This window comes from Saccharopolyspora griseoalba (assembly GCF_042665275.1).
GTDB lineage: Bacteria > Actinomycetota > Actinomycetes > Mycobacteriales > Pseudonocardiaceae > Saccharopolyspora > Saccharopolyspora griseoalba.
The window spans coordinates 677,224-886,773 of the sequence record NZ_JBHTCJ010000001.1 but is presented as its reverse complement, the minus strand read 5'-3'; the positions used below and the strand labels follow the sequence as shown (position 1 = coordinate 886,773).

The following is a 209,550-nucleotide window of genomic DNA, read 5'->3' as shown; positions in this document are numbered from 1 at the left end:
GGCCCAGCAGGTCTTCGACCAGCTCCGCGAGGCCGGTATCGACCTCGACGACGTTTTCGCCGTGCTGGAGGCCGACGGAGTCCAGAAGTTCGAGAAGTCCTGGACCGAACTCCTCGACACCGTCGCCGCCCGGCTGGGCAGGACAGGATAGGGGAGGGGCCATGTCGGATCCGCTGGACGCGTCCACGCCCACGCCAAACGAGACCGAGCCCGACGAGCCGGAGGACCCGGCCAACCTGCAGTCCGCGGAGGACCTGGACGAGGACGAGCTCGGCACCGATCCGCTCGAACGCGGTGTGGAGCCGCCGGAGGGCTGGTCGCAGACCGCGCGAGAGCGGCCCACGCCCCGCGAGCAGCGGGAAGGCGGCAGCCTCGACGAACGGCTGGCCGAGGAGCGTCCCGACGACGAGGGCTGACCTCGCGCCGCTGTCGTCGTCGGGATTCGCGCGCACAATGGCGGCGTGGCTGAGCAGTGGCGGTTCGTCGAGCCCCGGAACCTGGTGCCCGAGGCGGTGGTCTCCGCGGTCGGGTACCGCTCGGAGCTGCCCGAACCCGTCGCGCACCTCGGCCTGCCCTCGCCCGCGGTGACCTTCGTGCTCACCTTCGACGAGCCGGTCGTCTCGGGCTTCTGCGAGCGCGGGACGGATGCCCGGTCGGCCTCGATCGTGCTGGGCGGCCTGCACACCCGCCCGGCGCACCTGCTCCAGCCGAGGGTGCAGACCGGCATCCAGCTCGCGGTGCGCCCGCTGGCGGTGCGAGCGTTGCTGGGCGCGCCCGCCGCCGAGCTGCGGGAGCAGGCGTTCGACGCCCGCGAGGTGCTGGGCCCGCGGATCGAGCTGCTGCGCGAACGGCTCGCCGAGCTGCCCACCTGGTCCCAGCGGTTCACCGCGCTCGCCGAGCACTTGCGCAGCCGCACGGCCGAGCAGCCGGCATCACCGCGGCCGGAGGTGGCCGAGGCGTGGCGGTGGATCGCCTGGCACCGCGGCAACGGTTCGATGAGCGAGCTGGCTCGGCACGTGCACCTGGGGGAGCGCCAGCTCAACGCGCTGTTCAAGGCTGAGGTCGGGCTCGCGCCCAAGGCGCTGTCCCGGCTGATGCGCTTCGAGCACGCCCGTCGCCGCATCGCGCTCGCGGTGCGCGGCGGAGCGCGGCCCGACTTGTCCTCGGTCGCCCACGCCTGCGGCTACTTCGACCACTCGCACCTGGTGCGCGACTTCCGGCAGTACGCGGGCACCACCCCGACCACCTGGATCGAGCGAGAGCTCCGAAACGTCCAAGCCGCGGGTGCGTGGGCCAACGCAGACTTGGCGGTATGAACGCACCGAACAGCAGGCCCGCGCCGACCGTGTGGCCCACCATGCAGGCGAAGAACGCGCACGAGCTGATCGATTTCCTGGTCGACGAGGTGGGGTTCGTCAAGACCGCCGCCTACGCCGACGGCGACGACGTCGCCCACGCCCAGTTGGACTGGCCCGAAGGGGGAGGGGTGATGCTCGGCTCCCACAAGCCCGGGCGCGCCTGGTCGAGGGAACCCGGGACCGCGGGGATGTACGTCGTGACCGCCGATCCGGACGCGCTCTACGAGCGCTTGCGGGCCCGCGGCGTGGAGATGGTGCTCGACATCCAGGACCAGGACTACGGCAACCGCGAGTTCGCGATCCGCGATCCCGAGGGCAATCTCTGGTCCTTCGGCTACTACCCGGGCGAGCCGCGCCCGACCAGCTGATCTCGCTCGCGCCGGCGGACCGGAACCCTCCGGCCCGCCGACGCGAGCGACGACCGGGGGAGCGGCTTCTGCGGTTGACTGTCGACAGGTAGCTATCATCGGGTCCATGACAGCCGAGCCACTGCCCAGTCTGGAACGTTCCACGCTGCGCGAACAGGCGCTGGCGGCGCTGCGCTCGGCGATCCTGTCCGGGCGCTACGGGCCGGGCGACCACCTCGGCGAGGTCGAGATCGCCTCCTACTTGTCGATCAGCCGCGGCACGGTGCGCGAGGCGCTGCGCCACCTGCAGCAGGAAGGCCTGGTCGCTCCCGGCGTGCGCGGCAAGCTGATGGTGCGCAGCCTCTCGCCGGACGAGGTCCGCGAGCTCTACCGGGTGCGCGGCGCGCTGGAGGGGCTCGCGGTCGGTGAGATCGTGTCCTCCGGCCGGGCGCAGCAGGCCGTGGCCGGGCTGGAGGAGGCGTTGGGCGCCCTCGAACGGGCCGAGAGCCTGGAGGAGCGCATCGAGGCGGACCTCGGCTTCCACGCGCGCCTGTGCGAGCTCTCCGGCAACTCGATGCTGCTGCAGTCCTGGAAGCACCTGGAAGGCCCCACCCGCGTCGTCGTGGTCAGCGCGACGGCCGGCGAGCGGGCCTTGAGCACCTCCGCCGAGCACCACCGCCCGATCGTGCAGGCCATCGGGCGCGGGGACGCGGCGGCCGCGCGCGCCGTGCTCGACGAGCACATGAGCGAAGCCGCCGAGCGGTTGACCACGACCGCCTGATCGGTCCGCCCGCGCGCTCTTGACAGCCCTCGTGATGGGACGCAAACTGCCCCACAACTGTTGACTGTTAACAGTCGACAGCCTGGAGGGGGTGCAGTGGTTCGTTCCAGTCCGCGGAGGCGGGTCCGCGCGGCGGGCGCCTCGCAGGGCCCGCCGCCGAGAGCGCGAGCCGGGGCGAAGGACCGCGCCGTGCCGCGCGGCACGGACGTGAAGGAGGAAATCGCAGTTGTCTGAACGAATCCGCCGGCTCGAGGAGTCGGCACACCGGATCCGGCGGTACGCCCTGGACATGGGGGAGGTGCAGGGCCAGGGCTACATCGGGCAGGCGCTCGGCGTGGCCGACGTCCTCGCCGTGGCCTACCGGGACCAGCTGAACCTGCGCGCCGACGATCCGGAGTGGCCCGAGCGCGACCGGTTCCTGCTCTCGATCGGGCACTACGCCATCGCGCTCTACGCGGCGCTGGCGGAGGCCGGGGTCGTCGAGGTCTCCGAGCTGGAGACCTACGGATCCGACGAGTCCCGGCTGCCGATGTCGGGCATGGCCTCCTACACGCCGGGCATGGAGATCTCCGGCGGTTCGCTGGGGCACGGCCTCGGCGTGGCGGCGGGGATGGCGCTCGGGCTGCGGCACCAGGGCAATCCCGCCCGGGTCTACAACCTGCTCTCCGACGGGGAGATCGACGAGGGCGCCACGTGGGAGGCCGCGATGGCCTGCAGCCACCACGGGCTGGACAACGTCACCGCGATCGTCGACGTCAACGGGCTGCAGGCGGACGGACCCACCACCGGTGTGCTGCGCACCGAACCGCTGGTCGACAAGTGGAAGGCGTTCGGCTGGCACGCGATCCGCGTGGACGGCAACGACATCGGCGCCCTGGTGGACGGGTTCGACGAGCTGCGCGAACACCGCGGCAGCCCCGGCGTGCTGATCTGCGACACGCGCGTGGGTCGAGGCGTGCCGTTCCTGGAGGAGCGGGAGAAGGCGCACTTCATGCCGGTGGCCGAACACGAATGGGCGCAAGCCCGCGAAGCTCTGGAGGTGCGCGCGTGACCGCGACGAAGAAGCGCCTGACCACTTCGGCGATGATCGCCTCGTTCGCCGACGAGGGGCAGCGCACGACCCGCGCGCCGTTCGGCCGGGCGCTGGCCGAGCTGGCCGAGCAGCGGCCCGAGATCGTCGGGCTGTCGGCGGACCTGGCCAAGTACACCGACATCCACGTCTTCCGGGACGCCCACCCGGACCGGTTCTTCCAGCTGGGCATGGCCGAGCAGGCCCTGCTGGGCGCCGCGGCGGGCATGGCCGAGGTCGGGCTGGTCCCGTTCGCCTCGACCTACTCGGTGTTCGCCACCCGCCGCGCCTACGACTTCCTGTGCCTGGACATCGCCGAACCCGGGCTCAACGTCAACGTCGTCGGCGGGCTGCCCGGCCTGACCACCGGTTACGGCCCGAGCCACCAGGCGACCGAGGACATCGCGATCCTGCGCGGGATGCCGGGTCTGACCATCGTGGACCCGTGCGACTCGGTGGACATCGAGCAGGCGGTTCCCGAGCTGGCCGCCGCACCCGGTCCGACCTACCTGCGGTTGCTGCGCGGCGCGGTGCCCACCGTGCTCGACGAGTACGACTACCGCTTCGAGCTCGGCAAGGCCGCCGAGCTGCGCACCGGCCGGGACGTGCTGCTGATCTCCACCGGCCTGATGACCATGCGCGCGCTGCAGGCCGCCGAGCAGCTGGCCGGCGACGGCCTGGACGTCGCGGTGCTGCACGTTCCGACCATCAAGCCGCTGGACACCGAGCGGATCCTGCGCGAGGTCGCGGGCGATCGCCTGGTGGTGACCCTGGAGAACCACACGGTGGTAGGCGGTCTCGCCGAGTCGGTCGCCTCGGCGTTGGCCTTCAGCGGCACCGCCAAGCGCGTCGTGCCCATCGGCCTGCCCGACGAATTCCTGGCCGCGGGCGCCCTGCCGACGCTGCACGACCGCTACGGGCTGTCGGTCGATTCGATCAAGGCGCGCGTGCGCGCGGAGCTGTGAGGAGCGGAGAAGCATGACCACCACTCGTACCGCGGTGATCACCGGAGCGGGTTCGCAGCGCGGCATCGGCCGGGGAACCGCCCACCGGTTGGCCGCTTCCGGCTGGGAGATCGCCGTCTTCGACGTCGACGAGAGCAGCGCCAAGGACGCCGCCAGGGACATCTCCGAGCGAAACGGCGTGCGCGCCATCGGCGTTCAGTGCGACGTCACGGACCGCGAAGGCGTGCACGCGGCGGTGTCCACCGCGGAGGCCGAGCTCTCGCCGATCGGGGCGCTGGTGAACAACGCCGGCATCACCTCGCCGACCCGGTTCCTCGACGTCGACGACGCCGAGTGGGACCGGATCTTCGAGGTCAACGTGCGCGGCAGCTACCTGGTGACCAAGCGGATCGCGCCGGGCATGGCCGAGCGCGGGTTCGGCCGCATCGTCAACCTCTCGTCGGTCTCGGCCGAACGGGGCGGCGGCGTGTTCGGCGGCGTCGCCTACTCGGCCGCCAAGGCCGCGCTGCTGGGCTTCGCCCGCGCGCTCGCCCGCGAGCTCGGTCCGAACGGCGTGACGGTGAACTCGGTGGCGCCGGGCCTGATCGACACCGACATCACCGCGGGCAAGCTGCCCGCCGAGCGCAAGGCGGCGATGGTGGCGGACATCCCGGCCGGTCGCGCGGGCGACGTGGCCGACGTCGCCTCGCTGATCGAGTTCCTCTGCCGCCCGGACAGCGGATACGTCACCGGCGCCACCTACGACGTCAACGGCGGTTCGCACATCCACTGAGGACCCTCGCGGGTGGGCGCCTCGCCGAGCGGGGCGCCCACCCGGCCGCGAGCGGTTCGCGGCCGGTGGCGCCTCTCAGGTCTCCGCGCGCGGCGCGAGCCGCAGGACGGTCCCCTCCCCGTCGGCGGACAGCAGCAGCTCCCCGTCCGGGGTTCCGGCGATCCCGGCGAACGCGCGAGGGCGCGCGGGCGGGAACGCCTGCGGCGCAGGGGTGTCCCGTTCCAGCTCGATCGGCCCGCCCACGGCCAGGTGCTCGGCTTCGACCCCGGTCGCACCGGTGGACGGCGCGATCGAGAGCAACCGCCGCGCGCCCACCTCGACGACGAAGACCTCCTCGCCGAGCAGGGCCACGCCCTGGGGCCGGTCGAGGCCGTCGGCGATGGTCTCGACGGAGCCCGCGTCGATCGCGACGACGGCGCCCAGGTACTCGTCGGTGACGTAGCACCTTCCCCCGGCGTCGACGGCGACCCCGACGGGTCGGGGGAGCTCGGCCAGCGTCGACACCGCGTCATCGGCGCCGATGCGCACCACGCGCCCGGCCCCGGACTCGGCGACCACCAGATCCCCGCCGAACTCCGCGATGCCCAGGGGTGCGACCAACCCCGTCGCGCGCACCCGCGCGGTGCCCGAAGCCGGATCGAAGCTGCGCACCTCGCCGGTCGCGGCGGTCAGGTGCAGCAGCCCGCCGCCGGCCGCCACGCCGTGGCAGGCGCCCCGGGTGCGCTGCTGCAGCACACCCCCGGTGGACAGCTCCCCGGAGGCCAGCCGGAAGTGGTCGGCGGCGTGGACCTCTCCGGACCCGTCCGCGACCACGCCGTGCGGACCGCTGAGCCCGCACGGCACCACGGTGCGCGTGCTCGCTCGTTCCACCAGCGCGATCCCGCCGCAGGCGTAGCTGGACACCAGCATGCGGTTGTCCGGGTCGAAGGCGGCGTTGTCCATGCCCGGGATCCCGGTGCGCCGCACCTCGCGCGCGCCGGTGTCGGGATCGAGCCAGGTCAGGATGCCCTCCTCGCCCCGGGAGAGGACCACGAGCCGACCCGCGCGGTCGAAGCGCGCGGCCACCGGTTCGTGCAAGTCGGTGGCCACCAGTTCCGGGGCACCGCCGTCGATGCCCACCCGCCACAGCTCGCCGGTGACCATGTGCGGGTAGTACAGCAGCCCGTCCGGGCCCTGCTGCATCGCGTTCCCCAAAGCGAGGCCCTCGGCAAGCACGACCGGGTCGCGGCCGGGGACGAGTTCGAGAACCCGCCCCTGCGGGCACATCTCGTTGACGAACAACCGGTCGCCGACGCAGGTGATCCCGTTGGGCGCGCGGAGCTGGTCCGAGATCAGGGAGAACTGCCCGTCGGGGGAGCGCCGCCACACCCGGCCGGGGGTGATGTCGGCGACGTACATCGAACCGTCGGCGCCGAAGGCCAGGTCGTCGGGCGCCCGCACCGGCCCCGCCGCCGGCACCACCACCTCGACCCGGCCGGTCGCGGTTTCCACTGCGCTGATCCGTCCGGCCAGGAACTGGGCGACGTGCAGGCGTCCGTCCGGACCGAACGCGATTCCGTTGGACCCGCGCAGCGGGCTCGCCTCGTTGAGCCGCCGGACGTTCCACTTCGCGCTCGTCGGCGCGCCGAACCGAGAGGACCTCACCACGTGACCGGCAACTCCTCGAGTCCGTGGATCGCCTTGGTGCGGGCGAAGACCACCTCCTCGAAGGGCACCGCGATCCGCAGGTCCGGGAACCGGCGCAGCAGCGCGGGGAACGCGATGCGCATCTCCGCGCGCGCCAGCGGGGCGCCCAGGCAGTGGTGGATGCCGTGGCCGAATCCCACGTGCGGCGACTGGGCGCGGGTGACGTCGAGGCGCTCGGGATCCTCGACCAGCCCCGGGTCGCGGTTGGCCGCGGGCAGGTCCACCACCACCAGGTCGCCGCGGCGCATCGCGACACCGCCGAACTCCACGTCGCGCGCGACCATCCGGGGCGAACCGCCGCCGACCACGCTCAGCCAGCGCATCAGCTCCTCGACCGCTGCGGGCACCTGCTCGGGCTCGTCGCGCACGATCGCCAGCTGGTCGGGATGGCGCAGCAGGGCGAGCGCGCCGAGGCCGAGCATGTTCGAAGTCGTCTCGTGCCCGGCCACCAGCAGCAGGTTGGCGATGCCGATGATCTCCGCGTCGGTGAGCTCGGATCCGTGCTCGCGGACGAGCACGCCGATGAGGTCCTCGCCCGGCCGCCTCCGCGCCTGCTCGACCAGCCCGGTCATGTAGGCGAGCATCTCGCGACCGAGGGCGACATTCTCCTGCTCGCCGACGGTGGTGTCCAGCTGGCGGCGGGTGCGCTCCTGGAACTCGCCCTGGTCGGCGGTGGGCACGCCCAGCAGCTCGCAGATCACCAGCGAGGGGATCGGCAGCGCGTACTGGGCGACGAGGTCGGCGGGCGGGCCCTGGCGCTGCATGGCGCCGAGGTGGTCCTCGACGATCTCGGCCACGCGCGGCTCCAGCCGCCGGACTCGCCGCGCGGTGAACTCGCGGGTGAGCATCCGGCGCAGCCGGTTGTGCTCCGGCGGGTCCATCGACAGCAGGTTGCCGCTGCGCTCGCCGGAGAGCTGCCTGGGGTCGCGGGTCGCGCCGCCCGCGAGGTCCTCGGTGCTCCAGCCGTTGCGGAAGGTCTCGGCGTCCCCGAGCATCCGGCGCACGTCCTCGTGCCGGGTCAGCAGCCACGCGGGCGGGCCGAACGGAGTGGGGACCCGGACGATTCCCTCGCCCCGGCGCACCGCGGTGAGGTCCGGCGCCGGGGCGAACCCGCTGCGCTCCCGGTCGATCGCGGTGGTGGGCACCTCGCTGCTCGGCGTCACGGCGCGTTCCCCCAAATAAGTCAGTCGAATGACTTAAACATACCCGGTGAGCGTGCTCCGCGCCACCGCGGGAGTGACGCGCCCGATCGACGAATCCGACATTTTCCGCGCGCCGCGGTGTTGCCTTCCAGGTGGAGCCTCCATAGGCTCGATCGCGCCGATCCGTCGTCGGCGCGCAAGGCCCCGGCCGATCGACACAGGCGGCCGGGGCCTTGCGCTGTTCGCGCCCGCGCCGGCGGGCGCGAACAGCGAAGCGGGCCCCGGATCTCGGATCCGGGGCCCGCTCCGCTCGATCACCTCGGGATCAGGACTCCTCGGAGTCCTCCGAGCGGTGCTTGGCCTCCTTGGAGGCCGTCGTCCGCGCAGCGGCCTGGCGCAGCTTGGTCTGCGGGCCCGGGCCCACGTCGACGGTGACGCGCTCGGAGACCAGCGCCTTGGTGAAGCTGAAGCAGACCACCAGCAGCACCACGCAGAACGGCAGGCCGGTCACGATCGCCGCCGTCTGCAGCGCCGACAGCGCGTCCTCACCGCTGGCCGCGCCGGCGCCGAGCAGCACCGCCGCGATGACGCCTTCCAGCACGGCCCAGAAGAGCCGCTGCTGCCACCTCGGGTGCGGGTCGCCGCCGTTGGTCAGGATGTCGACCACCAGCGAGCCGGAGTCCGAGGACGTGGCGAAGAACAGCACCACGACCACGATCGCCAGCACCGACGCCAGGATGGTGGCGATGCCGTGCACCGGGAGCTGGTTGAACAGCGAGAACATCGCCGTTTCCGAGCTGGCCTCGGCCAGCGGGTTGTTCGGGTTCTTGCGCAGCAGGTCCAGCGCGGAGTTGCCGAAGATCGACAGCCACACCATCGAGGCGCCGACCGGGGCGAACAGCGCGCCCATGATGAACTGCCGGATCGTGCGGCCGTAGGAGATCCGCGCGATGAACATCCCGACGAACGGGGACCAGGAGATCCACCAGCCCCAGTAGAACAGCGTCCAGCCGGCCTGCCACTCGCGGGCCTCCGGGTCGTTCGGGTAGGTCTCGAAGCTGGTCTGCGGCAGCTGCTGGATGTAGTGGCCGACGTTGCTGGCCAGCGAGTTCAACAGGTCCACGGAGGGCCCGAAGAAGAACACGAACAGCATCAGGACGAAGGCCAGCCACAGGTTGATCAGCGACAGGTTCCGGATGCCCTTGTCGATGCCCAGCATCACCGAGACCACCGCGATGGCGGTGATGCCCAGGATGAGCAGCATCTGCAGCACCGTGCTGTTGGGCACGCCGAACAGCGTCTCCAGCCCGGCACCGACCTGCTGGCCGCCGAGGCCCAGCGAGGTGGCCAGGCCGAACAGGGTGCCGAACACCGCCAGAACGTCGACCACGTGGCCGACCCAGCCGTAGATGCGGTCACCGATCAGCGGGTACAGCGCGGAGGCCGGACGCATCGGCAGGCCCTTGCGGAAGGCGAAGTAGCCCAGCGCCAGCCCCAGCACGATGTAGATGGCCCACGGGTGCAGGCCCCAGTGGTAGAATGTCAGGTTCATCGCTTGCTCGGCGGCCTCAGGCGTGCTGCCCTGGCCCGTCGGCGGCTCCAGGTAGTGGGTCACCGGCTCGCTGACCGCGAAGTAGACCAGGCCGATGCCCATGCCGGCGGTGAACAGCATCGCGAACCACGCCTGGTTGGAGTACTCCGGCTTGGAGTCGTCCGGGCCGAGGCGAATCGTGCCCCACCTCGTGAACAGCAGCACCACGACGAACAGCAGGAAGAAGCTGGCGCTGATGATGTAGAACCAGCCGAAGTTCGTCGTGATGAAACTGTTCACGCCGGAGGCGACCGTCGACATCGTCCCCGGGGAGACGACTCCCCAGAGCACGAAGGCCACAGCAACGATCCCGGAGAAGATGAATACCGGCGGGTTCGTATGCTCTCTCAGATAGTTCTTGATCACGTGATCACCTAACTCGACGGTTTGCACCAGCGGCCCGTCGTCGCGCCGCGTCCAATTTGGAAGCGGTCGAAAAGACTAGTCCTGGTTGGTTCCTCTCGGGCCTTGATTAGGCGAATCCGATATACGTTCGATACCTGACCTCCGTGGGGGAGGGCACATCGCGCGCTTTCGGAGCCCGTTCTTCCGAGGTGTGATCAGCCCTCCGTGTTGGATTGATCCTCCCAGGTAAACGGGGAGTTCGCTCGTTTGCGCTCCGTGTTCCGGCGGTGCGGCCGGGTAACGCGGGGCGGTCTTGTCGCTCTCGGGGGCGTTGGTTAGGTTAGGCGCACTTTACTGACGCTTTTGGGGTGTGGAAATGCGCTGGTTGCGGACGTCGAGCGTCCTCCTGACGGTCCTGTTGGGATTCGCCCTGGCCGGTTGCGGTGCGTCGCAACCCGAGCCGGTTCCCGCGGGGTCCTCGCCCGACGGGGCGTTCCCGGTCACCGTCAACACCGCGTTCGGTGACGTGACCATTCCCGAGCGGCCGGAGCGCGTCGTGGCGCTGGGCTGGGGAGACGCCGAAACCGCCCTGGCGCTCGGCGTTCAGCCGGTCGGCGCGGCCGACTGGTTGCCGGTCGGCGGCGACGGCGTGCCGTCCTGGCTGCCGAAGGACAAGCGCTACACCACGCCTCCGGTGATGCTGGGCACCATGGAGGTCAACGTGGAGAAGGTCGCGGCGCTCAAGCCCGACCTGATCCTGGACACCCGCGCCAGCGGCGAGAAGGACCGCTACGACCTGCTCTCCCGCCTGGGCGTGCCGGTGGTGAGCATCCCGGAGGGCGCCGAGTCCTACACCACGACCTGGGACCAGCAGCTCGACCTGATCGGCAAGGCGCTGGGCAAGACCGCCGAGGCGCAGGCGCTGCACCAGCAGGTCGAGGACAAGTTCGCCCGGGCCAAGGCCGCGCACCCCGAGTTCGCGGGCAAGGCGGTGGCCGTCGGCGCGAAGATGACCAACGCCTACGGGGCCTACGTCGAGGGCGACCAGCGAGTCGAGTTCATGCGTCGGTTGGGCTTCACCAACTCCCCGGAGATCCAGCGGCTGGCCGGCGAGAAGTTCTTCGTCAACGTCTCCCCGGAGCGCATGGACCTCTTCGACGCCGACCTGGCGATGATGTTCCCGATCGGAGTCGACGCCCAGGACATCCGGGACGACCGCATGTTCCGGTCGGTGCCCGCCGTGCGCGAGGGGCGCTCGGTGGTGCTGAGCGAGGACCTCTCGCAGGCCTTCTCGGCGGGCACCGCGCACGGCATGATGCACGCCGTCGACGCGGTCTCCCCGAAGATCGCCGAAGCGCTGGCCCGCTGAGCCGACCACCGCGCCGCCCCCGTCCGCGGAACCCGCGGTGTCGGGGGCGGTTCGCGTTCGGCGATGGGTGAAATCCCTCGACAACTCGTGTTCGCGATGAGCACCCTCGATCGAGTGTTCCCGGAGGAGAGGTTTGCGATGTCGCGCGAGATCCGAGTCGACCAACCCGGCCGGCTGCGGGTGGTGCCCGCTCAACCGGCCGAGCCCGGCCACGGCGAGGTGCTGATCGACGTCGCCTGGTCGGGCATCTGCGGTTCGGACCTGGAGCTGCACGCGGGGACCCGTCCCGAGGCGTTCGTGCGCTACCCGGTCGTGCCGGGGCACGAGTGGTCCGGCACGGTGCGGTCCGTCGGTCCCGGCGTGGACCGCGCGCTGACCGGGCGCAAGGTCGTGGGCGAGGGGTTCCGCTACTGCGGCCGCTGCCGGCCCTGCCTGGACGGGGACACCACGCTGTGCACCTCGGACTACGACGAGACCGGCTTCACCCAGCCCGGAGCTTGGTCCGATCACCTGCTGCTGCCCGCCCGGCTGCTGCACGTGCTCCACGACGCCGCCGACCTGCGAGCCGCGGCGCTGCTGGAGCCGGCCTCCTGCATGGCCGCGGCCGCGCTCAAGGCCGCCGCGTGCCCCGGCGAGAGCGCCGCGGTGGTCGGCGGCGGGACCTTGGGCATGCTCGCGGTGCAGTTGCTCGCCGCCGCCGGGGCCCAGGTCACGGTCGTGGACCCGCGCGAGGAACGCGCCGACCTGGCGAAGCGGTGCGGCGCCGCGGGCTTCACCGCCCCCGAGCTCGCTGCGGGCAGCTTCGACGTGGTCGTCGAGGCGGCGGGCGCCTCGGGCACCGGACGCCTGGCGGTCGACCTCACCCGCCGGGGCGGCCGCACGGTGCTCACCGGCCTGGCGCACGACGACGCCGATCCGCTTCCGCCCGCGGACCTGGTGGCCGCGGCGGTCACGGTGCACACCGTGTTCGGCGCCTCCTCGAAGGCCTGGTCGCACGCGGTCCGCGCGTTCTCCGCGGGACTGCTCGACCCGGAACCGTTGATCACGCACGAGCTGCCGTTGGAGGATGCCGAGAGGGCGCTGGGGATCCTCGCCGATCCCCGGACCCCTACCGGAAAGGTGCTGCTGCACCCCTGAAGCGCGGAGGTTCGCATGTTGGAGCAGGTCACCGGCCCGATCGCGCACCACGGGGAAGGCCCGGTGTGGTTCGACGGGTGGCCGGGTCTGCGCTGGGTGGACATGCTCGCCGGGGACGTGCTGACCCTCGACGCCGGCAGCGGCGAGGTCCGCCGCGACCACGTGGGCGCGGTCGCGGCGGTGGTGCGGCCGCGCAGCTCCGGAGGAGCGGTGCTCGCGCTGGAGCGCGGTTTCGCCTTCGCCGACGACGCGCTGGGCGAGATCGAGCTGCTGCCGGAGCTCTTCGCCGACTCGGGCCTGCGGCTCAACGAGGGCTCGGTGGCCCCCGACGGCAGCTTCTACTGCGGGTCGATGGCCTACGACGAGTCCCCGGGAGCCGGTTCGCTCTACCGGATGGACGCCACCGGCCGCGTCGAGCGGGTGCTGGGCGAGATCACCATCTCGAACGGCCTGAACTGGACCTCCGACGGGGCTCGCGCCTACTACGCCGACACGCCAACCCAGCGCGTGGACGTGTTCGACTACACCGGCGAGCAGCTGCGCGAGCGCCGTCCCTTCGCGAGCGTGGAGCCGGCCGATGGCGCCCCGGACGGACTGTGCGTGGACGCCGAGGGCGGGGTGTGGGTGGCGCTGTGGGGCGGGGGAGCGGTTCGCCGCTACGGCCCGGACGGCGAGCTGACCGCGGTCGTCGAGGTGCCCGCCCCGCGGGTCACCGCCTGCACCTTCGGCGGCCCCGATCTCGACGAGCTCTACATCACCACTTCGCAGGTCGAAACCGATCTGGCCGAACACCCGCTGGCGGGCTCGGTGTTCCGCGCGATTCCCGGCGTTCGCGGACTGCCGGTCCGCGCCTTCGACGGTTGAATCGTTCGAGAATTCTCGCCGAGCGGCGGCGGCCCATTTCACCCGTTCGAGGAGAACGGGGGCGTTCTGCAACAGGAGGGTTCCGCGGGAATTCGACGGCTCGGCGACGACGAATTCCCGCGGAATCCGCGTCCTCAGGGAGTCAGGATCGCGCGGCCGCGGATTCTGCCCGCCTCCAGGTCGTCGATGGCGTCCTGGAACCGCTCCAGCGGGTACTCCGTCGTGTGCAGCCGCACCTGGCCGCGGGCGGCGAGCGCCATCAGCTCGCACAGGTCGTTGTAGGTGCCGACCAGGTTGCCGATGAAGTTGATCTCGGTCGAGATGACGTCGATCGTCGGCACGTCGATGTTCTCCCCGTAGCCGACCACGTGGTAGTCGCCCGCCCGGCGGAGCATCGCCACCCCGTCGCGTGTCGCGCCGCCCTCGCCGACGAAGTCGATGACGGTCTCCGCCCCGTGACCACCGGTGAGCTCCAGGACCTGCTCGACGTGCGTGCCGTCGGCCACCACGCCGTGATCTGCGCCGATCTCGCGGGCCAACCGCACCGCGTCCGGGTTGCGGTCGACCACGATCAGCTCGGCGGCGGTGATCGCCTTGAGCACCTGGATCCCGATGTGCCCGAGCCCTCCCGCGCCGATGACCGCGCACCGGTAGCCCGGTCGCAGCGCGCGCGAGGCCTTGGCCGCCGCGTGGTACGCCGTCAGGCCCGCGTCGGCCAGCGCCGCCACCCCGGCCGGTTCCAGCGAGTCGTCGATGCGGACCACGCTGCGCGCCGAGGTCTTGAGGTAATCGGCGTAACCGCCTGCGGTGTCGATCCCCGGGAACCGGGAGCGCTCGCAGTGCACGTCGTCGCCGAACCGGCAGGCCCGGCACAGCCCGCAGGTCATCAGCGGGTGCAGGATCACCTTGTCGCCCTCGGCGACGTTGCTGACCGCGCTGCCCACCGCGCTCACCCAGCCCGCGTTCTCGTGCCCGATCGTGTAGGGCAGGGTCACGCCGGACTTCTCGGCCCACTGCCCTTCGAGGATGTGCACGTCGGTGCGGCACACCCCGGCCCCGCCGATCTTGACCACCACGTCGAACGGGTCCGCGGGCTCCGGTGCGGGAACCTCGGTCAGCTGCATCTTCTGGTGGTAGCCGACCACCTGCACTGCTCTCATGACGCGTGCTCCTGTTCGCGCTCGTCGACGTTCGGTTCGGGGTAGCGGGTGCGCAGCAGCCCGCGGCAGAAGTGGGAGTTGCCCTCGATGGAGATCCGGACGGCCCGGGCCATCCGCAGCCGCATCGGCACCTCGTCGGGACCGCACGGCCTGCCGCTCGGATCGACCAGCACCGGTTCCGCCGGCGCGGTGCTCAAGCCGATCGCCGCCCGCCTGCGCAGCAGCGCCCGGGTCGGCGCGGCGTCGGGCAGGTCGGCGACGGTGATCCGGTGCAGCTGCTCCTCCGGCAGGTCCGGATCGGCCCGGAGCAGCCGGGTCAGGGCCCGCTCCATCGCCGCGGCGTGCGCCTTGCGGCGGAAGGTCTCGCGCAGCTCCTCCAGGTCCTCGTCGGCCTCCTCGCCGAAGGTGCCGCGGTAGCCCGCGTCGGCGGCCAGCCCGCGGTTGATCAGCTCGGAGTCGTGGTGGTCGTCGAGCTCCACCCGCACCTCGCCGACCTGCGGAAGCTCCCGAAGCACGTCCTTGGCGTCCGAGGCCATCAGGAAGGCGAAGTTCGGCGCGCAGAACGACGTGGGGAGGCGCAGGTGCACCTCCACCGAACCAGCCGGTCCGACCCGAAGCGAGCGCACGAAACCCAGGTCGGTGATGGGCTCGTCCAGCTCGGGGTCCACCACCTCGCCCAGCGCCTCCCACGCGGCGCGCTCCAGCTCCGCGGTCATCTCAGACACCCGCCTTCTCGGCCAGGCCGAGTCCCTCGGGGACCTCGATGCCGTACATCCGCGCCGCGTTGAGCCCGAGGATCTTCTTCTTCTGGTCCACCGTCAGCGGCCCGTACTCGGTCATGTCCTCCGGGATCTGGAAGTCCGCGAACCGCTCGACCAGCCACTTCGGGGTCCAGATCGCGTAGTCGCTGGAGAACTGGATCCGGTCCTCGTCGAGCCAGTACAGCAGTTCCCCGATGATCTGCGCGAAGTAGCGCGGCCGGGAGTGGATGAACGGCATCGCCACCGCCAGGCCCGCGTGCACGTTGGGCTCCTGGGTGGCGATCCAGCAGAAGTCCTCCAGCCGCGGCAGCCCGCAGTGCTCCACCACGAAGTTCAGCTCGGTGAAGTCGGTGGCCACCTTGTCGATGTCGGCCACGTCGAAGGCGTCGCGGTCCAGCGGCCGGATCGTCGGGCCCTTGTGGATGTGGATGTTGCGGATGCCCAGCTCCTGGCAGGCCTCCAGGTAGCGGTAGGACCACGGGTCGTCGAGCTTGTAACCGCGCGAGTCGCCCTGCCACTCGGCCGTGTAGAGCTTCACCCCCTTGAGCCCGAAGCGCTCCGCGTCCCGGCGCAGCTGGTCGAGCCCGGCCTGCTCGAAGCGGGGATCCCAGCAGTGGTTGTAGGTGAGCTTGTCCGGATGGGCCTGCGCCAGCGCGAAGGCTTCCTCGGTCTGCCCGAACCCGTTGCGGTAGAACGCGCTCAGCAGGGCGGGCTGGAAGATCGCGTGGTCGACGTAGCCCTCGGTGAACAGATCGCGCATCAGCCGCTCGCCGCCCTGGTAGAGGTACTCCTCGTAGGTCCAGACCTCGGATTCCGGGCTGAGGTTGCGGTGGTAGTCGTAGAAGCAGTCGATGAACTGCTTGCCGTGGATGTTGCGCCGGTTCTGGGGACGGGCGTCCCACAGCGCGACGTGGGCATCGACGATGAAGTAGCTCTCGCCGTCCTTGCGGTACATGCGGTCCTCCGCTCGCGTGACAACCTTGGCACGTCGGAGCGGAACGCTAGAGGCCGGGAGCGGGGGCGGGGAGGTCTCCGGTGTCTCACTTTGAGACAGCGAAGGTGCTGGTCGGCGTTGCGCAGGTGCTTACCCTGGAGCGCAGTCGGCGCAACGACGCGTCACCGGGAGGCTCGACATGGACATCGACCACCGCGTTGCCGGCCGGGCCGGTGAACCGGCCCAAGCCGCTCCCAGGCTGCGCGCCTCCTGGCGGCGCAGCGCGCGGTACGGGCTCGCCGCCGACGAGCTGCGCCCGGTGTTCACCGGCTCGGTGGACACCGGATCGCTGCTCTACGAGTGCGGCGACGAGGTGCTGAGGGGCCTGCGGACGACGCTGGCCAACGAGCCGGTGAGCATGATGATCACCGACGCCGATGGCCTGGTGCTCAGCAGGATCTCGGAGGACAGCTCGATCAACCGCTCGCTGGATCGGGTGCACCTGGCCCCCGGCTTCTACTTCGCCGAGCGCAACGCGGGGACCAACGGGCTCGGACTGGCGCTGGCCGACCGCGCGCCCTCGCTGGTGCGGGCCACCGAGCACTACTGCACCGGACTGCGCGGCTACACCTGCGCCGCGGCCCCGGTGCTCGACCCGTTCAGCGGCGGGGTCGCGGGCAGCGTCAACCTCACCACCTGGTCGGATTCGGCCTCCGAGCTGCTGCTGGCGCTGGCGCAGGCGGCCGCGGGCAGCACGACGTCCCTGATGCTCGCCCGCGGGGGAGGGCGCAGCCCGCAGCCGATGCCCCGCGGCGAGGTCTTCCGCGTCTACGCCGACCGGAAGCACGCACCGGCCGCTTCGCTGCTCACGCCGGGATGGCGCAACGCCTTCGCCGAAGCCCGCGCGGCGTTCCGGCGCGGCCTGGCGGTCGCGGTGGTCGGCGAGCCGGGCACCGGCAAGACCGCGCTGGTATCGCTGGTCCGCCGGGAACTGCGCCGGGAACGGGTGCTCAACGCCCGCGCCCCCGGCCCCGACGACGTCGCCGACTGGCTGGACCTGTGGTCCCCGGAACTGGGCAAGGACGACACCTGCGTGATCGTCTCCGGCGCCGATCGGCTGCCCGCGTGGGCGACCACCGAGCTGGCGGGCCTGTTCGCCGGGGTTCGCGGCGGGCCGGGTCTGCAGCCCTACGCGATCACCGCCGAGTCCGACGCGGCGATCCCCGAGGAGCTCCAACCGCTGATCGACAACGTGGTGGAGGTTCCACCGCTGCGCTACCGCCCGGACGACATCGTTCCGCTGGCGAGGCACTTCGCCCAGCAGGACCGGGGTCGCGAGATCGGCTTCAGCTCGGCGGCCGCTCGCGCGCTGACCTCCTACGACTGGCCGGGCAACGTGCGGCAGCTGCGCCAGGTGGTGCGCGAGGCCGCGGGCCGAGCCGACCACGTCGACCTGCATCACCTGCCCCCGGAGGTGTTCGCGGGGCCGGGGCGCCCGCTGGGCAGGCTGCAGGTGGTCGAGCGCGACGAGATCATCCGGTGCCTGACCGAACCGGGCACCACGACCGGGGAAGCCGCCCGCAAGCTCGGGGTCGGTCGCGCGACGATCTACCGCAAGATGGCGCAGTACCGGATCAACATCCCCGGGCGGAGCTAGGGACGCGAGGACACCCGGGCAGCGGCTACCGCAGGGTTCCGAGCGTGACCGGCGGGGCGGGAACCGGGCTCGCTCGGAGTCCGGTTCCCGGCCCGGCGGTCAGGCGTTCGGGTCGAACGGGATGCCCTCCGGCTTGCCGCTCTCCAGGTTGTCGCTGAAGGCGCCGTCCTCGATGGACAGGCTGGCGCTGCCGAAGTCCGCCGAGGTCAGCGCGTCGCGCAACCCCTGGTCCGGCCAGTTGTCCCAGCTGATCAGCGGTGGGTACTGGTAGGTGCCGTGATCGTTCTCGGCCTGCTCGTCGGCGCCGGCCAGCCGGAAGGCGTGGGTGCCCACCCCGTCCTTGTGGTAGATGATCTTCGGGTGAGTTCCCTCCCACTGCACCTGATCGCTCGGGTAGGTCGAGTAGTCCCCGTGCGCGGACGTGGAGACGTACTTGGCCTGGTCGCCCTCGACCCACACGATCACGTGCTCGATGTCGTGGCGGTGCCCGCCGAGACCGCTTCCGGCGACGGCCTGGTCCTTCTCGAAGTACAGGTCGTAGATGTAGGCGCACCAGCCGTTGTTGCACTTCGAGCGCGAGTAGGCGTTGGTGTTGTCCAGGTCCGACTTGTCGTGGCACTCGCCGTTGACCGCACCACCGAGGTCCAGGCCGGGAGCGAGGGTGCCGTCCGCGCCGATGGCCGGTGTGGGGTAGCAGCCGTCGCCGTCGTAGTCGAACGCGGGCTGCCACTCGGCGTCCTCGGCCGCGGCGCTTGCTTCGATCGCGGTCGGCGGCTCGGCGAAGGCCACCGGGGGCAGCGCGAACATCAGCGCCCCGGCTCCGGCCAGGGCGAGGGTCAGACTCCGGGCCCGGCGCGGTGCGGGGTCCAGTGTGGGCATGGCGGCGTTCCTTCCGGCTCGGGGACGAGATCGAACTGCATCGATTCCAGCTCCGTGCCAGGAAAAATCGAGTTGAGCCGAACCGGTACCCCTGAATGCCGCGAATGATCGATCCGGAATTTCCCGGATTCCCGGGGAAGCCGGTGAGCCCGGTGCTCAGCGCGAGCTGCCGCGCGAGGTGATCAGCCGGCGGTCGTGCGGTTCGAGCTTGTCGGTGCCCGAGGTCACCCACGCGTAGGCGTCGTGCTCGCTGAGGTGGATCTCCGCGCCGGCGACCGCGACGCTCCAGGTGTGCTGACGCGCGCGCAGACCGTCCCGCGTGGTGTAGTCGTGCGCGCCCAGGTAGGTCAGCACCTCGGTGATCTCCAGCCCGGTCTCCTCGTGCACCTCGCGCCGCAGCGCCTGCAGCAGATCGGCGTCGCCGGCCTCGACCTTCCCGCCCGGCAGCTCCCACACGCCGCCCCGGGCGCCGCCCGGCGGGCGCCGCAGCAGCAGGACCCGGGCACCGCGAGTCACGACCGCGCGCACCACCTGCTGCCGCACGCCCTCGGCCAGGTCGCGCGCCACCAGTTCGGCGAGCTCGGACTCCACCGCCCAAGTCTCGCCTCCACCGCCGACAGCCGCCGCGCGGTGGTGCCCCTCAGGACCGCGAAAGCCCGCGGCGAGAACGACCAAGGCCCAGGTCACGGAGCCGACCGCGCGGCGGCGAGCGGGCCCGCGAGAACGCCGGGACCTGGAACTCCGCGGAGCGTCCTGGAACGCCCCGAACGACGAGGGCGGGCAGTCGGTCCAGGCCAGCCCGGTCGGGGCCGACGTGCCCGAGGTGGTCATGGGTCGGTTCACCGCGCGACGAGCGGGGCACGATCTGGGACGCGCACCCGAGGAAGTCCGCGGAGGCCGGGCGGGTTCGCGCGCCCGGCGTTGACGCGCGTCGTTCCGCGTCGTTGACTCGGGGTGCTGGTGCCGCGAGCAGGGGAGTGGATCGATGTCGGACGCTGTGGTGCACAGGATCGCCGCGATTCCCGCCGACGGGGTCGGCGTCGAGGTCGTGGCGGCCGGCCGGGCCGTGCTGGACGCGCTGGCGGCCGACTCCGGGGGCCGGTTCTCGTTCGACTGGGCGGAGTTCCCGTGGGGCTGCGGCTACTACGACAAGACCGGTCTGATGATGGACGAGGACGGGCTGGAGGCCCTGCGCGATTTCGACGCCATCTACTTCGGCGCGGTCGGCTGGCCCAGCGTCCCCGACCACGTCAGCCTGTGGGGCCTTCGGCTGCGGATCTGCCAGAACTTCGACCAGTGGGCCAACGTCCGGCCGGTTCGCTTCCACCCCGGGGTGACCTCACCGCTGCGGAAGGCCGACGACGCCCCGCTGGACTGGATCGTCGTGCGGGAGAACAGCGAGGGCGAGTACGCCGGGCTCGGCGGGCGCAACCTGTCCGGCAGGGGGCCGGGCAACGAGGTCGCGCTGCAGACGTCGTTGTTCACCGAGACGGGCTGCGAGCGCATCATGCGCTTCGCCTTCGACCTCGCGCGCACCCGCCAGGTCAGCAAGGTGTCCTCGGTGACCAAGAGCAACGCGCAGCAGCACGGGATGGTGCTCTGGGACGAGGTCTTCGAGCGCGTGGCCGCCGACTACCCGGACGTGGCGACCGAAAGCGTGCTCGTCGACGCCATGTCGGCGAAGTTCGTGCTGCAGCCCGAGGACCTCTCGGTGGTCGTGGCCTCCAACCTGCACGCCGACATCCTCTCCGATCTCGGGTCGGCGCTGGCGGGCAGCCTCGGGCTGGCGGCCAGCGCCAACCTCAACCCGGATCGCCGGTTCCCCTCGATGTTCGAACCGGTCCACGGTTCGGCCCCGGACATCGCGGGCGAGGGCCTGGCCAACCCGATCGGGGCCATCGGCAGCGCTGCGCTGATGCTCGACCACCTCGGGCACCCGGCCGAGGCCGACCGGGTGCGCAGAGCCATCGACGCGACCACCGGCGCGGGCGTGCTGACCCCGGACGTGAGCGGCCGAGCGCGGACCGACGAGGTCGTGGCCTCGATCATCGACAACCTCTGAGCAGCCCCTGCCGGGAAGTCCCGGCGCGCTGCGGGTTCGCGCGGGCCCGGAGGTCAGTCGTCGGTGTCGGTGGCGAGGAGGTCGTTGTCGCCGTTGAGGACCGAGTCGAGCAAGCGCAGCACCTCGGCGGTCTCGGCCGGCTGCCCGAGGACGATCAGCTTGAGCCGCTTGCGCTCCTGGTCGTGGGCGCTCTGGATGCGGACGGACTGACCTGCGGTGACACCGGCGAGAACCAGCGTGCTCAGCCGGTCTGCGGCGGTCCGGTCGACCCCGTCGACCTGCACGATGCTGGAGACCTCCACCGAGGTCGTCGTGGCGGCGTGCTGCGCGCCGGTGAGCTGCTCCAGGTCGGCCCGCGAGATCCGGTACTGCTTGCCGATCCGGACCGCGTTGAGCCGGCCCGAGCGGATGTAGCTGCGCACGGTGCGCACGTGCAAGCCGAGCAGCGCGGCCACCTGCTCGACGGAGTACATATCGTCCTGCATCAGGGCTGATGGTACGGCATGAAGGGGAAAGAAACGGCATCAGCAGATCGGCTGCGGGAGTGGTTCCGCCGGAGTGGTGCCTGCTCGCTCCGGGCGCGCGTGCCGCCGGTTAAGGTCTGCTCGGTGGAGGCAACGGTGCTCGGGGAAGGGGATTGATGCGCGGGCATACCCAGGCGTCGGACGGGACGCCGCTGGCCTACCAGGTCGAGGGGAGCGGACCGCCCCTGGTGCTGCTGGCCGGTCAGGCCAACGACCACCACTGGTGGGACGAGGTGCGCTACGACTTCCGCAGCACGCACCGCACGATCACCGTCGACTACCGAGGCACCGGCGACAGCGGCAAACCCGACCAGCCCTACTCCACGCCGGGTTTCGCCGAGGACGTCATCGCCGTCCTGGACGCGCTCGAGATCGACGCCGCCGACGTCTACGGCACCTCCATGGGTGGTCGCGTCGCGCAGTGGGTCGCGATCAACCACCCCGAGCGGGTGCGCAAGCTGGTGCTGGGCTGCACCACGCCCGGCGGTGAGCACGCCGTCGAGCGCTCCGCCGAGGTGCGACGCTCGCTGGCCCAGCCCGATCCGCACGCCCTGGCCGGAGTGCTGCTCGACCTGATGTTCAGCCCCGACTGGCTCGCCGACCACGACGGGCCGCGCACCGTCCTGGGCGACCGGAGGATGCCCGCCTACGCGATGCGCAGGCACCTGGTCGCCAGCAACGAGCACGACGCCTGGGACGAGCTGCCGAAGATCCAGGTCGAAACCCTGGTCCTGCACGGCGAGGAGGATCGGCTCACCCCGGTCCGCAACGCCGAGCTGCTGGCCGAGCGGATCCCCGACGCCCGGCTGCACGTGTTCCCCGGAGCGCGGCACGCCTACTTCCACGAAGCTCGCGCCACGGCGAGCAAGCTCGTCACCTCCTTCCTCGGCGAATGACGGCGCGTGCCACCCGGTTGGCACGACGAGCGCTAGGAGGCCGTGCAGCGGCGCGCGAAATCGACCGCGCGCTCGAAGATCGGCTCACCGTCGACACCGCGCCACAGGTGACCGGCGTCGGCGACCAGATCCAGCTCGACCTCGGCACCTGCGGTCCGCAGCGCCACGGCCAGCAGCTCGCTCTGCGCGGCAGGCACGGCCTCGTCCGCCGTGCCGTGCGCGAGGTGGAAAGGCGGTGCCTGCGCGTGCGCCCGCAGCGCCGTGCTCGCCGCGCGCGCGAGCTCGGGCGCTTCGGCAGCCGGTGCGCCGAGCAGCTGGGCCTCGCGGGATGCGGGGTCGCCGCGCGATGCCATCCGATCCAGGTCGCTGGGGCCGTACCAGGCCACCACGCCCCGCAGGCCGCTCGAACCGCTCGGGCTCGCGGTCAGCCCCAGCAGCGCGGCGAGGTGGGCACCGGCCGACTCGCCCCACGCCACGATCCGATCCGCGTCGACCCCCAGATCGGCGGCGCGGGTGCGGATCCAGTGCAGGGCGGCGGTGACGTCCTCGAGCTGCGCGGGGAACACCGCCTCGGCGCTGAGCCGGTAGTCGACCGAGATCACCGCGAACCCGGCATCCACCAATCGGGCGAACGCTCCCGGCTCCCAGTCCGCCCAGGTCGGGCAGAACTGCGTTCGCGACCCCAGGCGCCAGCCACCGCCGTGCACGAAGAGCAGGACCGGCGCCGGCGCTCGGCAGCTGGGCAAGTGCACATCGGCCAGCAACGGCCGGAACCCGGGTCGGTCGGCGTACGGCACCGCGCGGATCAGTCGTCCCGACGCTTGCGCAACGGCGGCGGGCAGCGGCTCGGTGAGCGGGTCGGGCGTTCCCGGTGCGGTCATGGTCGGACTCCGTTGCCGCTGGGCGTGCGCCACTGGTGCTCGGGCAGGAACTGGACGTCGTACTGCTGCGGGACGGTGCGGAACTTGTCGCCGTCCGGGACCACGGGTTCGCGCGGCAGTCCCTGCTGCTCGGTCGGCGCCCCGAGCGTCTCGAAGAACCGCTCGAACGTGCCGCCGGGTCCGGCCGCGACCCCGACGATCCGGCTGTGGTGGCGCTCGATCCGGTAGGCGTGCGGGCAGTTCTTCGGCACGAAGCCGAAATCGCCGACCCCCAGCAGCTTCTCGTACTGCTCCCCGGCGGTGTCCTCGACGAACAGCCGGACGGCCCCGTCGATGACGTAGAAGACCTCGTGGGTGCCCGGGTGCGAGTGCGCCGGGATGATGTCTCCCTTCGGGCCCTCGCAGGTGAAGAAGTTGAAGGTGTTCTCGGTCTGCTCGCCGCCCGCGTAGATGGTGAACAGATCCCCGAACAGGTGTGCCCGGTCGCCCATTCCCTTCTCGACGAAGTAGGGCTTGCCGGGTTCGGGAGGGATGTGCGAGCGGGATCGGTGCGGCGTGGCGAACTCGGCGGTCAATGCGTCCTCCTGGCGAAGCGGCGACGAACGTCAAGGTACCTGACGTTCGCGAAGGTGCAAGCACCGGCCTCCGAGGTTCGTGCGATCGTGTGGGGCGTCGACGCCGAACAGGGGAGTCATGGAAGAGCTCACGCCCAACGTGCCGCAGCTGCTCACCGGGGCCAAGCGCTGGTTCGACGACGCGCTGCTCAACAGCATGCAGCTGGCCGGCGAGCAGTCCGTGACGGTCGCGCAGGCGGCCGTGTTCGGCGCGCTCGACGAGGACGGCACGTCGGTCTCGGAGCTCGCCCGGCGGATCGGCACCACCCGCCAATCGGCGCACCAGGCGGTGCACGGGCTGATCGGCATGGGGCTGCTGGAGCAGGTCGCCGATCCGGACTCGGCGCGCAGCCGCCTGGTGCGGGCCACCGCCGAAGGCGCCCGGGTGCACGCCCGGGCGCTGCGCACCATCGCGCGCATCGAGGCCGAGCTGGCCGAGCGGATCGGCCCCGAGGTCGTCGACGCGCTGCGCCGAGCGCTGCGCGCCCAGTGGGGCGAACCGCCGCTGATCCGCTGATCGCCGGGCGCGCGCCGGGTCCGAGGCGCGTTCGGGGCTTTCGAAGCCGCGTCCGCGCGTGCACGATGGGTGTCCGCACCGGTGCGCCTCGGCGCCCGGGTGAGGTCTGCCGGGTCCCAGGAGGCGAATCATGGCCGATTTTCCCGCGATCGCCCACGTGGCGGTCACCGTGTCCGATCTCGAGCGGAGCACGCGCTGGTACCGGGCGCTGTTCGGCGCCGACCCGGTGCTCGACGAGGACGAGCGAGCGGGGGGCTTCCACCACACGGTCTTCGCCCTCGACGGCGGTCAGCTGTTCGGACTGCACACCCACCCGGGAGGGGTCAAGGGCGGCGCCTTCGACGAGCACCGCATCGGGCTCGATCACGTGGCCTTCGCCTGTCGCGACCGGGCCGAGCTGGAGTCCTGGGTCCGGCGCCTCGACGACCTCGACATCCAGCACGGCGGCATCGTCGACGCCCACTACGGCTCGGGCGTGTCGTTCCGGGACCCGGACAACATCGCTCTCGAGTTCTTCGCCCCGCCGCAAAGCGCCTAGTGGGAGTCCTGCGCGCCAGGCGACGTTGAGATCAACGCCTGCGAAACCCCGCAGATCGACGGCGCGCGCGAGCGCCGACGCCCCCACGCGCCAGGCGCGGGTGGGGTGTCGCAGCCCGTGAGCCACCGGCGCGCGTTGCTCACGCGGGCTCGTCCTTGCGGTGTTCGTAGGTGGCCAGCTCGGCAGCGTGCTGCCGCAAGGCCTGCTCGTGCTCGCGCTGCTGGCGAGCGGTCGTGATCTCCGCGGTCAGGGAGATGGCGAACCACGGGATCAGCCACAGCCCGGCTGTGAGGACCGTCAACGCCAGGTGGAGCAGATGGTTCGGGCGCCGGCTGTCGGGCTTGTCCGGTCGGATCGGAACCCTGCCGTGCGGCTGCACCGCGGCGGCCTTCTCCACCGCCTCCGCCCTGCGGGTTGGTCGGTTGACGTGGACGATGCCCACCACGAGCCCGGCGAGGGACAAGGCGAGGATCGCGAACGCGAGGAAGTCGTACATGGCGCCTCTCCTGACTCGGACGTGAGGCTCGTCAGGTGGGGTCCTGCCGAGCGAGCTCGCGGATCAAGTCGGTGTCCCACGTGGTCACGTACTGGTGCGCCAGGAACGCATCGACGAGGACCCACGCGGCCGAGACCGGCAATCCGGTGATCGATGAGGTGAGGATCAGCTGAGCGGTACCGGTCCCTCGCTGGCCCAGGTAGAACCGGTGGACGCCGAGCAGGCCGAACGCTGCGACCACGACGTAGGCGCTGGCGGGGGAACGCGCTCGGGTCTGGTGCTGCATCAGTTGACGGTGCTCAGCGGTGATCATGGTGGGCTCCCTGGCCGTGCGGACGGTGGGTCTCAGCGTGGCGCTGTGGTGGCGGCCGGGGGAGTGCCGAAAGGCCTGGTGCGGAGCTCGGCAACCGGCTCGGCTCGGTGCGAGCTCGGGCGGCTGCGACATCTGCGCGGTCGTCGAACCCTCCCGGTCGTCGAGGGCGGCTCGATCCCCGCTCTTGCGCCTGCGGAACGTCCGGTGGTGAACGGTGCTGCCCGGCACGGCTGCGCGGTCGGCCGCCGCGCTCGCCACGACCGTCCACTGTGATCACTCGGCTACCGGCCTGGACGGCCAGATCGTTCGATTCGGCCGGTTGAGCAGCGATTCGGCGCGATCGTGCGGCGTTCGGTAGCGTGGTTGACGCCTTCGGTGGAACTCCGGCCGTTCCGGCGACCGGACCGGCCGATCGCGTCCGGCCGCGCAGCCGGACGGAAGAGCTCGCGGCTGCTCGCCGCGGCGAACCCGACTCTCGGCGTGGGTGGTTGCAGTGGCCGACCCGGACAGCTCGAACGCGCTCGGGCCCACGGCGCGCGAGGGCCGGTTGCGGTTGCGGGTGCGCAGGCCGGGCGGGGGAGTCGTGGTCGTCCAGGCCAGCGGTTCGCTCGACGCCGAGGGCGAGCGCTTCCTCACCGAGCCGATGCGGCAACGTCTCGCCGGTACCGCTTCCAAGGTCGTCCTGGACCTCTCCGGGGTGAGCTTCGCGGACTCGGCGGGCGTTCGGGTGCTGCTGGAAGCCGCCAACCGGGCCGAGTGCAAGGGCAAGGAGTTCGTGCTGGTCTCCTGTCCGCCGGTGGATCGGCTGCTGCGGCTGCTCGGGCTGACCGAGCGGTTCGTCCGCGCGTCCTCGGCCGAGGCCGCGGCTGCGGCGAACGAGTCCTGACCGCCGACGGCCGTTTTGCCGAACCGGCAAGAATCTTTGCCGAAATTCGCCATCCTCGGGCACCTTGGACTTCGGAGGTGGTGAAGATGACGAATTCGAAGCTGACCTGCTATGACGTGGTCGTCGTAGGAGGTGGTGCGGCCGGGTTGAACGCCGCGCTGCTGCTCGCGCGAGCCCGGCGCAGCGTCCTGGTGGTCGACAGCGGTGAGCCGCGGAACGGCCCCGCCGCGCACGTGCACGGCTTCCTCTCCCGGGACGGCGTCGCACCGGCGGAGCTGCTCGCCGAGGGGCGGCGGGAGGTCGCCGGGTACGGCGGGGAGATCGTCGCGGCCGAGGTGCTCGCGGCCGAGCGCGATGGCGAGGGCTTCCGGGTCGAGCTCGACGACGGGAGTCGGATCCGGGCCCGGCGGGTGCTGCTGGCGACCGGGGTGGTCGACGAGCTGCCGGACGTCCCAGGGCTGCGGCAGCGGTGGGGGAACGACGTGCTGCACTGCCCCTACTGCCACGGCTGGGAGGTGCGCGACGAGCCGATCGCGGTGCTGGCGACCGGGCCGATGAGCCTGCACCAGGCGCTGCTGCTGCGGCAGTGGACCGACCGGGTCGTGCTGCTGCTCGACGGGATGCCGCGCCCGGCCGGGGCGGACGCGGCGAAGCTCGCTGCGCGGGGCGTGGAGGTGCTAGCCCAGCCGGTGGAGGGGCTGGACGTCGCCGACGACCGGCTTCGCGGTGTGCGGTTGAGCGGCGGTCGGCTGGTCGAGGCGACCGCCGTGGCGGTCGCGCCTCGATCGGTTGCCCGCCCCGAGCCGGCCGCCGCCCTGGGCCTGGAGCTCGTCGAGCACCCCAGCGGTGCGGGCGCGCACATCCCGTCGGAGGCAGGCGGGCGCACGTCGGTGCCCGGAGTGTGGGTGGCGGGCAACGCCACCGACCTCAAGGCGACGGTGGTCGTGGCCGCGGCAGCCGGCGCCGAGGCGGGTGCGCAGATCAACGCCGACCTGGTCGCCGAGGAGACCGAGCGCGCGGTGCGCGAGCCGTTCTCACCCGCCGCCGAGAACCGGACCTGCGAGATCGCCGCGGGCGACGCGCGGCACGGATTGGGAGGTGCGGTGGACGCCGAGCGCTGGGACGGCTTCTACCGGGAGCGCGAGCAGGTCTTCAGCGGTGACGTCAACGGCGCGCTCGTCGACGAGGTCGCGGGCATGGTGCCGGGGCAGGTGCTCGACCTGGGGTGCGGTGAGGGCGCGGACGCGTTGTGGCTGGCCCGGCAGGGCTGGCAGGTGACCGCGCTGGACGTCGCGCAGGTCGCGCTGGAGCGCGGCAGGAAGGCGGTCGCCGAGCAGGCGCCGGAGCTGGCCGAGCGGATCGCCTGGGTGCGCGCGGATCTGGCCGAGTGCGCTCCTCCCGAAGGCGCCTTCGACCTGGTCAGCGCGCAGTACCTGCCGCTGCGGCGGGAACGGGGCGAGGCCCAGCTGCGTGCCGTGCTGGCGGCCGTCGCCGCGGGCGGCGTCCTGCTGTTCGTCGGTCACGACACCAGGGACATGCCGGAGGGCCACGGCTTCAACACCGGTGACTACTACCTGGCCGACGACGTGCGGGAACTGCTCGACGAGGACTGGAAGATCGAGGTCGACGAGGTCCGGGCGCGCCCGCGCGCCCCGGAGGGAGCCCCGCACGTGCGCGACGTGGTCCTGCGGGCGCGGCGGATCGGCTAGGGCGCTCGCGGGAGCGACGATCGCTCAGGAGGCGGTGCGCAGGGCCGGGGGCACGCGCCAGGCCTCGGCGACCTCGTGCACCGAGATCTCCAGGGCGTCGCACAGGCCCACCACGGTGCCGAAGGCGGGCGTGGGCAGCCGTCCGGTCTCGATCTTGCGCAGCGTTTCCGCGGAGATCCCCGCCGAGCGGGCGATCTCGGTCAGGTCCCGGCCGGCGCGCGCCTCGCGCAGCAACTTGCCGACGCGCGCGCCGGCTTCCAGCTGTTCCCTGGTGAGCGGATTGCGGACCACGGCCGCAGCGTACTGTGGTATTTCTATACCGGCAAGCTGCTACGGTGTTCGCGAGGTGTTCCGGTCGCGCGGCGCTGCGGCCGTCCTCGCCGGACGAGGTCTGGAAAGCCCCGGAGGCGCGGGCGTCCCCGCACCTGGAGGGGTGCGCCGGATTCCGGAACGACCCCGAATTCCTGCAGTCGCGTCCACCGGAGTGCTGTCGTGATCGAGTTGAAGTCGCCCGTCGAGATCGAGCGGATGCGGGTCGCGGGCGGGTTCGTCCACCAGATGCTGTCCGAGGTGGCCGAGCTGGCCGCGGTGGGCATCAACCTCATGGACCTGGAGTTCCACGTGCGCAGGCGCATCGAGGAGCGCGGGGCGACTTCCTGCTACTGGGACTACGCGCCGTCGTTCGGCGAGGGTCCGTTCCGCAACGTGATCTGCCTGTCGGTCAACGACGCCGTGCTGCACGGCCTGCCGCACGACTACGCGCTGCGCGACGGCGACGTGCTCACCGCCGATCTCGCGGTGGGCATCGACGGGTGGGTCGCCGACTCCGCGCGCACCGTCATCGTCGGCGAGGGCGACGAGCAGGACCGCCGGCTCGTCCGGTGCACCGAGGAGGCCCTGGAGGCGGCGATCGAGGCCGCCCGGGCGGGCAACCGGCTCGGCGACGTCTCGAACGCCATCGAGGAGGTCGCCACCGATTACGGCTACCCGATCAACACCCAGTTCGGCGGGCACGGCCTCGGCCGCACCATGCACGAGGACCCGCACGTGTCCAACCGCGGTCGCGCCGGGCGGGGCCTCAAGCTGCGGCCCGGGCTGACGATCGCGATCGAGCCGTGGCTTGCCCGCACCACCGACGAGGTCTACACCGACCCCGACGGGTGGACGATCCGATCCGCGGACGGCTCGAACACAGCTCACTCCGAGCACACGATCGCCATCACCGAGGACGGGCCGCAGGTGCTCACACGCCCGTGATCATTACCCGGAGTGTTGGTCTCGCCTGGTCTCTGCGGTGCGCGGGGTGATCGACTACTCCGAACGGGTTGTTCGAGTGAGCTCGAAACTCGGGTAGCGTTCCGAAGCGTGTTGGGGAGGAACGTCGGCCGCGCGGCCGGCTTCGCGCCGTGGCCCGCGCGTCGCGGGTGGGCCGAGCGGTGATGTGATGTTCCGCCCTCATCCGTTCAGCTGGGTGCCCGCCGGTGGGCAGCGGCACGCCACCACCGATGCCAAGCCGAAGTCCGGCTACCACGGCGTTCGGGTGCGGACGCTGTGCGACCTGCGCATCTTCGTCGAGGATTCGGACATCGCCTGGCTGTGGCCGACCTGCCCGGCGTGCAACGAGGGCGCGCACGAGCTCGCCGAGGTGCCCATGATCGACGCCGCGCCGGGTCGGCTCGAGCTCGAGTGACGGCCCGGTGCGGGGCCCGGATCAGCGCAGGTTGCGCTCGAACAGCTCCAGCAGGTTGGTCCAGTGCCGTTCGGCGCCTCGTTCGTCGTAGGAGGCGGTGTCCGCCTGGGTGTAGCCGTGGGCCGCGCCCTCGTAGACCTCGGCGCGGAAGGTCACGCCGGCGTCGGTCAGCGCGGTGTTGAGCCGCTCGATCTGCTCGGACGGCAGCGCGTGGTCGTTGTCGGCGTGCCCGAAGTACAGCTCCGCGGTGATCCGGTCGGCGACCAGGTGCGGGCTGTCACGCTCCTCGGTGGCCAGGTTGCCGCCGTGGAAACCGCCCATCGCCGCGACCCGGCCCGGGTGAGCGCCCGCGGTGCGCAGCGCCACCACCGCGCCCATGCAGTAGCCGGTCACGCCGACCGGGCCGTCGGCGACCTCCGGGCTGTCGGCCAGCCACCGCAGGTACGCGCCGGCGTCGCGCATCGCCAGCTCGGGGGTGAGCTCCTGCATCACGGGACCGATGCTCTGGAAGATCTCCGGGCGCGCGTGCGGGTCGATGAACTCCGGCAGGTCGAACACCGGGGCGCGGCCCGCGCGGTAGAAGAGGTTGGGCACCAGCACCGCGTAGCCCGCGGCGGCGAGCCGATCGGCCATCTGGTGCAGGTGCGGGCGCAGGCCGAAGGCGTCCATGTAGAGCAGCACGCCGGGGTGCGGTCCTGCGGTCTCCGGCGTGGACAGGTAGGCGTCGGCGACGCCGTCGGGCGTTGTGATGTCCACCGATGTTCCGCGCGCAGCGGTCATTGGGGCTCTCCCTCCTCGAGAGTTCGCGCAGGTTCACCTGATCTCTACACTTCGGCGAGCGGGGCCGGGCGGTCGGGCGCCGACCGCTGAGAGCCGGGTGGGCTGCGGGGTGTTCGCCGCTCCGCTCGGTCGCGCGGCCACTTCGGACGGTCACGCGTCGGCTGGCGGGTTCCCCGCGGAACCGAGCTTCCAGTAGCCGCGCACCGACATCCGCTCCGGCGGCAGGCCGCGGTCGTGCCGCAGATGTCTGCGCAGCGCCGCCATCGCACCGGCCTCCCCGGCGCCGAAGGCGAACGCGTCGGAGGCCAGCGGCATCCCGGACACCGTGGTGACCACGGAGTCCGCGTGGGCCTCCGGCAGCCAGGTGATCCGGGCGTTGCGCCCGCCGCCCAGCGCGCGCGGTTCGCCCGCGGCGAGCACCACCACGCGCACGGTCGTGCTCAGCGGGAGCTCCTCCAGGAACCGCTCGGTGGCCGGCAGCGCGGTCTCGTCGGCCACCAGCAGGTACTCCGAGCAGTCGGCGGGGAAGATCTGCGAGCCGCGGGGACCGAGCACCCCGAGCTTGGCGCCCGGGGCCGCGGCGGCGGCCCAGCGGCCTGCGGCGCCGTGCTCGTGCACCACCAGGTCGAGGGTCAGCTCGCGCGCCTCGGCGTCGAAGCGGCGGATCGTGTAGTCGCGGAGCCCGGTGGGCTTGTCACCCGGTTCGGGCAGCGGCACCTGGCCCGTGGTGGGATCCGGGATCGCGAGCTTCACGTGGTCGGTGGCGGCGCGCTGCGGAAACGGGAAGTCCGGTTCGAGGTCGTCGCCGGTGAGCACGACGCGCCGCATGGTGGTCGAGAGCTCCTCGACCCGCACCACGTGCAGCTCGCGGCGGCGGGGTTCGTACATGGCTCGCTCGATGAGCGATGATCTCGTCGGGTCATCCGAAGTTGGTTTTGACACAAAATGATAGTGTCACGGGTGTGCGGGCTGGGCAAGGAGGCTCGAAGTGATGGTGGACGCGACCGACGAGACGGGCGAGTCGCTGATGCGGCTGCTGCCGCCGTTGCGGCGGGCGATCGTGCAGGCGGTGCGCGCCGCCGAGGGATTGCCGAACCTGCCCGAAGCGCAAGTCCTGATGCTGCGCACGCTCGAGACGGCGGGTCCGGTCACGCCGGGCCAGCTCGCCGACGAGCTGCACCTGGCTCGCCCCACGGTGAGCAACCTGGTGCGCGAGCTGGTCGGCAACGGGCTGCTCGACCGCAAGCCCTCGGAGCAGGACGGTCGTTCGGTCCGGCTGGAGCTCACCGACCGCGCCCGCGGCCTGCTGGAGGCGTTCAACCGAGGGCGCCACCAGGTGCTGACCGAGGCGTTGCGCTCGCTCCCGGACGGCGACCGGGCGAACATCGCCGCGGCGGTGCCCTCGCTGGGCCTGCTGCGAAAGCAGCTGCAGCGCATGGGCGCCGACGACGAATAGCCATCACCTGCGTGCCCGGTTTCCTCTCGGGCGCTGGTTGGGTAGGAACGGGTTCGGTGCCGTCGAGGAGAGGACCAGCCGTGCCCGTGACCCGCGTGGACGAGGACCCCGAGGAACTGACCCTGGCCCTGACCGCCGAGTACCCCGCCCCGGTGGCGCGGGTGTGGCGCGTGTGGTCCGATCCCCGCCTGCTCGAATCCTGGTGGGGGTCGGCGCAGCGCCCGGTGACCTTCGACCGGTACGAGTTCACCGCCGGCGGTGAGTGCCGGTATCACCTGACCTGGCCCGACGGCGCGGTCGACCGCGGCTGGTGGCGGATCTGCGCCATCGACGAACCGCGCAGGCTGGAGTTCGAGGACGGGCCCGCCGATGCCGACGGCAACCCCGACATCGCTGTCGACGCCACCCACACCAAGGTCACCTTCGAATCCGACGGTGAGCTGACCCGCATGGCTCTGCTGAGCACCTTCGCCTCGGTGGAGCAGCAGGAGCAGCACGTCGCGATGGGCGTGGTCGAAGGCGTCACCGCTTCGCTCGACCGGATCGACGCGCTGCTCGGGACCTGAGCCGCCGCCCGAGGCGAACGACCCGCGCTTCCCGGTCGGGTCCCGCGCCCGGGCGGGCAGGCGCGGATCGATCAGCTCCGCGAGCCGGAGCGTCGTCCCGCGAAATCGCTGCAGCTGCGAGAGCGCCCGCGCGCGACGTGGTGACCAGGTCCGGCCGGAAGGGCAAGACTGGAATTCGGCGGATCACTCGGGCACTCTGGTCGGACTGGGCGACTTGAAGTGGGGATTTCGGCTTTGACCAGTGGTGAGCTCGAATTCGAGCAGGAGTACGTCGCGTCCTTGTACGCCTACGTCGATCAGCTGCGCGCTCGGGCGGCAGCCCGCGTGGCCGCCGGCGGGGACCCCGACGTGCTGTCGGTGTGGCGGTGCGAGCTGGCGCGGTTGGGCTCCGTGGAGGAGGGGTTGTGCTTCGGCAGGTTGGACATGGACGACGGGCGGCGGATCTACATCGGTCGGATCGGTCTGTTCCGGGAGGCCGATGACGCGGAGCTGCTGGTCGACTGGCGCGCCCCGGTGGCGCGCGCCTTCTACACCGCTACCACCGCCGACCCGCAGGGAGTGCGCAGGCGCCGCCGGATCAGCACGCGCGGGCGGTCGGTGATCGCGCTGGACGACGAGCTGCTCGACTCCGACGGCGCCGAGGAGCACCTGGTCGGGGAGGCGGCGCTGCTGGCCGCGGTCACCGCCAACCGCACCGGGCGGATGCACGAGATCGTCACCACGCTGCAGGCCGAGCAGGACGCGATCATCCGCTCCGACGAGCGCGGCGCGCTGGTCGTGCAGGGCGGTCCGGGCACCGGCAAGACCGCGGTCGCGCTGCACCGGGTGGCCTACCTGCTCTACACCCACGAGCACCTGCGCAACCGCGGTGTGCTGGTGATCGGGCCGAGCGACATCTTCCTGGACTACATCGGGCAGGTGCTGCCCGGGCTGGGGGAGAACCGGGTGGTGTCGGCGACCGTGCCGGAGCTGCACCCGAATGCGCCGATCACCCGAATCGACCCGCCGGAGGTCGCCGAGCGCAAGGGCTCCGCGGAGATGGCGGCGATCCTGGCCGCTGCCGTGCGCGACCGGGTCCGGATTCCCGAGGAACCGGTGGGGGTCCCCTTCGAGGGGCAGGTGCTGGTGCTCGACCCGGCCGACTGGGAGCAGGCCGTCGGCAAGGCGCGCGCCGCCGGTGTGCCGCACAACCAGGCCCGGCTGGTCTTCCAGCACGAGGTCGTCGGCGCGCTGACCGACCGGTTGGCCGAGCGGATGGAGGCGGTGGCCTACGACGAGTCGGGCAACGCGCTCGACGGGGGAAGCGCCGACGGCAGCCTGGGCGCCGCCGACCTGCGCGCGCTGGAGTCCGCGGGCATCGTCGTGGATCCGGAGGCGGGCGAGGGCGCGCGCGAGCTGCTCGACGAGGACGACAAGTCCGCGCTGCGCTCGGCGCTGCTGGCCGATGCCGGGGTGCGCGACGAACTGGACCTCTGGTGGCCCGAGCTCACCGCCGAGGAGGTCGTGGGCGAGCTGGTCGACTGCGATCCGGGCGATTGGAGCGCGGCCGACGTCGCGCTGCTGGACGAGGCGGCCGCGCTGCTGGGCTCCGGCGAGCAGGTCACCTACGGCCACGTGGTCGTCGACGAGGCGCAGGAGCTCTCCGAGATGGCCTGGCGGATGCTGATGCGCCGCTGCCCGTCGCGGTCGATGACCATCGTCGGCGACCTCGCCCAGACCGGCAATCCCGCGGGCGCGCGGTCCTGGGACCGCGTGCTGGGCGCGCACCTCGCCGACCGCTGGCGGCTCGCCGAGCTCACCGTCAACTACCGCACCCCGAGCGAGGTCATGGCGGCCACCACCGACCTGCTGGCCGCGGCCGGGCCGGGCTGGCGCCCACCGGAATCGGTGCGCTCCACCGGCAACCAGCCGTGGCGCAGGACAGTCGACGAGCGGTCTCTGGGGGAGGCGGTCCAGCGCGCGGTGGGCGAGCGGGGCGAGGGCAAGGCAGCGGTGATCGCCCCCGCCGACCGCAGCGCGGAACTGGCGCGCCTGCTGGGCGTTTCGGCGCGGCCGGAGCTGACCGCCGACGTCGTGGTGCTCACCGCGCGGCAGGCCAAGGGCCTGGAGTTCGACGAGGTCGTCATCGCCGACCCGGGTGCGATCATGGGTTCCGGGGCGTTCGGGGCCAACGACCTCTACGTCGCCATGACCCGTGCGACCCAGCGGCTGGGCCTGGTGTGCGTGCAGGAGGTCCCCGCGGAGCTCGCGCGCGTGCGCGAGCTCCGAGCGCAGTCCTGAGTCGGCGGCTCCGGTAGTGGGATCGCGCTGCGCACCTGGACCAGCGGGCGCCGCTTAGCCGAACAGCACCGGAACCGCCCCCGGGCAGCAGGCTCAGCGTCCCCAGGCCTGCTCGACGGCTTCGACGATGTGCTGGTATCCGGTGCAGCGGCACAGGTTCCCGGCGAGCAGTTCCCGGATCGACTCCTCGTCGGGGTGGTCGGCCGGGTCGGCCGCCGAGAGCGTGACGACGAAGCCCGGGGTGCAGAACCCGCACTGCAGCCCGTGTCGGTCCTTGAACGCCCGCTGCAGCGGGCTCAGCCCGGACTCCGGGGTCAGCCCCTCGATCGTGGTGATCTCGGCGCCGTCGGCCTGCACGGCCAGCGTGATGCACGAGCGGGCGGGTTCGCCGTCGACGAGCACGGTGCACGCGCCGCAGATGCCCTGCTCGCAACCGGCGTGGGTGCTGGTGAGCCCCAGGTCGTCGCGCAGGAAGTCCACCAGCAGCCGGCGCACCGGGACGCGGCGCCGGACGGTGCCGCCGTTGACGGTCAGCTCGATCTCGCGGTGCTCGGCCGGGGTCTCAGTCATCGGCGATCTGCTCCAGGGCTTGCCGGGTGGCGGCGCGCAGCGCGGCGCGGCGGGTTCCCGCGTCGGCGTGCACGTCCTCCGGTGGGTCGATGGAATCGGCCGCGGCGTCCGCGGTCTCGGCGATGGCCGCGGTGTCCGGAGCCCGCCCGGTGAGCACCCGTTCGGCCGCGGGCAGCCGTTGGACCGCGCCGGAGACGCCCAGCCCGGCGAGCCTGGCGCGGGAGACCGCGCCGTCGGTGAGCTCGACGACCACCGCGGCTCCGGCGATGGCGAAATCGCCCGAGCGCCGAGCGATCTCGGCGACCGCGCTCCGCGCACCCGAACGGATGGGCCAGCGGGTCTCGGTGATGACCTCGTCCTCGGCCAGGCAGGTCTGGTATGGGGCGAGGAACAGCTCCGCGGCCGGGATGGCGCGCGTCCCACCGGGTCCGCGCGCCACGATCTCGGCGTCGAGCGCCAGCGAGGCCGCGCACAGCTCGGCGGCCGGGTCGGCGTGCGCCAGCGAACCGCCGATGGTGCCGCGCGAGCGGATCTGGTGGTGCCCGACGTGCGCGAGCGCTCGCCCGATCAGCGGGCAGGTCCGCGCGACGAGCTCGGAGGTCTCGGCCGCGCGCTGCCGCACGCCGGCGCCGAGCACCAGGACCTCGCCGTCGCGGCGGATCTCGGTCAGCTCGGGGAGCCTGCCGAGGTCGACCAGCGTTCCCGGGCGGGCGAGGCGGAAGTTCATCATCGGCAGCAGGCTCTGCCCACCGGCCAGCGGCTTGGCGTCCTCGTCCGCGGCGAGCAGCCCCACGGCCTCGTCGAGATTGCCCGGACGGACGTAGTGGAAGGGCGGCGGTTTCACGACCGGGCCTCCTCGATCAGACCGCGCACCACCGAGGGCGTCAGCGGAACGGCGGTGACGTCCACGGGTGCCAGCGGGGCGAGCGCTCGCTCGACGGCGCCGGCGATCGCCGCGGGCGGTCCGATGATGCCCGCCTCGCCGGCGCCCTTGACCCCGAAGGGCGTCTCCGGAGCGGGCGAGCAGAACTCCTCGGTGTCGATCGGCGGGATCTCGCGCGCGGTCGGCAGCAGGTACTCCATGAAGGTGGTCGCCAGCGGTTGGCCCTCGGCGTGCGGGAGGTGCTCGTAGACCGCGGACCCGATGCCCTGGGCGACACCGCCGTGGATCTGCCCCGCCACGGTCAGCGGGTTGATCACCCGCCCGCAGTCGTGCACCGCCGCGTAGCGCAGCACGCGCACCTGACCGGTCTCGGCGTCGACCCGCACCACCGCGGCGTGGCTGGAGTTGGTGTAGTTCGCCGCGGCGTTCATCTTGCCGTCCGGCCGCGGCGCGTGGTCCATGCCCGGCGGTTCGTAGCTGGTGCGCGCGTCCAGACCGGGCGGCATGCCCGGCGGCAGTTCGAAGGTGCGGGTCAGGGCCGTCTTGGCCACCCGCTCCCAGGGGACCTCGCTGCCCGGGCTCCCGCGCACCCGGAAGGCGCCCTCGGCGAGCTCGACGTCCTCCGGGGCGGCCTCCAGCAGGTGGGCGGCGATCTCGGTTCCCTTGCCGCGCAGCGCCTCCGCGGCGCGGGCGACCGCGCCGCCGGCCACGATCGCGCTGCGGCTGGCCCACGACCCCAGGCCGAACGGGGCGGTGTCGGTATCACCCATGACCACCCGCACCCGGTCTAGCGGCAGCGCGAGCTCCTCGGCCACCATGGTCGCCACCATGGTGCGCGAGCCCTGGCCCATCGCCGAGATGCCCACGCCGACGGTCACCCCGCCGTCGGCGTCGAAGCGGACGTCGGCGGAGTCCTGCCCGCTCCAGCTGCCGGTGATGGAGAACGCGCTCGCGGCCACGCCCTCGATGTAGGTCGCGCAACCGACGCCGAGCAGCGCGCCGGGATCGCGCTCGCGCTCCTCCTCGAGCATCCGCTCGCCGATCTCGACGGCGCGGTCGAAGGCCGCGCGATGGCTGCCCGAGTCCACCCGGGCGCCCGATGCGGTCTCGTAGGGCAGGTCCTCGGGGTCCAGGAGCATGCGCCGCCGCAGCTCGACCCGGTCGAGATCCATCTCGCGGGCGATCTTGTCCACCAGCCGCTCGATGGCGAAGGTGGCCTCGGGAGCGCCGAAACCGCGGTAGCCGCCCAGCGGCGTCTTGTTGGTGACCGCGGCCTGCACCCGCACGCACTGGTGCGGGATCCGGTACGGCCCGCACAGCGAGCCGACCGCCACCAGGCTCGGGCCGAACCCGGCCGGGAACATCTCGCCCGATCCGAGGTCGCTGAGCACCCGCCCGCGCAGCGCGGCGATCGTGCCGTCGGCGCGCACCGCGGCGTCCAGGTCGACCCGGACGTCCCGGGCGTGGCCCGCGGCGGTCAGGTGCTCGCGGCGGTCCTCGATCCAGCGCACCGGGCGGCCCAACCGCATCGCCAGCCACGGGACCACGTACTCCTCGGGGTAGATCTCGTTCTTCTGCCCGAAGCCCCCGCCGACGTCCGGGGTGATCACCCGGATCTCGCGCTCGGGCAGCCCCAGGACCTGCGAGAGCATCGTGCGCACCACGAAGGCGGCCTGGGTGGAGGTCCACACGGTCAGCCGTTCGTCGCGGTACTCGGCGACCACCCCGCGCGGTTCCAGCGGTGCCGCCGAGCAGCGGTTGGTGGTGTAGCTCCCGCTGATCGTGCGGTGGGTCTCGAAGGCCGCGTCGACCTCGGGGTTCTCCGGGGCGATGTGCAGCAGCAGGTTGTCGTCCCAGTCCGGGTACAGCCGCGGCGCGTCCGGGGCCAGGGCGTCGTCGGCGGTGTCGACGGTGGGCAGCGGGTCCAGGTCGACGTCGACGAGCTCGGCGGCGTCCTCGGCCAGGTAGCGGTCCTCGGCGACCACCACCGCGAGCGGACAGCCCGCGTAGCGCACGCGGTCGCGGGCCAGCGGGACGTGCCGCACCGCCCGCACCCACGGCATCGCGTCCGGGACCGGGGACATGCCCGCCTCGGCTCCGGAGAACACCGCGCGCACCCCGGGCGAGGAGCGGGCCGCTTCGGAGTCCACGCCGCGGATGAGCGCGTGCGGTACCTCGCTGCGCACGAAGGCGGCCTCGACCATGCCCGGAAGTACCAGGTCGGCGACGAAGCGACCGCGTCCGGCCAGCAGCCGGTCGTCCTCCAGCCGCGGAGCCGCGACCCCGAACAACGACGATCCACCCGGTGCCATCGGACCTCCCCCGCGGTTCCCCGCGTAGCCTGCGGCAGCTCGGGTCCGCGCGCAATCCACCGGAAGGATCATGCGGTCGGGGGTGCGATTCCGGCGCGGGAACCGCTCCAATGGTCGAGCGCGCCGCCGAACGCGGCGGTCCGTCCTAAGATCGTTCCGGTCTCCGGACAGCTAGGGGGTTCTCCGATGGACGTGCGCGACGCCGGGCTCGCGGTGGGCGATCCCACCGCCTACGCGGAGGAGGAGCGGCTGCACGAGGCGCTGGCGGTGCTGCGCCGCGACGACCCGGTGCGCTGGGTCGACCCGATGCCCGACTTCTTCCCGTTCTGGGCGATCACCCGGCACGCCGACGTGCTCGAGATCGAGCGCCAGCACGAGCTGTTCATCAACAACCCGCGCCCGCTGCTGGTCAACGCCGAGCACGACCGGCGGATCGCCGAGCAGGGGCACATGCTCAACACGCTCATCCACGTCGACGACCCGGAGCACAAGCGCCTGCGCCCGGTGGTCGCCGATTGGTTCCGGCCCCGCGCGATGCGCCAGATGGAGGTCGAGATCGAGCGGTTGGCCAAGCGCTACGTGGACCACCTGGCCGATCTCGGCGGCGAGTGCGACTTCGCCCAGGACATCGCGGCGGGCTACCCGCTCTACGTGATCCTGTCGCTGCTGGGCCTGCCCGAGTCGGACTTCCCGCGGATCCGGCAGCTGACCCAGGAGCTCTTCGGCGGCGACGACGACGAGCTGCAGCGCGGGCAGACCAACGAGGAGCTCATGCAGGTGGTCCTCGACTTCTTCGAGTACTTCAACCGGATCACCGCCGACCGCCGGGACAACCCCACCGAGGACCTCGCCTCGACCATCGCCAACGCGCGGATCGACGGCGAGCACCTGTCGGACATGGACGCCATCTCGCTGTACGTGATCATCGCGACCGCGGGGCACGACACCACCAGCTCCACCATCGCCGGGGGGATGCAGGCGCTCATCGAGCACCCGGACCAGCTGGAGCGGCTGCGACGTGATCCGGACCTGGTGCAGCCCGCCGCCGAGGAGATGATCCGGTGGGTCACACCGGTCAAGGAGTTCATGCGCACCGCCACCGCCGACTACGAACTGCGCGGCCGGACGATCGAGGAGGGCCAGGCCGTGCTGCTGTCGTACCCCTCGGCAAACCGGGACGCGGAGGTCTTCGACGACCCGTTCCGCTTCGACGTGGGCCGCGAGCCGAACAAGCACCTGTCGTTCGGCTTCGGCGCGCACTACTGCCTGGGCGCCGCGCTCGCCAGGATGGAAACCCGAGCCTTCTTCGCGGAACTGGTGCCGCGGCTGCGATCCGTGGAGCTGGCCGGTGTGCCGCAGCGGGTGCGCACCACCTTCGTCGGCGGGCTCAAGCACCTGCCGATCCGCTACCGGATGCGCTGATGCCGAGGACCTCGGGGCGGCTGGCCAGCTCCCGGAGGTGCCCCGCGGGATCGGCCAGCAGGCGGCGGGACTCCAGGTCGAGCAGCCCGCAGATGGTGCGCACCTGCGCGGCCAGCGCTCCGTCGCGCCGCCGCCGCAGGTCGTGCTCGACGCGGCAGGTCTTGCCGGAGCCCCACTCGAACCGGCAGGTCACGTCCACTTCGTCGCCGGCGAGCAGCTCGTCCTGGTAGCGGATGGTCGTCTCCAGGTTCACCGGCCCCACCCCGTCGGCGAGCATCCGCTCCACGTCGACGCCGGCGGCGCGGAAGCACTCGTAGCGGGCGTGGTCGGTGTACTGCAGGTAGGCGGGGCCGGTGACGTGGCGCTGCTGGTCGACCTCGTAGATGCGCACCTGGATGCGGATCTGGAACGGTGCGGCGTCCATCGGCGCCCCCGATGCGGTGTGGCGGCTGGTGCTGGCAGCCTAGCAACCGCCGACGTCGCGCGATCGGCTCGCCGCGCAGGTCGCCGAGTCCCGAGATGGTGTGAAAACGCCGCGCGCAGCGGAATTCGATCACTCGCCGCGAGCGCGACCGGAGTAGCTTGCCGCGCATGAATCACATCGCGCTTCGCAGCGCAGTCGTCTCCGCGATCGTGCTCGGCTCGACGTTCGTCCCGGTTGGGGCGCAAGCGAAATCGGTGGAGGGCTCGGTGCTGTCCTTGGTCAACGTCACGCGCGCGGACGCCGGGTGCGAGCCGTTGCGGCTGGACCACCGGCTCAACCGCGCCGCCTCCGCGCACAGCGCCGACATGTCCCGGCGCGGCTACTTCTCCCACACCACCCCCGAGGGCGTGACCTTCGGCGAGCGGATCCGCCGCGCCGGCTACCCGAAGCCCGGCGCGGAGAACATCGCCCGCGGGCAGACCAGCGCCCGCCAGGTGGTCGACGACTGGCTGGCCTCGTCGGGGCACCGCGAGAACATCGTCAACTGCGAGCTGCGCGCCGTGGGGATCGGGGTGAGCCCCGACGGCCAGTACTGGACCCAGGACTTCGGGTACTAGCGGGCCGCTGTCGAACTCGCCGGCCGAGTCCCGCTGCTCACTCCTCGGGCGGCAGCACGATGTCGAAGCGGGCGCGGGTCCAGCCCCGATCGCCGATCTCCCGGCCGCCGGGCACCGGCGCGTCGGCGGGCTGCTCGGCGAAGCGCTTGACCAGCGACTCCTTGACCCCGAATACCGCGTCGGAGGCCAGCAGCGGATCGCCCTCGACGAAGATGTGCGTGACCAGCGTGCGCTTGCCCGCGGAGCTGACCATGAAGTGCAGGTGCGAGGCGCGCATCGGGGAGCGCCCGGTGGCCTCCAGCAGCCTGCCGACCGGGCCGTCGTGCGGGATCGGGTAGGGCGTCGGGGTCAAGCCCCAGAAGCCGTACCAGCCCTGCTCGTCGGCGAACAGGTGGGCGCGGGCCGCGGTGCGGGAGTCGTCGTACTGCACGTCGTACAAGCCGTCCTCGTCGGCCTCCCACACCTCGATGCGCGCCCCCGGCAGCGGGTTTCCCGCGGTGTCGGCGACGGTGCCCTCGACCCAGCACGGCTTGCCGCGCGCTCCGCCGGTGATGTCGCCGCCGAGCTCCACCCGAGGTGCGCCCTCGACGAAGAACGGGCCGAACACGGTCGCCTCGGTCGCCTCGCCGCGCGCTTCGTTGTTCATCGCGATGGTCTGCATCGAGGCACCCAGGACGTCGGAGAGCAGGATGAACTCCTGGCGCCGTTCGTCGGTGATGTGCCCGGCCTCGGTGAGGAAGGCGATCGCGGCGTCCCACTCGCGCTGGGTCAGCCGCACCTCCCGGACGAACGAGTGCAGGTGCGAGGTCAGCGAGCGCAGCACGGTGCGCAACCGCTCGTCGGGCGTCCCGTCGAAGCTGGCGAGCACCCGGTCGACCAGGTCCTCCTCGGCGCGCCGCTGCATGTCGGCATCGGACGGTTCGGGTTCGGTCACCGGGCCGCCTCCGGTGGGGTTCCGGCCCACGCGGCGGTGAGCAGGGCGTGGACGCCGTCGACGTCGACCGGTCGCGGGTTGGACGGCGGGATCGCGGCCGCCGCGAGCTCCGCTGCTCCTCGCAGGTCGGACTCCGACAACCCGATGTCGCGCAGCGCCTTCGGGGCGCCGAGGCGGTCGCGCAGCCGCAGCAGGCCGGCCACCGCGTCGCGCGCGCCGAGCGCGCCGGCGATGCGCCCGGCGGCCTCCGGTGCGGCCGCGGCGTTGTGGGCCAGCACGTGCGGCAGCACGATCGCGTGCGTCTGGGCGTGCGGCAGGTCGTAGGTGCCGCCGAGCACGTGGCAGATCTTGTGGTGCATCGCCGAGCCGGCCGAGGCGAACGCCACCGCCGAGAGGTAGGCGCCGTAGAGCGCGCGCTCCCGGCCGTCGGCGGCGGTCGGGTCGGTGATCACCTGCGGCAGCCCGGTCGCCAGCGTGCGCATGCCCTCGGTGGCGAGCGCGGCGTTGATCGGGTCGGCGCGCGGTGCCCACAGCGAGTCCACGCAGTGCGCCAGGCCGTTGAGCCCGGAGGCCACCGACAGGTCGGCGGGCAGCGAGTAGGTCAGCTCGGCGTCGTAGATCACCGTCTCGGGCAGCACCCGGTCGTCGACCCCGGTGGTCTTGCGGGCTCCCTCGGTCAGGCCCCAGACGTTGGTGGCCTCCGAGCCCGCGTAGGTGGTGGGCACCGCGACGATCGGCAGCCCGCTGGTGAGCGCGACGGCCTTGGCCAACCCGGTCGTCGAACCGCCGCCGATGCTCACCAGCAGGTCGATGCCGCTGTCCTGCGCGGCCGCGCGGGCCTTCTCGGCGGTCGCCGCCGGAACGTGCATGACCACCTCGGAGTGGTGCAGCGCGACGTCGATGCGCGCGGTGACCCGGTCGGCCAGGTCGGCCTCCCCGATCTCGGCGATGACCATCACCGCCCGGGAACCGCGCCGCTCGACCTCGGCGGCCAGGTTCTCGGCGGCCTTGCCGGTGCCGAAGCGCACCCGCTGGGCGAGGGTGATGTGGTCGAACTCCAGGCTCACTCGACACCTCCGGTCTTGCGGCTGAGGATCCCGGTCAGCACGTCGGTCAGCGTCGCGACCGGATCGGTCGCCAGGCGGTCGGCCCGCCAGGCGACGTGCTTGTCCGGGCGGACGAGCACCGCACCATCCTCTTCGACCTCCCGGGCCCGCGCCCAGTCGAAGTAGAGATCGGTCACCGCGCGGCCCGGACCGATCACCACGGCCCCGATCGGCACGCCGAGACGCTCGCCGACCTCGCCGACCGCGTCCGCCCACGCCTGCCCGGAGATCCCGGTGAACAAGGTGAACCGGTCCGCGCGGGCCAAGTCGTGGGTGGACAGCCTGCGGGCCGAGTCGCCGACCCACACGTGCGGCAGCCGCGCGCCGGGCGCGGTGCTCGGCGCGTAGTACAGCTCGGGGTCGCGGTCGTCGACCGGGCGCGGCGAGCCGTCCGAGGCGATCGCGGTGGAGGTGTAGAACTGCCCCATCTCCACGCCGTGCGCGTTGAACTCGTAGTTCTTCAGCTCCATGGCGTGCCGCAGCGCTTCGCGCTTCTTCGCCCCTTCGGGGGTGGCGGCGCCGCGCTCGGCGATCTCGTCGCGCATCTGCTGCTCGGTGTCGTCCGGCGCGATGCCCAGCGCGTCGAAGAACTGGCCGAACTCGCGGGCCGACCGGTTGGCGCGGCGCACCACCTGCTCGGCCACCGGTGCGCGTTCGGCCGAGTAGGTCTCCAGCAGGTCGGGGCCCGCCCACCCGCGAAGGACCGCGGCGAGCTTCCAGGCGAGGTTGTAGGAGTCCTGGACGGAGGTGTTCGAGCCGAGCCCGTTCGAGGGCGGGTGCTTGTGCACCGCGTCGCCGGCGCAGAACACGCGGCCCGACTGCAGGTGGGTGGCCCACTGCTCGTTGTTGCCCCACAACGAGTACCCGGTGATCTCCACCTCCAGGTCCGGCACGCCCAGCAGGTTGCGCACGATCTGCTCGGCCGCGGCGTCGTCGAGGTCGGGCGGCTCGCCGTCGATGTCGTAGCCCCACACGATCAGCCATTCGTCCCAGGGCCGCACCATGCGGACCAGCCCCGTGCCGATCCCGCCGATGTTCGAACCCGGCTGGATCACCCAGTACAGCACCGACGGCCGGTGCGCGACGAGGTCGCTGATGTCGGCGTTGAAGGTGATGTTCATCGACCCGGCCACGTCCATCCGCCCCTCGTGGGGCAGCCCGATGTCGGCGGCCACCTTGGATCGCGCCCCGTCGGCGCCGATGAGGTAGCGGGCGCGGATGTCGTGCTCGTGCCCGGTGAGCCGGTCGCGCACCCGCGCGGTCACCCCCTCGGCGTCCTGGGTGTGCGAGAGGTACTCGGTGGAGAAGCGGGTGTGCGTGCCGCGCGCGGTGGCGTTGGCCACCAGGATCGGTTCGAGGTGGGTTTGCGGGATGTCGCAGTTCAACGACGGCGAGGCCAGCTCGTAGTCGCCGTGCCGGGCCGGGTGGGTGCCCCAGGTGCGGATGCGGCCGATCTCGTCGCCGGCGATGGAGGTGCAGAAGACCGTGTCGCCCATCTGGTGGTGCGGGGTGGCCTCGGCGAGCACCTGGTCCTCGATGCCCAGGTCGCGGAAGATCTCCATGGTGCGCTGGTTGGTGATGTGCGCCCGCGGGGTGTTGGCCGTCCAGCGGTACTTGGTCACCACGATGTTGTCCACGCCCAGCGTCGACAGGCTCAGCGCGGCCGCGGCCCCGGCGGGCCCCGAGCCGACGACGAGCACCTCGGTGTCCACCGCGCGCCCGGTGGGGATCTCGGTCTCGGCCGTTCCGTCCTCGAACTCCGCCATCTTCGGTCCTCCCGCACGCGCGCCGCCGCGCCCTCGCTGCCAGAGGCCCGACGGTGACACGCGCCGCCGCCCGCGGGAGCGCTCGGGCGGGAACGGTCAACGCCGCGTCGGGAACGGGCAAGTCGGCGTCAGCGCAGCGCCGTGTGCACCGCGAGCAGGACGATGATGGCGCTGGACGCGAATGCGGTGGCCAGCCGTCCGCGACGCCCGGTCAGCGCGCGGCCCAGCAGCGCTCCGGCTGTGGACAGCAGCAGCTGCCAGCTCGCCGAGGCGAGCGCGGCGGCGGTGACGAACAGCAGCCGTTGCGGGGTGGTGTCGACCAGATCTGCCTGGTTGCCGAGCACGATCGCGGCGAAGTAGACGACGGTGGTCGGGTTGATCGCGGTCATGGCCACCAGGCCCGCGTAGGCGCGCGCCGGGGTGAGCCGGACCGGCCGGTTCCCGTCCGCCGCGCCCGCGCGCACCGCGGTGATGCTGATCCGCGCGGCGAGCAGCACCAGCACCGCGGCCGAGACCCAGCGCAGCGGAGCGGCCATCGGTTCGACCAGCGGGACCAGCGCACCGCCGCCGAGCACCGCCAGCAGCGCGTACCCGCCGTCCACAGTGGCCACGCCCAGCGCTGCGGCGGTGCCCACCCGCCGGGGCGCGCGGGCCGACAGCGCGACCAGGTAAGCGCCGACCGCTCCGACGGGGATCGCGATGCCGTAGCCGGCCAGCAGCCCCGCCAGCGCCGCTGCGATCACGAGCCGTTCCTCATGCGGGCGACCCTAGCGGGCTCCGGCCGGTGACCTCACCCGGATTTCCCGGCGCGGGAGCGGGTCTGCGCCGGGGTGACCTCGTAGTGGCGCTTGTAGGTGCGGGTGAAGTGCGACGGGGAGACGAAGCCGCAGTCGCGGGCGATCTCGGCGATCGAGCAGCCGGCGGCGTCCGGGGAGGTGAGCATCTCCTGGGCCAGCCGCAGGCGGCGGTCCAGGACGTAGCGCGCCACGCTCAGGCCCTCCTGGCTGAACACCCGGCACAGCTGCCGCTCGCTGATGCCGATGCGCTCGGCGATGCGGCTGGCGCGCAGATCGGGATCGCGCAGGTGGGACTCGATGATCGCCTGCGCCGTGGCCAGGTGGTCGCCGCCGGCTCGGCCGCTGCGCAGCGCGGCCAGCAGGTCGAGCGCCTGCCGCTCGGTGCGCCGCGCATCGCCCGGGGCTTCCAGCGAGGTGCGCACCAGGCGGGTCAGGGTGCGCAGCGCGTCCGCGGCGGGCCCGTCGGAGAGGTCGAAGAACTCGGCCCCGCGCGGTGCGCCGCTTCCCGCGGGCTCCTCGAGCGCGGCGTGCGGGATCTTGAGCACGAACTCCCGCAGCCCCTGCGAGAAGCCGCGGGCGAAGGGCTGGTCGGCATCGCAGAGCACCGCCTCGCCGGGACGCAGCACCCGCGTCGCCCGGGTGCTGTAGAAGAACGCCTCACCGGCGAGCGCGATGTAGAGCACCGCCGAACCCGTCGGGTGCTCGTCGATCTCCCGCGCGGTCCGGTCGACCAGGTGCGGGCTCCCGCTGACCTGGGCGAGGTGCAGGTTCGGCAGGTTCAGGTTGAGCTCGGTGGCCACCAGCGGCTCGTCGTCGAGGGTCTTGCAGGACAGCCCGACCAGGGCGTGCGCGTTGTGCCGCTCCCACAGCGCCAGCCGCTCGGCGGCGGGCAACCCCGCGGTCGAGAAGCGGGCCCGCCGGACGCCCTCGGCCGCGGTCACCTGAGCCATGGTCGCCCCATGCTAGCAGCGGGGTCCGCGGCGCCCGAGAGCTCGATCAGCACCGGGCGGACAGCTCGTGCGGGGTGCGCCGGTTGCCCGCGACGATCCCGACGACGACCATCCGCTCCAGCTCCGCGCCCGGTGGCCGGTGGCGGGCCAGCCACACCGACTCGTCGACCCGGGGCGCGCCGTGCGGGTGCGGGGTCAGGTCCAGCACCAGCAGCTGCCCGAACGGCGCGTTGCCGATGCCGTACTCCGCGGCCTGGCGCAGGTGGCGGGCCTCGATCGCCTCGCGCGAGGCGTCGCGGAGCTCGCGCTTGACCTCGGTCGCGTAGCGCAGCGAACCGAAGTCGGCGACCAGGTCGGCGCGGCCCATCGCCAGGTCGGCGGTCTCGGTGCCGACCCGCCCGGCGAGCTGCCCGGTCGCCAGCCACTGCTGGAAGTCCTGCTGCAGCTCCCGCTCGTGGGGGCGGGGTTCGCCGTCGCGCAGCCGGCGCCGGTAGTCGGCCCGCCGGGGCGCGCCCAGGGCGCGGGTGCTCAGGTCGGCGCGGCTGAGCAGGAAGCGCAGCGTCTGCTCCAGCAGCAGGCCGAAGGTCTCCCGGACCTCGCCGGTGAACATCGGCGACTCCGCCAGCTCGCCGAGCAGCTGCTCCAGCAGGGGATCGAGGACCGGGTGCGCGATCTGCGAGCGCGCGGCGCGCGGTGGCGCGACCTCGCGGGGCTCGCGCGGCTCGCGCGGCTCGGGGATCGGCGCGTCGACCCGATCCAGCAACGCGTGCGCGGCGCGGGCGGGAATCGGCGGGTGGTCGGCGGCGCTGGCCTCGGCCGCCGCGCGGCGCAGCGCGTCGAGCAGACCGCGGCTGCGCAGGATGCCGCTCTCGACGGCCGGTTCCACCACCGCCGCCAGCCCCGGGGCCTCGCGCTCTCCCGGCAGCGGGGGCAGCGCGCGGACCCGGGTGTAGGCGTCGAGCACCGCCCCCAGCGCCTCCCAGACGTTCATCCAGACCGTCTCGGTGAGCCGTTCGGCGGCCGCCAGCAGCAGCGCGAGCAGGCGCCGCCAGGAGCTCTCGGCCGCGCGGCGGGCACGCGACCACGCGGAGTGGTGGGTTCCGCGCGACCAGGCGTCGCGCTGGTCCAGCGCCCCGGTGAGCTGGTCGGCGGCCTCGGCCAGCCGTGCCCGGTCCCGCGCGGCGAAGGCCAGCACCGCCTCGCAGGCCGCGCCGTGCGCCAGGGCGTCGTGCCTGGCGTGCTCGGCGGCCTCGACGGTGGCGAAGCGAGCGCGCGCTGCGGCCAGCGCGTCGAGCGCCGCGGTCCCATCGGTGGCGCGCAGGGCCGCGCGCAGCTCGACGCAGCCCAGCTCGAACGTCGCGTCCACCCCGGCCGCCTCGTCGTGCCGCAGCCGGTCCAGCGCCGCGCGCAGCGGGTCGGCGATCGCGGGCTCGCCGGCCCAGCGGTCCACGGCCGCGCCGAGCAGCCGCGGCAGTCGCTCGGCGAACTCCTCGGGGACGTCGGGGGAGAACCCGGTGAGCGCGGCGAGCGCGGCGAACGGCGAGACCGCGTCGCCCAGCGCCAGTCGCACCGCGCCCTCCAGGCGCCCGGACGCGACCAGCGGTCGCGCTGCGACGGCGTCGTCGAGATCGCCCAGCAGCACGTCGTGCAACCGGGCGCCGTGCTCGCGCACCGCGATCGGCTCGGCGAGGAGCTCGTCGATCGCACCGGTCAGGGCGAGCAGGCTGCGCTGCCCGGCCAGACCCTCGACGAACTCGGCCATCGCCCGCCACCACCCGGTGGTTTCCCGGCGCGCCGCGCCGATCAGCGCTTCGGCCAGCACGGGCGCGAGCGGACCGGCCGCGAGGGCGCCTGCCTCGCCGAGGACTTCGGCCGGCGCCGGGAACCCGCCGCGGGTGAGCAGCTGCTCGGCGCGCGACATCACTCGGGCCTGCGCTGCTCGGGCACGTCCGCGGCCTCCGCGACCAACCGCGCCAGGGCGATCTCGGCGTTGCGCAGCCGGGCCACGGCCGCGATCTCGTCGGCCTCGCTGATCGCCAGCCGCAACCGCGCGTCGATCTCGGCCGCGGGGGTCCTCTCGGGCGGGCCGGGCAGAGCGCCGCTGCACACGGCGCAGCGGCGGTGCTCGCGCTCCTCCCTGCGCCGCCGCTCGGAGATCGGCGCCTCGCAGCGCGGGCAGGCGTGCGGTTCGAGCCCGTGGAAGAGCTGTCGGGCGGTGTCGTTCTCCCGCTCGTCGTTGAGCGCCTTCTCGTCGGCCTGCCTCCTGCGCAGCTGCGCGAGGTAGTCGCGACGCAGCCGGTCGGCTTCTTCGGTGAGGGCGGCCAGGCGGCCGCGGTGGAGCACGTGGTCGATGAAGTCGGCGGGCATCCCGGTGATCGCGGCGAGCCGGTCGGCGAGTCGGGCATCCGGTGCGCTCATCGGTGGCCTCCTAGGCCGCGCTGCGTTCCGCGCGCAGCCGCGCCAGGCGCACGCGGACCCGTTCGGCGATGCTGGTGATGCGCGAACCCCTTGCCGCGCAGGCGTACTCGGACTGCAGGTATTGGCGGTCGCGCAGCTGGTTGCCCGCCAGGTCGCCGGCCAGTTCGAGGACCACGCGAACCCGCCGGACGTAGTAGCGGAACGCCGGTGCTCGCGCGACCAGCGTGCGGGCGACCTCGCGGCCGCGGGCGAGCAGGTAGTAGTCGTGCCGTCGGGTGTGGCCGACCCGCCCGCGGCGGCGGCGCACGATCAACCCGGCGCTGCGCAGCACCGCCAGGGCGTCGTCCAGCGGTTCGTAGGCGCCGAAGTGGTGGCGCAGCATCGGGTAGCGGCGCACCTCGGGCTCCTCGGAGTCCAGGATGCGGCCCGCCAGCTCCAGCAGCCGCGGCTCGGCGCACCGCTCGTACTCGTTGAGCAGTTCGTCGGCCAGGAAGTCGGGGCTGCGCAGCCAGAAGTCCAGCTTCTGCAGCCGGAGCTGGCCGGTCACCACCCCGACCGCGGTGGCCAGGGACTGGTCGTCGGACGGGGGTTCGGGCAGCGGCTCGGCCGCGCCGTCGATGAGCAGCAGCAAGCGCACCGCGTCCTGCTCCCGGCTGGTCGCAGGCGGGCCGGGGCCGTCGTCTGGCGGGTCAGCGTGAACGTTGCGCACGTTCGACGAGCGTGCGGGTCGATCGGGTAGTCGACGTGCACGCGGGGAGAAGAGCGGGTGGCGATCGGGCGACCAATCGGTGCGAGCGCTTGACCCCGGTGGCCGGACCAACCCGATCGGCCCAGCGCCAACGGGTTTCACCATCCGATCGGCGTCCGGCCGCGCACCGCGCGTGCACGCTATCGGCACCCGACCCCGGGCGCAACCCCGGTCTCGACGGGGCGGCGGCGCGGTGCGCACCGCGCCGCCGATTTCGGTCTCCGCCGGGCGGAACCGGGGGTGCGCTTCGCCGGCCGATGTGCTTTCCGGCGCGTTCCACGGCATTTCGAAAAGTCAGACTTGTCCCCTCGAAGATCGCGTGGTTAACGTGTCGGTCACTGGACCAAACGCTGACCGAAATCTCGAACACGGATTTCCGGGAGGTGCGCGCTTGTTCGGCGATGACGGCGACCACGCTCTGACCAGGCGGACGCTGCTGAGCGCCGCCGTGCTCGGCGGCGCCTCCCTGGCGACCTCCTGCGGCAGCGGTGCCCAGCGGGGCGAGCTGCGCTACTGGAACCTCTTCTCGGGCGGCGACGGCGACACCATGAAGGCGATGCTCGCCGACTACCGGGCCGCGCACCCGCAGGTGCGGTTGCACGACGTGACCCTGGAGTGGGGCGACCGCTACTACACCAAGCTCGCCATGGCCGGTGCGGCCGAACGAGCGCCGGACGTGGCGGTGCTGCACCTGGGCAGGCTGCCGGCCTTCGCGCCGGGCGGGCTGATCGACCCGCTGCGCCCGGACCTGCTGCGCCGCGCCGGAATCCGCGCCGAGCACTTCCCCGAGAGCCTGTGGCGGCGCTCCGGCCACGACGGCCGCCCCTACGCCATCCCGCTGGACACCCATCCCTTCGTGCAGTACTTCAACGTCGAGGTCTGCCGGGAGGCCGGACTGCTCGCCCCGGACGGCACGCTGGAGCCGCCGCGCGGACCCGAAGGCCTCCGCGAGCAGCTGCGCGCGGCCAAGCGGGTCACCGGCTCCCACGGCCTGCTCCTGGAGACCGCGGGTGACGGGGTGGTTCCGTGGCGGCTGTTCTGGACCCTCTACCGGCAGGCGGGCGGGCAGCTGTTCACCCCGGACGGCAAGCGCTCCGCCTTCGACGAGGGCAAGGTCCGCACCGTCCTGGAGTTCCTGCAGTCGCTGCACGCCGAGGGGCTGACCTCCACCGGGCTGGACGCCGACGGCGCGATCGCGCTGTTCTCCAGCGAACGCGGCGGTTTCTTCTGGCAGGGCGAGTGGGAGGTGCAGACCTTCCTGGAAGCCGGGATCCCGTTCAGCATGATGCGCTTCCCCGGGCTGTTCGGGCCTCCGCTGGCCGAGGCCGACTCGCACGCGTTCGTGCTGCCGCGCCAGGAGGAGCGCACCGACGAGCAGCACCTGATGATCTACGAGTTCATCGCGCACCTGCTGCGCCGCAGCGCGCAGTGGGCCGCCGGCGGGCACATCCCGGCCTACCTGCCGGTGACCACCAGCCCCGAGTACACCCGGATGAAGCCCCAGTCGCTCTACCGCTCGGTCATCGACGACGTCCAGCTCGATCCGGACGTGTGGTTCGCCGGCTCCGGATCGCGCATGTGGACCGAGCTGACCGCGATCCTCGGGCCGGTCATGGACGAGCGGATGTCGGTGCGGGCCGGTGTGGCGGCGATGCGCCGCGTGCTCCAGGACCTGCTGGCGACCCCGAACCCGGTGGAATGAACGGAGGTTCGAGCGTGCTCTCATCCTCGCGCGATCGGTCGGGCGTGCTGTTCGTGCTGCCCTTCCTCGCGGTCTACCTGCTGTTCCTCGTCGTTCCGCTGGTGATGGGGCTGGTCGCCAGCCTCACCGACGTCGGGCTCACCGGTGGGCGCGCCGAGTTCGTCGGGCTGGCCAACTTCGCCGAAGCGCTCACCGACCCGGCGGTGTGGCGGTCGTTCGGGGTCACCCTGCTGTTCACCGCGCTGAGCGCCCCGCCGCTGATCGCGGTCGGCCTGGTCATGGCGCTGCTGACGCACCGGCTGGCGCCGGCCAGGTGGCTGTGGCGGATGGCGTTCTTCGCGCCCTACGTGCTGCCCTCCTCGGCGGTCGCGCTGATCTTCGTGTGGATCCTGCAGCCGGACTTCGGCCTGGCCGATTCGATGCTGTCGTGGTTCGGCATCGGACCGGTCGGCTGGCTGGCCGAGACTGCGCCGGCGATGGCCGGGGTGGTGCTCACGACGGTGTGGTGGACCGTCGGGTTCAACTTCCTGCTGTACCTGGCCGCGCTGCAGGCCATCCCGGAGGACCTCTACGAGGCGTCCGCGCTGGACGGCGCGGGCGGCTGGCGGCAGCTGTGGAGCATCACGCTGCCGATGCTGCGCCCGACGACCGCGCTGATCGCGGTGCTGCAGGTGCTGGCCTCGCTGAAGGTCTTCGACCAGTTCTACCTGATCACCAACGGCGGACCGGTGCACACCACCCGGCCGATCTTGCAGTACGTCTACGAGACCGGGTTCACCAACTACCGCACCGGCTACGCCTCGGCGGTGTCCTACGTGTTCTTCGCCGGCATCCTGCTGCTGACGCTGGCGCACTTCAGCATCCAACGCCGTCGTCGAGAGCGGAGCGACCATGGCTGACCGCAGACCGAGCGTGCGACCGAGCACCGCGGTGCTCGCGGTGGTGGCGACGGCGCTGGCGGCGCTGTGGCTGCTTCCGCTCGCCTGGGCGCTGCTGACCTCGCTGAAGCCGGAGAGCGAGACCACCCAGGTCCCGCTGCGGTGGCTGCCCAGCGAGCCCACGCTGGAGGCCTACCGCAACGTGCTGGCCACCGGCGACATCTGGATCTGGTTGCTCAACAGCGTGTTCACCGCGGGCATGGTCACCCTGCTGGTGGTGCTGCTGGCCAGCATGGCCGGGTACGGGTTCTCCCGCACCGACTTCCGCGGCCGCAAGCTGCTGTTCGGCTTCGTGCTGGCCGGGATCCTGGTGCCCGCCGAGGTGCTGATCGTGCCGCTGTTCCAGGAGATGGTGTTCCTGGGCCTGGTCGACAGCGTGTGGGGGATCATCCTGCCGCAGGTGGTGCTGCCCGCGATGGTCTACATCCTCAAGGTCTTCTTCGACGGCGTCCCGCGCGAGCTGGAGGAGGCCGCGCGGATGGACGGGGCGAGCCGCTGGCGGATCTACTGGCGCATCGTGCTGCCGCTGTCCCGCCCGGTGCTGGCCGCCGTGGCGATCTTCACCTTCATCACCACCTGGAACAACTTCTTCTGGCCGTTCATCGTCACCGCCGACCCGGCGTCGATGACCCTGCCGGTGGGGCTGGCGACCGTGCAGGGCAGCTACGGCGTGCGCTACGCCGAGGTGATGGCCACCGTCGTCATCGCAGGACTTCCGCTGCTGCTGGTGTTCGCGCTGTTCCAGCGGCACATCGTGCGCGGCGTCGCGCACACCGGCATGGCCGGACGTTGAGGGGAGAACGGAACGTGCAACGGGCTACCGCGTCGCTGACCATCGATCCGGCCTTCGAGGTGGGGGAGGTGAACCCGCGGCTGTTCGGCTCGTTCGTCGAGCACCTCGGCCGCTGCGTCTACAGCGGCATCTACGAGCCGGACCACCCCACCGCCACGCCCGACGGGCTGCGCGGCGACGTGGTCGCGCTGATCGCCGAGCTCGGGGTCACCGCGGTGCGCTACCCGGGCGGCAACTTCGTGTCCGGCTACCGCTGGGAGGACGGCGTCGGCGAGCAGCGACCGCGCAGGCTGGACCCCGCCTGGTCGACGGTGGAGACCAACGAGTTCGGGCTCAACGAGTTCATGCGCTTCGCCGAGGTCGCCGGGGTGGAGCCGATCATGGCCATCAACCTCGGCACCCGGGGGCCGCAGGAGGCCCGCGAGCTGCTGGAGTACTGCAACCACCCCGGCGGGACCGCGTGGTCGGACTGGCGCCGCTCGCACGGCGTGGAGCAGCCGCACGGCATCGGGCTGTGGTGCCTGGGCAACGAGCTCGACGGGCCCTGGCAGATGGGGCACAAGACCGCCGAGGAGTACGGGCGGGTGGCCGCCGAGGCCGCGCGCGTGATGCGGATGACCGACCCCGGGCTGCGGCTGGTGGCCTGCGGCAGCTCCAACTCCTCGATGCCCACCTTCGGCTCCTGGGAAGCCACCGTGCTGGAGCACACCTACCGGCACGTGGACCACATCTCGTGCCACGCCTACTACGAGGAGGTCGACGGCGACGTCGACAGCTTCCTGGCCAGCGCGCAGGACATGGAGCACTTCATCGACTCGGTGGTGGCCACCGCCGACCACGTGCGCGCCAAGCTGCGCCAGAGCAAGCGCATCGAGCTGTCCTTCGACGAGTGGAACGTCTGGTACCGGAGGCAGCGCGACCTCGACGCCGAGCCGAAGTGGGAAGTCGCGCCCCGGCTGCTGGAGGACAACTACACGCTCACCGACGCGGTCGTGGTGGGCAGCTTGCTGGTGACCCTGCTGCGGCACTGCGACCGGGTGACGGTGGCCTGCCTGGCGCAGCTGGTCAACGTGATCGGGCCGATCATGACAGAGCCCGGCGGGCCGGCGTGGCGGCAGACCAGCTTCTACCCGTTCGCCGACGCCGCCCGGCACGGCCGGGGACGGGTGCTGCGCGTCGAACCGCGCTCGGCGCAGCACGACACCGCCGAGCACGGGACGGTCGACCTGCTGCACACCACGGCGGTGCAGGCAGAGGACGGCACGGTGACGGTCTTCGCGGTCAACCGCGCCACCGACCGCCCGCTGGAGCTGACCGCCGACGTGCGCGCCGCGGGTCTCGGTCGCGTCGTCGGCGCCAGCACGCTGGCGGACCAGGACCGGCACGCGCGCAACACGAGGGAGGCGCCGGACCGGGTGCGCCCCGGGCCGCTGGAGGGCGTGACCGTCGACGGCGGTTCGCTCAGCGCGACCCTGCCGCCGCTGTCCTGGAACGTCATCCGCCTCGGCCGCGCGTAGACCCAGCCCGGGCACGCGGTGCCGGTCGCGCAGGTGGGGCTCGGAGATCCGGTGAGCCGAGCTCAGCCCGGCCGGGCGAACCGCAAGCGGACCGCCCGGGAGGTCAGGCCGACGGCGAAGACCGCCAGCCCGGCGACCGCGGAGTGCCACGGCAGGGTGAACGCCAGCAGCAGGCATCCGGCGAGCCCGACGGCGTTGAGCGCGCGCGGCCAGCGGCGCTCGGCGTCGGGCTGGGTGAACGCCGAGGCGTTCGCGATCGCGTAGTAGACCAGCACGCCGAAGCTGGAGAACCCGATGACCCCGCGCAGATCGGTGGTCAGCACCAGCGCGATGACCACCACCGCCAGGGTGAGCTCGGCGTGGTGCGGCACCTGGAAGCGCGGGTGCACCGCGGCCAGGTACCCCGGTAGGTCGCCGTTGCGGGCCATCGCGAGACCGGTGCGCGCGATGCCGGCGATCAGCGCCAGCAGCGCGCCGAGGCTGGCCGCGGCCGCGCCCACCCGCACCACCGGTGCCAGCGAGCCGTGCCCGGCGGCGGTCAGCGCCTCGGCCAGCGGAGCGGTGCTGGTCGCCAGCCGCTCGGGCCCCAGCACCAGCAGCACCGCGAGCCCGACCACCGCGTAGACCAGCGCGGCCACGGGCAGGGCGAGCAGGATGGCCCGGGGGATCGTGCGGGCCGGATCGCGCACCTCCTCGCCGAGGGTGGCGATGCGCGCGTAGCCGGCGAAGGCGAAGAAGATCAGACCCGCGGCCTGCAGCACTCCCAGCGGGCCCTGCGGCGACCACGCGTGCCCGCCGGTGGACGCGGCGGGCAGCGATGCCGCGGCGAAGAGCACCAGCACGACCAGCACCACCGCCAGCAGCACTCGGGTGACCGCCGCGGTGCGGGTGATGCCCACGTAGTTGACCGCGGCGAGCGCCGCGACCGCCAGCGCGGCCGCCGGGCGCTCGAAGCCGGGGGCGGCGTAGGCGGCGAAGGTCAGCGCCATCGCGGCGCAGCTCGCGGTCTTGCCGATGACGAAACCCCAGCCCGCCGTGAAACCCCACCAGTGCCCGAGCCGCTCGCGCCCGTAGACGTAGGTGCCGCCCGAGGTGGGGTGCACCGCGGCCAGCTGCGCCGAGCTCGCCGCGTTGCAGTAGGCGATCGCCCCGGCGATGACCAGCGCGAACAGCAGTCCGCTGCCGGCCGCCGCGGCAGCGGGGGCGAACACCGCGAACACGCCCGCGCCCAGCATCGACCCGAGCCCGATCACGGTGGCGTCGAATGTTCCCAGCCGACGCGCCAGCGACCCACCGGAAGCCTGGTTCAACCCGCCACCCCAATTCGCCGGAAGAGCGCGGGAATTCTCCCACGAGCGCGCGAGAGAGCCGCTGCGACCCGTTGCGGCTTCAGCTCAGCACGAAACCCCGGTAGCCGTCGGCGGCGACCGCGTCGCAGATCTCCCGGTAGGTGCCCACACCGCCGACGTAGGGCATGAACAGCCGCGGCTTCCCCGGCACGTTCGCGCCCGCGTACCAGGACGCCGCCCGCGGGAACAGCGTCAGCGAGGCGACCTCGGCGACGTGCTCGTCCCACCGCCGCTGGGCCTCGGCATCGGCCTCGCTGCGGGTCAGCCCGCGATCGCGCAGGTAGCGCAGGTGCCCGGCGATCCACTCCACGTGCTGCTCGATGGAGACCATCATGTTGCTCAGCACCGAGGGCGAGCCCGGGCCGGTGACCAGGAACAGGTTCGGGAAACCCGCGCTGGCCAGCCCGAGGTAGGTCCGCGGGCCCTCGGCCCACTCCTCGCGCAGCAGCCTGCCGTCGGCGCCGCGGATGTCGATGCGGTTGAGCGCACCGGTCATCGCGTCGAACCCGGTGGCGAACACGATCACGTCGAGCTCGAAGTCCCGCCCGCCCTGGCGGATCCCGCTCGGGGTGATCCGCTCGATCGGCCGCTCCCGGACGTCGACCAGCTCCACGTCGTCCCGGTTGAACACCTCGTAGTACCCGGTGTCCACGCACAACCGCTTGGTGCCCAGCGGGAAGTCGCGCGGGCACAGCAGCTCCGCGGTCCGCGGGTCGTCGACGACCTCCCGGATGCGCTCGCGCACGTACTCGGCGGACAGCTCGTTGGCCGCCGGGTCGGCGAGGGTGTCCTGGAAGACGCCGGGGAACCCGAGCCCGCCGCGCCGCCAGTTGCGGTCCAGCGCGGCCTGGAACTCCTCGCGCGGCACCTCCAGGGCGTTGCGCTCCAGGCGTTCGGTGGGCAGACCTGAGAACGACCGCCGCAGGGTCTCGCGCAGCCGCGCGTAGCCGGCCTTGACCTGCCGCTGCTCCTCGTCGTCCAGCGGCCGGTTGCGCGCGGGCACGCTGAAGTTCGGGGTCCGCTGGAACACCGTCAGGTGCTCGGGCTCGCCCGCGATCGCGGTGATCGTCTGGATGCCCGAGGACCCGGTGCCCACCACGGCGACCCGCTTGCCGGTGAACTCCACCGGCTCGTCCGGCCAGTCGCCGGTGTGGTGGGCCTCGCCGCGGAAGTCCGCCAAGCCCGGGTAGTCCGGCATGCTGGTCGTCGACAGGCAACCCACCGCGGCGATCAGGAACCGGGCGGCCACCTCGGCGCCGCCGGCGCGGACCAGCCAGCGATCACCGGCCGGATCGAACGCCGCCGAGCGGACTTCGGTGCCCAAGGAGATGTCCCGGCGCAGGTCGAAGCGGTCGGCGACGTGCCGGGCGTAGTCGAGGATCTCGGGTTGCGCGGCGTAGCGCTCGGTCCACCGCCACTCCTGCTGCAGCTCCTCGGAGAACGAGTAGCTGTAGTACAGGCTCTCCACGTCGCAGCGGGCCCCGGGGTAGCGGTTCCAGTACCAGGTGCCGCCGACGTCGTGCGCGCGGTCGAAAACCCGGACGCGCAGCCCGTTCTCGCGGAGCGTCTTGAGCAGGTACATGCCCGAGAAGCCGGCGCCGATGACCACCGCGTCGTAGTCGGTGCGCACTGCCATCGGCCACCCCTCCGCTGCGCGTTCGACGCGACCGAGCATGCACCGCGGAACGTTCGCCTGGCAAAGGAAATGGCACGAATGGTGGCAGCGGCGCCCCGGGCCGCACGGGTGGCCCGGCCTGGGGCGCCCGCGCTCACGGCCGGGACTTCGGGGCGTTCTCCTCGGTCTTCCCGGGATCGGTGACCGCCACCGGGGCCAGGATCTCCTCCATCCGCCGCAGCAGCTCCGCGTCGAGCTCCACTCCGGCGGCCGCGACGTTCTCGCGCACCTGATCCGGGCGCGACGCGCCGATGATCGCCGCCGAGACGTTGCCGTTCTGCAGGACCCAGGCGACCGCCAGCTGGGCCAGCGACAGCCCTGCCTCGTCGGCCAGCGGGCGCAGCAGCTGCACCCGCTCCAGCACCTCGTCGCGCAGGTAGCGGGACACGAAGTCGGCGCCGCGCTCGTCGGTGGCGCGCGACCCGGCGGGGGCTTCCTGGCCCGGCAGGTACTTGCCGGTCAGCACGCCCTGGGCGATCGGGGAGAAGACGATCTGGCCGATGCCCAGTTCGCGGCAGGTCGGCACGACCTCGCCCTCGACGACCCGCCACAGCGCCGAGTACTGCGGCTGGTTGGACACCAGCGGGATCCGCAGCTCGCGGGCCATCGCGTGCCCGGCGCGGATCTGCTCGGCGGTCCACTCCGAGACGCCGATGTAGTGCGCCTTGCCGGAGCGCACCACGTCGGCGAAGGCCTCCATGACCTCCTCCAGCGGAGTGGCGGGGTCGTAGCGGTGCGCCTGGTAGAGGTCGACGTAGTCGGTCTGCAGCCTGCGCAGCGAGTTGTCGATCGACTCCATGATGTGCTTGCGCGACAGGCCGCGGTCGTTGCGGCCCGGACCGACCGGGTTGAACACCTTGGTGAAGATCTCCAGCCCTTCGCGGCGCTCGGACTTCAGCGCTCGCCCGAGCACCTCCTCGGCGGCGCCCTGGGCGTAGACGTCGGCGGTGTCGAAGCTGGTGACCCCCGCCTCCAGCGCGGTCCGCACGCAGGCCACCGCGGCGTCCTCGGCCACCTGGGAACCGTGGGTGAGCCAGTTGCCGTAGGTGATCTCGCTGATGACCATGCCGCTGTTGCCGAGATGGCGGTAGTGCATCGAATTCCCTCCAGGACGGTCGTGGCGCAAGCCGCCGCGGGCAGCATAGCCACCGCGATCCGGCCGCCGATCGCCGAGATTCGATCTTCGCTGGTCAGCTATCCGGTTTCCGGGGTTCGCCCGGGATTTCGCCGAGAAGTCCCTTGCGTTAATCGGCGTGAACCGCCAAGGTGTCTGCGCACGCCGTGCACGGGCGCGCCCCGGGTGGCGGAGTGTGGCCTGGCGAGACAACGGGGTCCCGCCAGGCGTTGTAGAACCAGGCGGGCGCCCGCCCGTCGGCAGAAGAGGTCTTCGCAACGTGCGCAACATCCGGTGGCAGCGATCCGACGAGGGACGAGAGGGAACCACCCGCCTCCTGCTCAGGGCCGCCTGGTTGCAGATCCGCACCGCCTTCCTGCGCTGACGCCCCGCGCGGGAAAAAAATCGGGTGACCCACGAGGTGCCGTGTGCTGATATCGGCGGCATGGCGAGGATCTTCCTGGAAACGCCGCGTCTGGTCCTGCGCGAGTTCAGCGCGGACGACGTGCCGGAGGTCCACCGGCTGGGCGCCGACCCCGAAGTGATGCGCTACCTCACCGGCGGGCGCGCGGTGACCTGGGACGAAGCGGTGGCCAAGACCCGCGAGTACGTGGCCGGCTACGAGCGCTTCGGCGGCCACGGCTACTGGGCCGCCACCGAGCGCGGCAGCGGGCGGTTCCTCGGAACGTTCAAGTTCCACCCGGAGCCGGTCGACGAACCGGGGAACTTCGAGCTCGGCTACCGCCTGCACCGCTGGACGTGGGGCGCCGGATACGCCACCGAGGGCGCGATCGCGCTGCTGCGCAAGGGGTTCGCCGAATGCGGCGTCGAGCGCGCCTGGGCGCAGACGATGGCGGTCAACCGGGGTTCCCGGCGGGTGATGGAGAAGGCCGGTCTGCGCTACGTGCGCACGTTCTTCCAGGAGCGGCCGCAGGGCCCGATCCCCGGGCACGAGCACGGCGACGTGGAGTACGCGGTCACCCGTCGGCAGTGGCTCGCCGAGGGCGAGGACCCCGGAGCCCGGCGGGAACCGGGGCGCGCGGAAGGCCGCGCGCCCCGGCGCCCTCACCCGTAGTCGAGCCCGAACCGTCCGGGAACAGGGGTTCCTGGCCGTCTTCTGCGTTGGTGGGCTGCTGGTCGCAGGACTTCATCCAGGTCACCGGCAGGGTCCGGTCGGGTTGTGGTCGCCGAAGAGCACGTCGGCGACGCCCGCGCCCCTCGGTGCCCGGGAGCCGGGCTGCTGCCAGCAGCGCGTTCCAGTCCGGCAGCTGCTCGGCGATGTCCAGCGGACGCCCGGACCCGTCACCGCGATCATCGGCACCCCGCTGGCGTCGAGCGCGGCCAGGTCCTCCTGGTCCAGGCCCAGCCCCTCGGGGCGGTCGCCCTCGTGCTCGGCGCAGGGCGTCTCGCCGACCACCGCGATGCCTGCCCGGTAGCTGCCGTCGATCCCGTCGCCGTAGCGGTCGCAGGCGATCTCGGTGCCCGGCGACCTGCCGGATTCCCTCCAGGACGGTGGTCCCGGCGTGATCGGGCCGCTCCCGCCCTGCCAGCCGCCGCCGCCGTCGACGTCGTCGGCGTTCTTGCCCGCCACGAAGATCTTGCCGCCGTACGATCGGGCGAGAGCGCTCTCATCGTGCTCGGGAAGGGTGCGGTGCGGCGAAGCTAGCAGCGAGGACGCGGGTGAGGGCCGGATCGGCGCGATGTGGCCAGCGGGGACGAAGCGGGCGCGGGTGTCCGCGGTTCGACCGGGAACCGCTCCGCCGGAGGGGCTCCCGGCCGAACCACCTAGGTCGCCACCACCAGGCCGCGCAGGACGTAGCCGCCGATGGCGTCGTTGAACGACACCCGGGGCTCGGAGACCATGCGCACGCCGGGCAGGGCGAACAGCCGGGTGAGGAACACGTCGGTCTCGAGCATCGCGATGTTGTTGCCGGGGCAGCGGTGCGCGCCGTCGCCGAAGGACATCCCCGGGGCGGTGGCCTCGTTGAGCTCGCGGCCCGGGCAGATCGACAGCGGGAGCTCGCCCATCGCCTCGACGTCGAGGTTGGTGGCGGTGACCTCGACGTCGACCGTCTCGCCCGCCGGGAGGGTGATCTGCTGCCCGTCGGCGCCGGGCAGGACCACCTCGGCGGTGGTGCGGCGCTTGAGGTTCGACACGACGGGTTCCAGCCGCAGCAGCTCGTGCAGCACGGCGATCCGGTCGGCCTCCTCGGCGGCGAGGTAGCGCTCGCGCAGCGCGTCGTCGGTGAACAGGTGCCAGGCGGCCAGGTTGATGAACTCCCGGGTGGTCACCATGCCCCGCGGCGGCGAAGGTGATGCACTCGCCGAGGATCTCCGCCGAGGAGCAGCCCTCGTCGAGCAGGTGCGAGACCACGTCGTCGCGGCGCCGGCGGCGTCGCTCGCGCACCGAGGGCAGCACGTCCAGGACGTAGATCCCGCCGTAGTTGACCGCCTGCCGCCACACCCAGTGCAGACCGTGCAGGCTGGTGAACCCGGGCTCGCCGAACTCCTCCGGGAAGAAGCGCTCGAGCCTGCGGGCCAGGCCCGGCGTGGACCTCAACCCGATGACGGCGCTGGCGACGTCGACGGCCAGCCCGAAGCTCAGCTCGGAGAGGTCGGCGCCGGACCCGTCGATGCGGGCGAGCTGGGCTTCCGAGGCGCTGCGCATGAGCTCGCGGTAGGACTCGTCGACCTTGCGCGGGGTGAAGTACTTCGCCGTCTGCTTGCGGTGCTCGCGGTGCTCCGGCCCGTCGCGGTAGAGCACCGGGCGCCGGATCTTGGCCGGCATCTTCTCCACGGTCTCCACGCCCAGCCCGGCCTGCGCGGTCTCGGTGCTGCGCAGCAGCGCGCGCGGCGGCGTGCCCGCGCACCCGCCAGACCCCGTCCTCGCCGCGGGTGACCGGGCAGCCCTCGGGCCGCGCGCCGCGCTTGATCTTTCGTGCGTCCGTGCCATCACCGGTCGGCATGTGCGGAACCCTCCCGTGGCCGCGCCCAGGAACATGATCGACTTCTCTCTAGCGCCCCCGGTGCGGGCCGGACAGGCTCGCTCAGCGCTTCGTAGCGGAAACTTCACCGATCGCGCTCGGCGACGCGCACGCGGGTGCGAGGAACGGCAGCTCGCCCAATAGGATGACCGAAACGTCGGCATAGGAGTGCGCAGCGTGCAGTGGCAGTTCGGCCCTTACCGGGTGGAGGGATTGATCGCTCGAGGCGGCATGGGCGAGATCGTGCGCGCCTACGACACCCGGCACGACCGGATCGTCGCGCTCAAGCTGCTCGCCCCGCACCTCGCCGCCGACCAGGAGTTCCGGGAGCGCTTCAAGCGCGAGGCGCACGCGGCCGGGCGGCTCAGCGAACCCCACGTCATCCCGATCCACGGCTACGGCGAGATCGACGGCAGGCTCTACCTGGACATGCGGCTGGTGGAGGGGCAGGACCTCGGCGCGCTGCTGGCCGAACGGGGAGCCATGCGCCCGGCCGACGTGGTCGCCGTGATCGAGCAGGTCGCCCAGGCCCTCGACGCCGCGCACCGCGAAGGCCTGGTGCACCGCGACGTCAAGCCCTCCAACGTGCTCATCGGGCAGGGCGGGTTCGCCTACCTGGTCGACTTCGGCATCGCGGCCTCGCTGCGCGACTCGGCCAACCGCACCTCCGGCAGCACCACCATCGGCACCGTCTCCTACATGGCCCCCGAGCGGTTCGGCGGCAGGCCCTACGACCACCGCGCGGACGTGTACTCCCTGGCCTGCCTGCTGCACGAGTGCCTGACCGGTACCAAGCCGTTCGGCGAGCAGGCGGTCGAGGCCCTGATCTACGCGCACGTCAACCGGCAGGCGCCGCGCGCCTCGGAGGTGCGCGCCGGTGTTCCGGAGGCCTTCGACCAGGTCGTGGCCACCGGCATGGCCAAGGACCCCGCGCAGCGCCACGGCAGCGCCGGGGAGCTCGCCCGAGCCGCGCGCCAGGCGCTGCGCGGCACCCTGCCGCTGGGGGCGGGAGATCCCGCGCGCAAGCGGTCGAAGTGGCCGATGGCGCTGGTGGGCGTCGGAGCGGTGGCGGTGCTGGCCGGGGCCGCCGTCGCGATGACCACGCTGCAGCCGGACGACGTGCGGCCCACCCCGACCGCCGCGCCGACGTCGGAGAAGATGCAGCCGGTGGACCCGCAGGACCCGCTGGCGCCCCCGTCCCCGCCCGTGCTCGACCCGGCGGGCGGCTCGACCCCGGCGCCGGCCCCCGAGGAGCCCGCGACCGCTCCGGCCGGGCCCACCAGCGAGACGTCGAGCGCTCCGCCACCGACCTCCACGACCAGCCAGGCGCCCGGCGCGAAGATCTGCAAGCGGATCTCCAGCGGCGGCGAAGCGCGCGGCGTCGGCTGCTTCCACGCCCACGGCGACGAGCTCACCGCCCGCGATCTGTCCGCGGACGGCAAGTCGGTCACCACCGTCGCCGAGACCGACTACGGCAGGACCGTCGAGTGCAGCGACACCAACACCGCGGCCGGCGGACCGGTCAGCTGCGACAACAACCTCAAGGAGAGCGGCGAGGTCCGGATCAGGGTCGAGCTGTGGGACGACGGCAAGAAGGTCTCGGCCACGCCGTGGAGCAAGTACGTCCCGATCGGCAACTAGCGGCTGCTCAGGCACGGGCCCGCTCGGCGGTGGGGCCCGGTGGCCTCGCCGCTCGGTAGCATCGACGGGTCGGTAGGCCGTTCGGGGAACCGCGCTCGTGGCGGCGCAGCACCCTGGGAAGCGGGACGGATGTCGGACGAGGTGAGCAGGCGCAGCCTGCTGCTGGGCACCGCGGGAATCCCGGCCGGTGGTCGGCGCACTTCCACGACGCCTGCCACATGGCCAACCGGGATGGCCTCGATCGCGTCCCACGTGCGGTGAGCAGCTGCGGCCCGCGGAGCCCGCGCCTGGATCGGCGCGGTTCGGCGAACGGCTCTCAATCCGCCAGACCCGACTGGTAGGCGAACACCACCAGCTGGGCGCGGTCGCGGGCGCCGAGCTTGACCATCGCGCGGCTGACGTGGGTGCGCGCGGTCGCCGGGCTGACCACCAGGCGCTCGGCGATCTCCTCGTTGTTCAACCCCTCGGCGACCAGGCCCAGCACCTCGCGCTCGCGGTCGGTCAAGCTCCCCAGCTGCGGGTGCGGCGTGCGGTTGCGCGGGGCCATCGAGACGAACTCGCGCACCAGCTTGCGGGTCGCCGAGGGGGCGAGCAGCGCTTCGCCCTCGGCGACCAGCCGGATCGCGCGCAGCAGCTCGACCGGGCTGGCGTCCTTGAGCAGGAAACCGCTGGCCCCGGCGCGCAGCGCGCCGAAGACGTACTCGTCGATCTCGAAGGTGGTCAGCACCAGCACCTTGGTCCCGGCCAGGGCCGGGTCTGCGGTGATCCGGCGGGTGGCCTCCAGCCCGTCCACGCCGGACATCCGCACGTCCATCAGGATCACGTCCGGGTGGTGCTCCCGGGCCTGCTTGACCGCGGTCAGCCCGTCGGCGGCCTCGCCCGCGCAGACCAGGTCGTCCTCGCTGTCGATGAGCGTGCGCAGGCCGATCCGGACCAGGTCCTGGTCGTCGACGATCAGCACGGTGGTCACTGCGCGTCCTCCAGCGGCAGGCGGGCGCGCACCCGGAAGCGGCCCGCGGTGGTCTCGGCGGTGAACTCGCCGCCCAGGGCCTCCACGCGCCTGCGCATCCCCGGGATGCCGAGCCCGCCCTCGCCGGCGGACCCGGAGTGCGGGTTGCTCACCTCGATGGTGACCGCATCGGCAGCGTAGTCGACCGCCACCTCGCCGCGACCGCCCTCGCCGTGCCGCAGCACGTTGGTCAGGGCTTCCTGCAGCACCCGGTAGCCGGTCAGGTCCACCGCGGTGGGAAGTTCGGGTTGCTCGCCGCGCACCCGCAGCGACACCTCCAGCCCGGCCTCGCGAGTGCGCTGCACCAGGTCGGAGACCCGCGCCAGGCCCGGAGCGGCCTCCCGGCCGGTGCCGGTGCGCAGCACCGCGAGCGTGGCGCGCAGCTCGTCGAGCGCATCGCTGCTGGTGCGGCTGATCGCCTCCAGCGCCACCTCGGCCTGATCGGGCTTGTTGGGCAGCACGTGCAGCGCGACGTCGGCCTGCATCTTGATCGCCGCGAGCCCGTGCCCGACCACGTCGTGCACCTCCTGGGCGATCCGCAGGCGCTCGTCGTCGACGTGCCTGCGCAGCGCCTCCTCCCGCTGGCGGGCGACGGCCTCGCGACGGACCTGCACGGTCAGGCCCAGCGCGAAGGGCACCACCACCCAGGCCGCGGCGGGCAGCAGCCCGCGCAGGCCCGGGCCGGTCACCAGCGTCGGGATCAGCAGCACGAGCAGCGCGGCGCCCGCGGCGACGCCAGCGGTGCGCGCGGGCCGGTGCCTGGCGACGGTGAACACCGCGACCAGCAGGGACAGCAGGATCGGGCCGTAGTCGTTGCCCAGCAGCAGGTAGGTCGAGACCAGGAGCGCGACGGTGCCCAGCACGGCCAGCGGCAGCGCGCGGCGCAGCAGCAGCGCGGCGCCCGCGGCGATCACCAGCGCCAGCGCGCCGGGGTCGGCGGCGCGCACGTCGGGTCCGAAGCGGTGGGCGCCCGCGAGGGTGCCGCCGATACCGATGAGGGTCACCAGCAGCGCCAGCGCGATGTCGGGCAACTGCGGTCTCAGCGCGCGCATACCTGGCAGTGTCGCCGATGCCGGCGCGCGGCAGGTCGGTCGGGAAGCGGATCCGGGGCTACCTCAGCGGGCGTAGCGGGGGAGCGGTCCGCGCGGCATCGGCACCGGACCTGCGGTGCGCTCGCGCTGCGGGTGCTGCGCACCCGTCGCGTCAACTGTCCACAACGGAGTGGTAATGGGTGAGCGCTGCGACGTGCTCGTCGATGACCACGTCGAGTTCGGCCAGCCGGTCGCGCAGCTCCTCGGCGCGCCTGCTCGACGCGCCCGGCAGTTGGGCGGCCAGGTGGCCGTACTCGGCCAGGGCCGCGGGGAGGTCGACGCCGTCGTGCTGCCTGGGAATCCGCTCCATGTCTCGATAGTGCGGCCCATTGCCCGATTCGTCGATTTGATCACGGGCCGCTCGCGCAGGTCCCGCCCGTCGCGCGCGGGCGGATATGCTCTTCGGTGCCAACCGACCGGGTGAACGGGAGAGTGCGATGGCGGACGAGCTGGTGCGGGCGCGCGAACTGCTGGCCGAGGTGCCGGTCCTCGACGGCCACAACGACCTGCCCTGGGCGCTGCGCCAGCAGGTGGGCTACGACCTCGACCGCCGCGACATCGCCCTCGACCAGTCCGCCGAGCTGCACACCGACCTGGACCGGCTGGCCGCCGGGGGAGTCGGCGGCCAGTTCTGGTCGGTCTACGTCTCCACCGACCTGCAGGGCGACCACGCGGTCAGCGCCACGCTCGAGCAGATCGACTGCGTGCGGGCCCTGGCCGCGCGCTACCCCGGGCGGTTGCAGCTGGCCGGCACGGCCGACGAGGTCGAGTCCGCCCGCGCCGCCGGGCGGATCGCCTCGCTGATGGGCGCCGAGGGCGGGCACTCGATCAACTGCTCGATGGCCACCCTGCGCGCGCTGCACGAGCTCGGGGTGCGCTACCTGACGCTGACCCACAACGACAACGTGCCGTGGGCGGATTCGGCCACCGACGAACCCGAGCACGGCGGCCTGACCGCCTTCGGCGTCGAGGTCGTCCGCGAGATGAACCGCCTCGGCATGCTGGTCGACCTCTCGCACGTCGCGGCCGACACCATGCGCGACGCGCTGGGGGCCAGCCGGGCACCCGTGCTGTTCTCGCACTCCTCGGCGCGCCAGGTCTGCGACCACCCGCGCAACGTCCCCGACGACGTGCTGGCGAAGCTGCCCGGCAACGGCGGGGTGGCCATGGCGACCTTCGTGACCAAGTTCGTGCTGCCCGAGTCGGTGCGCTGGGCCGCCGAGGCGCAGGCCGAGCTGGTGGAGCGCGGGCTCGGCGAGCTCGACACCTCGGCCGAGGCCAAGGCCGTGCTGGCGGCCTTCGAGGAGCGCAACCCGCGACCGGTGGCCACCGCGGCCACCGTCGCCGACCACCTCGACCACATGCGCGAGGTCGCGGGCATCGACCACGTCGGCATCGGCGGCGACTTCGACGGCACCGCCTTCGTGCCCGCCGACCTCTCCGACGTCGCCGGGTACCCGAACCTGCTCGCCGAGCTGCTGCGCCGCGGCTGGTCGCAGTCCGACCTGGCCAAGCTGACCTGGCACAACGCCGTGCGGGTGCTGCGCGACGCGGAGTCGGTGTCCGCCGAGCTCCGGCGCACCGAGTCGCCCTCGATCGCCCGCATCGAACAGCTGGACGGCTGAGCCCCTCGTCGCGGCGCCGGGCACCTCGGGTGGTGCCGAGCCGGGGACCTTGACCCCGCGAGCGCGGCGTCGCCAGCGCTCCGAGTCGAACACGCGCCCCGAGCTTGGGCGTGCGGGGCTCGTGAAGCTGCTGTTCGCTCTCCTCGGTCGTGGCAGAGCCGGTCCGGACCACCCGGAAGCGTTCCACCGGCACCAGGTCCGGCGCCGGCCTCGGGGGTGCCCGATGACGCCCTGACCGATCGCGCCCAGGCCGCCCCGGCGGCGGCGCTTCCAGTCGCCGTCGGTAACCGGATTGGTCCAATGTGGTCAGGGGTGGCCACTCGATCCGGCCACCTGCTGGCGATTCTGCGCGAGCCTCGCGCTTCGGATGTCCAATATGGAACCGGGACGAGGTCACCGGGGTTCGGCCCCGTCGAACACGGGCTCGAAGAAACCGGATCCGATGGGTTCTCCCTCGCCCTGCGGTGCGGCTGGGGCGCCCATACGATGCCGGTGCGCCTCCTGGCCGGTGGATAGGAGGAGGGCCATGGTCTTGTCGTTGCCGGACGACGCGATGTCCGGACAGGACTCCGAGCACCAGCGGGGTGATGCGCGTACCGGGGACTTCCCGCGCAGCGCCGCCGTGCTGTCCCGGATGTCCGCGGAGAACTTCCCGGTGGCGGCCCGCATCCTGCCCGGCGGTGTGCGCCAGCACCTGCACGCGCTCTACGGCTTCTTCCGACTGGTCGACTACGCCGGGGACGAGGCGCCGGGCAACCGGGAGGCGCTGCTGAGCTTCCTCGAGCAGGACCTGCACCGCGCCTACCGGGGCACCGCGCGCATCCCGATCCTGCGGCAGCTGCAGGTCACCGCCCGCCAGTGTGGCATTCCGCAGGACGTGCTGGTCAAGTTGATCGAAGCCAACCGGCAGGACCAGCACGTGCGCCGCTACGCCGACTTCGACGAGCTGTGCGACTACTGCGCCCGCTCGGCCAACCCGGTCGGCGAGGCGGTGCTGCACGTGTTCGACCGCGCCGAGACCGGACTGGTGGCGCTGTCCGACCGGATCTGCACCGCGTTGCAGGTCCTGGAGCACTGCCAGGACATCGCCGAGGACTACCAGCAGGTCGACCGGATCTACCTGCCGCAGAAGGACATGGCCCGGTTCGGCGTCACCGAGCAGGACCTCCTCGCCCCGCGGGCGAGCACCGCGCTGCGCGGCCTGGTGAAGTTCGAAGTGGACCGGGCGCGCCGGATGCTGCGCGACGGCAGCGTGCTGGTCGGGGAGCTGCGGGGCACCGCGCGCGTGGCCGTGGCCGGCTACGTCGCGGGTGGCCTGGCCACCGCCGCCGCCTTCGCCGCGGCGGGCCACGACCCGCTGGCAGCGGAGGTGCGACCCGGCAAGGCGCGCACCTTCCTGGAGTGGGGACGGCTGTTCGTGTTGGGAGGTACGCGGTGACCGAACCAGCGCGGATCCGCCACGCCTACGCGGAGTGCGAGCGCATCACCAGGGAACAGGCGCGCAACTTCTCCTACGGCATCCGGCTGCTGCCCGGGCCGAAGCGGCGCGCGCTGTCGGCCGTCTACGCCTTCGCCCGCCGGGTCGACGACATCGGCGACGGGGAGCTGCCGCGCGAGGACAAGCTGCGCGAGCTCAAGCAGTGCCGCGAGGCGATCCGCGCGGCCACCGGCGACTCCGACGACCCGGTGCTGGCCGCGCTGGCCGACGCCGCCAACCGCCTCCCGGTGCCCCTGGACGCCTTCGACGAGCTCATCGACGGTTGCGAGGCCGACGTGCGCGGCACCACCTACACCACCTTCGACGAGCTGCTGCACTACTGCCGCTGCGTGGCCGGCTCGGTCGGGCGGCTCTCGCTCGGGGTGTTCGGCAGCAGCGACCTGGCCGTGGCCAGGGTGCGAGCGGATTCGCTCGGCGTGGCGCTGCAGCTGACCAACATCCTCCGCGACGTCCGCGAGGACCACGGCAACGGCCGCGTGTACCTGCCCGCCGACGACCTCGCGCACTTCGAGGTGCCGGTGGAACCCGGCGAGGAGCTGGTGCCCGATCCGCACCGCTGGAGTCGGCTGGTGCGCTTCCAGGCGGCCCGCGCCGAGCGCTGGTACACCGAGGGCTTCCGGCTGCTGCCGATGCTGGACCGGCGCAGTCGCGCCTGCTGCGCCTCGATGGCCGGGATCTACCACGAACTGCTGGTGCGCATCGCGTCCAACCCGACCGCCGCGCTGGACTCGCGCACCTCCCTGCCGGGCTGGCGCAAGGCGAGCGTGGCGGCCCGCTCGCTGGCGGGGCTGACCCCGTGAGCGGCGGGCGGGTGGTGGTGGTCGGCGGCGGGCTGGCCGGTATCACCGCCGCCCTGGACTGCCTGGAAGCGGGCTTCTCGGTGCGGTTGCTGGAGGCCCGACCCCGGCTGGGCGGTGCGACCTACTCGTTCACCCGCGGCGACCTGGTCGTCGACACCGGCCAGCACGTGCTGCTGCGCTGCTACACCAGCTACCTGCGACTGCTGGAGCGGCTCGGCGTCGGGCACGGCGTGCGGCTGCAGCGGCGCTTCCGGGTCCCGGTGCTGGCCCCCGGCGTCAAGCCGGCCGAGCTGACCCGCTGGAACCTGCCCGCCCCGGCCCACCTCGCCCCGGCGCTGCTGGGCTACCGCAGGCTCGGCCTGGCCGAGCGCGCGCGGCTGGCCCGCACCGCGCTCGCGATGCGCGGCCTGGACCCCGCCGACCCGGCGCTCGACGAGATCAGCTTCGGGCAGTGGCTGCGCGACCGCGGCGAGACGCCCCGCTCGGTCGACGCGCTGTGGGGGCTGCTGGGCGTGGCCGCGCTCAACGCCGAACCCGAGAACGCCTCGATGGCGCTGGCCGCCAAGGTCTTCCGCACCGGGGTGCTCGACGAAGCGGCCAGCTGCGACATCGGCATCACGCAGCTGCCGCTGGCCGAGCTGCACGGGGAACCGGCGCTGCGGGTGCTGCGCGCCGCGGGCGCCGACATCCGGCTGCGCTGCAAGGCGCGCGCGATCCGGCGCACCGAAGAGGGCTTCGAGATCCCGATCCGCGAGCCCGCGGGCGAGACCGCGCTGCCCGCCGACCACGTGGTGGTCGCCACACCGCACCCGGTCGCCGCGCAGCTGCTGGCCGACCTGCCGGTGGCCGGCGCCGAGCGCTGGGCCGGCCTCTCCGCCGCCCCGATCGTCAACGTGCACGCCCACTTCGACCGGCGGGTCACCGACCTGGAACTGGCCGCGGTGCTGGACTCGCCCGTGCAGTGGGTCTTCGACCGCACCCGCGTCGCCGGCGCCGAGCGCGGGCAGTACCTCGCGGTGTCGCAGTCGGCCGCGTCCCGGGAGCTCGAGATGCGCACCGAGGAGATCCGCGAGAACTTCGTACCGGCGCTCCGCGAGCTGTTCCCGGCCGCCCGGAGGGCCCGGCTGCTGGACTTCTTCGTCACCCGCGAACCGAGCGCGACCTTCCGGCAGGCACCCGGCACCGCGGCGCTGCGCCCGGCCGCCGCGACCGAGGTGCCCGGGCTGGTGCTGGCGGGCGCGTGGACGGCGACCGGATGGCCGGACACCACCGAGGGCGCGGTGCGCAGCGGCGCGCTGGCGGCGCGGGAGGTTCGGCAGCAGCGAACCCGACGAGGTGTGGAGGTGACCGCATGACCACGGTCCTGCCCGAGGCCCTCGTGGCCGCGCGCGAGTCGGTCGAACCCGCCCTCCGCGCAGCGGTGGCGCGGTTGGACCGCGACACCCGCCGCGTCGCCGAGTACCACTTCGGCTGGAGCAACGCCGACGGCTCGCCCGCCGATGCCGGCGGCAAGGCGCTCCGCCCGGCGCTGGTCCTGGTGGCGACCCGCAGCGCGGTGGGGGAGCGGGTGGACGGCACCGGCGAGGTCGCCGGGGCCGCGGCCGTCGCGGTGGAGCTGGTGCACAACTTCTCGCTGCTGCACGACGACGTGATGGACGGCGACACCTCCCGCAGGCACCGGCCGACGGCCTGGACGGTCTTCGGCAGCTCCGCCGCGCTGCTGGCGGGTGATGCGCTGCTGTCGCTGGCCCCGGACGTGCTGCTGGAATCCGGTGCGCCGAACGCCGCGAGCGCGGCCCGCTCGCTGTCGGCCACCACGCGGGTGCTCATCGCCGGGCAGGCGGCCGACCTGGGCTTCGAGACCCGCGCCGACGTCGGGCTGCAGGAGTGCCTGGGCATGGCGCACGACAAGACCGCCGCGCTGATCGCCTGCGCCTGCTCCATCGGGCCGCTGAGCCTGGGCGCGCGCCGCGACGCGGTGCGCGGGCTGCACGCCTACGGCACCGAGCTCGGCATGGCCTTCCAGCTCGTCGACGACCTGCTGGGCCTGTGGGGCGAGCCCGAGGTCACCGGCAAACCCGTGCTCTCCGACCTGCGGGCGCGCAAGAAGACCGTGCCGGTGGTGCACGCGATGGCTTCCGGGACCGCTGAGGGCGAGCGGTTGCGCGAGCTCTACGAGCAGCCCGAGGCGCTCACCGAGGAGCAGCTGGCCGAGGCCGCCGAGATGGTGCGCCGCGCCGGATCCGAGGACTGGACCCGCAAGGAGTGCCGCCGGCGGCTCGCCGTCGCCGACGAGCAGCTCACCGCTGCCGGTCTCGACAACACCGAATCGCTGGGCGAACTGGCGGAATTCATCGTACGGAGGAAGCTGTGACCGAACTGCGGGCCGTCCATCCGTCCACTGCGGACATCCCAGCGCAGGGGACAGCTCGCGCGGACGCGCGCTCGGCCGCCCTGGCCGCGCGCGACCACCTGCTCTCCTTGCAGAGCCCGCAGGGCTGGTGGAAGGGCGAGCTGGAGACCAACGTGACGATGGACGTCGAGGACCTGCTGCTGCGCCAGTTCCTCGGCATCCGCACCGCTGCCGAGACCGAGCAGGCCGCGCGCTGGATCCGCTCCCAGCAGCGAGGCGACGGCACTTGGGCGAACTTCCACGGCGGGCCCGGTGACCTGTCCACCACCGCGGAGGCCTACGTCGCGCTCAAGCTCGCCGGCGACGACGTCGAGGCGCCGCACATGTCGCTGGCCCGCAGCTGGATCCTGGCCAACGGCGGCCTGGAGCGCACCCGCGTGTTCACCCGCATCTGGCTGGCGCTGTTCGGCGAGTGGTCCTGGAACGACCTGCCCGCCATGCCGCCCGAGGTCGTGCTGCTGCCGAAGTGGTTCCCGCTCAACGTCTCCGACTGGGCTTGCTGGGCCCGCCAGACCGTGGTGCCGCTGACCGTGGCGTGCACCCTCAAGCCGCGCCGCGACCTGGGCATCACGGTGCGCGAGCTGCGCACCGGAAGACCTGCCGACGAGCCGCGCCGCGAGCTCAGCTGGGGGTACGGCTTCCACCTGCTCGACAAGGCGCTGCACCGCTACCAGCGCCGCCCGGTGCGCGCCCTGCGAAGGCACGCGATGCGGCACGCGGCGGAGTGGATCGTGGCCCGGCAGGAGGCCGACGGCTCCTGGGGCGGCATCCAGCCGCCGTGGGTGTACTCGATCCTGGCGCTGCACCTGCTGGGCTATCCGATGGACCACCCGGTGGTGGCCAAGGGGCTCGCCGGGCTGGAGGGCTTCCTGATCCGGGAGCAGACCGACCAGGGCGTGGTGCGCCGCCTGGAGGCGTGCCAGTCGCCGGTGTGGGACACCGTGCTGGCCGTGCAGGCGCTGCACGACGCGGGCGTGCCGGGCGATCACCCGGCGCTGCGCCGGGCCGCGGACTACGTGCTCGCCGAGGAGATCCGGGTCAAGGGCGACTGGGCCGTCCGGCGCCCCGACCTGCCCGCGGGAGGCGGCTGGGCGTTCGAGTTCGAGAACGACGGGTATCCCGACATCGACGACACCGCGGAGGTGCTGCTGGCGCTCAACCGCGTCGACCACCACGAACCGGAGGAGATCCGCGGCGCGGTGCGGCGCGGCCTCCGGTGGTTGCGCGGCATGCAGTCCGCCGACGGCGGCTGGGGCGCCTTCGACGCCGACAACACCCGGCGACTGGTGCGCAAGCTGCCCTTCTGCGACTTCGGCGAGGTCATCGACCCGCCCTCGGCCGACGTCACCGCGCACGTGGTGGAGGCCCTGGCGGTCCTGGGCGACCACGACGAGGTGCTCCGGCGCGGCGTGCGGTGGCTGCTGGACAACCAGGAGCCCGACGGGTCCTGGTTCGGTCGCTGGGGCGCCAACCACGTCTACGGCACCGGAGCCGCCGTGCCCGCGCTGCTGCGCGCGGGAGTGGACCCGGAGCACCCGGCGCTGCGGGCCGCGGTGCGCTGGCTGGAGCGGCACCAGAACCCCGACGGCGGGTGGGGCGAGGACCTGCGCTCCTACGACGATCCGGCCTGGATCGGCCGCGGCGACTCGACCGCCTCGCAGACCGGGTGGGCGCTGCTGGCGCTGCTCGCCGCCGGTCGCCGCGACAGCGATGCCGCCCTGCGCGGCATCTCCTACCTCGCCCGAACCCAGCGCGGCGACGGCGGTTGGGACGAACCGCAGTTCACCGGGACCGGGTTCCCCGGCGACTTCTACCTCAACTACCACCTCTACCGGCTGATCTTCCCGCTCACCGCCCTCGGTCGGTACCTGCGGGACGAGGAGTGACCATGCCGAGAACGCTGATCTGCGCGCCGATGCGGGTCGAGGCCCGGGCGCTTCGCTCCGCCCACCTCGGCGAACCCGTCGGCAGGGAGACGTTGCGCCGCGACGGTCTCAGCGGCGACACCACCGTGCGCCGCACCGGCTACGGGGCGAGGCGCAGCGCGCACAGCGCGGTGCGCCTGCTGGCCGCCGACTTCGACGTGCTCGTGGTCGCCGGGTTGGCCGGCGGGCTCGCCCCGGAGGTGCGCAGCGGTGACGTGATCGTGGCCAGCGAGGTCCGCACCCGCGCCGAGGTGCTGCCCTGCACCACCTCGGACTCGCTGGCCGAGGAGCTCGCCCGGAGCGGCTTCCCGGTCCGGCACGGCCCGGTGGTCACCACCGACCGGCTCGTGCACGGCTCGCGGCGCGCCGAGCTGGCCGCCACCGGCGCGCTCGCAGCGGACCTGGAGTCCGGCGTGCTCGGCCAGGCGGCGGGGGAGCGGCCGCTGGCCGTCGTGCGGGTCGTGGTCGACGCGGTCGGCCACCCGCTGCTGCGGCCCGGCACGGCGCGGCGCGGCCTGGCCGCGCTGGCCCGCTTGCACGCCGTCGGATGCTGCTTGCGCCGCTGGAGCAGGCACATCCCGCCGGAAGTGCACACCACTCGCGAGGAGGCCTAACCATGGGTATCCCGATGCGCCAGGCCATCCGGGTCGGCGGCTACCTGCTCAAGCAGAAGCTGGCCCGGCGGGACAAGTTCGCGCTCACCCTCGAACTGGAGCCGTTGTTCGCCTGCAATCTGGCGTGCGCGGGGTGCGGCAAGATCCAGCACCCCGCCGACGTCCTCAAGCAGCGGATGCCGGTCGAGCAGGCGCTGGCGGCCGTCGAGGAGTGCGGCGCACCGGTGGTGTCGATCGCCGGCGGCGAACCGCTGATGCACCCGCAGATCGAGGTGCTGGTCGACGAGCTGGTCAAGCGCAAGAAGTTCGTCTACCTGTGCACGAACGCGCTGCTGATGCCCCGCAAGATCGACAAGCTCACGCCCTCGCCGTACTTCTCCTTCGCGGTGCACATCGACGGCCTGGAGGAGCGCCACGACGCCTCGGTGTGCAAGAAGGGCGTGTTCGCCCAGGCGGTGGACAACGTCAAGGACGCGCAGCGGCGCGGTTTCCGGATCACCACCAACTCGACGTTCTTCACCACCGACACGCCGCAGTCGGTCATCGAGGTGCTCGACTTCCTCAACAACGAGCTGGAGGTCGACCAGATGATGCTCTCGCCCGCCTACGCCTACGACAAGGCTCCGGACCAGGAGCACTTCCTCGGCGTGACCGAGACGCGGGAGCTGTTCAAGAAGGTCTTCGCCGACGGCAGGCGCCGCAGGTGGCGGTTCAACCACTCGCCGCTGTTCCTGGACTTCCTGGAGGGCGAGATCGATTTCGCCTGCACCGCCTGGGCGATCCCGTCGTACTCGCTCTACGGCTGGCAGCGGCCCTGCTACCTGATGAACGACGGGTACGCGCAGACCTACCGCGAACTGCTGGAGGACACCGACTGGTCGGCCTACGGCCGCGGCAACGACGCCCGCTGCGCCAACTGCATGGCCCACTGCGGCTACGAACCCACCTCGGTGCTGGCCACCATGGGCTCGCTCAAGGAGTCGATCCGAGCCGTGCGGGAGGGCTAGGAGCTTTCGGCGGTCGCGTCACCGGCGCAGCACCCGCGGTGCGAGCCCTCGCCGCGGGTGCTGCGCCGGCAGCCGCGCGACTTCACCCGAACCGGCGGGACAACCCGTGGAACATCTCCGGCAGCGCGCCGCCGATGCGGGCGGGCAACGTCAACCAGCCCGGCACGAACACCTCGGCCCGCTCCCGCCGCACCCCGCGCAGCGCGGCTGCGGCGACCTCGTCGGCCTCGACCATGCGGGGAAACCGCCGGGCGTAGTCGCGCCCGGCGAAGAACGGCGTGCGCACCGCCCCGGGCAGCACCGCGGTGACCCGCAGGCCTTCGTGGCGCAAGCTCGCCGCGAACGCCCGCACCCCTGCCTTCGTCGCCGCGTACACCGCCTCCTCGCGCACCCCGACCGCCGCGATCGAGGACACCACCACCAGGTGCCCACCGCGCTCGGCCAGGCCCGGCAGCAGCGCGCGGGTGAGCCGCAGCAGCGCGGTCAGGTTGACCTCGACGAGCTCGCCGATGCGCTCGGGCGGCATCGCGTCCAGCCGCCCCTGCCAGCCGATGCCGGCGCTGTGCACGACCAGGTCGGCCTCCGCACCCGCCTCGGCCACCCGTTCGGTCCCGCCCGACGAGGCCAGGTCCGCGGCGAGCGCGCGGCCACCGGTGGCCGTCGCCACCCCGTCGAGCCGCTCCTCGTCGCGCCCGGTGAGCACGACCTCGCAGCCCAGCCCGGCCAGGCGCGCGGCCAAGGCCGCGCCGATGCCGGAGGAAGCGCCGGTCACCAGCGCGCGGGACAGCCGGGTTCCGTCGCGCCGGATCAGCCCCACGTGCTCGCCCCCTCCTGCTCGGCCATCGCCCGGCGCAGCTGCTCGCTGCGGCGGGCCAGCAGCACGATGCCGCCCACGATCGCCACCGCCGCGAGGGTCTCCCCGGCCAGCGCCGCCGAGGAGTACTCGATGCGCTCGCCCAGCCAGCTCACCCCGATCGCCGCCGACACCAGCGGGTCGACCGTGGTGATCACCGCGAGCGCGGGCGACATGAGCCTGCCGCGCTGGAAGGTCTGCTGGCTGAGCAGGAAACCCAGCGGCCCGATCGCGCACACCACGTACAACGACCAGTGCGTGAACGGCTCGAAGATCCCGCCGGTGCGGAAGTACCCGGCCACCACCCGCATCAGCCCGGCCGTCACGCCGTAGAGGATCCCGGTGGCCACCGCCAGCGCCACCGCCACGAACTCGCCCCGCAGCCAGCGCGCGGCGAGCAGGGACAGCAGCACCAGCAACCCCAGCAGCAGCGCCAGCGGCAGCACCGGTGCACCGGTGAAGTCGCTGCCCTGCCCGGACGGGCGCGCCAGCAGCAGGAACGCCGCCAGCCCGCCCGCGCAGGCCAGGCCGCCCAGCGCCAGCACCCAGTCCATCGGCCGCCCGGCCAGCCACGCGGCGAAACCGGCGCCGAACAGCACCGAGGTCACCAGCAGCGGCTGCACCAGCACCAGGGGACCGAACGCCAGCGCCACCACCTGCAGCGACAGGCCCACGATGACGGTTCCGATGCTGAGCACCCAGATCGGCTTGCGCACCAGGTCCCACAGGATGCGCGGGCTGAACGTGCTCACCTGCGGAACCTGCTTGGTGACCCGGTGCTGGATCGCGCTGGCCAGCCCGAAGCTCGCGGCGCCGATCACGGCGGCGGGAACCGCCACGCCCAGCACCGTTCCGGCCGAGCTCACCGCCGCCCCCGCATCTCGGCGAAGGCCTCCCGCAGGTGATCGGTGAACACCTCGGCGTGCGGGGCCAGCGCGGGATCGGTGGTGACGCCGAAGCCGAAGTGCTCGCCCCAGGCGATCGCGCCGACCGCCAGGCCCACCCCGTCGGCCAGCGACAGCACCGGCAGCACCTCGGTCAGGCGCACCCCGGCGACGTGCGTCGGCCGGCGCTGCCCGGGCAGCACCGACACGATCGCGTTGAAGAACCGCCGGTGGTAGACCTTGCGCACCACCCAGCGGTGCAGCCGCGCGGGCAGCAGGCCCATCGCCGCCATCGCCGCCCCGGCGGCCAGCGGCTGTCCGGTGTCCTCCAGCTCGGTGAGCTTCCGCGCGACCGCGCGGATCCGCCAGGCGGTGGGCATCGGACCGATCGGCAGGTCCACCGCCAACGACTGGGTGTGATTGCCCGGCGCGCTCATGCCCGCTCCACCGCGCCCCGTGCGCGCCGTGCGCGGCACCATCACGCGGAACCGCGCGTCGCGGTCGCGCGCTCCGCGCGCGCGGTGCAGCGCCTCGGCGACCAGCCCCAGCAGCAAGCCGGTGCTGGTCACCCCGTGATCACGAGCGGCCGCGCGCACCTGACCGGCGGGCAGGGTGACCTGCCCGAACGAGCGCTCCGGGCTGGACTTCCCGGTCCAGCACCGGTTCGGCGGGCCACCGGACAGCGCCAGCCCGGTCAGCCCGCGCAGCAGCTCGGGAACTCGTCGCAGCCACGAGGAGTTCGCCCGCCCGGCGGGCGCGGAGTCCGGTTGCCGCTCGTCGCACAGCAGCCGGATCAGGTTGCTGGTCACCGCCACCCCGTCGCCCAGCGCGTGGTGCATCTTGGCCGCCACGGTGGCCCGCCCGGTGAACGGGTCGTGCAGCACCAGCAGCTCCCACGGCGGCCGGTCGGTGCGCACCGGCTCGGCGAAGAACTCGGTGAGCACCTCGTCGAAGACCTCGGCGGGCTGCAGCTGCCGGCAGCTGACGTGGTCCTCCGGGGCGATCTCGTCGTGGATCCACTGCGGACGCCTTCCCGGCAGGTCCACCAGCCGGCGGCACAGCATCGGCAGATCCGGTGCGCGCTGGCGGACCCGCCCGACGAGGTGCTCGGACCACTGGGGCAGCGAGCGCGCGGACTCCGCCAGCCGCAGGATCGCCCCGGTCTGCTGGGTCACCTCCGGGGTGGTGGCGTGCACGAAGAACGCGTCCTGCGCGCGCAGCGGCCGCAATCCGTGGTGCCGCGGCAAGGTGGCGAGCTCGGCCACCTGCTCGGTGAAGTCCGCCGAACCGCTGTGCTTGAGCGCTCGCTCCTCGCGCTCGGTGAGCTCGGCGGGATCGCTGGCCCAGCGGCGGAGCGTCGCGGTCAGCTCCGCCTCGGTCGGGCACAGCTCGGCGAGCCCGGCCTCGGCCATCAGCTCGGCGTTGGCCCGCCCGTGCCCCGCGATCGGCTCGAACATCGCCACCGTGCGACCGCAGGCCAGCGCCTCCAGCGCGGTGGCCCCACCGGCGTTGGTGACCACGACGTCCGCGCAGGCCAGCAGCCCCGGCATGTCGTCGGTCCACCCGATGGGGACCAGCCGCGGATCGCCGCGCTCGGCCAGCTCGCGCCGCATCCGCTCGTTGCGCCCGCACACCACCAGCACCCGGCAGGCCGGGTCGGCGCGCAGCGCGGCGTCGGCGGCCCGCTGCATCGCGCCGAACCCCAGCGCGCCGCAGGAGACCAGCACGGTGAACGCCGAGGCGGGGACGCCGAGCTCGGCACGCGCGGAAACGCGGTCGCGCGGCCGGAATTCGCGTCGAACCGGGGGTGCGCTCACCGCGCCGACCGCGTCCGGCTCGGCGCGGTACATCGCCCGCAGGCTCGCCTCGCTCATCACGTGGTGCAGATCGGCCTCGGGGTAGACCCAGAACGGGTGCGGTGCGAAGTCCGAGACGACCGCGGCCACCGGCACGTCGGCGAGCTCGCCGTGCCGGCGCATCCAGTCCAGCCCGGCGGTGCCCAGCGGGTAGGTCGACACGATCAGGTCCGGGTCGGCGGCGAGCACCTCGCGCCGCAGCAGCGGCCCGCACCAGGCGCCGACGAAGCGCCGGCAGGCGTTGGCGAACCAGCGGTAGCGCCAGAGCGAGTCGTAGAAGAAGTCGTAGAGCCACGGCGTGGTCTCCACGTTCGTGGCGTAGATCCAGTTGAAGGTGCTCGGCACCCAGCGACCCATGGTGCGCAGCGCGTCCAGCCACCGGATCTCGCAACCCGGCCACACCCGCCTGGCGGCCTCCTCGACGGCGCGCGCCGTCGCGTTGTGACCTTCACCGATGGTGGCGCTGATCAAGAGCACCCGTCGTGGCTGCGGGCTCAAACGACCGGTTCCTTTCGCCATGCACGTGTGTTAGTGCAGGCTAACGCGAACGGAACCGGTCGGCTTCCCGAACGCGGCCGGGGCCCTGGCCGCGACCGCCTAGGTCAGCGGTCCGCGACTCGCCACCTGGCGGACCGTGCCGTCGCCGAGCCGGTAGGACAGCCCCGCGATCGCGCACTTCCCCTCGCGCACGCGCTCGGCCAGCACCGCCGAGCGCGACAGCAGCAGGTCGGTGGTGCGCTCGACGTGCACGTCGACGATGTCGTCGACCTCCTCGACGCCCTCGGCGCGGGCCGATAGCACGCTCGGGGTGACCTTCTCGACCAGGTCGCCGATGTAGCCCTGTGGATTGGCGCCGTCGACGGTGGCCTGCCGGGCGGCGGTGACGGCGCCGCAGGAGTCGTGCCCGAGGACCACGACCAGCGGGGCGCCCAGCGGGCCGACCCCGTACTCGATGCTCCCGAGCACCTCGGGCCCGGCGACGTGGCCGGCGGTGCGCACCACGAACAGGTCCCCGAGACCCTGGTCGAAGATGATCTCGGCGGCCAGTCGCGAGTCCGAGCAGCCGAGCAGGACGGCGAACGGCTTCTGGCCGGGGACGAGCGCGGCGCGGTGCGCGGCGTCCTGGTTGGGGTGCTCGCAGGTGCTCTCGACGAATCGGCGGTTGCCTTCGAGCAGCAGTTCGTAGGCTTCGGCAGGAGTGGACGGCCTGGACATGCCCTAGAAGATAATCCGCGCCGGCCTCGGCCACTGCATCGAGTGGCCGAGGCCACTTCGAGATCCACTGTGCTCGGTCAGTTCACGCAGGGGATGTCCGCGGCGTTGATCGGCGGGTCGGAGGAGCCCTGCGTCTGGGCGTGCGCCCGCCCGTCGAGCGCGACGGCCTTCGGCGGTGCGAAACCGGGCGCGGCGGGGCCCTCGTAGTCGGTCCCGAGGATCACCTGGACGCGGCCCTGCGCCATCGAGTCCTGCGCTTCGGTCGGCACCCCGCCGAGGGTTTCGGCGACCTTCTCGGCCACCGGTGCCGCCCCCGGTCCGTACTGCACGACGGTGCTGGTGCGCGAGCCCGAGTTGCCGATGCCGCCGGTCTCGAAGCCCTGCTGTTCGAGCTCGCCGCGCACGTCCTCGGCCAGCCCGCTGATCCGCGTGCCGTTGAGCACGTCGACCTGGGCATCGGTGGCCTGCTGCGAGGTGGTCGGCGGAGGCGGCGTGCGCTGGCCGGGCGGCAGCGAGGCGTTCTGCACGGCTCGCTTGACGTCCTGCGGGTCCACCTTGATCGCGGTGCCGTCCGACGGGGTGTCGTACTCGGAGTCCTCGATCGGGATGGTGTTGAACTGGATCGCCCCCGCGGCCAGCCCGCGCAGCCGCTGGGCGAACCCGAGCACGTCGGTGTCCCCGCCGAGGTCGAGCACGACCGAGTCCTGCACCGAGCGGATGAGCCCGCGCAGCCGGGAGGGGCTGGCCAGCACGCCGGTGGACATGGCCTTCTGCGCCAGCCCGGCCAGGAACGCCTGCTGGCGCACCACCCGGTCGAGGTCGCCGCGGGGGAGTCCGTGCCGCTGCCGGACGAACGCCAGCGCGTCGGGCCCGGAGATGGTCTGCGGGCCGGCCTTGAAGTCGGCGCCCGAGTAGGAGTCGCTGGTGGCGTCGTTGAGGCACACCGGAACCCCGCCGACGGCTTCGGTGATCTTCGCGAAGCCCAGCAGGTTGACCTCCGCGTAGCTGTCGATGGAGGAGCCGGTGAGGTTCTCGATGGTGCGCACCAGCAGCTTGCGGCCCGCGTCGTCGCCCGCCTTCGCCAGCGCCTTGGGGTCGGTGACGCCCTTGGCCTGCTGGGCCTGCTCCTCGGCGAACTTCCCGCGCCCGTAGGCCGAGTTGATCTTGTGCTGGCCTTGGCCCGGGATGGAAACGTAGGAGTCGCGCGGGAAGGAGAACCCGACGGCGCGCGAACCGTCGTTGGGGATGTGCAGCAGGATCAGCGAGTCGGTCAGCGCCGCCTCGTTGGCGCCGGCGTGCAGCTCGCGCAGCACCTCCTCGGGAAGCGGATTGCCGTGCGCGTCGGTGCGGCTGTCCATGCCGACCAGCAGGATGTCGATCGCCCCGTCGGCGCCGCCCTGGGTGACCTCGCTGGTGGCCAGCCCGTCGAGCAGGTGCCGGTAGTTGTTCCAGCCGTATCCGGTGATCACCAGCATCAGCAGCGACAGCGCTGCCGCCAGCAGCTTCGGGCCGATCGGTGCGCGGCGCTTCGGCGGTGGGCGGCGTGGTGGGCGCCGCTGCGGCGGGCGCGCCGACTTCCTGTCGGATGGTGGTGGCACACTTCCTCCGTCGGTTGCGCCGCGTGTTCGGCGCTGGGTCGACGGTTCCAGGATTCCAGCCGCGTCGGGCGCACTCCGCGAGTTTCAAGTAATCCAATCGCGTCTTGTTTCAACACGATCAGTGATCAGCACTGGTCAGTCGTCGGTGTCGTTCACGACCGGCGACTCGGGCAGACCGCTCTGCCGCACCCGGTAGACCTGCAGCGTGGTGCCGTAGTACTTGGTCGTCTCGCCGACCCACTCCATGCCGAGTCGCTTCGCGGTGGCGATCGCGCGGGAGTTGTCCGGCCGGGCGAGCGCGAAGATCTCGTCGATGTCGAAGGTGAACGCCCAGTGCAGCAGGGCGGTGGCCGCCTCGGTGGCGTAGCCGTGCCCCCAGTCCTCGGGGCGCAGCTGCCAGGTCAGCTCGAGGTCGTGGTCGTAGGGCGGCAGCATGCGCAGCACCAGGCCGCCGACCACGACGTCGTCCGAGCGGCGGTGCATCGCGAAGCGCCCGGTCGGGGGCACTTGGATGGGCTGGGATTCGGTCCAGGAGTGCACCACGGCGCGCATCGCGGCCAGATCGGCGACGTGCGAGATCACCGGGGTGAGCCATTCGGTGACCTCGGGGCGGCCGTAGAGGTCGAGCGCGGCCTGCACGTCGGCGTCGCCGGTCGTCCAGTCCCGGATCACGAGCCGTTCGGTGGTCAGCGGAGGTTGCATGGCGGCCTCGCCTTCGCCCACCGGCGCGGAACTCGCCGGTCTCGGCGCGGTTGGGGATCGGTCGAAATTCTATCGCGATTCGCCGAAATCGGGCATTCGAAGATGCTGTGACTTCAGTGCCGAGTGAATTCAATGCTCGGCGGCGCGGGACGAGTGCTGCTGGGAGGTCAGCGGGTCCGTCGCGCGACAACTCCCCGCGCGCTCCGGGCACGCGGGGAGTTCGGTCGCGCGCGGGTCAGTGCGCGGGCGGCAGCGGGGTGAGGTGGCCGGTGGCGTCGAACTCCCAGTCGTGCGGCTCGCCGAGGGCGGTCATGTCCGGGTGCTCGGCGACCTCCTGGGCGTAGGCCTCGGAGACCTCGATGCGGGGCATGGTCAGCGTGTTGCGCACGCGCACCACCTTCGACGGCCGCGGGTGCGGTCCCCGGGTGAGGTGCAGGCCGGCGGCGATGGCGTCGCGGTCGGTGGCCAGGGCCATCGGGATGCGCGCGCCGTCGGGAACGCCCGAGGTCAGCGAGTTGGTGTAGAAGGAGCCGAACTCGATCTGATCGACGCAGCGCTGCGTGGTCAGGTCGGCCATGCCCAACCCGCAGGCGTTGCCGTTGGTGTGCTCGGTCAGGCCCAGGACCACGATCCGCTGCAGCGGCGCGGCGTGGAACTTGTCGCTGTTGACCGGGGCGCGGCCGGTGATGTTCGGGTCCATGCCCGCCCCGCTGATGTCCTTGCCGATCTGGTCGACCACCAGCAGGTCGATGTCGGACATCAGCAGCTTCGGCATCAGCCGCTTGGCCTCCACGAGCAGCTCGGCCTCGCGCTCCAGGACGCGCTCGGTGGGCACCAGCTCCAGCAGCGCGATGTCCTCGTAGCCGTTCTCCACCACGGCCAGCCCGAACTCGACGGGCATACGGGCGAGCACCGCCTCGGCGACCTCCGGGATGAGCGTGTCGAACTTCTCGAACCCGTGGCTGTGCAGGGTCGCCGCGCCGCGGTGCTTGCCCAGCCCGATGGCGATCATCTTGGCCAGTCCGCTCTCGTGGCTGCCGCGGAAGTCGGTGTGCGGCTTGACGCGGCCGAGCACCACCACGCCGTCGGCGCCGGCGGCTTCGGCGTCGAAGTGGATCGGGGTGCCGTCGTCGAGCTCGGCGACCACCGCGGTCTCCATCGACGACAGGATCGGCGCGCCGAGGCTGTCCTCGGTGATGCCGTACTCGGCCAGCACGGTGCGCTGCCCCTCGGCGGTCGCCCCGCCGTGGCTGCCCATCGCGGGCACCACGAAGGGCTTCGCCCCGCACTCGGCCAGCGCCCCGACCAGGGCGATCGCGATGCGGCGGAGCTGGGCGATGCCCCGGCTGCCGACGGTCACCGCGATCCGCTTGCCGCTGACCGGGTTGCGCCGGTCGTGCTCGGCGACCTGGGTGCGGATGCTGCCTTCGACGTCCTCGATCCGCTGGGCGTCGAAGCGCTGCTCGACCGGGATCATCCTGGGAAGTTCGATCTCGGCTCCGGCGAGCCGGACCTTGTCGACGTTGAACATGAGCGCCAGATCCTCCGTCACGCGCTGACCGCGGGTGCGACCAGCTCGGCCGATCCGGATCCTGGCACTCCGAACGCGCCCCGCAAACCCCGCGCAACCCCGCCGATCGACCCGAACCACCCACCACCGCACCCGGTCGGCAGAACCCTCCCGAACGCACCCCGAAAAAGCAGGCCGTTCGGGCCCCGGGTTGGGAGGTGGTTCGCGTGGGGTGTGCGGTCGTCGGGTGCGGGGAGAGGGGCTTGTCCGGGCGGGGGTGTTGTGCGGGGGTGGTGTGGAGCGCGGTCGGCGCTGGTGGGGTCTCAAGGGTGGCGGGGTGTTGCGCCCTGGGCCGGTGCGGTGGTTGGGGTATCAGTACGGCAGGAGGCTGCCGGGCGGTATCGCGAGTGGGAGCTGCGCGACGGGACCTGCCGGACCTGGTTGCTGCGGGTGCTGGTGCGCGGGTTGCTGCAGGTCGCGCCGCTGGCCGCGCTGCTGCTGGTCGGTCTCGGGGTGCTCGGCGGGTCCTGGCCGCTGGCGGCCGGAGCGGTGCTGCTGGGGGTGCTGGTGGTGGCGCGGATCGTGCTGACCAGCTCGGTGGACGGCGTGGACGCGCGGTTGGCCGCGCACCGCTTCCCGCCGGGTCACGCTTCGGCGGTGCGCGGGCGGCGCGACGCCGAGGCCGCCGAGCGCTGCGCCGCGGTCTGGCGCCGCGAGCGGCCGTGAGCTCGGCTACCCGAGCGCCGTCGGGTTCACCAGCGGATTTACGATCGGTGAATGTCCGTTGAGCTCAGCCCCGCCGCGATCTTCCGGGCGGGCACCCGCCTGCGCCAGGTGGTTCGGCGCACCCCGTTGGAGACCAGCGGCCGCTTGTCCGGGGAGCTGGGCGTGCCGGTCCGCCTCAAGCGCGAGGACCTCCAGGTCTGCCGTTCCTACAAGGTCCGCGGCGCCTACAACCTGATCTCCGGGCTGAGCGCCGCCGAGCGCGCGAACGGCGTGGTGTGCGCCAGCGCGGGCAACCACGCGCAGGGCCTGGCCTTCGCCTGCCGCGAGCTGCGCATCCCCGGCCGGGTCTACCTGCCGGCGAACACCCCGCGGCAGAAGCGCAAGCGCATCGCCTCCATCGGCGGCGAGTGGGTCGAGCCGATCATCGCGGGCTCGTCCTTCGACGAGGCCAGCGCCGCTTCCAAGGCCGACGCGGAGCGCACCGGGGCGGTCTACGTGCACCCGTTCGACGACCCGCGCACCATCGCCGGTCAGGGCACGGTGGGCTTGGAGATCGCCGAGCAGCACGACGGCCCGATCGACACGGTGGTCGTCCCGGTCGGCGGCGGCGGGCTGATCGCGGGCATCGTGCTGTGGCTCAAGGAGCACTTCCCGGAGATCCGGGTGGTCGGCGCCGAACCGGCTGGAGCGGCGAGCATGCGCGCGGCGCTGGAGCACGGCGGCCCGCTCAAGCTGCCGGAGGTCGACACCTTCGTCGACGGCGCTGCGGTCGGCCGGGTCGGGGACCTCGGCTACGACGTCGCCGGTGGGCTCGTCGACGAGATCGTGGCGGTGCCCGAGGGCGCGGTGTGCACCGAGATGATCGAGCTGTACCAGACCGAGGGCATCATCGCCGAGCCCGCCGGGGCGCTGGCCAGCGCGGCCGCCCGGTTGCTGGAGCGCACCCCGCGCGGTCCGGTGGTATGCGTGGTCTCCGGCGGCAACAACGACCTGAGCCGGTACGGCGAGATCGTGGAGCGCTCGCTGCTGCACGAGGGCTTGCGGCACTACTTCCTGGTGACCTTCCCGCAGGAGCCCGGTGCGCTGCGGCACTTCGTCGACGACGTGCTCGTCGACGGCGAGGACATCGTGGCCTTCGAGTACGTCAAGAAGAACAACCGGGAGACCGGTCCGGCCCTGGTGGGCATCGAGCTCGACAACGCCGACGACTTCGACGACCTGCTCCGGCGGATGAAGGAGTCCCCGCTGCAGATCGAGCAGGTCTCGCCGGGTTCGCCGCTGTTCTCGTTCCTGGTCTGAGCGCGGAGATCGCGCCCGGGCTCCCCGGAGCTCTTCGCTCGTCGCCGCTGCTCAGTGCAGGCGCCGGTGGCAGATCTCGGCGAGGTCGCCGTGCGAGGTGGCCTCCAGCAGCCGGACCCTGGCCGAGGGCCCGGCGAAGTGCAGTTCTGCGATGGTGTTGTCGAAGAACGGGCCGTCGGTCTTGCGCCAGCGCAGCGGCAGCGGCGCCGCCCCGGCGCGTTCGGCCCGGCTCCGCAGCCGGCGCGCCAGCGCGTCCGACCAGGCCAGCCGCAGCGGCGCGCGCATCCAGCGGGGTGCGCGGTTGTGCAGCGGTGAGCAGGTCAGCTGGGTGACGCGGGAGCGCAGCGGGCGCGGGTAGTGGGCCTCGGCGAGGTAGCTGTGGTGGACATCCCCGGACAGCACGTTGATCGTGGCGGGTGCGTGCATGCTCGCCGCGGTGTCGCCGAGCAGTTCGGCCAGCCGGTCGAAGGAGTCGCGGAAGGCGGCCCAGTGCTCGAGGTCGGCGCCTTGGCGGACCTGCTCGGCGAGCCGGGAGCCGCGGTGGCAGGCCCGCTCGTTCCAGGTCTGCGCGTGGTGCACCGCGGGTGGCAGCAGCCAGGGCAGCGAGCAACCGATGACCAGGTGCCTGCGGTCGACTTCGGCGAGCGCGCGCAGCCAGGCGAAGTCGGTCTTGGACAGCATGGCCCGGTCGGCGGTCTCCAGGATCCGGCCGCAGCGGGTGTCGAGCACGATCAGCCTGGCGGGTCCGAGGTCGCGGGCGTAGCTGAACCGCACTCCCTTGGTGCCGTGCTCCTCGCGGTCGGCCGCGGCGGCCATCTCGCGCAGCACCGGCAGCGCGTCGCCGTGCCTGCCGACCCGGGTGGCTTCGAGGTAGACCTCGTCGCGTTCGAGCTCGTCGGGGCTGAGGTTGCCGATGTGCTGGTAGATCCAGTAGGAGATGAGCCCGCCGAGCAGGCGCTCGCGCCACCACGGATGGGCCGACATCTGCTCGCGCCAGGCGCGGGAGGTGTTCCAGTCGTCGCGCACGTCGTGGTCGTCGAAGATCATCATGCTCGGCACGGTGGACAGCAGCCACCGCACCTGGGGATCCGACCAGGCGTAGCGGTAGAGGATCGTGTACTCCTCGAAGTTCGCGATCTCGTGGCCGGGCGGCCGGTGCAGGCTGCGTCGGGCGGCGAGCTCGCGGCGCACCGAGGGCGTGGTCTGATCGGCGTAGACCTGGTCGCCGAGCAGCAGCAGCACGTCCGGGTGGTCGGGCTCGGGGGCGCTGGCGAGCTGCGCGGCGCAGGCGGTCAGCGCGTCGGGGCCCTCGCGGTCGCGGCCGTCGCCGGCGGTGCGGTCGAAGTGGCAGGAGCCGAACATCGCGGTGAGCCGCTCGGGGTCGTCGACCGGGCGGATGATGCTGGGCGCCGCGCCGTCGCGGGGCCACACCCGCTCGCCGTCGAGGTGCACCTCGTAGGGCGTGGGGCCGTCGAGCCCGCGCACGGTGACCAGCGCGTAGTGGTGGCCGGCCACGCAGAAGGTGGGCGCGACCGAGTCGAGCACGCGCACCGCGCAGGGCCGGTCCGTTTCGACCCACACGGTCGCGGTGTCGTCGTCGATGTAGCGCAGCAGCGGGCCAAGCACCAACTCGGTCACCCGCCCTGGATACACCACGTCGGAGGTGGAGGAAACTCGGCGCGGCGGAGAGGAGGGCGGGCCCGGCCGGCAGCACCGGCCGGGCCCGCCCGGGCGTCGCGCGCTGCGAGTCGGGGGTGGCTTCAGCGCGCGGCGGTTCGGCCGGGGATCACTTCTCGGCGCCGACGTTGACGTCGATGCAGGAGTAGAACGCGTTGGCGGTGTCGGCGACGTTCCAGACGGCCAGGACCTTCTGCGGTCCGCTGTAGCCGGAGAGGTCGACGTCGTGCGAGAGCTGCTTCGGGGGCTGCTCGCCGCCCTGGTCGAAGGAGGCGACGAGCTTGTCGCCGATGTAGTACTCCCAGGTGGAGGTCGCGTGCGCGGCGGTCAGCGTCCAGTTGAAGGTGGCCCGGGTGCCGACCGGGGTGGCCTTCCAGCCCTTGGAGTCGTCGTCGAGCTCGGCGAACTGCTCGTTGCCGCCGCTGCAGCTCTTGAGGCCCTTGGGTCCCTCGACGCTCTGCGGTTCCCACTTGATCGGGCCGCAGGGCACGGTGTCGTTGGCGCACTGGGCCTGGCGCGACGGCGGGGCGTCGACGTAGCCGTGCGCGCTGGCGGTGCCGGCCGGGATGGCGACGAGGAAGGGGGCGATGGCTGCGCCGACGGCGGCCGCGGTCAGCTTGCGGTTGGGCATGTCAACTCCTTGGTGTGGGGGTGCGAGCCGGGTGGATCGATCCGGTGGAGCGGCGCGGGTGGATGCGAAAACCCGGCTGCGGTGGGGAGTTCCGTGCGATTTAGTGGTCTGGACCATAGAGCGGGCCCGGTGGGCGGTCAAGGCGCGAAGCCGTCCCGGCGGCCGGAGTTGATCGATTTCAGCGCGCTGACCTGATGTTTTGCCCGGATTCGCCGGGGAGCTGGAGTTTTTCCCAGCTGGCTTCGCGGTTTTCCCGAACGGCATTGGTGCGCGCGGTGATTCGTCCGCCCGGGGCAGCGGGCTGCGCCGGTGCGCTCACCTGCCGCGCTTGAGGAGCGAACGCGCGGCCGTCCAGCCGGATTCGCCGCCCAGGCCGGCTCCCGGGTGGGTGGCCGCGCCGATGTGCCACAGCCCGCTGATCGGCGTGCGGTGGTTGCCCGCGGACGGCAGCGGGCGCCACAGGTAGCTCTGGTCCAGCTCGGCGGAGCCGCCGTAGGGGTCGCCGCCGATGGCGTTGGGGTTGTGCTCGGCCAGCTGCGGGGGCGCGATCACGTCGATCGCGCGGATCAGGTCGTCGAGGCCCGGTGCGTGCTCCTGCAGGTGGCGCAGGGCCCGGTGCGCGTGGGCCTCGGCGAGCTCGCGGGTCCAGCCCCGCGAGGTGTCGAGCTCGCCGGCCGCGTCGCCGGTGGGGGAGAACGGGACCTCCTGCAGTTGCAGCCACAGCGAGGCCGCGCCGGCGGGGACCCGGGTGTCGTCGAGGAGGTGCTGGCGGCCCACCACGACCGTGGGTCTCCGGGGGAGCAGCCCGGCGTCGGCCTCGGCGCAGGCGATGCCGGTGCTGCCCGAGCCGTCGCTGAGGTGCACGATCGGGACCTCGGCCAGTCGCGGGTCGCGCCAGCTCGGCGGAGCCGACAGCGCCACGTGCACCTGCATCGCGGCGCGGCCGGGCCGGAACTGCGCGGCCTGGTGCCGGAGGCGGGGTTTCACGGCCGACGGCGGCAGCAGCTCGCCGTAGAGCGCGCCGGGCGAGACCGAGGCGAGCACCGCGCGGCGGGCCCTGTGCACCTGGCCGCCGGCGATCACGCCGACGGCGCGGTCGTGGTCGACCAGCACCCGCTCGACCTCGGTGCGCGTGCGCACCCGCACGTCCAGGGATTCGAGCAGCCCGGCGAAGGCGGCCAGGAAGTTGGCCTGCCCGCCTTCGACCACCGGCAGGCCCGCGGAGTGCATGGTCGCGGCCAGCAGCGCCATCATCAGCCCGCCGGAGGCGTGGTCGGGGGACAGGCCCGCGTGCAGCAGCCACGGCGCGAAGAGCCGGTCGACCTCCTGGCCGCGGAACTCGCGGCGGGCGAACCCGCGTCCGCTGCTGGCCAGCTGGCGCAGCCAGCCCTCGGCACCGCGCAGCCCGCCGGTGTTGAGCAGCTTGGCGCCGTGGCGCAGCAGCGCCCAGGAGCGCGGTTCGCTGGCCAGTAATCCGCCGAGGGCGTCGATGTCGGCACCGACGCGCTGCAGCGTGGCCAGGTAGGCGGTGCGATCGGCCGGGTGCTCGAACTCCTCGGCGGTGCGCTGCGGATCGCGGTGGGCGCGGGCGATGCGCCCGTCGCCGCCGACGCTGGCGCACAGCCAACCCTCGGAGTTGCGGTAGACCAGCCCGTGCTCGTGCAGCTGCTCGCCGAGCGCTGCGTAGGCGGGGCCGGAGACGAAGAGCGGGTGCCAGGAGGCGTAGGTGTCGTGGACGTAACCCGGCAGCGTGCGCTGCCCGGAGGCGATGAACCCGCCGATCTCGGGGTTGCGCTCGCAGATCAGGACCGACCACCCGGCGCGGGCCAGCTCCGCGGCCGCGACCAGGCCGTTGATGCCGGCACCGACCACGATCGCATCGAATTCGCCACTCATCGAGCAGGCCCTTCCGGTGCGGTCGACTGCGAACGATCATCGACTATAGGTCGAACGAGCGGCACATCCCGGTCTGCAACGATCAAGGAGAGGTTCGCGGGGACGGGATCGTCTTGGGGAAGCCCGACCGCCGGAACAGCCCGCACAACCCCGCTGCCGTGACCGAGGCCAGCGCGGCGAGCAGCAGCGCCACCTCAGCGCCCCAGTGCGCGAGCACCAGGTACCCGAGCCCGACGCCGACCACCCCGCTGGCGGCCTTGGCGCTGTAGATCAACCCGTGCACCTCGGCGCTCCTCCGGTGCCCGAAGAGCTCCCGCGCCAGCGCGGCCAGGATCGGGTGGAAGGCACCGCCACCCGCGCCGGCGACGGTCGCGCTCAGCAGCAGCCACGCGGGGGAGTTCGGCAGCGCGACCAGCAGCAGGACCTGACCGGTCGCCTGCACCGCCAGCACCCCGCGCAGCACCCGCCGCGGGCCGGCTCGGCGGGCCAGCGGGATCGCCACCGCGCGGCCGGCGCCGTTGGTGGCCACGAACAGCGCTGCGGCGCCCGGTCCGGCCAGCAGCGCGAGGAAGGCGGCGTTGAACAGCGAGACGGTGGCCGCGCAGAACAGGCAGGCCGCCATCGCGGGCAGCGCCGGGGCGCGCAGCGCTTCGGAGGCCGAGAACTCGTGGGCCGCGGGCGGATTGGCGCGCGCCCAGTTCCGGTGGTCGACGTGCGCCGGCCACCAGTCGCGCGGCGGGTCGGCCACCAGCAGGCCGCAGGCGGTGACCGCGAGCAGCAGCGGCGGTGCGAACAGCGCGATGTGGGCCGCATCGATCGGTGCGGCCAGGGCGAGCGCGAACGGCGCCGAGCCGTAGGCGAAGGCGCCGGTGACCACGCCGACTCGGGCCGCGGGGTTCTCCGGGAACCACTTCTGCGCGGTGGAGGTGCACACCGCGTAGACCAGCCCGGCGCCGGTGCCGCCGAGGACCGAGTGGCCCAGCAGCAGGGCGAGCGGTCCCTCGGCGTGGCCGAGGCTGACGATCCCGGCCGCGCACAGCAGGCCGCCGGTGATCAGCACGGCGCGCGGGTCGAGCCTGCCGCGCTGGCGCAGGTGGGCGACCGGGAATCCGGCCCCGGCCTGGAAGACCGCCCAGCACGCCAGGGTCCAGCACAGCGAGGCCAGGTCGTGGCCGGCGGCGGTGAGCACCGGGATGGCCGCGCCGAAGGCGTACTGGGCGGTGCCCACCAGCAGCATCGGCAGCCAGCACGCCCACAGCAGCACCGCGCGGGAGCGGCCGGTGAGCTCGCGGGGCTGCTCGCCGACGCGGTAGCGGCGGCCGTGGTGATCGCGGACCTCCAGCTTCGGCGTGTGCAGCCCGATCATCGTCCAGCCGCGGTCCGGTCCGCTGCGCGTCATCGGGCATCACCTGCCGAGGTGTCTCTGCTCACAAGGGCTTCGTCGAACGGACAGGATCACGGAATACTGTATGCACGGAGTTGGGAAGGAGGTGACGACGAAGATGCGGATTCTCAGCGCCATCCGACGCCGTTTAGAACGCCTGCCGCGCGGCTGCGCGGCGGACGGGCGCGTCCTGGGACTGGCCACGTCCGCCGCGGGCGAAGCCGCTCGGCGACGGCTTCGCGACGGTGGCGAGCGCGCGGCCGGGCCGGAGCGCGACGAGCGGCCACTCGTCGACGCCCGCGGCTGAGGCCGGGTGGTGGTGCCCGGTGCGCTCATCTGCGGGCACCACCACGAACCAGCCGTTCCTGCACCCACACGAACCCGATCGCGAACCCGACGCCGATCAGCGCCTGGTAGGCCAGGAACGCCCACGGCTGCGGCGGCAGCGCGAAGGTGTCGCCCAGGACCAAGCGGGTCCCGACCTCCTGCACCAGCCGGACCAGCGGGAAGGCGATCGCCCAGTACAGCGCCATCGGTGCGAAGTGCCCGCTGCTGAGCACGCCCCGCCAGCGCAGCAGCGCGCAGCCCGCGCCGGCCACCGCCAGCGGGAGCGCCAGCAGCGCTCCCGCCGTCACCGCCCACGACGGCGGGGCGCCGCCGACGAGCATGAACACGCCGGCGAACACCCCCGCCACCGCGCCGATGAGCACGCCCGGCGCCAGGATCCGCGCCGCGTCCACGGGTTGCGTCGTCGCGGTCATCTCAGCTCACGACCACTCCGTACTCGACGAGGCTGTAGAACAGCATTCCGAGGTAGAAGAACGCGCCGAACCCGATGATCAGGTTCGACCACCACTTCGGGCGGATCGGCCTGGGCAGCATCCGGTTGTTGACCAGCAGCAGCACCACGCAGTAGGCGCCCATGGCGAAGGTCGACAGGAACGCCAGGGTGTCCAGGATGGAGCTGGGGCCGTCGGCCGGGCCGAACAGCAGGATCAGGATGCCGAAGATGATCACGCCCCACAGGAACGCCGCGTAGAGCTGCGAGATCTTGAAGCGGCGGGCGCCCTTGACGAAGTGGTAGGTCATGTCGGCCTGACCGCGCGAGAACGAGTCGAACAGGCCGAGCGTGGCGTTGAGCCCGATCAGCGCGATGAACCCGAGGAACACCGTGCCCAGCACCGGCGAGCCGGCCGCCGAGAACGAATCGGCCATCGCGTTGAGCGCGGCATCCCGCTCGCCGCTCTCGATGAGCGCGGCCACGTTGGGGTTCTGCCGCGCCGCGGACTGGGCCAGCACGGTGAACGAGACCGTCACCAGCATCGTGATGCCCCAGAACAGCAGCAGGGCGTCGAAGGTGACCCAGCGCCGCCAGCCCTTCCACTTGGCCATCTCGTCGGGATCGTCGGTGTCGAACATGAACCCGCGCGAGGGCATGGTCTCTTCCTCGTCGGCGTGCCGCAGGCCGCGGATGCGCGGGATGTGCGCGCCCATGCCCGCGCCCCGGTCGCGCAGGTGCAGCGTGTACCACATCTGCTGCATGCCGGAGGGGCCCGCGAAGGCGATCGCCCCGACCACGACCGGGAACCACTGGGCGCTGAGCGCCTCGTCCGGGAAGTAGCCGAAGTGCAGCATGCCGGTGAGCGTGCTGGTGAGGTCCTGCAGATCGCCGACCATCGCGGCGACCACCGCGGTGCCGACCACCAGCAGGCCGATCAGGATCGACAGCACGTTCTCCAGCAGGTTGTAGATCACCTTGGCCATGGTGAACAGCACGCCGACCAGCACCAGCCCGATGCAGCCGGACACCACCCACGGTATGCCGGTGATCTCCTCCAGCGCCGCGGCGCCCGCCGAGAGGTGACCCGGCCAGATGTAGACCAGTATCGCGGTGACGAAGAAGAACCACATCACCGGTTTGGCCACGCGCGCCGCGCCGGAGAAGATGCTCTCCCCGGTGGCCATCGCGTACCGGGCCATCTCCAGCATGACCACGGCCTGCAAGGTCACGCCGACCAGGAACAGCCAGCGGATCTCCGGGCCGAAGATGAGCACCAGGCGAGGCCACATGTAGGACTCGCCCATGCCCACGCCGAGGGCCACCAGGAACACCGTCGGACCCAGCAGGTGGATCGACGGCGGCGCCTCGGGGAGCTTGCGGATGGGCATGGGTTCGAGGCCACCGGCCTTCCACACCCGCCCGTCCTCCTCGGCCGCTAACTCGGGTTCGGGATCTCTTCCGGGAGCCTTGTCGCCATCCACATCGGACCTCCTTGTCCACTCTGGATTTCACGCCCCGCTGCGAGCTGTTCGGCGATCGCGGTGCTCGTCGGAGCCCGCGGCGGTGCGAGCTGCGCATCCGCGCACCTCGGAACCGCAGCTGCGCCGCCGTTCCCGAACAGTTCCAGCGGGACGTCCTGCCGGCGCGGACCCCCGGAGGGCGCGTGGTCTGAGGCCACCCGTCCACCGCGAACCGCGCGTGAACCGCGAGCTCGTCGCGACCAACGACGAAACCGGGCGGCGCCCGCGGACGCCGCCCGGTGCCCGGTCAGCCGAGCAGCCCGGCCGAGCGCGCCCACTGGTACTTCGCGCCCAGCACGGCCACCGGCTTCTCGGTGGTGTAGGGGAAGGCCACGATCCCGTGGTCGAACAGGTAGTCCGCCGCCTTCTCCACCTCGGTGTCACCGGCCAGCGACACCACGATCGGCTTGTCGACGCCCTCGGCGCGGGCCTCCTCGGCGACCCGCGAGCACAGCTCGGCGAAGACCATCGGCGGGGTGACGATCGTGTGCCAGTAGCCCAGGATCAGCGAGTGGATCCGCGGATCGCGCAACCCCAACCGGATGGTCTCCTCGTAGGTGCTCGGCGGTTCCCCGCCGGTGATGTCCACCGGGTTGCCCGCCGCGCCGAACGGCGGGATGTACTCGCGGAACGCCGCGTCGAGGTCCGGCGGGATGTCCATCAGGTTCAGCCCCGCCGACACGCAGGCGTCGGAGAGCAGCACGCCCGAACCGCCGGCCCCGGTGATGATCACGACGTTCTCGCCCTTCGGCGTGGGCAGCACCGGGACGCCCCTGGCGTACTCCAGCATCTCGTTGAGGCCGGGGGCCCGGATCACGCCGGACTGGCGCAGGATGTCGTCGTAGACCTTGTCGTTGCCGGCCAGCGCGCCGGTGTGCGAGCTGGCCGCCCGCGCACCCAGGTCGGTGCGCCCGGCCTTGAGCACCACCACCGGCTTCTTCTTGGTGACCCGCTGGGCGGCGCCGACGAACGCGCGACCGTCCTTGAGGTCCTCCAGGTGCATCGCCACGCAGCGGGTGTTGTCGTCCTGCTCGAAGAACGTCAGCAGGTCGTCCTCGTCCACATCGGACTTGTTGCCCAGCCCCACGATCGCCGACACGCCCATCTTGGTGGTGCGGGAGAAGCCCAGGATGGCCATCCCGATGCCGCCGCTCTGCGAGGTCAGCGCCACCCCGCCGCGCACGTCGTAGGGCGTGCAGAACGTCGCGCAGAGGTTCTGCGGGGTGTAGTAGTAGCCGTAGATGTTCGGGCCGAGCAGCCGGATCCCGTGCTTCCTGGCCACCGCCACGACCTCCTCCTGGAGGTCGGCGTTGCCGGTCTCGGCGAACCCGGAGGGGATGAGCACCGCGGCGCCGATGCCCTTGCGCCCGCACTCCTCCAGGGCACCGGCGACGAACTTCGCCGGCACGGTGAACACCGCGACGTCGATGTCGTCGTCGACGTCGGTGACGCTCTTGTGGGCCTTGCGGCCCAGCACCTCGTCGGCCTTCGGGTTGATCGGGTGGATAGCGCCCGCGTACCCGCCGTTGACCAGGTTCTTCATCACCGAGTTGCCGATCTTGCCGTCCTCGTTGGACGCACCGATCACCGCCACCGACCGCGGCGTCATCAGCCGCTGCATCGACTCCAGGATCTCCTCCGGCGAGTGCTGCGGCGGACCGGGCGCCGCGTCGTCGGCGAGCACGATGCGCACGTCGGCCGCGGTGGCCCCCGAGCCGGTCGCGAACACCGGGTTGAGGTCGAGCTCGCCGATCTCCGGGAAGTCGGTGACCAGGTCCGAGGTCCGCCGCAGCACCTCGGCCAGCGCCTGCGCGTCCACCGGCTCGGCTCCGCGCGCCCCGCGCAGCACGTCGGCGGCGGCGATGTCGTCGAGCATCCCGCGCGCCTGGGCGGCGTCCAGCGGCGCCATCCGGAAGGTGACGTCCTGGAGCACCTCCACCAGCACGCCGCCGAGCCCGAAGGCCACCACCTTGCCGAACGTCGGGTCGGTGGTGGCCCCGACGATGACCTCCTGGCCGCTGACCATCTGCTGCACCTGGACCCCCGAGATCGCGGGGTTCTCCACGTGGGCGTGGGCGTTGGCCAGGATCTGCTCGTAGCCGCTCCGCACGTCCTCGGCTCCCGAGACGTCCACCAGCACGCAGCCGGCGTCGGTCTTGTGCAGGATGTCCGGCGAGACGATCTTGAGCGCCACCGGACCGCCGATCTCGGCGGCCAGCGAGACCGCCTCCTCGGCGCTGGTGGCAAGGCCCTCCCCGGCGGTGGGGATGCCGTAGGCGTCGCACAGCTTCTTGGCCTCGGGGGCGGTCAGCGCCGTCCGCCCCTCGGAGCGCACCGCGTCGAGGACCTCTCGCACGCGGGGACCGTCGTATGCCATCTGCTCAGATCACTCCGTTCGCCTTGAGCTCTGCCAGTTCGGTCTCGTCGATGCCCAGCCGCTCGGCGAACACCTCGGCGGTGTGCTGGCCCAGCAGCGGGGAACTCTCGACCCGCACGGGGGAGTCGGACAGCTTGATCGGGCAGCCGACGGTCTTGAACTCGCCGCGCTCGGGGTGATCGACGCTGACGATCATGTCGTTGTCGGCCAGCGAGGAGTCCTCGATGATCTCCTTGGTCGACAGGATCGGCCCGCACGGCACGTTGTGCTCGTTGAGCCGGGCCAGCACCGACCACTTGTCGTGGCCCAGCGTCCACTCCTCGATCATGCTGAACATCTTGTCCAGCTTGGACAGCCGAGCCTCCGGGGTCGCCCAGTCCGGGTCGTCGATGAGCTCGGGCCTGCCGATCAGCCGAGCGATCGGAGCCCAGCCCTGGGGCTGCACGATCACGTAGATGTAGTCGTTGGGCCCGCCCGGCGCGCAGCGCACCGCCCAACCCGGCTGGCCGCCGCCCGAGGCGTTGCCCGAGCGCGGCACCTCGTCGCCGAACTCGGAGTTGGGGTACTCGCGCAGCGGGCCGCCGGCCAGCCGCTGCTGATCGCGCAGCTTGACCCGGCACAGGTTGAGCACCGCGTGCTGCATGGCCACCGACACCCGCTGGCCGCGCCCGGTGTTGCCGCGCTGCAGCAGGGCGGCCAGGATGCCGGCCACGGTGTGGATGCCGGTGCCCGAGTCGCCGATCTGCGCCCCGGTGGCCAGCGGCGGTCCGTCGTCGAAACCGGTGGTCGACATCGACCCGCCCATCGCCTGGGCGACCACCTCGTAGGCCTTGTAGTGGGTGTAGGGGCCGTCGCCGAAGCCCTTGATCGAGGCGTAGATCAGCCGCGGGTTGATCTCCTGGAGCTTGTCCCAGGTGAAGCCCATCCGGTCGACCGTGCCGGGGCCGAAGTTCTCCACCAGCACGTCGGAGTCGGCCACCAGCCTGGTGAAGATCTCCTTGCCCTCGTCGGACTTCATGTTCAGCGTGATGCTGCGCTTGTTGCAGTTGAGCATCGTGAAGTACAGGCTGTCGGCGTCGTCGACGTCGCGCAGCTGCTTGCGGGTGATGTCGCCGGTCGGCGCTTCGAGCTTGATCACGTCGGCGCCGAGCCAGGCCAGGATCTGCGTGGCCGAAGGTCCTGATTGGACATGGGTCATGTCCAGGACCCGAACCCCTTCCAGAGCACTCATCTTCGCCGCCCCTCACTTGTACATGGTCTGGTTCATCGTTCCCGGGGCGTAGACCTCGGGATCGACCCAGACGTTGATCAGACTCGGCTTGCCGGACTCCCGCGCGCGCCGCAGCGCCGGCGCGATCTCGGCGGGGTCGCGGACCTCCTCGCCGTAACCGCCCAGCATCTGGGCGAACTTGCTGTACTCGACGTCGCCGAGGGTGTTGCCCACCCGGCCGCGGTCCTCGCCGTACTTGGCGATCTGGCCGTAGCGGATCTGGTTCATCGAGGAGTTGTTGCCGACGATGCCGACGAAGGGCAGGCCGAAGCGCACCATCGTCTCGAAGTCCCAGCCGGTCAGGCTCAGCGCGCCGTCGCCGAACAGGCACACCACCTCCTTGTTCGGCATCGCGTGCTTGGCCGCCATCGCGAAGGGCACGCCCACGCCCAGCGTTCCCAGCGGGCCCGGGTCCATCCAGTGCCCGGGGGACTTGGGCTGGATGACCTGACCGGAGAAGGTGACGATGTCGCCGCCGTCGCCGATGTAGATCGAGTCCTCGGTGAGGAACTCGTTGATCTCGTGCACCAGCCGGTAGGGGTCGATCGGCGAGGACTCGGAGAGCTGGCGGGGCAGCCGCTTCTGGTAGGCCGCGGTCTCGACCTCGCGCAGCTCCTGCACCCAGCCCTTGCGGCTCCCGGCGCCGTTGTCGGCGCGTCCGCTGGCGGCCTGGGCCACCGCGGTCAGCACCGCGTCGGCGTCGCCGACGATGCCCAGGTCGACGTCGCGGTTGCGGCCCACCGTGCGGTAGTCCAGGTCGATCTGCACCACCGTCGCCTCCGGCGAGAGGCGCTTGCCGTAGCCCATCCGGAAGTCGAACGGGGTGCCCAGGATGATGATCAGATCGGAGTTCTGGAACGCGTAGCGCCGGGCGAGCTGGAAGTGCAGCGGGTCCGCGGGCGGAAGCGTGCCCCTCCCGGCACCGTTGCAGAACGCGGGCACGTTCAGCTCGCGGACCAGCTTCACCGCCGAGTCGGTGGCTCGGCAGGTCCAGGTCTGGCTCCCCAGCAGGATGCACGGCTTCTCGGCCTTGACCAGCAGGTCGGCCAGCTTCTCGACGGCGTCCGGGTCGCCGGCCTGGCGGGTGGAGGCGCGGTAGCCGCCCGCGGCGGGGACGCGCGCGGACTCCACGGGCACGCTGGCGTCCAGGACGTCGCGCGGGATCTCCAGGAACGATGGTCCGGGGGAGCCGTGGTGCGCCTCGCGGAAGGCCATCGAGACCATGTCGGCGACCCGCTCGGTGTGCGGCACGGTCGCGGCGAACTTGGTGATCGGGTTCATCATGTCCACGTGCGGCAGGTCCTGCAGCGAACCCATCTTGTGCTGCGAGAGCGCGCCCTGGCCGCCGATGAGCAGCATCGGGCTCTCGGCCCGGAAGGCGTTGGCCACCCCGGTGACCGCGTCGGTGGTGCCGGGGCCCGCGGTGACCACCGCGCAGCCGGGCTTCCCGGTGATGCGCGAGTAGCCGTCGGCGGCGTGCGCGGCGACCTGCTCGTGGCGCACGTCGATGACGTCGATCCCCTCGTCCACGCAGCCGTCGTAGATGTCGATGATGTGCCCGCCGCAGAGGGTGAAGATGGTGTCCACGCCCTCGGCGCGCAGCGCCTTGGCGACCAGATGACCGCCGGAGACCTGCTCGGGTTCGTTCTCGGGTGACGTCTGGGCCATAAGCGCTCTCATCCCCTTTGACAGCCGTACCTGCGCCTCGACGTGCCTACGGTCGTCTCCATACTGCATACCGTATGAGGCGCTTTCAGGGATACCGCAGTTGCGAGCGGGTGTCCATAGGCCCGAACGGCCTATTCGCCAGGCGAAAGACGCTCCACTGTGGATGGAAAGGGCTCCTAGCTCCGCGATGGCGGGGGCTTTCGCCGCACCCATCGGGTGATGCCGGGTGCGCGACGTCTTGCCGGCAGTGGCACCATACTGTATACACGAGGCACCGACACCTTCGCTTGGCCGCAAGACCAGAGCGGAGCCAGAAGTGAGAGTTGCTGTTGTCGGCGCCGGTGCCATCGGCGCGTACGTAGGGGCCTGCCTGCACCGGGCCGGTGCGGAGGTCGGCATGATCGCCAGAGGGGAGAACTTGGCCGCGCTGCGCGCCGACGGGGTGCGCGTGCTCAGCCCGCGCGGGGACTTCCAGGTCCACCCGCTAGCCACCGACGATCCCGAGGAGATCGGCCCGGTCGACCACGTGCTGCTCGGTCTCAAGGCGTACTCCTACGCCACCTGCGGGCCGCTGATCGATCCGCTGCTCAAGGAGGACACCTCGATCATCGCCGCGCAGAACGGCATCCCGTGGTGGTACTTCCACGGGCTGACCGGCCCGCACGAGGGGCGCCGGGTGGAGACGGTCGACCCGGGCGGAGCGGTCAGCCGCGTGCTGCCCCCGCGGCGCGCCATCGGCTGCGTGGTCTACGCCGCCACCGAGCTGGAAGCACCCGGCGTGGTGCGGCACCTGGAGGGGACCCGGTTCTCCATCGGCGAACCCGACGGCAGCGATTCGGCGCGCTGCCGGGAGTTCAGCGAGGCCATGATCGCCGGCGGGCTCAAGTGCCCGGTCGAACCCGACGTCCGGCGGGACATCTGGATCAAGCTCATGGGCAACATCGCCTTCAACCCGATCAGCGCACTCACCGGTGCCACGCTGGCCGGGATGTGCCGCCACGACGGGGTGCGCGGGCTGGTCTCCACGATGATGGCCGAGACCCTGGAGATCGCCGGTGCGCTGGGCTGCCACCCGGACATCGCCATCGAGCGGCGCATCGCCGGCGCCGAGCGGACCGGCGAGCACAAGACCTCCACGCTCCAGGACCTGGAGAAGGGCAAACCGCTCGAACTCGCCGCGATGCTCACCGCCGTCGTGGAACTGGCCGATCTCGCCGAGGTCGCGGCGCCGACGCTGCGCACCATCGGCGCGCTCGGCGACCTGCTCGAACAGCGCACCGCCGCGCCCGCGCCCGTACCCGCCGGGGCGGGTTGAGGCGACCGGGCGGGCCCGCCGCGCACCCGAGCGGCGGGCCCGGTCCGCACCACCGCTCCAGGAGGGGACATGACTCGGTTCAACCACCGCGACGCCCTCGGCGGGGTCCTGCGCACGGCCGTGCGAGCGCGCGAAACCGACGACCTCGGCCGCTTCCCCCGGGAGGCGGTGCGGGCCGCCGGACGCGCCGGCCTGCTCGGCCTGACCCTGCCGACCGGCCTCGGCGGTGGTGGCGGCGGGCTGGTCGAGGCGGTGGAGGTCGTCACCTGCCTGGCCCGCGAGTGCGCCTCCAGCGCCGCCGTGCTGGCCGGGCACTACGCGGCGACCGCCGTGCTGGTCGGGCGCGCTCCCGGGGAGCTGCTGCGCCAGATCGCCTCCGGGGAGCACCTCAGCGCGCTGGCGCTGGCCGAATCCGGACCCCGCCCGCTGGTTCCCGCCGCGGGTGCGCGAGCGCACGGGGGAGTGGTCGACCTCGCCGCTCGCAAGACCTGGGTCAGCGCAGCGGGCGAGGCCGACAGCTACGTGTGGTCGAGCTTGCCGGTCGGGCAGCGGGGCGGGACGACCCTGTGGCTGGTTCCGGCCCAGGCTCCCGGGGTGTGCGTGCCCGCGGAGATCGACGGCGTGGGACTGCGCGGCAGCGCCGCGGCCGCGGTCACCGCCGACCCCGTTCGGGTGCCCGAATCCGCGGTGCTCGGCGGCGACGGCGCGGGTACCGAGATCGTGCTGGGAACCGCCCTTCCCTGGCACTGCGCCCTGCAGGGCGGCTTGGCGCTGGGGATCATGGAGGCCGTGCTGCAGCGGTCGGTGGAATGCGTCACCGGCCCGCAGCCCTCCTGGGCCCGCTGGCAGGGCCCGCCCGCGCAGCAGCCGGAGGTGCGCGCAGATCTGGCGCGGATGCGCGCCGAGGTCGACGCCGCGCGGCTGCTGCTCGCCGACGCCGTCGGCGACAGCTGGCACGGCGGCGCCGACCTGCAGCGGGTCCTGCAGGCGCGCGCGATCACGGGCGAGCGCGCGGTGGCCGTCGCCGAGCTGGGGATGAAGGTGTGCGGCCAGTTCGCCTTCCGGAAGGAGTTCGGGCTGGAGCGCAGGTTCCGGGATGCCCACACCTCCGCGCACGGGCAGATCTCGGTGGACGAGGCGCTCGACCTGCAGGGCAGGGTGATCTGCGGGCTGGCCGTGCTGGGGTAGTCGATCGGGCCACGTGCGCCCGATCGGCACCGATGCGGTTCGGGGCACGGCCTTTCGAGGTCGCCCGATCGCCTCGCGTCCCGATCGGCCCGGCCGCCAGCGAGCCGTGCGCGGAGAGCGGTGCTTTCGACCGTCCGGCGCACCCTCGTTGCCGGACTCGCCCGGACGAGCGCTGTGACGACGCCGATCGGTTGAGCGCGTTCGCGTTCGACGCTTCGGCCCCCGCTGAACTGCTGAGCTCGGCCGCTCGGGGCACACTGGGGTGCGGCTGGGAGGGAGTGGTTCGCGTGCAATGTCGCGAATGTGTCGCGTGCAGCGGGAAAACGGTTGCGCTGGTGGGAAGGGGACGCCCTGGCGAGAACTCGTCACCGGGGTGCTGCGCCCGGTCGCGGTCGGCGACGGTGTGCGTTCAGCCGTCCCATGAGTAGCGGACCGAGGTGCCTGTGAGCGGAACGGAATCGGGCTGTCTGAGCCCGGGCGGGACCGGTGCGCGACCCGCCGCGTCGCCGCGGCGCGCGACCCGGATCCTCGACAACGCCGAAATGTCCGATGTGGAGCTGCTGCTCGACGGCGCCTTCGGACCGCTGCGGGGCTTCCTCGGTGCCGAGGACGCCACCGCGGTGCGCACGCGCGGGTGCCTGGCCGACGGCGCGCCGTGGCCCGAGCCGGTCACCCTGCCGGTCTGCGCCGAGACCGCGGCCGCTGAGGAGATCGAACTGCGCGACGGGGAAGACGCCCCGGTCGCGGTGCTGCGCAACGAGGCGCCGTGGAGCGAGAACGGCTGCCACTACGCGGCCGGGCCGGTGCGCGCCACCGGGGAACCGGCGGGTGCGCTGCGGCGGTTGCGCCCGTCCGCCGCCGAGGTTCGCCGGCGGGTCGGCGGCGGCCCGGTGCTCGCGGTGCTGCCCGCCGAACCGCTGCACCACCGCGAACTCGCCCAGATCCGCGAGCTCGCGCGCACCCGCGGCGCGCACGTGCTCGTGCTGGTCCGGATGACCGGGCCGCGTCCCGAACTGCTCGTGCAGGCGGTGCTGGCCGCCGGTCCGCACCTGCCGGAGAGCAGCACGATCCTTCCGGTGCCGCTGGCGCGCCGCAGCGACCCCGCGCGCGACGCGCTGCTGGCCGCCCACGTGGCCGCCGCCTACGGCGCCACCCACCTGATCACCGACGAGACCCCGAGACCCGGCCCCGTGGCGCCGGTCGAACCACCTCCCGTCGTCCGCGACGCCGAGGACCGCTGGCGCCCGGCCGCCGAGGTCCCGCCGCCGCGCCGCCGTCCCGGGCTCGGCGGCGAGCAGGTGCGCGAGCTGCTCGACCGCGGCGACCCGCTGCCCGCCTGGTTCACCACCCCGGCCATCGCCGAGCAGCAGCGCAGGCTGCACCCGCCGCTGCGCGAGCGCGGCTTCACCGTGCTGTTCACCGGCCTGTCCGGCGCGGGCAAGTCCACCCTGGCCCGCGCCCTGCGCGACGAGCTCAGCAGGCACGACCACCGGGCCGTGACGCTGCTCGACGGCGACGTGGTGCGGCGCACGCTGTGCGCCGGGCTCGGGTTCTCCGCCGAGGACCGGAGCCGCAACGTCCAGCGCATCGGTTACGTGGCCGCCGAGGTCACCCGGCACGGCGGCACCGCGATCTGCGCACCCATCGCGCCCTACCGCCACGACCGCGACGCGGTGCGCCGCATGGTGCGCGAGGTCGGGGGTTTCGTGCTGGTCTACGTGGCCACGCCGCTGAGCGAGTGCGAGCGCCGCGACCGGAAGGGCCTCTACCGCGCGGCCCGGACCGGGAGGCTGCCGGAGTTCACCGGGATCTCCGCGTCCTACGAGGTCCCCGAGGACGCCGACCTGGTGCTGGACACCTCGGTGCTGGACCGGGACGCGGCGGTCGCCGGGGTGGTCGCGCTGCTGCGGGAACGAGGGTGGGTGCGGCCGTGGACTTCGGAGTAGCCGGGACCGGCCTGCTCACCGGGCTGCTGGTGGGCGTGACCGGGATGGGTGGCGGAGCGCTGACCATGCCGATCCTGACCCTGGTGTTCGGGGTGCCGCCGCTGGCCGCGGTGTCCTCGGACCTGGTCGCCGGTGCGGTGATGAAGCCCGTCGGTGCTGCGGTGCACCTGCGGCGCGGCACCGTGCAGCCCAAGCTGGTCGGCTGGCTGTGCCTGGGTTCGCTGCCCGCCGCGGTGGTCGGATCCTTGCTGGCCGGGTCCCTGGGGGCCGGCGCCGAGTCGACGCTCGAGGAGATCACCGGCGGCGCGGTGCTGCTGGCCGCGGTGCTGCTGTTCGCGCGGATGCTGCTGGCCCGCCGCCGCGGTTCGGCGCCCGGACGCGCGGTGGTGCGGCCCGTTCTCACGGTGCTGCTGGGCGCGGTGGCCGGGCTCGTGGTGGGCACGACCTCGGTAGGCTCGGGCTCGATCATCATCGTGTGCCTGCTGCTGCTCAACCGGGAGCTCACCTCGGCGCGGCTGGTGGGCACCGATCTGGTGCAGGCCGTGCCGCTGGTGCTCGTCGCCGCGCTCGGCCACCTGCTCGCCGGGGAGGTCCACTTCGGACTCGTCGGCGCCCTGCTGGTCGGGTCCGTGCCCGGAGTGCTGATCGGTGCGCTGATCTCGGCGCGCGTGCCGGACCGCCCGGTGCGGGTGCTGCTGGGCGGCATGCTGGTCACCAGCGGCCTGATGATGCTCGGCGCCCCGGTCGCGGCCGGTGCCGCGGCGGGCGCGTTGGTGGTGCTGGTGGCCGCGCTGGCCCCGGTGCTGAGCAGGACCCGCCGCTCGCGGCGGGATTCGACCGCCGATCCGACCGGACAGGAGGTACCGGGGTGAACGACCACGAGCTGGCCGCGCGGCTGGCCCAGCTGGCCGGCGAGCGGCTGGTGGAGCTGCGCGAGCGGGCCGGACCCGAGCTGGATCCGAAATCCCTCGGCGACGCCGCCGACCAGGCGGCCCACGAGCTGCTCGTCGGCGAGCTCGCGCGGCACCGCCCGCAGGACCCGGTGCTCTCCGAGCACGGCGTCGCCGGCCCCGCGCGCGAGCCCGGCGGGCGGGTGTGGATCGTCGACCCGCTCGACGGGACCCGCGAGTACTCCGAAGCCGGCCGCACCGACTGGGCGGTGCACGTGGCGCTGGCCCAGGAGCACCGGATCGTCGCCGCCGCGGTCGCCCTGCCCGCGCGCGGCGAGGTGCTCGGCACCGGCGAGCCCCCCGCGCGGCCGTCCCCGCACGCGGGCGCGGCGCGCATCGCGGTCAGCCGGAGCAGGCCGCCCGAGTTCGTCGCCGACGTCGCCGCGGCGCTCGACGCCCAACTGGTCCCGATGGGCTCGGCCGGGGCGAAGATCACCGCGGTGGTGCTCGGCGAGGTGGACGCTTACCTGCACGCGGGCGGCCAGTACGAGTGGGACAGCGCCGCGCCCGTGGGCGTGGCGAACGCCGCCGGGTTGCACACCGGCCGGCTCGACGGCGGCGAGCTTTCCTACGACCAGCCCGACCCCTGGCTGCCCGACCTGCTGGTGTGCCGCCCGGAGCTGACGGACCGGCTGCGCGCCGCGCTGCCCGCCGAGGGCGGTCGCCGATGAGCGCCGCCGTCGAGTGCCGAAGCACCGCACCACCTCCGCGCGCCCGCCACCGACGCGGCGGCCCCGGTCACGCCGGACCGCTGAGCAGTGCGAACCACGAGGACAGGAGCAGGAATGGTCAAGATCATCGGAGCCGGGTTCGGCCGCACCGGAACCGCCTCGCTCAAGGCGGCCCTGGAGCACCTCGGGTACGGGCCCTGCTACCACATGTTCGAGGTCATCGCGCAGCCCGAGCGCGCCCGCGACTGGTGGCGGGCGCTCGACGGCGAGGTCTCCGACTGGGAGACCGTGCTCGGCGGCTACCAGTCCACCGTGGACTGGCCGGGGTGCGCGTTCTGGCGCGAGCTGGTGGACTTCTACCCGGACGCCAAGGTGCTGCTCACCGTGCGCGACCCCGACAAGTGGTACGACAGCGTGCACAGCACGATCTACCAGTTCGTGCAGGAAGAACCCGGTGACGACGCCTTCGGCAGGCTGCTGCGCCCGACCATCGACCGGATGATCTGGAACGGCGCCTTCGACGGCCGCTTCGACGACCGCGCGCACGCCATCGAGGTGTTCGAGAAGCACAACGCCGCCGTGCGCGCGGTGGTCCCCGCCGATCGGCTGCTGACCTACCGGATCGGCGAGGGCTGGCAGCGGCTGTGCGAGTTCCTCGACGTGCCCGTGCCGGACTGCGAGTTCCCGCACGTCAACGACTCCGGCTCGATCCGCGAACTGGTCCAGCAGGTCCGGGAAACCGGAGTGGTCCCCTCGCCCTTCAGCTCCTGACGACACCGACGCCGAGCCCCGAGGAGCGTGCACCGTGCTCGACCCCCGACCGAACGTCCTGCGGCGCCGCAGCCTGCTCAAGGCGCTGGCCGCCGCGCCGCTGCTGCCCGCCGCCGGAGCCGGTGCCGCGCAAGCCGCGCCGGCCCGCGCCGCCGGGATGGGCCTGATCAGCCGCCCCGACCTGCACCCCCCGCTGATCGAGATCGTCACCCCGGCCGCGGGCACCGAACCCGGCCTCGTGCTGCTCACGCCCGCCCCGGCCAACGTGCTCGACGCCCGCGCGGCCGCACCGCGCGCCGAGGTGCAGGCCGGTGCGCTGATCATGGACGACTCCGGCCAGCCGGTCTGGTTCGCCCCGCCCGCCGAGGGCGTCGTCAGCGACCTCAAAGTCCAGGAGTACCGGGGAAGACCGGTGCTCACCCACTGGGAGGGCGAGCTGCACGTCCCGCCGGGGTTCGGAACGGGCCAGTACGCGATCCTCGACGAGACCTACAGCCGCATCGCCACCGTGCGGGCCGCCAACGACATGCTCGGCGACATGCACGACATGGTGATCACCTCGCGCGGCACCGCGCTGATCCTGATCTACGCCGAGGTCCGCGCAGACACCGCGCCCGTCGGCGGGCAACCGAACTCCAAGGTGCTCGAAGGCGTGGTGCAGGAGATCGACATCGCCTCCGGGGCGCTGCTGTTCGAGTGGCGCAGCCTGCAGCACGTCGGCCTGGAGGAGTCGTTCTACGCGGTACCCACCGACCCGGAGGTCTGGCACGACTACATCCACCTCAACTCGGTGGCCGAGGACGGCGACGGCCTGCTCATCTCGGCGCGCTGCACGCACGCGGTCTACCGGCTCGACCGCGCCACCGGCGAGGTCACCTGGCGGCTCGGCGGCAACCGCGGTGACTTCGCGCTCGGCCAGGACGCGGCGTTCGCCTGGCAGCACGACGCGCGCCGCCTGCCCGACGGCACGCTGAGCCTGTTCGACAACGCCGAGGCCGATCCCGGCCGCGGGCGCTCGCGCGCCCTGGTGCTGGCGCTCGACGAGAGCGCGATGACCGCCGAGGTGGTGCGCAGCGACGAGAGCCCGGAGGGCCTGCTGGCGCCCAACCAGGGCAACACCCAGGTGCTGGCCAACGGGCACCTGTTCGTCGGCTGGGGCGGGGCGCCCTACTTCAGCGAGTACGGCGCGGGCGGGGAGGTGCTGTTCCACGGGCGGTTCACCGAGCCGATCACCTCGTACCGGTCGTTCCGCGCGCCGTGGATCGGCCGCCCGCTCGACCAGCCCGCGGTGGCCGGGAAACCGGGGGAGGGGATCACCAGCGTCTACGCCTGCTGGAACGGCGCCACCGAGGTCGTCACCTGGCGGGTGCTGGCGGGTGCCGACGAGCAGAACCTCGTCCCGGTGCTCGATGCGCCGAGGGCGGCGTTCGAAACCCGCGTCGACGTCGAAGGGGCGCACGCCTTCGTGGCGGTGGAGGCGCTGGACTCCGGTGGAGCGGTGCTGGGCGCCTCACCGCCGGTTCCGGTCGGCTGACCGCCTGCCGGCTCCGGCGACGCCGGCGCCGACGCGGCGAGTCCCCCAAACTCGCCGCGTCGGCGCCCGGCCACGCGTTGCTCGGCCGGACAGGGCCGAGCGCCGGTGCCCCAGGCAGGCGAGGTCATCCTCCCCGGAGCGCCTTTCTCGGTCCTTTCACGTCGTGGCGGCGGAGCGGTCTCGCAGGTGGGTCACTCCTGCGGGGGCTCTTCGCCGCTCTTCTCCAGGTAGCTGTGCCGGGTCTGCTCGGTGTGCTCGCGCATGAGCCGCTGGGCGCGATCGGCATCGCCTTCGCGGATGGCCTCGATGAGCGCGGCGTGCTCGTCCCAGGCCTGCTTGCCGCGGGTCTTGGCGACCGGCGTGTGGTACCAGCGCACTCGGCGGTTGATCTGCGCGGCGAGCTCCTTGAGCACCTTGTTGCCGGAGAGCTCGGTGATCTGCGCGTGCAGCTGCGCGTTGGCCGCCACCACGGCCTCGATGTCGTCGTCGGCCAGCGATCGCACGCCGGACTCGTAGATCCGCTCTACCTCCGCGAGACCCTCCTCGGTGGCGTGCAGCGCGGCCAGCCGGGCCGATTCGGCCTCCAGCAGCGTGCGCACGCCGAGGAGCTGGTCGGCCTCCTCCGGGGTGGGGCTGTGCACGAACGCGCCGTAACCGGGCCGCAGGTCGACCCACTCGTCCTTCTGCAGCCACTGCAGCGCCTCGCGGACCGGCTGCCGGGAGACGCCCAGCGCCTCGGCGAGCTCCTTCTCCACCAGGTGCTGCCCGGGCTCGAGCTCGCCGGTGATGATCAGTTCGAGGATGGCCTCGTAGACCGTCTCGCGCAGCGGGACTGGGCGCGCGACCTGGCGCGCGGCGACGCCCTCCGACGACAGTTTCGAGGTCAGCGACATGCGGTGACTCCTCCTGGCCCTACAACCTTGGCTTTAGCATACAGTATGCGAACCTGTTCGGGCTGGGCTCGCGCGCGATGCCGCCACCGGGTCCAGTGTGGACCACCGGCCCGCGCAGCGGGCGCTGGGCTGATCGGATGGATCGTCCCACGAGCGGTGGACATCGCGGCGATCAGCGGTCTACAACCACGTTGCCGGCCCGAAACCCAGGGCCAGCGGGGACCAACGAACGCTCCCCGAGCCGGAGGCGCTGATGAGCGTGCCCGCATTATCGCAGTTCGCGGTGGATCTCCTCGTGGCCTGGGGCGCCGCGCTGGCCATCACCACCGACCTGGTGATCGTCCTGACCGCGCTGACCCGCCGGGCCGCCGACGCCCGGCGCCCCGTCCTGCTGGCGATGATCGCCACCATCGCCTCCCGCCTGCTGGTGACCTTCACCGGGGCTCCCGGGCTGCCGGTGGTTTCCGCGTGCTTCGGCGTGCTGGCCCTGGTCGCCGGGTGGTGGCTGTTCGGCGAGCGCGGGCCCGCACCGCCCCGGGTGCTCGATCTCGCCGCGGTGCTCACCGGCGTCGTGCTCGGCGCCTTCGCGATCTCGGCCACCGGCGGGGCGCCCGCGCCGGTGCTGGGCGCGTGCCTGCTCGCCCTCGTCGGGGTGCCCTGGTCGGTGCGCCGGGCTCGCCGGTGGGCCGATCGCGTCCCCGATCTGGTCGTCGGCTGCGCGGTGGTCGTGGTCTTCCTCGGCGTGCGCTCGCTGCTGGCCGGGATCTCCGGGCGCGCCCCGGCGCAGGACGCCTCGGTGCTGGCGCTGTCGCTGGGGATGACCGCGCTGGTGGTGCTGCTGTGCGCGATCACGACCGCCCGGGCGCGGCGTTGACGGGCGACATCCGCACCCGCAGGATGATCGAACCGGAGATCGGGCGCGGAAGGATGAAGAGCGCGTGACCGAACGAACTCAGCTCCAGCGCGAGGCGACCGGCTTCTTCCACGGCCGGGGCCTCGCCGAACTCGGCGCGGCACTGCGGGCGGGCCGGACCAGCGCGGTCGAGCTGGCCGAGGCCGCGCTGGAATCCGTCGACCGGTTGGACGGCGAGCTCAACGCCTTCGTCAGCGTCGACCGCGACGGCGCGCTGCGCGCCGCTCGCGCAGCCGACGCCGACCTCGCCGGTGGACGCGATCGCGGTCCGCTGCACGGCATCCCGGTCGGCGTCAAGGACATCATCGACGTCGCCGGCGCGGTCACCACGATGGGTTCGGCGCACTTCGCCGCGCACGTGTCCACATCGGACGCCGAGTGCGTGCGCAGGCTGCGCGACGGGGGAGCGGTACCGCTGGGCAAGACCACCACCCACGAGTTCGCGTTCGGGCCCACCGGCGACAGCGCGCACAACGGGCCCGCGCACAACCCGCACCGGCTCGATCGGATGACCGGTGGCTCCAGCGCGGGCAGCGGAGCGGCGGTCGCCGCGGGCCTGGTGCCGGTCGCGCTGGGCACCGACACCGGCGGTTCGGTGCGCATCCCCGCCGCGCTGTGCGGGATCACCGGGTTCAAGCCGGCCTACGGGGCGATCCCCACCGGTGGGGTGTTCCCGCTGTCGACGTCGCTGGACCACGTCGGGGTGCTCACCGCCGACCCGGCCGACGCCCGCCTGGCCTACCGCGTGCTCGCCGGGCTGCGCCCCGAGCCCGACCGGGAGCACGGTGCCCACGCCCGGATCGGCTGGATCCCGCCGGATCTGCTGCACCCCACCGACCCGCAGGTCACCAGCACCGTCCGCGAAGCCCTCGCCGGCGAGGACCTGCGGGAGCTGCGTCCCCGCGAGATCACCGCCGTGCAGCGCGGATTCACCGCCGTTCAGTTCAGCGAGGCCTACGCGGTGCACGCCGAGCGCGTCGCCGAGGCCCCGCAGCACTACACCGACGACGTGCTCGCCCAGCTGCGCCGGGCTGCCGAAACCGCGGGCTGGGAGTACGTGCGCGGCCTGGCCGACCGGGAGACCTGGCGGGCGGTGGTGGCCGAGCTGCTCGACGAGGTGGAGATCCTCGCCCTGCCCACCACGTGCGTGCCCGCTCCGGCGATCGGGCAGCGGGAGGTCGAGATCGGCGGTGCCCGGAAGCCGGTGCGCCTGGCGCTGATCGGCCTGACGAGGCCGTTCAACCTGGCCGGTGCGCCCGCGGTGAGCGTGCCCGCCGGCACCGTCGGCGGGCTGCCCGTCGGGCTGCAGCTGGTCGGCAGGCCCGGTCACGAGGACCGGCTGCTGGCCGTGGCCGGCAGGCTCGGTGCTTAGGAGCTGCTCGAGAGCGCGGCGGAGCCGGCGAGGATGCGCGGACTCCGCGGAGCCGCTCGGGTCCGGCCGCCCGCACCGCCCAGCGGAGCAGGGTGCCTCGCCGGCTGGCGCTGCCGGTCGGCTCCGGCTACCAAGGACGGGTGAGCCCGGACGCCGGCGCAGCGCTGCGCGAGATCGCCTTCCTGCTGGAGCGGCAGAACGCGCCCACCTACCGGGTGCGCGCGTTCCGGCGCGCTGCGGGCATCGCCCAGCAGCGCGAGGACCTCGACCGCCGGGCCGCCGACGGCACGCTCACCGACATCGAGGGGATCGGTCGCACCACGGCCGGCGTCATCTCGCAGTCCGTCCGAGGTGTGCTGCCCGACTACCTGGCCAAGCTCCGCGCCGAGGTGCGAGCCCCGGAGCGGGGTGGTGCGCTGCGCGAGCGGCTGCGCGGTGACTGCCACGCCCACTCCGACTGGTCCGACGGCGGCAGCACCATCGCCGAGATGGCCGAGGCCGCCCGCTGGCTCGGCCACGACTGGCTCGCGCTCACCGACCACTCACCCCGGCTCAGAGTGGCCCGCGGGCTGTCGGCGCAACGCCTCCGCGAACAGCTCGACGTCGTCGCCGAGCTCAACGGGCGGCTGGCGCCCTTCCGAGTCCTGACCGGCATCGAGGTCGACGTCCTCGCCGACGGCGGTCTCGACCAGGACCCGGAACTGCTGGCCGAGCTCGACGTCGTGGTCGCCAGCGCGCACTCCGAGCTGCGGATGGAGGCACCGCGGATGACCCGCAGGCTGATCGCGGCGGTGAGCTCCGGGCAGGTCACCGTCCTCGGGCACTGCACCGGCAGGCTGATCGGCGAGCGCAAGCGCGCCCAGTCCACCTTCGACGCCCGCGCGGTCTTCACCGCCTGCCGCGAGCACGACGTGGCCGTGGAGATCAACTCGCGTCCCGACCGGCTCGACCCGCCGCGCGAGCTCCTGCGCCTGGCCCGCGACCTCGGCTGCCGCTTCGCCATCGACTCCGACGCCCACGCGCCCGGTCAGCTCGACTGGCTCGCCAACGGCTGCGCCCGCGCCGAGGAGTGCGGCATCGACCCCGAACGCGTGATCAACACCCGCGCGGCCGCGGAACTGCTCGCGCGCTGAGGACGACCGCCCCGGGTTCGCTGCGACCAGGTGATGCGGCTGGTCCGGTCGAGTTCGGGGAGCTTGCGCGGCGCTCAGCGCGAGTGCCACCGTGAAAGCGAGCCCCCGGCGCGACGAAGCGGCGCGCGGTGCCGGACCGGCTTTCGAGGTCAGCAGGGCGCACGTCGAGAGCGAGGCAGGTATGCCGGCCAGCGAATCGCGCGTTCCCGCCCAGGGCGGGCCGCAGGCACCGGAGCGCTTCCACGGCGAGGTCGTGCGGATCATCGTGGCCTACCCGCACCAACCCGTGTTCCCGCTGTTCGTGGAGCTGCGGGAAATGCGGGACAAGGCGCTCAAGGCGCTCGAACGGCGCAAGCCCGCCGAGCGCTCGCGGGAGCTGCTGCGCACCACCGGGCTGATCTGCGCGGCCATGGCCAACGCCGCGTTCGACCAGGGTCGGCTCTCGGCCGCCGAAGGTCAGGTGCGCACCGCGCACCGCTGCGCGGAGCTCGCCGAGGACCAGGCGCTGCGCTGCTGGATCCGGGGCACCGAAGCGCTGATCGCCTACTGGGACGAGCGGCACCGGGACGCCGTCGAGCTGGCCGCCGACGGTCGCCGCTTCGTTCCCGAGATCGGCACCGCGATGGTGCGGCTGGCGGCTGTCGAAGCCCGCGCGCACGCCCACCTCGGCGATGCCATCGCGGCCGAGCAGGCGCTGGCCCGCACCGCCCTGGCCCGCAGCGAGGTCGGCGGACCCGACCAGCCCGGCGGGCTCATGGAGTTCCCGCTGCCCAAGCAGCAGGCCTACGCCGCCACCACCGAGCTCTGGCTGGGCGGGCAGCACCGGCTGGCCCGCGCCGAGCGGGCGGTCACCGAAGCCATCGAGGGATACCTGCAGGACCCGCCCGAGCGCACCCGCGTCGGGGAGCTGTGCCTCGCCCGGCTGGACCTGGCGGCGGTGCGCATCGCGGCCGACGACCTCGACGGGGCCGGCGAGCAGATCGGCGCGGTGCTCACCGCCGCCGCGAGCCGGCGCACCGAGGCGGTCGTGCGCAGGCTGCGCCAGCTGGTCCGCGCGCTGCACCGCACCCGCCACCAGTCCGCGCCCCAGGCCATCGAGCTGCGCGAGAGGATCGGTGCGTTCTGCGCTGCCCGGGGAGTTTCACCGCTGGTCAACATCCCTGCGTGAACCTTCAAGCACTGCTAGGGTCGACGGGTGACCGACAGCGATCCCCGATGGCTCGACGACCGGGAGCAGCACGCGTGGCGCAAGTTCGCCGCGCTGATGACCGTGGTGCCCGCACAGCTCGACGCCCAGCTGCAGCGCGACGCCGGGCTGACCATGTTCGGCTACTGGGTGCTGTCGATGCTCTCCGAAGCGCCCGGGCACGAGCTGCGGATGAGCCACCTGGCCCACCAGTCCAACGCCTCCCCGTCCCGGGTGTCCCACGTGGTCGCCCGGCTGGAGAAGCAGGGCTTCGTGCGGCGACGCCGGGCCGAGGACGACGCGCGCGGCAACATCGCCGAGCTCACCGAAGCCGGGCTGGCCAAGGTGGTCGCCTCCGCCCCGGGGCACGTCGAGCAGGTGCGAAAGCTGCTGCTCGACGGCCTCGACACGGGACAGATAGACGCCCTCGACGCGCTGTGCGCGGCCATGCTCGCCCAGGTCGACCCGGAGGGGACCCTCTCGGTCACCCCGCCGCAGTCGTAGCCGGCGCACCGCGGGGCAGCCCTCAGGCCGCCTCGTCGGTCTGCGGGGCGAACTGGGTCCGGTAGAGCTCGGCGTAGTGGCCTCCTCGGGCCAGCAGCTCGGAGTGCGTGCCGGTCTCGGCGATCGTGCCCTCGTCGATGACCAGGATCCGGTCGGCCTCGCGGATGGTGGCCAGCCGATGCGCGATCACCAGTGCGGTGCGCCCGGACAGCGCCGTGGCCAGCGCCCGCTGCACCGCCGCCTCCGACTCCGAGTCCAGGTGCGCGGTCGCCTCGTCGAGCACCACGATCGGCGGTGCCTTGAGCAGCAGCCGCGCGATCGCCAACCGCTGCTTCTCGCCGCCCGACAACCGGTGCCCGCGATCGCCGACCACCGTGTCGAGCCCGTCGGGCAGGGTCTCGACCAGGTGCGCGAGCTGCGCGGTCCGCAGGGCCTCCAGGAGCTCCTGCTCGCTGGCGTCCGGGCGGGCGAAGGCCAGGTTCGCCCGGATCGAGTCGTGGAACAGGTGCGCCTCCTGGGTGACCACGCCGACGGTGCCGTAGAGGGAGGACAGCGAAGCGTCCCGCACGTCGACCCCACCGATGCGCACGGCACCGGAATCCACGTCGTAGAGCCGCCCGGCCAGGTTGGTGATCGTGGTCTTGCCCGCACCCGAATGCCCCACCAGCGCGATCGTCTGGCCCGGCTCCGCCCGGAAGGTCACGTCGTGCAGCACGTGGTTGGCCGGCGAGTTGTCCTGCCGCGCGACCGATTCCAGCGAGGCCAGCGAGACCTCGTGGGAAGCCGGGTAGCGGAACGACACGTGGTCGAACTCGATGTCCGCGTCCCCCTCGGGCAGCGCGCGGGCCCCGTGCTTCTCGGTGATCATCGGTTCGAGGTCGAGTACCTCGAAGACCCGGTCGAAGCTCACCAGCGCGGTCATCACGTCCACGTGCACGTTCGACAGCGAGGTCAGCGGCCCGTACAGCCGGTTCAGCAGCGTCGCCAGCGCCACCAGGGTGCCCAGCTGGAAGGCCCCGGACAGCACCAACCCGCCGCCGAGGCCGTAGACGACCGCGGTGGCCAGCGCCGCGAGCAGCGTCAGCGCCACCATGAACACCCGGCTGTACATCGCCGAGATCACGCCCATGTCGCGGACCCTCTCGGCGCGCTGCGAGAACCGGTCGTACTCCTCGTCGGCGCGGCCGTAGAGCTTGGCCAGCATCGCCCCGGCGACCCCGAAGCGCTCGGTCATCAGCGAGCTCATCTCGGCGTCGAGCTTCATCTGCTCGCGGGTGATGCGCTGCAGCCGCCTGCCCACCCAGCGCACCGGGAGCAGGAACAGCGGGAGCAGCAGCAGCGCGATGAGGGTGATCTGCCAGGACAGGGTGAACATGGTGGCCAGCACCAGCACCAGGCTCAGCACGTTGGACACCACCGAGGACAGCGTGCTGGTCAGCGCCCGCTGCGCCCCGATGACGTCGTTGTTCAGCCTGCTCACCAGTGCGCCGGTCTGGGCGCGCACGAAGAACGCCACCGGCATCCGCTGCACGTGGTCGAACACCTCGCGCCGCAGGTCGTAGATCAGGCCCTCGCCGAGGCGGGCGGAGTACCAGCGCTGCGCCAGGCTCATGGCCGCTTCGAGCACCGCGACCGCGGCCACCGCCAGCGACAGCCACACCACCACCGACATGTTCCGCGGCACGATGCCGTTGTCGATGATCGCCTTGAACAGCAGCGGCGTCACCACGCCGAGCACCGCGGTCAGCGCCACCAGCACCAGGAACGGCACGATGTCGCTCAGGTAGGGGCGGGCGTAGCCGGCGATGCGGCGGAGCAGGCCGGCGGAGAGGCGTTGCCGGGTGACCGAATCGTCGCGGGCGAAGGAGCGCATCGTCGCCCAGGTCGCGTTCATCCTGAATGTCCTCGCGGTCGTGGTGGTGAAGTTCGGGACCACAACATCCTCGGACTTCGTGCTAGGTCGAAGTCAATGGGATCCGCCGAACGCGGATTCTGCTCACACTGCGTGGCGATTCCCGCGGGCAACGATTCGGCCACGAGCGCGACGATCTGCCGGGCGGGGATGAATGATGACGCGTTGCGTCACGCCGCGTGCTGTTCCGGTGGATCTGGTGGCGGAGATGAGCGGTGCACACCCCGCGGGCGGACGGCTGCCCTCGCGCTTGGCCGACCGCTTCTTCCTGGCCGCGCACACCGGCGACGACCGGCTCGCGCCGGGGATCCTCGACGAGCGGCTGGCGATGGGGTGCGCCGCGGCGCTGCTCGGCGAGCTGGTCCTCGACGACGAGATCGCGCTCGCCCCCGTCGTGCGCCCCAGCGGTCCGGGCAGGTGTCCGGACTTCCTGGCCTGGACGATCCTCCGCGAGGTGCGCCACGGGGCCGAACGCGACCTGCGCGGCTGGTTCGAGCTCCTCGGCAACGACGCCGGCCATAAGGTGCGCGCCCGGCTGGTGCTGGTCGACGCGCTGCGCGAGGTCCGCCCGAGCGGCGGGCGGCGCGGCGGTCCGCTCACCGCGTGGCGGACGGTGAACAACCAGGTCGGGAGCACCGCCGAGGTGCTGGAGCGGCTGTTCACCGACGACGACAACGCGGCCCGCAACGGGATGATCAGCCCCTCGCAGCGCCTCGCCGACATCGTGCTGGCGCTGCTGGTCCGCGAAACCGGGGTGCTGCGCCAGATCGAGCTCTCCAAGCGCGCCGCGGGCCAGGGCGAGGCGCGCATGGAGGCGTGGCGGAGCAGGTTCCCGCCGGCGCTGCGCGCCCTGGTCGACGAGTTGAGCGACCTGTGCGCACGCTCGTCGATCAGGGCGCCGTGGTGAGCCGGGCGCGCCCGGGCGGGCGGGTGCTCAGGTCTCGGCGCCCACGTAGCGGAACTCCCAGGTGCCGTCCCCGGTCCGGCTGGCTCGTTCGTAGATGAGCTGCGGCGGCACGGCCTCCGGGTTGGGCACCCGCGCGGGCAACGAGATGCGCGGGACCGGTTTCCCCGATGCATCGGCGGACACGGTGACCTCGTGACCGTCCTGCGGTCCGCCACGGAGCCGGACTCGGATGTCTGGCACGGCGACCCCTTCCTTCGACCGAACGCCTCTGGACAACGACACCGCTGAGACCGAGGCCGCCGAGGCGCGGTTCCCGCAGTCACTTGATCGTGTGGCCGCGTCACCCGCGGCGCCGCGGCCGGACGAGACGAGAACCTAGCACGCACCGCGATTTCCGGCGGAGGCGGTGACGGTCCTAGATCATCTGGCTGATGTTCGGGTCGATGCCCAGCAGTTCTCGGGCCCACACCTCGGCGTTGGCGCTCGGATGAGCGATCGCGTGCCTGCTGGCGGTCTGGATGTCGCGCAACAGCGATTCGAGCGGGTCGGACTCGGCCACCGCTCCCGCGCCGACCGCGGACACCAGCTCGTCGACCGCCTCCCGGCACTGCCGCACCGCGTGCGCGGCGTTCCTGCGCAACCGCGCGCGCTCCAGCGCTTCGGGATGCGTGCCGGCGCGCGCGTGGCCCTCGAGCGAGGCGGCGTTGTCCCGCGCGATCAACCTCGAGACGTCGATCTTCGTCGCCGCCTCGGCGACCGCCAGCTGGAAGGCCGTCGAGTCGCGCTGCGCCCGGTAGCTGGTGAACGGGACGCCGCGTTCCCCGGAGCGCGAGACCACGTGCTCCAGCGCCTGCTCGGCCATCGCCACCATCGGGGCGATCAGGAAGGTGATCAGCGTCGGCACCAGCGCCACGCGGTAGCGCGGGGAGTCGTTGCGCACCCGCGGGAACTCGCCGCGCAGCGCGGGGGAGCGCCGCAGCACGCGGTGCTCGGGGACGAACAGGTCCTCGCCGGAGAGCAGGTTGCTGCCGGTGGCGCGCATGCCGAGGGTGAACCACGTGTCGTGCACGGTCAGCTCGTTCATCGGCACCAGCGCGAACGCCGCGTCGTCGGGCAGCGTCACGCCGAGCATCGCCCACTGCGAGTGCAGGCACCCCGACGCCGGGGCCCACCGGCCGCTGACCCGCCAGCCGCCGTCGACCGGCACCGCCTCGGCCTTCGGGGTGAGCACCTGGCAGATCCGCGTTGCCGGGTCGTCGCCGAAGACGTCCTCCTGCGCGGCGTCCGGGAACAGCCCGACCAGCCAGTCGCCGCTGCCCAGGATCAGCGCCAGCCAGCCCGCCGAGGGATCCCCGCGGCAGACCTCGGCGGTGGCCGCCATCATCGTCTCCAGGCCGTGCTCCGAGCCGCCGAAGCGGCGCGGCACCCAGGCCCGGAACACGCCGGCCTCGTCCATCGCGCGCACCGCCGCATCGGTGAGGGCCCGCCGCTGCTCACCGTCGGCGCGCTCGGCGGCGAGGGTCGGGCGGATCTCCTCGGCGGCGGAGATGAACTCGGCATCGGGCTCGGCTTCCGCCACCATGACGCGGTTCCTCCTCGATCACTGGTCCGGGTGACCAGTGTGCACGACGGCGCGCCCGGAACGCGCCGGGACCACCTAGTCCTCCGGAACGACCAGGACGTGCAGCTTGCGAGGGCCGTGCACGCCCTCGACCCGGTTGAGCTCGATGTCGCTGGTCGCCGAGGGGCCGCTGATGAACGTCATCGGCCGCGCCGGGTCCAGCCGGGACAGCGCGGCGGGCACGTCGTCGACGACCTGCCGCTCGGCGACCACGCACACGTGCACGTCGGGCACCAGCGTGGCCGCGCGGCGCCCCTGCCCCGGACCGTGGTCGAGCACGATGGTGCCGGTCGTGGCGATGCCCACCGCAGCCGTGGTGATCACCGCGTCCACCTGGTCCAACGCCGCGGTGTCCGCATCCGCGCCGACCAGCTGGAAGTCGTCGCCGAGCGCCGAGGACCACACCTGTGGTGCGCCGTCGGGGGTCAGCAGCCGGGTCGCGCCGGCCCCGCGGGCGGCGGCCGCGATGGCCGCGGGCAGCCCCTCGCCGGACGTGCGCTCGACGGTCGCCCGGTAGTCGGCGACCCGCTCGCAGAACAGGCCGACCGGATCCTCGACGGGTCGGGTCGTGCGGTAGTCCCGGCGCACCTCCTGCGGCGAACCGCGGTGAGCGCCGCTTAGCGCTCGCCGAACCCGGCCCAGGACGGCCTCGCGCGCGTCGGTCATCGGTCGCCTCCTCGAGTGCGCTGCCACCAGGCGCGGAACGACTCCTCGGCGGGAGCCGGGGCGTCGCGCGCGTCGGTCCACTTCGCCAGCGGGCCGGGAAGCCGCCCGATCGTCGACCTGCGGCCCATGAGCTTCCGGCTCCACGACGCCATCTTCTGCACCGCGGTCAGCCGCTTGGCATCGCCCAGCACCCACGAGGCGGCGCCCATGAGCGCGTCCAGCGGGGTCTTGCGCTCGTGCTCCTCGACCACGCGGGTGCGCAGGTGCACCAGCAGGTCCGGGATGTCGATGGCCACCGGGCAGACGTCGTAGCACGCTCCGCACAGCGAGGACGCGTACGGCAGGGACTTGTCCACGTCGGACTCCGTGCCGCGCAGCTGCGGGTTGAGCACCGCGCCGATCGGCCCGGGGTAGACCGAACCGTAGGTGTGACCTCCCGTGCGCTCGTAGACCGGGCACACGTTGAGGCAGGCCGAGCACCGGATGCAGCGCAGCGCCTGCCGCCCGACCTCGTCGGCGAGCGCGTTGGTGCGGCCGTTGTCCAGCAGCACCACGTGGAACTCCTGCGGGCCGTCGCCCGGCGACACGCCCGACCACGTCGAGGTGTAGGGGTTCATCCGCTCGCCCGTGCTCGAACGGGGCAGCAGCTGCAGGAAAACCTCCAGGTCCTGCCAGCTGGGCACCAGCTTCTCGATGCCCACCACGCTGATCAGCGTCTCCGGCAGGGTCAGGCACATCCGGCCGTTGCCCTCGGACTCGACCACGACGAGGGTGCCGCTGTCGGCCACCGCGAAGTTCGCCCCGGACACCGCGACCTTGGCCCGCAGGAACTTCTCCCGCAGGTGCAGCCGGGCCGCCTCGGCCAGCCGCGCGGGGTCGTCGGTGAGGTCCTCGGGCGCGGCGACACCGACCTTGCCCATCTCGCGGCGGAAGATCTCCCGGATCTCCGCGCGGTTTCGGTGGATGGCAGGCACCAGGATGTGGCTCGGCGCGTCCTCGCCGAGCTGCACGATCAGCTCGGCCAGGTCGGTCTCCCAGGCGTCGATGCCGGCCTCGGCCAGCGCTTCGTTGAGCTCGATCTCCTGGGTGGCCATCGACTTGACCTTGACGACCTCCCGCTCGCCGGTCGCGCGCACCAGATCGGTGACGATCCGGTTGGCCTCGTCGGCGTCGCGCGCCCAGTGCACGGTGCCGCCGGCCTCGGTCACCGCGGCCTCGAAGCGCTCCAGGTAGGTGTCCAGGTTGGACAGCGTGTGCGACTTGATCGCCGCGCCCGCCTCGCGCAGCTGCGCCCAGTCGTCGAGCTCCCCGACCACCTCGGCGCGCTTGCCGCGGATCGTCGAGGTCGCGCTGGCCAGGTTGTGCCGCAGCTGGGAGTCCGCCAGCTTCTCCTTGGCGGCGCTCGGGAAATCGGGCATGCCCAGATGCGTGGCGGTCACCGCTCGGCTCCTTCCGCGCTCGCGAGGATCTCGGCCAGGTGCAGCACCCGGACCCCGGAGCGCTGCCGCGAGAGCAGGCCGCCGATGTGCATCAGGCACGAGCTGTCGCCCGCGCACAGCACCTCGGCACCGGTCTCGCGCACGTGGCGGGCCTTGTCGGCGCCCATCGCCACCGACACGTCGGAGTTCTTCAGCGCGAACGTCCCGCCGAAGCCGCAGCACTGCTCGGCGGCCGGCAGCTCGACCAGGTCCAGCGAGCGCACCGCGCGCAGCAGCCGCAGCGGCCGGTCGCCGACCCGCAGCAACCGGGCGGAGTGGCAGGTCGGGTGGTAGGTCACCCGGTGCGGGAAGTACGCGCCCACGTCCTCGACGCCCAGCTGGTCGACGAGGAACTCGGAGAGCTCGTGGACCTTCGGGGCGGTGCGCTCGACGGCGCGGGTCAGCCGCTCGTCACCGGCGGCGACCTGCGCGTGCTGGTGCCGCACCGAGGCCACGCACGAACCCGAGGGGGCGACCACCGCGTCGTAGTCGGCGAAGGCGTCCACGAAGGTGCGCACCGACGACCTCGCCTCGCGGCGGTAGCCGGTGTTGGTGTGCATCTGGCCGCAGCAGGTCTGGCCGAGCGGGAACTCCACCTGGCAGCCGAGCCGCTCCAGGACCTGCACCGTCGCCTTGGGCGCGTCCGGGAACATCGTGTCACCGAGGCAGGTCGCGAACAGCGCAACCCTCATGAGCGCATCACCGGTCCTTTCCATCCCGGTCAGCACGATCCTCGCGCGATCCGCCGCGCACGCCACTGGAGACTGGAGGACCATTCTATGGTCTGACCACAGGTGGGCTATACCCTAGGCAGCGCCGACCGCGCGTGTAAAGGGGATCCCATTGGGCGAGTTCGACCCGGACGAGGACACCACCTCCTGGCGCCCCGTCGCGCGCACGCGCACCTACGAGCTGGTCATCGACCGCGTCGAGGAGCAGATCCTGGCCGGTGCGCTCAAGGTCGGCGACCGGTTGCCCGCCGAGCGGGACCTGGCCAAGATGCTCGGAGTCAGCCGCGCCGCGGTGCGCGAGGCCTTCCGCGCGCTGGAGGCCCAGGGCGTCCTGCGGATGGGCGTCGGGACCGGGCCCGACTCGGGCACGACCGTCGCCGCGCTGCCCAGCCCGGCCCTGACCCGCCTGCTGCGGCTGCACGTCGCGCTGGCGAACTTCCCGACCAGCGACGTGGTCCGGGCGCGCATCATGCTCGAACGGGAGAGCGCCCGCCGCGCCGCGCAGCTCGCCCGGCCCGACGACCTGCAGCGGTTGGCCGAGCTGCTCGACGAGATGGACGACCCGGACTGCGACCGGCAGCGGTTCAACGACCTCGACACCGAGTTCCACGTGCGGATCGCCGAGGCGGGCGGCAACCGCCTGGTCGCGGACATGACCATCGCGATTCGCGAGTCGATGCGCAGGCCCCTGCTGGCCGCGTTCGACCAGCTCGGCGACGAGTGGTTCGAGATCGCCGAAGGCCTCCGGGCCGATCACCGCCGGATCTACCAGGCGCTGCTCGACGGCGACGCGGACGCCGCCGAATCCCGCACCGAGGCCCACATCAGGTCGTTCTACCGCCACGGTTGGGCCGACGACCTCTGACGCGCGGGCTCCGCCGCCGCGTCACCGCACCACGGCGCGCGACTGCGGCGAGACCGCCAGGTCCGCCGCGATGCGGCGAGCGGTCTCCAGCAGCGGCGGGAGCAGGACCTCGCGGGCCTGCTCCGGGCTGGTGCGGCTGGCGTGCGACGAGATGTTCGCCGCGGCCACCACCCGGTCGTAGCGATCCTTGATCGGCACGGAGATCGACCGCAGCCCGGCCTCCAGCTCCTGGTCCACCAGCGCCCAGCCCTGCTGGCGAACGCGCGCCAGCTCCTCGCGCAGCTCCGCGGGATCGGTGATGGTGCGCGGGCCCAGCGGGGCCAGCTCCACCTCGTCGAGCTGCGCGCGCAGCTTGTCCTCCGGCAGGTCGGCCAGCAGCACGCGCCCCATCGAGGTGGCGTAGGCCGGGAAGCGGGTACCGATGTTGATCGACACCGTCATGATCCGCGAGGTGGGCACGCGGGCGACGTAGACGATGTCGCCGCCGTCGAGCACCGAGACCGAAGCCGACTCGTGCACCTCGGAGACCAGGTGCTCCAGGTGGGGCTGGGCGATCTCCGGCAGCGACACGCTGGACAGGTAGGCGAATCCCAGCTCCAGCACCCGCGGCGTCAGCGCGAACACCCGGCCGTCGCTCCACACGTAGCCCAGCTGGACCAGGGTGTGCAGGAACCGCCGGGCCGCCGCGCGCGAGAGGTTCGTGGAGCGGGCGACTTCGGACAGCGTCATCTCCGGGCTCGACTCGTCGAACGCGCGGATGACCGCCAGCCCGCGCGCCAGCGACTGCACGTAGCCGGCGCCGGTGTCGGATTCGGGCTCCACGTGATCCCCCTCTGATCGGTTCAGTCGTGCTCCTCCTCGATGATGGTATTGGCGATCCCGAACGCCGTGTTCGCCTTCGGCACGCCCGCGTACACCGCCACGTGCATCAGCACCTCGCGGATGGCCTCCGGGGGAACGCCGTTGCGGCGGGCGGCGCGAACGTGCATCGCGAACTCGTCCTCGCAGCCGGTGGCGGCCAGCAGCGCCAGCGTCAGCATGCTGCGGGTCTGCCGGTCGATCCCGTCCCCGGCCCACACCTCGCCCCACGCGTAGCGGGTGATGAACTCCTGGAACCCCGCGGTGAAGGGCGTCTTCCGCTCGTTGGCCCGGTCGACGTGCGCACCGCCCAGGACTTCCCGGCGAACCCGCATCCCCTCCTCGTAGCTCACCGCGCACCGCCCGAGAAGTGCTCGACCAGCAGCCGGTTGACCGCCTCGGGCTGCTCGGCGTTGGCCAGGTGCGCGGCCTCGGCGATCACCTCGACCTTGGCGTCCGGAACCGCCGCGGCGATCTGCTCGGCGTGCGCCGGGGGAGTGGCCGAGTCCTGCGCGCCCGCGATCACCAGCGTCGGCGCCGCGATGCGCGGGAGGTCGTCGAGGATGTCCATGCTCGCGATCGCCTCGCAGCAGCCCGCGTAGCTCTCGTCGTCGGTGGCGGCCAGCATCGCCCGGTACTTCTCCCGCACCTGCGGATCGCCGGCCAGCGCCGGGGTGAACCAGCGCGGCAAGGTCGCCTCGAACATCGACTCGGTGCCGTTGGACCGCACCTGCGCGGCGCGCTCCCGCCACGCCTCGGGCGGGGTGAGGTCGGCCGAGGTGCAGATCGGCACGAGCGCGGTGATGCGCTCCGGCGCGTTCTCGGCCAGCCACATGCCGGTCATCCCACCCAGCGACACGCCCGCGAAGCGGGCCTCCGCGATGCCGAGGTCGTCGAGCAGTTCGAGCACGTCGCCACCGAGATCGGCCAGGCCGTAGGGCCCCGGGGCCGACGGGGTCGCGCCGTGCCCGCGCTGGTCGTAGCGCAGCACCCGGAAGCGCTCGGCGAGCGCCGGGAGCTGGGCGTCCCACAGGGTTCGGTCGTTGCCCAGCGAGTTGGACAGCACCACCACCGGCGCGTCGTTCGGCCCGGTGAGCTCGTAGTCGACCTTCAACAGTCCTCCCGTTCAGCGTGCGCGGCCAGGGCCCGGTCCACGAAGTCCCCGGCCGCGCCCAGGTAGTCGGCCGGATCGGTGGCCTGGTGCACCTCGGCCTCGGACAGCACCGACCGCACCTGCGGTTCGGCGAGCAGTTCGGTGCGCAGCGCGGTGCCCTCGCGCACCGCCTTGCGGCACAGCTCGGCGACCAGCTGCTGGGCCGCGTCGCGGCCCATGGCCGCCATCAGCTTGCCCGCGGCGTTCTCGGCCAGCACCAGGCCGCCGGTGAGCTCGAGGTTGGCGGTCATCCGATCGGTGCGGACGCGGAGGTCCGCCAGCATCGCCCGCGCCCGCGCGCTCGCGCTCGCGGCCAGCCGCAGCAGTTCGCCCAGCGGTTCCCACTCCGACTGCCAGGCGCCCGCGGCCCGCTCGTAGGCCTGCGGCATCGCGGAGAGCAGCGTGCTCACCAGCCCCGGCACCCGGTCGGTCCCCGCGGTGATCAAGACCGAGGACACCGGGTTCTGCTTGTGCGGCATCGCCGAGGAGCCGCCGGGTGCGGCCTCGGCGAGCTCACCCACCTCGGTCTGGGCGTGCAGCTGGACGTCCAGCGCGATCTTGCTCAGCGCCCCGGACGCGGCGCCCAGCGCACCGCCGAGCTCGGCGATGCGGGTGCGGTCGGTGTGCCAGGGCAGCACCGGTTCGGCCAGGTCCAGCCGCGCGGCCAGAGCGGCCAGCACGCGCGGACCTTCGGCGCCCAGCGAGGCGAGCGTTCCCGCCGCGCCGCCGAACTGCACCGCCAGCCGTCGTTCCCGCACGCGGCGCAGCGCGGCGATCGCCTCGTCCAGCGCGGTCAACCAGCCCGCGCATCGCAGGCCGAACGTGCTCGGCAGGGCCTGCTGCAGCAACGAGCGAGCGATCAGCGGGGTCTCCCGGTGCTCGCGGGCCAGCCTCGCGCAGTGCTCGGCCGCCTCCCGCAGATCCGCCAGCACCGCGTCCAGCACGTCCCGGGCGATCAGCATCGCCGCGGTGTCCACGACGTCCTGGCTGGTGGCTCCGCGGTGCACGTGCGGCCTGCTGTCGGGGGCCACCAGCGAACCCAGGTCGGCCACCAGCGCGATCACCGGCGTCGCCGAACTCGCCGCGCGCTGCTCGATCGACTCGGCGTCGAACAGCTCGGCCCGGCAGTTCGCCGCGATGTCCTCGGCCGCCCGCCGGGGGATCACCCCGGCGTCGGCCTCGGCTCCGGCCAACGCCGCTTCGAAGTCCAGCATCGACCGCAGCCAGCCCTCCCGCGACGTGCGCGCGGTGGCCAGCGAGGTGCTGAACATCGCTCCGAACACCCGACCTCCTAGCGAACGGCGCGCGATCTCGACGACCAGCGCGCTCTCCCCTCGATCAGACCGCGAAGAAGACCGTTTCGCCAGCACCCTGCAGGCGGATGTCGAAGCGCAGGCCCTGCGCGTCGGGGACGGCCAGCAGCGTCGAGCGGCGCTCGGCGGGAACCCGGGTGAGCACCGGATCGGTCTCGTTGGCCGGCTCGTCGGGGAAGTACACGCGGGTGACGGCGCGGTTGAGCATGCCGCGCGCCAGGACCGTGACGTCGATGTGCGGTGCCTCGGTCTCCCCGGTCGGGGTCGGCAGCGGGCCCGGCTTGACCGTGCGGAACCAGAAGCGGCCCTCGGCGTCGGTGGGGCAGCGGCCGAATCCCTGCCAGCCCGAGGACTGCTCGCGCGGGTCGTGCGGGTGGTCGAAGCGGCCCTGCTCGTCGGCCTGCCAGATCTCGAGGATGCCGTCGGGGACCGGATCGCCGTTGCCGTCGGTGAGCCTGCCGCGCAGCAGGAACGATCCCTCGCGGTCCTCGGGCACGACCTGCGCGCCGTCGGACCACAGCATGCCGCCGGGCAGCGCGAAGAACGGGCCGACCGTCTGCGACGGCGTGGTGGCGGGAGCGCCCATCAGTCGTCGTCCTCCTCTTCGTCCTCGAACACGGTCGCCTGCGGACCGCGCAGCACGATGTCCCACTTGTAGCTCAGCGCCCACTCCGGGACCGTGCTGTCCAGGTCGAAGGAGCAGATCATGCGCTCGCGGGCCTTCTCGTCGCGCACCGAGTTGAAGATCGGGTCCTGGTAGAACAGCGGATCGCCGGGGAAGTACATCTGGGTGATCAGCCGCTGGGTGAAGGCCTGCCCGAACAGCGAGAAGTGGATGTGCGCCGGTCGCCAGGCGTTGTCGTGGTTCTTCCACGGGTAGGCGCCCGGCTTGATCGTGATGAACCGGTAGTTGCCCTCCGAGTCGGTCATGCACCGGCCGGTTCCGGAGAAGTTCGGGTCCAGCGGCGCCGGGTGCCGGTCGCCCTGGTGCAGGTAGCGCCCCGCGGCGTTGGCCTGCCAGACCTCCACCAGCGTGTTGGGCACCGGCTTGCCGTTGGAGTCGAGCACCTTGCCGCTGACGATGATTCGCTCGCCCTGCGGCTCGTCGTCGTGCTGCACCGTGAGGTCGTGATCGGTGTCGCCGCAGCGGTCCTGGCCGAGCAGCGGGCCGGTGATCTCGGTGAGGTGGTGCGGCAGGTACTGCAGCGGCTGCTTGGGGTGCCGCAGCGCCGAGGACCGGTACTCGGGGGAGTCCAGCGGCGGGTGGGACGCCTCGTCCCGCGCGTAGTCGGGCAGCACCAGCCCGGAGCGCGTGTCGTCGATGGTCATCGCAGAGCTCCTTGTACGCCGTTGTCGGGGAATCCGCTCGGAACGCTCACACCGCTGCCTTGAGCTCGCGCAGCACGCGCAGCTCGGTGTCGGTGGGCGGCTGCTGCTGGGCGAGCTCGTCGGCAACCGCGAGCTCCCAGCCGGCCGCCTGCCTGGCCTGTTCGACGGTGGCCCCCGGGCTCAGCGCGGTCAACGTCAGCTCGCAGGTCTCCGGGTCGGGGCGCAGCACGCCCAGGTCGGTGATCACCTTGACCGGTCCGCGACCGCGCAGCCCGAGCTCCTCGCGGTCTCCCTTGCCGCGGCCGTAGCCGACCGAGGTCACGAAGTCGAGCTCGTCGACGAAGCTGCGCGGGCTCATCCGCATCACGATCAGCACCTCCCGGCACGACGCCGCGATCTCGGGCGCGCCACCGGCGCCGGGCAGCCGCACCTTCGGGTTGCGGTAGTCGCCGCCGATCACGGTGGTGTTGATGTTTCCGAACCGGTCCACCTGCGCGCCACCGAGGAACCCGATGTCGATGCGCCCCGGCTGCAACCAGTAGTTGAAGATCTCGGGCACGCTGATCACCGAATCGGCGGTGTCGGCCAGCACCCCGTCGCCGATCGACAGGGGCAGCCGGTCCGGCTTGGCGCCCAGCGTGCCGGACTCGTAGATCAGCACCAGCTCGGGCGCGTGCGTGCGGCGCGCGAGGTTGGCGGCCGTGCTGGGCAGACCGATGCCCACGAAGCACTTGGCGCCGTCCTCCAGCGACCGCGCGGCCGCGACGGTCATCATCTCGTCGGCGGTGAAGTCCTGACTCATCGGGCGCTCCCCTCGACCGCGTGAACCTCGTCCTGCAACCACTTCTCGAACGCCTCGCGCTCCCGCGAGATCGGATCCCAGCGCTGGTAGTAGTCGTTGTCCCGCTCGTAGTAGCCCTGGGCGTAGGACGGGTGCGCCCCGCGCGGAACCTCGGCCACCGCGGTGACCGCCCACTGCGGCAGCACCACGCCGCCGGGCACCGGGGGCAGCTCGTCCACGACCTCCTCGACGGTGACCAGCGAGCGGGAGGAGGCCAGCACGGTCTCCTTCTGCACGCCGGTGATGCCCCACATCTGCACGTTGCCCGCCCGGTCGGCGCGCTGCGCGTGGATGATGCCCACGTCCGGGTTCACCGCGGGCACCGCGGTGAGGCGCTGCCCGGTGAACGGGCAGTCGATCGGCTTGATGTTGTCGGTCTGGCCGGGCAGGTCGGTGCCGGTGTAGCCGCGCAGCACCGCGAACGGCAGGCCGGCGGCGCCGGCCGCGTAGCGGTTGGCCATGCCGGCGTGGCTGTGCTCCTCGATCTCCAGCGGCACCGGCCAGGAGTTCTGGATCGCGTCGCGGAACCGGTGCAGCGAGCCCACTCCCGGGTTGCCGCCCCAGGAGAAGACGAGCTTGCGCGCGCAGCCCGCGCCGATCATCTGGTCGTAGACGATGTCCGGCGTCATGCGCACCAGGGTGAGGTCCTTGCGCCGCTGCCGGATGATCTCGTGGCCGGCCGCGACCGGGATCAGGTGCGTGAAGCCCTCCAGGGCCACGGTGTCGCCGTCGTGCACCAGCTCGGCCACGGCTTCGTGGAGACGCATGATCCGTGCCAACCAGACCACTCCCGGGTGTTCGTATAGAGAACAACTGTGCTGTATGCGAACACACTAGGGCAGCGCTCGACCCGGGTCAAGACCGAAGAGCGGGGTATGCGCTGGTGGAGCGGGTTTCGCGGGCGCCTCAGAGGTCGCCGACGGGGAGGTCGTCGCTGGGCGGCAAGCCGTCCGAGGGCACGCCGAGCACCTCCACAGCGGCCTCGGCCGCGGCGGTCGCCTGCAGGTAGCCGGTCTCGCCCCAGGCCAGCAGATCGCCCGCCTTGCCGGGGTGCACCAGCAGCCTGCGGTAGGTGCGCCCGCTGTCGGGATCCGGCGCGGCCGGGTGCGCGCGCCGGATCACCGCGGCCATCCGGACCTGGGCGTACGGCGAGATCCCGTCGTCGACGCACTGGTAGCCCAGGTAGTGCGGCTCGTGGATGTCGACGGTGACCTCCTCCATCGACTCCCGGCGCAGGATGTCGGCGTAGGACACCTCGCCCGGCTCCGGGCGTCCGCCCGGCAGGGTGTGCTTCGCGCCGTCCACGCGGATGAGCAGCCGGCCGTCCGGGGCGAACAGGAACCCGTAAACCTGCCGCACCGCCAGTCCCGCCGGAACGGCGTCGGTGTGCCAGGAGAACTTGGGCATCGGAGCGGGTCCCTTCGTGCTGCGGCCAGAAACGATCACTTTACCCCAGTCTTGCCTCGCGATCCGCCTTCGCCGCGCTGATTTCCGGCGGGCCCCGCATCCCAATTCGGACAACCCGGATGGATTCAGACGTGTGAGTTGGTTCACTTGCCGTGTTCGCCTTGGTACACCGGATCGGCCGTAACCGCCCCTAGGAGGCAACGTGGCCATCCAGGAGAACGAAACACCACGCGACGGGGCCGTCGCGCACGAGCTGCCCAGCAGGTTCCTTCCCGCCGCCAAGTACCGCGACCTGCCCGAACCCCGCGGGTTCAAGCAGATCTTCGGCGCCAGCATCATCCTCACCGCGACCGCGATCGGTTCCGGCGAGTTCGTGCTCTGGCCCTACATCACCAGCCAGGTCGGCCTGGTGCTGATGTGGGCGGCGGCACTCGGGTTCTTCATGCAGTACATCCTCAACATGGAGATCGAGCGGTACACGCTGGCCACCGGCGAGACCGCGGTCACCGGCTTCACCCGCATCTGGCCGCCGCTGGGCATCGCCATCACCGTCATAGCCGTCATCCCGAACATGTGGCCGGGGTGGGCCACCGGCGCGGCCAACATCGTCACCTACGTCGCGGGCGGCGGATCACCCGTGCCGATCGCGATCGTGGCCATGGTCGCCATCGGCAGCGCGCTGACGTTGTCCAAGGTCGTCTACAAGACCGTGGAGCGCATCGAGATGGTGCTCGTCGGCGGGATCTCGGTGTTCCTGGTCGTGGCCCTGTTCGTGGCCACCGGGCTCTCCGACTGGGCCGCCTTCGGCGCGAGCTTCGCGCACACCGGTCAACTGCCGCCGATGTCGGAGGTCGGCGGGGTGGCCGCGCTGCTGGGCGCGATCGCCTTCGCCGGTGCCGGCGGCGGCAACAACCTGGTGCAGAGCAACTGGGCGCGCGACAAGCAGATGGGCATGGGCGCGCACATGCCGCGGGTGACCTCGCCGTTCACCGGTCAGGACGAGGCCGCCGCGGGCACCGGGCACATGTTCCTCGACAGCGAGGAGAACCGGCGCCGCTGGAAGGGCTGGTGGAAGGTCGCCAACATCGAGCAGTTCGGCACCTTCTTCGTGCTCGGCCTGGCCACGCTGGTGATCATGTCGGTGGTCGCCTACGCCACCGTCTTCGGCATGGAGCTCCCCGACGACGACTTCGACTTCATCCGCGCCGAGGGCGAGGTCTTCGGCGAGCGCTTCGGCACGGCCTTCCAGATGGCCTTCTGGTGCGCGGGCGCGACCGCCCTGTTCTCCACCCAGCTGGGCATCATGGACTGGGTCAGCCGGCTGGCCGCGGACTCGGTGAAGGTCACCTTCTTCCGCACCAGCACGAAGGTCACCGAGAGCCGCATCTACTTCGCGGTGATCTGGCTGATGATCATCGCCGGTTCGTTCATCCTGCTCTCCGGGGCCGAGGAGCCGCTGGCGCTGATCCTGATCTCCTCGTCGGCGGGCGGCGTGGTGATGTTCCTGTACTCGATGCTGCTCATCGTCACCAACCGCAAGTTCCTGCCCAAGTCCATCCGGCTCGGCGGCTGGCGCATGGTGATGATGGCGGTGGCCGTGCTGTTCTACGGCTACTTCTCCATCGCCCTGCTCGTCGACCAGTTCTGAGCGCGGCTCAACGCGTCAGCACCACCCAGATCTGGCCGGGCGCCGCGGGCAGCGGCGCGCCGGCCAGATCGGTGTAGCGGGTCGCATCGGTGGGGGAGGGGCGCTCCCAGCGGCCTTCGAAGCTCCGCCCTTCGCGGAGCATCAGGATCCGCCCGCTGCCGACGGTCTCGACCACGGGGGAGGGGTTGCCCGCGGCGTCGCGGACCACCGAGTCGTGGACGTTCACGTGCTGGACGATCACCGTGGAGGCGCCGATGCGACCGGTGTTGATCGCCGCGTACGGGTCGCCGTCCATCGAGACGTTCCACAGCCGGCTCTGGTGGTTGTAGAAGAACCCGATGCGCGCCGAGGGATACCGGACCTCGTAGTTCTCCGCGGGCTGGCCGCCGTCGGGCAGCTCCCCGACCAGCGGGCGGTTGGCGCCCGGCCAGGGCTCGCCGGTGGGCAGCTGGGCGGGGTCGACGAACAGGTTGTGCGGGGTGGGCCGGGCGGGTTCGCGCGAGTAGGCCTGCGGAACCGCCTGGTCCGATCCGTCGATCAGCGGCGCCTGGTCGATCACCGGCCGGATCTCCGGGGCCACCCCGGAGTAGGCCAGCACCGGTTTGCCGAACTGCGGGAGGATCTGCGCGTCGGTCTCCCGCGCGCTGCGCACCGGCCCGATCACCGGTGGCTTGTTCTCCCCGAAGATCGCCAGCAGTCTGCTGAACCCGCCCTCGACCGGCTCGGCGAAGACCATCTCGGCCGCGGCAAGGCCCACCGGGGGTCGTCCCTCGGCCACGTTGTCGATCTTGACCGCCAGCACCGGCGGACCGTCCGGTGCACCGTGCGCCCCGCCTCCGGGGGCGGGCGCTCCGCTGGGCGGTGGCGCGGGCGCCTCGTCGCCGCGCGGTGCGGGGGAGAACAGCCCGCAGCCGCTCACCCCGAGCACCGCGAGCACCATGAGCGCTGCGCACAGCGCGCGTAATCGGCGCATCGCGGACAACCCCCTCCCGCGCGTTGACACTACGCACCCCGGCCGGATCCGCACGTCGATCGAGGTGGTGGCCTCCGAGCGGCGGTACCGGACATCGGGCGCGTCTGGTGGTGTCGGCGGCGTCGAGACGACGGCCGACGACCGAGCGGGGAGGTGAGCGCCCGATGGGGATCGAAGCATGGCGCTGGGGCTTCGGCGGCTGGGGCTTCTGAATCGGGACCCCGGGTCCGCCTCCCGGCGGCGGGCGGTGGGCACCGGCGCGCCACCGCGCCCGGCCCGCTCCCCGGCTCGATAGCCTGTGCGGGGGCACGACTCGGGGTGGAGGTTCCGATGCGCGAGATGCCGGTGGCCGTGGTGACCGGGGCGGGGTCCGGCGTGGGGCGGGTGGTCGCGCAGGCGCTGCTCGGCGCCGACTACCGGGTGGCGCTGGCGGGACGTCGCGCCGCACCGCTGAGCGAGACCGCCGGGGAGCACCCCAACGCCCGGGCGGTGCCCACCGACGTGACCGACGAGCCCTCGGTGACCGCGCTGTTCGACCAGGTCCGCGACCAGTGGGGACGGGTCGACCTGCTGATCAACAACGCCGGCACGTTCGGTCCCGCGGGTGATGTCGGCGAGCTCTCGCCAGCCGACTGGAGCGCCGTGGTGCAGGCCAACCTCACCGGCTCGTACCTGTGCGCGCACCACGCCTTCAACGCGATGAAGGAGCAGGACCCGCGCGGCGGCCGGATCATCAACAACGGCTCCATCTCGGCGCACGCCCCGCGCCCGCGCAGCGTCGCCTACACCGCCACCAAGCACGCCATCACGGGGTTGACCAAGTCGATCTCGCTGGACGGGCGGGCCCACGACATCGCCTGCGGGCAGATCGACATCGGCAACGCCGCCACCGACATGACCGCGGGCATCGCCACCGGCGCCGCCCAGGCCGACGGGACCACCCGACCTGAGCCCACCTTCGACCCGAAGCACGTCGCCGACGCGGTGCTCTACATGGCCGGGCTGCCGCTGGCGGCCAACGTCCAGTTCCTGACCATCACCGCGACCGCGATGCCCTTCATCGGCCGCGGCTGAGCGGCTCGCCGGACCCCTACCGCACGCGGATCACCGGTGCACCGGCACCGGCCGGGACGACGTGCCCGATCACCGGAGCTCCCGGGACCTCGCCGACGACCAGCAGGCCCCCGGAGGTCTGCGCGTCGGCCAGCAGCAGTCGCTCCGACTCGTCGAGACCGCCGGGATCGAGGTGCGGGGCGACCCAGTCGAGGTTGCGGCGGGTGCCGCCGCTGACGAACCCGGCCCGCGCGGCGTCCCGCGCCCCGTCGAGGTAGGGCACGGCCGCCGCGTCGACCTCCGCCGCGGTGCCCGAGGCGCGCATCATCTTGAACAGGTGGCCCAGCAGGCCGAAGCCGGTCACGTCGGTCGCGCACACCGCCCCGGCGGCCAGCGCGGCCCGCGCCGCGTCCCGGTTGAGCTCGGTCATGGCCGCCACCGCCTGCTCGAACCGCGCGCCGGTGCGCTTGTGCCGGGCGTTGAGCACCCCGATGCCCAGCGGTTTGGTCAGCGACAGCGGAAGCCCCGGGCGCGCGGAGTCGTTGCGCAACAACCGCCCCGGGTCCACCACACCGGTGACGGCCAGGCCGTACTTGGGCTCGGGATCGTCCACGCTGTGCCCGCCACCGAGGTGGCAACCGGCCTCGGCGGCGATCTGCGCGCCACCGCGCAGCACCTCGGCCGCCAGCTCGAAGGGCAGCACCTCGCGGGGCCAGCCGAGCAGGTTCACCGCCACTACCGGCGTCCCGCCCATCGCGTAGACATCCGAGAGGGCGTTGGCCGCGGCGATCCGGCCCCAGTCGAACGGGTCGTCGACCACCGGGGTGAAGAAGTCGGTCGTGGCGATCAGCCCGGTGCCCTCGGCGGTCGACACCACCGCCGCGTCGTCCCCGGTGTCCAGGCCCACCAGCAGCTGCGCCGGCGGGTCGGCGGGCTTCGGGCGCAGCTCGGCGAGCACGCCCTCCAGCTCGCCGGGCGGGATCTTGCAGGCGCACCCGCCGCCGTGCGCGTACTGGGTCAGGCGAGGTGTTTCCAGCGCGGTCATCGGCCGTCCCGTGGTTGGTGTCGGGCGTCCCGGGAAGCTCTCCCGCCGCCGAGGCTCCCGATCTCCCGCGCGCACCGCAAGCCGGGCGTCCGTGCGGGCATCCCCGATGTCCGCATCGGACGGGAACGAGCGGAGACGGACGGGAATCGAACCCGCCGCGCCGAGCTGCTCGGCGCCATCGGCTTTGAAGGCCGTGGGGGCCACCAGGCACCCTGACGTCTCCACCGCCGAGGGTAGCGGCGGAGATCAGTCCGAGCAGGTCTCGGGCAGGCCGTACCGGGTGAAGTCGACGTCGAAGAACGCCACCACGCGCCGCACCATCGCCCCGTCGAGTTCGAGCACGTTGAGCTGGAAGGCGCGGAACACCCCGTCATCGCCGCGCAGGTACATGCCGAAGGCCGGTTGACCGTTGGCACGGGTCGGCAGCAGCCGCAAGCCACCCTCGCCCGCCGGGCACTGGCGCACCCGGAGCTGCGCGATGTGCTCGCCACCGACGACCCACAAGCGGAAAGGAGGCATTTCCCAGCTCGCCTCGGCGGTGAACAGCTCGACGATCGCCGGGACGTCCTTGGACTCGAACGCGGTCACGTAGCGTTCGAGCAGCCGCTGCTGGTCGGCGGTCAGCTGCGGCGGCCGGTCGTCCTGGGACGGCGCCGCGTCGGCCAGCTGGGCGCGGGCCCGCTGCAGCACGCTGTTGACCGCGGCGGTGCTGATCCCGATCGCCTCGGCGACCTCGGCGGCGCGCCACTTGAGCACGTCGCGCAGCAGCAGCACCGCGCGCTGCCGCGCGGGCAGGTGCTGCAGCGCGGCGATGAAGGCCAGCCGGGTGCTCTCGCGCTGACCGACGATCGCGGCCGGGTCGCCGGAGTCCGGAAGCATCGCGTCGGGGAAGGGCTCCAACCACGGCACCTCGTCGGAGGCCGCGACCTTCTCGTCGGGCACGTCGTCGGCGGGTGCGCCCAGCCCGCTGGGCAGGGGCCGGCGCTTGCGGTTCTCCAGTGCCGTCAGGCAGGTGGTAGTGGCGATCTTGTGCAGCCAGGTGCGCAGCGAGCTGCGGCCCTCGAACTTCGCGTAGGCGCGCCAAGCGCGCAGGTAGGTCTCCTGCACCAGGTCCTCGGCCTCGTGCAGGGACCCGAGCATGCGGTAGCAGTGCGCGAGCAGCTCGCGCCGGTAGGGATCGGCCAGCGCGGTGAACTCATCGGAGGTCGACGGGGCGGTCGGTGTGGCCATGGGTGCGGCTCCCTCGGCTCGGACGGTCTTGACCCGATGCCGATGACGGTAGCCCAGCGCGCCGACATATCGGACGAATTCGAGTCAGCACCGACCCTCGCGCCAGTAGCCCATGAACGCCACCGCCTGCTTGGGGATGCCGTGCTCGTTGACCATCATCCGGCGCAGCCGCTTGATCACCGAGGCCTCACCGGCCAGCCAGCCGTAGACCGAACCGGACGAGCGCTCCGGGATCTCCCAGAGCACGTCGTTGTCCAGGTCGATGTCCTCGAACTCGGCGGTGGACCGGCGCGGGCGGTCGGGCAGCTCCCGCAGCACCTCGGCCACGCCTTCCTCCAGCAGCTTGCCGTGCGGCGTGGCGCCGCAGCGCGCGAACCAGCGGACTTCGACGCCGTCCGGAACCGACCACTCCTGGCGGTCGCCTGCCTCGGGGACCTCCAGGCAGGCGACGCCGCGCGCGTCGGCGGGCAGCGATTCCAGGATCGCCCCGACCGCGGGCACGGCGGTCTCGTCGCCGGCGAGCACGAGCCTCTCGGCGCACTCGGGCGGAGACCACTCGCAGCCCGAGCGGCAGTTGCCGGTGCCCGCGTCCGGGCCGATCACGCCGATGCGGTCGCCGGGCTGGGCGTTGGCGGCCCAGCCCGAGGCCGGTCCGCTGCGGCCGTGGTCGACGCCGTGCAGCACGAAGTCCACGTCGAGCTCGCGGGTCTCCGGCCGGAACGCGCGGACCGTGTAGGTGCGCAGGTCGGGTCGGGTCGCCTCGGGCAGCTGCTGCCAGCGCTGGTACCAGTCCGGCGCGTCGGGGAAGTCGTCGAGGGTGCGACCGGGCTTGGGCAGCACGACCTTGATCCGCTGGTCGTCGCCGCCGTTGCCGAAGCCGCGCAGGCAGTCGGCGGTCAGCGTGATCCGCGCGAAGCTGGGGGAGAGCCGTCGCACCCGCGTCACGGTGACGGGGAACAGCCGGAAAACGGGACGCGCCGCGCTCGGCCGCGTCCGCTGCCGGGCGATCTGCCCGGTTCGTGCCACTGCCATTCAGTACCTCCCGAGTTGCTGCTAGGTTAGCCTAGCCTTAGATCTTTGGGGAGGTAGGCTTGCGTCACACTTTTAGGGCCACTGCGGCCACCGCTGTCTCGTTGGTCGCGGTCAGCGCGCTGACCGCCTGCGGGCCGGCCGCGCCGGCGGGCGAGACCGGTTCCGGTTGGTCCTTCACCGACGATCGGGGGATCACGGTAACCCGACCGGAGCAACCCCGGCGGATCGTCGCGCAGGTGTCGGCCGCGGCGGCGCTCGAGGACTTCGGCGTCGACGTCGCCGGCACCTTCGGCCCGCTGGTTCGCGACGACGGCACCGTCGAGCCCGAGGCGGCGGGCCTCGATCCGGCGAAGGTCACCGACGTCACCGGTCCGGGCTACGGCGAGGTCAACCTCGAACGCCTGGCCTCGGTGCACCCCGACCTGGTGGTCAGCGGGAAGTACGCGGAGTACCCCGGGCTCTGGCACCTCGTCGAGGAGCAGGAGCGCAAGGTCACCGAGTTCGCCCCTACCGTCGGCGTGCAGCAGTCCGGCCTGTCGCTGCCCGAGGCCATCGGCGAGTACGAGCGGCTGGCGCGGGCGCTGGGCGGCGACGTCGACTCCGAGCGGGTCCGCGCCGACGAGCGCGCCTTCCACGCCGCCGCCGACCGGCTGCGCGGCATCGGTGAGCGGATGCGCGCCGAGGGCAGGTCGATCCTGGGCATCGGCGGCACCAAGCAGGAGTTCTTCGTGGTGGTCCCGCAGCGCAACCCCGACCTGGACTACTACGCGCGCGAGCTGGGGCTGCCGATCATCGCGCCGGAGAACCCCGACGAGGCCACCGGCGGCTACTTCGAGCGGCTGTCCTGGGAGAAGGCCGACGCCTACCGCGGGGACGTCCTGCTGTGGGACGCGCGCGAGGCCTCGATGCGCCCGGAGCAGATGAAGCGCAATCCGGTCTTCGCCGCGACCCCGGCCGCCGCGGCGAACAAGTTCGTCGAGTGGGATGCCGTGGCGCCGCTGAGCTACGCCAGCTACGCGCGGATCATGAACGAGCTCGCCGACCAGCTGGAGGCCCAGCTGGCCTGAGGACGAGCTGCGACCGGGACCGCTCGCGCGGTCGGTTCGTGAGGCGCTGCGGGGCGGGCGCGCTCAGCGCGCGCCGAGATCGCCGAGGGATTCGCGCACGGCTTCGGCGAAACCGGCCGGATCGTCGGCCCGCATCAGGTGACCGACGTCGGGCACCTCCCGATAGCTCGCCTCGGGCAGGCCGTCCAGCAGGATCTCCGAGGCCTTGCGCGGGCAGAACACGTCCTTGCCGCCGCCGACGACCACCGTTGGGCAGGTGACCTTCGACAGCAGCGGCGTCAGCGGCTCCTCGCGGAGCCCGGCCATCGCCAGCGCCGCGTTGGCGTAACCGGCTCCGTCGCCGATGCACTCGACTCGGTAGTCGCCCAGCGCCGCGGCGTCCGCGCGGGTGAGCATCTCCGCGGTGTCCGCGCGCAACGTCGCCCTGGCCGCTTCGAGGTCGCCGTCGCGGACCTGCTGCGCGCGTTCCCGGAAGAAGTCCGCGGCCGCCCGGCCCACCACCGACGAGGTGGCGATGGCCATCGCTCCGGTCACCAGCTCGGGCCGCCGCGCGGCCGCCGCGAGCACGACCGTGCCGCCCAGCGAGAACCCCGCGCAGACCGCGGGACCGGAGACCTCGGACAGGAACGCGATGAGGTCGTCGCGAAGCTGCGCGAGGTCGCCGCTGGCCCGTCCGACCGGGGTCCCGCCGTGCCCGCGCAGGTCGAGCGCGTAGGTCCGGCACCCGGTGAGCTCGTCCTGCTGCGCCTGCCAGGTGCGGTGGTCCTCGGCCAGGCCGTGCACGAACACCACCGCGGGCCCGGACCCCTCCGCCCGGTACTGCACGCGGACATCACCCAGCTCAGCGGTAGGCACGATTCGAACTCCCAGCCTCGACGATGGTGCGCTCGATTCTGCTGCGCCGGATCCCGGTGGTCCAGCACCTCGCGCTCCTCGCGCGCTGTCACGGTCCGCGGTCGCGACCCCCCGTCGGGGCGAAGACCTCCAGGGCCTCGGCACCGGTGACCCTGGCGTGCAGGAAGTGGTCGGCCCACTCGCGATGCGCGCGAACGAGGAGCTCCGGACGACCTCGTCGACGGCTCGCGCCGCGTCGAAACCGGTCGAGCGCAGCTGCACGCCCGGCCCCAGGAGCGCCCAGCGCGCCCCGGCCCGGCCGCAGGGCATCCCGACGCTGCCGGGGTTGATGACGAGTCGGCCGTGCGCGAGGCGGACGAAGGGCACGTGGGTGTGCCCGCAGACCACCGCGCGGACCTCCTGGCCGAGGCCGTCGAGGTCCTCCCGCCAGCGTTGCGGGCGGGAGTCCACCAGCACGATCTCCTCGTCGTCGCGGGGGCGTGGCGTGGCAGAACAGCACCTCGCCCAGGTCGGCCACCGGGAGGCGGACCGAGGACGGCAGGCTCGCGACGAGCTCGACGCGCTCGTCGCGCAGCTGACCGGCGGCCCAGTCGGCGATCGGGTCCGGGACCGAATCGCGCTGGCCCCGGCGCTTTTCGACGAGCTCGCGGTCGGCGTTGCCGCTGACCCGCACGAGGTGGTCGCCGATCCCGGCCAGCAGGTCGAGCACCGCAGCGGGTTGCGGACCGGCGGCGATGTCACCGGTGAGCACGATGCGCTCGGCGCTGCGCACGTCGGGTTCGGCCAGCACCACCTCCAAGGCGGGCAGGACTCCGCGGATGTCGGAGAGCACGGCTACGTCGCCTGTCACGGCCACCAGCATGCTGCGGTCGCCGCGGGCGGGCTTTGCGGTTCGCCCGCGGCGAATCCCGGTGCGCACCGGGGGAGTCGCCGCGGGCGTCGCGCCGGCTCAGGCGCCGAGGCCTCGCACCTCGGCGAGGATCTCCAGCGAGCGCAGCCAAGCCGTGCGGTCGGTGGCCGAGGACACGACCATGAGCTCGTCGGCCCGGGCGCGCTGGGCGAAGTCCCGCAGGTACGCGTCGACCTCGGAGGCGGTGCCGACCGCCGAGTACTTGGTCATGTTGTTGACCTGCGCGCCCGCGGGGGACTCCAGCAGCGCGTCGATCTGCTCGGTGGTGAGGTCGCGGCCCTGGGCGAGGATGCGGCCGGCCCGGTAGCGCTTGGCCTCCAGCGCCTGCTGCTGGGCGTACTCGGTGGTGTCCGCGGCGATCACGTTCACCCCGGCGATCACGTGGGGCTCGGCGAGCTGCTCGGAGGGTTGGAACTCCTTGCGGTAGGTCGCCACCGCCGCTTCCAGCGCGTCCGGCGCGAAGTGCGAGGCGAACGCGTAGGGCAGGCCGAGCAGCGCGGCGAGCTGCGCGCCGAACATCGACGACCCCAGGACGTACAGCGGGACGTTCGTGCCGTGGCCGGGCGTGGCGTTGACGCCCGTGATGCGCGTCTGGCCGGTCAGGTAGCCCTGCAGCTCCAGCACGTCCTGCGGGAAGGCGTCGGCCGAGGTGGGATCGCGCCGCAGCGCGCGCATGGTGCGCTGGTCGCTGCCCGGCGCGCGGCCCAGGCCCAGGTCGATGCGGCCGGGGAAGAGCGTCTCCAGGGTGCCGAACTGCTCGGCGATGGTCAGCGGGGAGTGGTTGGGCAGCATGATGCCGCCGGCGCCCAACCGGATCTTGCTGGTGTGCGCGGCGACGTGCCCGATGAGCACGCTGGTCGCCGACGAGGCGATGGTGGGCATGTTGTGGTGCTCGGCGTACCAGATCCGCCGGTAGCCCCACTGCTCGGCGTGCTGGGCGAGCTTGATGCTGTGCGCGAAGCTCTCCGCGGCGGTCTCTCCGTCGCCGATGTGGGCCAGATCCAGCACGGAGAGAGCGACAGACACGACAGACACAGCCTTTCGGACAAACCAGCAACCCGCGGGGCACCGCGCCCCGCCCAGTCGGGATCAACACGCGGCCCGCGCGGCGAATTCCTGCCGGGGGAGTGACGTGGGCCGCGGTTCGGCCGGGAGCGCGGGGTCGTGGGAATCGCCCGACCGCCGCGATCGGACTCAGTCGGCGAGCACCTGCTCGCGCAGGATGTCGGCGTGCCCGCAGTGGTGGGCCAGCTCCCGGAGGACTTGCAGGTACACCCAGCGGAGCGTTCGCGGTCCCGCTCGGTGACCGGTCACCACGGCCCCCAGCGGCAGCCCGGCGACGGCCGCCCTGGCCGCGGCGCAGGCGTCCCGGTGGGCTGCCGCGACCGAGGCGATGGTGTCGTCGGCGGAGAGCCGGAACGACTCGTCCGGGCCCGGCACCAGGCCGAGCTGCTGGCGGGGCGCGCCCCCGACGCACTCCTCGAACCAGATCCGCTGCATCCACGTGACGTGCTTGAGCAGCCCGAGCAGCGTCGTCGCCGAGGGGACCAGCCGACGCCGCGCCTGCTCCTCGGTGAGGCCGTCGAGGGTCCGCTCGACGGCACCCCGGTACTCCTCGATGAACGCGTCGAGCTGGGCGCGTTCGTCATCCAGCGGGACGTCGAACGATCCCATCGGAGCCTCCCATCCGGATGTGCGGCAGACCTCCGCGGTCGCCAGGGGTCGGCGCGCCGCTAGGGCTTGGGCGCGGGACCGGTGCTGCCGCGCACCACCAGCTCGGTGGCCAGTTCGACCCGGTTGGTCTCGAACCGGCCGGTCTCGGAGTGCCGCAGCACCATCCGCGCCGCCTCGGCGGCCATCGTGGCGACCGGCTGGTTGACCGTGGTCAGGGTCGGCGAGATCCACTGCGCCATCGGCAGGTCGTCGAAGCCGACGACGCTGATGTCGTCCGGGATGCGCAGGCCGCGCTGCTCGGCGGCGCGGTAGGCGCCCAGCGCCTCCAGGTCGTTGGCCGCGAAGATCGCCGTGGGCGGCTCGGGCAGGTCCAGCAGCTCGAGCGCGGCCGCCTCCCCGCGAGCGTAGGTGAAATCGCCGTCGGCGAGCAGGTCGTCGTCGACCGGGACGCCTGCGGCCATCAGCGCCGACCGGTAGCCGTCCAGCCGAGCGGTGCTGCACTGCAGCTGCGGTGGGCCGCCGATGAAGCCGATGCGCTGGTGGCCCTGGTCGAGCAGGTGCTCGACCGCGGTGCGCGCACCGCTCCAGTTGGTCGCGCCCACCGAGGCGACCCGCGGCTCCGGCTGCCCGAGCGAATCGATGATGATCACCGGCACGCCCAGCCCGTGCAGCTGCTCGGCGTGCCGCGGGCCCAGCTCGGTGACCGCCAGGATGATGCCGTCCGAGCGGCGCGAGGTGAGGTTGTCCAGCCAGGCCCGCTCGGTCTTGCGGCCGTCGTGCACCGCCGAGACGACCATGCCGACGCCCGCGTCGTGGGTCACGCTCTCCACGCCGCGCACTATTTCCATCGCCCACTCGTTGTCGAGGGTGTGGAAGACCAGGTCGATCAGTCCCGCGCGTCCCGTGCCGTGGCTGGCGCGCCGCGAGTAGTTGTACCGGGAGATGAGCTTCTCCACCCGCTCCCGGGTGTGGGCGGCGACCTCCGGTCGTCCGTTGAGGACCTTGGACACGGTCGGTACCGAGACACCAGCTTCCCGAGCGATGTCGCTGATGGTCACCCGGTTCTTCTTCGCCTCGGTCACCTTGCCTCCCGTCGCTCCGCCGACGTCACCGTACCTGAAAGTTTCGGCCCGCCGCCCGCACCCGGTGCCGATCAGGCTGCGCGATGCGGACCGGGGTGGTCAGCACCCGGTCCGCGCCCACCGGCCGGGTCTCCCCGACGAGCTCGAACCCGCCGGAGAGAGCCGGCTTCGCGCTGTCGCCGCCCACGTGCACCTCGATGTGACCGGCGTCGACGATGCGCCGCCCGCGCGCCCCGGTGTAGGCCGCGCGGTCGGCGTGCAGCGCGAAGGTGACCCGCCGGGAGGCGCCCGCGGGCACCGCGACCCGGCAGAAGCCGGCCAGCACCCGCACCGGGCGGGCCACCTCGGCGACCGGGTCGGACAGGTAGAGCTGCACGACCTCCTCGCCGTCGCGGTCACCCGTGTTGGTCACCGTCGCCGAGATCTCCACCTCGCCGTCGGTGGGCACCTGCTCGGCGGAGACGCGCAGCTCCGAGTACGCGTAGGTGGTGTAGGAGAGCCCGTGCCCGAACGGGTAGAGCGCGGTCGGATCCAACGAGCTGACCTCGCTGCGGGCGCCAAGCGGTGCTGTCAGGTAGGTGCCCGGGTTGCCCCCGGCCAGCGCCGGGACGGACACCGGCAGCTTGCCCGACGGGTTGACCGCCCCGGTGAGCACGTCGGCCAGCGCGGCCGCACCCGCCTCACCGGGGAAGAACGCCTGCACCACCGCAGCGCAGCGCTCGGCGATGCCGCCCAGCGCGTAGGGCCTGCCGCTGCAGACCACCAGCACCACCGGTTTCCCGGTGGCCAGCAGCTCCTCGACCAGAGCCCGCTGGTCCCCGGGCAGGTCGAGGTCGGTGGCGTCGCAGCCCTCGCCGGAGGTGCCCCGGCCGAACAGCCCGGCGCGATCGCCGACCACGGCCACCACCACGTCCGCGGCCTCGGCCGCCGATCGCGCGCCCGGCAGATCGGCTGGTCCTTCGGGCAGCTCGCAGCCCTTCAGGTAGGTCAGTTCGCGCGCCTCCTTCGCCAGTTCGTCGCGGAAGGTCGGCAGCTCGATGCCGCTGGGCCAGTCCGGGTAGGACACCCCGATGTGCGCCGGGAAGGAGTAGCAGCCCAGCAGCGCGAACGGGTCGTCGGCCAGGGGGCCGACCAGAGCGATGCTCCCCGGTTCGGCCAGCGGCAGCGTGCCGTCGTTGCGCACCAGCACCAGGGACTTGCGGGCCAGTTCGCCGGCCAGCTGCCGATTGCGCTCGGGGTCCAGGGAATCGGGTGCCTCGGCGACCTCCGGGCTCCAGTCGGCGTCGAGCAGACCCAGCTCGCACTTCTGCCGCAGCACCCGGTGCAGCGCGCGGTCCACGTAGGACTCCTCGATCGCCCCCTCGCGAACCCGCCGGGCGAGCGGTTCGACGTAGCAACGCGCGTTGGGCAGCTCCACGTCCACGCCCGCGCGCAGCGCCTTCTCGCCGGCGTGCCCGGCGTCGGTGGCCACGTTGTGCAGCTTGTGCAGGAACGACACGCCGAAGTAGTCGGCGACCACCACGCCGTCGAAGCCCAGCTCCTCGCGCAGCAGGTCGGTCAGCAGTCCCTCGTCGGCGGCCGAGGGCAGGCCGTCGACGTCGGTGTAGGAGTGCATCACCGAGCGCGCACCGCCCAGCCGCAGGGCCATCTCGAACGGCGGCAGGACGACGTCGGCGAACTCGCGCGGGCCCATGCTCACCGGGGCCAGGTTGCGGCCCGCGCGGGAGGCGGAGTAGCCGGCGAAGTGCTTGAGCGTGGCCACGATCCCGGCGGATTCGAGCCCCGCGACGTAGGCCGAGGCGAGCTCGCCGATCAGGTAGGGATCCTCGCCGATGGTCTCCTCGACGCGTCCCCAGCGCAGGTCGCGCACCACGTCGAGCACCGGGGCGAGCCCCTGGTGCACGCCCACCGAGCGCAGGTCGGCGCCGATGCGCGCGGCCATCTCGCCGACCAACCCGGGGTCGAACGCCGCGCCCCAGGCGAGCGGTACCGGGTAGGCGGTCGCGCCCCAGGCGGTGAACCCGGCCAGGCACTCCTCGTGCGCCATCGCCGGGATGCCGAAGCGGCTGGAACCGGTGATCTCGCGCTGCAGGCGGGCCAGCGCCTCGGCGCCCTTCTTCGGCTCGATCGGCGCGCTGCCGAACACCCGGGTCAGCTGCCCGAGGCCGTTGGTGATCATCTCCTCCCACGGCGGGGTGTCGTCGGCGAAGTCCTCCTGGTGCGGGGCGACGCGCTCCTCGGCGCCGGAGACGTAGATCCACATCCCGACGAGCTGGTTGAGCTTCTCCTCCAACGTCATTCGCGAGACCAGGTCGGTGACCCGCTGGTCAACCGGCAGCGAGCGATCGCGGAAGGGCGGGTTCTGCTCGGTCGGGCGCGACTGCGGCATGTGCGGTGACTCCCGTCGTGATGGGTGGTACTCGATCCGGAGCATAGTTTCAGAAAATTTCAGGAACAACCTCGGGTAGCTGGCTCGTGTCGATCGTCAGGTTGCCACGCTGAGCCGGTGAAAGCCGCGCCTGACGGCCAGGGGATTCCCATAGCGACGCCGATGAAAGTTTTTGAAAACGAGTCTTGTCCGGTTCTCGTCGGCTGCGGTACCGTCTCGCCGTCCAAACGGCCGGTGATCCCGGTCTTGGAACTCCGGAGAGTCCGCAACGGTGCGAAGACGTAGGAGTGACGATGCGTGGAAGGCTGCGCCGCCTGTGCGCGATCGGGGCGGCCCTGGCGGTGTCGGTGGCGGCCAGCGGGTGCGCCGCGCTGTTGCCGCCCAGCGAGGGCAGCGGTGGAGCGCTGACCTCCTGGGCGATCAGCGGTGGTGGTGAGGAAGAGCTGATGCCCACCGAGGCCGAGGCGTTCGAGCAGCGCACCGGTCAGCCGATGAGGACCCAGTTCTTCCAGAACGACCCCTACAAGAACAAGCTCTGGGTCTCGATGGGGTCCGGGAGCCCGCCGGACACCTTCTTCGGCTGGGGCGGGGGAGCGCTGGAGGCCTTCATCGACGCGGGCAAGGTCGTCGACCTCGGCCCGGAGATGCGGAAGCACCCGGAATGGCGCGACAAGTTCCTGCCCAGCGTGATGAGCCCGGTTCAGCTGCAGGGCGGGACCCACGGAGTTCCCATCGGCGGGATCCAGCCCGTGATGATGTTCTACAACAAGGACGTCTTCGAGCAGGTCGGCGCGCAACCACCCAAGACCTGGGGCGAGCTGATCGACCTCATCCCGAAGTTCAAGGAAGCCGGGATCCTGCCCATCTCGCTCGGCGGAGCCGACTCCTGGACCTACCTGATGTGGGAGGAGGCCATCGTCGACCGGGTCGCCGGCGCGCAGGCCTTCCAGGACGTGGTCGACGGCAAGCCCGGCGCCTGGATGAATCCCGACATCATCAAGGCCAACCAGATGCTGCAGGACCTGGTGGACATGGGTGCCTTCGGCAACTCCTTCTCCTCCACCAGCGCCGAGCTCGGCACCCAGCGCGCGCTCCTCAGCAGCGGCAAGGCGGCCATGATGCTCCACCTCGGCTCGGCCTACTCCGAGCTGCTCGGTGACGACGAGCAGTGGGTGCGCGAAGGCAACCTCGGCTGGTCGGCGTTCCCCGCGGTCCGGGGCGGCAAGGGCGACCCGAACAACCTCGTCGGCAACCCCACCACGTTCATGTCGGTCACCAAGGGCCCGCAGCAGGAGCAGACCATCGACTACCTGCGCGAGGAGCTCTCCAGCGATCGGTTCGTGCAGGGGCGGCTCGAGCGCGGCGACGTCCCGCCGGTGCACGGCATCGAGGACGAGCTGCAGAAGTCCGAGGACCGCGAGTTCCTCACCGACGTCTACGAGCTGACCGAGAAGGCTCCCCACTTCCAGCAGTCCTGGGACCAGGCGCTGGCTCCTCGCCCGGCCCAGGAAGTCCTGGTCAACCTGCAGAAGCTCTTCCTCAAGCAGATCACGCCCGTTGAGTTCTCCCAGGCGATGGAGGAGGTTTCGCGATGACCGCGACCGAGGCGCTTCGCCCGGCAGCGCACACTCCCGCCGGGACACCTCGCCGAGCACCGCGGAGGCACTGGACCGAACCGTCGACCTGGTTCGCCGCACCCGCGCTGATCTTCTTCGCGGCGTTCGTGGTCGTGCCGATCGTCGTCGTGCTCGTGCTGTCGATGACCGAGTGGAACGGCATCTCCGCGCCCGCGTTCAACAACGGCGGCAACTGGACGGAGATGCTCACCGATTCCGGCATGTGGCACTCGATCTGGGTGTCGCTGGTCGTGATGGTGCTGTGCTGGGCCGTGCAGACCCCGATCAGCATCCTGCTCGGCGTCTACGTCGCCGGGCAGCAGCGCAGCCGCGCCGTGCTGGCCTCGCTGTTCTTCCTCCCGCTGGTGCTGTCCTCGACCGGCATCGGCATCGTGTGGCGCAACCTGCTCGACCCGGACTTCGGCGTGCTCGCCGCGCTCGGCCTGCCCGACGTCAACCTGCTCGGCGACACCGATCGCGCGCTCTACGTGCTGATCTTCGTGGTGAGCTGGCAGTTCATCCCGTTCCACACGCTGCTCTACCAAGCCGGCGTGCGGCAGATCCCCAAGCAGCTCTACGAGGCCGCCGAGATCGACGGGGCGAGCCCGCTGCAGAAGTTCTTCACCATCACCCTGCCGCAGCTGCGCAACACGATCATCACCTCCAGCACCTTGATGCTGGTCGGGTCGCTGACCTACTTCGACCTGTTCTACGTGCTGGCCGAGGGCGGTCCGGGCGACGCCACCCGCATCCTGCCGGTGAACATGTACGTGATCGGTTTCCAGCAGTACGAGCTCGGCTACGCCAGCGCGGTCGCGCTGATCCTGGTCGCGGTGGGCACCGCGCTCTCGGTGGGGTTGACCAAGTACTCCGGCTTCGCCCGGATGCGCAGTGAGCAGGAGGGCGCGTGATGCGGAGTTTCCGGGGCGTGCTGCCCAATCTCGGTGCGATCGTGTGGACCCTGGTCGTGGCCATCCCGCTGTACTACGTGGTCGTCACCAGCCTGCGCACCGCCGACGACGTGACCGGGGCGAACCCGCTGTCGCTGCCGTCGTCGCCGACGCTGGGCAACTACGCCGACGTGTTCGGCAACGGGTTCGCGACGTACCTGTTCAACAGCGTGCTGGCCACCGGTCTGACCGTGGTCGTGGTGCTGATCGTGGCGCTGATGGCCGCCTACGTGGTGGTGCGCGGAAGGCGGCGCCGGCACCGCCGGCTGTTCCAGCTGTTCCTGGCCGGGCTGGCGATCCCGCTGCAGGCCACGATCATCCCGGTGTACGTGATCCTGGTGCAGATGGGCCTCTACGACAGCCTGCTGGCCATCGTGCTGCCCTCGATCGCCTTCGCGATGCCGCTGTCGGTGCTCATCCTGAGCAACTTCCTGCGCGACATCCCCGAGGAGCTCTACGAGTCGATGTGCCTGGACGGAGCCGGGCAGTTCCGGGTGCTGCTGAACCTGGTGCTGCCGCTGTCCCGGCCCGCGCTGCTCGCCGTCGGGATCTACCAGGCGCTGCAGGTGTGGAACGGGCTGCTCTTCCCGCTGATCCTCACCCAGCGGGAGGAGGCCTCGATGCTCCCGCTGATGCTGTGGAACTTCCAGGGCCAGTACACCACCAACGTGCCCGCGATCATGGCCGCGGTGGTGCTCTCGGCGCTGCCGGTGCTGGTGCTCTACATCCTCGGCAGGAGGCTGCTTGTCGCGGGGCTCACCGCCGGTGCCGGCAAGTGATCGGAAGTGTTGACCGGCGATCGTTCGGGACTATAACTTTTTCGACAAGAGGGCATTTCCGAGAGGTTTCCCGACCACGTTGCCCGACTGCGCGGTGAGCGGTCGCCACCGCCGCGGACCTGGCCGGCGCTCGTCCCGATCGGACGGGCGCCGGTCGCCGCGGTGCTGCCGGGCGCTTGGCGGCGTCGCGCGGGTGCGCGTCGCGGGTCGTCGACCCGTCCTGGGAGTGCGCCGCGGCGCACGCGAAGAGGAAGGCTGAGATGCTCGGATCGCGCAAGCTGCGTGCCGCGGTGATCGGCACCGGAGGCATCGCCCAGCAGAGCCACGTCCCCGCGCTGAAGTCCGCCGCCGACGAGGTCGAGGTGGTCGCCGCGGTCGACGTCGACGCCGACCGGCTGGCGCGCTTCCAGGCGACCAACCTCATCGAGACCGGCTACCGCGACGTCGCCGAGATGCTCACCAGCGAGAAACCAGACCTGGTGCACGTGTGCACCCCGCCGGCCGCGCACGTCGCACCCGTCGAGCAGTGCCTGCGCGCGGGCGCGTGGGTGCTCGTCGAGAAGCCGGCCTGCCTGTCGCTGGCCGAGTTCGACCGCATCGCCGCCGCCGAGACCGAGGGCGGTGCCTACGCCAGCATCGTCTGCCAGCACCGCTTCGGCTCCGCCGGGCGGCACGCCGCCGAGCTGCTGTCCTCCGGGGAGCTGGGCAGGCCGCTGGTGGCCGACTGCCGGACGACCTGGTACCGCGGGCACGACTACTACGAGGTGCCCTGGCGGGGGAAGTGGCGCACCGAGGGCGGCGGGCCCACCATGGGGCACGGGATCCACCAGATGGACCTGCTGCTGGCGCTGCTGGGCGACTGGGCGGAGATCCGGGCCATGGCCGCGCGGCTGGACCGCGACGTGGAGACCGAGGACGTCTCGGTGGCCAGCGTGCGCTTCGAGAGCGGCGCGGTCGCCAGCATCGTCAACAGCGTGCTCAGCCCGCGCCAGGAGAGCTACATCCGCATCGACTGCACCGACGCCACCGTCGAGCTCACCCACCTCTACGGGTACGGCAACGAGGACTGGCGCTACACCCCCGCCGAGCACGTCACCGATCCCGCGCGCATCGGCCGGTGGCGCACGCCGCCGGGCCAGGAGCGCAGCTCGCACGCCGCGCAGCTGGAACGCGTGCTCGACGCGATGCGGGACGGGCGCCGACCGCCCGCCAGCGGTGCCGATGCGCGGCGGACCATGGAGCTGGTCACCGGCCTGTACCGCTCGGCGCTGACCGGCACGTCGGTGCGCCGCGCCGACCTCACCGCCGAGGACCCCTTCTACCACGACCTGCACGGGGAGGTGCCCGATTGGGCGCCGACGCGCGAGGGGGCCGAGGCATGACCGAGCCGATGTCGGTGGTGCACGAGCTGGACTCCGCGCTGAGCGTGCGGGCAGGCGGCGTCGAGCTGCTGCGCTACGTCTACCGCGACGACACGGCGGCGCGCGAGTGCCCCGCACCGCACTTCCACCCGCTGCGCGCCCTCAGCGGTGAGGTCGTCACCGGGCACCGGCCGCACGACCACCGCTGGCACAAGGGCCTGGCGATGACCGCCTCGCACCTGTCCGGGCAGAACTTCTGGGGCGGTGGGACGTTCACCGAGGGAGCGCCCGGCTCGGGCTACGTCGACCTGCCCAACGTCGGTGCGCTGCGGCACCGCGAGTTCCGGTCCCTGCAGACCGGCGAGCGCCCCGGGTTCACCGAGCGCGTGGACTGGGTCACCGCCGACGGCGAGCGCTGGATCGACGAGACCCGCAGCGTGCGGGTGGAACTCGTGCGCGGGGAGGCCAGCGGTTGGCTGCTGGACTTCGCCACCGAGCTGACCAACGTCCGCGGCGAACCGCTGGAGTTCGGCAGCCCCACGGTCTTCGGCCGGGAGCTCGCCGGGTACTGCGGGTTCTTCTGGCGCGGGCCGCGCTCGTTCACCGGGGGAGCCGTCGTCTCGCCCGGTGGGGACTCGGCGCAGGCGATGATGGGAACCGCCGCGCCGTGGCTGGCCTTCGTCGGAAAGCACGACGGGACCGACGAGATCTCCACCATGCTGTTCGACGACCACCCGGACAACCCGGTGCCCGAGCGGCGGTGGTTCGTGCGCAGCGAACCGTTCCCGGTGGTCAACCCGTCGCTGGCGTTCTACGACCCGTTGGAGCTGGCCGACGGCGACGCGCTGCCGCTGCGCTACCGGCTCGTGGTGCTCGACGGCGCGCTGGACCGCGCGCAGCTGGAATCCGTGCTGGAGCGAAACCCGTGGGAGTCGCCGTGAGCTACCCGTTCCCGCTTCCCGGCGCCGTCGGGATTTCCCACCTGCAGGCCTACGACTGGCCGGCGGCCGACGAGGTCTGCGGCGGCAGCCCGCACGTGCACCTGGTGTGCACCGAGGCGTACGTGGTCACCGGCGGCCGGGGAGCTGTGCAGACGCTGACCGCCGACGGTTACCGGGAAACCCCGCTGGAAGCCGGTTCGATCGCCTGGTTCGGTCCCGGCGCGGTGCACCGCATGATCGACCAGGACGCGCTGCGGGTCACGGTCATCATGCAGAACAGCGGCCTGCCCGAGGCGGGTGATGCGGTGTTCACCTTCCCACCGGGGTTCCTCGCCGACCCGGAGACCTACGCCGAGGCGGCGACGCTGCCGGCCAAGGAGGGGCCGGAGGCCGAACGCGCCGCCCGACGGCGCCGCGATCTTGCCGTGGCCGGCTACCTCGAACTGCGCGAAGCGCTCCAGGACGGCGACAGCCGCCCGCTGCGCGAGTTCCAACGATCCGCGGCTCGCCTGGTGGCCCCGAAGCTCGACGACTGGCTCCCGCGCTGGCGGGACGGTGCCCTCGCCGCGGCCGAGCGCACCGGCGAGCAGATCCAGGCCCTGGCCGAGGGCGACTCCAGCCACCTCACCGCGGCGAAGGTCCAGGTCGCCACCCCGACCCGCCAGGCGGGCCTCGGCATGTGCGGCCACCGCCAGGAGTACGAACTCCCCGGAGCCACCCTCCCGCACGACCCCTGATCCCAGCAGTTCGGCCGACAACCGCACGCCAGGGTGCGTGCGGTTGTCGGCCGAACTGCTGTTGGCGGAGGGCGTCAGCCGAGCTCGGGTAGCAGCGATCGGAGCGTTCGCAGCCGGGCGTCGACCCGCGCGGACGGAGTCGAGGCGGCGAACGCCTGCGCGCGTTCGGCGGCGTCGCGCGCGGCGTCCAGATCACCGGCACGTGCGTGCGCTTCGACCAGCCAGGACAGGTAGAGAGCCGACTCGCGCGCATGCTCGCTCGGGTACTGCGACACCGCGTTGGTCAGCAGCGGCTCGGCCCGGGCGGGCCTGCCGAGCTCGATCAGGCACCGCCCGGCCATCACGTCGATCTCGTTGCGGTCGAGCCAGTAGACCCATTCCGGTTCGGCTCCCGGGTCTTCGCGACGGTCGTAGGCGTCGTCGACGGAGTACAACGCCCGCCGAGCGGCGTCGGCGTCCGCGGCCCGGGCAGCAGCCCACGCCACGCGTTCGAGCAGCAGCGCCCGAACGACCGGAGTCGCTTCGGGCGCGCCGGTGACGGCCGTGCGGGAGAGCAGCAGCGCGTCGCGCGGGTCGCCGACGTTGGCCACCTGGTAGCTCAGGCTCGACAGCAACTGCCTGCCCAGCACGCGATCTCCCGCGCCCTGCGCAGCGCGCGCACACCGTCGAGGTAGGGCCGTCGAGCCTCCGCGCACCGTCCGGCGTCGCTGGCGATCCAACCCGCGAGCTGCGCGAGTTCACCAACGACGATGCCCAACCGGCGGCCGAGCTCGTCCGGGAAGCGAGCTTCGTGGAGGAGGCGGCTGGCGTCGTCGAGCTCTCGCGTGACAGCTGGCAGCAGGTTCAGGTGGCCGACCACGTCATCGAGATGTCGCAGCTCGATGACCCGCTGCTCGATCTCGCGGACCAGCGACTCACCGATCAACCGTCCGGAGCCGAGATGCGTCCCGACGGGCGAATCGCCGACCAACCACTCGTGGGCGATGCGCACCGGGTCAGCTGGAGCGCGGCGCACCGCCACCCCGAGGACTTGCTCATAAGCCTCGGTGACCTCGGTGGCCTCCGGCCGCTTCCCGGTCTCGACCATGCTCAGGTACGACTTCGAGAGGTGCGTGCGTTGCGCCATGCGCGTGAGGCTCAATCCGGCCGCCTCCCTGGCGGCCCGCAGAGATTCGCCCGCGATCATCGCACCAGCCCCCGCTGTGAGCACGAGTGAACAGCCCAACCCTGCTGATCGCGCTACGTGCTTTCGAAATTGCCAACAGCGGTCCGCGCCGGAGACCGCGCGTTGGAGGAACTGAAGCGGAACAGGGGAGTGACGATGTCGATGGCACGTGCAGGGGCCCGCCACGCGTTCGGCGGAGCGCCGTTGGAGGTCGCCTCGTGGGCCACCTCGGCGTGCGGTGGGGACTTCGGCTTGGCGATGCCCAGCGAGATGGACTGGATCCTCGCACCGACGTGCCCTGCCTGCCACGAGTTCCTCAAAGAACCCCACGACGTGGCCGAGCGCTCTTAGCGACCGCTCGAACCTCCGCGAGGGGTTTCGAGCACCGGAACGCGTGGCGCGGGCGGGCCTTCGCGCGAAGGCCCGCCCGCGCCACGCGGCGGAGGGCGTCAGCTGTCGAGTTGCAGGACTGCTGCGCCGTACGGGGGGAGGGTCACCGTCGTGGCGGGCTCGCCGGTGAGGGTGGTGAGCTTCGCCGCGGTGGTGGGGGTGACCTCGACTTCGGCGTCGTGCTGGCTGACCAGCCAGGCGAAGCGGCGGCCGTCGGCGTGCACCAGGGTGTCGGCGAAGACCTCCGGGTCGTCGACGGTGATCTCGCGCTGCACGCCCGCGATCTCGGCGAGGGCGGTGTAGATCCGGTGGCTGTCGTCCGGGTTGACCCGGGCGGTGTTGGCCGCGAACAGCTCGATCGGATAGGTGCACAGCACCGCCTCGCCCGTTCCGGTGGCGCGGCGCAGCAGAGCGGGGTTGCCGTGCGCGTCGGTGGCGACCACGGTCGCGCCGTCGGGCACCACCGGCAGGAACGCCCGGCTGTGCTCGTTGCCCGCGACGCGGAACCGCAGCACCTCGCCCGCGGCGATCCCGCCGAAGTCGGCGGTGAAGGTGAACTCCACCTCCGCGTCGGTGACCTCGTCGACCACGCCGTAGGTGATCTGCTTGCGCACCCCGAAGGTCTCGTCGAGGTAGGGGATCCACGGTTGGCGGTGGTGCCCGACCTCGCCGGCGGTGTAGGACAGGTACAGCACCGCGCCGGACTCGACCCGGCGGCGCAGCGCCTGCCACGTCGGTCCCTGGATCTGCTTGACGCAGGGCAGCAGGTACAGGTCGACGTCCTCGTCGATGCCGTCGCGCTCGCGGGTGAACCCGACCGGCAGGTCGGCCTCGCGGGCGGCGACGTAGGCCTGCTGCAGCGCGTTGAAGATCAGCGGCCGGTCGTCGTCCTGGGCGAAGGGGTAGCCCCGCTCCAGGTACTCGGTGACCACCAGCGCCGCGCGCGCGTCGGTGCGCTCGCAGCGGGCGAAGTCGACCTGCTGCAGCACCTCGTCGAACGCCGCGAGCTCCAGCAGCGGCGGCTTCGGCGCACCGGTGCAGTCGGTGATCCCGAAGTGCATCTCGAACGGGTGGTGCGAGTAGGGGCCCTGGGCGATCTGGTGGTCGTAGTCGGTGTTGTTCCAGGCGATCCAGCCGGTCGCCCCGGCCAGCAGCGAGTTGTGCAGCTGCTGGCGGTAGTAGTGCCCGGCGTTCTCCGGCGAGACCTGGTCGCTGGACAGGCCGAACTCCTCGAGCACCACCGGCTTGCGCGCCACCGCCGACAGCTCGCAGATGAACGCCGACTTGAGGTGCTGGCGGACGGGGTCGCCGTCGATGCGGTACACGTGCGGACCGACGAAGTCGACCACCGCACCGGTGTCGCGCACCGAGAACCCGTTGTCCTCCCCGGTGACCTCGATGCCCCACGCGCCGTCGCCCAGCGAGACCGGCTGGGTGCCGCCGCCGGCGCGCACCGCCTGCACCATCAGCCGGGCCCAGGCGTTGACCTGCTCGGTCGGCGCCTTCGGCTCGTGCCGCAGCCGGCCGTAGATCGGCATCTCGTTGCTGACCAGCCAGCCCGCCACCGCCGGGTGGGCGGCGAAGCGCTCGGTCATCTCCCGGACGAACCACGCCTGCTCGGACACCATCCACACGTCGGCGTAGAGGTCCCGGCCCTCCCGCCAGACCGGGTCCCAGTTGTCGCCGGACATGTGCCCGACGATGAAGGTCGGGATCGAGGTCATGCCGACCTCGACGTGCGCGTCCAGGAAGTCGCGGTAGTGCTCGACCTTCGACTCGTCGACCGTTCCGGGAGCGGGCGCGAAGTCCGGCCAGAAGAAGAACGACCGGGTCTCCCGGAGGCCGTGGTCGTGGAGCACCCGGAGCTCCTCGCGCACCACTTCCGGGGAGTAGTTGCGCCACATCAGCGGACCGCCGGTGCGCGACCAGAAGTTGGCGCCCAGCCAGATCCGGGGCTCGCCGGCCACCGTCACCTTGGCGGAGTTGCGTCGCATGAGAACCCTTTCGCTCAGTTGAGCTCGTCGGTACCGCTTACTTCACCGCGCCCGCGGTCAGGCCCTGGGCGAGGTAGCGCTGCAGCAGCAGGAATCCGATGACCACCGGGATGCTGACCGTCAGCGAGGCGGCCATCACCTCGTTCCAGGCCACCGATGTCTGGGTGGAGTACTCGCGCAGTCCCACCGCCAGGGTGCGCGAATCGGAGTCCGTCATGATCGAGGCGAACAGCGTCTCCCCCCACGCGGTTATGAACGCGTAGATGAACACCGCCGCGATGCCCGGCCGAGCCGCCGGCAGCACGACCCGCCACAGCGCCGTGACCGGATGCGCTCCGTCGATGAGCGCGGCCTCGTCGAGGTCGCGCGGAATGGTGTCGAAGTAGCCGACCAGCATCCAGATCGCGAACGGCAGCGAGAAGGTCAGGTAGGTGATCACCAGGCCGAGCTTGCTGCCGTAGAGCACCAGCCCGGTGGCCTGGCCGAGGCTGGCGTAGAGCAGGTACAGCGGGAGCAGGAACAGGATGCCCGGGAACATCTGGGTGGACAGCACGGTGATGCGGAAGGCGTTGCGGCCGCGGAAGTCGTAGCGGCTGATCGCGTAGGCCGCCAGGATCGCCAGCAGCACCGAGACCAGTGCCGCGCCCACCGACACGATGACGCTGTTGAGGAAGTAGTCGGCCAGTTCGATGGTCGACCACATGTCCACGAACGGCTCGAAGGTCACCTCGGACGGGATCCACTCGAAGGTGTTGGTGACGTCGCCCAGCGGTTTCATCGCCGAGGTGACCATCACGTACAGCGGCACGACCACGAACAGGACGAGGAAGGCCAGTCCCACGACCCGCAGCACGCGGAACCACGTCGGCTCAGGCATCCTTCATCCTCCGAGACGTGAAGGCCAGGTATCCGGCGGTGACCAGGAGCAGGAACAGCAGCAGCAGCGTCGACATCGCCGAGCCGAGCCCGAAGTTCCAGGTGATGAACGAGTTGTTGTAGATGTGGATGGACAGCAGGTTCGCCGAGTTCGGCACCGACTGGTCGAACAGCAGGTACGGGACGTTGAAGTCGTTGAACGTCCACAGGAACAGCACCAGCACCAGCACCTGGTTGACCGGTCGCAGCATCGGCAGCGTGATCGCGCGGAACTGCTGCCACATCCCCGCGCCGTCGACGGTGGCCGACTCGTAGACGTCGTTGGGGATCGACTGCAGCCCGGCCATGAGGACCAGGAAGGCGAACGGCCACAGCCGCCACACCTGGGTGAGCACGATGGACAGGAACGCGTTGTCGCCGAGCAACCAGAACGTCTGGCCGTCGGTGACGCCCAGCCCGCCGAGGGTGGTGTTCACCAGGCCGTCACCCTGGTCGAGCATGAACTTCCAGACCATCGCCGTGGTGTAGATCGGCAGCGCGTAGGGCACCAGGAACAGCGCCCGGAGCACCGCGCGCCCCCGGAAGCTCTTGTTCAGCAGCACCGCGGCGAACACGCCCAGCGTCCAGGAAGCGCCGACGGTCACCGCGGTGAACGCGGCGGTCACCGCGAAGGACTTCAGCAGCGCGGTGCCCACGGCGGTGTCGAAGTTCAGCGCGAAGGCGAAGTTGTCCAGCCCGGCGAACGGCGCGTCGAGCCAGTCCCGCAGGAAGAACTGGGTCAGCCGCAGCAGGCTCATGTAGAGCCCGCCGAGCATCGGGATCAGGTGCACCAGCAGCTCGAAGATCAGCGCGGGCAGCACCAGCAGGTACGGCAGCTTGCTTCGGCTCGGTGTCCACTTGCGACGGCCGGTGGCGTTCTTGGGCCCGCTCGGCGCCGGTGGGGCAGCGGTCGTGGTGGTCATCCGCCGGTACCTCGCATCTTCTGCTCGGCGTCGGTCAGCGCCGCTCGGATGTCGGCCTCGGTGACCTCGCGCCCGGTGGCGATCCGGGCGAACAGGTCGCGCATCGCCGCGCCCACGGTGGTCTCGAAGTGGGCCTCGGTGGGGATCATCGGAGCCGGCTCCGAGTAGTTGGTCAGCACGTCGGTGAACACCTCGTTCTTCGGCGTGTGGAAGGCCGGTGAGTCGTAGGCGTCCTCGACGACCGGCAGCGTGCCGTACTGCTCGTTGAGCTCGGCCTGCACCCGCTTGCTGGTCAGGAACTCCACCAGCCGCATCGCCTTCTCGCGCTTCGGGCTGTCCTCGAACACCGCGATGTTCGAGCCGGCCACGTGCGTGGCGACCGGTTCCCCGCCCGGCGGCAGGGGGCTGGGCGCCGGCAGCCGGAACACGCCCCACTGGTCGTCGGACATGCCGTTCTCCCGCAGGGTCGGGATGACGCTGTTCTGCGCGATGAGCATCGCCGCGCGCCCGTTGGTGAACTCGGCCGCGGCCTCCGAGGATTCCCCGACCTCGGCGTTGCTGGGGCTGGCCACCTGGTGCTCGGCCATCAGGTCGAGGTAGCGCTTGACCGCGGTGACCGCCTCGGGGGAGGCGAAGTTCGGGCCCTGCCTGCCGATGAGGTGGGTCCCCTCCCAGCGGGAGAACATGAACGCGAAGTGCGAGTTCTCGGTGTAGCTCGCCCCCGGCAGGGTCAGCCCCCACCGGCCTCGCTCGGGTTCGGTGAGCTCGCGGGCGACCTGGATGAACTCCTGCCAGGTCTTCGGCGGCCGCACACCGGCTTCGGCGAACAGCGCCTTGTTGTAGAAGACGCCGTAGCTCAGGCCGTACAGCGGGAGCGAGGTGGGAACCTTCCCGGGCATCCCGGTGGAGGACATGCTCGACTCGAGGAAGCGGTCGCGTCCGCCGAACCGCCGCATGGTCTCGTCGTCGAAGGGCACGAACGCCCCGGTGGCCTGCAGCGAGGCCGCCCAGGTGTTGCCCAGGTTGACCACGTCCGGGCCGACTCCGGAGGTCGCCGCTCCCAGGATCCGGTTGAGCAGGTCGGACCAGCCGATGACCTCCACGTTCACCTCGATGCCCGTCTCGCGGGTGAACTGCTCCAGCTGGGGTTTCAGGATCTGCATGTCCTGCTCGGGGCTCTTGCCCTGGTTGCTGGCCCAGTAGGTGATGGTGTTCGGGTCTTCGGCGGATGTGCCGCAACCCGTGAGCATTCCGGCGAGCAGAGCGGCGATCGCGGTCATCGCCGCGAGCGAGCGTTTGATCACGAGAACGACTCCTCGGCCTCTTCCGAGCCCGTCGTTGGACTCGCCGGTGAAAGCTAGGGACTTAACCGGTTCATCAGAAGAGCTGGCCGAGGTTGCGTTGCCGATTCGTTACCGGCGGCGCAGGTCCGATCGCGCTCGGTGCAGAAGGTCAGCCGGGAGCTCGCGCGGTGCTGCCGCGCGCGATGAGCTCGCGAGGCAGGAAGCGCTCGTCGTCGGCGACGCCGGTCTCGATCAGCTCCAGCAGCATCAGCGCGGCGGTCGAGGAGGCCGAGACGATGTCGTGCGAGAACGCGGTGAGCGCGGGCCGCACCACCCGGCAGAGCATCGAGTCGTCCCAGGCGATCACCGAGAGGTCCTGGGGCACTCGCACTCCCAGCTCGTCGGCGCGGGAAACGGCGGCCACGGCCATCACGTCGTTGTCGTAGACGATCGCGGTGGGCGGATCGTCGAGGGCCAGCAGCCGCGCGGTGGCCGCAACGCCCTCGTCCTCGGTGTAGTCCCCGTTGTCCTGCACCAGCGAGACGCCGGGCGCTTCGTCGGCGGCCCGGCGCAGCTCGCGGTCGCGGCGATGGGTGTGCCGCAGCTGCGGCGGTCCCTGCACGTGCCCGATCCGCCGGTGCCCGAGCTCGACGAGGTGGGTGAGCGCGGTGTCGGCGATGTCGTGCTCGTCGACCCAGAGCACCGGAACTCCGGCGATGGGGCGCTCGGTGCCGAAGAAGACCGCCGGGATGCGCAGCTCGCGCAGCAGGTCCGGCCGCGGGTCGTCGACCCGCAGGTCGGTCAGCAGCACGCCGTCCACGCGCCGCTCGGCCCACCACAGCCGGTAGGTCTCCAGCTCGGTCTCGGCATCGCTGGCCAGCGCGAGCTGCAGCGAGATCCCGTGCGCGGACAGGGTCTGCTCCAGCCCGGCCACCAGCTGCATGAAGAACGGCTCGGTGCGCAGCACCTCGGGGGAGCGGGCGAGGACCACGCCGACGGTGGCCGCTCGGTCCCGGGAGAGCGCCCGGGCGGCGCTGCTGGCCCGCCAGCCCATCTCGGCGGCGATCTCCAGGACGCGGTCCCGGGTCTCCTGGGAGACCCCGGGCCGCCCGTTGAGCGCGTAGGACACCGCGGCCTTCGACACGCCGACTTCGGCGGCGATGTCGTTGATCGTAGGTCGCTTCATCTCCGGTCCGGTCCTTCCGTCCTACGCAGCCGCTTCGTCGAGCTGCCGGGCCAGCAGCACCGCTCCGTCGAGTTCGGCGTCCGGCAGTGAGCTCATCACGATTTCGCACCCGGAGTTCTGCGGCAAGCAGGAGCGGGGCAGTTCCGCGCGCAGCGGATCCAGCAGCAGTCCTCCCGCGTCCTGCACCGCTCCGCCGATCACCACGAGCTCCGGGTTGAGGACGTTGAGCAGGTACGAAACTCCGCGGGCGAGCCCGTGACCGGCCCGGGTGAGCGCGTCGCGGGCCGGCCGGTCGCCCTGGCGCGCGGCGTCGATGATCAGCCGGACGTGGCTGCCCGCGCGCAGCGAGCTGGTCTCCCCGCGCTCGAGCGCCTCGTCCACGGCGCGGGTGATCGCCGGGGCGCTCGCCACGGTCTCCAGGCAGCCGCTGTTGCCGCAGGCGCAGATCAGGCCGTCGTCCTCGACCCGGCAGTGGCCGACCTCGCCGGCGATGCCGGTGCTCCCGGCGAACAGCTGGGAGTCGAGCACGACACCGGAGCCGACACCGGTTCCGATGGTCAGCCGCGCGAAGGAGCTGACCTCGGAGGCCACGCCGGCGTGCTGCTCGGCGAGCGCGCCCGCGTGCGCCTCGTTGTAGACGGTGGTGGGGGCGCCGAGCAGCTGCTCGACCTGGGCGCGCAGCACGACGTCGCGCCAGCCGAGGTTCGGTGCCAGCAGGCAGGTGCCGGTGCGGTGGTCGACCAGTCCCGGCACCGCGACGCCGACCGAGGCCAACCGGTCCAGGGAGATCTCGGCCCGCGCGCCCGCGCGGGCGACCAGTGCGCGCACCGCGCGCACGCCGCCCTCGGGGTCGCCCACCGAGCTCGCCGCGGCGGCTCGGGCGAGCGGACGCCCCAGCGCGTCGGCGATGGCCACCACGGTGCGCTGCACGCCGAAGTAGATGCCGAGGTAGGCCCGGCAGCGGCTGTTGTAGCGCAGCAGGCTCGGCCGACGTCCGCCGGTCGCGCCGACCGAGCCCACTCCGGCCGGGCTGAGCAGCCCTTCGGTCAGCAGCTCGTCGGTGATCGCCGAGGCCGAGGGCTTGGTCAGGCCGGTCTGCCTGGCGACGTCGGCGCGCGACCGCTCCGCGCCATCGCGGAAGAGGTCGAGCACGAGCCGACGATTGAGCTGGCGCACCTTGTGCGGGCCGTTCGGGGACACGCGAGAAGTATGCCGTTGCGGGTTCGTGTCCATGCTCGTCGCCGTCTCCCTTGACGGGTGGTTGGTATGTAACCTTTACTAACCGCGCTGCGCCGAGCGGCGCAAGAATCGACGCACTGCAACGGAGCAAGGCATGTCAGAAAGTGCCAATGCCGCTACCCTTGGCAACGGCAAAACCGCCGGTACAGGACGCTTGAAAGCGGTTCACTTCGCGTCCGTCGCGGCATTGGGCGGTTTCCTCTTCGGTTACGACACGGCCGTCATCAACGGCGCCGTCACCGCTATTCGCGAGCACTTCCAGATTGATTCAGTAGCCACCGGAATCACCGTCGCGATCGCCCTGCTGGGGTCGGCCGCCGGCGCGTGGTGGGCGGGCTCGCTGGCCGACAAGTTCGGGCGCCTGTTCGCGATGCGGCTGGCCGCCGTGCTGTTCCTGGTGAGCGCGATCGGCTCGGCCGTGCCGTTCACCGCGTGGGACATGAGCTGGTGGCGCCTGGTCGGCGGGGTCGCGGTCGGCATGGCCTCGGTGATCGCCCCGGCCTACATCGCCGAGATCGCTCCGGCCGCGCACCGCGGTCGCCTCGGCACCTTGCAGCAGCTCGCGATCGTGCTCGGCATCGCTCTCTCGCAGGTCGCCAACTGGGCGATCGCCGCGGCCGCCGGCGGAGCCGGTTCGGCGCTGGGGCCGCTGGACGCCTGGCAGTGGATGCTGATGGCCGAGGCCGCGCCGGCGATCCTGTTCGGGATCCTCACCTTCACCATCCCCGAATCGCCGCGGCACCTGGTCGCCAACGGCAGGAGCGAGGACGCCCGCTCCATCCTGCGCTCCATCGAGCCGCAGGACACCGAGCAGCGGCTGGCCGAGATCCAGGAGTCGCTGGACCGCGAGCACAAGCCGCGCCTGGCCGACCTGCGCAGCAAGACCGCGGTCCTGCTGCCGATCGTGTGGATCGGAATCGTGCTGTCGATGCTGCAGCAGCTGGTCGGCATCAACGTGATCTTCTACTACTCCTCGGCGCTGTGGCAGTCGGTGGGCATCAACGAGGACAGCTCGCTGCTGCTGAGCCTGTCCACGCAGGTGTTCAACATCGCCGGCACGCTGGTGGCCCTGGCGCTGCTGGACCGCGTCGGCAGGCGCCCGCTGCTGCTGACCGGTTCGGCCGGCATGACGGTCACGCTCGGACTGGCCGCCTTCGCCTTCAGCCACGCCGGCGTCGTCAACGGCGAGCCCGCCATGCCCGACCCCTACGGCATGATCGCGCTGGTCTCCGCGCACGCCTTCGTGTTCTTCTTCGCGATCTCCTGGGGCCCGGTCGTGTGGGTGCTGCTGGGCGAGATGTTCCCCAACCGCATCCGCGCCGCGGCGCTGGCCGTGGCCGCTGCCGCCCAGTGGCTGACCAACTGGCTGGTGACCGTCAGCTTCCCGACCCTGTCGGAGCTGAGCCTCTCCGGTGCCTACATCGGCTACACGGTCTTCGCGGCCCTGTCGATCTACTTCGTGTGGAAGTGGATCCCGGAGACCAAGGGGCGCACCCTCGAGGAGATGAGCTGACGCCAGGTCGGTTCGGCCAGCTCAGCCGGGGGCGGTGCGACATTCCGCACCGCCCCCGGATTTTCGCGCGCGGGTGCGCCGGTGCTCGAAATCCGCGCCCAGCCCGAGGACTCGCGGGACAGCTCGCTACGATCGGCCGCAGATCCACGCCCCGTCACCACGACCACGGAGCACGCGTGTCCGATCCGACCTCCCGGCGAACGCCGACCAGCTTCCCCTCCGCGCGCGACCTGCGCCCGCGCGCGGAGCTGCCTCCGGCGCAGGGCTTTCCGTGGTTCGACGCGACCGTGCCGCTGATCGTCGACGGCGAGGTGCTGGCGGAGCAGCGGATCCCGAGCCAGCGCCACCGCCCCTAGCGGCTGCCCGCCGAGGTGCGGGACCGGGTAGCGCCGCTCGGCCGAGCGGCTCGCGGACCTTGGCAGCGCCGTGTTCGGGCTGCTAGCACGTCCGGAGCAGCTACGGCGACGAAAGGCGGCGCAGGCGTGAGCACAACGGAATACGAGGGTCTTTCCGCGGTCGTGACCGGTGGTGGCTCCGGGATCGGGCTGGCGGCGGCGACCGCGCTGGCCGAGCGCGGCGCGCGGGTCGCCTGCCTCGACCTCGACCCGAGCGGCGTGCCCCCCGGATTGCTGGGAGTGCGCTGCGACGTCACCGACGACGACTCGGTGCGCGCGGCCGTGAGCGAGGCCGTCGAGCGGTACGGCGGCCTCGACGTGCTGGTCAACAACGCCGGCATCGGGGCGCAAGGCACCGTGGAGACCAACTCCTACGAGGAGTGGCACCGGGTGTTCGACGTCAACGTGGTCGGCATCGTGCGCACCACCAGGGCAGCGCTGCCGCACCTGCGCGAGTCGCGGTCCGCGGCGATCGTCAACACCTGCTCGATCGCGGCGACCGCCGGGCTGCCGGACCGCGCGGTCTACAGCGCGAGCAAGGGAGCCGTCCTGTCGCTGACCCAGGCCATGGCCGCCGACCACATCGCCGAGGGGATCCGGGTCAACTGCGTCAACCCCGGCACCGCCGACACGCCGTGGATCCGGCGGCTGCTGAGCAGCGCCGAGGATCCCGAGCACGAGCTGGCCGCGCTCAACGCCCGCCAACCCTCCGGCAGGTTGGTCAGCGCCGAGGAGGTCGCCGGGGCGATCGCCTACCTCGCCGGCCCGGTCTCCGGTGCGACGACCGGGACCTCGCTGGCCGTCGACGGCGGGATGCAGGGCCTGCGGCTGCGGAAGTAGCGCTCACCGGTGCGAGTGCCCTCCCCGCACTCGCGCCAGCGTTGGGCGCGCTCGGGGTGTCAGAACGTGATCACCAGGCGACCGCGCACACCACCGGACTCGAAGCGGCGGTGCGCGTCGGCGACCTTCTCGGCGGGGTAGGTGTCGGCGACGCGGAGCGTGAGCGTCCCGCGCTCGGCCTGCTCGCGCAGCCGGTCCAGCTCGGCCCGCTCCTCGGCGTAGCGGGCGACGAACACCGGCAGGTAGCGCAGGCCGCGCCCGGGTTCGGCGGAAAACCCGCGCACCGTGGCGATTCCGCCGCCGTCGCCGACCGCAGGCTCGATATCGGCGTCGAGCAGCGCGGCGTCCACGGCGCCGTGCGCGCCCTCGGGCTCGACCTCGCGGACCCGCTGCGCGAAGCCCTCGCCGCGGGCGACGATCACGTCGGCGCCCAGCGACTCGACCAGCTCGCGGTCCTCGTCGGCCGCATCGGCGATGACCCGCAGCCCGTCGGCCTTGGCCAGCTGGATGACGTAACCGCCCAGCGCCCCCGCCGCACCGGTCACCACCAGGGTCCGGCCGGGCTCCAGTCCCAGCTCGTCGAGCGCCAGGCGCGCGGTCAGCCCGTTCATCGGCAGCGTCGAAGCCGCCACGAGATCGGCACCGGCGGGCGCCCGCACCACCGACTCGGCGGGCAGCACCAGGTGCTCGGAGTAGGCGCCGTGAGCGCCGCGCGGCACGACGACGGCCATCACCGCGTCGCCCACCCGCAGATCGGTCGCGGTGCCCGCACCGATCTCGTCGATCACCCCCGCCGCGTCCATGCCCGGCACGTAGGGCGGCTCATGCCCCTCCCGGCGCTCCTTGAACCAGCCGGCGCGCAAGGCCGCGTCGGTCGGGTTGACCGCGGCCGCCTCGACCCGCAGCCGAACCTCGCCGGGCCCGGCGTGCGGCTCGGGCGCCTCGTGGACCCGCAGGGCTTCCGGACCGCCGAACTCGCTGACACCAACAACTCGCATGCCGATCACAACCCGCGGCGCGGGGCGGGCATTCCCGCACCGCGCGGCCCGGCGGCCGTGCGCTCGGGCACACCGCCTCCACTGTGGAGCACCGCCTGCGGTCGGTGGCATAGGGTTGCGGCATGCGCGAGTTCCAGCAGATCGACGTGTTCACCACCGAGCCCTACCTGGGCAACCCGGTAGCGGTGGTGCTCGACGCCGAAGGCCTCTCCGATGCCGAGATGCAGCGCTTCGCGGCCTGGACGAACCTCTCCGAGACGACCTTCGTGCTCCCGCCCACCCGGCCCGGCGCCGACTACCGGGTCCGGATCTTCACGCCCGGTGAGGAGCTGCCCTTCGCCGGGCATCCCACGCTGGGCACCTGCCACGCCTGGTTGCGCGGGCAGGACCGCGACGAGGTCGTGCAGGAGTGCGGTGCTGGTCTGGTCACCATCCGGCGGCAGGAGAGCGGGCTGGCCTTCGCCGCGCCGCCGCTGATCCGCTCCGGGGCGGTCGACGAGCAGCTGCGAGCGGAGGTCGCCGAAGCGCTCGGCATCAGCAGCGCCGAGATCGTCGAGGCGCAGTGGTCCGACAACGGGCCCGGCTGGGTGGGCGTGCTGCTCGCCGACGCCGATGCGGTGCTCGCGCTGCGGCCCGCGTACTCCGCGGACATCAAGATCGGCGTGGCGGGTCCGCACCGAGCAGGGGGTCCGGCCGACTTCGAGGTGCGCGCCTTCGCGCCGCTGGGCGGCGGCAGCTGCACCGAGGACCCGGTGACCGGGAGCTTCAACGCCTCGCTGGCGCAGTGGCTGCTCAGCAGCGGTCGCGCGCGGGCGCCCTACACGGCGCGGCAGGGCACCGCGCTCGGGCGCGACGGCCGGGTGCGCATCAGCGCCGACGACGACGGGACCGTCTGGGTCGGCGGCGGCACCGTCGGCTGCATCACCGGGCGGGTGGCCGGCTGAACCCGCTCCCGGTCGGGCCACCGACGTCCCGGCGGGTGAGCCCGCGCAGCGGGGCGTGCAGCTTGAGCAGCATCTCCTCGTGCTCCTCGACCGGATCGGAGTCGAGCACGATCGCCCCGCCCGCGCCCGCGCTGAGCCGGCCGCGCTGGGCCACCGCGGTGCGGATGACGATGTTGAGATCGGCCGCGCCGCCGAGCCCGAAGTAGCCCAGCGCACCGGAGTAGACCCCGCGCGGCCGGTCCTCCAGCTCGTCGATGATCTCCATGGTGCGCAGCTTCGGCGCGCCGGTCATCGAACCGCCCGGGAAGCAGGCGCGCGTCAGCTCGACCGCGTCGGTGCCCTCCGGCAACCGGCCGCGCACGGTCGAGACCAGCTGGTGCACCGTCGCGTAGCTCTCCACCGCCAGGAAAGAGGGCACGTGCACGCTGCCCATCCGGCAGACCCGGCCGAAGTCGTTGCGCAGCAGGTCGACGATCATCAAATTCTCGGCGCGGGTCTTGTCCGAGGATGCTAGCTCCTTGCGGACCACGTCGTCGATGGCCGGATCGCCCCGCCGCGGCGCGGTGCCCTTGATCGGGCGCGATTCGCAGACGCCGTCCCGCCCGACCCGCAGGAACCGCTCGGGGGAGGAGCACAGCACCTGCACGTCGCCCAACGCCAGGTAGGCCGCGTACGGAGCGGGGTTGTGCCTGCGCTGCCGCCGGTAGAGCGCCCGGGGATCACCGGTGAAGTCGAGGTCCACCTCGTTGGTCAGGCAGATCTCGTAGCTCTCGCCCGCGCGCAGCTGCTCCAGGCACGCCTCGACGTCGTCCAGGTAGCGATCGCGAGGCACCCGGAGCAGGTCGGAGAAGTCCAGCTCGTCGCCGCGATCGGGAACGACGGGGGAGGCCTGCCCGGCGAGCTCCTCGCGCGCGTCGGCAATCCACCGCTCGGCGTCGTCCTCGCCGTCGCGGCACAGCGCCACCAGCCAGGTCTCGCCGAGCTCGTGGTCGATGGCCACGAGCCGCGTCGCGGCGATCCACACCGCGTCCGGAGCGGGGGATACGCGGGTGTTCGGCGAGCCGCAGTCGGCCTTGAGCTCGTAACCGAAGTAGCCGACGTAACCGCCGTCGAGGTCGAACGGCAGCTCGTCGGTCGGCACCGCCCGCTCGGTCAGCCGGTCGCGCAGCGCGCCGAAGATGTCACCGGGCAGCTCGCCGCGGGGCTGCCCGGTCGCGTCGAGGACTTCCACCGCGGGCGACCCCACGCGGTAGCGCAGCACCTCGCCGTGCCGACCGCCGGGGAACCCGAGGAAGGAGAACCGGGACACGCCCGGCATCACCCGGCTGCTGTCCAGCCAGAACGAGTAGGGCCGCGGGGCGCACAGCGCCTCGTGCACGTGCTCGGGGTCCGCGGCGAACGGCACCCGCGCACACCTGAGCAGCCAGTCGCCCGCTGCCATAACCCTGCAACTCCTGCCGCCGAGAACCCGTCGCCCCAGGGTACCGGGCCGCTGCCCGGGATAGGGGTGGCGTCCGCCCGGCGCGAGACGCGTTGACACCCGGTGTCGGGGCGATCACAGTCGATCGCGGTGCCGGCCACCGAGCGTTCGGGGTGATGCTTCCGTGAGCAGTGGCAACGCCGACGACTCCGGACCGCTGTCCGGGGTGTTGATCGCCGACTTCTCCCGGATCCTCGCCGGGCCCTACGCGACCATGCTGCTGGCCGACCTGGGGGCCGAGGTCATCAAGGTGGAAGGCCCCGGCGGCGACGACACGCGCTCCTGGACCCCGCCCGATCGCGACGGGGTGTCCACCTACTACCTGGCGATCAACCGCAACAAGCGCTCCATCGTCCTGGACCTCACCGACGACGATCTCGCCGCCGCGCAGGAGCTGGCCCGCCGCGCCGACGTGCTCGTCGAGAACTTCAAGCCAGGTGGACTGGCCCGCTTCGGGCTCGACCACGGCACGACCAGCGCCACCAACCCCGGCTGATCTACGCCTCGATCAGCGGGTTCGGCACCGCGCAGGGCAAATCCCTGGCGGCCCTCGCGGCACGAGCTGCCACCACCGGAGCTCGACGAGCACGGCGACGAGATCCGGAGGTGGCTGCGCGGGTAGCCCGGTCCTGCCGCACCGCGGGACCGGTCCTGATGGGACGTGAGCATCCACCGGCCAGATCCGTCGAGGTGACGACCTCGGCGGGAAGCGCAGACGAGATGACGAGGAGAAGTGCGGCGCGAGCGAACAACCGCGTTACCCCACTTCGATCGGTACCTCGGACCCGACCACGATCACCCTGCTCGGCGAGAACCTCGCCGAAGATCTGATGGGCGAGGTCTCCTTCGGCGAACTCGCCTTCCGGCTGATCACCCGGCGCAGGCCCGAACCGGGGCAGCTCAAGGTGTTCGAGGCCGTGCTCGTGGCGCTGGCCGACCACGGCTTCACCCCGACCGCGATCGCCTCCCGGTTGACCCTGCACTCGGCCCCGGAGTCGGTGCAGGGCGCGATGGCGGCAGGGCTGCTCGGCGGCGGTTCGCGCTTCCTCGGCGTGACCGAGGACACCGCGACGTTCCTCGCCGCGGTGCTGGCCGAATCCGCTGAACCGGCCGACGAACGGGGTTGGGACGAGCTGGCCCGCACGGCCGTCCGGCGCCGCCGCGAGGCGGGCGAACTCGTTCCGGGGCTGGGGCACCCGGTGCACGAGCAGCAGGACCCGCGCACCCCGGTGCTGATCCGGCTGGCCCGCGAGTCCGGGACCTACGGCTCGCACCTGGCGCTGTTCGAGGCGATCGGCCGCGTGGCACCGGGGGCGCTGGGGCGCCGGCTGCCGCTCAACGGCGCCGGGGTGTGCGGAGCTGCGCTGGCCGACCTCGGGCTGCCCGCCGAGATCCTCCGCGGTTGCGCCCTGCTCGCCCGAGCCGCGGGACTGCTCGGGCACATCGCCGAGGAGATGCGCCAACCCATCGCGGGCGAGGTCTACCGCGCCGTCGACCGCAACGCGGAGTACGTCGACCCGGACGCGTGAGGCTGCGCGATCGCCCCGGTCCTCGACCCGTCGCAGGTCGGTCCCGGCTGGCCGGGTCGATGCGGGCAACGCGTTCGAGACCTCGCGCGACGAGCTCGTCAGCGCTGGGGCGAAGAGGGCGTCGGGAGGCGCTGCGCGGGGTCCAGAGCGCGGGAGATCGAACGCGACGCCTGGGTCAGCAGCGCGGTGAGCTCGCGCGGGCGGGCGTCTTCGGCCGCGACCACCACGCTGAGCGCGGCGATCACCTCGCCGCGCGGGTTGTGCACCGGCACCGCGACCACCACGTCCGGCAGCGTGATCTGCCCGCGCGCCACCGCGACCCCGGTCCGCCGGACCTGGTCGAGCTTGCCCCGCAGCGCGGTCGGGTCCACCACGGTCAGCGGGGTGAAGCGCTCCAGCGGGGAGTTGAGCACCTGCTCCTGCAGCTCCGGCTCGGCGAAGGCCAGCAGCACCAGGCCCGTACCGGTGACGTGCATCGGCCAGCGATCCCCGACTCGGCTGCTCACCGGGTTGCGCGCCCGCGCGCGGATCGCCTCGACGTAGACGACCTCGATCCCGTCGCGCACCCCCAGGTGCACGTTGCCGCCGGTGATCTGGTGCAGGTCCTGGGCGTGCGGGAAGGCCGCCTCGCGCAGTTCCAGGCCGCGCGGAGCCAGCGCCGATAGCTCCAGAAGACGCAGTCCCACCGAGTATCGGCCTTCGTCGTCGCGTTCGAGCGCGCCCCACCCCAGCAGTTCGCGCACCAGCCGGTGCGCGGTCGGCAGGGTCAGCCCGGCGCGGCGCGAGATCTCGCTCAGCGACAGGGCGCGGTGCTGCGGGCCGAAGGCGTCGAGCACGGCAAGGACCTTCCCGGCCGCCGTGGGCGGCCGTCGATCGCCCGCATCGCCCGTCGTGGGTTCCAATTCCGGTACTACCGTCATCGCGCCGACCCCTTTGTCAACGTCGCTGGGACCGCGTGGGCGACCGGCCGGTTCCCGGGTTCAGCTGCGGCCGCCCACGGCTTTCACCAGTCTTGCCACCCGCGCACTGCCGGTACAAGGGACCGAAACCGCTTTCGGGATCCGCTGCCGCTGCGTCGTGCGACCTCCGCGGCAAATGACGTACCCGCGTTGCACCGAAGAGCGGTTTGCGCACCGAGGTCTCCAACGATGGGCGGGTCGCGCCCGAACTTCCCTTCCGCCGCGCGGAAGCGGCCCGGCGGGCGGAGATCCGCGCTCCGTAGCGTGGGAACCCGCCACCGGCCCCGGGCGCCGCTACCGCGGCCGGTGGCCCAGTGCTGCCGACGCGCGCTTCCCTCGGAGTCCCCGGGGTCGGCCGTTGCGGCCGCGCGCCTCGCGGAGCGGGATACCGCGAGGTGCGGCGAGGCCGCGTCGGGCAGCGCGCGGACGGCTGGTCCAGCCGGTGCGAGGTGGAGCGCCAACGGCTTTCGCGCAGCCCGCGAACTCGCGCGGAGGGCGGTGTGCGGCGCGCCCGTCAGCGGCGGCATACGCTGGCGTAATGAAGTTGGATCTGAGCGGACGCACAGCGCTGGTCACCGGATCGACGCAGGGGATCGGGCTGGCCATCGCAGCAGGCCTGGCCCGCGCGGGCGCGCGCGTGGCCATCAACGGTCGCACTGCCGATCGCGTCGAAGCCGCCATCGACCGGGTGCGCGAGGAGGTGCCGGGCGCCGACGCGACCGCCGCGCCCGGCGATGTCACCGACGAGGCCGGAGCCGATCAGCTGGTGCGCGAACTGCCCGAAGTGGACGTTCTGGTCAACAACCTCGGCATCTTCGGCCCGCAGCCGGCCATGGAGATCACCGATGCCGACTGGCGGCGCTACTTCGAGGTCAACGTCCTGTCCGCGGTCCGCCTCACCCGCGCCTACCTCCCGGGCATGATCAGCCGCGGCTGGGGCCGGGTGCAGTACATCGCCAGCGACTCGGCGGTGGTGATCCCGGCGGAGATGATCCACTACGGCATGTCCAAGACCGCGCTGCTGGCGGTCTCGCGCGGATTCGCCAAGGAAGCCGCGGGAACCGGCGTGACGGTGAACTCGGTGATCGCCGGGCCCACCCACACCGGCGGCGTGGAGCAGTTCGTCACCGAGATGGTCGGCGAGGAACTGCCGTGGGACGAGGCGCAGCGCGAGTTCATGCGCGAGCACCGGCCCCAGTCGCTGCTCCAGCGCCTGATCGAGCCCGAGGAGATCGCCAACATGGTGGTCTACCTTGCCTCGCCGCTGGCCTCGGCCACGACCGGTGCCGCAGCCCGCGTCGACGGCGGCTACGTCGACTCGATCCTGCCCTGATCCGCGTCGGCCAGCGCCCGGGAGATCGCCCGGGCGCTGGTGCGCACCAGCGGGCTCAAGGCGTGCGGAGAAGCGCTGCCGTACCGCACCACCAGGGACAACGCAGCGCACACCTGTCCGCGCACGTCGTGGATAGGCGCGCCCACCGACAGCGCGTCGGTGGTCACCTGCCGGTCGCTGATCGAGAACCCGCTGGTGCGCACGTGCGCGAGCATCCGCCGCAGTTCCTCCGGGTCGGTCACGGTGCGCGCGGTGAACTGCGGGATGTGCCCGACCAGCACCTCCTGCTGCACTTCGTCGGGCGCGTGCGCGAGCAGCACCAGGCCGACGCCGGTGGCGGTCATCGCGAACCGCCCGCCGACCCGGGTGTGCACCGGAACCGCGGCGGTTCCCGCGATGCGCTCCACGTAGACGACCTCGGTGCCCTCGCGCACCGCCAGCTGCACGTTCTCGCGGGTCACCTGCGAGAGGTCCTCCATCGAGGGCAGCGCCCGCTCCCGCAGGCCGAGCCCGCGCGGGGCCAGCGACCCGAGCTCCCAGATGCGCAGACCGATCCGGTAGGCACCGTCGGCACCGCGCTCCAGCGCGCCCCACGCCACGAGCTCGCGCAGCATCCGGTGCGCGGTGGGGGCGGGTAGACCGGTGTGCCGCGCGAGCTCGGTGAGCGTCAGCGCGCGACGTTGCGGCCCGAAGGCGTCCAGCAGGTGCAGAGCCCGGCGCAGCACCGGACCCGTCGACCCGTTCTGCCCGCCGTGCCGTGTCATGGGCCCCCGAGGATCCGCGCCGTGTAGTCGTTGGCGAACTTCCCGTCCGGGTCGAAACGCCGCACGAGCTTTGCGAAGTCGTCCAACCGGGGGTAGATCCGGCGTAGTTCGGAGGGCTCGGTGGTGAACACCTTGCCCCAGTGCGGGCGAGCGTCGAAGGGCCGCAGCGCGGCTTCGATCTCGGGCAGCAGGGCCTCGACCGCCTCCTGGTCGGGCGCCCAGGTGAAGTGCAGCGCCACCGAATCGGCGCCCTGCGTCGGGCCGAGCCACAGGTCGTCCGCGGCGATGGTGCGGATCTCGTTGGTCAGCAGCAGCCCCGCCATCCGCTCGCCCAGCGGGCGCAGCGCGGCCAGGGCCTGCGGCGCGTGCTCGGCGGCCACGAAGTACTCCGACTGCAGCTCATCGCCGTTGCTCGGGGTGAAATCCGGTCGGAAGTGCGGTAGGCGCTGGTGCCACGGCCCCGGCACGCCCAGCTGTTCGGTGAGGTTGTCGATGGGCTGCCCGGCGAGCATGTGCGTGGGCACCTCGGCCGGGGTGGCTCCGAAGAAATCGGTGGTCACCGGATCGCCGACGCGCGACTTGGCCCAGATCTGCACGTTGTCGCGCCAGTCGGTGAACACGCTGAGGCTGTAGGCCGAGCGCGCGATCGCCGGGTAGTTGGCCAGCAGCCCGTCGAGGTCCAGGCCGAGGTGGACGGTGGTGGCCACCTCGAAGGTCGGCTGGACCCGCAGGCCGATGCGGGTGACCACGCCCAGCGCCCCGAGGTGCACCACGGCGCCGTCGAAGTCCGGGTCCTGCGGGGACAGCCGGACCAGCTCGCCGTCGGCGCGCACGATCTCCAGGCCGACGACCGCGGCGCTCAGCGAGGCGTTGCCGACCCCGGACCCGTGCGTGCCGGTGGCCGTCGCGCCGACCACCGTGATGTGCGGCAGCGAGGCCGTGTTGTGCAGCGCGCGGCCGTGCTCGGCCAGCTGGTCGGCGAGGTCGCCGCAGCGCATCCCGCCGCCCACCCAGACCACGTCGTCCTCGATGACCACGTCGGCGGGCAGCTCGGCCAGGCTGACGTGGTCGGAGGTGGTGTCGGCGATGTCGTTGAAGCAGTGCCGGGAACCGAGCGCCTTGACCCGCGCGGCTCCGGCGACGATCTCCTGCACCTCCGCGACCGAGCGCGGACTGTGCAGCCGCTGCGCGCGGTAGGTGAGGTTCTTCGCCCAATTCGTACCACTGTTGACCACGCAGCAACCGTAGCCCGTCGAACGGGGCACCCGGCCGCTGCCGCGGCTCCCCTCGGCGGGAACCTTCCGCGCAGGACCGGCGATGCCCCGCGCAGAGGTTCCCGCCGAGGGGAGCGGCTCAGGCGTCGGTGTTGGTCGCCAGCTTGCCGACCACCTCGGCGACCTGCTCGACGACCTCGGCGTCCTCCGCCGGGTGCAGCTCGGCGAAGCGGGTCATCGAACCGGGGATGCTGAGCTTGACGTCCTCGACGATGCTGGCTCCGGCCACGCCGGCGGACTTGCGGGCCTCGTCCTGGGCCCACACGCCCCCGTACTGGCCGAAGGCGGTGCCGATGACCGCGGTGGGCTTGCCGCTGAGCGCGCCCGCGCCGAACGGCCGGGACAGCCAGTCGATCGCGTTGTTGAGCACCGCGGACATGGTGCCGTTGTACTCCGGGGAGAGCAGCAGCAGCGCGTCGGCCTGCTCGGCGGCGGTGCGCAGCGCGGTCGCAGCCGCGGGGGCAGAGCCGTCGGTGTCGATGTCCTCGTTGTAGAAGGGCACGTCGCCGAGGCCCTCGAAGATCTCGACTTCGACACCGGCGGGTGCGTGCTTGGCCGCGGCCTCGGCCAGCTGGCGGTTGTGCGAGCCGGCGCGGAGGCTGCCGACGAGGGCGAGGATCTTGACGGTCATCTCGATGACTCCTGGTGCGGGCTTGATGGCGGCTATTCGGACCGTGGTCCGGATCGTTTTCTACCAGGCAACCGGACCGCGGTCCAGATCGGCGTGGTGCGCGTTACCCTGGTGTCATGAGCGGTGGCATCCGGGGGGCAGGCGGTGACGAGTCGAGCGGCCCGGTTCAGCTGGAGCTCACCGAGGTCGACCAGGCCCGCGCACCGCGCGCGGACGCGGTCCGCAACCGGGCGAAGCTGCTGGAAGCGGCCTCGAAGCTCGTGGCCGAATGCGGAGCGGGAAACCTGACCATGGATGCGGTGGCCGCGGCCGCGCAGGTCGGCAAGGGGACCGTGTTCCGCCGCTTCGGCGATCGGAACGGCCTGCTGGTGGCGTTGCTCGACCACGAGGAGAGGCAGTTGCAGGAGGCCTTCCTGTTCGGCCCGCCACCGCTGGGGCCGGGAGCGCCGGCAGTCGAGCGGCTGCTGGCCTTCGGCCCGGCGGTGCTGCGCCACGAGACGGCCCGCTTCGACCTCTACCTGGCCGCGGAGGGACCGGCGGAGCGCCGCTTCCTGGTGGGCGCGCACCGGTTGCGCAGCCAGCACGTGGTCGTGCTGCTGCGCGCGGCCGGGGTCGACCTCGACGCCGAGCTGACCGCCGAATGCCTGCTGGCCCGGCTGGACACCCCGCTGGTTCACCACCTGACTCGGCAGCGCGGCATGCCCCTGCGGCGCCTGGAGGACGGGTGGCGCGAGGAGGTGCGGCGCCTGTTGCTCCCCATGCTGTGACGGTCGGAACCGCCCGACCGCTGGCACCCGGCCGGGAAGGCGCGGTGCACCGGGAAAAGGACGTTTGGCGCGTTCGCCTGCGATGCGGTCGATCATGCGCGGGGGCGATGGACGAGCGATCCGCCCGGTGCACGAGGGCTCCAACTGCCCTGGTCGCCGACGGCGCCCGGCGCTTGGCGATTAGCCGCAAGGCAGATCGCGTCGCACGTCGCACTTCGATAGGTTGTCGACGTGTCTGGGCAACGCACGCGCCGGATCGGCGCGGTAGCGGTGGTCTTGCTGCTGATGCTCTGGTCGCTGCTGCTGGTCTGGCATGACGAACCGACCGGTGGCGCGTTCATCGGCGGCTACCTGGTGGCAGGCGTGGCCGCGTTGTGGCTGCCGATGCCGGGCAGCCTGGTGCTCACCGCGCCGTACCTGGTCGCGCTGTACTTCGCGCAGACCGCCGGCTCGCAGCGCTCGCCGGGATCGGTGCTGCTGATCGAGGTCGGCGCGCTCGCCTGCTTCCTGATCGGCGTCTACGTGCGCGGAGGTCGAGCGGAGGGCCAACCGGCGGTGCACGCCGAGCACGCGCCGCCCGAACCGGGCGAAGCCGACGAGTCCGACGGGGCCCCGGCGAGTCCGGACCAGCTTCCGGTGATCGCCGCCGAGTTCGAGCGCGACACCGCGATCCCGTGCACCGTCGCGGTTTCCGGAGCCGGCGAGCTCAGCGCTGAAGCCGGTCGGACCGTCCACCGCGTGGTGCAACGCGCCCTCGTCGAGGTGCGCTCGCACGCGCGGCCGCAGCGCGTGCGCATCGGGCTGGAGCACCGCCCCGCCGGAACGCGCTTGATCGTGCGCGACCACGGCCACCTCCCCGGGCGCCCCGACGAGGAGGCGCTCCGAGAGCTGCGGGACGACACCGAACGCCTGGGCGGAACTCTGGCCGCCACGTCCACCGACGACGGCACCAGGGTCGAGCTGTGGCTGCCGCGCTGACCCGGGAGCGATCCCGCGCGGCGGAAGTCTCGGCCGAGAAGTATGTCCGAACGGCCAATGTGCGTCCCGCGCGCGCTCCGTAACGTCGGTGGTGTCGGTTCGGCAGCACGGTTTCGGAGCAGGAGGCGGCGTCATGTGGACGCGAATTCGCTGGGGGCGGTCGGGATTCGATCGGGGACCGGTGATCAGCCCGGTGCGCTTCTCGCCGTCGCCAGGTGCACTGGGGTTGTTCGTGAATGCTCGACGTTGCTCGAAGCGAGCTCCGCCGTTCGACGCCTTCGCGGATGAATGACGGATGCAGGTTCGCTCGCGCCGCGGGTCGGCGCCGGTTCGCGGACGCGCGCCGTTACGGCTGCTTGACAACTCCAGAGCGGAGATGGCGCGCGCGACGAGCGAGGCGCCTCGCCATCGGCACGGGCGCCAACCCGGGTCGGTGGCGAGGCCTCGTCCGCGGGCGCTCACCGGTCATCGGCCGCGCACCTGCAGGGACTCCAGGAGGCGGGAGGTCGTCCGCTCGATCTCGTCAACTGCCTGTTCGAAGGCCTCCGCGTTGTGCGCCGCCGGTGCTCGGAACCCGGAGATCTTGCGAACGTACTGCAGCGCGGCCGCGTGGACGTCGTCCTCCGTGACCTGCTCGGCATAAGGTGGGCGAAGGGTCTTGATGCTCCGGCACATGCTCGCATTGTCCGCCTGCCGAGCGTCGCTCACCAGCGGTAGCGTGGTCGTGCCCAACCGATGCGGGAGGAACGCCATGGGCGCGACGTCGTTGCCGATCTGCGTGACGTGCGGGACCCAGTACGGGCAGACGCGCGCGGATTGCCCGATCTGCCTGGACGAGCGGCAGTACGTGCCGCTGGAGGGGCAGAGCTGGACCGACCTGGAATCCATCCGCCTCGGGCACAACCCGGTGCTGCGGGAGGAAGGTGCTCTGCTGGGGGTGGGCTGCGAACCCAAGCTCGGCATCGGGCAGCGCGCGCTGCTGATACCCACCGAGGCCGGCAACGTGCTGTGGGACTGCACCGCGTTCCTCAACGACGAGATCGTCGAGGCGATCAACGAGCGAGGCGGCCTGGCCGGGATCGCGATCAGCCATCCGCACTACTACACGACCATGGTGGAGTGGGCGCATGCCTTCGACGTGCCCGTGCACCTCCACGCCGACGACCGGCAGTGGGTGGGCCGTCCCGACTCCTCGATCGAGTTCTGGGAGGGCGCGACCAAGGAGCTGGCACCCGGGCTGACGCTGATCAACCTCGGCGTGCACTTCGCCGGTGGCACGGTGCTGCACGACGCGACGGGAGAGGGCGCGCTCTACAGCGGCGACATCGTGCAGGTCATCCCGGATCGCACGCACGTGGCGTTCATGTACAGCTACCCGAACCTGATCCCGGAACGCCCGAGCGTCGTTCGCCGGGCGGCCGAGATGCTGGAGCCCTACCAGTTCGACGCGCTCTACGGGGCGTGGTGGGGCACGGTGATTCCCACCGGAGCTCACGAGATCGTCCAGCGCTCGGCGCGGCGGTACCTGCGTTTCGCGCTGGAGGAGTGAGAACGCCGGCGGGCACCGGACAGGTCGACCGGTGCCCGCCGTGCGCTGGACGAACTACCGCGCGTCCTGGACGACCGACAGGTCGCGGTCGACGGTCTCCGGCGCCATTCGCGAAGCGGCGAAGCTGACCGCCATGATCACCATCATGTAGATGGCGACCGGGATCCAGGAACCGCCGAAGGCGGCCATCAGGCCCGCGCAGATCAGCGGGGCGATACCGCCGCCGACGACTGCGGAGAACTCGCGGCTCAGCGCCACGCCGGCGTAGCGGTAGCGGCTGCCGAACAGCTCCGGGAAGTAGCTCATCTGCACGCCCACCGAGCCGTGGCAGGCCAGGATGAATCCCACGATGATCGCCACCGTGATCGCCACCGGCGAACCGGTGTTGAGCGCCACGAACGTCGGCACCGGCAGGAGCACGAGCGCGCCCATGATGGTCGAGTAGACGCGCTTGCGCCCGATCAGATCGGACAGCGCGCCGAATCCGAACGCCGCCGCGCCGCCGCAGAGCGCGCCCACGAACAGCACCTTCGGCACGAAGGCCTCGTCGACGCCGACGGTGGAAACCAGGTAGGACGCCATGAACACCTGGTAGGTGTAGGACTGGGCGTTGGATCCGACGTTCATGAAGAACGCGAGCAGGAACGGGCGCCTTCCGTGCTTGAAGGTCTCGGCGACCGGTGCGCTGGCCTCGTTGGAGTGCTCCTTGAGCTCCTGGAACACCGGGCTCTCGTTGAGCTTGCGCCGGATGATCAGCGCGGCGATGGTCACCAGCAGGCTGGACCCGAACACCAGACGCCAGCCCCAGCTCATCAGCGCGTCGTGCGGCAGCATCTGGGCGAGGATCCAAGCGATGGCACCGAGCGCGGTGCCCAGCGCGGCTCCGGTCATGACCAGCGAGGCCATCCTGCCCCGGGTGCGCCGATGAGCGGTCTCGGTGAGCAGTGTGGCTCCGCCGGCTTGTTCGGCGCCTGCGCCCACGCCCTGGAAGAACCGGCAGATCACCAGCAGGATCGGCGCCAGCAGCCCGACCTGCCCGAACGTGGGCAGCAATCCGATCGCCAAGGTCGAGCCGCCCATCAAGAGCAGGGTCGCGACCAGTACCCACTTGCGGCCGAGGCGATCGCCGAACCGCGAGAAGAACAGTCCGCCCAGGGGACGCGCGGCGAATCCCACCGCGTAGGCGCTGAAGCTGGCCAGCACACCGGCCACGGGGGAGATGTTCGGGAAGAAGAGGTTGCTGAAGATCAGTGCTGACGCCGTGCCGTAGATCACGAAGTCGTACTGCTCCAGCGTGGTGCCGATCAGGCCGGCCCAGGCCGCCCGCCGTACCGCCTTCGGGTCGGGTTCTGCGGGTGCGCTGGTCGTGTCCACCGTTGAACTTCGTTGTTCGGTCATCGTCCACGCAATCTTTTCCGGGCAGCGGGTTGGTCTACCCCGCCTGCTGTGCCTCCGCGCTGGCCGCGGCCGTTCCGTGGGTGGCGATCAGGTCGACGAACTCGGCGACCCGCCGCCGGAAGTCGGTGTGCTCGGCGAGCTCCTCGCCGAGCAGGCCGTCGCGCAGCGCTGCGGCGACGAATTCCTCGGCGTTGGTGGACGTGGCGGCGGCTCGAAGTCGTTCGCGGGCCGGATCGACCATGGCCGCGGCGTGCGGGCCTGCTTCGAACCCCTCGGGCGGTGCCATGCAGCAGAGGTAGGCCGCAACGGTCAAGGCGAGGTGGTGCGGCATCCTCCCGTTGCGCAGGTGGTGCAGTGCGGGGTCCGGCACGCGCTGAGCCAGCTTCGTCGACCCGTCGGAGCCGACCTGCCTGGTGCGGTGTCCCAGTGCTCCATTCGCCCAGCGGGTGAACAGCTGTGCCGCGTAGTTCTCGACGTCCACGCCGGCCGGGGCGGTGAAGGTCGGCAGGTAGTCGTCGAAGATCGCGCGGCGGGCGGCGTCAGCGATGTGCCGCATGTTGGTGGATTCTGCGATGAGGTCGCACCCCGACAGCGCGCCCAGGTAGGCGAGCATCGAGTGAGTCCCGTTGAGCAGTCGCAGCTTCAGCAGCTCGTAGGGAGCGACGTCGGTGGTGAAGGTGGCGCCGCCGTGTTCCCACGCCGGCCGCCCCGCGGCGAAGCGGTCTTCCAGCACCCACATGCTGAACGGCTCCGCGGGGACCGGCACCTCGTCGCGCAGCCCGAGCAGCTCTGCCACGGCTCGCCGGTAGCTGTCGGTGGTCGCGGGCACGATCCGGTCCACCATGGAATTCGGGAAGCTCACCCGCCGGTCCAGGTAATCGAGCAGCTCCGCGCGCTCGGTCTCGGGCAACTGCGCGGCGAACTCGCGCACCAGCCTACCGGTCAGGTCACCGTTGCCCATCAGGTTGTCACAGCTGAGAATCGAGATGGGCTCGGCGTGCGTGGCCGCGCGCCGTTGCATCGCGCGAGCCAGCCTGCCGACCGCTGTGGTGGGCGCGTCCCTGCGCAGATCGGCCTGGACGTCGGGGTGGTCGAGGTCGAGCCCTCCGTGCCGGGGTGAGTAGGTGTAGCCCTTCTCGGTGATGGTCAGGGTGACGATGCGGGTCTGCCGTGCCGCCAGCGCTTCGGCCACCGCCGCCGGCTGTGCAGTGGCCACCAGTACGTCGGCGTGCACCGCAGGAACCTCGACCCGCGTCTTCTCCGGGGAGATCTGCACGACGCCGTAGCGCATGTCCTGCTCCCGCATGGCCTCGGCGACCGCGGCCGAGGAGTTCGCCACGCCGAGGATCGACCACGGGCCGTCGGCGTGCGCGAGCGCCCGCGCGGTGTGCACGGCCTGATGCGCTCGGTGGAAGTTGCCGAGTCCCATGTGGACGATCCCGGGCGTGCCGAGCTCGCGCTGGTGGTGCCGCGCGGAGAGCGGAGTCGTGCTGGCGGAAAGACGTTTCATCAGCGGCCAATCGTGCGGTGGTGGGACGGGATCAGCGCGGAGCGGGCGCGGTCGAGTCGCGCACCACCAGCTGCGCGGGGAGCAGCTGGGTGCGGGGCGCCGTCCGGTGGCCGGAGAGGATCTCGCCGAGAAGCTCCATGCTGAGGGCGCCTGCCTTTGCCCACGGGATGGAGATGCTGGTCAACGAGGGGTTGGAGACCTCGGTCAGCGCCACGTCGTCGATACCGATGACGCTCAGGCCGGTGGGGACCTCCACGCCCAGTGCTCGGGCGCCCTTGATCACACCGAAGGACACCAGGTCGTTGTGCGTGATCACGGCCGTCGCACCCGTGGCGAGCACGCTCGCGGCCACCGCGGTGCCCGCCGAGACGGTCTCGGCGCGCCAGTTGAGGACCTCGAGGTCCAGTCCGGCCTCCGCGCTCAACGAGCGGATCAACTCGATGCGCCGGGGTGTGGACCAGGATTGCGGCGAGCCCGGGACGAACGCGAGCTTCGAGTGCCCGAGCGCGGCCAGGTAGTCCACCGCCTGGCGCAGCCCCTCGGCCGCATCGCCGAGCACGCAGTCGACTCCCTCGACCTCCTGGTTGACCAGCACCACCGGCGTCGTGCCGCACAGCTCGGCGATCTCGTCCGGGGGCAAGCGCGAGGAGCAGAGCACGATCGCGGCGACCTCGTTGCGCAGGTGCGCGATCGCCTCTCGTTCGCGCTCGGGATCGCGGTCGGTGTCGTGCAGGACCAGCGTCTGCTTGCGCCGCCGGCCTTCGCCCTGCGCCGCCTTGACCAGGGTTCCGTAGACCGGGTTGGCGATGTCGGGAACGACCATCGCAACCGTCGACCCACCGGCCTGCGCGTCGGACTGCTTCGCGGCGGACTGGTAGCCGAGCTCCTGCGCGGCGGAGAGGACCTTGCGCAAGGTTTCCGGACCGAGCCGCTGCGGATCGCTGAACGCGCGCGAGGCCGTGGACAGCGCGACGTCGGCCTGCTTGGCCACATCGGTCAAGGTCGGCGCCATCGTTCCTCCGCGTACGTGTTCTCACCCGGCCGTGTGGCCGGGCCGTCAAATACTCGCCAAACTTGCGCAAGCTTGTCAACGGATTTGCCGTACCTTGCCGATCGGAGGTCGGGCCGCTGGGCTCGGCGATCAGCGGGCGAGCAGGTTCGCGAGGGTGCGCGTGAGGCGAACCCCGGTGCTGGACGCCGTTCGTCGTCCCTGGTCCGTCGAGGTGGAGCCGAAGTGCGGAACCACCCGCGCGGGGACAGTTCGGCCGGGTGCGGGTCCCGGGCTCGGCGCTAAGCGCTCGAGTCGAGCATGTCTGTCAGCCGCAGCCGGTAGAGCCTCGTGGGGCGACCGCGCCGAGTGGCGTGCGCGCTCCCCTCGGAAGTGACGAGGTCCGCGGCTTGGAGCTTGCGGATGAGCCTGCGCCCGCTGGGATCGGTGATGCCGAGGAGCGCGGCGAGATCGCTGGGCGCGAGCGCCCGCCCGCGCACCTCCCGCTCGAGCGCCACGAGACGGGACAGCGTCGTGGCGCTCAGGCCGGCCTCGGCGGCGAGGCGCTCCAGGGCCGCGCCGTGGTCGCGGTAGGAATACCGCGTTCGGTGGCCACCGCCGATCGGGCCGATGATGGTTCCGCTGTCCTGGACCAGGAAGCCGCAAGGCTGTTCCTCGGCCGCGGCGCGCACGAGGGCTCGCTCGGCCAGCGAGGCGCCTGCGCGCACCGAGGTGCCGATGCCGAAGCCCGCTGCCGCGCGGACGCCGAGCTCGCGCTGGGCGTCCTGCAACGCGGGTACCGCTCGCCAGGCCTGGGTGGCCCGCTCCAGCAGGGCTTGGTGCGCGAAGACGATCAGCCCGCGCCGGCCGTGGTTCTCGACCCACGCGCCCGACAGCGCCGGGTCGCGCAGCAGGATCTCCCGCAGGCCCGCACGGCTCCTCGCGGAGTCGTCCCCATCGCGCACCTGGAAGAGCCCGACCGCGGTGCGCAGTCCCTCCGCGTGCCAGACGTCCACCTGCGACAGGAGCTCGCGCAGCGCGGCGCGGATCGCGCCCGCGGTCGGTTCGAGCGCGATGACGGCCGCGTCGGCGCCGAGCTCCTCGTCGACCTCGGGTCGTGCGGTGAAAGTCACGGCGCCACCGCGCAGCGCCTCGCGGTGGCGCGCCACGAGCTCGGAGACCGGGCCATCAGCTGCGGTGGCCGTCAGGTCGAGCGCACGGGCGATCTCGTCGACCTCGGCCTGGGTGAAGCCGTCCACGCTCGCGGTGTGATGCTGCGGGAACAGCGCGCGCATTCGGGCGAACGCCAGGGCCAGGTCCGCTGTGGTGGGTCGGAGGGTGCCGACCGGAAGCCAGTCCGGGAGGAGTTCGCGCGCGGTATCGGTCGCCTGCGCGTCCAGCAGCAATCCCGCTGGTTCGGCAGCGAGGAGTTCCCGCAAGCTGTCCGGGACCTGTGGCGGTTCGCGGTAGGTGGCCCAGCGCAGCGCGACGTCGGCAGGGGAGCGGGCGGACTCGCGGAGTCGCTCCTGGTGCTGCGAGTGCACCAGGACTCCGATCATCGTGCTCATGTCCGCCACCCGAATGCGGTTTCCCGACCGAACGATCCCAGGATCGCGCGGACTCCGGTACCGGTCAACGCGCGTGCGGTACGGCGGACGACGAGCCGGAACGCCGGATCCTCTGTGGACGTCGGTGGTCTCGCTCGCACGGGCCCGCGCGCGTCGGGCCGGCGTTCACCGCCGGAACCGGTGCCACCACCGAGGCTTCGGCCTCGGCGGCTCGCCGACCTCGGGAACGGGTGCGGGAGCACGGCGCGGGCGGTCGGCGCGCCAGCGCTCGACGAGGCCTTCGACATCCACCGGCGCGATCGCGATCTGCGGACCGATGGGGGCGCGCAGGTGCTCGGCGATTCGACGGTTGAGCTCGTGCGCGGCGTCGCGGACCGCCTGCTCGGTGGTCAGCTCGGCGACGGTGTCCGGCAGCCGTTCGATCTCCTTGCGCAACCGAAGCGGCGGCGGGAGCAGCGCATCACCGGAGATCCCCTCGCGGTGGATGTAGTCCTTGATCCACCAGTTCTCGTCGACGGTCTCTCCCGCGCCCGGGAGCGGTTCGCCCGCGCCGGGGAGGTTGTCGAAGTCGCCGCGTTCCTGGGCGGTCCGGATCTGCCGGTCCACCCACGATTCGAACGTGACGCCAGGCGGCTTGCGTTCGCTCATGCACCGATTCTGCGGCAAAACCGGCGAACTTGGCCACCCTGCGTGAGGTCGGCTGGTCAGGCGGCGCGCGTGAGGATTCCGTTGAGGAGTGCGGCCTGACCGGCGTGCTGCAGGTCGTCGGCGGCCACGCTGACCAGGCGGACTCCTAGGGTGACCGGCGGTGACCAGCTCGCGTCGATCACCTCGTCGAGGTCCTCGTCGGCGAGGTCCTTGATGAACGCCAGCGTTTGCTCGTGCACGGCGTCGTAGTAGTCGGTCAGCAGCTCCTCGGAGGCGCGCACGAGGGCGACCTGCTCGGGCGCGTGCCCGTAGCCGGTGTCCTCGTCGTCGAGGTCGAGTCCGAACCGATCCGCCCAGCCCTGCGCCTGCCACACTTGCTCGGTCTCCGCGGCATCGGCGACGTGATCGTCCTGGACGCGGGTGAGGTGCCAGACCAACCACGCGATCGAGTTCGTCTCCGGGGTCACCTGGTGAGCCAGCTGATCTTCGTCCAGCCCGGCCACGGCCTCGTGGACCGCGCCTCGAACCCGGCTGAACGCGTCGGCCAGAACATCGGCACTGGTCATACCGTCACCTCGGAACGGTTCGTGGACGCTTCGGGCATCGCCGGAAGAACGGCAACGCGGCTGATGAGTCTAGGAGACCGGACGCGGGTCCGCCGCTCCACCGACGTTCGCGCGGGGTCAGCGACGCGGTGGGAGCGGGATCCGCTGGAGGTCCTCGGCCACCACGACCGTGCCGCCGAAGATCGCCGCGGCCTCGTCGTGGAACGCGCGCGAATCCGGGTAGCGCTGCGAGAAGTGCGTGAGCACCAGGCACCGCACGCCGCACTCCGCGGCGACCCTGGCGGCCTGCGCCGCGGTGAGGTGCCGGTACTGCTCGGCCAGCTTCGCGTCGACGTCGAGGAAGGTCGACTCGATGACCAGCATGTCGGCGCCGCGTGCGAGTTCGAAGACGCCTTCGCACAACCGGGTGTCCATGACGAAGGCGAAGCGCTGACCCGGCCGGAGCTCGCTGACCTCGTCCAGCCGAACCGTGCGGTCGCCGACGCGCAGCGAACCCTCGCGCTGCAACTGGCCGACGTCCGGTCCGCGCACGCCCAGCCTCGCCAGCTCGTCGGGAAGCATGCGCCTGCGCTCGGGTTCCTCGACCCGGTACCCGAACGCGGGGATGCGGTGCTCGAGAGCGACCGCGCGCAGCACGCCGAACCGGCCCTCGCCGAGCTGGCCACCGCGCACGATCGGGTGCTCGCGCAGATCCACGACCTCGTCGAAAGCGGAGGCGTAGCGGAGGTGCCGGAAGTGCTCGGCACCGGCGGCCGGGTAGTGCGCGTGGACCGGGTAGGGAACCCGGTCCAGGGACAGCCGCTGCACCACGCCGGGGACCCCGAGGCAGTGGTCGCCGTGGAAGTGGGTCAGGCACAGGTGGTGGACGTCGTGCGCGCTGACCCCGGCGTGGGTCATCTGCCGCTGGGTGCCTTCGCCCGGATCGAACAGGAACCCGGTTCCGTCCCAGCGCAGCAGGTAGCCGTTGTGGCTGCGCCTGCGCGTCGGCACCTGGCTGGCCGTGCCGAGCACGACGAGTTCCCGGGAGGACACGGGTACCCCCTAAGCGTCCGCGTGCTGTCGGTCCGGCCCGGCGAGACGTGCCTCGGTCCGCATGGGACGGGACCGCGTGCGGGACCGATGTCGAGCCGCGCCGGACCCGCCGCGGGCGGCGGGACGGCTCACTTGGCTTGGAAGAGCGCCTCGAAGAACTTCGTCAGCGCGTTGATCACCGTCGTGACCCCGGTTACGACGTATTCGACCGCGGTGCGCACGCCGGTGGCCGCCGCGACCGGGTCGCGCACCAGCAGCGAGCCACCGACGATCACCAGCAGCACCACAACCACGATCACGGCCTTGCGGTCCATGTGCAGTAAGCCTCCGTCGTCCGGTCGACGTCGGAGAGGACCCTACCTTGACCGCGTCGCGCCGCTGCCACACGATCGGGTCGGCGCGTCGCGGGAGCGCACCGGAAGCGATGACCGCAGCGCACCGGCACCGGTCGTGATGGGTGCGGTGCGCGCCGCGATCACGCGTTCTTGATCGCCGACACGTCCAGCTCCACGGTGATCTTGTCGCTCACCAGCCAACCGCCGGTCTCCAGGGCGGCGTTCCAGGACAGGCCCCAGTCCTTGCGGTTGATCGTCGTCGATCCCTCGAACCCGGCGCGCAAGTTGCCGAACGGATCGCGGGCGAGCCCGGTGAACTCCAGGTCGAACTCCACCGGCCTGGTGGTCCCGCGAATGGTTAGGTCCCCGGTGACGGTGTAGTTGTTCGACCCCTTGTCCTGCACCGATCGGCTGGCGAAGGTGATTTCCGGGTGGTTCTCGACGTCGAAGAAGTCGCCGGTGCGCAAGTGCGCGTCGCGGTCTTCCTGCTGGGTGTTGATGCTGGCCGCCTTGATCCGGACGGTGCCCGAGGATCGCTCGGGGTTGGGCGCGTCGACGTGGATCTGGCCCTCGACGTCGGTGAACTGGCCGCGAACCTTGGTGACCATCGCGTGCCGGGCAACGAATCCGAGCCTGGAGTGGGCGGCGTCGATGGTGTAGTCGCCGGCGATCTGTCCGAGATCGGTCGCTTCGGTCATGGTGGTTTCTCTCCCTGAGCGATTGGGAAGGTCCGTACCCCGACTATGCCGTAGAACCTTCAACGATGTGCACCGGAGGGGCGCGGCCTCGGATGTCGGGTGGTGGCGGGGCGCCGGTGTTGCGAAGGTGATCGCGTGCACGACGGGAACCCTCATCGGCCGACCAGCTCCGGCCCGCGCGCGGTGCGGCGGTGGCGACGCCGGTTGGCCGACGAACGCGAAGAGGCCGCGGTCTACCGGGAGCTCGCAGCCCGCCGGGGAGGCGAGGAGCACGAGATCTTGCTCGGGCTGGCCGAGGCCGAGGAACGACACGCGCGCTACTGGGAGGAGCTGCTCGGCGACGACGTCGGCAGGCGACGTCGCGGCCAGGTGCGGATGCGCGTGCTGGTCGCCCTGGCCCGACGGTTCGGCTCGGTCTTCGTGCTCGCGCTGGCCCAGCGCGCGGAAAGCCGCTCGCCCTATCACTACGACCAGGACGTTCCCGCTTCGATGGCAGCCGACGAGCGCATCCACGAGGAGGTCGTCCGCGCCCTCGCCGCCCGAGGACGAGCGCAGGTGTCCGGATCGTTCAGGGCGGCGGTCTTCGGCGCCAACGACGGGCTGGTCAGCAACCTCGCGCTGGTGCTCGGGGTGATCGGTGGCAACGTGCCCACCTCGACGGTGCTGCTGACCGGGCTGTCCGGGCTGCTGGCCGGTGCCTTGTCCATGGGGGCGGGCGAATTCATCTCGGTGCGGTCGCAGCGCGAGCTGCTCGCCGCTGCGACGCCGAACCCGCAGGCCCGCGCTGTCGTTCCCTACCTGGACGTGGACGCCAACGAGCTCGCGCTGGTCTATCGCGCTCGCGGCATGACCGAGCAGGAGGCGCGGCGCCGTGCCGACGCGCTGTTGCAGGACCCGAAGCCCTCGGCTCCCGCTCCTCGCTCCGAGGACGAGCACGAGGTGGTCGGGACGGGCCTCAAGGCGGCGGTCGCGAGCTTCGCGTTCTTCGCCTCCGGTGCGCTGGTCCCGGTGCTGCCGTTCGCCGTCGGACTCTCCGGTGGTCCGGCCGTGCTGGTCGCCGTGGTGCTCGTCGGCATCGCCCTGCTGCTCACCGGCGCGGCAGTGGGGGTGCTCTCCGGGGCGGGGCCGCTGCCCCGCGCCCTCCGGCAACTGGCCATCGGGGCGGGAGCAGCGGCCTTCACCTACGTGCTCGGGGTCCTGTTCGGGGCGGTCGCCGCCTGACTACTGGTCCAAGCGAGCCATGCCCGAGGGGTGGTAGCGCTCGCCCGCGGCCGCGCCCGGCGGGAACCGGTCGGAGAGCTCGGCGATCAGCGCCGGGTCGAGCTCGACGGTGGAGGCGCGGATGTTTTCCCGAACCCGCTCGATCCGCCGACTCCCCGGAATGGGCACGACGTCCTCGCCCTGGGCCAGCAGCCAGGCGAGGGCCAGCTGAGCCGGCGTGAGGTCCAGCCGCTCGGCGTGCTCGCGCAGCGGTCGGGTGAGCTCGATGTTGCGCCGGAGGCTCTCGGCCTCGAACCGCGGGTAGCGCTGGGCGCGCTCCTCGAGGTTCTCCACATCGGAGACGTCGCTGAACGCCCCCGTGAGAACGCCGCGGCCGAGCGGCGAGTAGGCCACCAGGCTCACGCCCAACTCCCGAAGGGCGGGCAGCAGCGACGCTTCGGGATCGCGGGTGAACAGCGAGTACTCCTGCTGCACGGCGGTGACCGGATGCACCGCGTGGGCCCGCCGCAGCGTCTCGGCGCCGACCTCGGAGAGTCCGATGTGCCCGATCTTCCCCGCGGTCACCAGCTCGGCCATCGCGCCGACCGTTTCCTCGATCGGCGTGCTGCGATCCAGGCGGTGCAGGTAGTACAGGTCGATGCTGTCGATGCCCAGCCGGGACAAGCTCGCGTCCACGGCTCGCCGGACGTACTCGGGACGGCCCCCACCGGTGTCCTTGTCCGCGCCGAACTTGGTGGCCAGCACCACGTCATCGCGCCGCTTGGCCAGGAGCCCGCTGATCAGCTCCTCGTTGTGACCCTGGCCGTAAACATCGGCGGTGTCCAGGAAGTTCACCCCGGCGTCGAGCATCTGCTCCAGCATCCTGGACGACTCGGCGTCGTCAGCGGCGCCGTAAACCCCGGAGAGCCCCATCGCGCCGTACCCGATGGCGCTGACCAGCGGGCCGTTGCGGCCCAGGCGGCGGAGGGGCGGCGTGGAGGTATCAGCAGGCACGAGTCGACTCCGATCGCGTAGGACGGACGTTCGGTCACCAGGATACGCCGAACGTCGAGGTCGCCAACCGGACACAGTGGACTATTCGAGGTGGAAGCGCGCGCGCTGATCGGCCGGGACGAGGTCGACGTAGTCCGGGTGCTTGGCGATCCAGCTGCGCACGTACGGGCAGAACGGCAGCACCGCCAACCCGCGGGAGGAGACGTCGTCGAGCGCGGACCGCACGAGCGCGCCCGCCAGCCCTCGGCCGGAGTAGGACTCGTCTATCTCGGTGTGGGTGAAAGCGATCTTCTCCGGCGAGAGCTTGTACTCGGCGAAGCCGGCCGTGCTGCCGTCGACGCGGATCTCGAAGCGGCTCTCGTCGGCGTTGTCGACGACCTCGGGTTCTGCGCTCACGTTGCCGACCTCCCCTGGACGATGAGTTGTGCCGTGCGCGATTGTGCACGCTCAACACCGATGCGAGAGGCTGTGGGCGTGAGCAACGTTGAACGGGAGCCGGCCGAGCTCCGCTGCGGAGGCGTGGCCGCCGCCGACCCCGAGCCGGAGCTGCTTCGCCCGCGCACCGTCCCGCTGGGCGGCCCGCGCGCGCTGATGGTCGGCCGCACCTTGCCCAACCGCGATCGGCGCATGGTCGGGGCCTGGTGCTTCGCCGACTTCTACGGTCCGGCCGACATCGCCGGTCAAGCGGGCATGCAGGTGCCTCCGCACCCGCACACCGGTCTGCAGACGGTCAGCTGGCTGCTCGAGGGCGAGGTGCTGCACCGGGACAGCCTCGGCAACGCGCAGCTCATCCGGCCTGGTGAGCTCAACCTGATGACCGCGGGGAACGGGATCTCGCACTCCGAGGAATCGCCGAGCGACCACTCGCCGATCCTGCACGGCGCCCAGCTGTGGGTCGCGCTGCCCGCCGAGAGGCGCGCGATCGACCCGCACTTCGAGCACCACGGCGATCTGCCCGAGGTGCCCACACCGGAAGGGCACGTGACGGTGATCATGGGTGAGCTGCTCGGGGCTAGCTCGCCGGCGCGCACCTACACGCCGCTGATCGGCGCGGAGATCACCGTGAATCCGGGAGCTGAGCTGCGGGTGCCGGTCCGGCGGGACTTCGAGCACGCGGTGCTCGCGCTGTCCGACGGGCTAGTCGTGAACGGCCACGAGGTTGCCACCGGCGAAATGCTCTACGCGGGCCTGGGATGCGCGGAGATCGCCGTCGGTCCGGGGCGGGCGCTGCTGCTCGGCGGGGTGCCGTTCGAGGAGCAGATCGTGATGTGGTGGAACTTCGTCGGGCGCAGCCACGACGAGGTCGCCGAGGCGCGCGCGACCTGGGAACGCAGCCGGGTAGACGAGGACGATGCGGCTCGCTTCGGGATCGTGCGCGGCTACGACGGCCCACCGCTGGCGGCACCTGAGCTGCCCAACGTCGCGTTGCGCGCCCGCGGGCGCACGCGGCGCGATTGAGCCCGCTTCCGCTCCGGAGGGAGGCGGAGGAGGGCGTTCCGGTAGACGTATGGTCGGACCAGAGCACCGTTTTCGTAGGGAGCATTTCGATGAGCAAGGGCTTGGAAATTCGCCTCGCGTCCCGGCCGAAGGGCTGGCCGACGATGGACAACTTCGACATCGCCGAGGTCGAGGCACCTCAGCCCGGGGAAGGCGAGCTGCTCGTCCGCAACCTGGTGATGAGCGTCGACCCCTACATGCGCGGCCGGATGAACGAGGGCAAGTCCTACGTCCCGCCGTTCCAGGTCGGTGCGCCGCTCGAGGGCGGCGCGGTCGGTGAGGTGGTCGAGAGCAACGCCGAGGGCTTCGCTCCCGGTGACCACGTGCTGCACAACCTCGGCTGGCGCGACTACGCGGTGGTCTCCGGCAAGCACGCCACCAAGGTCGATGCTTCGGCGGCTCCGCTGGGCGCCTACCTCTACGTGCTGGGAATGCCTGGCATGACCGCCTACGTCGGCCTGGCCGACGTCGCCGCGCAGCAGGAGGGCGACGTGGTGTTCATCTCCGGCGCTGCCGGAGCGGTCGGGTCGCTGGCGGGGCAGATCGCCAAGCTGCGCGGGGCCAAGAAGGTCATCGGCAGCGCGGGTTCGGCGGAGAAGGTTCGCTACCTGCTCGACGAGGTCGGGTTCGACGAGGCGTTCAACTACCACGACGGCCCGGTCGTCGAGCAGCTCAAGGCGGCTGCGCCCGAGGGCATCGACGTCTACTTCGACAACGTCGGCGGCGAGCACCTGGAAGCCGCGATCTCGGTGATGAACGACTTCGGCAGGCTCGCCGAGTGCGGCATGATCTCGCAGTACAACGCGGAAACGCCGCAGCCGGGTCCGCGCAACATGGCGATGATCGTGCAGAAGCGGCTCAAGATCGAGGGCTTCATCGTGATGGATCGCGCGCACCTCAAGGACCAGTTCTTCAACGAGGTCGGGGCTTGGCTGCGCGACGGCAAGATCACCTATCGGGAGACCGTGGTGGAGGGCCTGCGCAACGCGCCGGACGCCTTCCTCGGCCTGATGCGCGGTGACAACACCGGCAAGATGCTGGTCAAGATCGTCTGACGAGACGGCGAGCTACTGGGCGGGGTGGTCGCGCAGCCATTCCGCCCAGGTCGTCGTTCCGCGCCGCTGGTCGGGGCAGGTCCACTCGCCCGCGATGCGGCGGAAGCGCTTCGGCGCCGGGAACTCGAAGACGCGCTTGCCGCCGCCGCGCACCGCGCGCCAGGTGTCCAGGGCTTCGCGCAGCGTGAGCACTTCGGGCCCGCCGAAGTCCGCGCGTCGGCCGGACGGCCCTGCGGTGATGCAGTCGACCAGGTCGGCCGCGAAGTCGCGCTGGTCGACCGGCTGCACCGGCAGCCCGCCGGGCAACGCGATCACCGGCATCCGGGAAGCTCGCCCGAGCATCCGGTCCAACAACCAGTGGAACTGAGTTGCCCGCGCGATCGACCAGGGCACGTCGGCGACGCTGACCAGCTCTTCGGCGGTGTGCTTGAGCCGGAGGTAGGGCATTGCCGGGCGGTCCACGCCCACGATCGAGACGTAGAGCAGGTGGCCCACCCCGGCGGCCGCCGCGGCGTTGAGCAAGTGCTCGGTCCCGTCGACGTCGACATCGGGTGGGCTGCGTCGGAAATCGACCGGGTGCGGGAAGCCGCGCTGCGCGGCGGGGGACCAGGTCGCCGCGTGGACGACCGTGTTCGCGCCGGTGACGAGCTCCTCGATCCCCGCACCGGTGGCGAGGTCGCCTGCGACCCACTCGAGCTCGGGGTCGGTTCCGGGTCGGCGGGTCAGGACCCGCACCTGGTGCGTGGGCTTGAGCAGGCGCACCAGCTCGCGCCCCAGGTGACCGGTGCCGCCGGTGATCGCGACCGTTTCCATCACGGGCACCCCCTTCGCCCGATCACGATCCCACTGGGCGGCCCGGGTCGCTAGCCCAGCAGGCCGAGCACCGGGTCGGTGAGGCCGTGCACGACCCCGTCAACGCCCTTGAGGAGCCGCGGCTGGGGTTCTTCGGTGGTGGAGGGCTCGGTGGGCTCGCTGGTCGGCTCGGAGCTCTCGGTCGGCTCGGAGGTTTCCGCGGGCTCGGAGGTCTCGGTCGGCTGAGGCGTCTCGGGCGGCTGGGACGTGGGTGTCGGCTCGGAAGTCGGCGTCGAGGTCTCGGACGGGGCCGGCTCGACGCTCACCGGTTCCGAGCTGCGCTCGGTCGGTTCGGCCTGCGCGGCCGGTTCGTCCGAGGTGGTTTCCGGACCGGCGTTCGCCGGCTGGGTCGGGGCGGGAGGCGCCAGTCGGGGCGCGGCCGGTGGGGCGGGCAGTGCGCCGGCGCCCGCATCATCGGCGGAGCGGCTGATCGGCGGCAGGTAGTCGCGGCGCGGTTCGACGTGGGTCCGCTCGTTGTCGGCGAGGTTCGAGCTGCCGACCTCCTCGGATCGGAGCTGGCCGTAGTGAGCGCTGGTCGCGGCGACCACCGCGAGTGCGGCCGCGACGGAGTAGCCGAGGACGGGGGCGGCATAACGCCACTTGTTGCCGCGCCGGTGACGGCCCTGCACACGCGGTAACGACGACGAGCCCACTGGTTCTCACCCCACTGTTGGAATGGTCCGTTCTCGGTATCAGCCTCACCCGAACGAGTGAGACGGTCCGAGACGATACGGCACCGGATCAGCGGATGGCCATCATGTCGCGCGGGTGCGCCCGAGGTCACCTGTGACGACACCGACGCAGGGCGTTCGGAGCGATAGGTTCCGGCTCAACTTGATCGAGAGGTGTGAAGTGAAGCTGCTCGAGGATGCCTTCGACGCCCTGCCGCAGGATCATCAGGAGGCCGTGCTGGTCGGCCGCCTGCACGATCCGGACGAGGAGGGCCCCGCGGTGGTCGCAGTGCGCGGCGATCAGCTGGTGGATCTCACCGACACGGCGCCGACCCTGACAGATCTGCTCGAACACCCGGAACCGGCCGGGCTGGCCCGCACGGCCGCGGCCCGCAAGTCCTGGTCACTGGCCGAGGTGCTGACCGAGACCCTCGCGGGTGGTGCGGGACCGCGGCTGCTCGCCCCGGCCGATCTCCAGGTGCTCAAGGCCGCGGGCGTGACGTTCGTGAAGAGCATGCTGGAGCGGGTCATCGAGGAGCGCGCCGGTGGGGACAGCGCTCGTGCCGCCGAGGCCCGCGCGCAGGTCGAAGCCGCGATCGGCGGCGCCCTCGCGACGGTCCGTCCCGGCTCGGCGGAGGCCGCGGCGGTCAAGGAGGTGCTGCTCCGCGATGGGTTGTGGTCGCAGTACCTCGAGGTCGGTCTCGGCCCGGATCCGGAGGTCTTCACCAAGGCTCCGGTGCTGTCGGCCGTCGGCGCCGGAGCCGAGGTCGGCATCGCCGAGGGGTCCGAGTGGAACAACCCCGAGCCCGAGGTCGCCCTGGCGGTGCGCAGCGACGGGAGCATCGTCGGCGCCACGCTGGGCAACGACGTCAACCTCCGCGACGTGGAGGGCCGCAGCGCTCTGCTGCTGCCCAAGGCCAAGGACAACAACGCCTCGGCCGCGCTCGGCCCGTTCCTGCGGCTGTTCGACGACTCGTTCGGCCTCGACGACGTGCGCGAGATGGACGTGCGCCTGGAGGTCGCGGGGGTCGACGGTTTCCGGCTCGACGGGTTGAGCTCGATGCGCGAGATCAGCCGCGACCCGGTCGAGCTCTCCGCGGCCGCGCTGGGCCCGCACCACCAGTACCCCGACGGGTTGATCCTCTACACCGGAACCCTGTTCGCGCCGACCGAGGACCGGGGAGCCGAGGGCAAGGGATTCACCCACCACGTCGGCGATGTGGTTCGGATCTCCTCCCCGAGGCTCGGCACGCTGGCCAATCGGGTGGCCCGCAGCGAGAACTGCCCGCCGTGGAACTTCGGGGTGCGCGCGCTGCTGGCCAACTTGACCAGGCGCGGTCTGCTGCACCCCTGACGGCTGGCGCCTGAACGCGGTCCACCCGGGTGGCCCCACGCCCCTCGAATGGGGCCACCCGGGGCGGCTCAGCGCTGATCCGGGAAGCTCGCGCTGCGTCGGATCTGCGCGAAGATGTCCTTGATCCCCCGCTTGGTGGTCATCGACCCGGCGTCGTCGAGTTCATCGGTGAACATCACGTACCCCAGGACCAGGACCAGCAGCAGCGCCACGACTACGACGAACATGTTCCGCACCCCTCTACGTCTTGCTTCTCGAGCTGTTGCTCGTGCTCGTTGTCCGTGAGACGTGCATCCCCGGTTCGCGTGACACGAGTTCACCCGAATGTGATGCGGGTCACCGACGGCAGCGGTGTCAGGGGTCGGCGGGAGGTGGCGAAATAGGATCTGCGCCGTCGGCCGAATGGACGGCTCCGCACCCGCCCGATGAGGACTAGCCTGGAGAAATGGCGACTGACCCGCCCGCGCCGCTGCATCGGCCCAATCCGGCGCAATGGGTTTGGTACGCCTTCGGCGGGAAGCTGCCGGACCGGTGCGCCGAGTGGGTGCTGCACGACGTCACCTGCCCGACCTGGGTGCTGCGGCACCTCGGGCGCGCCCTGGTGCAGCTCGCCCCGTTCTGCGCGGTCATGATGCTGCTCCCGGGCCCGATGTGGATCCGGTTGAGCTCGATCGGTCTGGGCTTGGCGGTCGGGTTGTTCTACTCGATCTGCTACATGGGCGAAACCGGCGAGCACCGCGCCATCAAGCACGGCTTCCCGCCCGGGGTCGCGCGCGACACGCGCGCGCTGCGGCGGGACGTGAAGCGCGCGGGCAAGTACGGCGTGGGCTACCGCCCCTGGTGGGAGTGACCGCCGGTCCCGGCCGCGACGCCGGTCACAACCCACCCGGTTTGTAGAGTTCCGCAGGCATTTCGGCGGGACCCGCGTGGCGGGCGGAACAGGAAGGCTCACCATGCGGCGAGGAGTGGGCGGCAAGCTCGGCATCGGCTGGGAGCTGCACGGCGACGGGGGCACGCCCCGGCCGGGGGAAGCCGTCGCCCCGCACGAGCGGCTCTCCTGGCCGCGCACCGTGGGCCTCGGCGTCCAGCACGTGGTGGCGATGTTCGGCGCGACCTTCGTCTTCCCGGTCCTGATGGGGTTGGACCCGAACCTGGCGATCATGGTCTCGGGCGCGGCGACGATCTTGTTCCTGCTGATCGTGCAGGGCAAGGTGCCCAGCTATCTCGGCAGCAGCGCTTCGTTCGTGGGAGCGGTGACGGTGATCCGCGCCGGCGGCGGGGACAGCTCGGCGGTCACCGGGGCGATTCTGGTCTGCGCCCTGGTGCTGGGCGCCGTCGGCCTGATCGTGCACTTCGTCGGGTCGCAGGTCGTGCACCGCGCGCTGCCGCCCGCGGCCTCCGGCGCGGTCGTGATGCTGATCGGCTTCAACCTCGCGCCGGTGGTCGCCGAGACCTACTGGCCGCAGGACCAGTGGACCGCGCTGATCACCATGGTCGTGGTGCTGGTGGCCAGCGTGCTGCTGCGCGGTTTCTGGGGCCGCATCGCGGTCTTCCTTGGCCTGGTCGCGGGGTACGCGCTCTCCTGGCTGTCTGATCTGGCCTTCGGTCCGATCACCGCGCCCAACTCCGACGGGGACGTGACCACGCACCTGCGCCTGGACCTGTCCGGCGTTGCAGACGCGCCGTGGTTCGGGTTGCCCCAGCTGCACGGCCCTTCGTTCGACGTGGCCGCGATCGTGGTCGTTCTCCCCGCGGTGATCGCCCTGATCGCGGAGAACACCGGGCACGTCAAGGCGGTGGAGCAGATGACCGGGGCGAACCTGGACGACCGGCTGGGTCGGGCGATCTTCGCCGACGGCTTCGCGAGCGCGCTGTCCAGCGCGGTCGGCGGTCCGCCCACCACCACCTACGCGGAGAACATCGGCGTCATGGCCGCCACGAGGGTCTACTCGACGGCGGCCTACTGGGTCGCGGCGATCGTGGCCGTCGGCTTCGGCTTGTGCCCGAAGTTCGGTGCGGTCATCGCGGCTACCCCGGGTGGGGTTCTCGGTGGGATCACCGTCGTGCTCTACGGGATGATCGGCCTGCTCGGGGCCAAGATCTGGGTGGAGAACCGGGTGGACTTCGCCGACCCGGTCAACCTGCTGCCGCTGGCCGCCGGGCTGGTCGCCGGCATCGGCGGGGTTTCGCTGCAGATCACGCCGCAGTTCGAGCTCAGCGGGATCGCGCTGGGCACGCTGGTGACGCTGTTCGGCTACCACCTGCTGCGCGCGGCCAGGGGCAGGCAGTCGCGCGGCTGAACGGGGTTGGGAGATCGCGCGCCGCGCGGTGGCGGTGCTAACGCGCGGCGCGCGCGATTCGCGGGTTCGCGCCGCACGGCGCGAAACGGCTCGGCCGCGGGTTCACTCCTCCGGTTCGGGGTGCCGGAAGATGACCTCTTCCGCGCGCACCGCTCGCCCGGGCAGCTCGGAGGTCGACCCGGCGCGCAGGCCGTCGAGGAGCAGACCGATGTAGCGGCCCGGCATCATGTCGCGCACCGGGTCGGGCAGCACCTGCACGCCCTGCAGCAGCATCGCGATGATGACGCCGAGATCACCGGTGCTGACGTCGGAGCGCATGGTGCCGTCGGCCTGCGCGCGCTTGATCAACCCGTCCAGGGTTCGCATGAACTCGTTGTGCGCGGTGTCGAAGGTCGGATCCGCCGCCAGGATCTCGCGGGCCCTGGGGGACAGCACCGTCAACCGCGCGACCGTGCGCAGATCGGTGGCGCGGTCCAGCAGCTCGGTGATCGTCTGCCAGGCGTCGGATTGGTGTTCTGTGATCTCGCGGATGTCGGCGATGAGCCGTTCGAAGGATTCCACGGCGACCTCGCGGATGAGCGAGTCGCGGTCCGGGAAGCGCCGGTAGAGGGTGCCCACGCCCACGCCGGCCTCACGCGCGATTTCCTCCATCGGCACCTCGGTCCCGCGTTCGGTGAACACCGTGCGCGCGGTGTTGATGATCCGGTCGCGGTTCCGGCGGGCGTCGGCACGCAGCCGCGGTGTCGGGTCGGTCGTCATGTTCCTCGCTTCGGTCCAGTCGGGTTGCGCGGATTGTCGCATGCGCAACCTCCGCTGAGCCGGACGGAGATCGTCCACGCAGTCGTCAACGAAAGTAGGTGTTCCCGTCCGCCTGTCGCTCGGGTGGGGGAGCGTAGCCGGGGTGTTGATCGACGGCCACGCCCTGGTGGTGGATGGCCCGATTTGTCCTGCATGTCGTGCCGGGTACGTCGACTGGTCGGCCAACGGAGTGCGACGCAAATTACTCCGGGCCGGCTTCGAGTTGGCCTGAACCTGGCCCTAGAATTGTTGGGGAAAGGGTGCTCTCCCAAACCTACTTCCGTTCGACCCGCCGGAGGCGGGTGTTCAAGCGTGCGCGCGTTCGGAAGTCGGGGCGGCAAGCGAAAGGAGGCAAGAAGTGGCAACGGTGTGGGTGGCCCTGGTGGCCGAGGCGGCGGTGCTGGCGACCGCGGCGGGCGCGCTGACCAGCTGGATCCGTCGGAGCGAGACGACCAGCCGGGACCGAGTCGTCGAGCCCGCCGGCGCTGCCGAGCTCGCCTGACGCAAGCGCGCGCACGGGCTTGTCCCCGTTCGGGTGCAAGCCCGTGAAGCCTTTCGCGAATCGTTCGCGCGACGGCTTTCGTTACACCCCTTTTTGTTTCTTCTCATTGATTCCGCGCATCCACGAGGTGGACGCGCGGTGAATGCGCGATCCGGACCGGATCTCGGTTTCGACGCTCCGCGCGAGTGGCCTGTCGCACTGCTGTGCGCCGGCCGCGCCTAGCCCGATAGGCTGGCGGTCACGACGACCGGCATCACCGATCGGGAAGGCATACGTGAGCACACCTGACGCGCCCCGAGGCAACCAGTCGAGTTCCGCCCTGCCCGGCGCGGGCGTGCTGCCGAGGGGCGGGAACGGCTCGCTGCTGTCGACCTACCGGATCTTCCTGGAGCGGGCGGCGCGCAACCCGGGAGCGGTGGGCGCGGTCGCTCCCAGTTCGCCTGCGCTGGCCCGGGAGATCGCCGCGGTGGTGCCGCGCACCGGCAGCCCCACGGTCGTGGAGCTGGGTCCGGGCACCGGAGCGCTCAGCACCGCGATCGCCGATCGGCTGCCCGCGGGCGGCAGGCACCTCGCCATCGAGCTCGATGACGGCATGGTCGAGCACCTGCGGGGCGAGCTTCCGTGGCTGGACGTGATCCAGGGCGATGCCTCGCAGCTCGGCGCGCTGCTGGCCGATGCTGGCGTGCACCAGGTCGACGCCGTGGTGAGCGGGTTGCCCTGGTCGATCTTCCCGGGCAAGTTGCAGCACGAGATCCTGCGCGAGGTCGGCGGGGTGCTCCGCCCGGGCGGCGCGTTCACCACCTTCGCCTACGCCCACGCGCTGGGCATGGCCGGTGCGCGCCAATTCCGCCGCCGCTTGGACGTGTGCTTCGACGAGGTCGTCACCTCGCGCACGGTTTGGCGCAACGTCCCGCCGGCCCGGATCTACGTCTGCCGCCGCCCGAACCTGTCCTGAGCGGTACGGCGCTCCTCGGCATCCGGTGAGCGCGAAGCCCTCGGCGCCGATCTCCGTCCGGCCTGCTGAGCTGTCTGCTTCGCGGAGCCGGTCGGCACCGCGAATCCACCGGTCGCAGGGCTAGGCGGGGCCGTGCTCGCCGAGCGGGGGCTGCCGGTCCGCCTGGCGCGGTCGGCCGGTCGGCCCGGCTCCTCGTCGAGGCGGGGAATCCCGCGCGGCTGCAGCACCGCGCGATCGTCGCCGATCCCGTCGCGGGTCCGGTCGGGTTGCGCGGGGGAGTGCTCGCTCCTCAACCTCCGTCGCGCCCCACCCGGTCAGCCGCGCTGTGCGGCTCCGGGTCCCTCCTCGCACCTCCGGTCGGTCGACGGCGACGAAGAGCCGGGCCGGTGCGCTTGTGGCGCACCGGCCCGGCTCGTCAGGACCTACCGGATCGGTAGGAGATCAGGAACGGACCATGTTCCGCAGCACGTACTGCAGGATGCCGCCGTTGCGGTAGTAGTCCGCCTCGCCGGGGGTGTCGATGCGAACGGTCGCGTCGAACTCCACCGTCGAGCCGTCGTCCTTGGTCGCGGTGACCTTGACGGTCCGCGGGGTCTCGCCGTCGTTGAGCTCGGCGATGCCCGAGATGTCGTAGGTCTCGGTGCCGTCCAGGCCCAGCGACTGCGCCGAGGAGCCCTCCGGGAACTGCAGCGGGACGACGCCCATGCCGATCAGGTTCGAGCGGTGGATGCGCTCGAAGGACTCGGCGATGACGGCCTGGACGCCCAGCAGGCGGGTGCCCTTGGCGGCCCAGTCGCGCGACGAACCGGAGCCGTACTCCTTGCCGCCCAGCACGACCAGCGGGATGTCGTTGGCGGCGTAGTTCTGCGCGGCGTCGTAGATGAACGCCTGCGGAGCGCCTTCCTGGGTGAAGTCCCGGGTGTAGCCGCCCTGCACGTCGTCCAGCAGCAGGTTGCGCAGCCGGATGTTGGCGAACGTGCCGCGGATCATCACCTCGTGGTTGCCGCGACGGGAACCGTAGGAGTTGAAGTCCTTGCGGTCGATGCCGTGCTCGGACAGGTAGCGACCGGCGGGGGAGTCCGGCTTGATCGCACCGGCCGGCGAGATGTGGTCGGTGGTGACCGAGTCGCCCAGCAGCGCCAGCACGCGAGCGCCGGAGACGTCGCTGACCGGAGCCGGCTCCATGCCCATGCCGTCGAAGTACGGGGGCTTGCGCACGTAGGTGCTGTTCGGGTCCCACACGAAGGTCTCGCCCTCCGGGGTGGGCAGCTCCTGCCAGCGCTGGTCGCCCTTGAACACGTCCTCGTAGGAGGAGGTGAACATCTCGTTGGTGATCGCCGAGTCCATGACCTGCTGGACCTCCTGCGGCGACGGCCAGATGTCGCGCAGGTACACCGGGTTGCCGTCGTTGTCGGTGCCCAGCGCGTCGTTGTCGAAGTCGAAGTCCATCGAACCCGCGAGCGCGTAGGCGATGACCAGCGGCGGCGAGGCCAGGTAGTTCATCTTGACGTCGGGGTTGATCCGGCCCTCGAAGTTCCGGTTGCCCGACAGCACCGAGGTGACGGTGAGGTCTTCCTTCTGCACCGCGGCGGAGATCTCCTCCGGCAGCGGGCCGGAGTTGCCGATGCAGGTGGTGCAGCCGTAACCGACCAGGTGGAAGCCCAGCTTCTCCAGGTACGGCCACAGGCCGGCCTTCTCGTAGTAGTCGGTGACGACCTGCGAGCCCGGGGCCATCGAGGTCTTGACCCACGGCTTGCGAGTCAAGCCCTTGTCCACGGCGTTGCGGGCCAGCAGCGCCGCGCCCAGCATCACCGAGGGGTTCGAGGTGTTGGTGCAGGAGGTGATCGAGGCGATCGCCACCGCACCGTGGTCGAGGGTGAACTCGCCCAGCTCGTCCGAGGAGACCTTGGTGGGCTTGGAGACCCGACCGTTGGAGCCGCTGGCCGCCGAGTGGGTGACCGACGGGGCGTCGCTGGCCGGGAAGGACTCCGCACCGGCCTCGTCGAGAGCCGCGTCGTCGGCGGCGGAGGCGTAGTCCGGCAGCGCCTTGCGGAAGGCGCTCTTGGCGTCCGACAGGGCGATGCGGTCCTGCGGGCGCTTAGGTCCGGCGATCGAGGGGACCACGGTGGACAGGTCCAGCTCGAGGTACTCGGAGTACTCCGGCTCGTGCTCGGGGTCGTGCCACAGGCCCTGCTCCTTGGCGTAGGCCTCGACCAGCGCGACCTGCTCGGCGGAACGACCGGTGAGCTTGAGGTAGCGGACGGTCTCCTCGTCGATCGGGAAGATCGCCGCGGTGGAGCCGAACTCCGGGCTCATGTTGCCGATGGTGGCGCGGTTGGCCAGCGGCACCGAGGCGACGCCCGAGCCGTAGAACTCGACGAACTTGCCCACCACGCCGTGCTTGCGCAGCATCTCGGTGATGGTCAGCACCACGTCGGTGGCGGTGGCGCCAGGCGGGATCTCGCCGGTGAGCTTGAAGCCGACGACCTTCGGGATGAGCATCGAAACCGGCTGGCCGAGCATCGCGGCCTCGGCCTCGATGCCGCCCACGCCCCAGCCCAGCACGCCCAGGCCGTTGACCATCGTGGTGTGCGAGTCGGTGCCCACGCAGGTGTCGGGGTAGGCCTGGCCGTTGCGGCTCATGATCGAGCGGGCCAGGTGCTCGATGTTGACCTGGTGCACGATGCCGGTGCCGGGCGGGACGACCTTGAACTCGTCGAAGGCGCCTTGGCCCCAGCGCAGGAACTGGTAGCGCTCCTTATTGCGGCCGTACTCGAACTCGACGTTGCGCTCGAAGGCGTCCGGCTTGCCGAACACGTCGATGATCACCGAGTGGTCGATGACCATCTCGGCCGGGGCCAGCGGGTTGACCTTGGAGGTGTCGCCGCCGAGCTCGGCGACCGCCTCGCGCATGGTGGCGAGGTCGACGACGCAGGGCACGCCGGTGAAGTCCTGCATGATCACCCGCGCCGGGGTGAACTGGATCTCGGTGGCGGGCTCGGCCTTGGCGTCCCAGTCGGCCAGCGCGCGCACGTGCTCGGCGGTGATGTTGGCACCGTCTTCGGTGCGCAGGAGGTTTTCCAGCAGGATCTTGAGGCTGTAGGGCAGCCGCTTGGCGCCGTCCACGGCGCTGAGCCGGAACACCTCGTAGGAGGCGTCGCCGACGTTCAGCTGGCCGCGGGCGCCGAAGCTGTCCTTGCTCGCAGGTGCAGTCACGTTCAACTCCATCTCGCGACGGGCGCAAGTTCGGGAACGATTGCGAGTCTCGCGCACGTCAGCTGAGCGTGCGCGGGGTGCTCGCGCTTCTTCACCTCTAACAGTACGTGCGTCCTGTATAGGGGCTCAACAAAGGGTGACCTGAACTGCCGATCGCATGTACCACCGCGTGAAAAACGGCTGGATTTCCAGGTTGCGCTCGCCGACAACCGGGCAAGTCGGGCGGGTTCTGGGACGACGGTACCGGAATTGTCCCGGTCGTGTTTCGATTGGGCGCGTGCGCACTTCGGCCGATCCCGCAATCCCGTCCTCGCTCCGCAGCGCCCGATCGGTCGGCGTGGCCGTGGCGATCGCCTCCGCCGTGTTCTTCGGCGGTTCCGGGCCGTTCGCCAAGCCGCTGATCACCGCGGGGCTCAGTCCGCTGCAGGTCGCCTGGCTGCGACTGGCCGGCGGCGCGGTGCTGATGCTGCCCCTGCTGGTGCGGCATCTGGGGGTCCCGCGCCGGTCTCCGGGCGTGCTCGTCGGGTACGGCTTGTTCGCGGTGGCGGGCGTGCAGGTGTGCTACTTCGCCGCCATCGCGACCGTGCCGGTGGGCGTCGCGCTGCTGATCGAGTTCCTCGGCCCGGTGATCGTGCTGGGATGGATCCGGTTCGCGCGCCGCAAGCCGGTGAGCCGATCGGCCACCACGGGCGTGGTGCTGGCCGTGGTCGGCCTGGTCTTCGTCGTCGAGCTGTGGTCCGGGTTGAGCTTCAACCCGATCGGTCTGCTCTTCGGCCTCGGCGCGGCGTGCTGCCAGGCCACCTACTTCCTGGTGGCCGACAGCGCCGACCACGTCGACCCGCTGGCCCTGGCCGGTTACGGCCTGCTGGTGGGCACCTTCGCGGTCGCGCTGATCGCGCGGCCCTGGGAGATCGACTGGACGCTGCTGGCCGGCGACGTCGTGATGGCCGGGCACCAGGTCCCGGCGCTGCTGGCCGTGGGCTGGATCGTCGCGTTCAGCACCGTGCTGGCCTACCTGACCGGAATCATCGCGGTGCGCAGGCTCTCCCCGCAGGTCGCCGGAGGTGTCGCCTTCCTGGAGCCGGTGGTGGCCGCCGTGCTGGCCTGGGCGCTGCTGTCCGAGGAGCTCGGGCCGATGCAGCTGGTCGGTGGTGCGCTGATCCTCGTCGGGGCCTACATCGCCCAGCGCGCGGCGCCCAACGCGGAACCCGATCTGGGCCCGCTGCAAGCCGCTGATGAAGGCGGGCGATGAGCTGGTCGGCCAGCCGCCGATGCGCAGTCGAGGTGGGGGAGCGTTCCGGAGCGGCTCTGCGGACTGCACCGGGCCGGAGCCGCCGCTGCGGTGCGGCGACCCGGTGCCCGGTCGGCCGCGGCTCGGAGGGCGCGCTGCGGTGAGCGCTTGCGGACGGGTGGTTCAGGCGGTCCGGATCGCCGACCTGACCAGGTGGACGACCAGGTTCTCGATCAGGGCGATCGCCACGCCGGTGAGGATGGTCGTCAGGAACTGAGGCATCGGTGCGGGTCCTCATCGGTTGGAGGTGCGTTACGCCCCGACTGTGGGCGCGGCGGGTTAGCCTCCGCCGGAAGCGAGTTTGCGGCCGGGTTAACCCGGCTCGAACTCTGCTGGTCGTGGCTCGAGATGCGGTCCCGCGGGCCACATCTGCCACACGCGCACCGCCAGCGCCACCGCTGCCGAGGCGCCGAGCGCGATGCCCCACTGGTGCGGCAGCAGCGGCGAGTTGCCGAACACGTGACTGACGCCCGGCACCTGGACCAGCGCCAGCAGCACCAGCATCGAGCCGCCGGTGGCGAGCAGCACCAGCGGGGTGCGGCCGCGCGTCGCCAGCGTCTGCGCCAGCTGCGCGGTGACCAGCGCGACCAGCCCGGCGGTGCGCGCCTGGCCCGCCGTGGCCAGCGGCCTGGTCAACATCCAGGCCAGTCCCGCCGCGCCTGCCGTGGCCACCGCTCGGCCGGTCACCTCCCGGGCCAGGGCCGAACCGAGGGAGGCCTCGGGGCCTTCGGCGAGCAGCTTCTCCGGGGTCTGGTCGGCGGGTGGTCGAATCGCGATGGCGATCGTGGGCAGCACGTCGGTGAGCATGTTGACCACGAGCAGCTGGCGGGCGTTGAGCGCGGCCGACGGGCTGAGCAGGCCGGTTCCCAGCGTGTAGCCGATCTCGCCGAGGTTCCCGCCCAGCAGCACCGCCAGGGCTTCCCGCACCGAGGTCCACATGCCGCGCCCCTCGACGATGCCATCGGTGAGCGTTTCGACGCGGTCGTCGGCCACCACCAGGTCGGCGGCCTCGCGCGCGGCCGGTGTGGCCTTGGAGCCGAAGGCGATGCCGACGTGGGCCAGGTTGATCGCGGGCACGTCGTTGGCGCCGTCGCCGGTCATCGCCACCACGCGCCCGGCATCGCGCAGGCAGCGCACGATCCGCGCCTTCTGCGCCGGGCTCACCCGCGCGAACACCGACACCTTGGGCGCTTCGCCGGCGAGCTGCGCGTCGTCGAGCTCGTCGAGCTGGGCGCCGGTGAGCACGCGCTTGTTGCCGAGCATGCCGAGCTCGGCGGCGATCGCTTCGGCCGTGCTGGGGTGATCCCCGGTGATCATGATCACGTCGACGCCGGCGAGTTCGAGCTGCTCGACCGCGGCCGCGGCCGCCGGGTGCACCGGATCGGCGAGCCCGAGCAGGCCGACGAGTTCCAGGTCGTCCACGTCGGCCTCGCCGAGCGCGAAGTCCGGGCCGACACGGCGTTCGGCGACGGCGAGCAGCCGGTAGCCGGCCAGCGCGAGCCGTTCCACCTCGGCTTCGACGTCGGCGCGGGCGTCGTCGTCGAACGGCGCGGAGGTGTCGCTGCACCGCCAGCGCGCGCACCGGTCCAGCACCACCTCGGGGGCGCCCTTGACCGACAGCAGCCGATCGGTGTGCACCGCGTGGAATCCGCGGGAGGGCTCGAACGGCAGCTCGGCCAGCACGTCGCCGTCGGCGTGGAGACCGATCGACCGGGCGCCTTCGAGCACCGCCCGGTCGGTGAGGTGCGGCAGCGGGTGGTCGTCCGGAGGTCTCGGCGTGGCGCGGACGGCGGCCCCGACGATCTCCCGGTGCGCGTCCTCGATCTCCTCGATGCGGCGCGAACTCCGCCCGTCGGAGACCTCGCCGAGGGCGATGCGGCCCTGGGTGAGGGTGCCGGTCTTGTCGAAGCACAGGGCATCCACCCGGCCGAGCGCTTCGATGGTCGCCGGGCTGCGCACCAGCACCCCGCGCGCGGACAGCCGCCGAGCGGCGGCGAGCTCGGCCAGCGTGGCCACGAACGGCAGGCCTTCGGGCACCGCGGCCACCGCCAACCCGACCGAGCGGGCCACGGTCTGACCGAGCGGCACGCGGCGCAGCAGGTCCGAGAGGAACAGCAGGCAGCCCGCACCGACCGATACGGGCAGCACTCGTGCGGTGAGCTCGGCCAGCCGGGTCTCCACGCCGGTGGTGGCGTCGGGCTCGTCGGCCTGCTGGGTGGTGCGCCCCAGCTCGGTGTGCGATCCCACCGCCACGACCACGGCCGCCCCGGAACCGCTGGCGACGACCGTGCCCTGGTAGAGCATGCAGGTCCGGTCGGCGACGGCGGCCGCCGTCGTGGGAGCGGGGTCCTTGGCGACCAGCTGCGATTCGCCGGTCAGCCCCGACTCGTCGATCTCCAGGGACTCCACCGACAACAGGCGGCAGTCGGCGGGGACGCCGTCGCCGGCGCGCAGCTCGATGACGTCGCCGGGCACCAGCTGGTCAGCGGGCACCACATCGGTGGTGCCCGCGCGTCGTCGCCGCGTCGGCGTTTGCCCGGCCGAGAGCAGCTCGCCGAGCTCGCGATCGGTGGCCGCGCGCTGCAGGCCGTCGATCAGCGCGCTGGTCAGCAGCACACCGCCGATGAGCGCCGCGTCGAGCACCGAACCGAGGCCCGCCGAGATCACCGCGCCCGCGCCGAGCACCGGCGTGATCGGGGTGATCAGGGCTTCCGCGGTGGCCCCGAGCACGCCCGGCGAGGCGCGGGCCTGCTCGGGTGGGCGGTGGCGGTCGGCCGCCACGGAAGGGGCGAGGCCGTCCTCGTCGGAGTCCAAGGTGGACAGCGCGGCCGCGGCGGGCAGGGCGTGCCACGGGGTGCGTTCGCGCGGCAGGGGTGGCGGGCGTCCGGCGGCCCGCGCCCCGGTCCAGGTCCCGGTCGCGCAGGCCGCCAGGGTGGCGACCTGCACGGGCATCGACGCGCGCGCCGGAGCCGATGCCGCCGGCCCGAACGCGGCGAGCAGCGAGCCCAGCGATGCCCCGGCCACCGACAGCGCGGCTGCGTAACGGCTTGCAGCCCGGGCGTTCTCGGTCGCTCCCAGCAGCAGGTCCAGCACCGCTGCGTTCGGGCAGAGCACGTCCGCGGCCCAACCGGCCGAATCCGCTGTGGACAGTCCGAAGCCGACGTCGGCGGCGGCGAGGCTGGCGGCGCAGCGGTGCGAGATCACGGCGACGACGGCGCCGTCGTCCTGCAGCTGGCGCACCTGTTCGGCCAGGCGGGGCCCGCCGGGCGGCGCGCCGTCGAGCGGCAACCGCCGGTCCAGCCGATGCTCGGATTCGGTCACCAGCACGTTCGGCGCCACCTGGCGCGCGGTTTCCACCAGCGCTTCGGCCAGCGGGTCGAGCTCGGCGACCACGACCACCAGCGCGACCACGCGTTGATCGCGTTCCAGCGCGAGGGCGGTCGCCCCGCGTTCGGCTTCGGCCTCGGCAGCGCGTCGCAGGGCGGCCGGGGCGTCGGATTCGGGCCACGGTGCTACCGCCCACTCCCCGCGCGACCGGGCGCTGGTGGGCTCGTGCGGGTCGACGAGCTCGGACGCGCGGGCGAACAGCGCGACCGAGTCCTCGGTCTCGTCCAGCGGGATGATGTGGTCGACCACCCGCCGACCGGTCAGCAGCGCTGGTGCGTCGAAGACGACGGTGTCGAGCCGATCGAACCGCCGCAGCGCGTCGGGCTCCATCACCAGCCCGCCGCGCCTGGTGACCGAGGCCGTCAGCTGGCTGGCGAACGCCTCGCGTCCGGCGACGGCCGGTTTCGGCACGCTGGCCAGCAGCGCGGCCAGCGCGCGCTGAGGAGCGCGGGAGAGGGCGTAGGTGGTGACGGCCCCGCCGAGCGCGGCCAGCCCGGAGGCGTTGCTGACGCGCTCGACCGGTCCGTCGGGTACGGGCCTCGGGCGCGCGACGTGCTCGACCGGCTGGCTGCGGTGCGGGAGCGCCGGTTCCCACCGGTGCCACGCTTGGTAGCGCGCGATGGTCTCGCGGGAGGTGCAGAACCGCCCGCACAGGTCGACCACCGAGCCCAGCGGGCGAGCCGTCAGTCCTTGCCCGACGGCACCTCCCAGCGACAGCGCGGCGTCCAGCGCGCCGCGCCCCACGAGGCGTTCCAAGCCCTGGCGCATCCAGGGCACGGTGTCGACCAGCGAGATCGCCGCGGGCACCAGCGGTGAAGCGCTCCGGAACGGCAGCAGCGCTCCGACGGCGGAGTAGCCGAGCCCGAGCGCGCTCAGCCCCAGCGCGCCCGCGTCCCGCAGCACCACCTCGGTGTTGGCCGGGTGCCGGTGGCTGCGCGGCGCTACCTCGGCGTCCCCGAGTCCGTAGTCGCTCTCCACCTCGCCGATGACCCGCGCGGGTTCGTCGAGATCGGGGAGGTCCGGGCGGTGCGTGATCACCGCTCTGCCGAGCACCGCGTTGACCTCGGCGCTGTGCACGCCGTCGAGCGCGGCCAGCCGGCGTTCCACCTCGCGCGCGGCGTCCTCGCTGCCCGGCAGGTGCACACCGCGCACCTCCAGGTGACTTCGGCCGCGGCCGCGCCAGGTGCGCAGTCCGGAAGGGTCTTCGGCGGTGGCGCGGGCAGCCTGGAGGACCGGTGCGGTGAACGCGGCGGCTCGGGAGAGCAGCCAGCTCAGCGGCATCGGCACTCCTCGGTGGTCAGCTCAGCTCAGGCCTCGTCGTCGTGCTGCGCGCTGCGTTGCACGACCGCGGTCCCGATGCCGATCGCGGCGGCGACCGGCCACTCGATGACGCTCAGCGCGGCCGCGGCGGTCAGCCCGCCGTAGAACAGCAACTGGTTGCGGGAGGGCAGCTGGTCGCGCACGGCGGCCGCGGTCGATGTGAGGTTCTCCCGCCCGGGGAGTCCCGGGAACGGGATCTGGAGGGTGTGCAGCTGCGCGGTCACGTACGGGACCGGGATCGACGTGCGGGCCGGGCTCTCCGCCTTCGCCTGGGATTCCGGCGCGTTGGCCGACTCCGAGGATCGACGCCGCTTTGTCGTCGATCGACTGCGCGTGCGCTGACCGCCTCCGCTGCTCGTCGTGGGCATGGGTCCCCCTTCCGGAAGCGACAACCCACCTAGGTTACGACGAATGGAGCATTGCCGAAAGGTGAACGTGCGGTGGCCGCCGATCGCGAGCCGATGACGATCTCGGTGCGCAGGCGGTGCTCGCACCACCGGGTGAACCGAGCGGGGCGGCCCGCTTCAGGCGGCGGAGACGTCATCGCGGACCGCGAGCCGGTAGCGGCGCGCGATCAACTCCACCACCGCCGGGTGCGCCCCGAGCGGTTCGGCGACGCCGGCCACCGGCAGCTCGGCCAGGCGCCGGTGGAACAGCCCCGGCGCCAGCAGGTAGGGCGAGATGAAATCACCCGGTCGGCAGACCTCATCGGTGGCCGGGCGAGCCGTGGTGACGTAGCTGGGTCGCAGCCACTGCCCGCAGCGGCGCCCCAGCAACCGCGCCGCGGAGCGCACGTCGCGCAGCGCGCGCTCGTCGGAGGAGCCGGCCGCGGCGAACCGGACCGGATCGCCCGGCCGCCAACCGGCCTCGCGCAACCGGTCCAGGAGCGCGACCGCGATCTCGGCCGACGGTCCCAGCGAGCCGGTGACGGTGACGTCCTCGCGCCCGGTGCGCGCGACCTGCTCGGGCAGGTCGGTGCGCACGTGGTAACCGGCGGCCAGGAAGGCGGGCACCGCGACGAGCGGGCCGTCCACACCGGACAGCGCATCGGCGACGGTGGACCCGATGACGTCGACGTAGCCGACGCGCACCGGTACCCGCAGGCGTTCGGCGGTCGCCTCGGCCAGCCGCTCGATCACCTGCGGCCCCTCGGGCTCCCGGGTGCCGTGGGCGACCAGCAGCAGCGGGCGGTTCAGCTCGGTTCGGCGCATCGCGGGGGTTCCCTCATCGGTTCCAGCGGAAGTCGGTATCCGCGCTTGATCACGGTCTGCACCAGCTGCGGTGCGCCCAGCGCGGACCGCAGCCGGGCCACGGCCTGCTCCACGGCGTGCTCGTCGGCGGAACCGCCCGCGCAGCGCAACGCCTCGGCCAGGTCCCGCCGGGAGACCACCCGGCCCGGTTCGTCGGCCAGCGCGCGCAGCAGCGTGATGCCCTGCGGTGAGATCGGGCGGATCTCGTCGTCGAGGAGCACGGCGTGCCCGCGCACCTGCAGCTCCCGGCCGGCGACCGGCAGCGCGGGGGAGCGCTTGGGCAGCTCCTCGCACAGCGCGCGCACCAGCGCGCCGATGCGGTAGCGCGGCGGGAGCACCGACGGCACGTTCGCGGCGGCCAGCGGAGCCCGGGCGACCGGGCCCACGCAGGCGGCCAGCACCGGGCCGCGCAACGCGGCGAGCACCTCGTCGCGATTCCCGCGCGAACCGGCCATCTCGATGAACCCGGCAGCCGCCGGGGCGCTGGTGAAGGTCACCGCGTCGAGCTGGTGCGCGCGCACCGCGCCGAGCAGGTTCTCCAGCGCGGTGGGGTCGGCGGGCGCGGTCCAGCGGTACACCGGCACCTCGATGACCTCCGCGCCGGCGCAGCGCAGCGCCTCGACGAAGTGCGGGAGCGGTTGACCGTGCAGCTGCACCGCCACGCGCGCCCCGTCCAGCGGGCCGTCGAGCAGGTGGTCGAGCAGCTCCGCCGAGGACTCCGAGCCCGGCGACCACGGCTCGGGCAGCCCCGCCGTTCGGAGGGCTCCGCGCGCCTTCGGCCCTCGCGCCAGCAGGCGCCCGTGCCGCAGCGCCTCGATCAGGTCGGCGCCGATGCCCCAACCGTCGGCCGCCTCCACCCACCCGCGGAAGCCGATGCCGGTGGTGGCCACGACGGCGTCGGGCGGATCGGTGATGCACTCCTCGCTGGCGCGGCGGAGCTCGGCGTCGTCGGACAGCGGGAGCAGCCGCAGCGCCGGGCCGTGGACGACCCGGGCACCGCGGCTCTCGAGCAGCGAGCCGAACTCCTCGGCTCGCCGGGCCGCCGTGACGCCGATGGTGAAGCCGGCGAGTTCCCCGCTCAAGGAAGCGCGACCTCCACGACGTTGTCGCGCTCGCGCACCGGGAAGGTCGGCAGGGACTTCTCCGGGTCGTCGAAGCACGCCCCGGTGCGCAGCGAGAACACCTGCTTGAGCATCGGCGAGGCGACCACGGGTTCGCCCGCGCGGTCACCGACGATGCCGCGGCTGATCACGCTCGCCCCGCAGAACGGGTCGATGTTGCCGACCGCGAAGAGCCGGTCGTCGTGGGTGCGGAACAGCGCCACCGGCTGTTCGCCGACGAGCGCGGGAACGCCGCACTCGGGCACGAGCTGGTCGAGTGCGCAGATCTGCTGCCAGGTCACGAGTGCACCTCCTGGTTCCGGGCGCCGAAGGACGGCATCGGCAGGGCGACGGGGTCCGGCCGGATCTGCCCGCGTTCCTCGATGAATCGGATCGTCGGGTCGGGCGCATCCGGGGCGTTGACGAACGAGACGAACCGCGCGAGCTTGCCGGGGTCGTCGAGCACCGCGGCCCACTCGTCGGAGTAGCTCGCGACGTGGCGCTGCATGGCGGCTTCGAGTTCGGCGGCGATGCCGAGCGAGTCCTCCACGACGACCTCGCGGAGGTGCTCCAAGCCGCCGTCGAGGGACTCGAGCCAGGCCGAGGTGCGCTGCAACCGGTCGGCGGTGCGCACGTAGAACATCAGGAAGCGGTCGATGAGCCGGATGAGCTCCTCGTCGTCGAGGTCGGCCGCGAGCAGGTCGGCGTGCCGCGGGGTGAAACCGCCGTTGCCGCCGACGTAGAGGTTCCAGCCCTTCTCGGTGGCGATCACCCCGAAGTCCTTGCCGCGCGCCTCGGCGCACTCGCGGGCGCACCCGGAGACGGCCGACTTGAGCTTGTGCGGCGAGCGCAGCCCCCGGTAGCGCAGCTCCAGCCGGATGGCCATGGCCACCGAGTCCTGCACCCCGTAGCGGCACCAGTCGTTGCCCACGCAGGACTTCACGGTGCGCAGCGCCTTGCCGTAGGCGTGCCCGGACTCGAACCCGGCCCGCACCAACCGCTCCCAGATCCGCGGCAGCTGCTCGACGCGGGCGCCGAAGAGGTCGATGCGCTGCCCGCCGGTGATCTTGGTGTAGAGACCGAACTCCCTCGCCACCTCGCCGAGCACGATGAGCTTGTCCGGGGTGATCTCGCCGCCGGGCACCCGCGGGACCACCGAGTAGGTCCCGTTGCGCTGCATGTTGGCCAGGAACCGGTCGTTGGTGTCCTGCAGGGCGGCCTGCTCGCCGTCGAGGATGTGCCCGTTGCCGAGGCTGGCCAGGATCGAGGCCACCGCGGGCTTGCAGATGTCGCAGCCCCGCCCGCTGCCGTGCCGGGCGATGAGCTCGGAGAACGAACCGATACCGGTGGCCCGCACGATCTCGAACAGCTCCGCGCGCGACTGGGCGAAGTGCTCGCACAGCGCCTTCGAGACCGCCACCCCGCACTCGTCGAGCAGGGTCTTGAGCATCGGCACGCAGGAACCGCAGCTGGTGCCCGCCCTGGTGCACGCCTTGACCTCGGCGACGTCGGTGAGCTCCTGCTCGGCGATCGCGCCGGTGATCTGCCCCTTGGTGACGTTGTTGCAGGAGCACACGGTGGCCTCGTCGGGCAGCGCGCCGGAATCCACACCCGAACCGGCAGGCAGCAGCAGCTGCTCCGGCGGCGCCGGCAGCTCGCGGTCCACCAGCGGGCGGAGCACCG

198 protein-coding genes, 1 tRNA gene and 3 pseudogenes (1 of these 202 only partly in view) are annotated in these 209,550 nt (G+C 72.2%); 86 read left to right on the top strand and 116 right to left on the bottom strand.

From position 1 onward, the window contains the following. From ACFQRI_RS04150 to ACFQRI_RS04115, 8 genes and pseudogenes are all read left to right on the top strand, one after another. Positions 1–151, top strand: a pseudogene (locus ACFQRI_RS04150) (transaldolase); the annotation flags it as partial. A gap of 10 nt (positions 152–161) precedes the next feature. Further along, positions 162–416, top strand: a complete 255-nt coding sequence (locus tag ACFQRI_RS04145) for a hypothetical protein (protein WP_380664540.1) — start codon at positions 162–164, stop codon at positions 414–416. A 45-nt stretch (positions 417–461) separates the two neighbouring features. Continuing rightward, complete coding sequence (locus ACFQRI_RS04140) at positions 462–1,316, top strand: AraC family transcriptional regulator (protein ID WP_380664539.1); 855 nt, start codon at positions 462–464, stop codon at positions 1,314–1,316. Beyond that, positions 1,313–1,726 carry a VOC family protein gene (locus tag ACFQRI_RS04135; protein ID WP_380664537.1) on the top strand — a complete coding sequence of 138 codons (414 nt, stop codon included), beginning with the start codon at positions 1,313–1,315 and terminating at the stop codon, positions 1,724–1,726. The genes ACFQRI_RS04140 and ACFQRI_RS04135 overlap by 4 nt, the downstream gene beginning before the upstream one ends. Positions 1,727–1,832: 106 nt before the next feature. Further along, positions 1,833–2,486 carry a GntR family transcriptional regulator gene (locus ACFQRI_RS04130; protein WP_380664535.1) on the top strand — a complete coding sequence of 218 codons (654 nt, stop codon included), beginning with the start codon at positions 1,833–1,835 and terminating at the stop codon, positions 2,484–2,486. 226 nt (positions 2,487–2,712) lie between these two features. Beyond that, positions 2,713–3,537 carry a transketolase gene (locus ACFQRI_RS04125; RefSeq protein WP_380664533.1) on the top strand — a complete coding sequence of 275 codons (825 nt, stop codon included), beginning with the start codon at positions 2,713–2,715 and terminating at the stop codon, positions 3,535–3,537. Further along, a complete protein-coding gene (locus ACFQRI_RS04120) occupies positions 3,534–4,520 on the top strand; it encodes a transketolase family protein (protein ID WP_380664531.1) in 987 nt (328 codons plus the stop codon). Before ACFQRI_RS04125 ends, ACFQRI_RS04120 begins: the two co-directional genes overlap by 4 nt. A 13-nt stretch (positions 4,521–4,533) precedes the next feature. Beyond that, positions 4,534–5,292, top strand: coding sequence for an SDR family NAD(P)-dependent oxidoreductase (locus ACFQRI_RS04115; protein WP_380664529.1), 759 nt, complete (start codon positions 4,534–4,536; stop codon positions 5,290–5,292). 75 nt (positions 5,293–5,367) lie between these two features. Here ACFQRI_RS04115 and ACFQRI_RS04110 read toward each other — a convergent pair whose 3' ends face one another. The 3 genes from ACFQRI_RS04110 to ACFQRI_RS04100 form a co-directional block, all read right to left on the bottom strand. Continuing rightward, positions 5,368–6,939, bottom strand: a complete 1,572-nt coding sequence (locus ACFQRI_RS04110) for an NHL repeat-containing protein (protein ID WP_380664527.1) — start codon at positions 6,937–6,939, stop codon at positions 5,368–5,370. Next, positions 6,933–8,141 carry a cytochrome P450 gene (locus ACFQRI_RS04105; protein WP_380664525.1) on the bottom strand — a complete coding sequence of 403 codons (1,209 nt, stop codon included), beginning with the start codon at positions 8,139–8,141 and terminating at the stop codon, positions 6,933–6,935. Before ACFQRI_RS04105 ends, ACFQRI_RS04110 begins: the two co-directional genes overlap by 7 nt. Positions 8,142–8,445: 304 nt before the next feature. Then, positions 8,446–10,011 carry a BCCT family transporter gene (locus tag ACFQRI_RS04100; RefSeq protein WP_380664522.1) on the bottom strand — a complete coding sequence of 522 codons (1,566 nt, stop codon included), beginning with the start codon at positions 10,009–10,011 and terminating at the stop codon, positions 8,446–8,448. A 421-nt stretch (positions 10,012–10,432) separates the two neighbouring features. Here ACFQRI_RS04100 and ACFQRI_RS04095 point away from each other — a divergent pair, with 421 nt between their 5' ends. From ACFQRI_RS04095 to ACFQRI_RS04085, 3 genes are all read left to right on the top strand, one after another. After that, entirely contained in the window at positions 10,433–11,425 is a 993-nt protein-coding gene (locus tag ACFQRI_RS04095; protein ID WP_380664520.1) for an iron-siderophore ABC transporter substrate-binding protein, read from the top strand. Between the two features lie 138 nt (positions 11,426–11,563). Beyond that, entirely contained in the window at positions 11,564–12,562 is a 999-nt protein-coding gene (locus tag ACFQRI_RS04090; RefSeq protein ID WP_380664518.1) for a zinc-dependent alcohol dehydrogenase, read from the top strand. Positions 12,563–12,577: 15 nt separating this feature from the next. Then, on the top strand, positions 12,578–13,426 hold the full coding sequence (locus tag ACFQRI_RS04085) for an SMP-30/gluconolactonase/LRE family protein (RefSeq protein WP_380664515.1): 849 nt from the start codon (positions 12,578–12,580) through the stop codon (positions 13,424–13,426). A gap of 134 nt (positions 13,427–13,560) precedes the next feature. Here ACFQRI_RS04085 and ACFQRI_RS04080 read toward each other — a convergent pair whose 3' ends face one another. The 3 genes from ACFQRI_RS04080 to ACFQRI_RS04070 are packed head-to-tail and all read right to left on the bottom strand — an operon-like array spanning position 13,561 to position 16,302. Next, entirely contained in the window at positions 13,561–14,586 is a 1,026-nt protein-coding gene (locus tag ACFQRI_RS04080) for an NAD(P)-dependent alcohol dehydrogenase (protein WP_380664512.1), read from the bottom strand. Beyond that, positions 14,583–15,302: a metal-sulfur cluster assembly factor gene (locus ACFQRI_RS04075; protein ID WP_380664510.1), complete on the bottom strand. Its 720-nt coding sequence runs from the start codon at positions 15,300–15,302 to the stop codon at positions 14,583–14,585. The genes ACFQRI_RS04080 and ACFQRI_RS04075 overlap by 4 nt, the downstream gene beginning before the upstream one ends. A 1-nt stretch (position 15,303) precedes the next feature. Next, positions 15,304–16,302 carry an amidohydrolase family protein gene (locus ACFQRI_RS04070; RefSeq protein ID WP_380664507.1) on the bottom strand — a complete coding sequence of 333 codons (999 nt, stop codon included), beginning with the start codon at positions 16,300–16,302 and terminating at the stop codon, positions 15,304–15,306. A gap of 178 nt (positions 16,303–16,480) precedes the next feature. On the opposite strand from ACFQRI_RS04070, the gene ACFQRI_RS04065 reads away from it, so the two are divergent. Then, entirely contained in the window at positions 16,481–17,938 is a 1,458-nt protein-coding gene (locus tag ACFQRI_RS04065) for an AAA-type ATPase lid domain-containing protein (RefSeq protein WP_380664505.1), read from the top strand. Between the two features lie 99 nt (positions 17,939–18,037). On the opposite strand, the gene ACFQRI_RS04060 is transcribed toward ACFQRI_RS04065, so the two are convergent. Both ACFQRI_RS04060 and ACFQRI_RS04055 read right to left on the bottom strand, forming a co-directional pair. Further along, the gene (locus ACFQRI_RS04060) at positions 18,038–18,817 is read right to left on the bottom strand and encodes an NPP1 family protein (RefSeq protein ID WP_380664503.1); all 780 of its coding nucleotides are present in this window, start codon (positions 18,815–18,817) and stop codon (positions 18,038–18,040) included. Positions 18,818–18,973: 156 nt separating this feature from the next. Next, positions 18,974–19,408, bottom strand: coding sequence for an NUDIX domain-containing protein (locus ACFQRI_RS04055; RefSeq protein ID WP_380664501.1), 435 nt, complete (start codon positions 19,406–19,408; stop codon positions 18,974–18,976). A 394-nt stretch (positions 19,409–19,802) separates the two neighbouring features. Between ACFQRI_RS04055 and ACFQRI_RS04050 the strand changes: the two genes are divergently transcribed. Continuing rightward, a complete protein-coding gene (locus ACFQRI_RS04050) occupies positions 19,803–20,879 on the top strand; it encodes a tartrate dehydrogenase (RefSeq protein WP_380664499.1) in 1,077 nt (358 codons plus the stop codon). 53 nt (positions 20,880–20,932) lie between these two features. Here ACFQRI_RS04050 and ACFQRI_RS04045 read toward each other — a convergent pair whose 3' ends face one another. Next, positions 20,933–21,364 (bottom strand): helix-turn-helix domain-containing protein, encoded by a 432-nt coding sequence (locus ACFQRI_RS04045; RefSeq protein ID WP_380664497.1) that lies wholly within the window; start codon positions 21,362–21,364, stop codon positions 20,933–20,935. A gap of 155 nt (positions 21,365–21,519) precedes the next feature. On the opposite strand from ACFQRI_RS04045, the gene ACFQRI_RS04040 reads away from it, so the two are divergent. Further along, positions 21,520–22,299 carry an alpha/beta fold hydrolase gene (locus ACFQRI_RS04040; RefSeq protein ID WP_380664495.1) on the top strand — a complete coding sequence of 260 codons (780 nt, stop codon included), beginning with the start codon at positions 21,520–21,522 and terminating at the stop codon, positions 22,297–22,299. 32 nt (positions 22,300–22,331) lie between these two features. Here ACFQRI_RS04040 and ACFQRI_RS04035 read toward each other — a convergent pair whose 3' ends face one another. Both ACFQRI_RS04035 and ACFQRI_RS04030 read right to left on the bottom strand, forming a co-directional pair. Then, entirely contained in the window at positions 22,332–23,180 is an 849-nt protein-coding gene (locus tag ACFQRI_RS04035; protein ID WP_380664493.1) for an alpha/beta hydrolase fold domain-containing protein, read from the bottom strand. Next, the gene (locus ACFQRI_RS04030; RefSeq protein ID WP_380664492.1) at positions 23,177–23,755 is read right to left on the bottom strand and encodes a quercetin 2,3-dioxygenase; all 579 of its coding nucleotides are present in this window, start codon (positions 23,753–23,755) and stop codon (positions 23,177–23,179) included. Before ACFQRI_RS04030 ends, ACFQRI_RS04035 begins: the two co-directional genes overlap by 4 nt. A 118-nt stretch (positions 23,756–23,873) precedes the next feature. Here ACFQRI_RS04030 and ACFQRI_RS04025 point away from each other — a divergent pair, with 118 nt between their 5' ends. Then, positions 23,874–24,311, top strand: coding sequence for a MarR family winged helix-turn-helix transcriptional regulator (locus ACFQRI_RS04025; protein ID WP_380664489.1), 438 nt, complete (start codon positions 23,874–23,876; stop codon positions 24,309–24,311). Positions 24,312–24,441: 130 nt separating this feature from the next. After that, positions 24,442–24,849: a VOC family protein gene (locus tag ACFQRI_RS04020; protein WP_380664487.1), complete on the top strand. Its 408-nt coding sequence runs from the start codon at positions 24,442–24,444 to the stop codon at positions 24,847–24,849. 139 nt (positions 24,850–24,988) lie between these two features. Here ACFQRI_RS04020 and ACFQRI_RS04015 read toward each other — a convergent pair whose 3' ends face one another. Further along, positions 24,989–25,345 carry a hypothetical protein gene (locus tag ACFQRI_RS04015; protein ID WP_380664485.1) on the bottom strand — a complete coding sequence of 119 codons (357 nt, stop codon included), beginning with the start codon at positions 25,343–25,345 and terminating at the stop codon, positions 24,989–24,991. A gap of 31 nt (positions 25,346–25,376) precedes the next feature. Then, positions 25,377–25,658, bottom strand: coding sequence for a TM2 domain-containing protein (locus ACFQRI_RS04010; protein WP_380664483.1), 282 nt, complete (start codon positions 25,656–25,658; stop codon positions 25,377–25,379). A gap of 493 nt (positions 25,659–26,151) precedes the next feature. Between ACFQRI_RS04010 and ACFQRI_RS04005 the strand changes: the two genes are divergently transcribed. After that, entirely contained in the window at positions 26,152–26,544 is a 393-nt protein-coding gene (locus tag ACFQRI_RS04005; RefSeq protein ID WP_380664481.1) for an STAS domain-containing protein, read from the top strand. Between the two features lie 86 nt (positions 26,545–26,630). Continuing rightward, positions 26,631–28,253, top strand: a complete 1,623-nt coding sequence (locus ACFQRI_RS04000; protein WP_380664479.1) for an FAD-dependent oxidoreductase — start codon at positions 26,631–26,633, stop codon at positions 28,251–28,253. Positions 28,254–28,277: 24 nt separating this feature from the next. On the opposite strand, the gene ACFQRI_RS03995 is transcribed toward ACFQRI_RS04000, so the two are convergent. Continuing rightward, the gene (locus ACFQRI_RS03995; protein ID WP_380664477.1) at positions 28,278–28,544 is read right to left on the bottom strand and encodes a helix-turn-helix transcriptional regulator; all 267 of its coding nucleotides are present in this window, start codon (positions 28,542–28,544) and stop codon (positions 28,278–28,280) included. Positions 28,545–28,745: 201 nt separating this feature from the next. On the opposite strand from ACFQRI_RS03995, the gene map reads away from it, so the two are divergent. Beyond that, complete coding sequence (gene map, locus ACFQRI_RS03990) at positions 28,746–29,510, top strand: type I methionyl aminopeptidase (RefSeq protein WP_380664475.1); 765 nt, start codon at positions 28,746–28,748, stop codon at positions 29,508–29,510. A gap of 187 nt (positions 29,511–29,697) precedes the next feature. Continuing rightward, complete coding sequence (locus ACFQRI_RS03985) at positions 29,698–29,943, top strand: HC3 family zinc finger protein (RefSeq protein WP_380664473.1); 246 nt, start codon at positions 29,698–29,700, stop codon at positions 29,941–29,943. A gap of 21 nt (positions 29,944–29,964) precedes the next feature. Here the strand turns inward: ACFQRI_RS03985 and ACFQRI_RS03980 are convergent, their stop codons facing one another. Both ACFQRI_RS03980 and ACFQRI_RS03975 read right to left on the bottom strand, forming a co-directional pair. Further along, complete coding sequence (locus ACFQRI_RS03980; RefSeq protein WP_380664471.1) at positions 29,965–30,723, bottom strand: dienelactone hydrolase family protein; 759 nt, start codon at positions 30,721–30,723, stop codon at positions 29,965–29,967. A 150-nt stretch (positions 30,724–30,873) separates the two neighbouring features. Then, positions 30,874–31,611, bottom strand: a complete 738-nt coding sequence (locus ACFQRI_RS03975) for a siderophore-interacting protein (protein ID WP_380664469.1) — start codon at positions 31,609–31,611, stop codon at positions 30,874–30,876. Between the two features lie 103 nt (positions 31,612–31,714). Here ACFQRI_RS03975 and ACFQRI_RS03970 point away from each other — a divergent pair, with 103 nt between their 5' ends. The 3 genes from ACFQRI_RS03970 (at position 31,715) to ACFQRI_RS03960 (ending at position 35,025) form a co-directional block, all read left to right on the top strand. Beyond that, entirely contained in the window at positions 31,715–32,179 is a 465-nt protein-coding gene (locus ACFQRI_RS03970) for a MarR family winged helix-turn-helix transcriptional regulator (protein WP_380664468.1), read from the top strand. 80 nt (positions 32,180–32,259) lie between these two features. Next, positions 32,260–32,745 carry an SRPBCC family protein gene (locus tag ACFQRI_RS03965; protein WP_380664466.1) on the top strand — a complete coding sequence of 162 codons (486 nt, stop codon included), beginning with the start codon at positions 32,260–32,262 and terminating at the stop codon, positions 32,743–32,745. 234 nt (positions 32,746–32,979) lie between these two features. Then, a complete protein-coding gene (locus ACFQRI_RS03960) occupies positions 32,980–35,025 on the top strand; it encodes a HelD family protein (RefSeq protein WP_380664465.1) in 2,046 nt (681 codons plus the stop codon). A 93-nt stretch (positions 35,026–35,118) separates the two neighbouring features. Here ACFQRI_RS03960 and ACFQRI_RS03955 read toward each other — a convergent pair whose 3' ends face one another. From ACFQRI_RS03955 to ACFQRI_RS03945, 3 genes are read right to left on the bottom strand one after another with little or no spacing between them, the layout of a single operon-like run. Next, positions 35,119–35,595 (bottom strand): (2Fe-2S)-binding protein, encoded by a 477-nt coding sequence (locus ACFQRI_RS03955; protein ID WP_380664464.1) that lies wholly within the window; start codon positions 35,593–35,595, stop codon positions 35,119–35,121. Next, positions 35,588–36,439 carry an FAD binding domain-containing protein gene (locus ACFQRI_RS03950; RefSeq protein ID WP_380664463.1) on the bottom strand — a complete coding sequence of 284 codons (852 nt, stop codon included), beginning with the start codon at positions 36,437–36,439 and terminating at the stop codon, positions 35,588–35,590. The genes ACFQRI_RS03955 and ACFQRI_RS03950 overlap by 8 nt, the downstream gene beginning before the upstream one ends. Then, complete coding sequence (locus ACFQRI_RS03945) at positions 36,436–38,790, bottom strand: xanthine dehydrogenase family protein molybdopterin-binding subunit (RefSeq protein ID WP_380664462.1); 2,355 nt, start codon at positions 38,788–38,790, stop codon at positions 36,436–36,438. Before ACFQRI_RS03945 ends, ACFQRI_RS03950 begins: the two co-directional genes overlap by 4 nt. Before the next feature lie 186 nt (positions 38,791–38,976). Here ACFQRI_RS03945 and ACFQRI_RS03940 point away from each other — a divergent pair, with 186 nt between their 5' ends. Beyond that, the gene (locus ACFQRI_RS03940; RefSeq protein ID WP_380664460.1) at positions 38,977–40,212 is read left to right on the top strand and encodes a cytochrome P450; all 1,236 of its coding nucleotides are present in this window, start codon (positions 38,977–38,979) and stop codon (positions 40,210–40,212) included. Here ACFQRI_RS03940 and ACFQRI_RS03935 read toward each other — a convergent pair. Beyond that, positions 40,178–40,636: an acyl-CoA thioesterase gene (locus ACFQRI_RS03935; RefSeq protein WP_380664458.1), complete on the bottom strand. Its 459-nt coding sequence runs from the start codon at positions 40,634–40,636 to the stop codon at positions 40,178–40,180. The two genes, ACFQRI_RS03940 and ACFQRI_RS03935, sit on opposite strands and share 35 nt — an antisense overlap. Positions 40,637–40,803: 167 nt before the next feature. On the opposite strand from ACFQRI_RS03935, the gene ACFQRI_RS03930 reads away from it, so the two are divergent. Further along, entirely contained in the window at positions 40,804–41,253 is a 450-nt protein-coding gene (locus ACFQRI_RS03930; RefSeq protein WP_380664456.1) for a CAP domain-containing protein, read from the top strand. Positions 41,254–41,290: 37 nt separating this feature from the next. Here ACFQRI_RS03930 and ACFQRI_RS03925 read toward each other — a convergent pair whose 3' ends face one another. The 8 genes from ACFQRI_RS03925 to ACFQRI_RS03890 form a co-directional block, all read right to left on the bottom strand. Next, a complete protein-coding gene (locus tag ACFQRI_RS03925; protein ID WP_380664454.1) occupies positions 41,291–42,187 on the bottom strand; it encodes a dioxygenase family protein in 897 nt (298 codons plus the stop codon). After that, on the bottom strand, positions 42,184–43,254 hold the full coding sequence (locus tag ACFQRI_RS03920) for a maleylacetate reductase (RefSeq protein ID WP_380664452.1): 1,071 nt from the start codon (positions 43,252–43,254) through the stop codon (positions 42,184–42,186). The genes ACFQRI_RS03925 and ACFQRI_RS03920 overlap by 4 nt, the downstream gene beginning before the upstream one ends. Further along, on the bottom strand, positions 43,251–45,059 hold the full coding sequence (locus tag ACFQRI_RS03915; protein ID WP_380664449.1) for an FAD-dependent oxidoreductase: 1,809 nt from the start codon (positions 45,057–45,059) through the stop codon (positions 43,251–43,253). Before ACFQRI_RS03915 ends, ACFQRI_RS03920 begins: the two co-directional genes overlap by 4 nt. Positions 45,060–45,187: 128 nt before the next feature. Further along, positions 45,188–45,802, bottom strand: a complete 615-nt coding sequence (locus ACFQRI_RS03910; protein ID WP_380664446.1) for a LysE family transporter — start codon at positions 45,800–45,802, stop codon at positions 45,188–45,190. 47 nt (positions 45,803–45,849) lie between these two features. Continuing rightward, the gene (locus ACFQRI_RS03905; protein WP_380664444.1) at positions 45,850–46,806 is read right to left on the bottom strand and encodes a helix-turn-helix domain-containing protein; all 957 of its coding nucleotides are present in this window, start codon (positions 46,804–46,806) and stop codon (positions 45,850–45,852) included. A 46-nt stretch (positions 46,807–46,852) separates the two neighbouring features. Further along, positions 46,853–48,727 (bottom strand): hypothetical protein, encoded by a 1,875-nt coding sequence (locus tag ACFQRI_RS03900; RefSeq protein WP_380664442.1) that lies wholly within the window; start codon positions 48,725–48,727, stop codon positions 46,853–46,855. Further along, positions 48,727–49,224, bottom strand: coding sequence for a hypothetical protein (locus ACFQRI_RS03895; RefSeq protein ID WP_380664440.1), 498 nt, complete (start codon positions 49,222–49,224; stop codon positions 48,727–48,729). Before ACFQRI_RS03895 ends, ACFQRI_RS03900 begins: the two co-directional genes overlap by 1 nt. Before the next feature lie 10 nt (positions 49,225–49,234). After that, positions 49,235–49,933 (bottom strand): hypothetical protein, encoded by a 699-nt coding sequence (locus tag ACFQRI_RS03890; protein ID WP_380664438.1) that lies wholly within the window; start codon positions 49,931–49,933, stop codon positions 49,235–49,237. A 430-nt stretch (positions 49,934–50,363) separates the two neighbouring features. On the opposite strand from ACFQRI_RS03890, the gene ACFQRI_RS03885 reads away from it, so the two are divergent. Genes ACFQRI_RS03885 through arfA form a run of 4 tightly spaced genes read left to right on the top strand, consistent with a single transcriptional unit; the run spans position 50,364 to position 54,922 of the window. Further along, positions 50,364–51,674, top strand: coding sequence for an extracellular solute-binding protein (locus ACFQRI_RS03885; RefSeq protein WP_380664436.1), 1,311 nt, complete (start codon positions 50,364–50,366; stop codon positions 51,672–51,674). A 14-nt stretch (positions 51,675–51,688) separates the two neighbouring features. After that, positions 51,689–52,573 carry a carbohydrate ABC transporter permease gene (locus ACFQRI_RS03880; RefSeq protein WP_380664434.1) on the top strand — a complete coding sequence of 295 codons (885 nt, stop codon included), beginning with the start codon at positions 51,689–51,691 and terminating at the stop codon, positions 52,571–52,573. Beyond that, a complete protein-coding gene (locus tag ACFQRI_RS03875; RefSeq protein ID WP_380664432.1) occupies positions 52,566–53,405 on the top strand; it encodes a carbohydrate ABC transporter permease in 840 nt (279 codons plus the stop codon). The genes ACFQRI_RS03880 and ACFQRI_RS03875 overlap by 8 nt, the downstream gene beginning before the upstream one ends. A 14-nt stretch (positions 53,406–53,419) precedes the next feature. Next, on the top strand, positions 53,420–54,922 hold the full coding sequence (gene arfA, locus ACFQRI_RS03870) for an arabinosylfuranosidase ArfA (RefSeq protein WP_380664430.1): 1,503 nt from the start codon (positions 53,420–53,422) through the stop codon (positions 54,920–54,922). Between the two features lie 62 nt (positions 54,923–54,984). Here arfA and ACFQRI_RS03865 read toward each other — a convergent pair whose 3' ends face one another. The 3 genes from ACFQRI_RS03865 to ACFQRI_RS03855 form a co-directional block, all read right to left on the bottom strand. Further along, positions 54,985–56,157, bottom strand: coding sequence for an APC family permease (locus tag ACFQRI_RS03865; protein WP_380664596.1), 1,173 nt, complete (start codon positions 56,155–56,157; stop codon positions 54,985–54,987). A gap of 154 nt (positions 56,158–56,311) precedes the next feature. Then, positions 56,312–57,907, bottom strand: a complete 1,596-nt coding sequence (locus tag ACFQRI_RS03860) for a flavin-containing monooxygenase (protein ID WP_380664428.1) — start codon at positions 57,905–57,907, stop codon at positions 56,312–56,314. Positions 57,908–58,040: 133 nt separating this feature from the next. Continuing rightward, the gene (locus tag ACFQRI_RS03855; protein ID WP_380664426.1) at positions 58,041–59,042 is read right to left on the bottom strand and encodes an aldo/keto reductase family protein; all 1,002 of its coding nucleotides are present in this window, start codon (positions 59,040–59,042) and stop codon (positions 58,041–58,043) included. A 463-nt stretch (positions 59,043–59,505) separates the two neighbouring features. On the opposite strand from ACFQRI_RS03855, the gene ACFQRI_RS03850 reads away from it, so the two are divergent. Further along, positions 59,506–60,135, top strand: coding sequence for a GNAT family N-acetyltransferase (locus ACFQRI_RS03850; protein ID WP_380664424.1), 630 nt, complete (start codon positions 59,506–59,508; stop codon positions 60,133–60,135). 81 nt (positions 60,136–60,216) lie between these two features. Here the strand turns inward: ACFQRI_RS03850 and ACFQRI_RS03845 are convergent, their stop codons facing one another. Next, positions 60,217–60,651 (bottom strand): hypothetical protein, encoded by a 435-nt coding sequence (locus ACFQRI_RS03845; protein WP_380664422.1) that lies wholly within the window; start codon positions 60,649–60,651, stop codon positions 60,217–60,219. 194 nt (positions 60,652–60,845) lie between these two features. Continuing rightward, positions 60,846–61,355, bottom strand: coding sequence for a cytochrome P450 (locus ACFQRI_RS03840; RefSeq protein WP_380664420.1), 510 nt, complete (start codon positions 61,353–61,355; stop codon positions 60,846–60,848). A 191-nt stretch (positions 61,356–61,546) separates the two neighbouring features. Between ACFQRI_RS03840 and ACFQRI_RS03835 the strand changes: the two genes are divergently transcribed. Next, on the top strand, positions 61,547–61,741 hold the full coding sequence (locus ACFQRI_RS03835; RefSeq protein WP_380664418.1) for a hypothetical protein: 195 nt from the start codon (positions 61,547–61,549) through the stop codon (positions 61,739–61,741). Positions 61,742–62,221: 480 nt separating this feature from the next. Then, a complete protein-coding gene (locus tag ACFQRI_RS03830; protein WP_380664416.1) occupies positions 62,222–63,685 on the top strand; it encodes a serine/threonine protein kinase in 1,464 nt (487 codons plus the stop codon). A gap of 316 nt (positions 63,686–64,001) precedes the next feature. Here ACFQRI_RS03830 and ACFQRI_RS03825 read toward each other — a convergent pair whose 3' ends face one another. The 3 genes from ACFQRI_RS03825 to ACFQRI_RS03815 form a co-directional block, all read right to left on the bottom strand. Then, entirely contained in the window at positions 64,002–64,655 is a 654-nt protein-coding gene (locus ACFQRI_RS03825) for a response regulator (RefSeq protein ID WP_380664414.1), read from the bottom strand. Continuing rightward, a complete protein-coding gene (locus ACFQRI_RS03820; protein ID WP_380664412.1) occupies positions 64,652–65,746 on the bottom strand; it encodes a sensor histidine kinase in 1,095 nt (364 codons plus the stop codon). The genes ACFQRI_RS03825 and ACFQRI_RS03820 overlap by 4 nt, the downstream gene beginning before the upstream one ends. 151 nt (positions 65,747–65,897) lie before the next feature. Further along, complete coding sequence (locus ACFQRI_RS03815) at positions 65,898–66,095, bottom strand: hypothetical protein (protein WP_380664410.1); 198 nt, start codon at positions 66,093–66,095, stop codon at positions 65,898–65,900. A gap of 127 nt (positions 66,096–66,222) precedes the next feature. Here ACFQRI_RS03815 and ACFQRI_RS03810 point away from each other — a divergent pair, with 127 nt between their 5' ends. The 8 genes from ACFQRI_RS03810 (at position 66,223) to hpnH (ending at position 75,667) form a co-directional block, all read left to right on the top strand. Beyond that, positions 66,223–67,410, top strand: coding sequence for a dipeptidase (locus ACFQRI_RS03810; RefSeq protein WP_380664408.1), 1,188 nt, complete (start codon positions 66,223–66,225; stop codon positions 67,408–67,410). Positions 67,411–67,936: 526 nt separating this feature from the next. After that, positions 67,937–68,848 (top strand): squalene synthase HpnC, encoded by a 912-nt coding sequence (hpnC, locus tag ACFQRI_RS03805; RefSeq protein WP_380664406.1) that lies wholly within the window; start codon positions 67,937–67,939, stop codon positions 68,846–68,848. Then, positions 68,845–69,708 (top strand): presqualene diphosphate synthase HpnD, encoded by an 864-nt coding sequence (hpnD, locus tag ACFQRI_RS03800; RefSeq protein WP_380664404.1) that lies wholly within the window; start codon positions 68,845–68,847, stop codon positions 69,706–69,708. Before hpnC ends, hpnD begins: the two co-directional genes overlap by 4 nt. Further along, positions 69,705–71,063, top strand: a complete 1,359-nt coding sequence (gene hpnE, locus ACFQRI_RS03795) for a hydroxysqualene dehydroxylase HpnE (RefSeq protein ID WP_380664402.1) — start codon at positions 69,705–69,707, stop codon at positions 71,061–71,063. The genes hpnD and hpnE overlap by 4 nt, the downstream gene beginning before the upstream one ends. Beyond that, positions 71,060–72,082 carry a polyprenyl synthetase family protein gene (locus tag ACFQRI_RS03790; protein ID WP_380664400.1) on the top strand — a complete coding sequence of 341 codons (1,023 nt, stop codon included), beginning with the start codon at positions 71,060–71,062 and terminating at the stop codon, positions 72,080–72,082. Before hpnE ends, ACFQRI_RS03790 begins: the two co-directional genes overlap by 4 nt. Next, the gene (gene shc, locus ACFQRI_RS03785; protein WP_380664398.1) at positions 72,079–74,007 is read left to right on the top strand and encodes a squalene--hopene cyclase; all 1,929 of its coding nucleotides are present in this window, start codon (positions 72,079–72,081) and stop codon (positions 74,005–74,007) included. Before ACFQRI_RS03790 ends, shc begins: the two co-directional genes overlap by 4 nt. Before the next feature lie 2 nt (positions 74,008–74,009). After that, complete coding sequence (locus ACFQRI_RS03780) at positions 74,010–74,660, top strand: 5'-methylthioadenosine/S-adenosylhomocysteine nucleosidase family protein (protein ID WP_380664396.1); 651 nt, start codon at positions 74,010–74,012, stop codon at positions 74,658–74,660. A gap of 2 nt (positions 74,661–74,662) precedes the next feature. Beyond that, the gene (gene hpnH, locus ACFQRI_RS03775) at positions 74,663–75,667 is read left to right on the top strand and encodes an adenosyl-hopene transferase HpnH (protein ID WP_380664394.1); all 1,005 of its coding nucleotides are present in this window, start codon (positions 74,663–74,665) and stop codon (positions 75,665–75,667) included. Positions 75,668–75,749: 82 nt separating this feature from the next. On the opposite strand, the gene ACFQRI_RS03770 is transcribed toward hpnH, so the two are convergent. The 7 genes from ACFQRI_RS03770 to ACFQRI_RS03740 form a co-directional block, all read right to left on the bottom strand. Then, on the bottom strand, positions 75,750–76,484 hold the full coding sequence (locus tag ACFQRI_RS03770; RefSeq protein WP_380664392.1) for an SDR family NAD(P)-dependent oxidoreductase: 735 nt from the start codon (positions 76,482–76,484) through the stop codon (positions 75,750–75,752). Then, complete coding sequence (locus tag ACFQRI_RS03765; RefSeq protein WP_380664390.1) at positions 76,475–77,386, bottom strand: DMT family transporter; 912 nt, start codon at positions 77,384–77,386, stop codon at positions 76,475–76,477. Before ACFQRI_RS03765 ends, ACFQRI_RS03770 begins: the two co-directional genes overlap by 10 nt. Continuing rightward, on the bottom strand, positions 77,383–79,737 hold the full coding sequence (locus tag ACFQRI_RS03760; RefSeq protein ID WP_380664388.1) for a wax ester/triacylglycerol synthase domain-containing protein: 2,355 nt from the start codon (positions 79,735–79,737) through the stop codon (positions 77,383–77,385). Before ACFQRI_RS03760 ends, ACFQRI_RS03765 begins: the two co-directional genes overlap by 4 nt. Positions 79,738–79,857: 120 nt before the next feature. Further along, complete coding sequence (locus ACFQRI_RS03755) at positions 79,858–80,475, bottom strand: carbonic anhydrase (protein ID WP_380664386.1); 618 nt, start codon at positions 80,473–80,475, stop codon at positions 79,858–79,860. A gap of 77 nt (positions 80,476–80,552) precedes the next feature. After that, positions 80,553–82,073 (bottom strand): LCP family protein, encoded by a 1,521-nt coding sequence (locus ACFQRI_RS03750; RefSeq protein WP_380664384.1) that lies wholly within the window; start codon positions 82,071–82,073, stop codon positions 80,553–80,555. 135 nt (positions 82,074–82,208) lie between these two features. Beyond that, complete coding sequence (locus tag ACFQRI_RS03745; protein ID WP_380664382.1) at positions 82,209–82,775, bottom strand: GNAT family N-acetyltransferase; 567 nt, start codon at positions 82,773–82,775, stop codon at positions 82,209–82,211. A gap of 235 nt (positions 82,776–83,010) precedes the next feature. Continuing rightward, entirely contained in the window at positions 83,011–84,327 is a 1,317-nt protein-coding gene (locus ACFQRI_RS03740) for a nickel pincer cofactor-dependent isomerase, group 22 (RefSeq protein WP_380664380.1), read from the bottom strand. Positions 84,328–84,645: 318 nt separating this feature from the next. On the opposite strand from ACFQRI_RS03740, the gene ACFQRI_RS03735 reads away from it, so the two are divergent. Beyond that, positions 84,646–85,011 (top strand): DUF5313 family protein, encoded by a 366-nt coding sequence (locus ACFQRI_RS03735; RefSeq protein ID WP_380664378.1) that lies wholly within the window; start codon positions 84,646–84,648, stop codon positions 85,009–85,011. Positions 85,012–85,062: 51 nt separating this feature from the next. After that, the gene (gene ilvA / locus ACFQRI_RS03730; RefSeq protein ID WP_380664376.1) at positions 85,063–86,310 is read left to right on the top strand and encodes a threonine ammonia-lyase IlvA; all 1,248 of its coding nucleotides are present in this window, start codon (positions 85,063–85,065) and stop codon (positions 86,308–86,310) included. Between the two features lie 51 nt (positions 86,311–86,361). Here the strand turns inward: ilvA and ACFQRI_RS03725 are convergent, their stop codons facing one another. The 4 genes from ACFQRI_RS03725 to ACFQRI_RS03710 form a co-directional block, all read right to left on the bottom strand. Continuing rightward, the gene (locus tag ACFQRI_RS03725; protein WP_380664374.1) at positions 86,362–87,948 is read right to left on the bottom strand and encodes an alkaline phosphatase D family protein; all 1,587 of its coding nucleotides are present in this window, start codon (positions 87,946–87,948) and stop codon (positions 86,362–86,364) included. A 148-nt stretch (positions 87,949–88,096) separates the two neighbouring features. Then, a complete protein-coding gene (locus ACFQRI_RS03720) occupies positions 88,097–88,618 on the bottom strand; it encodes a lytic polysaccharide monooxygenase auxiliary activity family 9 protein (protein WP_380664372.1) in 522 nt (173 codons plus the stop codon). A 315-nt stretch (positions 88,619–88,933) separates the two neighbouring features. Continuing rightward, positions 88,934–90,514: a phytoene desaturase family protein gene (locus tag ACFQRI_RS03715; RefSeq protein WP_380664370.1), complete on the bottom strand. Its 1,581-nt coding sequence runs from the start codon at positions 90,512–90,514 to the stop codon at positions 88,934–88,936. A gap of 82 nt (positions 90,515–90,596) precedes the next feature. After that, positions 90,597–91,913, bottom strand: coding sequence for an MFS transporter (locus tag ACFQRI_RS03710; RefSeq protein ID WP_380664368.1), 1,317 nt, complete (start codon positions 91,911–91,913; stop codon positions 90,597–90,599). Between the two features lie 91 nt (positions 91,914–92,004). Here ACFQRI_RS03710 and ACFQRI_RS03705 point away from each other — a divergent pair, with 91 nt between their 5' ends. Continuing rightward, entirely contained in the window at positions 92,005–92,205 is a 201-nt protein-coding gene (locus ACFQRI_RS03705; protein ID WP_380664366.1) for a hypothetical protein, read from the top strand. A gap of 25 nt (positions 92,206–92,230) precedes the next feature. On the opposite strand, the gene ACFQRI_RS03700 is transcribed toward ACFQRI_RS03705, so the two are convergent. The 5 genes from ACFQRI_RS03700 to ACFQRI_RS03680 form a co-directional block, all read right to left on the bottom strand. Beyond that, positions 92,231–92,659, bottom strand: coding sequence for a hypothetical protein (locus tag ACFQRI_RS03700; protein WP_380664364.1), 429 nt, complete (start codon positions 92,657–92,659; stop codon positions 92,231–92,233). A 1-nt stretch (position 92,660) separates the two neighbouring features. Beyond that, entirely contained in the window at positions 92,661–94,160 is a 1,500-nt protein-coding gene (locus ACFQRI_RS03695; protein ID WP_380664362.1) for an Nramp family divalent metal transporter, read from the bottom strand. Between the two features lie 286 nt (positions 94,161–94,446). After that, positions 94,447–96,576 carry an acetate--CoA ligase family protein gene (locus tag ACFQRI_RS03690; RefSeq protein WP_380664360.1) on the bottom strand — a complete coding sequence of 710 codons (2,130 nt, stop codon included), beginning with the start codon at positions 96,574–96,576 and terminating at the stop codon, positions 94,447–94,449. Between the two features lie 4 nt (positions 96,577–96,580). Then, complete coding sequence (frc, locus tag ACFQRI_RS03685) at positions 96,581–97,807, bottom strand: formyl-CoA transferase (RefSeq protein ID WP_380664358.1); 1,227 nt, start codon at positions 97,805–97,807, stop codon at positions 96,581–96,583. A gap of 12 nt (positions 97,808–97,819) precedes the next feature. Further along, on the bottom strand, positions 97,820–99,514 hold the full coding sequence (locus tag ACFQRI_RS03680; protein WP_380664356.1) for a thiamine pyrophosphate-binding protein: 1,695 nt from the start codon (positions 99,512–99,514) through the stop codon (positions 97,820–97,822). A gap of 316 nt (positions 99,515–99,830) precedes the next feature. Here ACFQRI_RS03680 and ACFQRI_RS03675 point away from each other — a divergent pair, with 316 nt between their 5' ends. The 7 genes from ACFQRI_RS03675 (at position 99,831) to ACFQRI_RS03645 (ending at position 107,889) form a co-directional block, all read left to right on the top strand. Then, positions 99,831–100,829 carry a 2-dehydropantoate 2-reductase gene (locus tag ACFQRI_RS03675; protein ID WP_380664354.1) on the top strand — a complete coding sequence of 333 codons (999 nt, stop codon included), beginning with the start codon at positions 99,831–99,833 and terminating at the stop codon, positions 100,827–100,829. 69 nt (positions 100,830–100,898) lie between these two features. Beyond that, positions 100,899–102,017, top strand: coding sequence for an acyl-CoA dehydrogenase family protein (locus ACFQRI_RS03670; protein ID WP_380664352.1), 1,119 nt, complete (start codon positions 100,899–100,901; stop codon positions 102,015–102,017). 524 nt (positions 102,018–102,541) lie between these two features. Then, on the top strand, positions 102,542–103,963 hold the full coding sequence (cysC, locus tag ACFQRI_RS03665) for an adenylyl-sulfate kinase (RefSeq protein ID WP_380664594.1): 1,422 nt from the start codon (positions 102,542–102,544) through the stop codon (positions 103,961–103,963). Continuing rightward, complete coding sequence (locus ACFQRI_RS03660) at positions 103,948–104,835, top strand: sulfite exporter TauE/SafE family protein (protein ID WP_380664350.1); 888 nt, start codon at positions 103,948–103,950, stop codon at positions 104,833–104,835. Before cysC ends, ACFQRI_RS03660 begins: the two co-directional genes overlap by 16 nt. Further along, positions 104,832–105,584 carry a 3'(2'),5'-bisphosphate nucleotidase CysQ gene (locus ACFQRI_RS03655; RefSeq protein ID WP_380664348.1) on the top strand — a complete coding sequence of 251 codons (753 nt, stop codon included), beginning with the start codon at positions 104,832–104,834 and terminating at the stop codon, positions 105,582–105,584. Before ACFQRI_RS03660 ends, ACFQRI_RS03655 begins: the two co-directional genes overlap by 4 nt. A gap of 114 nt (positions 105,585–105,698) precedes the next feature. Then, entirely contained in the window at positions 105,699–106,355 is a 657-nt protein-coding gene (locus ACFQRI_RS03650; RefSeq protein ID WP_380664346.1) for a sulfotransferase family protein, read from the top strand. A gap of 34 nt (positions 106,356–106,389) precedes the next feature. Further along, positions 106,390–107,889: an arylsulfotransferase family protein gene (locus tag ACFQRI_RS03645; protein WP_380664344.1), complete on the top strand. Its 1,500-nt coding sequence runs from the start codon at positions 106,390–106,392 to the stop codon at positions 107,887–107,889. A 191-nt stretch (positions 107,890–108,080) separates the two neighbouring features. Here the strand turns inward: ACFQRI_RS03645 and ACFQRI_RS03640 are convergent, their stop codons facing one another. After that, positions 108,081–108,782: a GntR family transcriptional regulator gene (locus ACFQRI_RS03640; RefSeq protein WP_380664342.1), complete on the bottom strand. Its 702-nt coding sequence runs from the start codon at positions 108,780–108,782 to the stop codon at positions 108,081–108,083. 253 nt (positions 108,783–109,035) lie between these two features. Here ACFQRI_RS03640 and ACFQRI_RS03635 point away from each other — a divergent pair, with 253 nt between their 5' ends. From ACFQRI_RS03635 to ACFQRI_RS03615, 5 genes are all read left to right on the top strand, one after another. Continuing rightward, positions 109,036–109,656: a hypothetical protein gene (locus tag ACFQRI_RS03635; RefSeq protein WP_380664340.1), complete on the top strand. Its 621-nt coding sequence runs from the start codon at positions 109,036–109,038 to the stop codon at positions 109,654–109,656. A gap of 64 nt (positions 109,657–109,720) precedes the next feature. Next, entirely contained in the window at positions 109,721–111,067 is a 1,347-nt protein-coding gene (locus ACFQRI_RS03630) for an amidase (protein WP_380664338.1), read from the top strand. Positions 111,068–111,207: 140 nt separating this feature from the next. Further along, positions 111,208–112,200, top strand: coding sequence for a PHP domain-containing protein (locus ACFQRI_RS03625; protein ID WP_380664592.1), 993 nt, complete (start codon positions 111,208–111,210; stop codon positions 112,198–112,200). A 181-nt stretch (positions 112,201–112,381) separates the two neighbouring features. Continuing rightward, the gene (locus tag ACFQRI_RS03620; protein ID WP_380664336.1) at positions 112,382–113,368 is read left to right on the top strand and encodes a hypothetical protein; all 987 of its coding nucleotides are present in this window, start codon (positions 112,382–112,384) and stop codon (positions 113,366–113,368) included. Positions 113,369–113,395: 27 nt separating this feature from the next. Continuing rightward, complete coding sequence (locus tag ACFQRI_RS03615) at positions 113,396–113,890, top strand: MarR family winged helix-turn-helix transcriptional regulator (protein ID WP_380664334.1); 495 nt, start codon at positions 113,396–113,398, stop codon at positions 113,888–113,890. Positions 113,891–113,912: 22 nt separating this feature from the next. Here the strand turns inward: ACFQRI_RS03615 and ACFQRI_RS03610 are convergent, their stop codons facing one another. After that, positions 113,913–115,784, bottom strand: a complete 1,872-nt coding sequence (locus ACFQRI_RS03610) for an ABC transporter ATP-binding protein (protein WP_380664332.1) — start codon at positions 115,782–115,784, stop codon at positions 113,913–113,915. Positions 115,785–116,010: 226 nt separating this feature from the next. Here ACFQRI_RS03610 and ACFQRI_RS03605 point away from each other — a divergent pair, with 226 nt between their 5' ends. Then, the gene (locus ACFQRI_RS03605; RefSeq protein WP_380664329.1) at positions 116,011–116,709 is read left to right on the top strand and encodes a GPP34 family phosphoprotein; all 699 of its coding nucleotides are present in this window, start codon (positions 116,011–116,013) and stop codon (positions 116,707–116,709) included. Positions 116,710–116,736: 27 nt separating this feature from the next. Here ACFQRI_RS03605 and ACFQRI_RS03600 read toward each other — a convergent pair whose 3' ends face one another. The 5 genes from ACFQRI_RS03600 to ACFQRI_RS03580 form a co-directional block, all read right to left on the bottom strand. Further along, entirely contained in the window at positions 116,737–116,949 is a 213-nt protein-coding gene (locus ACFQRI_RS03600) for a hypothetical protein (RefSeq protein WP_380664327.1), read from the bottom strand. A gap of 175 nt (positions 116,950–117,124) precedes the next feature. Next, a complete protein-coding gene (locus tag ACFQRI_RS03595) occupies positions 117,125–118,291 on the bottom strand; it encodes an acyl-CoA dehydrogenase family protein (RefSeq protein WP_380664325.1) in 1,167 nt (388 codons plus the stop codon). 75 nt (positions 118,292–118,366) lie between these two features. Next, positions 118,367–118,996 (bottom strand): LutC/YkgG family protein, encoded by a 630-nt coding sequence (locus tag ACFQRI_RS03590; protein ID WP_380664323.1) that lies wholly within the window; start codon positions 118,994–118,996, stop codon positions 118,367–118,369. Next, positions 118,993–120,414, bottom strand: a complete 1,422-nt coding sequence (locus ACFQRI_RS03585) for a LutB/LldF family L-lactate oxidation iron-sulfur protein (RefSeq protein WP_380664590.1) — start codon at positions 120,412–120,414, stop codon at positions 118,993–118,995. Before ACFQRI_RS03585 ends, ACFQRI_RS03590 begins: the two co-directional genes overlap by 4 nt. A 17-nt stretch (positions 120,415–120,431) precedes the next feature. Continuing rightward, positions 120,432–121,166: a (Fe-S)-binding protein gene (locus ACFQRI_RS03580; protein ID WP_380664320.1), complete on the bottom strand. Its 735-nt coding sequence runs from the start codon at positions 121,164–121,166 to the stop codon at positions 120,432–120,434. 151 nt (positions 121,167–121,317) lie between these two features. On the opposite strand from ACFQRI_RS03580, the gene ACFQRI_RS03575 reads away from it, so the two are divergent. Next, positions 121,318–122,070 carry a FadR/GntR family transcriptional regulator gene (locus tag ACFQRI_RS03575; protein WP_380664318.1) on the top strand — a complete coding sequence of 251 codons (753 nt, stop codon included), beginning with the start codon at positions 121,318–121,320 and terminating at the stop codon, positions 122,068–122,070. A gap of 21 nt (positions 122,071–122,091) precedes the next feature. On the opposite strand, the gene ACFQRI_RS03570 is transcribed toward ACFQRI_RS03575, so the two are convergent. From ACFQRI_RS03570 to ACFQRI_RS03530, 9 genes are all read right to left on the bottom strand, one after another. Beyond that, positions 122,092–122,892, bottom strand: coding sequence for an IclR family transcriptional regulator (locus ACFQRI_RS03570; protein WP_380664316.1), 801 nt, complete (start codon positions 122,890–122,892; stop codon positions 122,092–122,094). A gap of 20 nt (positions 122,893–122,912) precedes the next feature. Further along, positions 122,913–123,281 carry a 4-carboxymuconolactone decarboxylase gene (gene pcaC / locus ACFQRI_RS03565; RefSeq protein ID WP_380664314.1) on the bottom strand — a complete coding sequence of 123 codons (369 nt, stop codon included), beginning with the start codon at positions 123,279–123,281 and terminating at the stop codon, positions 122,913–122,915. Next, positions 123,278–124,042, bottom strand: coding sequence for a 3-oxoadipate enol-lactonase (gene pcaD / locus ACFQRI_RS03560; RefSeq protein ID WP_380664312.1), 765 nt, complete (start codon positions 124,040–124,042; stop codon positions 123,278–123,280). The genes pcaC and pcaD overlap by 4 nt, the downstream gene beginning before the upstream one ends. Next, complete coding sequence (pcaB, locus tag ACFQRI_RS03555) at positions 124,039–125,364, bottom strand: 3-carboxy-cis,cis-muconate cycloisomerase (RefSeq protein ID WP_380664310.1); 1,326 nt, start codon at positions 125,362–125,364, stop codon at positions 124,039–124,041. Before pcaB ends, pcaD begins: the two co-directional genes overlap by 4 nt. Before the next feature lie 55 nt (positions 125,365–125,419). Next, complete coding sequence (pcaG, locus tag ACFQRI_RS03550; protein ID WP_380664308.1) at positions 125,420–125,980, bottom strand: protocatechuate 3,4-dioxygenase subunit alpha; 561 nt, start codon at positions 125,978–125,980, stop codon at positions 125,420–125,422. Beyond that, positions 125,980–126,723, bottom strand: a complete 744-nt coding sequence (pcaH, locus tag ACFQRI_RS03545) for a protocatechuate 3,4-dioxygenase subunit beta (protein ID WP_380664306.1) — start codon at positions 126,721–126,723, stop codon at positions 125,980–125,982. Before pcaH ends, pcaG begins: the two co-directional genes overlap by 1 nt. A 46-nt stretch (positions 126,724–126,769) precedes the next feature. Next, positions 126,770–127,525 carry a CoA-transferase subunit beta gene (locus tag ACFQRI_RS03540; protein WP_380664305.1) on the bottom strand — a complete coding sequence of 252 codons (756 nt, stop codon included), beginning with the start codon at positions 127,523–127,525 and terminating at the stop codon, positions 126,770–126,772. Beyond that, positions 127,522–128,331 (bottom strand): CoA transferase subunit A, encoded by an 810-nt coding sequence (locus tag ACFQRI_RS03535; RefSeq protein WP_380664303.1) that lies wholly within the window; start codon positions 128,329–128,331, stop codon positions 127,522–127,524. Before ACFQRI_RS03535 ends, ACFQRI_RS03540 begins: the two co-directional genes overlap by 4 nt. A 139-nt stretch (positions 128,332–128,470) precedes the next feature. Continuing rightward, entirely contained in the window at positions 128,471–128,971 is a 501-nt protein-coding gene (locus ACFQRI_RS03530) for an NUDIX domain-containing protein (protein WP_380664301.1), read from the bottom strand. Positions 128,972–129,173: 202 nt separating this feature from the next. Here ACFQRI_RS03530 and ACFQRI_RS03525 point away from each other — a divergent pair, with 202 nt between their 5' ends. After that, a complete protein-coding gene (locus ACFQRI_RS03525) occupies positions 129,174–130,619 on the top strand; it encodes an Nramp family divalent metal transporter (RefSeq protein WP_380664299.1) in 1,446 nt (481 codons plus the stop codon). 7 nt (positions 130,620–130,626) lie between these two features. Here the strand turns inward: ACFQRI_RS03525 and ACFQRI_RS03520 are convergent, their stop codons facing one another. After that, on the bottom strand, positions 130,627–131,592 hold the full coding sequence (locus tag ACFQRI_RS03520; protein WP_380664297.1) for a DUF3048 domain-containing protein: 966 nt from the start codon (positions 131,590–131,592) through the stop codon (positions 130,627–130,629). Positions 131,593–131,922: 330 nt separating this feature from the next. Here ACFQRI_RS03520 and ACFQRI_RS03515 point away from each other — a divergent pair, with 330 nt between their 5' ends. Then, complete coding sequence (locus ACFQRI_RS03515; RefSeq protein ID WP_380664295.1) at positions 131,923–132,666, top strand: SDR family oxidoreductase; 744 nt, start codon at positions 131,923–131,925, stop codon at positions 132,664–132,666. Between the two features lie 16 nt (positions 132,667–132,682). On the opposite strand, the gene selD is transcribed toward ACFQRI_RS03515, so the two are convergent. From selD to ACFQRI_RS03495, 4 genes are all read right to left on the bottom strand, one after another. After that, on the bottom strand, positions 132,683–133,690 hold the full coding sequence (selD, locus tag ACFQRI_RS03510; protein ID WP_380664293.1) for a selenide, water dikinase SelD: 1,008 nt from the start codon (positions 133,688–133,690) through the stop codon (positions 132,683–132,685). 130 nt (positions 133,691–133,820) lie between these two features. Then, positions 133,821–133,913: transfer RNA gene (locus ACFQRI_RS03505), tRNA-Sec, on the bottom strand. A gap of 23 nt (positions 133,914–133,936) precedes the next feature. Then, positions 133,937–134,920 carry a sigma-70 family RNA polymerase sigma factor gene (locus ACFQRI_RS03500; protein WP_380664291.1) on the bottom strand — a complete coding sequence of 328 codons (984 nt, stop codon included), beginning with the start codon at positions 134,918–134,920 and terminating at the stop codon, positions 133,937–133,939. 84 nt (positions 134,921–135,004) lie between these two features. Continuing rightward, positions 135,005–135,952 carry a siderophore-interacting protein gene (locus ACFQRI_RS03495; RefSeq protein ID WP_380664289.1) on the bottom strand — a complete coding sequence of 316 codons (948 nt, stop codon included), beginning with the start codon at positions 135,950–135,952 and terminating at the stop codon, positions 135,005–135,007. A gap of 101 nt (positions 135,953–136,053) precedes the next feature. On the opposite strand from ACFQRI_RS03495, the gene ACFQRI_RS03490 reads away from it, so the two are divergent. Next, positions 136,054–137,019 (top strand): ABC transporter substrate-binding protein, encoded by a 966-nt coding sequence (locus ACFQRI_RS03490; protein ID WP_380664287.1) that lies wholly within the window; start codon positions 136,054–136,056, stop codon positions 137,017–137,019. Between the two features lie 63 nt (positions 137,020–137,082). On the opposite strand, the gene ACFQRI_RS03485 is transcribed toward ACFQRI_RS03490, so the two are convergent. The 6 genes and pseudogenes from ACFQRI_RS03485 to ACFQRI_RS03460 form a co-directional block, all read right to left on the bottom strand. Further along, complete coding sequence (locus ACFQRI_RS03485) at positions 137,083–137,874, bottom strand: alpha/beta fold hydrolase (RefSeq protein ID WP_380664588.1); 792 nt, start codon at positions 137,872–137,874, stop codon at positions 137,083–137,085. A gap of 348 nt (positions 137,875–138,222) precedes the next feature. After that, positions 138,223–138,324: pseudogene (locus ACFQRI_RS03480) on the bottom strand (metallophosphoesterase family protein); the annotation flags it as partial. A 499-nt stretch (positions 138,325–138,823) separates the two neighbouring features. Beyond that, entirely contained in the window at positions 138,824–139,810 is a 987-nt protein-coding gene (locus ACFQRI_RS03475) for an LLM class flavin-dependent oxidoreductase (protein WP_380664285.1), read from the bottom strand. A 168-nt stretch (positions 139,811–139,978) separates the two neighbouring features. Then, positions 139,979–140,458, bottom strand: a complete 480-nt coding sequence (locus ACFQRI_RS03470; RefSeq protein ID WP_380664284.1) for a DinB family protein — start codon at positions 140,456–140,458, stop codon at positions 139,979–139,981. Between the two features lie 59 nt (positions 140,459–140,517). Continuing rightward, positions 140,518–141,540 carry a LacI family DNA-binding transcriptional regulator gene (locus ACFQRI_RS03465; protein ID WP_380664282.1) on the bottom strand — a complete coding sequence of 341 codons (1,023 nt, stop codon included), beginning with the start codon at positions 141,538–141,540 and terminating at the stop codon, positions 140,518–140,520. Between the two features lie 25 nt (positions 141,541–141,565). Then, positions 141,566–143,929 (bottom strand): beta-xylosidase/alpha-l-arabinosidase, encoded by a 2,364-nt coding sequence (locus tag ACFQRI_RS03460; protein WP_380664280.1) that lies wholly within the window; start codon positions 143,927–143,929, stop codon positions 141,566–141,568. A 293-nt stretch (positions 143,930–144,222) separates the two neighbouring features. Here ACFQRI_RS03460 and ACFQRI_RS03455 point away from each other — a divergent pair, with 293 nt between their 5' ends. The 6 genes from ACFQRI_RS03455 to ACFQRI_RS03430 all read left to right on the top strand — a co-directional run bounded on the left by ACFQRI_RS03455 (position 144,223) and on the right by ACFQRI_RS03430 (position 150,313). Then, on the top strand, positions 144,223–145,524 hold the full coding sequence (locus ACFQRI_RS03455; protein WP_380664278.1) for an ABC transporter substrate-binding protein: 1,302 nt from the start codon (positions 144,223–144,225) through the stop codon (positions 145,522–145,524). Continuing rightward, on the top strand, positions 145,521–146,456 hold the full coding sequence (locus tag ACFQRI_RS03450) for a carbohydrate ABC transporter permease (RefSeq protein WP_380664276.1): 936 nt from the start codon (positions 145,521–145,523) through the stop codon (positions 146,454–146,456). The genes ACFQRI_RS03455 and ACFQRI_RS03450 overlap by 4 nt, the downstream gene beginning before the upstream one ends. Further along, positions 146,456–147,274 carry a carbohydrate ABC transporter permease gene (locus ACFQRI_RS03445; protein WP_380664274.1) on the top strand — a complete coding sequence of 273 codons (819 nt, stop codon included), beginning with the start codon at positions 146,456–146,458 and terminating at the stop codon, positions 147,272–147,274. The genes ACFQRI_RS03450 and ACFQRI_RS03445 overlap by 1 nt, the downstream gene beginning before the upstream one ends. 260 nt (positions 147,275–147,534) lie before the next feature. Then, the gene (locus ACFQRI_RS03440) at positions 147,535–148,656 is read left to right on the top strand and encodes a Gfo/Idh/MocA family protein (RefSeq protein ID WP_380664272.1); all 1,122 of its coding nucleotides are present in this window, start codon (positions 147,535–147,537) and stop codon (positions 148,654–148,656) included. Next, complete coding sequence (locus ACFQRI_RS03435; RefSeq protein WP_380664270.1) at positions 148,653–149,576, top strand: DUF6807 domain-containing protein; 924 nt, start codon at positions 148,653–148,655, stop codon at positions 149,574–149,576. The genes ACFQRI_RS03440 and ACFQRI_RS03435 overlap by 4 nt, the downstream gene beginning before the upstream one ends. Next, positions 149,573–150,313, top strand: coding sequence for a cupin domain-containing protein (locus ACFQRI_RS03430; protein WP_380664268.1), 741 nt, complete (start codon positions 149,573–149,575; stop codon positions 150,311–150,313). The genes ACFQRI_RS03435 and ACFQRI_RS03430 overlap by 4 nt, the downstream gene beginning before the upstream one ends. Before the next feature lie 74 nt (positions 150,314–150,387). Here the strand turns inward: ACFQRI_RS03430 and ACFQRI_RS03425 are convergent, their stop codons facing one another. Together ACFQRI_RS03425 and ACFQRI_RS03420 are read right to left on the bottom strand one after the other, a co-directional pair. Continuing rightward, entirely contained in the window at positions 150,388–150,942 is a 555-nt protein-coding gene (locus ACFQRI_RS03425; RefSeq protein WP_380664266.1) for a hypothetical protein, read from the bottom strand. Beyond that, positions 150,912–151,499, bottom strand: coding sequence for a helix-turn-helix domain-containing protein (locus tag ACFQRI_RS03420; RefSeq protein WP_380664264.1), 588 nt, complete (start codon positions 151,497–151,499; stop codon positions 150,912–150,914). The genes ACFQRI_RS03425 and ACFQRI_RS03420 overlap by 31 nt, the downstream gene beginning before the upstream one ends. 141 nt (positions 151,500–151,640) lie before the next feature. On the opposite strand from ACFQRI_RS03420, the gene ACFQRI_RS03415 reads away from it, so the two are divergent. Further along, the gene (locus ACFQRI_RS03415; RefSeq protein ID WP_380664262.1) at positions 151,641–151,829 is read left to right on the top strand and encodes a hypothetical protein; all 189 of its coding nucleotides are present in this window, start codon (positions 151,641–151,643) and stop codon (positions 151,827–151,829) included. Between the two features lie 98 nt (positions 151,830–151,927). Here ACFQRI_RS03415 and ACFQRI_RS03410 read toward each other — a convergent pair whose 3' ends face one another. The 6 genes from ACFQRI_RS03410 to ACFQRI_RS03385 all read right to left on the bottom strand — a co-directional run bounded on the left by ACFQRI_RS03410 (position 151,928) and on the right by ACFQRI_RS03385 (position 159,369). After that, a complete protein-coding gene (locus tag ACFQRI_RS03410) occupies positions 151,928–153,862 on the bottom strand; it encodes a beta-mannosidase (RefSeq protein WP_380664260.1) in 1,935 nt (644 codons plus the stop codon). Positions 153,863–153,899: 37 nt separating this feature from the next. Continuing rightward, positions 153,900–154,739, bottom strand: a complete 840-nt coding sequence (locus ACFQRI_RS03405) for a carbohydrate ABC transporter permease (protein ID WP_380664257.1) — start codon at positions 154,737–154,739, stop codon at positions 153,900–153,902. Beyond that, positions 154,732–155,700, bottom strand: a complete 969-nt coding sequence (locus tag ACFQRI_RS03400; RefSeq protein ID WP_380664255.1) for a carbohydrate ABC transporter permease — start codon at positions 155,698–155,700, stop codon at positions 154,732–154,734. The genes ACFQRI_RS03405 and ACFQRI_RS03400 overlap by 8 nt, the downstream gene beginning before the upstream one ends. Beyond that, positions 155,697–157,004, bottom strand: coding sequence for an ABC transporter substrate-binding protein (locus ACFQRI_RS03395; protein WP_380664253.1), 1,308 nt, complete (start codon positions 157,002–157,004; stop codon positions 155,697–155,699). The genes ACFQRI_RS03400 and ACFQRI_RS03395 overlap by 4 nt, the downstream gene beginning before the upstream one ends. A 148-nt stretch (positions 157,005–157,152) precedes the next feature. Then, the gene (locus tag ACFQRI_RS03390) at positions 157,153–158,169 is read right to left on the bottom strand and encodes a LacI family DNA-binding transcriptional regulator (RefSeq protein ID WP_380664251.1); all 1,017 of its coding nucleotides are present in this window, start codon (positions 158,167–158,169) and stop codon (positions 157,153–157,155) included. A 21-nt stretch (positions 158,170–158,190) separates the two neighbouring features. Continuing rightward, entirely contained in the window at positions 158,191–159,369 is a 1,179-nt protein-coding gene (locus ACFQRI_RS03385; RefSeq protein ID WP_380664249.1) for an ROK family protein, read from the bottom strand. Between the two features lie 133 nt (positions 159,370–159,502). Here ACFQRI_RS03385 and ACFQRI_RS03380 point away from each other — a divergent pair, with 133 nt between their 5' ends. The 3 genes from ACFQRI_RS03380 (at position 159,503) to ACFQRI_RS03370 (ending at position 162,156) form a co-directional block, all read left to right on the top strand. Further along, positions 159,503–160,921 (top strand): sugar porter family MFS transporter, encoded by a 1,419-nt coding sequence (locus tag ACFQRI_RS03380; protein ID WP_380664247.1) that lies wholly within the window; start codon positions 159,503–159,505, stop codon positions 160,919–160,921. 176 nt (positions 160,922–161,097) lie between these two features. Beyond that, a complete protein-coding gene (locus tag ACFQRI_RS03375) occupies positions 161,098–161,277 on the top strand; it encodes a hypothetical protein (protein WP_380664246.1) in 180 nt (59 codons plus the stop codon). Positions 161,278–161,403: 126 nt separating this feature from the next. After that, positions 161,404–162,156: an SDR family NAD(P)-dependent oxidoreductase gene (locus tag ACFQRI_RS03370; protein WP_380664244.1), complete on the top strand. Its 753-nt coding sequence runs from the start codon at positions 161,404–161,406 to the stop codon at positions 162,154–162,156. Between the two features lie 59 nt (positions 162,157–162,215). On the opposite strand, the gene ACFQRI_RS03365 is transcribed toward ACFQRI_RS03370, so the two are convergent. Then, entirely contained in the window at positions 162,216–163,154 is a 939-nt protein-coding gene (locus ACFQRI_RS03365) for an NADP-dependent oxidoreductase (protein ID WP_380664242.1), read from the bottom strand. Between the two features lie 122 nt (positions 163,155–163,276). Here ACFQRI_RS03365 and ACFQRI_RS03360 point away from each other — a divergent pair, with 122 nt between their 5' ends. Beyond that, positions 163,277–164,098, top strand: a complete 822-nt coding sequence (locus ACFQRI_RS03360) for a PhzF family phenazine biosynthesis protein (RefSeq protein WP_380664240.1) — start codon at positions 163,277–163,279, stop codon at positions 164,096–164,098. On the opposite strand, the gene pabB is transcribed toward ACFQRI_RS03360, so the two are convergent. Continuing rightward, the gene (gene pabB, locus ACFQRI_RS03355; RefSeq protein ID WP_380664238.1) at positions 164,076–165,503 is read right to left on the bottom strand and encodes an aminodeoxychorismate synthase component I; all 1,428 of its coding nucleotides are present in this window, start codon (positions 165,501–165,503) and stop codon (positions 164,076–164,078) included. The genes ACFQRI_RS03360 and pabB overlap by 23 nt on opposite strands. Positions 165,504–165,702: 199 nt before the next feature. On the opposite strand from pabB, the pseudogene ACFQRI_RS03350 reads away from it, so the two are divergent. Both ACFQRI_RS03350 and ACFQRI_RS03345 read left to right on the top strand, forming a co-directional pair. After that, positions 165,703–166,115: pseudogene (locus tag ACFQRI_RS03350) on the top strand (CoA transferase); the annotation flags it as partial. Positions 166,116–166,348: 233 nt separating this feature from the next. After that, complete coding sequence (locus ACFQRI_RS03345; RefSeq protein ID WP_380664586.1) at positions 166,349–167,107, top strand: citryl-CoA lyase; 759 nt, start codon at positions 166,349–166,351, stop codon at positions 167,105–167,107. 98 nt (positions 167,108–167,205) lie between these two features. Here ACFQRI_RS03345 and ACFQRI_RS03340 read toward each other — a convergent pair whose 3' ends face one another. After that, positions 167,206–168,027, bottom strand: a complete 822-nt coding sequence (locus ACFQRI_RS03340; protein WP_380664236.1) for an IclR family transcriptional regulator — start codon at positions 168,025–168,027, stop codon at positions 167,206–167,208. A gap of 577 nt (positions 168,028–168,604) precedes the next feature. Here ACFQRI_RS03340 and ACFQRI_RS03335 point away from each other — a divergent pair. After that, the gene (locus ACFQRI_RS03335) at positions 168,605–169,399 is read left to right on the top strand and encodes an SDR family NAD(P)-dependent oxidoreductase (RefSeq protein ID WP_380664234.1); all 795 of its coding nucleotides are present in this window, start codon (positions 168,605–168,607) and stop codon (positions 169,397–169,399) included. Here the strand turns inward: ACFQRI_RS03335 and ACFQRI_RS03330 are convergent. From ACFQRI_RS03330 to ACFQRI_RS03320, 3 genes are all read right to left on the bottom strand, one after another. Beyond that, positions 169,375–170,163 (bottom strand): IclR family transcriptional regulator, encoded by a 789-nt coding sequence (locus tag ACFQRI_RS03330; protein ID WP_380664232.1) that lies wholly within the window; start codon positions 170,161–170,163, stop codon positions 169,375–169,377. The genes ACFQRI_RS03335 and ACFQRI_RS03330 overlap by 25 nt on opposite strands. Further along, positions 170,160–171,398, bottom strand: a complete 1,239-nt coding sequence (locus tag ACFQRI_RS03325; RefSeq protein ID WP_380664230.1) for a D-arabinono-1,4-lactone oxidase — start codon at positions 171,396–171,398, stop codon at positions 170,160–170,162. Before ACFQRI_RS03325 ends, ACFQRI_RS03330 begins: the two co-directional genes overlap by 4 nt. Positions 171,399–171,516: 118 nt before the next feature. Further along, on the bottom strand, positions 171,517–172,068 hold the full coding sequence (locus ACFQRI_RS03320; RefSeq protein ID WP_380664228.1) for an NAD(P)H-dependent oxidoreductase: 552 nt from the start codon (positions 172,066–172,068) through the stop codon (positions 171,517–171,519). Between the two features lie 116 nt (positions 172,069–172,184). On the opposite strand from ACFQRI_RS03320, the gene ACFQRI_RS03315 reads away from it, so the two are divergent. After that, on the top strand, positions 172,185–172,835 hold the full coding sequence (locus ACFQRI_RS03315; protein ID WP_380664226.1) for a TetR/AcrR family transcriptional regulator: 651 nt from the start codon (positions 172,185–172,187) through the stop codon (positions 172,833–172,835). A 231-nt stretch (positions 172,836–173,066) separates the two neighbouring features. Further along, positions 173,067–173,813 (top strand): sensor histidine kinase, encoded by a 747-nt coding sequence (locus ACFQRI_RS03310; RefSeq protein ID WP_380664224.1) that lies wholly within the window; start codon positions 173,067–173,069, stop codon positions 173,811–173,813. Between the two features lie 465 nt (positions 173,814–174,278). Here the strand turns inward: ACFQRI_RS03310 and ACFQRI_RS03305 are convergent, their stop codons facing one another. After that, on the bottom strand, positions 174,279–174,488 hold the full coding sequence (locus ACFQRI_RS03305) for a DUF2277 domain-containing protein (protein WP_380664221.1): 210 nt from the start codon (positions 174,486–174,488) through the stop codon (positions 174,279–174,281). 76 nt (positions 174,489–174,564) lie between these two features. On the opposite strand from ACFQRI_RS03305, the gene ACFQRI_RS03300 reads away from it, so the two are divergent. After that, positions 174,565–175,362, top strand: a complete 798-nt coding sequence (locus tag ACFQRI_RS03300) for an MBL fold metallo-hydrolase (RefSeq protein ID WP_380664584.1) — start codon at positions 174,565–174,567, stop codon at positions 175,360–175,362. Positions 175,363–175,416: 54 nt separating this feature from the next. Here ACFQRI_RS03300 and ACFQRI_RS03295 read toward each other — a convergent pair whose 3' ends face one another. The 9 genes from ACFQRI_RS03295 to ACFQRI_RS03255 all read right to left on the bottom strand — a co-directional run bounded on the left by ACFQRI_RS03295 (position 175,417) and on the right by ACFQRI_RS03255 (position 184,105). After that, a complete protein-coding gene (locus ACFQRI_RS03295) occupies positions 175,417–176,760 on the bottom strand; it encodes an MFS transporter (protein ID WP_380664219.1) in 1,344 nt (447 codons plus the stop codon). A 34-nt stretch (positions 176,761–176,794) separates the two neighbouring features. Beyond that, positions 176,795–178,270, bottom strand: a complete 1,476-nt coding sequence (locus ACFQRI_RS03290) for a mannitol dehydrogenase family protein (protein ID WP_380664217.1) — start codon at positions 178,268–178,270, stop codon at positions 176,795–176,797. A 31-nt stretch (positions 178,271–178,301) separates the two neighbouring features. Next, positions 178,302–179,282 carry a LacI family DNA-binding transcriptional regulator gene (locus ACFQRI_RS03285; RefSeq protein WP_380664215.1) on the bottom strand — a complete coding sequence of 327 codons (981 nt, stop codon included), beginning with the start codon at positions 179,280–179,282 and terminating at the stop codon, positions 178,302–178,304. A 278-nt stretch (positions 179,283–179,560) separates the two neighbouring features. Further along, positions 179,561–180,826, bottom strand: a complete 1,266-nt coding sequence (locus tag ACFQRI_RS03280; protein WP_380664213.1) for a hypothetical protein — start codon at positions 180,824–180,826, stop codon at positions 179,561–179,563. Positions 180,827–180,991: 165 nt separating this feature from the next. After that, positions 180,992–181,474 carry a DnaJ family domain-containing protein gene (locus ACFQRI_RS03275; RefSeq protein WP_380664212.1) on the bottom strand — a complete coding sequence of 161 codons (483 nt, stop codon included), beginning with the start codon at positions 181,472–181,474 and terminating at the stop codon, positions 180,992–180,994. Positions 181,475–181,530: 56 nt separating this feature from the next. Then, positions 181,531–182,040 (bottom strand): mycothiol transferase, encoded by a 510-nt coding sequence (locus ACFQRI_RS03270; protein WP_380664210.1) that lies wholly within the window; start codon positions 182,038–182,040, stop codon positions 181,531–181,533. Positions 182,041–182,157: 117 nt separating this feature from the next. Beyond that, positions 182,158–183,072 (bottom strand): ribonuclease Z, encoded by a 915-nt coding sequence (locus ACFQRI_RS03265; RefSeq protein ID WP_380664208.1) that lies wholly within the window; start codon positions 183,070–183,072, stop codon positions 182,158–182,160. Between the two features lie 128 nt (positions 183,073–183,200). Next, entirely contained in the window at positions 183,201–183,386 is a 186-nt protein-coding gene (locus ACFQRI_RS03260) for a hypothetical protein (protein ID WP_380664207.1), read from the bottom strand. A 161-nt stretch (positions 183,387–183,547) separates the two neighbouring features. Continuing rightward, positions 183,548–184,105: a YceI family protein gene (locus ACFQRI_RS03255; protein ID WP_380664205.1), complete on the bottom strand. Its 558-nt coding sequence runs from the start codon at positions 184,103–184,105 to the stop codon at positions 183,548–183,550. 135 nt (positions 184,106–184,240) lie between these two features. On the opposite strand from ACFQRI_RS03255, the gene ACFQRI_RS03250 reads away from it, so the two are divergent. Beyond that, positions 184,241–185,326 (top strand): VIT1/CCC1 transporter family protein, encoded by a 1,086-nt coding sequence (locus tag ACFQRI_RS03250; protein ID WP_380664203.1) that lies wholly within the window; start codon positions 184,241–184,243, stop codon positions 185,324–185,326. Here the strand turns inward: ACFQRI_RS03250 and ACFQRI_RS03245 are convergent, their stop codons facing one another. Together ACFQRI_RS03245 and ACFQRI_RS03240 are read right to left on the bottom strand one after the other, a co-directional pair. Next, the gene (locus ACFQRI_RS03245) at positions 185,327–186,319 is read right to left on the bottom strand and encodes an aldo/keto reductase (RefSeq protein ID WP_380664201.1); all 993 of its coding nucleotides are present in this window, start codon (positions 186,317–186,319) and stop codon (positions 185,327–185,329) included. It abuts the gene before it with no gap. Positions 186,320–186,400: 81 nt separating this feature from the next. Further along, positions 186,401–186,715: a GNAT family N-acetyltransferase gene (locus ACFQRI_RS03240; RefSeq protein WP_380664199.1), complete on the bottom strand. Its 315-nt coding sequence runs from the start codon at positions 186,713–186,715 to the stop codon at positions 186,401–186,403. A 78-nt stretch (positions 186,716–186,793) separates the two neighbouring features. Here ACFQRI_RS03240 and ACFQRI_RS03235 point away from each other — a divergent pair, with 78 nt between their 5' ends. Continuing rightward, positions 186,794–187,777, top strand: coding sequence for a pirin family protein (locus ACFQRI_RS03235; RefSeq protein ID WP_380664197.1), 984 nt, complete (start codon positions 186,794–186,796; stop codon positions 187,775–187,777). A gap of 89 nt (positions 187,778–187,866) precedes the next feature. Continuing rightward, a complete protein-coding gene (locus ACFQRI_RS03230) occupies positions 187,867–188,871 on the top strand; it encodes an NADP-dependent oxidoreductase (RefSeq protein WP_380664195.1) in 1,005 nt (334 codons plus the stop codon). Positions 188,872–188,883: 12 nt separating this feature from the next. Here ACFQRI_RS03230 and ACFQRI_RS03225 read toward each other — a convergent pair whose 3' ends face one another. After that, entirely contained in the window at positions 188,884–189,684 is an 801-nt protein-coding gene (locus tag ACFQRI_RS03225; RefSeq protein ID WP_380664193.1) for an SDR family oxidoreductase, read from the bottom strand. Positions 189,685–189,734: 50 nt separating this feature from the next. After that, positions 189,735–190,352, bottom strand: coding sequence for a hypothetical protein (locus ACFQRI_RS03220; RefSeq protein WP_380664191.1), 618 nt, complete (start codon positions 190,350–190,352; stop codon positions 189,735–189,737). A gap of 223 nt (positions 190,353–190,575) precedes the next feature. Between ACFQRI_RS03220 and ACFQRI_RS03215 the strand changes: the two genes are divergently transcribed. Continuing rightward, a complete protein-coding gene (locus tag ACFQRI_RS03215; RefSeq protein WP_380664189.1) occupies positions 190,576–191,748 on the top strand; it encodes a fumarylacetoacetate hydrolase family protein in 1,173 nt (390 codons plus the stop codon). Between the two features lie 68 nt (positions 191,749–191,816). On the opposite strand, the gene ACFQRI_RS03210 is transcribed toward ACFQRI_RS03215, so the two are convergent. Continuing rightward, on the bottom strand, positions 191,817–191,975 hold the full coding sequence (locus ACFQRI_RS03210; protein ID WP_380664187.1) for a hypothetical protein: 159 nt from the start codon (positions 191,973–191,975) through the stop codon (positions 191,817–191,819). A gap of 218 nt (positions 191,976–192,193) precedes the next feature. On the opposite strand from ACFQRI_RS03210, the gene ACFQRI_RS03205 reads away from it, so the two are divergent. Next, positions 192,194–192,598: a DUF5313 family protein gene (locus ACFQRI_RS03205; RefSeq protein ID WP_380664185.1), complete on the top strand. Its 405-nt coding sequence runs from the start codon at positions 192,194–192,196 to the stop codon at positions 192,596–192,598. Between the two features lie 103 nt (positions 192,599–192,701). Beyond that, on the top strand, positions 192,702–194,048 hold the full coding sequence (locus tag ACFQRI_RS03200) for a uracil-xanthine permease family protein (RefSeq protein ID WP_380664183.1): 1,347 nt from the start codon (positions 192,702–192,704) through the stop codon (positions 194,046–194,048). Positions 194,049–194,150: 102 nt separating this feature from the next. On the opposite strand, the gene ACFQRI_RS03195 is transcribed toward ACFQRI_RS03200, so the two are convergent. Further along, positions 194,151–194,807: a TetR/AcrR family transcriptional regulator gene (locus ACFQRI_RS03195; RefSeq protein ID WP_380664181.1), complete on the bottom strand. Its 657-nt coding sequence runs from the start codon at positions 194,805–194,807 to the stop codon at positions 194,151–194,153. A gap of 397 nt (positions 194,808–195,204) precedes the next feature. Here ACFQRI_RS03195 and ACFQRI_RS03190 point away from each other — a divergent pair, with 397 nt between their 5' ends. After that, positions 195,205–195,348, top strand: coding sequence for a hypothetical protein (locus tag ACFQRI_RS03190; protein WP_380664179.1), 144 nt, complete (start codon positions 195,205–195,207; stop codon positions 195,346–195,348). A 361-nt stretch (positions 195,349–195,709) separates the two neighbouring features. After that, positions 195,710–196,303: a class I SAM-dependent methyltransferase gene (locus ACFQRI_RS03185; protein ID WP_380664581.1), complete on the top strand. Its 594-nt coding sequence runs from the start codon at positions 195,710–195,712 to the stop codon at positions 196,301–196,303. Positions 196,304–196,744: 441 nt separating this feature from the next. Here the strand turns inward: ACFQRI_RS03185 and acnA are convergent, their stop codons facing one another. Then, positions 196,745–199,531: an aconitate hydratase AcnA gene (gene acnA / locus ACFQRI_RS03180; protein WP_380664177.1), complete on the bottom strand. Its 2,787-nt coding sequence runs from the start codon at positions 199,529–199,531 to the stop codon at positions 196,745–196,747. 265 nt (positions 199,532–199,796) lie between these two features. Here acnA and ACFQRI_RS03175 point away from each other — a divergent pair, with 265 nt between their 5' ends. Then, positions 199,797–200,771 (top strand): EamA family transporter, encoded by a 975-nt coding sequence (locus tag ACFQRI_RS03175; RefSeq protein WP_380664175.1) that lies wholly within the window; start codon positions 199,797–199,799, stop codon positions 200,769–200,771. A gap of 351 nt (positions 200,772–201,122) precedes the next feature. On the opposite strand, the gene ACFQRI_RS03170 is transcribed toward ACFQRI_RS03175, so the two are convergent. From ACFQRI_RS03170 to nirB, 6 genes are all read right to left on the bottom strand, one after another. Continuing rightward, positions 201,123–205,478, bottom strand: coding sequence for an HAD-IC family P-type ATPase (locus ACFQRI_RS03170; RefSeq protein WP_380664173.1), 4,356 nt, complete (start codon positions 205,476–205,478; stop codon positions 201,123–201,125). Between the two features lie 26 nt (positions 205,479–205,504). After that, positions 205,505–205,885, bottom strand: coding sequence for a hypothetical protein (locus ACFQRI_RS03165; protein WP_380664170.1), 381 nt, complete (start codon positions 205,883–205,885; stop codon positions 205,505–205,507). A 156-nt stretch (positions 205,886–206,041) separates the two neighbouring features. Next, complete coding sequence (locus ACFQRI_RS03160; protein WP_380664168.1) at positions 206,042–206,728, bottom strand: sirohydrochlorin chelatase; 687 nt, start codon at positions 206,726–206,728, stop codon at positions 206,042–206,044. Then, entirely contained in the window at positions 206,710–207,849 is a 1,140-nt protein-coding gene (locus ACFQRI_RS03155; protein ID WP_380664166.1) for a uroporphyrinogen-III synthase, read from the bottom strand. The genes ACFQRI_RS03160 and ACFQRI_RS03155 overlap by 19 nt, the downstream gene beginning before the upstream one ends. Next, positions 207,846–208,169, bottom strand: a complete 324-nt coding sequence (gene nirD / locus ACFQRI_RS03150; protein ID WP_380664164.1) for a nitrite reductase small subunit NirD — start codon at positions 208,167–208,169, stop codon at positions 207,846–207,848. Before nirD ends, ACFQRI_RS03155 begins: the two co-directional genes overlap by 4 nt. After that, a protein-coding gene (nirB, locus tag ACFQRI_RS03145) for a nitrite reductase large subunit NirB (RefSeq protein ID WP_380664162.1) crosses the window boundary here: on the bottom strand, positions 208,166–209,550 show its 3' portion. It continues 1,135 nt past the right edge of the window; 1,385 of the gene's 2,520 nt are visible here — the last part of the coding sequence; its start codon lies beyond the right edge, outside the window; the stop codon is at positions 208,166–208,168. Before nirB ends, nirD begins: the two co-directional genes overlap by 4 nt.

Coding starts and splice junctions, on each gene's coding strand:
- ACFQRI_RS04145 (WP_380664540.1), top strand. CDS start 162: ATGTCGGATCCGCTGGACGCGTCCACGCCCACGCCAAACGAGACCGAG.
- ACFQRI_RS04135 (WP_380664537.1), top strand. CDS start 1,313: ATGAACGCACCGAACAGCAGGCCCGCGCCGACCGTGTGGCCCACCATG.
- ACFQRI_RS04130 (WP_380664535.1), top strand. CDS start 1,833: ATGACAGCCGAGCCACTGCCCAGTCTGGAACGTTCCACGCTGCGCGAA.
- ACFQRI_RS04115 (WP_380664529.1), top strand. CDS start 4,534: ATGACCACCACTCGTACCGCGGTGATCACCGGAGCGGGTTCGCAGCGC.
- ACFQRI_RS04095 (WP_380664520.1), top strand. CDS start 10,433: ATGCGCTGGTTGCGGACGTCGAGCGTCCTCCTGACGGTCCTGTTGGGA.
- ACFQRI_RS04090 (WP_380664518.1), top strand. CDS start 11,564: ATGTCGCGCGAGATCCGAGTCGACCAACCCGGCCGGCTGCGGGTGGTG.
- ACFQRI_RS04085 (WP_380664515.1), top strand. CDS start 12,578: ATGTTGGAGCAGGTCACCGGCCCGATCGCGCACCACGGGGAAGGCCCG.
- ACFQRI_RS04080 (WP_380664512.1), bottom strand. CDS start 14,586: ATGAGAGCAGTGCAGGTGGTCGGCTACCACCAGAAGATGCAGCTGACC.
- ACFQRI_RS04075 (WP_380664510.1), bottom strand. CDS start 15,302: ATGACCGCGGAGCTGGAGCGCGCCGCGTGGGAGGCGCTGGGCGAGGTG.
- ACFQRI_RS04070 (WP_380664507.1), bottom strand. CDS start 16,302: ATGTACCGCAAGGACGGCGAGAGCTACTTCATCGTCGATGCCCACGTC.
- ACFQRI_RS04065 (WP_380664505.1), top strand. CDS start 16,481: ATGGACATCGACCACCGCGTTGCCGGCCGGGCCGGTGAACCGGCCCAA.
- ACFQRI_RS04060 (WP_380664503.1), bottom strand. CDS start 18,817: ATGCCCACACTGGACCCCGCACCGCGCCGGGCCCGGAGTCTGACCCTC.
- ACFQRI_RS04050 (WP_380664499.1), top strand. CDS start 19,803: ATGTCGGACGCTGTGGTGCACAGGATCGCCGCGATTCCCGCCGACGGG.
- ACFQRI_RS04045 (WP_380664497.1), bottom strand. CDS start 21,364: ATGCAGGACGATATGTACTCCGTCGAGCAGGTGGCCGCGCTGCTCGGC.
- ACFQRI_RS04040 (WP_380664495.1), top strand. CDS start 21,520: ATGCGCGGGCATACCCAGGCGTCGGACGGGACGCCGCTGGCCTACCAG.
- ACFQRI_RS04035 (WP_380664493.1), bottom strand. CDS start 23,180: ATGACCGCACCGGGAACGCCCGACCCGCTCACCGAGCCGCTGCCCGCC.
- ACFQRI_RS04025 (WP_380664489.1), top strand. CDS start 23,874: ATGGAAGAGCTCACGCCCAACGTGCCGCAGCTGCTCACCGGGGCCAAG.
- ACFQRI_RS04020 (WP_380664487.1), top strand. CDS start 24,442: ATGGCCGATTTTCCCGCGATCGCCCACGTGGCGGTCACCGTGTCCGAT.
- ACFQRI_RS04015 (WP_380664485.1), bottom strand. CDS start 25,345: ATGTACGACTTCCTCGCGTTCGCGATCCTCGCCTTGTCCCTCGCCGGG.
- ACFQRI_RS04010 (WP_380664483.1), bottom strand. CDS start 25,658: ATGATCACCGCTGAGCACCGTCAACTGATGCAGCACCAGACCCGAGCG.
- ACFQRI_RS04000 (WP_380664479.1), top strand. CDS start 26,631: ATGACGAATTCGAAGCTGACCTGCTATGACGTGGTCGTCGTAGGAGGT.
- ACFQRI_RS03985 (WP_380664473.1), top strand. CDS start 29,698: ATGTTCCGCCCTCATCCGTTCAGCTGGGTGCCCGCCGGTGGGCAGCGG.
- ACFQRI_RS03980 (WP_380664471.1), bottom strand. CDS start 30,723: ATGACCGCTGCGCGCGGAACATCGGTGGACATCACAACGCCCGACGGC.
- ACFQRI_RS03975 (WP_380664469.1), bottom strand. CDS start 31,611: ATGTACGAACCCCGCCGCCGCGAGCTGCACGTGGTGCGGGTCGAGGAG.
- ACFQRI_RS03970 (WP_380664468.1), top strand. CDS start 31,715: ATGGTGGACGCGACCGACGAGACGGGCGAGTCGCTGATGCGGCTGCTG.
- ACFQRI_RS03955 (WP_380664464.1), bottom strand. CDS start 35,595: ATGACTGAGACCCCGGCCGAGCACCGCGAGATCGAGCTGACCGTCAAC.
- ACFQRI_RS03945 (WP_380664462.1), bottom strand. CDS start 38,790: ATGGCACCGGGTGGATCGTCGTTGTTCGGGGTCGCGGCTCCGCGGCTG.
- ACFQRI_RS03940 (WP_380664460.1), top strand. CDS start 38,977: ATGGACGTGCGCGACGCCGGGCTCGCGGTGGGCGATCCCACCGCCTAC.
- ACFQRI_RS03935 (WP_380664458.1), bottom strand. CDS start 40,636: ATGGACGCCGCACCGTTCCAGATCCGCATCCAGGTGCGCATCTACGAG.
- ACFQRI_RS03930 (WP_380664456.1), top strand. CDS start 40,804: ATGAATCACATCGCGCTTCGCAGCGCAGTCGTCTCCGCGATCGTGCTC.
- ACFQRI_RS03915 (WP_380664449.1), bottom strand. CDS start 45,059: ATGGCGGAGTTCGAGGACGGAACGGCCGAGACCGAGATCCCCACCGGG.
- ACFQRI_RS03905 (WP_380664444.1), bottom strand. CDS start 46,806: ATGGCTCAGGTGACCGCGGCCGAGGGCGTCCGGCGGGCCCGCTTCTCG.
- ACFQRI_RS03900 (WP_380664442.1), bottom strand. CDS start 48,727: ATGTCGCGCGCCGAGCAGCTGCTCACCCGCGGCGGGTTCCCGGCGCCG.
- ACFQRI_RS03895 (WP_380664440.1), bottom strand. CDS start 49,224: ATGAGCGCACCGGATGCCCGACTCGCCGACCGGCTCGCCGCGATCACC.
- ACFQRI_RS03875 (WP_380664432.1), top strand. CDS start 52,566: ATGGCTGACCGCAGACCGAGCGTGCGACCGAGCACCGCGGTGCTCGCG.
- ACFQRI_RS03865 (WP_380664596.1), bottom strand. CDS start 56,157: ATGCTGGGCGCGGGCGTGTTCGCGGTGTTCGCCCCCGCTGCCGCGGCG.
- ACFQRI_RS03860 (WP_380664428.1), bottom strand. CDS start 57,907: ATGGCAGTGCGCACCGACTACGACGCGGTGGTCATCGGCGCCGGCTTC.
- ACFQRI_RS03855 (WP_380664426.1), bottom strand. CDS start 59,042: ATGCACTACCGCCATCTCGGCAACAGCGGCATGGTCATCAGCGAGATC.
- ACFQRI_RS03850 (WP_380664424.1), top strand. CDS start 59,506: ATGGCGAGGATCTTCCTGGAAACGCCGCGTCTGGTCCTGCGCGAGTTC.
- ACFQRI_RS03840 (WP_380664420.1), bottom strand. CDS start 61,355: ATGGTGACCACCCGGGAGTTCATCAACCTGGCCGCCTGGCACCTGTTC.
- ACFQRI_RS03820 (WP_380664412.1), bottom strand. CDS start 65,746: ATGCGCGCGCTGAGACCGCAGTTGCCCGACATCGCGCTGGCGCTGCTG.
- ACFQRI_RS03815 (WP_380664410.1), bottom strand. CDS start 66,095: ATGGAGCGGATTCCCAGGCAGCACGACGGCGTCGACCTCCCCGCGGCC.
- ACFQRI_RS03810 (WP_380664408.1), top strand. CDS start 66,223: ATGGCGGACGAGCTGGTGCGGGCGCGCGAACTGCTGGCCGAGGTGCCG.
- hpnC (WP_380664406.1), top strand. CDS start 67,937: ATGGTCTTGTCGTTGCCGGACGACGCGATGTCCGGACAGGACTCCGAG.
- ACFQRI_RS03790 (WP_380664400.1), top strand. CDS start 71,060: ATGACCACGGTCCTGCCCGAGGCCCTCGTGGCCGCGCGCGAGTCGGTC.
- ACFQRI_RS03780 (WP_380664396.1), top strand. CDS start 74,010: ATGCCGAGAACGCTGATCTGCGCGCCGATGCGGGTCGAGGCCCGGGCG.
- hpnH (WP_380664394.1), top strand. CDS start 74,663: ATGGGTATCCCGATGCGCCAGGCCATCCGGGTCGGCGGCTACCTGCTC.
- ACFQRI_RS03755 (WP_380664386.1), bottom strand. CDS start 80,475: ATGTCCAGGCCGTCCACTCCTGCCGAAGCCTACGAACTGCTGCTCGAA.
- ACFQRI_RS03745 (WP_380664382.1), bottom strand. CDS start 82,775: ATGCAACCTCCGCTGACCACCGAACGGCTCGTGATCCGGGACTGGACG.
- ilvA (WP_380664376.1), top strand. CDS start 85,063: ATGTCCGTTGAGCTCAGCCCCGCCGCGATCTTCCGGGCGGGCACCCGC.
- ACFQRI_RS03720 (WP_380664372.1), bottom strand. CDS start 88,618: ATGCCCAACCGCAAGCTGACCGCGGCCGCCGTCGGCGCAGCCATCGCC.
- ACFQRI_RS03715 (WP_380664370.1), bottom strand. CDS start 90,514: ATGAGTGGCGAATTCGATGCGATCGTGGTCGGTGCCGGCATCAACGGC.
- ACFQRI_RS03710 (WP_380664368.1), bottom strand. CDS start 91,913: ATGACGCGCAGCGGACCGGACCGCGGCTGGACGATGATCGGGCTGCAC.
- ACFQRI_RS03700 (WP_380664364.1), bottom strand. CDS start 92,659: ATGACCGCGACGACGCAACCCGTGGACGCGGCGCGGATCCTGGCGCCG.
- ACFQRI_RS03690 (WP_380664360.1), bottom strand. CDS start 96,576: ATGGCATACGACGGTCCCCGCGTGCGAGAGGTCCTCGACGCGGTGCGC.
- frc (WP_380664358.1), bottom strand. CDS start 97,807: ATGAGTGCTCTGGAAGGGGTTCGGGTCCTGGACATGACCCATGTCCAA.
- ACFQRI_RS03680 (WP_380664356.1), bottom strand. CDS start 99,514: ATGGCCCAGACGTCACCCGAGAACGAACCCGAGCAGGTCTCCGGCGGT.
- ACFQRI_RS03670 (WP_380664352.1), top strand. CDS start 100,899: ATGACTCGGTTCAACCACCGCGACGCCCTCGGCGGGGTCCTGCGCACG.
- ACFQRI_RS03650 (WP_380664346.1), top strand. CDS start 105,699: ATGGTCAAGATCATCGGAGCCGGGTTCGGCCGCACCGGAACCGCCTCG.
- ACFQRI_RS03640 (WP_380664342.1), bottom strand. CDS start 108,782: ATGTCGCTGACCTCGAAACTGTCGTCGGAGGGCGTCGCCGCGCGCCAG.
- ACFQRI_RS03635 (WP_380664340.1), top strand. CDS start 109,036: ATGAGCGTGCCCGCATTATCGCAGTTCGCGGTGGATCTCCTCGTGGCC.
- ACFQRI_RS03620 (WP_380664336.1), top strand. CDS start 112,382: ATGCCGGCCAGCGAATCGCGCGTTCCCGCCCAGGGCGGGCCGCAGGCA.
- ACFQRI_RS03610 (WP_380664332.1), bottom strand. CDS start 115,784: ATGAACGCGACCTGGGCGACGATGCGCTCCTTCGCCCGCGACGATTCG.
- ACFQRI_RS03605 (WP_380664329.1), top strand. CDS start 116,011: ATGAGCGGTGCACACCCCGCGGGCGGACGGCTGCCCTCGCGCTTGGCC.
- ACFQRI_RS03595 (WP_380664325.1), bottom strand. CDS start 118,291: ATGGTGGCGGAAGCCGAGCCCGATGCCGAGTTCATCTCCGCCGCCGAG.
- ACFQRI_RS03590 (WP_380664323.1), bottom strand. CDS start 118,996: ATGACCGACGCGCGCGAGGCCGTCCTGGGCCGGGTTCGGCGAGCGCTA.
- ACFQRI_RS03585 (WP_380664590.1), bottom strand. CDS start 120,414: ATGCCCGATTTCCCGAGCGCCGCCAAGGAGAAGCTGGCGGACTCCCAG.
- ACFQRI_RS03580 (WP_380664320.1), bottom strand. CDS start 121,166: ATGAGGGTTGCGCTGTTCGCGACCTGCCTCGGTGACACGATGTTCCCG.
- pcaG (WP_380664308.1), bottom strand. CDS start 125,980: ATGGGCGCTCCCGCCACCACGCCGTCGCAGACGGTCGGCCCGTTCTTC.
- pcaH (WP_380664306.1), bottom strand. CDS start 126,723: ATGACCATCGACGACACGCGCTCCGGGCTGGTGCTGCCCGACTACGCG.
- ACFQRI_RS03540 (WP_380664305.1), bottom strand. CDS start 127,525: ATGAGTCAGGACTTCACCGCCGACGAGATGATGACCGTCGCGGCCGCG.
- ACFQRI_RS03535 (WP_380664303.1), bottom strand. CDS start 128,331: ATGCGTCTCCACGAAGCCGTGGCCGAGCTGGTGCACGACGGCGACACC.
- ACFQRI_RS03530 (WP_380664301.1), bottom strand. CDS start 128,971: ATGCCCAAGTTCTCCTGGCACACCGACGCCGTTCCGGCGGGACTGGCG.
- ACFQRI_RS03520 (WP_380664297.1), bottom strand. CDS start 131,592: ATGCGCCGATTACGCGCGCTGTGCGCAGCGCTCATGGTGCTCGCGGTG.
- ACFQRI_RS03515 (WP_380664295.1), top strand. CDS start 131,923: ATGCGCGAGATGCCGGTGGCCGTGGTGACCGGGGCGGGGTCCGGCGTG.
- selD (WP_380664293.1), bottom strand. CDS start 133,690: ATGACCGCGCTGGAAACACCTCGCCTGACCCAGTACGCGCACGGCGGC.
- ACFQRI_RS03500 (WP_380664291.1), bottom strand. CDS start 134,920: ATGGCCACACCGACCGCCCCGTCGACCTCCGATGAGTTCACCGCGCTG.
- ACFQRI_RS03495 (WP_380664289.1), bottom strand. CDS start 135,952: ATGGCAGTGGCACGAACCGGGCAGATCGCCCGGCAGCGGACGCGGCCG.
- ACFQRI_RS03470 (WP_380664284.1), bottom strand. CDS start 140,458: ATGGGATCGTTCGACGTCCCGCTGGATGACGAACGCGCCCAGCTCGAC.
- ACFQRI_RS03460 (WP_380664280.1), bottom strand. CDS start 143,929: ATGCCGCAGTCGCGCCCGACCGAGCAGAACCCGCCCTTCCGCGATCGC.
- ACFQRI_RS03455 (WP_380664278.1), top strand. CDS start 144,223: ATGCGTGGAAGGCTGCGCCGCCTGTGCGCGATCGGGGCGGCCCTGGCG.
- ACFQRI_RS03450 (WP_380664276.1), top strand. CDS start 145,521: ATGACCGCGACCGAGGCGCTTCGCCCGGCAGCGCACACTCCCGCCGGG.
- ACFQRI_RS03445 (WP_380664274.1), top strand. CDS start 146,456: ATGCGGAGTTTCCGGGGCGTGCTGCCCAATCTCGGTGCGATCGTGTGG.
- ACFQRI_RS03440 (WP_380664272.1), top strand. CDS start 147,535: ATGCTCGGATCGCGCAAGCTGCGTGCCGCGGTGATCGGCACCGGAGGC.
- ACFQRI_RS03435 (WP_380664270.1), top strand. CDS start 148,653: ATGACCGAGCCGATGTCGGTGGTGCACGAGCTGGACTCCGCGCTGAGC.
- ACFQRI_RS03420 (WP_380664264.1), bottom strand. CDS start 151,499: ATGATCGCGGGCGAATCTCTGCGGGCCGCCAGGGAGGCGGCCGGATTG.
- ACFQRI_RS03415 (WP_380664262.1), top strand. CDS start 151,641: ATGGCACGTGCAGGGGCCCGCCACGCGTTCGGCGGAGCGCCGTTGGAG.
- ACFQRI_RS03410 (WP_380664260.1), bottom strand. CDS start 153,862: ATGCGACGCAACTCCGCCAAGGTGACGGTGGCCGGCGAGCCCCGGATC.
- ACFQRI_RS03405 (WP_380664257.1), bottom strand. CDS start 154,739: ATGCCTGAGCCGACGTGGTTCCGCGTGCTGCGGGTCGTGGGACTGGCC.
- ACFQRI_RS03400 (WP_380664255.1), bottom strand. CDS start 155,700: ATGACCACCACGACCGCTGCCCCACCGGCGCCGAGCGGGCCCAAGAAC.
- ACFQRI_RS03390 (WP_380664251.1), bottom strand. CDS start 158,169: ATGAAGCGACCTACGATCAACGACATCGCCGCCGAAGTCGGCGTGTCG.
- ACFQRI_RS03380 (WP_380664247.1), top strand. CDS start 159,503: ATGTCAGAAAGTGCCAATGCCGCTACCCTTGGCAACGGCAAAACCGCC.
- ACFQRI_RS03365 (WP_380664242.1), bottom strand. CDS start 163,154: ATGCGAGTTGTTGGTGTCAGCGAGTTCGGCGGTCCGGAAGCCCTGCGG.
- ACFQRI_RS03360 (WP_380664240.1), top strand. CDS start 163,277: ATGCGCGAGTTCCAGCAGATCGACGTGTTCACCACCGAGCCCTACCTG.
- ACFQRI_RS03340 (WP_380664236.1), bottom strand. CDS start 168,027: ATGACGGTAGTACCGGAATTGGAACCCACGACGGGCGATGCGGGCGAT.
- ACFQRI_RS03335 (WP_380664234.1), top strand. CDS start 168,605: ATGAAGTTGGATCTGAGCGGACGCACAGCGCTGGTCACCGGATCGACG.
- ACFQRI_RS03330 (WP_380664232.1), bottom strand. CDS start 170,163: ATGACACGGCACGGCGGGCAGAACGGGTCGACGGGTCCGGTGCTGCGC.
- ACFQRI_RS03320 (WP_380664228.1), bottom strand. CDS start 172,068: ATGACCGTCAAGATCCTCGCCCTCGTCGGCAGCCTCCGCGCCGGCTCG.
- ACFQRI_RS03315 (WP_380664226.1), top strand. CDS start 172,185: ATGAGCGGTGGCATCCGGGGGGCAGGCGGTGACGAGTCGAGCGGCCCG.
- ACFQRI_RS03305 (WP_380664221.1), bottom strand. CDS start 174,488: ATGTGCCGGAGCATCAAGACCCTTCGCCCACCTTATGCCGAGCAGGTC.
- ACFQRI_RS03300 (WP_380664584.1), top strand. CDS start 174,565: ATGGGCGCGACGTCGTTGCCGATCTGCGTGACGTGCGGGACCCAGTAC.
- ACFQRI_RS03295 (WP_380664219.1), bottom strand. CDS start 176,760: ATGACCGAACAACGAAGTTCAACGGTGGACACGACCAGCGCACCCGCA.
- ACFQRI_RS03290 (WP_380664217.1), bottom strand. CDS start 178,270: ATGAAACGTCTTTCCGCCAGCACGACTCCGCTCTCCGCGCGGCACCAC.
- ACFQRI_RS03285 (WP_380664215.1), bottom strand. CDS start 179,282: ATGGCGCCGACCTTGACCGATGTGGCCAAGCAGGCCGACGTCGCGCTG.
- ACFQRI_RS03280 (WP_380664213.1), bottom strand. CDS start 180,826: ATGAGCACGATGATCGGAGTCCTGGTGCACTCGCAGCACCAGGAGCGA.
- ACFQRI_RS03275 (WP_380664212.1), bottom strand. CDS start 181,474: ATGAGCGAACGCAAGCCGCCTGGCGTCACGTTCGAATCGTGGGTGGAC.
- ACFQRI_RS03270 (WP_380664210.1), bottom strand. CDS start 182,040: ATGACCAGTGCCGATGTTCTGGCCGACGCGTTCAGCCGGGTTCGAGGC.
- ACFQRI_RS03260 (WP_380664207.1), bottom strand. CDS start 183,386: ATGGACCGCAAGGCCGTGATCGTGGTTGTGGTGCTGCTGGTGATCGTC.
- ACFQRI_RS03255 (WP_380664205.1), bottom strand. CDS start 184,105: ATGACCGAAGCGACCGATCTCGGACAGATCGCCGGCGACTACACCATC.
- ACFQRI_RS03230 (WP_380664195.1), top strand. CDS start 187,867: ATGAGCAAGGGCTTGGAAATTCGCCTCGCGTCCCGGCCGAAGGGCTGG.
- ACFQRI_RS03225 (WP_380664193.1), bottom strand. CDS start 189,684: ATGGAAACGGTCGCGATCACCGGCGGCACCGGTCACCTGGGGCGCGAG.
- ACFQRI_RS03210 (WP_380664187.1), bottom strand. CDS start 191,975: ATGTTCGTCGTAGTCGTGGCGCTGCTGCTGGTCCTGGTCCTGGGGTAC.
- ACFQRI_RS03205 (WP_380664185.1), top strand. CDS start 192,194: ATGGCGACTGACCCGCCCGCGCCGCTGCATCGGCCCAATCCGGCGCAA.
- ACFQRI_RS03200 (WP_380664183.1), top strand. CDS start 192,702: ATGCGGCGAGGAGTGGGCGGCAAGCTCGGCATCGGCTGGGAGCTGCAC.
- ACFQRI_RS03195 (WP_380664181.1), bottom strand. CDS start 194,807: ATGACGACCGACCCGACACCGCGGCTGCGTGCCGACGCCCGCCGGAAC.
- acnA (WP_380664177.1), bottom strand. CDS start 199,531: ATGGAGTTGAACGTGACTGCACCTGCGAGCAAGGACAGCTTCGGCGCC.
- ACFQRI_RS03170 (WP_380664173.1), bottom strand. CDS start 205,478: ATGCCGCTGAGCTGGCTGCTCTCCCGAGCCGCCGCGTTCACCGCACCG.
- ACFQRI_RS03165 (WP_380664170.1), bottom strand. CDS start 205,885: ATGCCCACGACGAGCAGCGGAGGCGGTCAGCGCACGCGCAGTCGATCG.
- ACFQRI_RS03160 (WP_380664168.1), bottom strand. CDS start 206,728: ATGCGCCGAACCGAGCTGAACCGCCCGCTGCTGCTGGTCGCCCACGGC.